The sequence below is a fragment of the Microbulbifer mixtoriginis (SeqCode) genome, assembly GCF_052468275.1.
In genome coordinates, this window is the sequence record NZ_CP174341.1 from 1,549,038 (window position 1) to 1,779,723 (window position 230,686).

The window sequence follows — 230,686 nt, forward strand, 5'->3', positions numbered from 1 at the left end:
CCAACTTGCGCATGTGCAGAGAAGTTACCAAAACCAGCCTGAAGCATCAGTGAGTCGTTACCTAAGCCTGCTTGAAGAACGAGAGCATTATTTAAGATTCCGGCTTGTGAAGAGTTTGAACTATTCAGTAAACCTGATTGTGCATGGGTAGCAATGTTAAGAGTGCCAAGTTGATTAGCAACCGCGGTATTTCCAGCAGCAAAAACCTGAGCAATATTAGCAATGTTAAGAGTGCCAGCCTGATTGGCAACTGCGGTATTTCCAGCGCTAAGAATTTGAGTTACTGTTGCAAAGTTTGCAGTGCCTAATTGGTTAATTGCTGCAAGATCCAGGGTTGATGCAGCTTGAGTTACCAAGCCAAAGTTAACATCTCCGGCTTGATTAATTAGTGCCGCTGATGCAAAGGAAGCGGACTGATCTGTAATGCCGACATTTCCGTCACCTACTTGGGTAATAGAGGCAGCATTCAAAGCTCCGCCACTTTGTATGGAGTCGGCACTGTTCAGGTTGCCGGTTTGAAAGTGGTTGATAACATTGGTGTCACTGCCGAAAGTTTGCAGTGCGTTAGAGTCATTGAAGTTACCAACTTGAGTTTGAATAACCAGGTTATTATCGTTACCCGGACCTACCTGGGTAGATGTAGCCACGTTACCAATACCAGCTTGGTTTTGTAAGGTGGTGTTACCTGCCGCAAAAACACTGCCACTTGTAGCGATAAGAATTGCAGCTGCGATTGGTGTTAACGCCTTCATGCGATACTCCTTTACTCTTGACGTTTTGATCCAGTACACACTGTACTGAAATTGCTGACATCATCCAGATGTCATGGATTCACAATGCAGGATTCCTAAATTCCTGGAATAGCTACATCGTTGAATTCTGGCTGAATTAAATAATCAGCGATTAATACTTCAAAATGCTAATTTACTTGATTGGCTTAACTACTCTTGTGCCTATGGGGAGGTATGGTGTCTCCCAGATACTACATTGGGGACCACTCTTGAGAGAGGGCCAGTTTGGCTTTGAGAGATTGATCTCTAAACAACCTAATGTCTGCATGACAAAATGTCCAAGAGGTGTAAAACAACATTTGATCAGATATGTAATGAGTTTTGTCTGTAAAGCGAAGATACGCTATAGGACATAAGTCACTAATAGATAGGAATATAGTTCTTTTGTTGCGGTTTGATTTTTAATGTGTGATTTAGTCTTCAAAAAAATCAGGTTTCATAGGGGGATGATCTGCTCAAATGGTTACTACTTTAGTTTTTACGCAGATAAATAGTTCTGGATCACAGGGTTGAAGAATATGGCAAAAATAGGCTTTTTTCTTCAGATTTATTTTTGTCGTTAAGATGTTTTAATAGGGGTCGGTCAAGCTGGTAACTCTGGCACTTATTTAAGGTGTTAGATTTAAGGGGGGAGACGTGCGTAATTTCAGTCAAATTGGCGGATGGAAGTAGTGGTCGCAGTGCCTATTACCGTTACAGAGGTGTGTAAGCCATTACCACTTTGATAGATATTAACTTTGTGTAGCATACCAATCTCTTCCACATGAGCACTGTTCTGTGTGCCAAACTGGGAGATGCCTGCAGAGTTACCTGCACCATATTGCTCAATATTAATCAGATTTTCATAGCCAACCTGAATCAATCCACTCAGGTTTTGTTCCCCTATTTGACGTGAAAGTACAATGTTATTTTCACCTGCCTGTGTTACAGAAAGAGTGTTTCTATTACCATCTTGATGAGCAGAAGTATAATTGGTTCGGCCCGATTGACGCACGTTAACATTGTTCACGCCACCTTCTTGGTTGATTACTGTGAGATTGGAGACTGATAGAAGATTAGCTGCGCTCAATTCGCTGCTTAAGGCGAGTTCATTGCTGACATCTAAATCAGAAGCTGTACAACTTTTTGTATACCCCCCGGTACACAAACCGGTGAGTATTGGAAGGAATAAGAGGTGATTTTTCTGACTGCCAAGCATAACTTACTCTACCTCGTTGTGCTGCCTGATCCCAGTTCACTGTCACATAATAACGGTGCTGTCATTTAAATAGTATTGCAGTATGGGATTGTTAATTTCATCGGGATTCGCCAAGGCCCAGGAATTGTGCACAATCCCTTCACTGATCAAGTGAATTACTGCAGATTCCATGGCTGAAAGCATAGCAAGTTGTGCCGGCTCGTTATACGTTACCCCGGCTTCCATTTCCAATAAGCGCCGAAATTTAACATAACGAAATACATCGGCACTGATTGCTTTTGAGTAAACAGTTTTTGATGTCAATACCGAATGTAATATTCTGCCTGAGCGTATATCAATAGCCCTTAGATTGACTGTCACCTGGTCGACACGATATTGCTCATTGGCACCGATGCCAAAGTATCTTGCTCCGGCACCACCGGTTTGAATATTTTGATCGTAGGCGACGATCCCCCCCTCTAAAAGCACATTGGCGGCAATTAGAGTTGGCAGAGGAATATTGTTGTTGACCGGGGCATCGGGCTTAGTAAGTCCGGCGCGTATGATTTTTCGCTCGGTCAAGAGGTTTTGTAAACCTTCCCGCTCCAATGCGATAAACCATCCGGATTCATTGAGTACATCGGTCAACATAGCGGCTCCACCCTGAGTGACTGCAGTAGAGAAGCTGCTATTTGGTGCTGGTTTGTATTGTCCGGTTTGGTCGCGGAAACTATACACAGCAGCCAATATCTTCCCTTTAGGTTCAGGAAGATTCACCAAGTCCCGATAGGTGTTCATTCGTGGAGTCAGCATGGCATCAGTCCGCCCTGGTCCAAATAGGGCATCACCAAGGCTTTTAAATGCTGAGCATCCACCTAGTGTGAGAGTAAACGCCAGTGCGGGCAAGGCTAGGGCTTTTTTTATTGCATTGCGCATTGCCAGTTTTCCTTCCGTGTTGATTCTTATCTAATTCGTGGGGTTGAGCCCACTGACAACGATCTCACTTTTATCCCCTGTACTTCTGTCGGTGATTAGTACGGTAAGAACTCCATCGTTATCGACAATCTGTACGATAAAATCGTCGGTGATCAATTCGCCACTATTACCGTCGCCGACATCTGTTAGTAGTTGATTGAGTAGTCTTGTTTCCAGTGAGTCAGTAAAGCGATCCAGAGCGCTTGGTTGTTCGTAGAGACTGTTATGCTTGTCGGGATCTTCATGGCTATCCTGAGATTGCGCGTTTTGCAGCAAGAAGGTCCCATTTAGAGGATTACCGCCAAAATTCGGGTTCACTGGCTCATAAATTAATTCGGTTGCGATTACAGAGCTACATGAGAATAGGGTAGCTACCAGGCTAGCTGGATAAATAAGGTATTTTTTGTTCATTAGAATTCGTCCTTTCCCAAATCAAAATTATCTATTAGGGCACTGCTCACACGATCTTTTAAGACCGCTTGATGAATATATTGGGCTGCTTCATCTGCAAGGCGATGAATATTGTTGGTACTTGGACTGATAAAGCGTCGAAATACAATTTTGTCGTTATAGGTAACCCATATTAAGTTTCCCCAGCGAGCTGAAGGGCGTTCGTAAACTGTTAAATTGTAAGTGGCATCCGGATAATTAAGATTTCTATATTCACTGAGGTATCTGGCAAAGTCGTGGCCTGTTCGAGTAATAGTTCTGTCGATATTAAACCCGCTGATTTCATCCTCTAACCTTCCTGAGTCCGTGTCTGCAGGAGGAACTCTGGTGTCATCTTGAGCAAATCCTGCAGTTGTGAAGAGAATGAAAATCAGCGGGGTTAATCTCATATTCTCTCTTCCAGGAGATTGAGTTTTGCCCAGTTACTGGCTTGTAAGCGATTCTTTACGCCGATTTTCCGAAAAATGTTATACATGTGATTTTTAACGGTGTGTTCGCTCAGGTGTAGCTTTGTAGCGATGACACTATTGGGTTCTCCCGTTGTTAGCTGCCCTAGGATTTCCTGTTCTCTTCGTGTGAGAGGAAGAGGGGACTGCGAACTATCAGCGTGACTGCTTTCACAGCTGTGAATAGCTGTGTTGAGTCTTTGAATGAGTTTTTCCTGGCTGATGTTATTGTCACACAACAAATAAAAACCACTTTGCCGCAGCTTTTCTGAGATGTGGGTTGGGAGGTCGGCAGGAAAGTTAATGAGAATTGCTTTTGGGTGTCTGATTTTTTTTAAATCAGAAAGAAAATCCTTAGAGTAGCTGTTGATGCCAATCTGCCAGCAATCAATGATTATCGCCTCGTAGTGTTGTAGACAGTGCCTTTGTTTTCCTATACAGGCTTTCTCCCATGGCATGGGAATAGACTGAGAAAACAGTGAAAATAAAAGATCGCCCTGAAGGCCGGAATTGCTAAAAAAAAGAACCGGCATATACCTCGTACCTCTCCTTGAAACAAATGGATGGCTCTCAATTCGAAGAGCGGAATCCGTTGTCGACTCCTGTCGTTTAAGTTTCCTGGTTGATCTTTGAAGACCTCAAAAAAATATTGCTGTTAACGCTAAGTACCTCTTTGTTTAGGGAAAATAACTCATTTGGTGAGAATTTAGTTTGGAGTGTAGTCGTGGGTGTGAGGTGTTCTGGAAAATATGATGCCTGTTTTTATTTCAAAGTAAGGCGGCTGTGAATGATGGCGTCATTAAATATTATTGGTTGAATTCTATGTGATTGACTGAGTTTTTCTTTTTGTTTTTTGAATTTTTGTTCTGTGTGGTTGGTCGGGGATAGTTGGTGTGTGTGGGCGTTCCTTTGTTAGGTCCCTTCTTTCTAAGGCTTGGTTGTGAGTATGTGGAAAATTTAACTCTGAAATTAAAATACGCGTATGAGTGTAGTTATTTAGTGATTGTTTTTCAGGTGGCCTGTGGATATGTCACTGATGTAGTCTTTATATGCGGTTGGAATCTTTTGGCAGGCAGGAAAGTGCTGATATGAACGCTGGATTATGTTATTCCCAGGATGAATATTGTGAGTAGGTGATACTGGGATGACTGTGGTCCAATTTTTGCCGTTAGAAAAAAATAGGTAGTGAATTCTGTCTACTAACGGCGGGCAAGTGACGCAAAATAACAACATAAAGTGTGACATTTTAGGCGATTGTCAAAGCTTCAGCTGTTAGGATGTGGTATCGCTCGGTTCCACAGGGAAAAGTAACGTCATGAGTCACCTATTTGAGACACTACCGCCCTGGTTATGGGTTAGTTTGGCGGTTATTACATTTTTCTTGGCCAGAGGGCCTATTCATAGAACTATTTGTTCCCTGGCAAGGCTATGTCATCGCTCATTATTGTTTTCTGCAAACGCTGTTGAACTTGCCGGGCAGGGCCTCCGTGAACGAAATCGAGAGGTACTGCTGGCTAGAGGTCGTGAGGTAACAGAGTGGCAAATTGAGAGGGAGTTTGAGCGAATAGAAAGTAGCTTAAAGCGGGATATGGCACAATATCCTACGTTGCATCGTCATTTGTGTGAGCAGATGACAACCATAGATGATGATTATGTGCGTAGTGCAGAGGTTCCTCCAGAACCATCAAGCTGGGCCCGGGCAATCCGCTCTGTGGCGGAAATTCCTACTCCAGATGATACGGTTGTAGCGGATGTGCTGGAGACTATTAATTACTCTATGCGCAAGGCTGAAAGCAAAGCTTTGGAATCTTATCGGGAGTCTATAAGAGAGCGCCATCAACTACTAAAGCGCATGATGCCTGGTTGGCGTTCCATATTGAAAACTCTGGGAAGAATAAATAAGAGTGTGGAATCTGTAATTTACCGTAGCAAGATATTGGATGAGCATATGACACGCTACGAGGAGATATTACAGGAGAGTGATCGTAGTTTACGCCTTCTATCCACCTCGTTTTTTAGTCGTTTTTTTATCTCTTCACTGGTATTGCTTTTGATAATGGCAGGGATTTGGTTGAATCACCAATTAATTGCCAGGCCAGTGGCAGAAATCATTGGAAGTAATAGCTTTCTGGGGGGGTATGGGACAGCGGACATTGCTGCTTTGGTTTTAATCTTCATACAAATTGTCACTGGTATTGTGGTTATGGAGTGTTTGCGGGTTACGCGATTATTTCCTTCGATCTCCGCATTAACTGATTCAGTACGGAAGCATTTGCTGTGGTTTGGGATGCTTCTACTCTTGTGTTTGGCCTCTATTGAGGCGGGTCTATCACTTTCGAGGGAGTTACTATTGCAACAGGATCAGTTGCTTACGGGGTTATCCGAAACGAGCGGTTCTACTGTTACTGAGGTAAATGCTTACTGGACTCTCGGGCTCGTACAAATGATGTTGGGTTTTACGCTCCCTTTGGTCCTGGCCTTTATCGCAATACCCTTGGAGCAATTTGTTTCTTCTGCCCGCACGGTGTTTGGTAGTGTCTTAGTATTTTTCCTGAATGTGTTATCGGTGGGCTTACGTCTTCTGGCGGTTATTACAATAAATTGTGGCACAGTACTTAATCGTATCTATGACCTATTAATATTTCTGCCTCTTTGGTTGCAGCATACTTATTGGCAGTTTCGTAAAGCTCCAGAATTAGATGTTGCGTCGGATAAGTCGAAATCACCAGTAAGCCACTCCAATTCACAAATAAATATTGAGAAAGAAGTGTCTACAGGAGGAGCCGCTAGTGTCTGACTGCTATTTAAGTAATGATTGCTGCCCGGATAAATCAATTTAGCGTCTTTTTATTGATCTTAGGTTTTTGAAATAGATGTCAATGTTACTTATTTTTTTCTTTCTTTTGCTTGTGTTGTTCTTATATGCCCGCTCGGGCATTGCGCCAAAATCAGCATTAAAGCTACCTTCATGCAAAGGGCCTATGGTTATCGCACATGGTAATGATTGTGGCAATGGGCTTTTTCCGGGGAATACTCAGGAATTTCTGCAAAATATGGTGATGCAGGGGGTGGATGCTATTGAAATAGATGTTTGGCTTAGTGCTGACGGGCATTTGGTTTTACGTCATGATCCTGATCTGGAAGATTCAACCAATGGGAGTGGTTTTATAGAGGACTTTACCCTGGCTCAACTGCGTAACTTAAATGCCGCTTACCACTGGAGTCGTGATCAAGAATCCTACCCCTATCGACATAAACCTTTGAAAATAATTACCTTGGAAGAGACTTTACAGATAGTGGGTAAGACGCCACTAATATTGGATATAAAAAGTAAACAGTTACGAGCCGCACGACAGTTGAGCGCTTTGCTCGAGCGTACTGGCAAGAACAGTCAGGTTATCGTCTCCTCATTTAATCACAAGGTTCTACTGGAATTTCGACGATTGAGCCCGGAGACGGCGACCGGTTCTACAAGCTGGGAGGCGACCCTTCTATTTTTTGCTCAGTTACTGCGTGCGGAAAGCCTGCTAGCCCCCCGTTATCAAACTATGCAATTGCCCATGCAATTTTGGGGGCTCAATGTGGTTTCCAGGGGCACTATGCGTGCGGCGCGTAAGCTTAACCTGCACGTCTCTGTATGGACTGTAAATGGGCGGGCTGATCTACAGCGCTATATCGATATGGGAGTGAATGGTATTGTTACCGACCGCCCGGATGTATTGATGAGTATGTTGCCCAGTCGGGAGCCGAAGGTAGAACCAAAGCTACTTGAACGGGCTTCCTAAATTGAGCAACATCGCAAAACAATATGACAGTAACAACAGAGAAATGTTTATGAAGCAGATTGCAGGTATTGGGGTGCTGTTAGCGTCTCTAATCAGCACCCCGGTATTGGCGGAAGACCGCTTTGCCAAAGTAGAAATTAGTAGTGAGCCGGTGGCAGGAAATGTTTATATGCTCCAGGGGGCTGGCGGCAATATTGCGGTACTGGTCGGAGAGGACGGCACCTTTATGGTGGATGACCAATATGCGCCACTCACTGCAAAAATACAGAAAGCGGTGGCGGGTTTGGCAGATCAGCCGCTGCGCTTTGTGATCAATACCCATTGGCATGGCGATCATACTGGCGGCAATGAAAACCTGGGTAAAAGCGGTGCCCTGATCGTTGCCCATGAGAATGTACGTAAACGTGTGAGTACCGAACAGTTTATAGAGGCTTTTAAGCGTAAGGTTGAACCCTCACCGCCGGCAGCACTGCCGGTAATCACTTTTACCGATGCCACTACTTTTCACTGGAATGGCGATGAGGTGAAGGTACAGCATGTCGGCCCAGCCCATACCGATGGTGACTCTATTGTGCATTTCGCCAATGCCGATGTGATTCATATGGGCGACATCTATTTTAATGGCACTTATCCATTTATCGATCTTTCATCTGGTGGTTCGGTGGATGGCATGATTGAAGCGATGGGCACCGCATTGGCGCTTTCTGGCGAAAGCACCAAAATCATTCCAGGACATGGCCCTCTGAGTAATCCTGCGGAGTTAAAAGTGCAACGGGATATGTTGCAGACCCTAAGGGATCGTATCCAGAAGCTGGTCGATAATGGCCAAAGCCGTGACCAAGTCATTGCTGCCAAACCCACCAAAGATTTTGACGAACAGTATGGACAGGGATTTATGACACCAGAGATATGGACTGGTATTGTGTATGACTCCCTGGTTTCAAAATCCAAGAAGTCTTGATCCTATATTGTTGATGATTATTAAAAGTTGCTGGAATAAAAAGGCCCGGATATTTCTATCTGGGCCTTTTTATTTAGGGGCTTTCTTGAGCCAGGCTATTAAAGCATCTGTTGTGATCAGGATGCTTGGGGTTCAGCACCATTTAACTCCGTTGGAGTTTCTACTGCTATCTCTGTTTTCTCCTCTCGCACTCGGAACCAAGCTGCATACAGGGCTGGCAGGAAGATCAGGGTCAAGCCAGTAGCAACGATCAGTCCCCCCATAATGGCGACAGCCATGGGGCCGAAGAAGTCACTGCGTGACAGTGGAATCATCGCCAATACCGCAGTCAGAGCGGTTAAAACGATCGGGCGGAAACGCCGCACAGTGGACTCAATAATTGCCTCCCAGGTACTCAAGCCCTGGCTGATATCCTGCTGTATTTGATCTACCAGAATGACGGAGTTGCGCATAATCATACCGGCCAGGGCAATGGTGCCGAGCATAGCGACAAAACCGAAGGGTTTGCCGAACAGCAGCAGGAACAAGGTAACCCCGATCAGTCCCAAAGGCGCGGTGAGGAAGACCATGGTGGACAGGGACATGCTGCGCAGCTGCAGCATCAGCAAGGTGAATACAACCAACACAAACAGCGGCATACCGGCATTCACTGATTTTTGTCCACGCTCGGATTCCTCCACACTGCCACCAACTTCCAGCAGGTAGCCCGGTGGCAGTTGCTCTCGAATGTTCTGCAGGCGCGGCCAGACTTCATTCACCACGGTTGCGGGCAGTTCTTCACCATAAATATCGGCACGTACTGTGACGGTGGGCAGGCGATCGCGGTGCCAGATAATCCCTTCCTCGAAGCCGTACTCCAGGGTGGCAATCTGGTTCAGGGGGACACTGCGACTGCTGTCGGTTTGCACCGCCAGGTTACCCAGTTGGCTGAGGGCGTAGCGTTCCTGCTCGTCGCCGCGCACACGCACGTCAATCAGCTCATTGTCTTCGCGGTATTGGCTAACGGTAATACCGGTGAGTGAGCTTTGCAGGGCGCGGGAGAGCGAGGCACTGTTCACGCCCATAGCGCGGGCGCGGTCCTGATCGATATTCAGGTTGACGGTTTTACTGGGTTCCTCCCAGTCCAGGTGGACGTTGGTGACCTTGGCATTTTCCCGCACGCGCTCGGCAACCTGACGGGCCAGGCTGCGCACTTCACCAATATGCTCACCAGAGACGCGGAACTGCACTGGATAGCCAACCGGTGGGCCATTTTCCAGGCGGGATACCCGGCTGCGCAGAGTGGGGAATTCCTCCTCCATGGTTTCGATCAGCCAGCTGCGTACCTGTTCGCGCTCCTCTACGTTACGTGTCATCACTACAAACTGGGCAAAGCTGGCCGCGGGTAACTGCTGGTCCAATGGCAGATAGAAACGCGGCGAACCGGTGCCCACATACACCACATAGTTTTCCACCAGGTCGTTTTTATCCAGCAGAGATTCCAGTCGCTTGGCCTGGTACTCGGTGGACTTCAGCGAAGCGCCTTCGGCCAGCTTGAGATCGACTAACAGCTCCAAACGCCCGGAAGAGGGGAAGAACTGCTGGGGCACCAGGCGGAAAAGTGCCAGGGAGCCAATAAAGATCGCCAGGGTTGCCACTATGACAGTTTTGCGGTGGCGCAGGCACCAGGTAATCAGGCGGCGAAAGCGCTGGTAAAAGGGCTTCTGGTAGGGGTCCTGAACCTCGCCACTGTGATTGTGGCGAGCCAGATTGGGCAAAAGGTAATGGCCCAGGTAGGGCACGAATATGACTGCGGCAATCCAGGAGACAACCAGGGAAAGCGTGACCACCTGGAAGATTGAGCGGGTGTATTCCCCGGTGCCGGATTCCGCCGTGGCAATGGGTAGGAAACCGGCGGCGGTGATTAAGGTACCGGTGAGCATGGGGAAGGCGGTACTGGTCCAGGCGAAGCCGGCGGCTTTCAGGCGACTGAGCCCCTGCTCCATTTTAATGGCCATCATTTCCACGGCGATAATGGCATCGTCCACCATCAGGCCAAGGGCAAGTACCAGGGCGCCCAGAGAAATCTTGTGTAAGCCGATATTGAAGTAATTCATCAGTGCGAAAGTCATGGCCAGCACCAATGGTATCGATAGCGCCACGATTAAGCCGGGGCGGCTGCCGAGAGAGAAAAAACTCACCAGCAGGACAATGCCCAGTGCCTCCGCCAATACTTGCAGGAATTCCCCCACACCGCGTTTCACCGCCGCGGGTTGGTCGGACACCTTGCGTAACTGCATGCCGATCGGCAGATCTTCCTGCAACTCGGCAAAGGTGGCGTCCAGCTGTTTGCCCAGCTTGAGGATATCACCGCCTTCTTTCATGGAAACGGCCAGGCCGATGGCGTCCTCGCCCATAAAGCGCATGCGCGGTTGTGCAGGATCGCTGAAACCGCGGTGTACTTCGGCAATATCACCCAGCCTCTGGGTGCGTCCGCCGGCAGTGATGGGGAAGCGGCGAATTTCATCGACCGAGTGAAATTGACCGCTAACGCGAATGCGTACGCGGTCGCTCACCGTATCTACAAAGCCCGCATCGGCGACCTGATTTTGCGACTGCAGTGCGCTTTGCACTGCACTGAGGGGAATACCCAGAGAGGCGAGCTTGGTGTTGGAAATTTCCACCCAGATTTTTTCATCTTGCAGCCCCAGTAATTCCACCTTGCCCACATTCTTGACCCGCTGCAGTGCCAACTGCAGGCGCTCGGCATAGTCTTTCATCAGGGCGTAATCGAAACCGCTGCCAGTTAGCGCATAAATATTGCCGAAAGTAGTGCCGAATTCGTCATTAAAAAACGGGCCCTGGATATCCGGTGGCAGGGTGTGGCGGATATCCCTGACCTTTTTGCGTACCTGATACCAGAGATCGGGGATGTAGCGCGAGTGCATATCGTCGCGGGCGACGAACAACACTTGGGATTGGCCGGGACGGGAGAAAGAGGAGATGCGCTGGTAGTCACCAGTCTCCAGCAGTTTTTTCTCCACCCGCTCGGTAATTTGACGGGATACCTCCTCGGCACTGGCGCCGGGCCAAAGGGTATTGATCACCATTACCTTGAAAGTGAAGGGAGGGTCTTCGCTTTGCCCAAGTTGTGTGTAGGAGGCAGCGCCCAGCAATCCCAGCACGATCATGGCGTAGAGTACCAGCGGGCGGTTTTTCAGCGCCCATTCGGAAAGGTTAAAGCCCATGGTTATTTCTCTGTATGGAAGCACGGATTGATCGAACCAGTAGTGCTTCGGCAATTTCATCGGAGCGCGTTTTAGCGTTCAGTCCAGTTGTTATTTTGGGGTGGTGCTTAGTTAGTCCTGCTGGGCAAGCGCGCGGTCCGGATCGACCGGGCGATTCATACGGTCCACGGGACGAATCTGTTGTCCCTCCAATAACAGGTGCGTACCAGCGGCAACGATCCAATCATCGGCGCGCAGGCCAGAGAAAATCGGTACAAATTCCTGGCCGAAGGCACCTACGGTGACTTCGGTTTTATGCAGGGTTTGCTGTTCGCGGTTCAGTACCCAGACAAAGGCTTTGCCGTTATCGGCGCTCACTGCCGACATGGGTACTTGTAAAACATCGGTGGCCACTGCTTTGGGAACGAATACTCGGGCGCTCTGACCTATTTCAATGCCGGTGGTCTTATTGGTAAAAGCCACGCGTGCTTCAAAGGTGCGGGATACCGGATCTGCGGCGGGGGAGAGTTCCCTCACCTGGGCGGGGAAGGATTTACCGGGCTGCGACCAGAGTTCTACGGTCAAAGGTTGGCCGACACGGAAATGGCTAATTGCCTGCTCCGGTAAATCGATGCGCACTTCGCGTTCGCCGTCGGCGGCAAGTTCGAAAATCCCCTGACCAGCGGCGACAACCTGGCCAGCCTCGGCCATGCGGCGGGCAATAACGCCGCTCTCTGGGGCTTTCAGTTCCGCATAGGCGGCCTGATTACGGGCTACGTCTAATTGCGCCTTGGCTTGTTGCAGGCGCGCATCGCTGGCTTCGAAACGGGTCTCAACCGCATCGAACTGTGACTGGCTGACCAGCTGGCGCTCCAATAGTTTGCGGTGGCGCCCCAGCTCGCTGCTGGCCAGGCGCTGGTCTGCCACGGCGGAGGTGAGGCGTGCGCGTGCGGAATCCAGTTGCAGGAGCAGGTCTTCGGTATCCAGTTCGGCCAGCGGTTGGCCCTGCTCAACACGGTCGCCTACATTAACCAGGCGCCGCTGTAATTTGCCACTGATGCGAAAGGCCAAAGCGGGTTCGAAGCGGGCTCGCACCTCGCCGGGATAAAAATCCTGTTGGGCACTGGCCACTTGTGGCTGGACCATCACCGCTGGGCGAGGTTTTTCTAATTGTTCGGTGGACTCTGATGGCGCGCAGGCGGACAACAGCAGGCTGAACGACAGGGCAGCGAAGAGTAGCGATCGGTACATAGGGGCTCCCTTCCTCGGCGGCGAGGCGACAAGGTAAGTCCGGAAGTGGACGAGTCATGGCCGGGCGGCCGGTAATGTTATACTAGCGAGTATAGTAAATTTATTAAACTGGCGAGTCCAGTATATGGAGTGCTATGTCTGAACAGACTCAGACGGCCGCCCAGCGCGGGCGTCCCAAGGATCTGGCCAAACGCCAGGCCATTCTCGATGCAGCCAAAGAGCTGTTTCTGACCAAAGGCTTTGCCGCTACCAGTGTGGATGCGGTGGCCTCTGCTGCGGGCGTATCGAAACTGACGGTGTACAGCCATTTCTCCGATAAAGAGACGCTGTTCAGTGCTGCGATTACCTCCCGCTGCGAGATGATGATGCCCCTGCCCATTTTCGATCTGAAAGAGGGGGATTCGGTGGCAGAAGTACTGGAGCGCATTGGTCAGGCTTTTCTAAGCATGGTGGATAGCGAGGATAGTATCCGCCTGTTACGGCTTTTATGTGCTCTGGCGGCGCAGGAATCAAAACTTGCTCAGTTGTTTTTTGATGCGGGCCCCCAGCGCATCCTCCGAGATATTGAGCAATTGCTGCGTCGCGCTACCGAGATGGGCAAGCTGCAGGTGGCAGATCCGGCCGAGGCCGCCGAGGACTTTATGGGCATACTGCTGGGTTGCCGGCACATGCGGGTATTGATCGGTTGTTGTGAGGTACAGGCCGAGGATGAGCGGCGCGAGCGGGTGCACAAGGCAGTAGCGCTTTTTATGCGGGGTTACCGCTGACAGGCTACTGCAGGCTACTGGTTGGGGTTTTCCGGCATCGCTGGGCAACGGTTGATATCGCCGCTTATTTCCAGCCAGCCCGGCTTGTTTTGGTAGTAGACGTAACGCTCTGGTCGGATAAATACCGGGTCGTCGAAGGCGCCCCCAGCTAGGCCGCGAAGCTCTGGGAGAAATTCCAGTGTCCAGCTGAGGGCGCTGCCGCATTGCCCACAAAATTGGCACTCTATCCAACGGCCTGCATCGGACATTAACCGGTGACTTTTCAGCCTGCCTCGAATGAACTCTACATTGTTTTTTTCGAAATACACTGATACGCCTATTAAGCTACCGGTGCGTTTCCGACACCAGCTACAGGAACAGAGGCTCACTCGGCGCGGCTGGCCAGTGGCGCGAAATCGTACGAGGCCACAGGCACAGCCACCTTCGTGAAATTCCTCCATCCCTAAACTCTCACCGATCAGGTTTTAATGCGGTAACCGGTGCGGAAAATCCACCAGACTGTTACCAGGCATAGGAAAAGGAAGAGTAATGTCATTCCCACGCTGAGGCCCAGGTTTACATCGGCCACACCGTAGAATGCCCAGCGGAAACCACTGATCAGATAAACCACCGGATTAAACAAAGTCACTTTTTGCCAGAACTCCGGCAGCATACTGATGGAATAAAAAGCCCCACCGAGAAAGGTTAAGGGGGTAATAATCATTAGCGGAATAATTTGCAGTTTTTGGAAGTCATCGGCCCAGATGCCGATAATAAAGCCGAATAAGCTAAAACTAACGGCGGTTAGCACCAGAAATGTGACCATCCAGAATGGATGAAGGATTTCATAGTCCACAAAAAATCGCGCGGTGAGAAGGATTAGTAGCCCGAGCAGAATTGACTTGCTGGCCGCAGCGCCGACATAGCCGGCGACAATTTCAAAGGGGGATACCGGTGCCGATAGCACTTCATAAATAGTGCCTGAAAATTTCGGGAAAAAGATGCCGAAGGCGGCGTTGGCAATACTTTCTCCCAAAAGCGCCAACATCAACAAGCCTGGGATAATAAAGGCCCCGTAGCTCACACCTTCGATGTCTCCCATACGCGAGCCGATAGCGGCACCAAAAACAATAAAGTACAGGGATGTGGAGAGTACCGGAGAAGCGACACTTTGTATCAATGTGCGCCAAGTCCGTGACATTTCAAATTTGTAAATTGCCGCAATACCATACCAGTTCATTATTGTGCCTCCCCACTGAGTTGCTCCTCGCCTTGGTGCTGTGCAGAGTGCACCAGATTGACAAATATTTCTTCGAGAGAACTCTCCCTGGTATATAAATCGCGAAATTCAATATTTGCAGAGGTGAGGCGGCGAAGGAATTCCGTAATACCGGTATTTTCACTCTTGATATCGAAGCGATAGATGAGTTCACTACCATCTCCATTGAGGCGCAGTGGCAGGTCGGAGAGGCTGTCAGGAATAGTTTCCAGAGGTGTGGGTAATTGTAGGCTGAGCTCTTTTTCCCCCATTTTTTGCATCAAAGTTTTTTTATCTTCAACCAATACTAATTCACCGCGATTAATAACACCGACCCGGTCGGCCATCTCCTCCGCCTCTTCAATATAGTGCGTGGTGAGAATAACGGTTACGCCGGAGTCGCGCAGGCCGCGCACCATCCCCCACATATCTTGGCGCAGTTCCACATCGACCCCGGCGGTGGGTTCGTCCAGGAAGAGCACGCTGGGCTCATGGGATAAGGCTTTTGCAATCATCAGGCGTCGTTTCATACCGCCGGACAAGGTGACAATTTTGTTGTCTCTTTTTTCCCATAGGGAAAGCTGTCGAAGGATTTTCTCCAGGTAAGCGGGGTTGGGCGGCTTGCCAAACAAGCCGCGGCTAAATTGAATTGCGCCAAGCACGCTCTCAAAGGAATCTGTGGCAATTTCCTGGGGGACCAAGCCAATTTCGCGCCGTGCGTGGCGGTAATCACGCTGGATATCGTAGCCATTGACTGTAACGTTGCCCTGACCAGGATTGACGATGCCACAGATTATACTGATCAGAGTCGTTTTGCCGGCACCATTGGGGCCGAGCAGTGCGAAGATCTCACCCCGTTGAATATCCAAGTCAATACTTTTTAGGGCGTTAAACCCACCACTATATGTCTTGTCGAGACCTCTAACAGAAATTATCGGTTTCACTTTCTCTCCTAAGCGTGGCCTTACAGGCGGCTCGGCCAAAATATTTTTAGTGTGTATAGATCCTACTGCAAAAACATTTTTGCGGAGGGCTTCGGTTTTAACCAATGCAGGAGCAGTGCCAGGGAGGCTAAAAGTAGCAGCGTAGTGCTGGCTGCGGAAAAACCACTGGCGAGGCCAAAACGTTCTATCCAGGGCTGGCTGATAAATGGTGAGATAAATTGTCCGATAAAAACACTGGCGGCGAGAGCTCCAGATATTCGCCCACGAATGTTGGGAGTGGCAGATTCCAGCCCGGTGGCGAAGATATGGGGGATCAATGTCCCCATACCGCAGCCGTAAATCGCGGTGGCCATTATTATTGCATTAAATGAATCTGCCTCGGCGATCAGCCCCATACCACAGGCCATAACAGTAAAACCTAACACAAAAACGCCACTTTTTCCCAAGTAGTTACGTGCCAGAGGGTAGAAAACCAGTGAAGCCAGGGCCCCCATTAAATTGCTGGCAGCAATGGCAATGCCCGCGAGGCTGGGGGTGTCTGCTCCAATTTCTTTTAGCAGGAATGGGAGCTGTGTGGGAATCAGGAAAAAGATAAGACTGTTTAGTAAGGCTGCACCCAACAACAAGGCGAATGCTGGCCAATCGGGATTTCCATTCGTGACATTGTTGGGGAGTGGTTCAATGCGATTGCGTTTAGGTTCTGGCAGAAAACGCAACACGGCAGGGATTAGTAGTAGTGCCACTGCGTAAATAGCAAAGGGCGCGCGCCAATGTAAATCTGCCAAGAGTCCACCGGCCAAAAGGAAGACAACTCCGCCGAGGCTGATAAAGGCGCCCTGCTGACTCATATAGGTTTGTCTTTGAATGGGGCTGAAATAGTCACCAACCAGGGCGGTGACTGAAGTCATTGTGCCCGCCACTGCAATTCCCAGAAGGATGCGACTGGCCAAAAGTCCCACCAAGCTTTCCTGTAACAGTGCAGAGATGCCGGCCAGGGCGTAAACAGTTACCGCCAGTAACAGCAATTTCCTGCGACCATAACGGTCGGATATAAACCCGGCGATAGGTGCAAATAGAGCGATCATTAATGCCGGTAGGCTCAAAATCAGGCGACTGAGCAGGGCAATATCTTCGTGCTGGGCAAAATGTGCCTCCAGTGCCGGTAAGGATGGCGCTATGGTGGCACCAGACATAATTGTGAGCGCCGCCAGGCACAGCAATGTGAATCGCATCGGCACCGGTATAGCTGATTCCGCCATTTCGCGGGTTGGTGCTGCGCTGTTAAGTATCACCGGCGCCCTCCGCTATCGGTTTCTCTATTCTCTACGCTCATGGAGGTGATTGGTTGGCATAGCCCCTCTTGCACCGACAGGCTGATACTTTGACTTTGTGCTGCCACTAAAAGGGAAGTGGCAGTTGTAGCCGGTATTTCTGTGACTGGGTAGGTTTGTTTGCTGTTACGGTTCATCATGATTCTCCCTGGGCTTGCAATGGAATGCTGCGCAGTGTAAAACCTCAAGCAATATTGAGGTCAATAGTTGTCGGAGACATCTGATGTCTGATACCAATGAAAAGAAAGAGTCGGTTTGTGGAAACAAGAAATGCCGTCGTGAGATGACCGTAGGTGAGGTTGCAGAGCGTAGTGATGTGGCGGTGAGTGCGCTGCATTTTTATGAAAGTAAAGGGCTGATCAGCAGCTGGCGCACCAGCGGCAATCAGCGGCGTTACTCGCGGGACGTATTGCGACGTGTGGCTATTATCAAGGTGGCACAGAGCACTGGTATTCCCCTCGCCGAAATTCGCGAGGCCCTGTCTAATCTTCCTGATGGGCGTACACCCACCGCGAAGGATTGGGCCAAGCTTTCCGCCGGCTGGCGTGAGGAACTGGACCAACGCATTCGCCAGCTGACCCAGCTGCGCGACCGTTTGGAAGGCTGTATCGGCTGCGGCTGTCTTTCCATGGAGAGCTGCCCGCTCCGCAATCCAGGGGACCAAGCTGCAGAGCAGGGGGCTGGGGCGCGCTATCTGGATATTGGCAAGTAGCGGAGTATTTTTACGGGGTGAACTATTCGGCCCCTGAGATATTTGATTGAAACTACTGGAAAATTTCCCGATAAAAATCCAGAGTGCCCAGCCATGCGTCCTGCGCGGCTTCCTGGTTATAGGCCAGCGGCAGGCCAAACTTTTGTCCGCGCTCAGTGGCGACGGGATTGGTGAAGCCATGCAGTACTCCAGGATAGCTCACCAGGGTAAATTTGGCCCCGGCTTCCTGCATCTCCTCTACAAAAGCACCGACCTGTTGCGGTGGGATCATGCTATCGGCACCACCGGTGTAAACCTGTAGCTCCGCATGGACTTTCCCTTTTTTCGCGCGAACTTCACTAGCCAGGGCTCCGTGGTAGCTAACTATCCCACGTAATTCCACACCGAGGCGTGCCATGGTCAAGGCTACGCCACCACCAAAGCAATAGCCCTGAGCTGCGACTTGAGTTTCCTCGACAACTTTATGCTGTTGAAGCAGGGTGAGGGCGGTGCGGAAACATGCCTCGAGGGATACAGGATTCTCAAGTGCCTCATCGCGATACTGCTGGGCTTCAGCGGGATCATCGGTTTGCTTGCCACTACCAAACATATCCACCGCAAATGCACAGTAACCCTGTCCGGCGAGCCTTTCCGCCTGCTCGCGTACAAAGGCATTGTGACCCCACCATTCGTGAACCAGCATAACGCCAGGACGTTTTTTTTGAGTTGTGTCGTCCCAGGCGAGATAGCCGCTATAGGACTTGCCATCTACCGCATATTCGATCACTTCGGTTTTCATCGTTGCATGTCTCTCTGGCGAATGATGGATGCTGTTATTTCAACAATTTGGGGGGGCCTTTGAGTTCCACTAAATTTTGCTCGGGATCATAAATATAAATTGATGGGCCCATGCCTTCGGCACCGTAGCGCTGTTGTGGCGCGGAGGGTTCAATATTCTTCCCCTTCAAATAAGCAATGATTTTATCGGCTTCGAAAGGGTCTATACGCAAACAGAAATGATGTAAATTACGCCCCTCTATGCCTGGGGCTGCACCACCCTCGCGACCGATGCCTTGATCAACTGGAACCAGATCGATCAATGAGTGCCCTGCGCGCAACTGATAGAGACCCAATTCCTTATTCTCTCGCTCCATGGTGCAGCCGAGGACTCCTTCATAAAAATCGCGCATTGCAGCCAGGGATTTAACCCTCAGCACTACATGGTCAATATGTTGAATTTTGAACACTGGAATTCCTTATAATTGTGGCGGGCGCTGATCTGGCGAATAAAAAATAATACAAATAACCGCCACCGCTGTTAAAAAGCCAATAATGGCTGTGGTTGAAACCTTTGATCCAAATATCTGCGCCAGTGTATTAACGGCTCTAAGTGTAGGGGGTGTGAGGCTTTATGGGCCAGGTGGGGCGTGTATTGCGACTAGTGCTATGCCTTTGCGCGGAGTGCTGGTTGAGAAAACCGCAATCCGCGCATTTGGATATGAATTTATCGAACAATATTGGTCTTAAGCGCTATAAACCTTATCAAATTTCTCACGCAGACTTTTTGCCGATCTGACAATTTCTGTTTCCAGCACCGCCGCAACTGCGTGGTTCTGTGTATTATGCTGCAGTCTCGTGCGCAACAGCTGGGAAATCTCTGGCTTGCAGGAACCACAGCGGGTCCCGCAACCCAGGGCGTCACCCAGCGCATCAATGGAATTGACCCCCTGGTTGATTGCTTTTTCAATCTGTGGACGTGAAACCTGCATACAGGTGCATACTATGCGCTCACCTGGTGGAATTGCCTGGAGAAACAGGGCAGGATTTTCAGGTAATTCCAGTTGTAGGTAGCGTTCCAGGGTGCGTCGATCAGGAAGTGTCTGCCAATCATTACTGGAAAAAATAAGCAGCTCTATTTGTTCGTTATAAGCGAGCCAACGTTGGCTATTTAAGGTCTCTATTTGCTGCCAGCGTATATCTGGATTTTTTTGTAGTAATTGGGCACCCAGTTGGCGACCATCCAAAGGGGCGCTGAGCGCCAACTCAAAGCGATATCCATTTTGGCAGGGCACTCGATACCAGTGCAGTAGATTTTCTTCCATATGGGTCTGTAGCCAGCGCCAAAGGTTTTGTGCCAGTGGTTCCGGGCAAATAAGGGTGATAAAGCTCTTACAGGCGAGGGCTTGCAGCTGAACCGGTACCTGTTTGAATTCGGGCTGACCGGAAATTGGGTCTACCTCTGCCCCGGCAAGAGCGCTGACCTTAGACTCTTGGGCCAAGGTCTGACTCCAATGAATAGGAGCGAATAGCTCACCGGGTTTTTGGCCACTGTTTAATACCGCACGTCCGCACATTCTACCCTGGGCACTGTGTAACTCTACCAACACGCCCTCGTCTATACCGTATTTACGCGCGTCTCTGGGGTTTATCTGAATTTCGGCAATCTCACTGTGATCCAATAATTTCCGCGCGCGGCCGGTACGGGTCATGGTGTGCCATTGGTCACGTATGCGGCCGCTGTTTAGCCATAGGGGATAACTAGGGCTTATTTGTTGCTGGGGCGTACGCGGCTTGACAGCAATAAAATTGGCTCGACCAGTTTCAGTGAAAAATTTTCCGTTGCCAAATAATCGTGCACTACCCTGGGGATTTTCCTGATTTACCGGCCACTGTACGGGTTCAAGCGCATCGTATTCATTTTGCTCAATATTACTAAAGAGTGAGATATCAAAGGCGCGACTGCCGTTATTTTCGAAACCTGACAATTGTGCATGTTCTCGAAAGATATCTGCGGGATGGGCAAAGTTAAACTGCTCGTGGAACCCTAGGCGGCTGGCCAAATCACAGATAGCCTGCCAGTCGTGACGCGCCTCTCCAGTGGGATCGATAAAAGTACGCTGCCGGGAAATACGCCGCTCTGCATTGGTAACTGTGCCATTTTTCTCTCCCCAGCCAGTGGCCGGCAGTAGTACATCGGCACAGCGGACGGTATCGGTATCGGCGATGCAATCGGAAACAATCACCAGCGGACATTTACGTAGTGCCTCAGTCACCCTCTCTGCTTCAGGCATACTCACCGCGGGATTAGTGGCCATAATCCAGATTGCTTTGATCTGGCCGGTCTCCACTGCATGGAACATATCCACCGCCTTTAGACCGGGGGCCAGTGCTATATTGGGAGCATCCCAGAAGCGCCGCACCCGATCGATATCACTCTCTTTAAACTCCATATGGGCGGCGAGCATATTGGCCAGGCCGCCTACTTCTCGCCCCCCCATCGCGTTGGGCTGGCCGGTAATAGAGAAAGGGCCAGCTCCAATCTGGCCAATGCGACCTGTTGCCAGGTGGCAGTTAATGATTGTGTTGTTTTTGTCTGTGCCGCTACTGGATTGATTTACCCCTTGGGAGTAAAAACTAAGTGTTTTTTCCGTTTCGGCAAACAAACGGAAGAAAGCTAATAACTTTTCTGCAGGTACACCACAACTCAGTGCAGTTTGCTGTAGGGACCAATGCTGGGCCGCTTCCAGAGCTAGCTCAAAGCCTTGGGTATGATGCTGAATATAATGGTGATTGAGGCGGTTGTGCTGGGCGAGGAAATTAAGCAGACCATTAAACAGTGCTGCGTCGCTGCCGGGATTTATCGCCAAGTGCAGATCGGCCATCTCGCTGGTAGCGCTAGCCCGCGGATCAACGACTACTATTTTGGCCTTGCCTGCCTGCATACGCTGGAACAGTATCGGGTGGGTCCAAGCGGCGTTAGAGCCTATTAAAACAATAAGGTCTGCCTCTTCCAGATCCTCATAACAACAGGGCACGGCATCTGCACCCAGGGCGCGCTTGTATCCTGCTACGGCTGAGGACATACAAAGGCGTGAATTGGTATCAATATTGGCGCTGCCAATAAACCCCTTCATTAATTTATTAGCAACATAATAGTCTTCAGTAAGGAGTTGCCCAGAAAGGTAAAAAGCTACTGAATTCGGGCCGTGCTCGTGAATATTGCGGGCGAATTCATTGGCCACATAAGACATAGCGGTATCCCAGTCACAGGCTTCGCCATGCAAATGTGGGCGTAAGAGTCTCCCATGCTCACCGAGTGTCTCCCCAAGGGATGAGCCCTTAACACACAAACGGCCAAAATTAGAGGGGTGCTGTTTATCACCTGTGGCGGAAATTACAGAAGTACTTTGCCGCTTTTCCTTGTTAATAGTTACTCCGCAGCCCACCCCACAATAGGGGCAGGTAGTGCAGGAACGCTGGGTGCTTAGGTATTCCTTTACTGCCATTATTATTCTTGCTTATTTATCACAACCGATATAAACGGTATTTCCATTAAATGCTAAAGGGTAAGTGGCAAGCTGGATATTACCGTCCTCCATACAAACGCCATCTTCAAGGCGAAAGTGATGTTTATATAGTGGTGAGGCAATAGTTAATTCACCATCCAGTTCTGCGATTATTCCCCGTGAAATAATGCCAGCTTGTGCGATCGGGTCCCAGTTGTCAACGGCGTAAAGTTGTCGCTCTTGCCCCGGTAAAAAAAATAGGGCGATACCTTTCCTCTCAGGTTTTGCTAGATAGTCCGTTTTTTCTGAGGAGGTATCGCCCCAAAGGGCACACACCCCGGAGTTGCTGACTAAATCTGATCTTTGGCAGATCGGCAGCCAATGGGGGTGGGTTATGGCATTGGATGTATGTGAGCTTTGTCTGGCGCTGGCTTGGTGCATAACAATTTCCTTGCGGGATTAAGAGAAAAATCAGCAATTGAAATTAAATTTTCATAAATTAAATGTATAGGATTGTCTCTATGCAGATTCAGCAGTTTCTATTATTTCTTCAATAGTTGCGGGACGGGGCTGGCCGCGTTCCTTGACGAAAATAATATTGTCATCGCTCTCATTGCTGTTAACAAACTGACGAAATCGTTTAAGTTTTTCCGGATCGTTGATTGCGGACTTCCATTCACACTGATAACTATCGACAACGCGTTCCATCTGGATTTCCAGTTCGGTACAGATTCCCAATTTGTCATCGATAATGACTTCACGTAGATAGTCGAGTCCGCCATCAAGGCTTTCCAGCCATACCGAGGTGCGCTGCAATTTATCGGCAGTACGCACATAGAACATCAGGAAACGATCGATATAGCGAATCAGGGTTTCATCATCCAGGTCGGTAGCGAATAGATCGGCGTGGCGCGGGCGCATGCCGCCATTGCCGGCAACAAATAAGTTCCAGCCTTTTTCTGTGGCGATAACGCCCACATCCTTGCTCTGCGCCTCGGCGCACTCGCGTGTACAGCCCGATACAGCCATCTTTATTTTGTGTGGGGAGCGAAGCCCCTTGTAACGGTTTTCTACACGCAGGGCCATGGAAACACTGTCCTGCACACCAAAGCGGCACCAAGTACTACCTACACAGGACTTTACCGTGCGCAGAGATTTGCCATAGGCATGGCCGGTTTCAAATCCCGCATCAATGAGTTCCCGCCAAATTTCCGGTAGTTGTTCCAGGCGTGCGCCAAACAAATCGATACGCTGGCCACCGGTAATTTTGGTGTAGAGGTTATAGCGTTTGGCAACATCGCCAATCACGATGAGTTTCTCTGGTGTGATTTCTCCACCGGGAATACGCGGTACTACAGAGTAGCTACCATTTTTCTGCATATTCGCCATAAACGTATCATTGGTATCCTGCAGGCCAACGTGGGCTTGCTCCAGGATATGTTCATTCCATAGGGAGGCGAAAATAGAGGCGGCGGTGGGTTTACATACTTCGCAGCCCTTGCCGCTACCATGCTTTTGAAGGAGATCATCGAAGGTTTTAATTTCCTCCACCTGAATAATGTGGAACAACTCTTGGCGACTATAGGGGAAGTGTGTACAGAGATGATTGTTGACCTCCATTCCCAGAGCGGCTAATTCACTATCGACGATATCCTTCAGCAATGCGGCACAACCACCACAACCCGTGGAGGCCTTAGTGGCATCCTTCACTTCAGCCAAGGTATGACAGCCGCCATGTACAACATCCAGAATTTGCCCTTTACTCACGTTATAACAGGAGCACACGGTAGCATTAGTGGGGAGAGCGGAAGCACCAAGGAGTGATTCCGCTCCGTCAGTTGAGGGAAGAATCAGTTGTTCCGGGTGCTCTGGCAGGTCGATATCATTGAGATGATATTGCAGAAGAGTATCGTAATCCCCAGTATCACCAACCAGTACAGCGCCGAGCAGTTTCTGGCCTGTAGCATCGGTTATCATACGCTTGTACACGCCGTTCTGTTCATCGACAAAAGTAATTGCTGCAGCGCCTTCGCTGCGGCCGTGAGCATCGCCAATAGAGCCAACCTGCACACCGAGAAGTTTTAATTTAGTGCTCATATCGGCACCATTAAAAAACGTCTCCATACCGGTGAGCTGTGCGACGGTGGTGCGAGCCATACTGTAGCCTGGAGCCACCAGGCCAAAAATTTGCCCCTCATAGAGAGCGCACTCACCGATGGCAAAAATGTTGGGGTCTGATGTACGACAGCGGTTGTCGATGACAATACCTCCTCGCTCACCGACTTGCAGCCCTGAGGATTTTGCCAGCTCATCTTGAGGTCGAATTCCTGCAGAGAACACGATCATATCGGTAATCAGTTCGTCCCCCCCTTTAAATTGCATACGCAAGCGGCCGTCAGCCTCCTTAATAAGTTCGGTAGCTCGGCTGGTATGTACAGTAACGCCAAGGGCCTCGATTTTTTTTCGCAGTAAATTGGAGCCGCCCTCATCAAGCTGAGTGGACATCAGTCCTGGAGCAAATTCCACCACATGGGCGTCAAGCCCCAGGGTTTTCAAGGCGTTTGCCGCTTCCAAACCGAGCAGGCCACCACCGACAACGACGCCACTTTGCGCGTTAGACGCAGCTGCGCGAATCGCATTCAAATCTTCGATGGTGCGGTAGACAAAGCAACGCTCGTGTTGATGCCCTGGGATGGGGGGCACAAAAGGATAGGAGCCAGTAGCGAGGACCAATTGATCATATCTATGTAAGCTTCCAGTCTGGGTGGTAACAGTTTGCTTTTCGCGGTCGATGGAAGCTACCGGATTGTTGAGCTCTAGCTCAAAACCCCATTGTCGATATTGCTCAATATCACCCATAGCCAAATCTTCCGCACTGCACCCAGCGAAGTATTCGGATAGATGTACTCGATCATAAGCAGGTCTGTTTTCCGCACAAAAGACTGTGACGGTAAAACCGATGCTTTCATTTTTTTCTGCCAGCTGCTCAAGAAAGTGGTGCCCGACCATGCCGTTACCAATCACAACCAGCTTTTGCTTTTTTGTCTTTTCAGTCATTGATATTCCTGCCATCTAGAAGCGATTCTCTTGGCAGGAGGGGCGGATGATATGACAAGGGCGCCTCCTCTTCTGCCGAAGAGTACAGGCGCCGTTGCCTCGAATTGGGGGATAATTTTGTTGGTCATTAAATACATTCAATCTTCATGCCAGTATTTATCCCAGGGATGGCGCCTATCCGCTCCTATTGTCCACAATTTTTGCGGTATGTTGGTGCAGAAAACCTTTTTTCTGCTCTGAATTGGTGCTTAGTTAAATTTTGTGGAATATTAAGTAGGAAATGTCATCTTAAGTTACTGAGAGGCAAGTGAGGGATTAACCAAGAGGGGCTTTAGAAAACATACAGAAGGTGGGAAAGCAGTAGAATCAGCGCTATGAGTTGCCAGAATAAAATTGGATTTTTTTCCAGTAGAGGATGGCTCTGGGCAGGTTTAAAGGTTGGATTGGGATGCTGCAGGTCCTGGATAAATTCGGATAGGCTATCGTATCTTTGTTGAGGGTTGGGGGCACAGGCTTTTTGCAAGGCACTATCTATCCAGTGGGGGATATCCTTGCGGTGCACATATGCATTTGTATAACGCAACTGTTGATAACTTTTGAGGTGATAGTGCAGATTGCCGAGGCGCTCAGGGTAGGGATATCTTCCTGTGAGTAATTCATAGGCAATTACTCCGAGAGAAAAAATATCCGAACGATGGCTGGCGCTATCGCCATAAAAGAATTCAGGAGCCGCATAATTCTTACTGCCTGGAGTATCAATTTCTGTGAAGTGTAATTGCTCTCTAAGGCCTGGCCCATCGACCCCTCCGAGGTCAATGATTACTAGGCGACCATTATTGCGGATCATAATATTCTCCGGCTTCAGATCGCCGTGCACAATCTCTAATCGCTGCAGGCTGCGCAGGGCACTTACCAGCTGAGAAAGTAATCCCCTTACCTGGGATACCTCTGGCTGAGGGTTAAGTTGCATCCACTGTCGCAGCGTCTGCCCCTCAATATATTCGAGAACATGATATAGGCAAGCGCGTTCGGCTCTTGGAGCGTATAGCTTGATAACCCCTGGATGATTTATTCGCCTGCCGGTCCATTCTTCGGCGATAAAACGCTCGATATAGTTTGGATCATCACAGTAATTTACCGATGGAGTTTTCAGCGCGCGAAGCTCTCCGGTCATATGATCTTGGGCCAAGTATAGGTGGCTACGTTTACTGGCATAAAGCTCCTGCAAAATAAGAAAACCATCGAGTTTTTGTCCTGGGTTCAGATCGGGAGCGAAGGGAAGCGTTCGGCTGTGCATTGCCAATTCGTCGCATTGAGGAAAGTCCAGATTATTAACCCTGGTGACGATTGCACTAAGGTTATCTTTGGAGCCTGATTTTAGGGCCGCATCAATGAGTTGTTGTGGTGTAGTTTTGTCAAACTCAGAAAGTCTTTTCTGGATAGAAGTCTCTGGCAAAAAATCGTGAATGCCATCGGTACTCAGTAAATAAATATCACCGGTTTGCAGTGCTTCACAGCGGTAGTCCACTTCAATATGGACATCCATCCCCAGGGCTCTACTGAGAAAAGTGCGCCCAGGAGACAGCTGGTGGCTGTGATCACGCGTGAGGCACTCAAGCGTGCCAGCGCGCAGGCGGTAGATACGTGTATCGCCGATATGCACCAAGTGGGCGCTGGCACCTTTAAAAATCAGGGCTGAGAAAGTGGTCAGCCAACCCCGCTGGATTTCCACGCTGCCTCCACTTTGCCGGTATAGCCAGCTGTTGAGGGAGTGGAGTACTCGTGCAATAGCATGGCGAGTAGACCAGGTTTCCGGGGTGCTGTAGTAGTCCGAGAAAAAACCGTTGATGGCTGCACGAGCAGCTTCGCCGCCGGCCTCGGCGCTGGCGACACCATCCGCTACTGCGGCGAGTGCGCCATAGCGCTTTAACTCTAGCCTCTCGGGTAGCCGTACGGCACAAGCATCATCATTGTGTTGGCGATGACCGGAACAGGTAGCACTGAAAATTTGCAGAGCATGAAACTCTTTACTCTGCAAATTTTTAGAAGCTCCATGGGCGTTTTGTATCCCTACCGGAGTTTTTGTGTGCTGTTCTTTATCAGGCGACATCGATCATCGACACGCTGCCATCTGGGTGTACCTCAGCCATTTGACCCTCGGGTTCCTCCAATAATAACAGTGCTGTAAAGCCGAGAAGTGCGGTGATGCCGATAACCATAAAAAATGTTTGGTAGGAAACCAGGCTTAACACGGTGAGATAAAAAACTGCTCCGACATTGCCGTAGGCCCCAGTCATACCTGCGATCTGCCCGGTAAGACGGCGCTTGATTAGAGGGACTACAGCAAATACAGCCCCTTCACCGGCTTGCACAAAGAAAGAGCAGGCCATGGCAGCGGCTACCGCCAAGTAGAGTGGCCATTCGGCATCAATCAGGCTCATGGTGAAGTAACCCAGTGCCAGGCCTGCAGTTAGTATCAGCAAGGTGGGTTTGCGTCCCCAGCGATCACTGATTAAGCCGCCTGCTGGACGAGACATCAAGTTCATGAAGGCATAAGCTGAGGCAAGTAATCCCGCTTTTACAGGGTCTAGGGTAAAAGTCTCAGAGAAAAACAGTGGCAACATGGATACTACTGCGAGTTCTGAACCAAATGTAGCAAAGTAAAGAAGGTTGAGTACGGCTACCTGCTTAAATTTATAACGATGTACGGGAGCCGGTGGATTAGTGAAAATCTCCCGGTTGATGCTATATGTCTTGCGTGCATCCAGTAGGTAAAGTAAGCCGAGCCCACAATAAATCGAGGTGGCAGCGAGACTGGAAATCAAGTTTACACCGCTTGAAAGTTTCCAGGTCAACAACGCCAGTGCGGCATACATTGGTACCTTCATAATCAGTAACAGTACAAAGTCTCCTGAACTAGTGACCTCCATAGCCCCTATTTTTTTGGGTTTGAAATAAGTGGAGCCCTTGGGGGTATCGGTAACTGAGAAGTAGTAAATCACACTATATACCAGTGCAATAACTCCGGTGATTCCAATCGCATAGCGCCAGCCATTGTCGCCACCAAAAAATAGAGCGATGGTCGGTAAGCTCATAGCGGCAGCGGCAGAGCCAAAATTACCCCAACCGCCGTAAATTCCCTCAGCAGTGCCCAGTTGACGGGCGGGGAACCACTCGGAAACCATGCGGATACCAACGACAAAACCAGCGCCAATAAAACCGAGCAGAAAGCGACCTATTGCCGCCTGCATAAAGTTATCTGCTAAGGCAAAAATAAAGCAGGGTACACTGCCGATAGCAAGTAACAGGGAGTAGGTAAGCCTGGGGCCGTATTTATCGGTGAGCATCCCGATTACTACTCGTGCTGGAATGGTTAGGGCTACATTTAAGATCAGTAGCGTTTTTACCTGATCAGGAGTCAATGACAGGCTTTTCGATATTGCCATCAATAATGGGGCATGGTTAAACCAGGCAAAAAACGTAATGAAGAAGGCCACCCAGGTTAGGTGAAGAATCTTTATCCTTCCTCGAAATGAAAAAAGATTGAGGGATTCACTAGACATGCGCATTTCCTTTATTTGCATACTTCACAGGCATAAAAAAAGCCCACCACCGCGCGCCTTTGGTCGCAGTCAATGGACTCCATTGCCCGATATTTTTGTTGAAAGAGCGATTGACTGTGCGAATGCGCTTAGCGGCAAGCCATTGCACCATCGATATATTCTCATTCAATTAATGTGCCATTATTTCTTGGAATTGAGGAAATCCACAGTTTGATGGTATAGCTCTGGCCTGAAGTTTTGACTGTTTATCGTTGCTATCTCACTAAACCCCCTGCACATCTCTATTAACTGCCGGGCTTTTGTCTCACAGGGACGACCGTTGTCATTATCGATATGGGCAAACAGGTGCCAGCCTGGGTTGGCTATGATATTGGTGTTGCGGCGGTAGAGAATCTGATCATTCAGGGAGTGCTGCAACAGTGACTCTGGTAAATTCAGATAGTGTTTCTGTGATAATAATCCGGCGGCTTCGCAGCGATTTTCTCTTGCTATTAACCAGGAGCAGGCTTTCAGTAATGCTGCACGCAAAGCTAGATGGCTGACCGGGTTGGCCTTATGCCAGCTCTGGGTCACAGCTAATACTTTTTCCGGCATTGCCGGCAATAGTGTATTGCAGGCCGTAACAACCACTCCAGTACCCTTTTGGGCTGCAAGGCTATTCCATGGTTCGCCAACACAGTAACCATCAATAATGCCGCTGAGAAGGCTTTCCAGCATTTGTTCGGGGGGTAATATAATAAGCTGTATATCCCGATCCGGATTCACACCTGTGGCCTGTAACCAATGGCGCAACTGTAGTGTGTGACTGGAGAATGGGTAAACCGTGGCCAGTCTTATCGGTGAGATGCCAGTGTTTTTCTGTAGGTACTGTTTTAGTGCTACACCAATATCAGTTTTCGTTTCTTCTGTTGTGTAGTGCTGCAGGCGTTGATAGAGATCCTCTGATAGGGTAATGGCGTTGCCATTACAACTGAGAATCAAACCACTGATAAGTCGCTCTTTGCAGTCAGGTAGAGTTTCTGGGAGCGTTAATGGCATAGGGGCCAGCATGGCTGCGGCATCGGCCCTACGCCCGATCAATTTATCGCGCAGAGTTGCCCAGGAAGTCTCCCGCTTTAACTCCACCTCAAGGCCAAATTGACTAAAGTAACCTTTCTCCTTGGCAATGATTAGGGGGGCGCTGTCGGTGAGTCTGAGATACAGCAGCTTGATAGATTTCTTTTCCGGGTACAGTAAGGAAGACATTAGGGATTCAGTGCTCGCTCTGAAAATATTGAATAAGCTGTTCGGCTACCGCGTGCATGGTGGCATTACTACTCATGGCAAGATTACGCAAAATCTTATGCGCATCCTCCTCGTTGAGTTTTTTCTTGGCCATTAGTAATCCTTTGGCTCTTTCAATGGTTTTTCTATCACTGAGTTGCTGTTGGGTTTTCTCAAGTGATTGTCGCAACAGCTGAAAGCTCTTGAATTGAGCCATGGCAATTTCTATTGCCGGGGCAACTCTCTCGGTAGTGATCCCCTCGGCCATATATGCGCTGACCCCAGACTCAACTGCGCGACTGATAAAGTCCGCACTGTTGTGGCTGGAGAACATAGCTACTGGTGTCGGTGCCTCACGATTAACGATGGCAAGGCTCTCTAGGATGTCTCTATCAGGGGATTCAATGTCGATCAACACCACATCGGGGCGATATTTCTCTACTTGGAATAGAAGCCCTTCGGCACTGCTGATTTGCGCAACAATAGTGTATCCGGCAGATTTTAAACACTCACAGACAAGGTGAGCGCGTTCTTGATTATCATCAACCAACATGATGGCAGGGCTAATATTCGTCACGACTTGAAGTGGCACTCGTTTGTGGCTAGATAGACGGCTTACCAAAGTACAATCAAAACTTGTGCCAAAATCGTGAGAGAGGGGCAAATAAAATAAATTCTTCTAATTCCATGAAGTACAGTATGAGATATCCGCTGTTTCTTATTACGCCATTTTGGAACTATTGATCTTTTAGTACAAGAGGAGTTTTTGAGAGGAAATCTGGCCAGGTCACTTTGAAATGAAGATGCTAAAGAAGTTTTTTGAAAGCATTTCCAGGTGGGTATATGAAAAGAATTTACATCATTATCAATTTCTGATGGGTGAAAGATCCTATTGCCAGGTTTTTTTTGTGATGATTAGCCTAATGAGAAAGAACTTTTAGGGAATTAACAAACCCAATTGTTTGGCCAGTGTGAAACCAAAGAGTATTTGTATTATTTAAGTTGGCCCGATTCCTTTGTTGCTTCTCACGGGTGATAGAAAGTTCCTTTTCACAGTTTATTCTTTTTTTGTCGCTGTGACCTTATGATGTGCTTGAATTAATGTTGCAGCTGTAACTTATTAATAGCCTTATAAATTTCACCAATTGTGGCTATTAGATAGCTTCTCTTTCAATCCCAGTTTGCTGAGTTTACACTCGGCCTGACTATAAAGTGGGCAAACTAGTCCTTTTTGAGGTGGATGTAGTTGTAAATTCATAATATTAAATGTGAGGGGCACGGCGGTGATAATAGCCATACCTAGAGAGACCGTAGAGGGGGAGGCGCGTGTTGCGGCAACTCCGGAGAGCGTAAAGCGATTAATTGACTTGGGTTTTTCTGTTGTTGTACAAGCCGGGGCTGGTGAAAAGGCTAGCTTTGCCGATGAATTATATCGACAAGCTGGTGCTGAGATCCGTGGGGATATAGTGGCTTGCCTAAAGGGGGCGGAAGTTGTTCTTAAAGTGCAACCGCCAACGGATGAAGAGTTGGCTTTAATCCCTAAGGGGGCAACATTGATTGCCTTCTTAAAGCCAGCACAAAATGCCGAGCTCCTACAAAAGCTTGCCGATAATGATATTAACGCACTTGCCGTAGAGTCCATCCCCAGGATTTCCCGGGCCCAGAAAATGGATGCGCTCAGCTCCATGGCTAATATTGCCGGCTATCGAGCCGTCATCGAAGCCGCACATAATTTTGGTCGTTTTTTTACCGGGCAAATCACCGCGGCGGGAAAAATCCCTCCAGCCAAAGTTCTCGTTATTGGTGCCGGTGTTGCCGGACTCTCGGCAATAGGTACAGCTAAAGGTATGGGAGCCATCGTTCGGGCATTTGATACCCGAGCCGAGGTGCGCGAACAAGTAGAATCCATGGGGGCCGAGTTTCTCACAGTAGAGGTGGAAGAGGAGGGCTCGGGTTCTGGCGGATATGCCAAGGAGATGTCGAAGGAATTTATTGAAGCGGAAATGGCGTTGTTTCGCGAACAGGCCAAGGATGTGGATATTGTTATTACGACGGCATTGATACCCGGTAAACCAGCACCAAAACTATGGCTTGCCGATATGGTTGACAGCATGGCGCCTGGCTCTGTGGTGGTGGATCTGGCGGCAGAAATGGGGGGTAACTGTGATTACACCGTCCCTCACCAGAAAACAGTACATAGTGATGTGACAATCATTGGCTACACCAATTTACCCAGCCGTGCAGCGGCACAGTCTTCCCGATTGTACTCCACCAATCTCGCCCATTTACTCAGTGAACTCACTCCGAAAAAGGATGGTGAAATAGATCTTAATTTTGAGGATGAGGTTATTCGTGGAGCGACTGTGGTTAAGTCAGGGGAGATCACCTGGCCGCCTCCCGCTCCCAAGATCTCTGCGCAGCCCCAGAAGCCAACAAAAGCCGCAGAGGAAACCAAGGTTTCCCTCGAAGAAAAAGTTGAAAAGCGCAAATCTCCCCTATCTATTTTTGTTTTCTGGGCAATCGCTGGAATATTACTTCTTTGGCTTGGCCGGGTAGCTCCATCAGACTTCGTTTCACACTTTACCGTTTTTGTGCTGGCCATTTTTGTCGGTTGGCAGGTAATTTGGAATGTCACCCATGCCCTGCATACCCCATTGATGAGTGTTACTAATGCGATTTCTGGGATTGTTGTGGTGGGGGCATTGTTGCAATTGGGAGCTACTGGTTCTGGGCTTGTAACCTTGCTGGCCTTTGTTGGTGTACTTGTAGCTAGTATCAATATATTCGGTGGTTTTTTTGTTACCTACCGGATGTTGAAGATGTTTCGTCGTTAAGAAGGGAGATAAGTGATGAACGGTATGATTGCAATGGCTTATCTTTTTTCCGCGGTAATGTTTATTTTAAGTCTGGGCGGTTTGTCCAGTCATGAAACTGCGCGCCGGGGGAATATCTACGGAATGGTTGGTATGGCGGTTGCCATAATAGCCACTATTTCCGGTATTGCCTCCGGCGCTTACTGGATGGTGATTATTGCCATGGTGGTGGGGGCTGTAATAGGCCTGTCACTCGCAAAACGCGTGGCTATGACACAGATGCCGCAGATGGTAGCCCTTCTGCACAGCTTCGTTGGCCTTGCGGCAGTTTTAATTGGTTGGGGAGGCTTTCTCGATCCTCGAGTCAATCTCCATGGTTCTGCACATGTTGTGCACAGCACAGAAATTTATCTTGGGGTGTTTATTGGGGCTATCACCTTAACGGGCTCACTTGTTGCTTTTTGTAAGCTACAGGGCATAGTTTCCGGTAAGCCCTTGATGTTGCCGGCTCGGCACTGGCTTAACCTAATTGCGATCCTGGCCTGTATCGTATTAGGTGTGCTCTTTGTGCCTGCAGAAGTGAGTGGGCCTACGGTTATCAATCTACTAGTGATGACCGCTATTGCTTTATTGTTAGGTATCCACTTAGTGGCTGCTATCGGTGGGGCTGATATGCCGGTGGTTATCTCCATGCTGAACAGTTACTCAGGATGGGCCGCAGCGGCTACTGGATTTATGCTAGGTAATGATCTGCTTATCGTAGTTGGTGCACTCGTTGGTTCTTCCGGTGCGATCCTCAGCTATATTATGTGCCGCGGTATGAATCGCTCTTTTATCAGTGTGATTCTCGGTGGTTTTGGCTCTGACGGTGGGGAAGTCTCCGATGAGGAAGTCGAGGGTGAGGTGATTGCCATTGACCAGCAGGAACTTGTCGATGACCTCAAGAGCGCCGATAGCATCATTATCGTGCCTGGGTTCGGAATGGCTGTTGCCCATGCGCAACAAGCCGTCAGCGACTTGACCGATCGCCTGCGCGGTATGGGTAAAACAGTGCGTTTTGGTATCCATCCTGTTGCAGGGCGACTGCCGGGCCATATGAATGTCTTACTGGCCGAAGCCAATGTGCCTTACGACATAGTGTTAGAGATGGATGAAATTAATCCCGACTTCCCCAGTACCGACTTGGTACTGGTGATCGGAGCCAACGACACTGTTAACCCCGATGCCGTAGAAAAACCCGGCTCTCCAATTGCTGGAATGCCTGTAGTGGAAGTTTGGAAAGCGCGCAAAGTGGTGGTGCTTAAACGTTCTATGGCCTCTGGTTATGCGGGCGTGGCAAATCCCCTGTTCTATAAAGAGAATACTCGTATGTTGTTTGGCGATGCCAAAGACAGCCTGCAGGGTGTAATTGGGAGGGTTTGCGACTAATAAAATAACGCCTGAATGTTTAATCATTAGGTGGCCATTACCCAATGGGGCTGAGACGCTGATGCCAGATTGGTATTGGATGTTTCAGCTCCATTTGTTTTTTCAGAGTGAAATTATTCTTAAATTACTTTGACTATCGCTGGCTTTCATTAATAGTGATAACCTCCCCTACTTTAATAGTATTAGACAAAAATATTAAAGGAGCTGGGGGATGGGGGCCTGTTTTCGTAAACTTGCCTTGCAAGGAATGATGGCGTTTGGAACGTTTGCTCTGATTGCTTGTGGTAGTGGCGGCGGCAGCGGAGATGATACACCTGAAAGAACGGGTACTGCTGGTAATGCAGAGGTTCCTACCCCGGCTGGAGCATCTTGGGTAGAGAATAACTTTTTGCCATCCTCGACTTTTGTAGCTAGATGCGTCTCACCAAGAACTGGTACCGACCCAGCAACTGGCTACGAATATATCGATCAGCTGGGAACACGCGTCGACGAAAACAACTGGCTTCGTTCCATGAGTAATGAAGTCTACCTTTGGTACGATGAAATTACAGATAAGGATCCGGCAAGCTTTGATGACTCTTTGGCTTACTTTGATCAGCTGAAAACGTTTAAGAAGACGCCCTCCGGCCGAGATAAGGATCGTTTTCACTACACGATTCCGACCAGCGAATGGTTATCGCAAACCGAGTCCGGAGTCTATGTTGGCTATGGACTTCAGTGGGCACTTCTATCGAGTGAGCCACCACGAAAGGCAGTAGTTGCTTACCTAGATGAAGAAAGCAATGAAAGTTTGCCAGATATTATTGCTCGGGGTGCTGAGGTGATCAGTGTGGATGGAGTCGACTTGGCCAATGGTGAAGATATAGATACGCTAAATAATGGCCTGTGGCCTGAGAGTGAAGGTGAATCCCACACTTTTGAATTTAGGCAAGTGGGCTCTTCCACGATTGAAAAGGTTACTCTAGTTGCCTCAGCAGTGAAGTCTGATCCAGTTCAGTTTGTAAAGACCGAGGTGACGGGCTCCGGTCGCAGAGTGGGCTATATACTTTTCAATGATCATATTGCAACAGCTGAGGCGGAATTAATTAATGCAGTTACCCAGTTAGATACTGCTTCTGTTGAAGATTTAGTGTTGGATTTACGCTATAACGGCGGTGGGTATTTAGATATTGCCTCAGAGCTAGCCTATATGATTGCTGGTACAGTAACAATTGGCCAGCCCTTTGAGCGGACCAAGTTTAATAATAAGCATCCAGAGACAAACCCAATCACAGGGAAACCAATTGACTCGACCCCGTTTCATACCTCTGCGCTTGGGCTTATAGATGAGGGTTTGAAAGGAGCCCCTTTGCCTACATTGAACCTTCCACGTGTATTTGTTTTGACCAGTGAGAATACTTGCTCGGCCAGTGAAGCTATTATTAATGGCTTGCGCGGAGTAGATATAGAGGTTATTCAGATTGGTGAAACTACTTGTGGCAAGCCCTATGGTTTTTATCCGTTGGATAATTGTGGTACTACTTATTTCACAATTCAGTTTTCTGGTGTGAATGCTAAAGGCTTTGGCGATTATTCAGATGGGTTTGTCCCTAATGGTACCGATAATACAGCTGCTGATTTGCCGGGTTGTCATATCGGCGATGACTTTTATCATCTTTTAGGTGATGCCAATGAGGCTCGTTTTGCGGCAGCCCTCAACTATATTGAAACAGGGGAGTGTGGTGATATAGCCGTTAGTGCATTTTCTGAGTCTGGTATCAATTCACGCATTCCAATATCAAATGTTCAAGTGCCAAAAGAAGCTTCTCGTAGCAATCGGATAATGGTGAGATAAAATGAAAATTGCAGCCCTGATAGGTTACTGCTGTCTTGCCGTTATATGCTTGGGATGCGCCTCTCAGTCAAATATTCAGAGTGTCCAACCGGCGCTTTTGAAAAAGGTTAGCCCAGAAGTTACTGCGGAGATACAAGTGCTGGTTTCAGAAGCCTTGGGTGGGGTTAAAGTTACTCTGGGCTCTGAAGTGTTTGTAGAAAAAAGTATTCTGGTCGTTGAACGTAATCGGCAGCATATGGCATTAATTGGTCGAGATATGGCGAAGCCCATCAAATTCCAGTTACTTACGGATGGGCGGAAGTGTTGGCTTGCTCGACTTTCTAGCGATGAGATGTGGGAACTGTCTGTACCCTGTGAGCTTGCTGTTGATGAAGATACTTGATGGAGATTATCAAGAAACGGCAAAGGCCGCTTCTTGATAAAACATCAGCGCAGCAAGTTAGACTTGCGTACATCCGGCTTCTTCGCAGCTCGATAGATTAAAGCGATTTTACCAATTTCCTGGATCAGTTCAGCAGAGGATTTCTGGCAGAGCTCCCCTACAACCTGGTGTCGGACTTCACGGTCAGCGATCATCAGCTTTACCTTGATCAGCTCGTGATCTTCCAGTGCACGTTCCAGTTCTTCCATCACGCCCTCGCTGAGCCCATTGCCCGCTACAGTCACGACAGGTTTGAGATTGTGACCGAGAGAGCGCAGTGCTTTTTTGCGGTCGGCGGTTAAAGGCATACAATACTCCATTACCACTTTGTGGATATCGATATGGGAGTGACCAAAAGCCTCGATCTTCGTCAGCAGTTGTTTGGCTGACCCGATCGCGGCTTATGACCGCTCTTACTAATAAGCTGTAGTGATTGTAGGCATTGTACCCGATGGGCCGATCTAAGAGCAGCCACCGCTGGCTGCGTGAACATTTTAATGACCATTACGTCAAACAGTCCCAGAAAGAGGGCTATCGCTCCCGTGCCAGCTACAAGCTGCAGGAGTTACAGGATAAGGACCGCCTGTTCAAGCCAGGCATGACGGTTGTCGATCTGGGCGCTGCACCGGGAGGGTGGTCTCAGGTGGCGATGGAGCTAGTGGGGCACAAAGGCCGGGTTTTGGCGTCTGATATATTGCCGATGGACCCCCTGGCCGGTGTGGACTTTGTGCAAGGTGACTTTACTGAGGAGTCAGTGCTCAATGAGCTGCTGCAACATCTTGGCGATGAGATGGCAGACCTTGTGATTTCCGATATGGCCCCCAATATGAGTGGGATACGCGATGTTGATCAGCCCGCCTCCATGTATTTGGTAGAGTTGGCAGTAGATATGGCCCGGCAGGTATTAAAGCCTGGCGGTGCTTTTGTTGCCAAAGTCTTCCAGGGGGAGGGGTTTGATGAGCTGATCCGCGACTTGCGCGCGAGCTACAACAGTGTTGTGACTCGTAAGCCTGGCGCCTCCAGGCCTCGCTCTCGCGAAGTCTATTTGGTGGCCAGGGGCTTTAAGGGCAATTAGGCGCGAAGGCGTATTTCTAGTCTGCCTGCTTGATATGGTATAAGCATTATTCCTATTGGGCGGCAGGGCTGTTGTCTCCTACACCTATACTGATTTGATGGGTATAGATAGGATCGGCACAGCAAAATGAACGGATTTTGAGTGCGAAAGCGAGAGGGCTATCCCTTTGAATGATATGGCAAAGAACCTTGTACTGTGGTTGATCATCGCGGCGGTGCTGCTGATGGTATTTCAGAATTTTAAGCCGCAGACACGGGATGAGGCTCTCAGTTATTCCGACTTTGTTCAGGATGTGCAGTCGGGACAGGTGAAAAGCGTCGTTGTGGATGGTCTGGTGATTACTGGCGAAAAAGCTGACGGCAGTCGCTTCAAGACTATCCAGCCGCAGATTATTGACGATGAACTCACCAATGAGTTGGTGCGCAGTAATACCCAGTTCGTTGGCCGTGAACCTGAATCTCCCAGTATCTGGCAGCAACTCTTGGTAGCGAGCTTCCCGATCCTCATTATTATTGCCGTCTTTATGTTCTTCATGCGCCAGATGCAGGGCGGTGCTGGTGGCCGTTCCGGGCCTATGGCTTTTGGTAAAAGTAAAGCGCGCCTATTAGGCGAAGATCAGATCAAGACCACCTTCGCCGATGTTGCGGGTGTGGATGAAGCAAAGGAAGAAGTACAGGAGCTGGTAGAGTTTCTACGAGACCCCACCAAGTTCCAGCGCCTGGGCGGTAATATCCCCCGTGGTGTACTGATGTGTGGTCCTCCCGGAACCGGTAAGACCCTGCTGGCTAAGGCCATTGCCGGTGAGGCAAAAGTGCCTTTCTTCTCTATTTCCGGTTCCGACTTCGTAGAAATGTTTGTTGGTGTGGGTGCTTCCCGCGTCCGTGACATGTTCGATCAGGCCAAGAAGCAAGCTCCCTGCATTATCTTTATTGATGAAATCGACGCTGTAGGCCGCCACCGTGGCGCCGGTGTTGGCGGTGGTCATGACGAGCGTGAACAAACACTCAACCAGCTACTGGTAGAGATGGATGGCTTTGAAGGCAATGAAGGGGTGATCGTGATCGCCGCCACTAACCGCCCGGACGTACTCGACCATGCTCTGTTGCGCCCTGGTCGATTCGACCGTCAGGTATTTGTCGGCCTACCGGATATCCGTGGCCGCGAGCAGATTTTGACTGTGCATATGCGCAAGGTACCACTGGATGACAAGGTCAATGCTCAGACTATTGCGCGGGGTACACCCGGTTTCTCCGGTGCCGATTTAGCCAACTTGGTGAATGAAGCTGCACTTTTTGCTGCTCGCGCCAATAAGCGTACGGTGACCATGGAGGAGTTTGAGCGCGCCCGTGACAAAATCATGATGGGTGCCGAGCGCAAGTCCATGGTGATGAATGAGAAAGAGAAAGTGAATACTGCTTATCATGAAGCGGGTCATGCGATTATTGGTCGCCTGGTTCCAGAACATGATCCGGTTCACAAAGTCACCATTATCCCTCGCGGCCGTGCACTGGGTGTTACCCAGTTCTTGCCTGAGGAGGATAAGTACAGCCTCTCCAAGCGTGCGATTGAATCCCAGTTGTGTTCACTGTTTGGTGGTCGTATTGCCGAAGAGATGACCCTGGGTATAGATGGTGTGACAACCGGCGCGTCCAACGATATCGAGCGCGCTACCGACTTGGCACGTAGTATGGTGACCAAATGGGGACTCTCTGAGAAACTTGGTCCCTTGCACTATGGAGAAGATGAAAGTGGCCAGCCGGGGCAGGGTAACCCGGTTTCCGGCAAGACCTCTAATGATATTGATGAAGAAGTTCGCCGTATCATTGATAGCTGCTATGAACGTGCCAGCCAGTTGCTAGAGGAAAATCGGGATATCCTTGAAGCGATGAAAGATGCCCTGATGGAATATGAAACCCTGGACGCAGAACAAGTGGACGACCTGATGGCTCGTCGCAAAGTGCGTCGACCTAAAGACTGGGAAGATAACAATTTTGGCTCCGGTGGCAACAGCTCAACCGATGAGGTGGATAAAACGGATACATCTGAGGCCTCTACTGAGGCAGACAAGAGTAACCCGGTTGGTGGCCCGTTAAACGAGCACTGATTCCCAGCGAAACATTCAAATGGCATAAACGGAATGTAGGTCGGGATGGCGTCAGTCCATCCCGGTTCGACATTCCGTTTTTTTATCTCTGTATATGAAAATCACCTGTGGAAAACACACACTAGACCTCTCCTCACCGGTAGTGATGGGGGTTCTCAATACCACCCCAGACTCTTTTTCCGATGGCGGCAGTTACTATCAGGCTGGCATGCTAGACCTGTCTCTTGTCTTGTGCCGGGCCGAGCAAATGCTAGACGAGGGGGCCGCAATTATTGATGTGGGTGGGGAGTCTACTCGACCTGGAGCTTCTCCTATTTCTGAGCAGGAGGAGCTCGACAGAGTACTTCCCGTGGTAGATGCGATTTGTACGAGGCTGGATGTCGTCGTCTCGGTAGATACCAGTACACCAACAGTGATGCGCGAAGCCGCTAAAGTGGGAGCAGGGCTTATCAATGATGTTCGTGCACTTGAGCGAGAGGGGGCACTTGAGGCTGCCGCGCAAACAGATTTACCGGTATGTCTTATGCATATGCAAGGGCAGCCGGATACCATGCAAACTTCCCCCAATTATAGAGATGTAGTAACGGAAGTCGCCCATTACCTGGCGAGCCGTATTGAGGCCTGTGGTGCTGTGGGAATTAACCGAGAGCGCCTCTTGCTGGACCCAGGCTTTGGCTTTGGCAAGACCGACGCTCATAACCTGGCTTTATTGGGTGCCTTGTCGCAACTGGGCCCAGTGGAAGTCCCTATACTGGCTGGCTTGTCGCGTAAGTCGATGATTGGGCGCCTGTTGCAGCGAGAGGTGGAAGATCGGCTTCCAGGTAGCCTTGCACTTGCTATGCTAGCAGCCCAGCGAGGAGCAAAGATTTTACGGGTGCACGATGTTGCAGAGACAGTTGATGTTCTGCGATTACAGCAAGCTGTCGAGGGGTTTAAAGCCTAATTCCTACAAACATTAGCCTTCTAAAATTGTAGAGGCATTTTTAAAATTTTTACAAATTAAATGCGGCGTAGTTAGCTGCAGTAGAGATCAGAAATGGAAAGAAAGTACTTTGGCACTGACGGAATTCGTGGACATGTGGGAAAGGGGCCAATAACCCCGGACTTTATGCTGAGGTTAGGGTACGCCACTGGTAAGGTACTGGGTAAGATGTCTGCGGGTAAGAGGTCCAGTCGCCCCTATATTTTGATTGGCAAGGATACGCGAGTGTCCGGCTATATGTTTGAAGCTGCCCTGGAGGCGGGTTTAATCTACTCAGGAGTTGATGTGGGCCTATTGGGCCCCATGCCTACCCCTGCTATTGCCTACCTCACTCGTACTTTCCACGCTCGGGCGGGAATCGTAATCAGCGCCTCGCATAACCCTTTTCACGATAACGGCATCAAGTTCTTCTGTGCCGAAGGCTACAAATTGCCCGACGAAGTAGAGCGCGAGATCGAAGCTGCGCTCGAGCTTCCCATGGAAGCGGCGGAAAATCTAGGCAAGGCATATCGAGTAGATGATGCGGCCTCGCGTTATATCGAATTCAGCAAAGCATCCACACCTTGGAACTTTTCCTTGGGTGGTCTCAAAATCGTTCTTGATTGCGCAAACGGGGCCACTTATCACATAGCACCAAAGGTCTTTCGAGAACTGGGGGCAGAAGTGACTGCCTTAAGTGCTAGCCCGGATGGGCTAAATATCAATCTGGAATGTGGCTCCACCAAACCCAAGCAGCTACAGAGCGCAGTAGTGGAGCAAGGTGCTGATCTCGGGATCGCTTTCGATGGTGATGGCGACAGGGTTTTGTTTGTTGATCGCAATGGTGATCTTGTCGACGGGGATCAGCTGCTCTTTATTATCGGCCTTTACCAGCAGGAGCATCTTGGGGGCTGTAAGGGCATTGTCGGTACCCTGATGAGTAATTACGGCTTTGAGTTGGCCTTGCGGGAGCGCAATATCCCGTTTGAGCGCGCTAAAGTTGGCGACCGCTATGTGCTCGAAAAAATGAAGGCCAATGGCTGGATGCTGGGTGGTGAATCTTCTGGCCATATCATCTGCGCCGATGCTTCAACAACCGGAGACGGCATTGTTGCTGCTCTTCAGGTGCTTCGAGCCCTTTCTGAATTTGGCCTACCTCTGCACCAGCTCAAGGCGCGCATGCAGATGCTTCCCCAGCACATGATTAATGTGCGACTTGGACATCGCGATGGTATACTCGACCATCCGGAAGTTATGGCAGCGGTCAGTGATGCGGAGCTTCAGCTCGCTGACAATGGTCGTGTTCTGCTGCGTCCCTCTGGTACTGAGCCCCTTATCCGGGTAATGGTGGAAGGCCGTGATAGCACACAGGTAGAGCAACTGGCACAGCAGATCTCCGCTGTAGTACAAAGGGTTGGGGGCGGCTGAGCCCTTCATTAGGGGTGCTCCTGAGGCGTTCTATAGGGCGCCATCAGTGAGATAGGCAAACTCGTATATTTTTGGTTGTATGTTGGCGGCAATGTCGCTAAGATTTGCGCCCCTTAAAGGAGCACACATGCGAATACCGCTGGTAGCAGCTAACTGGAAAATGAACGGCAATAAAGCCTTTGCCGAACGTTTTTTTTCTGACTTCGACTTGCAGGCTATTGCCGCTCACGTGGTTGTTTGCCCGCCATTTCCTTATATTCCCCTGGTGTCCCAGGTAGCAGAAGATAGGGAGCGCTTTAGTGTTGGTGCGCAAAACCTCAGTCAGGAATCCAGTGGCGCGTATACCGGTGAAATATCCGCTGAAATGCTACTCGACTGGAATGCTCGTTATGTCATTGTTGGGCACTCCGAGCGTCGCAGTCTCTATGGGGAGACAAGCGAGCTGGTAGCCAAGAAGTTTGTGGCTGCCCAGGAGGCTGGTTTGATCCCGATCCTTTGTGTCGGGGAAACCCTGCAAGAGCGTGAGCAGGAGCGTACTCTCGAGGTGATCGCAAACCAGCTTAAAGCTGTTAGCGACATCATCGAAAGTGATACCTGGAAGCATTCAGTTGTGGCTTATGAACCTGTTTGGGCAATAGGCACAGGTAAAACTGCAACGCCTGAAGAGGCGCAGGACGTTCACCAATTTATTCGGGGTGAGCTCGGTAATGTCGGTGAGCATGTACAGATTTTATATGGCGGTAGTGTAAAATCCGCTAATGCCAGCGCCCTGTTTGCGCAGGCTGATATTGACGGCGCCCTTGTGGGTGGCGCTTCGCTTGATGCGAAAGAGTTCGCCGCAATTTGTCGCGCTGCTGAATAATATTCAGCGAGCGGATTAGGGAATACTAAAAACGGGTTAGCACAACCCCGGTAGAGAGTTTCCAGAAAATGGAAGAAATTGTTTTAGGTATACACGTTCTGGTTGCATTGGGTATTATCGGCCTGATTTTATTGCAGCAAGGTAAGGGTGCCGAGGCCGGTGCCTCCTTTGGTGCAGGTGCATCTCAGACAGTTTTTGGTAGTCAGGGTGGCGGAAATTTCTTTTCCCGCTTGACAGCAATTCTTGCTACTGTATTCTTCGTCACCAGTTTGGGGCTGGCCTTTCTGGCTCGCCAAAACGCAGATGCCGATGTCGATGCAAATCTGCCGCAAATACCTGCTGCAGTTGAGCAAGTTGGACCGGCCAACGAGTTGCCAGAAATCGAAAGCGATATCCCGCAACTTGAATCAGGTCTGGAAGCCGGTGATGTTCCTCAGGCTCCGACTGAAAGCAGCGATTCGCAAGAGCCAGCTGTAAATCAGGAAACTGATTCAGAGGAACAGCAGTAAAGATTTTTGCCCAGGTGGTGGAATTGGTAGACACGCTATCTTGAGGGGGTAGTGAGCTATGCTCGTGCGGGTTCAAGTCCCGCCCTGGGCACCATACATGAAACTGAGAGAAAACCTCAGTCAAATCAAAGAGTTAAAAGGAGGCTTAGGCCTCCTTTTTTTATGTCTGATACTCCGCTGGCACACAATTGGTACACACTCATGCACCTGTTGAAGCGCCCGGATAGCCCCCACCTTTACTTCAATCTACGCCTCCCTAATTCATCGCGGTTCTTGCGCTTCTCCTTACATACAGTTGAAAGAGATAAGGCTTCTAAGAGAGCGTTATATCTAGCAAGGAAGGTCAAGCAATGGCACTGGTTGGGTATGGACTACGAACTGATAAAACGTAATGCCTACGAGCAGGCAATAAAATTTCGGGATGATTGGCTGGATGAGTTCTTTAGTGAAGGGGGGTACGCTCTACATAGCTATGATGCAAAGCAGCTTTTAGCGGAGCATTTAGGGGGGAGTGTTGAGAGTGGTCCTCAGGTTGAATTGGATTTAGTGGAGACCGAGGAAGAGTTTCTTAGTAGCGGTGTAAGACCTGAAAGAACGGCTACGGCACTTCAGGCGCGGATAGGGAGGTTGCAGAGACAGTTATTGAGGGCTCAACAACGCCTTGTTTCTGGCTTGTCTACACCCGATGAAGTTGAAGATGATTTAGCGGATTTACTCGGAGCCCAGTTAACAATAGAAGCCCTTGAGCAACATAGGAGGCCTGAAGGCCTTACCGAAATTCTCAGAGCTGTATCAAGGCTGTGTGGATAACAAAAAGGCCGAAACTATAGCTAATCCACTGGGACAGGGAGCCTATGATGCGCTTCGTTTGGCCGCAGAGGATTTCATGTGGGTGTTCGGGGATATTTCTTTAAATGCTTTCAAGGTAAAGGATGCAATGCATTTTAGGGATGTGCTGCTGAGAGGTCCGAGTAACAGGAAAAAATATCCCGACCTTACACCTGAAGCGGTTTTATCTGGTGATGCAGAGTTTGGTAAGAGGATGTCTGCTACCACGGTTGGGGAGCGCCTGCTCTATGTCTCTCAAATTTTTGAGTATGGGGTAAGGTTTGAGTGCATCAGTAAGAATCCCTTTAAAGGCATTACGGTACAAAGGGATACTCCAAAGATGCCAGCTTACTCGCAGGAGGACTTGGAGCGTATCTTCAAGTCACCGTTATTTGTTTCTGGTAGTTCATACTGGAAGCGGTCTGTACGGCAGTCGCATTTTTGGGCGTTGATGATAGCGCTATTTACTGGTGCAAGATGTGGTGAGATAGCACAGCTTAGAGCCGAGGATGTAAGGGAGCAGGATGGTATTACTTACTTCAGCATCAATGATGAGGAGGGAAAGGCGGTCAAGTCTAAGGCTGCTATAAGAAAAGTCCCGGTCCACCCTAGATTGGATGAACTGGGTTTCAAGGATTATCTGAAAGGTTTGCCTAATGTGTGGAATGAGACTCACCGCTCAGGGCTACTGTTACCCGGTATTCCAGCCCCATCAGTAAGGCAAAGACCACATGCACGCCTTAGTAAGTGGTTCAATGAGCAGTACAGGGATCGCCATCTAGAAGGCTTTAAGGCAGAGAATAAATCTTTCCATACATTCCGTCGTAACTTCATTCGTAACTCACTAGTTAGTGATGCTAGTGAAACTCATGTGCTGAATATGGTTGGTCACCAAGAAGGTGAGTTCAGTACAGCAACTATCCACTATGCTCCCGAACGCTACACTCCTAAGCAACTATATAATGAGCTTGTAAAGATGGACTATCCTTTTCTGGACTTTACAGCATTGGCTGCTTGTTGGAGAGAGATACCTAAGCCGTAACACCTATGAAGAGTGCTTGAAGTTATCGTTCTTGTTTTTGGGCGTATCGTCTTCATCAAAAATCTTAGATGGATCACCAGTATATTGTGGTTCATCAAAGTCAGGGCCATCTTTGAAAATTTCTTCAGAGCGTTTCTTAAGCTTGTCTTGGAGGTCTTTCGTTGAAGCCATGGTTAAGATTTTTGCATAGATGTATTCACGGAGTGCCATCAAAGGCTATGTCTCCTGATGATACATTAGAATTACCTTTTTAGTTCATAGGAAAGCCCTCCCTTCCAGGGATACCCTTTCAGAGCTTTAAATATTCTTTCTTTAGGTTGTTGGTAGTGGTGGTTACTTAAAGATCCTTATAAGCCCTTTAAAGTGCCCCCTATAACCTTAAAAAACAAAACCCCGACGAATCGGCGAAAAGAAAAAAATATTGCCTTAGGGCAACAAAACTCCAAGCCCAGTAACCATACGGGTTTCAGAGCATTTGGAGAGGGGGGTGGAAGGAGTGGAAATTTACGCAATGAGGCTTATACGATTTCCCGGGAGCTTGACGCTACTCTCGCTCAGGAACAGAATCCTTCTCCACACAAGTAAGGGCATTGTTAAGTAAGAAGGATCTCTATGAGCGAGTCTGACGTAGTTGAACAAGAAACGATCAGCTTCCCATTCCGTATAAAGGAATTAGATATAGCTAATGAAAACTGGCGCCCTGATAGTGACCGGCTTAAACGGTGTGAGGAAATAGAAAACCTTACTCCAATTCTGGAATCTGTTGAAGCACCACTTGTTTTAGCGATTGATAGCCCATGGGGAGGGGGTAAAACAACATTTATTGATTTGTGGCAGAAATATTTAAAGGAAAAAACGGACTCAAAAATCTGCCTACATCTAAATGCCTGGGAAAATGATTTTGCAGAAGATCCCCTACTGCCATTGTTGTCAAGCTTTGAGAGTTGGATAGCTAAGGAGAGTCAGTTACCGAAAGTGAAGGAAGCGTGGGAAAAATTAAAGAAGCTAACCCCCGCAATAATCAAGGGAGGGGTTTCTATTTTATCCAAGCTTGCAACATTTGGAGCCCTCGACTTGAGCAAAGAATATGAAAAAGCGATTGCTGACGCCGTAAGCGGTGGTACAGGAACATTAGTAGATCAGTTCCAAGCGCAGAAAAGTGCCTTGAAGCTTTTTAAAGAGGGCCTTCAAGAGATTATATCCACCTTACCAGATGGCCAGAAAAACCTTATTATTTTCATTGATGAGCTAGATCGCTGTAGGCCGACTTTTGCACTAGAGTTGCTGGAAAGAATAAAGCATCTATTTGACTTAAAAAATGTAGTGTTTATCGTTGCGGTAAATCGAGAGCAGCTTGGAAAAAGTATCAAAGGAGTTTATGGGGGTGATTTTGATGGACATACTTACCTAGACAGATTTTTTGATATTGAGTATCAACTCCACACACCCATGAAAAACGAGTATGTTAAGGTTGCCTGCCTTAAAAGCGATCTTACCAAGCTCCTCTCTAGCAAGGTTTGGAGTACTAATTTAGATTACGTATGTAGTATTTTGGGGTGGTTAAGTGTTCAGTACGACCTTACCCTCAGGGACATAAATAGATTAGTGAGTCGGTTAGCGTTAATAATTAGATCTTCTCCCAATACAAATTTAGCTCCTATTGAGGTGATAATAGTATTTCTAGTTTTGAGGAGCAAAGAGAAGGACCTTTACTGGGAGATTTTACAAGGAAGCTGCCCGGTTAATAAGCTAGTAATGCGCCTTATCAATGATGATATTGAGAATATCTCCAGATTTATAGAGCCTCATCATATAGCAACCTTTATTGGGACTTTATTTTCTTTGGAAACCAGCAAAAGTAGATATAACGAAAGCAAATCGTATTGGGCACAACAACATTCCGAGAGAGAGCACGACAGTTCTTTGTTTGGCCCTCTAGGTAGGCTTTTGGATATGGCCGAGAATTCGGTGGACGTAAGATTTGCATGGAAAGTTATTGAAACGGTAGCAAACAAAGTTGAACTACTTCAAAAAATAGAAATAAACAAATAGCTCAACACAGAAAAAAATGCCTGCAAAGCCCCCTCCACAAGCTCTACAGGCATTTTCAACGAGTTTTAAGCAGCAACCATGCGGATTTCAGAGTATTTTGAGTAGGGTGGAAGGAGTGAAATTGGTGTAGGAAGATACGCTTATGTTTGACCAACGCCTACAGGATAGAAGAGGTAAATCAACCCAGATTGAATTACTATTTACTCAGTGCCTCAATCGCCAATTCCTTACCAATTAGACATATTCTGGCAGCGCCATTAGGCTCAGCTTTCTCTAATACAAGAGCGTCTTGAAAGCCTGAGACAAACTCATACTTCCAGCCGAGCAATAAGGTAATTGAGGCATCAACATTTAGTTTTGAAGCATGAAGACCCTTCTCAGAAAGGTAGGCGGATATACGCTTCCTATTTGGAAAGCCCGATTTGGCTACCAGGGTTTCCACTAGCTTGTCCCTACCACAGTCTTTAAGAAGCGCCTCAGCTCTCCATAGAGTACCTATATTTCCGGCCATCTTTAGCCCCCAGTAATACTGCTGAGTATAACCAATAAGTTGAGGCGGAATCTCACCTTTAGAATATACTTTTACTGGAGCCAAAGTTAATAAGAAAGTTGAAATTATAAAAAGGATTTTCATTGTGGTCCGCCTCATACTACCTACGAGTTTTCTTCCATTTCCCTAGCTCTAACTCTGGTCTGCCTCCCAATCTCCCTTTTTATGACTCCCGTAGCTTTAGTCATAGTACCAGGTATTTCGGCGACCACTCTATCCCCACAATTTTCACACTTAAACTTAGATATATACTCATCCCTGAGCCCCCTAGAGTAGATGTGAGTGTAACAAACTAACTGGCCTTCGCAGGTGGGGCAGAAACTTACTAAGTTACGTATCCGATCCCCATCCCACAACCAACGCCATGTTGCACCATAAAAGGTGTCTTCACAGTAAGAATGAAACCAGGGGGCTCCGCTTACCTTAAGCCTGATAAATATTCCCCAACACCCCACAGCTGCTAAGAAGATCAAAAATAATAATACCACTCCAGGTATTGACTGACTGCCTACAAGGAAATCCCAAAACCATACAAACGGGAGGCTAACCACTTTGAAAGTAGTTGCAATAATACTCAAATCAAACTTTTTTATTAGGTAATTAAGTATCAACCCACCGAATACAGTCCCCAATGTTGCGATACACACCAATGCATAAAACTTCCTACTCATTGTTTCCCTTTAACCCAACCGCTAATAATTATTAATAATCTCATACCAATAGCTACAGGCTATCACTGAGCGTGAGATTTTGGAACAGATTTCACAGAAAAAAAATGCCTGCAAAGCCCCTCACAGGCTCTACAGGCATCTTCAACTTATCTTAAGCGGCTACTGGACATATCCAGTCGGACGGCTGACAGTGGCTCCTGAGGCGTCCACGGTGGATACAATGGTACTGCCAGCGCTCATAAACTTCTCTACGTTGTTCAGCAGGTCATCAATAGCCTGCTCTCTGTGTTCCCCACTCACCTTTGCAGTGTCAACTGCCATGCGGTCTACCCAGGCATTTCGGTAGGTAATTACAAATAGACTTGAAAAGGTATGGAAAACTGTAACGCAATTAAGCTGATAGAGGCTTACTAAGGGGCAGGTATAAGTAGGAAGTGATAGTTTGATTACGTATGGTTTTTAGTTACGCAATTAGTGTTGAAGGATAGGTGTTCTTAAGTGCTCCGTAACTGTAGCAATTGTCTCTGGGAGTTTCTTTCCACGGATCTTGGGCCTAAAAGTGTATAAGGAACACTGATTGAAAGTGCAGTTTTCTACTTGCTGGCGCCATGACCCTAAAGAAAGTTTGTCATAGATGCATTCTTTACAGTGGGCATTTATCTCTTGTTGTCGTGACATTATTTTTTACCTATAGGTTGAGCACCCAAAATCTCTGCTGTAAGTGCCACATAGAGTGAGGGCATTGTATTTAGGGGATTTTTAAACTGAAAAGCTTATTTATGAGTCCCTACGAGCGTGCTATAGGCCTTTAACAGGTTGGGCTGTAGTGGTCAACTATTTCCGGACAGTAAGTTAAGTTTTTCCTCCGCTTTTGCAGGCAGTAATCCGTCATTGTGTTGGTGGGGACGCTCCCAGTTGTAGTAAGTCATCAAAGTAATGGCTGATGTCTCAGCTTACTTGTAACCGAGAGAGGTTATCCATTCACTTTTCAGACTCCGGCACAGTCTTTCCATTGGTGCATTATCCAAGCAATTTCCACGTCGACTCATGTTCTGGGTCATTCAGTAGCGCCATAGCCGTTGGCAGAACTGATGGCTGGTATACTGACTGCCTTGATCTGAGTGGAACATAACCCCATTAGGCTTTCCTCGCTGCTCCCAGGTCATTTCCAGTGCCTTTATCGTTAGTGTGCATCTGGTTTCCCTGAGAGGGCCCATCCAACGATACGGCGAGCGTGTAAATCTATAATGGTAGCCAGGTAACACCAGCTTGAACCGGCCCAGATATAGGTAATGTCACACACCAAAATTGATTGGGTTTCTCAACATTAAACTGGCGATCAAGTTCATTCGGTATATCTGAGTGCTCGACTATTGCTCTCTTATGCTTATGAGGACCAAGTTGTGTACACACTAAGTCGGCCTCACACATTAGTCTTCGGACTTTAAAGCGTCCGGTTGATATCCCTTGCTCTTAAAGCAAACTTACGACTGTACGACTGTACGACTGTACGACTGTACGACTGTACGACTGTACGACTGTACGACTGTACGACTGTACGACTGTACGACTGTACGACTGTACGACTGTACGACTGTACGACTTCTTGCATAGCTACGGCTGCGTTCGAAGACTTCAATGACTTTGGAGCGGAGCTTTATTCTGGGAACATCAACGGAGTTCTTCTTTATCCTGTATTCGTAGTAGCATGATCGCGGTATTTCAATCGCTTTGCAGACCAGTTCCACGGGCTCCTGCTCACTCAATCGGTCTATCAGTGCGTACGATTCATCTCGTCGGACATTAAAAGAGCGGTAGCCTTCTACTCCGATCTGCCTCTAGTTGCCACATCCAACGGCGGATAGCCGTTGTACCAACATCCAGCGACCGGGCTGCTTCAGCAATTGAATAGCCTTGACCTACAACCAAGCGGGCAGAATCTAATTTAAATTCGGGAGAAAAGGATCGACGTTGTCTACTCATTGAAAACCATCTATTTTCGATGGCAACTTTACCACCTAAATTGGTGTCCGGGTTTAGGGGACCACTACACAGCGACTAGTTCTAAAGAACAATTCGAATGAGTGCAAAATCTCAAGCCTTGCCTATTTGTTAGCCTAAAATAAGTAAGACAGGGAATAGTTGATACAAAGTAGAGATTTAAGTGATCAGTAATAGCTAGCCATCATTGATATACCTGACTAGTATTACCTTGCCCTACTTGATGCAAAGAGGCCCGGCTACTAGAGTTACTTTGCACTATTTTTTGTCGGTTCCCATTTCCAATCTGGACACTTTCAATAGCGCTAAAATTACTTTTCTGAATAATTGAAAGGCTATTTCTATCGCCAAGTTGCTTGGTAATTATGTTTAAGTCACTTCCCGTTTGATGAAAGGTTGACTGATTTTCATTGCCAATCTGGCGAGTAAGGATGGTGAGGTTCTCTCCAGCTTGATCAATTCCTGTAACATTTTTATTGCCTTGTTGTTCATTAGAAGTGTTAATGTTTAGAGCGCTCTGGTTAATGGTTAGTTGGTTAGCTAAGCCAAACTGATTGGAGTTAATGCTGCTTAACTCAGTACCTTTCTGATTGACAATTACTTGATTGTTGGAATTGGTTAGTTGTATGTCTTTGCCGTTTTCAGTGGACTCCTGGCCTGGAATGTCAAGTACGCGGTCTCCACTCTGGCGTAAGACGATAGTGTTGTCAGAGCTACCGGTTTGGCTGATCAAAGCAATATCAGAAGTTCCCAATTGTCGAATTTGCACACTATTTCTAGTAGACAAGCGCTGCAATATTCCTATGTGATTTTTGCTTTCCTCTTGAAATATATCAATGCTGCTATTATTTGTTGCAATTAAATTAATAGTTGCTGAGTTTTTTAGATTCAGCTGAATAACTGAAACAGTGTTGAAAAAGCTAGATTTGCTTTCCTCTACAGCGGCATGCTGAACATTGCCTTCTTGATGTACTTTTATAGTACTGGATATGCTCCCTTCTTGTTTGGTAATGAAATAATTTGAACCTCCTATCTGAGTATTGATGACTCTATTTTTGTCTCCAGAAATTTGGTTTGTGTTTGAATAGTTTTGGTTGCCCTGTTGATTAATGAAGATGTTGCTGTTGATGCTGTTAGTCTGGGTGATAGATAAAATATTTTTACTGCCAAGTTGGCGATTAATAATGGATGAGGTTATGGTTCCTGACTGAAAAATATTTGCCTGATTTAAGTTGCCTATTTGAATGGGTTGTATGCTGCTTCCAAGTGTTTCTTCATTTTGCTGGGTATTCACAATATTCTTATTGCCATTTTGAATGCTCGCCCTGAAGTTATTGTTATTTTTTTCTGGTTGATCGCTGCTGGAGTTGAAATCTGTTTGTAAGTGATCCTGAGAGTTATGATTCCCTGCGGCAAAGGCTGCAATGCTAATAAATGTAATTATCCCTGTGAATAAGTTGCAATATGGCTTCATGTGTGACTCCTTTACTGCATGAGTCTGAAATAAATGGCAGGTCTATATTGAGATCTAATTATTTTTTGGATTCTTTAAGTGGAAAATAAGGTTGAAATGATCTCCTTCGTGAATTTAGAGGGAGCCCCGCTTGTAGGAGAGTGTTCCATCTAGCGTTGCGATTGGTCTGCCTTCTAAGTAAATCTTCTCATAAAAGTATCTATAGGTGTCAGATTATCCGCCATGGGAAATAAGTGTTGAAATTATGAGAAAAAAGTATGGGTTTGGCGTATGTTGCTTTTTTTGTGATTCTGCATATGCCTAGAGTGAAGGTCTGAAAAAAATTTGGCAATTTATTCTACGGATTGTTTTATAGTTTTAGGCGCTTTATTGATTATTTGAGTTAACTGTATAGGAATATTTTCTTAGATTTGTTGAGTGTCTATTTCTATATGTACACTGGCGGATTTATTATATTGAGGCGCTGTTGAGAGACCATGCTTTTGATTGTGTCAACCCAGCTTTTTTCGGTTAAATGATAAAGCCAGCGGTTTTAATATGCATTGGCTTCTAGATGTGGATATTGCTGTGCTGAGGAAAAATAAGAGTACAGCCTGTATCTCAAATGACAGTAATGCTGTTGGCATATAAATATAGATAAACGTAAGGCCACCTAACCCCAACTCTTGTAACCATTTATTGCTGATGCCACCGCAGTCTATGCTGCTTTGGGGCTTATTAGAGGTGTGTAGTTAGCGAGAGGTTTAAGCCGCCAGAATATTACCAGATTTTAACGTTAAGATTATGAGGAGGGATTCTTCTTGTCTCGTTTATCACGTCGAGATTTCTGTCTTGGTACCTTGGCGGCATCTCTATTGGCTAGTTCTAATATGAGGGCGCAAACCAATGGTACCAGGGATTCCTCTACAAGGCCTGTGCTGCCAATTCCTCCGGAGTTGAGGGCGGACTCAGCCGGAAAAATCAATCTAGTAGCCAAGCCAGCGGAGAAAGTATTTCTCAAGGGAGTAATAACGCCGACCTATGGCTTTAATGGCCCCTTTTTAGGCCCGGCTTTGCGCTTGCGCAAGGGTGAAACGGTAACGGCTAACGTACATAATCAATTGACCCAGAATGTAACTGCACACTGGCATGGCCTGATTGTGCCGGGTCATGCCGATGGTGGTCCCTATATGCCCATCAAGCCGGGTCATACATGGACTGCAAAGTTACCGATTATCCAGCAGGCGGCGACACTTTGGTTTCATCCGCATCTCTATCCCACCACTGCCGAGTTGGTACTTAAGGGGCTGGCAGGGCTGATTATCATTGATGATGAAAATAGTGATGCCTTGCCTCTGCCGAAGCGTTGGGGGGTGGATGATATCCCTGTGATTATCCAAGATAGGCGCTTTAACAAAGACGGCAGCTTCTTTCATCGCTTTAATGAAATTACGGTTGCAGCGGGCTATTGCGGGGATATCTTGCTTACCAATGGTGTGGTCAACCCGGTGGTTAATCCCCCAAGAGGATGGGTGCGCTTCAGGATTCTGGACGGATCAAACGCTCGTAACTACCGACTCTCCACTAGTGATCAGCGGCCCATCTATGTGATTGCAACAGACGGTGGATTTTTACCGGAACCCGTAGAGGTTAAAGAATTACCCATAGCTGCCGGGGAGCGTTACGAGGTAATGGTGGACGCTCGCAATGGCCAGCCCTTTGATTTTATAACTCTACCAGTGCCCCAACAGGTGATGCGGTTGCCCCCATTCGATGGGCCTGTAGTGTTTCTCAGTGTGGTCCCCACTAATGAGGAGGGGCGGGGTTTTTTGCCTGAGCGGCTGGTATCAATGCCTGAAATACCGGCTAAGCTGCCGCCGATCAGCCAGAAGTTGGTAATGCAGATGAATCGCTGGCAGATCGCGGACAAGCTTATTGATGCGAGCGGGCTGGAAAAAATGGTAGCCTCGGGAAAAACGGACCCTGCTGTGGTAGCTAGGGTGCTCAAACTCATCACTGAAGCGCCGGCGTTGCCTTTGAAAGCACAATTGACCGCTAATGCGGTTAATGGTGTTTCATTTTCATTCACTGAACCTGGGTTCAAGGCCCCCATTAATACAGACTTGCACTGGCGAATTTCTGAGGGCAAAGACACTATGCTACACCCGGTCCATATTCACGGTTGCCAGTTTCGGCTGGTTAAATTTAACGATGCTACGCCGCCGGCCTATATGCGTGGCTGGAAGGATACGGTGCCTATATCCAATGCCGGTAGTGCAGAAATCTATGTACGTTTTCCTCTGGAGGCGATGCCGGATATGCCCTACATGGTGCATTGCCATGTTCTGGAGCACGAGGACTCTGGCATGATGACAGAGTTTAGTGTGGCCTAGTAAAGAGGGCCGCGCGGGATTATTGCTCTCCTTAAAACTCAACCACAAACCTACTGAGCCTTCTTTGAACAAATGGTAGATGATTGGCCGCGGCTAATAAGGCAGAAAATTCGAGCCTGGTGAGAAATGATTGTGAAGTGACAATTTTTCTTCCTCGCTCTGTGATATCTATAACCTTCTTATCTTCCCGACGGCGTAGCGCCGAATAACCACCTAGCTGGCCTTCTGCAATACATTTGGCTAGCTCGGCTGCATCGGCGATACCCAAATTCATACCTCGTCCGCCAACTGGGGAGTGACAATGTGCAGCATCACCGGCTAGATGTATTCTGCCCTTGGAGTAGCTCTGTGCCTGACGGATAGATATCTTGAAGACCCCTTCCCGCCTCACCTTGTGAATTCTTAGCGGCAGCGGAAAAACTTCCAAAACCTTTTCGCAATTACTAACAAAGCGATAGCGATTTTTACCGATGGGGACTGAAACTGCCACTATTCCCGGCTTGGTCTGCGTGAGGGTGAACATTTGTGGATGAGGCCAATCATCCAGTTCCACATCGGCGATTGACCAGTCTTCGTTTAAATCAAATCCGGGATAGGGGATATTGGCACTTTGTCGAACTGCGCTGCGAACACCATCTGCGCCGATAATAAGATCGAAGCTACTCTCCTCTCCACTGGATAATTGAGCTGTAACGGATTGCGCTTCCTCATGAAGCTCATTGAGTGCGAGTTTATACTCGACTTCCACACCCATGGAGGCCAGAGACTCCGCTAAGATTGTTTCGGTGCGGTCTTGGGGTAACCCCAATATGGTAGGAAAATAAGAGGTACTTGAATGCAGCGGCAAGGTCAAAGCAAGGTGGTTATCTTGATAGATACAAGCATTTTGAATGGGCACCCCCTCTTCAATCAGCCTTTTAGATACACCTGAGTGTGATAGTAGCTCTAAACTTTTAGAGGTAATACCAACGGCCCTACTCAGAGTAGAGGCACTATCACGTTTATCTATAATCCTGGCAAATATATTCCGGCGTGCTAATTCCACGGCAAGAGTAAGACCAGTTGGTCCCGCACCGACAATCAGTACCTTCATAATAGCAAGCTGTTGTTTTCCTTATCACAACGATAGTACAGCTCTCAAGGGAAGTATCTGGTTGGTAAAGTACAAAATGGGTGGCTGTGAATCGATACCTTCATGACTTTTTTAAATGTACCGGTCATTAATCGTTTTATTTGTAGATTGCTTTTCTTGTTTTCAGAACTGGCGGCATCCTCAATAAGATCTTGGGCTGCCAGTATTGATTTCTTTGGAAGGTGCATTTATAGGTATCACAATATGTAGTGATTCATTTAGCTCTCTATCAAATCTTTAACTGTTTACAAGCTTCTCAACAGGTTAGTGGGGTGGCATCTTTAAGAGAACAACAGATTATTGGCTGTGACTTAGCTTGTTCTGAGTCGTTTCGGTAGAGTCATCAATAGGCTCTTGCTGTAATTTCATTGCTCTTTTCACAAGGTTTTGGAAGTTTGAACACTCCAGCTGATTGTCCTCTGGGCAATTTGCCACATGCCTCAAACCATCGCGCATAGCTTCCAGGCGGCGGATATTCTTATCCACTGCATCGGCCTTTTCGAGCAATTGCTCCCGATCAATATTGGGTTTTCCGTTGTATGTAAACATACTAGCGATCTCATCGAGAGAGAAGCCCGCATAGCGTGCCAGAGCTATTAGAGAGAGCTGCTCCAGCACACTGATATGGAAGACTCTGGCAATACCTCGTCTACTGATAGATTGGATCAGACCCTTCTCCTCATAATATCTAAGGGTAGAGGAGGGAAGCCCACTGCGCTTCGCGACTTCGCGAATATCTATATCCTGTTGACCACTCATCTGTATTTACCTCAAGCTAACTTGAAGTTGTATCCTAGTTTTGACTGCCCCCGCTGGCAACCCTTCATTACTTAGTGGGTAGAGACTGGAAGAGAAATAGAAGTTGTGATACGTCCGATGCCTTATTGGCTCGTGTCTTTATCTTTATATCGATTAGATTCCAAATAAGTTTCTTAATGTTGCTTTATTTTAATGATTGCTAATCTCAGAGTCATCAGAGGTTGCTCTAATTACGGGGGGTATCGATGCTAAGCCTGGCATTATGACTTATTGCCTTGAGTGCGATTAGCACCAATATCTTGCTCTTTGATCTATTAGTTTTTTTCTCTGTGTTTTTTTAATGTTTTTTTCTATTTTGTCATATGGTGGGGAAACAGTTGCTAGGTAATCCTGGTTGTCCTTTAAGGGTAATTCGGATGAGGCTCAAGCTGGGCTGCAGGTTGAAGGGATAAGTTCGATAGCCGATTCAATTGTAAAGCTGGAGTTGAGGCTGAATGGGAATTGATAGTTTTACCAGAGATTTTCTATTGAGGCTCTAGCCCACTCATAGGGAAAAGGAGGGCTGTTAAGCTGGATTGTTGGAAGTACGAGAGAAATTGCTCTGGAGAATGACATTGGCTCGTTTAGTTTTTTTACATTTGCCGACAGCCTGAAATATATAAATATGGAAGAAATATGCAAAAGATTATCTATGGAATGATATTTATGTGCTTTTTGTGTATTGATTTGTCTGTTTTATTAAAAATTAAATTTCTATTTAAGATAGGCTGAGTTGAATCTAGGCAGAGGTGTTTTCGATATGCTTTGGAATAGCCTTCCTATTTGCTTCCGCTTCCTAGTACTTTATGTGTGTTTTGAGGTGGCTGTTTTGTAAAGAATTGTTTTTTATGGTGGGAACCATTCTGAGAAGGTTCTATCGAATTTGCAGTGTATGTATGGGGTTTTGGCTATAAAGCGCAGAAAAATTTTAAGTATTTGTTGAAGGTATCATATGGCTCAGTTTATCTGTGCCGAAATAAGAGTCTAATTGGATGGGAATATTATTCCTCTAAATGCCTGGGGCTAAAGTCAGATGGTTTATAAATTCTGACCACATAATTAGAAATTGAAAACCCACTATAGAGTTTAACGATAAAATCTTAGCCCGCACTTCTTGTAATAACACTAGCGTGCTGCACTACCTCCTTGCATACATCCATTTTTGAAAAGAACCCTTAAAATGAATAGTGGAGACTCTATGAGCCACCTTTTTATTCGTACAGCGATTGCTTCGGCATTGATCATTGGTGCCCAGGCTGTGGCAGCCGATCAGCCCGCAGAAGACTATGTGGAAGGCCAGCATTACCGGGGAGGTAGCCAAGTTTGCTATGGCGGCGATCTTTTTAAAGCGCAGTGGTGGGCTACTGCAGAACAGCGTCCAGCTGAGGCCCTGACTGCGCAGAACACCTGGGATTCCCCCTGGATCGTGCAAGAAACGGGAGTCTGTGACGCCTCTGATGATAGTAGTGACAGTGATCATTCCGATAATCACAATGACAACGACAATTCTGATTCCGGAAATTCTGCTGGTTCAGATAATTCCGGTAGTGATAGCTCCAGTGACGTAGCCGCTTACCAATCCGGGCAAAGCTATCGCAAGGGTAGTGAAGTTTGCTATGCCGGCGATATTTTTGTTGCTCAATGGTGGGCAAATGGTAGTGACTTACCCTCTGATGCACTGACAGCGGAAAATACTTGGGATTCACCTTGGGTTCGCAAAGAGGCCGATGGATGTAGCGTTAACGATAACAACAATGGAAGCGAAAACGGCGGAGACTCTGGCGGTAATAACGGCGGTAATAGTGGAGGAGATACTGGTAACAGCGGTGATACTGGCAATACTCCGATCTCTCTCAACCTGTCTACTTCACAAACGCAAGTGACTGGTGGTGGTACGGTGCAGCTCAGCGCTAGTGCTTCCGGCGGTGATAGCGCGCTCAGTTATAGCTGGGCACAGCTCTCACCGAGCGCTCCTAAAGCGGATATCGCCTCAGCGACAAGCGCCATGACTTCTGTGACTCTGCCGGCCACAACCTATGATGTGAACTTTGTTTTTAGTCTGATTGTCAGCGATGGTGAAACCAGTGAGGAGGCGCAGGTTACAGTGCAAAACCTCGCCATTGACGCTGGTAACGGTGATGACGCCAATGATAATAGCAACTCAGGTGGTGCAGTGAATGCGGTGATCTCCGCTTCTGCCAATAGTGTGGGCTGTACTGGCAGCATTACTCTGGATGGTTCTGATACTACCGGTGGTAGTGGTATGAGCTATATCTGGAGCCAGACAGGTGGCCCTTCCATCAAGCTCTCAAACTACGTGGGTAGCTCCACTCAGGCGGTATTGTCTGAGGTTTACAGCAATGTGACCTACACCTTCCAGCTGACGGCTACCGATTCCTCTGCGGCCAGTGACGTTGCAGAGGTAAGCATCAATCAAACGGGTTGTGCCTCCGCAAGTGGTCATGTCATGGGCTTGAGTGAACTGAAGGCGGAGGAGAGTGCCCGTACCACTGATTCGCTTCTGCAAGAAGTGAAAAATACTGTTGAGACCCGAGACAACGCGATTGTGGAAGCGGTTCAACCCGGTCGCAGTGCCAACCCGACAAATGTTCAGCGTGTTGAGAGTATTATTTCTGAGGATACCTGGGACTATTTGTTCCCCCTGCGGGCCGATGCATACACTTACACCAATTTCCTGCGCGCAGTGGCCAAGTTCCCGGCTTTTTGCGGTGACTACACCGATGGTCGCAATTCCGATGCTATTTGCCGTAAAGCGCTGGCAGTAATGTTTGCCCATTTTGGCCAGGAAACCGGTGCCCATGCGGCGGCCTGGGATGAGCCGGAATGGCGTCAGGGGCTCTACTGGATTCGTGAGATTGGTTGGACCGAGGAAACCTCCGGTGGTTATGGCGCCTGTGAATCCAGCAGCAGCTGGGCGGCGGATGTATGGCCCTGTGCCATCAATGCCGATGGCGGTTACAAGAGTTATTTTGGCCGCGGTGCAAAGCAGTTGAGCTGGAACTATAACTACGGGCCTTTCTCCCAGGCTATGTACGGTGATATTTATACACTGCTGGAAAATCCGGAACTGGTTGCGGATACCTGGTTGAACCTGGCGAGCGCTATTTTCTTCTTCGTGTATCCACAGCCGCCCAAGCCGAGCATGTTGCATGTGGTTGATGGGACCTGGGAGCCCAATAGTGTTGACCGGGCCAATAACCTGAGTTCAGGTTTTGGTGTCACTACCAATATTGTGAACGGTGCTATCGAGTGTAGTAAGGGTTCAGAGGATGCTCGCTCTCAGAATCGCATGGACTACTACAAAAGTTTCACCGGCTATTTGGGCGTGAATATTCCTGCGGATGAAGAGTTGGGGTGTGCCAATATGGGTCAGTTTGAGACCGGTGGTGCTGCCTCCCTGAGTATCTATTGGGATAAGGATTGGGGTTGGTCTGCCGACAATCCCAATAATGAGAGTTTTGCCTGTCAGTTGGTGAACTATCAAACCGCCTACTCCGCACTGAATCAAGGCGATTACGCTAAATGTGTAGAGGGTAATTTTGATATGACTATCGATTACCAAAACTAACTAATAGTGGCGATAGTGGCGATAGTGGCGATAGTGGCGACTTAAAATCTGGGGCCGTAAATATGCGGCTCTTTACTGATCAGTGGGCCCGGTAGCAAGTATTGTTACCGGGCTTTGTACAGATAATTTTTATACAGTCTGAAGCCAATGCAAGTTTTTCGGCAATAAAAAATTGGGTTAAGAGTTTTCATCCAAGACCTGCTGTACCAGTGCAGAATCCACATAGGCAGTGCCTTCAGTAATTAAGCCATTCTCAAATTTAACAATCCAACAGTAGGTATTGTTGTATCTTCTACCATTCAATGCGATGCAGGTGCTTTCCATTTCAACCACCGCATAGTCCCCGTCGATTAGTATTCGCTTGACCTCCATCATTACCTTACCTCCTTGGAGTACCTTGCCAATTCCATGAAAGGCACGCTCGACCAATTCTCTCTTGGAGGTATATTCACCAGCCATAGCATGGGTACCCTTTATAACCCAGTGCACATTGTCCGCAACGCGCTCTAAAAATGGTTGTGGGTCGGTACGGAGAGCGTTGAATACCTCTTCGACAGTTTTCCGTTCGAGCATATCAGTAGCTCTCCACTAGATTAAAATTAATAGTGTTTTCGATAAAGTGCTGGCAGATATGAATATAGCGCACGGGGATCGTATATGGTGTGACAGTAAATGGTGAGTAAAAAAGACAGCTAGGGTGGTTGCTATAGAATAACAGTCCCATTACTTTTGCCTGGCTACGACTGTAAGTGTAGTCTGGCCTAAATCTTTAACTATGACGGTAAATCGCTTTAAGTAAGCGGGGTTATATCGTAAGTGTGAGTCATTGTAGTTACAGTGTGTACACTGGATGTTATTCACAGCTGGCACTGAGATCTATATATTATTTTTTGTTCGTTCGTAAAAGTCCGACTTCAAGCGCAGGCGACTACTTTCCGCCTCTGCCTGGCGCTGAAGTCGGTTTACTGCATTGGATCGGCTTTAGCGGCGGATCAGTCCCAGAACAGCTTAATAGAACTCTTCCCAAACCACTGTTAATGGCACTACTGCTTGTCTTTACCTAGGTGCCGGTCGATGGCGGAGTTTGAATCAGGATGGGTTTCACTATTCTCATCCTGATGAATTAAATTCATGGCGCATAGGATTAAAATCCGAATTCTACTGCCTCGTTCTCACTGTGCCGTGAGATACCCTAATTCATTTCTGAGAGTAACTTTCCGGACTCACCTTGTTACATGGGTAAGTGTTGGTGATAAAACGAGAAGGCGGTATGAGAGAGAAGTGTAGAAATCCTGGGAAGAAAGTAGGAGACTATTGGTTGGCTACAGTTTATAAGGGGGTTTTCTCAGTAATATAGGACTTTGTTATCAGTAATTAGATCCCAGCTCTTAAAATGTCAAATTAAACCCTCTCCTTTAAAGTTTGAGATCAACTTTTTACTTCTAAAATTGTGAATAGATTGAGCCGATAAATTCAGCTATTGGCAGCCTGGAGTACCTATGGCAGCGGCAAAAGAGGCACTTTCAAAAAAGCAGATCATTGCTCTAACCGCATTAACCTTTGCGATTTTTCTAATCGCCAATGACTTTACAGCTTTCTCTGTGGCAATACCGGCTATGCAGAGACATTTCCAGGCAGATATTTCTACGATGCAGTGGGTAATTAACGGTTATGCACTGGTATTCGGTGTGTTGATTGTCACCGGAGGTCGCCTGGCTGATATGTTTGGGCGTCGCCGTCTGTTTTTTATTGGCAGCAGTATTTTTATTCTGTTTTCTCTATTGGGTGGCTTTGCGGTGAATGTCTGGATGCTATTGGGCAGCCGGGCGCTGATGGGGGTGGGTGGGGCCTTGATGTGGCCGGCAATTCTTGGGATGACCTATCAAATTATGCCAGAGGATCAAGCTGGACAGGCTGGTGGTTTGATTATGACAGTTTGCGGGTTTGCCAATTCGGTTGGGCCGCTACTCGGAGGCTTGCTTACTGATTTCCTTAGTTGGCGTTGGATATTTCTTATTAATTTCCCTATTGCGCTTATCGCTATGTTGATTAGCTGGCGAGTAATTGATGATGACAGTCCAGAAAAATCTGGTGAGCAGGTGGATTATGCAGGAATTATTTTCCTGTCGATTTCTTTATTAACACTCTTGCTGGCTCTGGATTTTGTTGTGGATATGGGCTTGAGTAGCTCCTTGGTTTTGGGGTTGCTTATCGTTTCTGTTATTACATTTTGTTCTTTTTCCTGGGTGGAGGCTCATGCGAGGGTAAGCCCACTCATCCCTGCGGATGTGGCAACAAATGGGCGATTTTTTACTGTGGGCATTACAACGCTGTTACTTTCCGTGATTTTTGTCTCGATGTTGCTTTATGTACCACAATTTTTAATAAAAGAATTAAAATTCTCCGCTGTCTGGTCTGGTGCCGGCTTGCTGCCAGTTATGATTACTTATGGAGTTGTTTCCTATGTTGCTGGCAGGCTCTATGCCATGCTTGGGGCCAAAGTGATTTTGTCAGCGGCAGCTATCTTTCTTGGCGGAGGGATGTTTTTGTTATCGAACCTCTTGGAGCACACTCGTTACATTCATTTAGTGCCAGGCTTAATTTCTCTAGGAATTGGGCTGGGTCTATTTTTTCCCACCATTACCACTGCTGCTGTTACTGCAGTGGGCCCTGATCGAGCTAGCCTTGCTGCAGCCCTGATTTTTATGTTTCAGATTATTGGTGGGGCGATAGGTTTGGCAATGAATACCACCATAGTATCCTTGGCCCCGAGTTTAGCCACAGGTATTGATCGTGCGTTTGTGGTCAATGCTTACTTGGCTTTATTGGCGCTGCTGGTATGTGTTCTGTTTGTACGAGGAAAGCCTGCAGATAACAAAATGTAAAATATAAATCCTAGTTGTTTAATTGTTGATATTTCGATGTTTATAAATTTTATCGATAGCCAGTGAGGATTCTTTGAATAAAATTGTTGGCTTACTAACTTAAAGTTGAACTTTAAGTTAGTGGTTTTTTGCTGGGGTTGCTTTTTTGTCAATCATTATTTGATTTTTTTTATGGGGAAAATGCCCGCTTTTTGTATAGGGTTATAAATTTTATAAACTATGCCCCTTGCCTATTAACTAATAGGGTTGATTGGGGGAAAATAAGCGGAGTGCTCAATTCTTAGAATGGACTCTCAGGTGTTAATTCACACTGTGATGAATCATCAGGCTGGCATTGCATTGGGCATTGAGTAGAAACGGGACTTATTGGTGCTGACCCCTTTCTTGGCTCCTGCGTTTAAATTGCTGATTTCGAAACAGTGATAATGGCGTTGTGCAGTGCGTGTTAACTGTGAATGGAGCCTTGTGAAGGCAAATACCTGCCCCGGGAGAATTAACCTCCCTTTGTTTAAGGAGAAAAGATTGTGATACCCATTGTCGACCGCGCGAGCGCGGAATCCATCGCCCCTTTCTGGCGCATGCCTTTTCGACCTTTCTTTTGGGGGGGTGCCCTGTGGAGCATGATCGCATTACTGATCTGGCAGGCCTCTCTGTCCGGTTGGCAGCTGCCCGCCCTACGTGTGGGGGTTGCCTGGCATTCCCATGAAATGTTGTTTGGCTTTGCCGCGGCAGTAGTGGTGGGCTTTTTGGGTACCGCCATGCAAACCTGGACCGGAATTCCCTCACCAAAGGGGACTCAGCTAATAAGCCTGGTGGGTTTATGGTTGCTGGCACGCCTGGGATATCTCTTTGCGGCGGTGCCTCTGTGGATGCCGGTCGTGGCCGAGGTGTCTTTCTTCCTACTGGCTGCATTCTTGTTAGGGGCGCGTGTACTGCGCACCAAGCAATGGCGCAACTTATTTGTGCTGCCGGCTATGCTGGCCTTTGCTGGACTGGCGGCCAGCCACTGGTTGTTACCCGCTGCGCAGAGCCGGGTGGCGTTGATGGCTCTGCTCTTGGTGACGGCGATTATTTTGGTGATTGGCGGCAGGGTTATTCCTTTCTTTACTGCGCGGCGCTTCCATTTGAGCCCGCGTGAGAAGTTACCCATTGTGGAATGGGGCACGCATATTGCGGTCGTACTCCTACTGCTTAGTGTGGCCTTGGATCTGCCCAAGATAGTTTGGGCATTGCTGGCCATTACCCTGGGTGTTTTGCAGCTGGTAAGAGTGTTGCGCTGGCATCCCACCAAGATCTGGGCGGAGCCCATGGTTTGGTCCCTACACCTCAGTTATTGGTTGGTGATTTTGGGTTGTTTTCTCGCTGCTTTGGCCTGGAGTGGAATCGCACCCGCTTGGCAGAGCTCAGCGCTACATGCTTTTGCGGTGGGTGGCATTGGTGGTTTGATTCTGGCTATGACCAGTCGTGTGAGTTTGGGGCATACCGGCCGTATTTTACAGGCGCCGCGTCTTATGCCGTTGGCGTTTGCCGCACTGGCGCTATCCGCCCTGGCCCGTATTTTCTGGGCGCCGGCTCCCAGTGGCTTTCTCGCTGCTATTGTTGCCTGGGTGCTGGGTTACTCACTTTTCCTGATTTACTACACCCCAGTTCTATTTCAACCCAGAGTAGATGGTCACCCAGGCTAAAACTTACAAAAGGTTGTGAGGTGCTGCTTTGCTTATTTGCAAGCGGCACCGTTGTTCCTTTCAGGGGGTGTCGGCTTTATCAACCTGGGGGAAACCATCGAGTTCTGGTACTTTGCCAAGGTCCTTGTCCCAATCGGCTTTACTGGCCATAAAAATATGTGCATTGGGTCTGATGGTTATAGGGCTGTTAAGGCTGCCAGCGGGCACTGCCAGTAATTCTGCTTCTTTGTCGGCAAAGGGCAGGGCGGACCCGCACTGACCGCAGAAGCTTTTTACGTGCCGGGTTGAGGGGAGTTTAAAGACTTTGATGAGTTCTTCCCCGTGGTTCCAGTGGAGCTTGGCCGAGGTGGAAAAGAGGCTGGCGGCATGGGCGGAACCAGTGTCTTTACGGCAGTGGTCGCAGTGGCAAAGGAAGAAGCTTTCAAAAGCCCCCTCCACTGTGAACTGGACTTCATTACAGAGGCATGAGCCTTTGTGATTCATTTTTTTTTCCATTTATTTTTTTGTGGCAAAGGATTTTTTGTGCGTGAAATCTGACGATCGTGCAGTGACTAAGAACTACTTGTCCTTTTCGACTACATCAATCACGCCGCTAAGGTATTGCACTGCGTTACCGGAGACGATCACTCGCTCCCCATCAAGCTGGCAGTGTAGCAGGCCTCCGCGTTTTGAGGCTTGGAAGGCTATCAGGTTTGATCTTCCCAGTTTTACTCCCCAGTAGGGTGCCAGTCCAGTGTGAATGGAGCCAGTTACTGGATCTTCATCACCGCCATTGGTGGGCCAAAAATACCTGGATATAAAATCGTATTGCCTAGATTGTGCGGTGACTACCACATCATAGGGAGCGAGTTTTGCCAGCCTGGCGGGGTCCTGCTGCAGCTGTAGGATATCCTCTTCTTCAGCGTAAATGGCAAAGTAGGCTTGATTGTTGCGCAGAACTTCTCTCGGTGTGATCGATAGCCCTTCGAGCAGGTCACAGGGAATGTTAGCTAATGGCTGTGGGGTGCGGGAGGGAAAATTCATAGCGATCAGGCCGTCCCCTCTATGAGTGACATGCATCTCACCGACTGCCTCGGCAAATAAATCCAAAGCTTTTAAATGTGGGTGCTTTCGAAAGACTACAAAAGCAGAGGCCAGGGTGGCGTGGCCACAAAAGTCGATTTCGGTTAACGGAGAAAACCAGCGGATATGATATTCGCTGTCGCTGCGTTTTTTGAGTAGGAATGCTGTTTCTGAGAGATTGTTTTGTGCGGCGATGGATTGCATCAAGGGCTCGCTGAGCCACTTTTCAGTAATGATTACCGCTGCAGAGTTGCCTCCAAATTGGGCGCTGGTGAAAGCGTCGACGATATCGATTTCTACCTGCATATACGATCCTTTGTATGTGTCTATTCTCTTGTTGCGCCTGCCTTGAGGTTTTCTGATTTGTATCAGTTGCCCCGCTGTTACTCCAGCATACAGTGAGCTTCGATCGGTCGATAACAAAAGTTATTTATCACAAGCAGAAATTGAAGTGGGATGTTCTAGGGGGGGGGGAGGATGCTGCACACAGATGTCGCGATTGTAGGGGCGGGCCCTGCGGGTCTGGCTTTGGCGCTTATGCTGGCTGCTCGGGATTGCAGGGTAACGTTACTGGAGCGCCAGGATGATGAAATGCTGGCGTGTCCAGCGAACGATGGGCGGGAAATTGCGCTCACTCACAAATCCGTAAGATTGTTGCAGTCTCTAGGAGCCTGGCAGCGGCTGAAGCCCGAGGAGCAGAGTTCGCTGCAGTCTGCGCAGGTGGTGGATGGCGATTCCCCCTCTAGTCTGGACTTCGATACTCGGGGGCGAGGTCCACTGGGCTTTATTGTGCCCAATGCTGCAATTCGGCGGGTGCTTTATGAGGCGGTGCGTGAGGATAGCAATATACAGCTGCTGCCTAATAGTAAGGTGATTGGCACACGTTGCGAGACGAGTCGGCGACTGGTACAGCTTGAGGGGGGGCAGGTTGTTACTGCGGCCTTGTTGGTGGCGGCGGACAGCCGCTTTTCTGAGGTTCGTCGTATGGCTGGGATTGGCGCAGATATGCGCGACTTCGGCAGGGTTGCGGTGCTAGGTCCGGTGCGCACAGAGCGGGAGCATGGTGGCGTTGCCCGGGAGTGTTTTCGCTACGGTTCAACCCTTGCTCTACTGCCAATGTCCGATGCGCAAACCTGTTCGGCGGTAGTGACGGTATCCGCCAATTGTGCCGAGGAAATGATGGCCTACAGCGATAGGGAATTTGCGGCCCATGTGCAGAGAGAGAGCGCTGGGGCTCTTGGGGCTGTTGAGGCTTTCACTAGGCGCCATTGTTACCCGCTGGTGGCAGTTTATGCCCATCGATTTCTTGCTGAGCGCTTTGCCCTGGTGGGAGATGCTGCGGTGGGGATGCACCCCGTTACGGCGCACGGTTTTAACCTGGGCTTGGCCGGCGCGAATACTCTGGCTAGCCAATTGCATAATGTAACGCGGCTGTATCAGCCGGCGGGGCTCTCCCTTGCATTGTCTCGCTATCAGGATCAGCACCGTTTGGATTCGCACCCTATTTATACCGGTACTAACCGGGTTGTGGACCTTTTCACCGATGATCGACTGCCAGCGAAATTATTACGCAGAGCGATATTGCGTATCAGTGAACATTTTCCACCGGTACGGCGTGCCATAGTGCACCAGCTCACCCGCTAAACAGCAAGGCTTGATGTGATGAATACACACAGGGCCGTGGCATTGGAAGTAAGAATCGGCATATGCAGTGGGCTGTATTTGCGGGATTTTCTTCCTTTTCTATACTGATCAGCGAGGTATATTCGAGGCTGTTCCCGACTGAAGGGGAAAACAAATGCCAATTGTGGCTTGACTCATGGGGACGCTAACCATAGAATGCGCAGCCTCTTGAGTGGTTGGGCTGGTCCCGCCGCAGGGAAACAAAGGTCAACCAGGCTTTGTTTCTCGGAGTTGTTGCGGGGTGGAGCAGCCTGGTAGCTCGTCGGGCTCATAACCCGAAGGTCGTAGGTTCAAATCCTGCCCCCGCTACCAATTTTGCTTTTAGCAAAAACTTTGATGTGCATTTGTTGTTGCGGGGTGGAGCAGCCTGGTAGCTCGTCGGGCTCATAACCCGAAGGTCGTAGGTTCAAATCCTGCCCCCGCTACCAATTTTGCTTTTCTATAAAAGCTTTGATGCGCATGTGTTGTTGCGGGGTGGAGCAGCCTGGTAGCTCGTCGGGCTCATAACCCGAAGGTCGTAGGTTCAAATCCTGCCCCCGCTACCAAATTTTGCATTCATGCATACTGGCTGCATGAATGTGCGGTCAAAGCCCCGTCAGGGGCTTTTTCGTATCTGCAAGAAAAGTTGCAGATAATTTTCGAAGTGGGCCGCAGGCCCATTTTTTGTATGTGGTGACGTAAATGGCGAGCAAACGCGAATTGCTGGAAGAACTTCTGGCGCCGGTGGTGGCATCGCTGGGGTGTGAACTGTGGGGGATCGATTATCAGACCCATGGTCGCAACGCGCTGCTGCGCATCTATATCGATTCTGAAAATGGCATAGGTGTGGAGGACTGCGAGAAAGTCAGTCGCCAGGCCAGTGCCGTACTGGATGTGGAAGACCCCATTAGCGGTAGATATACCCTGGAGGTCTCCTCCCCAGGACTAGACCGTCCCCTGTATAAGCTGGAGCAGTACGAGCGTTTTGCCGGTGCCCAAATCGAGGTGCGCCTGCGTATGCCGCTCGACGGTCAGCGCAAGTGGCGCGGCCTGCTGGCCGGTGTGGAAGGGGATGAAGTCGTTCTGCGCGTGGACAGTGAAAATGAATACCTGCTGCCGATCGACAGCATCGAGAAAGCAAATATTATTCCCCAATTTACCAAGTAACCTGTAGGAGCCTGAGCTCAGGCGATTTTGAGGCACAGTTGCATGAACAAAGAGATCTTGCTGGTAGCCGAGGCGGTATCCAACGAGAAGGGCGTTGACCAGGAGATTATTTTCCAGGCCATCGAAGCGGCATTGGCAACGGCCACGAAGAAGCGCTACGACGAAGATTCAACCATTGAGGTTATCATTGATCGTCGTTCGGGCGATTACGAGACTTTCCGCAGCTGGGAAGTAGTCGGTGATGAAGTTCTGGCGGAGCTGGGTACCCAGTTCACCCTGGAAGAAGCTCACGAAAAAGATGCTGACCTGAAAGCAGGTGACGTTTTCCGCGAGCAGGTGGAAAATGTAGAATTTGGCCGCATCGCTGCACAGACCGCAAAGCAGGTTATCGTGCAAAAAGTACGTGAAGCCGAGCGCGCCAAAGTTGTAGACGAGTACCGCGATCGCGTAGGCGAGATGGTCAGCGGCACTGTGAAAAAAGTGACGCGCGACTTTATTGCTGTGGACCTGGGGAATAACGCCGAAGCGCGCCTGCCCCGCGACCAGTTGGTTGGCCGCGAAATTTTCCGACTCGGTGATCGTGTGCGCGCAATTCTGTTGGAAATCCAGCCGGAAGCCCGCGGCCCTCAGCTAATGCTGAGCCGCTCTTGCCCGGAAATGATTATCGAATTGTTCCGCATTGAAGTGCCGGAAATCTCCGAGCAGGTAATCGAAATTAAAGGCGCGGCCCGCGATCCCGGCCTGCGTGCAAAAATCGCAGTAAACACCAATGACGGCCGCATCGATCCTGTCGGTGCTTGTGTGGGCATGCGCGGTGCGCGTGTTCAGGCAGTCTCCAATGAGCTGTCTGGTGAGCGTGTAGATATCGTGCTGTGGGACGAAAATCCGGCCCAGTTTGTAATCAACGCCATGGCGCCGGCGGAAATTGAATCCATCGTTGTCGACGAAGACACCGGTTCTATGGATGTGGCGGTAGCTGAGGAAAATCTCGCTATGGCTATCGGCCGCAGTGGCCAGAATGTTCGCTTGGCTTCAGAGCTGACTCAGTGGCAAATCAATGTCATGAGTTCCGACGAGTGGCAGAATAAGCAGGAGGCTGAATCCAGCTCCATCATGCAGGTGTTTATCGATCGCCTGGATATTGATGAAGATGTCGCCGCTGTACTGGTGGAAGAGGGCTTTACCTCCCTAGAGGAAGTGGCTTACGTGCCCATCGAAGAGATGCTCGGAATCGAGGGCTTCGATGAGGATATCGCCGAAGAATTGCGCGCCCGAGCCAAGGATTCCCTGCTCACCCAGGCCCTGGCCTCTGAAGAAAAGCTGGATGCTTCTGAGCCCCAGGAAGATCTGTTGAATATGGATGGTATGGAGCGCCACCTGGCCTTCCAGCTGGCCAGCCGCGGTATTTCCACGATGGAAGACCTGGCGGAACAAGCGGTGGATGACCTGCTCGATATCGAGGGTCTCGATCAGGGGCGCGCCGCAGCGCTGATTATGAAGGCGCGTGAGCCCTGGTTTGCCGACGATGATGGCGAGCAGGCTTAAACACACCGCAATAAGTATTACGTATAAGTAACCCCCTCCGACCAAGTGACTTTTAGGAGAGAGAATGGCCGAAGTAACAGTTAGCGAACTCGCCAAATCGGTTGGTGCCACCGAAGACCGTCTGCTCAAGCAGATGAAAGAAGCGGGTTTGCCTCACACCTCTGCGAATGCAGTGGTGTCAGATGAGGAAAAGCAGGTCCTGCTCAGTTTCCTGAAAAGCAGTCACGGGGAGCAGGGCGCTAGCCCACGCAAGATCACCTTGAAGCGCAAGACCACAACCACGCTGAAAACCGGCTCTGGCACCGGCCGTAAAACTGTAAACGTGGAAGTGCGCAAGAAGCGCACTTATGTGAAGCGTCCACAGGCTGAGCTTGAAACAGGAGCTGGTACCGAGAGCGCTGCCGAGGTGGAAGAGGCTCTTCAGGGCGCGGATGCTACTGCTATCACAGAAGCGGAAGCCAAAGCAGCCGCTGAAGCTAAAGCAGCAGCGGAAGCCAAGGCTGCCGCTGAAGCTGAGGCCGCTCGTCGCGCTGCTGAGGAAGAGGAAGCACGTTTGAAGGCTGAGGCAGAGGCGAAGGCCGCTGCCGAGGCAGAAGAGAAGGCTCGCGCGGAAGCTGCCGCAGCGGAAGCCGCTAAAGAAGCACAGAAAGCCGATAATAAGGCAGAGGGTAAACCCGTAGATAATGTAGCGAAAAAGGCGGAACCCGCCGCACCCATCCGCTCAACGTATGTAGACGATATTGAGGCGATGCGTATCGCCGCGATGGAGCGTCGCAAGCAGCAGGCTGAGCAAGAGAAGCGCGAGCTAGAAGAGAAGAAGGCGAAAGTAGAAGCCGACCGACGCGCCGCCCAAGAGAAAAAAGAGAAGGCTGCTCAGGCCTCTCAGGCTGCTAAGGCGAAGCCCACCAAAGCTACGGAAAAAACCGAAGAGGTTAAACCCTCTTTGCGCCGCAAGCTAGAAGCCGCCCCAAGCGAAGCTGCTCGTGCTGAGGACGAGCCCCGCAAGCGTCGAGGTCGTCGCTCCAAGTCCGGCCCGAAGAAGTCCAGCAAAACCTCTCTGTACGAGCAGGCACTGGAAGTATTTGAGGAAGATGAAGCCAGCAAGCGCAGCACGCGCTCCCTGTCTCGTCCGAATCTGAAAATTAAACCGACTCATGGGTTTAAACGGCCCACGGAGAAGCAGGTGTACGAAGTACAGTTGGGCGATACCATCACTGTCGCAGAACTGGCCAAGCAGATGAATGTGAAGGCTGGGGAGCTGATCAAGCGCCTGATGAAAATGGGCGAGATGGCTACCATCAACCAGAGCCTGGACCGTGAGACTGCACAGTTGATCATCGAGGAAATGGGCCACAAAGTCGTAATGCGCTCCGAGACCGAGCTGGAAGACAGCTTGGTGGCGCATGCCAAGGCTCAAGAGGGCACCGAGGTTACCCGCGCGCCGGTAGTAACCGTAATGGGACACGTCGACCACGGTAAAACCTCTCTGCTCGACTATATCCGCAAGACCAAGGTGGCTTCTGGTGAGGCTGGTGGTATTACCCAGCATATCGGTGCCTACCGAGTGAAAACCAGCCAGGGCGAGATCGCCTTCCTGGATACTCCGGGACACGCCGCCTTTACTGCCATGCGCGCCCGCGGTGCTCAGGCCACCGACGTGGTAATCCTGGTAGTGGCCGCCGATGATGGCGTTATGCCGCAGACCGAGGAAGCCGTGAATCACGCTCGCGCCGCTGGTGTACCGCTGGTTGTTGCCGTGAACAAGTGCGACAAAGAAGCCGCGGATCCCGATCGCGTGAAAAATGAGTTGGCTGCAAAAGACGTAATCCCAGAAGACTGGGGTGGTGACACTCAATTCATTAATGTATCTGCGCACACAGGACAGGGTATTGATGACCTCCTGGAAGCGGTGTCCCTACAAGCGGAAATGCTGGAGCTGAAGGCCAAGGTAAATGTACCGGCCACTGGCGTTGTGATTGAGTCCCGCCTGGAAAAAGGCCGCGGTGTTGTTGCTACCCTGCTGGTGCAGAATGGCGAATTGAAGCGCGGCGACATTATCTTGGCTGGTCAGAGCTATGGTCGCGTACGTGCCATGACCAACGAGCACGGCAAGCAGGTGAAGGAGGCTGGTCCGTCCACCCCAGTAGAGCTGCTGGGTCTGGATTCCACCCCGAATGCCGGTGACGAGTTCATGGTGGTTGCCGATGAGCGCAAGGCCCGTGAGGTGGCTGAACAGCGCGCTGACAGCGAGCGACGCGATCGTATGCAGCGCCAGCAGGCAGCCAAGCTGGAAAACATGTTTGCGGATATGGAAGCTGGCGAGCGCAAGGTGCTGCCGGTTGTTATCAAGGCCGACGTGCGTGGTTCCCTGGAAGCTATTCTGGGTGCACTGGCGGATATCGGTAACGAAGAGGTTTCCGTAAATGTAGTCTCCAGTGGTGTGGGTGGTATCGCCGAGAACGATATCAACCTGGCACTGACCTCTGGTGCTATCGTACTGGGCTTTAACACCCGTGCCGATGTTGCAGCGCGTAAAACTGCAGAGACCGAAGGCGTAGAGATTCGCTACTACAGCGTGATCTACAACCTGCTCGACGAAGTGAAGCAGGCACTGTCTGGTATGCTGGAGCCGGAAGTTCGCGAAGAGATTGTGGGTATTGCCCAGGTTCGCGATGTATTCCGCTCACCGAAGTTTGGCGCGATTGCCGGTTGTATGGTTACCGAGGGTACCGTTTACCGCAACAAGCCGATCCGCGTGCTGCGCGACAACGTTGTAATCTACCAGGGCGAGCTGGAATCCCTGCGCCGCTTTAAAGACGATGTGCAGGATGTGCGCAACGGTATGGAGTGTGGTATCGGGGTGAAGGACTACAACGACGTTAAGTCCGGTGACCAGATCGAAGTTTACGATATCGTCAAGGTTGCCCGCGAACTGTAAAGCGTTCCGGCACCTGGTGAAGGAAAACCCGCGCGGCTTTGGCCGTGCGGGTTTTCCTGTCTTTAAACCGCCATTCTCAATAGGTAAACAATGGCAAGAGAATTCCAACGCGCCGACCGCGTCGCCGATGCTATGCGTCGCGAACTGGCCCAGCTGATTCAGCAGGAAGTGCGCGACCCGCGTCTGGGCATGGTCAATATCAACGATGTTGAAGTCAGCCGTGATCTGACCACCGCAAAAGTGTTTGTCACCTTTGTGGGTGAGGACGACCGCAGTAAGATCAATACCTCGATGGAAGTGCTTAACAAGGCCGCAGGTTTTCTGCGCAGCCAGTTGGCGCGCGCCATCCAGATACGCACCATCCCGCGTCTGTATTTCCGCTACGACGAGACCTCGGTGCGCGGCCAGGAGCTCTCCGCTCTGATCGACAAGGCGGTGCGCGCCGATCGCAAGCACCAAGACGACAGCGACTCTAACGAAGATTGATCCATGGGCCGTAGACCAAAATGGGGCCGGCCGGTTCACGGCGTGCTGTTATTAAACAAGCCCGCCGGTATTACCGCCAATGACGCCCTGCAGAAAGCCAAACGACTCTTTTTTGCCAATCGCGCCGGTCATACCGGGGCCTTAGATCCACTGGCAACCGGTGTGCTGCCGATCTGTCTTGGCGAAGCCACCAAGTTTTCCCAGTACCTGCTCGATGCTGACAAGCGTTACCGCAGCACCTTTGTCTTCGGTATGACCACTGCCAGTGGCGATGCCGATGGCGATGTACTGGAAACCAAAGATGCTTCCGGTTTGACCGAAAAAGCAGTGCTCAAGGCCATGGAAGCCTTTCGCGGCAGCATCAAACAGGTGCCCTCCATGTATTCCGCCCTTAAGCACAAGGGGCAGCCTCTATATAAGCTGGCGCGCCAGGGCTTGGAAGTGGAACGCGAAGCGCGTGAAGTGGAAATTTTTGAGTTTGAACTGCTGAGCTTTACGCCGGGCGCACAGCCTCGTGCGGAAGTTGAGGTGCACTGTTCCAAGGGAACCTATATTCGCAGTATTGCCGAGGACCTGGGTCAAGCTCTGGGTGTAGGCGCCTATGTGGAGGTACTGCACCGCAGTGCCGCCGGCCCCTTCGATGAAGCCGACGCAGTGACCCTGGATGAGCTTACAGAAGAACGCGGTGAAGATAAGGCAGAAGTGCTTGATCACCACTTGTTGCCGATGGATTCTCCAGCGTCCTCACTGCCCAAACTCGTCCTGCCGGACGACTCTGGTTACTATGTGCGTCAGGGGCAACCGGTAATGGATTTGCAGGTCTACCGTATCGGTACAGAAGGTGATATGGTGCGCCTCTTCCTGGAAAACGGTGATTTTCTGGGCGTAGGAGAAATTACCGACGAAGGGTGCGTGGCACCACGACGTCTGGTAAGTGGCACTTGAGTGGAAGCTGCTTTTTGGTGAAAGCCAACATTCGGTAACCCGCAAGGTGCCCTCGCGGCGCAGCCGCATTCACGATTAGCTGGTCTGTAAATATGCACGGGCCAGCCGAATCTTTTAAAGCATATTACGACGAGGTAATTCGTTATGGCACTGTCTGCAGTTGAAAAAGCAGCCATCCTGAAAGAGCACGGCCAATCTGAAGGCGATACCGGTTCTCCGGAAGTCCAGGTGGCCCTGCTGACCGCTAACATCAACAAACTGCAGGGTCACTTCTCTGCGCACAAGCAGGATCACCACTCTCGTCGTGGTCTGATCCGCATGGTAAACCAGCGCCGTAAGCTGCTGGACTACCTGAAGCGCAAGGATCTGAATCGTTACGCACAGCTGATCGCCAAGCTCGGCCTGCGTCGCTAAGACCCTGGAATGCCCGCCTCTGGCGGGCATTCTTTTTTAATGCTTGCTGAAAAGTGGCCTTACTGTCATTTTTCAGAAGTCGCACTGCACAGGCCAGCGGAAAACAACCCGAGCTGGATGTGTAGTGTTTGCACCGGCCACCCCAGGTCGGTGGTGGCACATCCCCGTGCCGCCTCGGGTGAGGCTTTCGGAACTCTCTCCCGGGCAACTATGTAGGGGTTACTGGAATGGGCCAGTAACCGTAAGGAAATAGGAAAAAACTAGTGAATCCAGTAAGCAAAACTTTCCAATACGGACAACACCAAGTCACCATCGAGACCGGCCGCATCGCGCGCCAGGCAACCGGTGCTGCCCTGGTTAGCATGGGTGAGACCGTCGTCCTGTGTACTGTTGTCGGCGCTAAAGAAGCCAAGCCAGATCAGGGCTTCTTCCCGTTGTCCGTGCATTATCAAGAAAAAGCCTACGCGGCTGGCAAAATTCCCGGTGGTTTCTTCAAGCGTGAAGGCCGTCCGTCTGAAAAAGAAACCCTGACTTCCCGTCTGATCGATCGCCCGATCCGCCCACTGTTCCCCAACGGCTTTATGAATGAAGTACAGGTAATGTGTACCGTACTTTCCGCCGAAAAGGATATGGATCCGGATATCGCTGCCATGATCGGCACTTCTGCAGCGCTGTCTGTTTCCGGTATTCCTTTCGCAGGCCCCATAGGCGCTGCACGCGTGGGTTACACCCAGCAAGACGGTTACCTGTTAAACCCGGGTTATGAAGCTCTGAAGACCTCCGAGCTGGACATGGTCGTTGCCGGTACCAAAGACGCTGTGTTGATGGTGGAATCTGAAGCGCAAGAGCTGCCGGAAGACATCATGCTCGGTGCCGTACTCTACGCACACCAAGAGATGCAGGCCATCATCAAGGTTTGTGAAGAACTGAAAGCGGAAGCGGGCAAGCCCCAATGGGACTGGCAGGCACCTGCAGAAAATACCGAGCTGAAAACTGCCCTGGAAGGTCAGTTCGGCGAGAAGGTTGCCGAAGCCTACCGCATCACCAACAAGCAAGAGCGCAGCACCCGCCTGGCGGAACTGCGCAGCGAAGCCGCTGAAGCCCTGGCTACTGAAGAAATTAGCGCCGATTTGGTAAAAAGCTACTTCGGCAAGCTGGAGAAGAAACTGGTGCGCGGCGCTGTAGTGCGCGGCGAGCCCCGTATCGACGGTCGCGACAGCAAAACTGTACGCTCGATCGCAGTGGAAGTTGGTGCTCTGCCCAAGTCCCACGGCTCTGCGTTGTTCACCCGTGGTGAGACCCAGGCTCTGGTAGTGGCTACCCTCGGTTCCACTGGCGATGCACAGATCATCGACGCCCTGGAAGGTGAGCGCAAAGACTACTTTATGCTGCACTACAACTTCCCTCCCTACTCTGTAGGTGAAGCGGGTCGTGTAGGTGCTACCGGTCGTCGCGAAATCGGTCACGGCCGCCTCGCTCGTCGCGGTATCGCTGCAGTTCTGCCGAGCCCGGACAGCTTCCCCTACACCGTACGTGTGGTTTCCGAGATCACTGAATCCAACGGTTCCAGCTCCATGGCTTCAGTATGTGGTTCCAGCCTGGCGCTGATGGATGCGGGTGTTCCGCTGAAGGCACCGGTAGCCGGCATCGCTATGGGTCTGGTGAAGGAAGACGAAGGCTATGCGGTTCTGACCGATATCCTCGGTGACGAAGACCACCTCGGCGATATGGACTTCAAAGTAGCGGGTACCGCCTCTGGTGTAACCGCGCTGCAGATGGACATCAAGATCGAAGGTATTACCGAAGAGATCATGGAAACCGCTCTGGAGCAGGCCCTGCACGCACGTCTGCACATCCTCGCGGAAATGAACAAGGTGATCGACTCTTCCCGTACCACCGTGAATGAGAACGCACCGCGCTACGCGACCCTGAAGATCCATCCGGACAAGATCCGCGACGTGATCGGTAAGGGTGGTGCGACTATCCGCTCCATCACTGAAGAGACCGGCGCCTCCATCGATATCGAAGATGACGGCACTATCAAAGTCTTCGGTGAAGACGGTGAGAGCCTGGAAGCGGCGGTAACCCGCATCGAGGAGATCACTGCGGAAGCTGAGATTGGCGCTATCTACGAAGGTACCGTGGTACGCATCGTAGACTTCGGTGCATTCGTTAACTTCCTGCCGGGCAAAGACGGTCTGGTGCATATCTCCCAGATCGCTGAAGAGCGTGTAAATGCCGTAACCGATTACCTGAGTGAAGGTGAGAAGATTAAGGTTAAGGTGCTCGACGTTGACCAGCGCGGACGTATCAAACTGTCCATCAAGGAAGCCAAGGCTGACCAAGCCGCTTCCGAAGAGGCGAAACAGGGTTCCGAAGAGGCGTAAACCTCTCGAGCTGATGAAGCCTGAAAAAACCCGGCCCAGTGCCGGGTTTTTTTGTAGCTTTTCAAAGTGGCTTCACACGGAATAAAGGCACTTGCCCCAGGGATTTTTCGGTTAGAATTTGTCGAAAAAGGGGAAAATTTTGCACAACTACTGGCTTCTCGATGCACTCCTTGGTCTCGCTAGCCTACTGGTTGCCAACCAGTATTGGTATCTCACCCGCGCGCGCTTTCAATCGGCAGCTCTGATAATCGTGGCCGCCCTGATGATTATGGCCCTGGCCGCCCTGGTGGGCGCTTATCGCTATGGCATCGATCCCGGAGTGACAGAGCTGCATCGGGCACTTGCGCAGATCTCCGGTTTTGCCTCTTTCCTGTTGATCGGCATAGGTCTTGCCTGGGCACGTCTGGAAATCTCTTGGGGCCGAGATACTCGCGCGCCGGCTTATCTGGTAATGGTTTTGATATTGGCTGGGGCAATTGGTCTCGCGCAAAGTAGCAGCATGTCAGCCCTTACAGTGATCGACCTCTTTTCTACTGTGGGGCTGGTACTGTGGTTATTGGTAGCATTATTGGAGCTGATAGCGCCGCGCCGGCTCAAGCGCAACCAAGCCCTGGTAATTGGCGCTGGTGCACTGTTAGTGGTGTTCAATGGGCTCTTTATTGGCACCGGAGCTTCACGACTGTTGGGCCTTGCCCGTACTAATTGGTTCCACCTACTTCTTGCCCTCTCAATTTTATCCCTATTGTGGGCACGTCCATTATTTAATCTGGATCAATCTAATAATGAGTGAAGTTACCTTGCCACTGCAGGGCGGTTGCCACTGTGATGCTGTGCGCTTTCGTGCGATACATCGTCGCCAAAATGGAGAGCCGCTGGTGGCGCACGCCTGTAATTGCTCTATGTGCGAAAAGGTGGGTTACTTACATCTGATCGTACCTGCGGCAAACTTCCAGCTGGAGCGGGGAGAGGAAGCCCTCACTTGTTACACTTTTAATACGGGTGTGGCAAAACACTATTTTTGTCGTCATTGCGGTGTAAAGCCCTTTTACATACCGCGCTCCAATCCCGATGGTTACAGCCTCAATGCGCGTTGTCTCGATATTGTGCCGCAGGAATTAGAGGTCGAGCCATTTGATGGGCAAAACTGGGAACAGAATGCTGCCGGATTAGCGCACTTGAGTCAGGCCGAGTAATCCGTATGCGTTATGTCTGGATGTTCTTGTAACTTAATTTTGTTTGTTGGGTGAGGTTTAAGAGCGCTCCTATGGGGTGCAATTTTTTAAATGAAAGTTCAGTAAATGGAAGTCTATGTCCATGGAATCTGAGCACGTTCGTGCAACCTTGCTCGATCGAAATGGATCGGGCCGAGAAGTGGCTTGGCCGGAGGTGGAGTCTTGGCATCCCCGCCAGGGGGTGTTGTGGCTCCATTTTGATAGTGCTTGCGAAGAGGTTTTAACTTGGATAAGCGATAGTAGTGAATTGCCTACTGTGGTTAAAGAAGCATTGCTGGCCAAAGAGGTGCGACCGCGTACCCTGGCTGTAGGTGATGGATTATTTCTAGCTTTGTGTGGAGTCGATCCAAAGCATAAAGCACGGAGAGAGAGCCGGGTCTCTATTCGAATATGGGTGGAAGAGAATCGTGTCATCAGTATTGGTAAGAGACGCCTGTTGGCCGAGGAGGATTTGATCTCCCGGTTGTGCAGTGGTTGTGGGCCACGGGGGACAGCGGCATTGGTAGTGTCCCTGGCAGATTTACTCGTGCTGCGTATGGGAGACCGGGTTGATGACTTTGAGGAAAAGGTCGATGAACTTGAGGATCAATTACTCGAATGGTCGGTGAAAGATCTGGGGGCGAACCTGGTTCAGTTTCGTAAGAGGACAATAGCATTGCGCCGATACCTCTGCCTACAGAGGGAGGTTTTAACTCGTATGCAGCAGGAGTCGGCTCCCTGGTTTGATGAAGGGAGCCATATCCTACTAGCGGATATTAATGAGCGCCTGCAGCGGCATATCGATGATATAGATACAATTCGTGAACGGGCGGCAATTGCTCAGGAGGAACTACTAAGCCGTAGCTCCGAACAGCTGAATAGTCGTATGTATGTATTGTCGATGGTTGCAGCAATTTTCCTGCCTCTGAGCTTTTTAACTGGATTGTTTGGAATTAATGTTGGTGGGATTCCATGGGCTCAAGCTCGAGAGGGATTCTTGGTATTTTGTATTTTGTTAGTAGCTGCACTTGCCGGACAAATCGCCTTTTTTTATTGGAAAAAATGGCTCTAAGGCTCCCTCCACGTTGCAGTGGAAGGAGCCCTTTTAGGGATTAGTTTTTAACCCAGGAAAAATCTACAAAAACTGGGTCGTGGTCGCTTAACCCAGAATAAGTTGCAGAACCGATAAAATAATCAGTGACTTCCAGTGTGTAGTTGGGATTATTGTTGATGATTACTACATGGTCTGTGTCATTTTGTAGCTCATCGGAGCAGGCTTCCAGGCTGGTGTCATTGCCAGAGAGCATATATTGGCAGGCGTGCTTACCGCCGGTTTTTTCGAAAAAGGCCTTCCAGGTTTGGTAGTTAACGCCGCGCCAGCCATCATCATTTTCATCGAATGCCATATTGAAGTCCCCTGCCAAAATAACAGTGGCATTATTTGAGTGGGAGACAATCATATCGGCGATTTGATCAAGTTGCTTTGCCTTGGCGTTTAGGTCGGCATCTTGATGGCCCGCATCCATGTGGGTGTTATAGATATGCACATGATAGTTCTCCGTCACTTCAACGTTGGCCACGGTGAAACCTTTCTCGGTATCACAATCGTTGCCTGAGCATTTATCAAAAGTTTCCTCTTCATAAGTGGCAAAGGAATAATCGTTATCGTCGCGATTGTCCCGGTCAAAGGGGAATTTGGAAAAAGTCAGCAAGCCGTTACCAAAAGAGGTGCCGCCACCTTTCCAGTGTTTTGAACGATAGGGAACCGTATCGTTGCTCAGCTTGTCATCGTCATCCAGGTAGTTGGCTTTGGTTTTACTCCACACCTCCTGCATTAACCAGAGATCCTTGGGGTCATCATTAAAAGTGCGAATAATTTGTTTGAAATCTGACTTACTGTTGCCACCAATACATTGTAAAAATCCATCCATGTTATACACCATCATGTCAAATTTGCCTGAGTTGGCATCTTCGAAGCTGGTGTCACCATACTCGTAGCCATCCAGATCTTTTGAGCCCGTGTCATCCACATCATCGATAAATTCGAACCAGTTGCATGAGGTGATCGCATCCCATACATCCTCAAAATCTGCCGCACTAGCGGGATAGCTGATCAGTAGAGCAAGGGATATACAGATTTTTCTTATCATTTTTTATTCTCCATGGTTCTTATCGCCGGTGGATTGAAATTAAAAAGGCGTGGCCTTTTTGTCTCGGTCTTTGATTTTTCGAGGGTGGGATAATGGATAGCGTAGATTACAAATTGGAGTAAGGAAGGTTTTTTTTATTTTATTTTTTACTTTAATTGACGTTAATTTGTACGCTTTGCCAGGAAAATACTCAGCGTCAGAAAAGTTAGACACTAACAGGTCGGTCAGTTGAGATTATCCTGACAATAAAGCGGCGCCTGCTACACGATTGTTCACAGGTTTTTCTGCGTCAGTATTTTCTGGTTGGTAATTAAGTAAAGAACCTAGTCGCAGAGCACTTTCTTTAACTTTATTAGAATATGGCCCTGCGTGGTATTGGGTGTGGTTTCTATATGGCGCGCCTAAAAGAAGGGAAGTCAGTAGTGAGTTTGCTTAAGCAAAAATAGTCACCATTTGCCGGGATAAAGCGACGAGTCTGCCCGCGTTATCCCAAAGGCGCGCCTGGATCACCGCATAGCCATCTTCAGCCTGCTCCACCTCTGCCAAATATTGCCACCAGTCCGACGCGCTGCGTTGTGGTAGCGGTTCCATCAGCTCCAGCGTCCAGGTGAGCGAGCTGGCCGGTGCTGGAACTTTTAGCATCGGTAGAGTAGCTGGTGGCCAGGCGTCGATGAGTGTGAGTAGATGGCTAATGCCTACAGTAGATTCGCTGCCATCTTTGAAACGCACCCAACCACCCAGTTGCCGCTCCGTGGTGCCGCTGAAGGGGAGTTGGCCACGAGCGATGCGATAGTCATATTTCTGAGTGAATTCTGGCACCACACCCTCGATATAAGGTAGGGCGATACATTTATCCGGGCTGGCAAACTCAGGAGCGGCAGGGGTGTCGACTTTAACGGAGGATTCCCTGCCGCTGCCAAAACTGGCAAGTCCAGCGAGTACAGTCGCGTTATTTTGCAGTAATTGGCCCTGCACCTGGGTGACAGAGCGGCCTGCGCGCAGTAGCTGCGCTTCGACTTTTACCGCATCCGCGCTAACCGGGCTGACGAAGGAGAAGGTGAGTGAGCGTAAACTGCTTTCTGCAATCACCTCCGCTGCCATTTTCTCATAGAGCATGGCAGCAACCAGGCCGCCAAAAGTAGCGCGGCCCTGGCTCCAGCCTGTCGGTACCACATTGGCGCCATGTTTATCGCGCCAATCAAGGAGAAGTTCATCAAAAGTCATAGTGTTACCGCTGGGAGAGCGGGCTTTGTGCAGTCCGCGGGAGGAGGTGTCTGGGCCACTGCACTGTCGTTAAGTGGCCCCGTAGAAACTTAATTGAAAGTGTGGCTGTCTTCTGGGAATACGCCGAGTTTAACGTCCCCTGCATACTTGCGCAGGGCACCGGGGATATCGCCGGCCTCCACTAAAAAGTTCTTGGAAAATTTCGGCGGCTGTTCGGTAAGGCCGAGGATATCGTTGATAACCAGGACTTGGGCATCGGTATCGCGCCCAGCGCCGATGCCGATTGTCGGCATGGAAACTGATTCTGTGATGCGTTTGGCCAGGGCGCTGGGCACGCATTCGAGCACGAGCAGATCGGCGCCAGCCTGATCCAGGAGGATCGCATCTTCCAACATTTGTTCGGCGTGCTTTTCGTCGCGCCCCTGAACCCTATAGCCGCCCAGCTTGTGAACGGACTGAGGAGTGAGCCCCAGGTGAGCACAAACCGGGATACCGCGGTCTGTCAGCATTTTGACTGTGTCGGCAAGCCAGGCGCCGCCCTCAATCTTCACCGTATGGGCGCCAGCCTGCATGATACGAGTGGCGTTTGTGAGCGCTTGCTCCGGTGTGGCATATGTCATAAATGGCATATCACCCATGATCAGGGATTTTTTATTGCCCCTTGCCACTGCTTCCACGTGGTAGATCATCTGTTCCATGGTGACCGGCACTGTGCTGTCGTAGCCCAATACGGTCATACCGAGGGAGTCGCCTACCAGCACGGTTTCCACGCCGGTTTTCTGCGCCATGGCCGCCATGGGCGCATCGTAGAGGGCGACGGTAATAAATTTCTCGCCGTTCGCTTTCATTTTGCGCAGGGTTTGCACGGTAACGAGCTTTTCTAATTCTGAAGGTGCATACATAGCGGTTAACTTCCCGGGTTGTAGTAATGACGGCCCTTGGTGACGGTGAGCATATACTCCACCAGTTGTTGGTAATCCTCGGGGCTATCGACGATATCGATTTCCTCACTGTTGACAATCAACAGCGGTGAGCTGTCGTAAAAGTGGAAAAATTGCGTGTAGGCGTCGTTGAGTGTGGCCAGATATTCGGTGCTGATAACGCGTTCAGCTGGGACGCCTCGATTGCGGATACGAGCCTGCAGGACTTCCAGTGGGGCCTGTAAATAAATAACCAAGTCGGGCTTGGGGGCCTCTAGTGTGAGGTGCTGAAATACCTGTTGGTAGAGCGCGAGTTCATCCGCGTCCAGCGTGACTTGGGCAAACAGTTGGTCTTTCTCGATAAGAAAGTCTGCCACCCGCACGGGTTCAAACAAATCATCCTGGCGCAGGGCCTGAATCTGTTGAGAGCGTTGCAGCAAAAAATGTAACTGGGTGGGTAGTGCGGCGTTTTTGGGGTCGCGATAGAAGCGCTCGAGAAAGGGGTTTTCCTCGGGTAGCTCCAACAGAGTGTCGTAATTGAAGGTACAGGCCAGTTTTTTGGCGAGGGTAGTTTTGCCCACTCCGATATTACCCTCAACGGCAATAAATTTCGGTGGCGTTCTCTCCGGCTGGCCAAACTCACACGAACTGGTTTCGCTGTTGTCGATAACCACGTGTTCGACTCCTCTGGTTGGGGCGTCTTCCCTGATGGGTTACAGGCGCCAAAATACTATCAAGCGGGGCGGCCAGTCGAGTATTTTTAACGCTGTATTTGAGGTTGTTTAGAATTTCTCCAGGCGGTTTTGTGGGCAATCCTGCAGCAACTGTTGCAATAGCTCCCCCGATGGCAGTTGCAGTTGTGGATCGAGCTCAGCGAGTGGCTGCAGTACAAAATTGCGCTCAGCCATACGCGGGTGCGGTACCTGCAGACGCGTCTCGTCTAATTGCTGTTCGCCAAACAATAAAACATCCAAATCGAGGGTTCGCGCTCCCCAGCGCACCGAGCGCTCGCGCCCGTGAGCCTGCTCAATCGTTTGCAGCTGGTCGAGTAACTCAATGGGCGTTAGTGCGCACTCCAGCTCAGCCACGGCGTTGACATAATCTGGCTGCTCGCCAGGGCCTATGGGCGCACTGTGATAAAAGCTGGAGCAGCGCAGCAGGCGGCAGTCGGGGATTTCCTCCATGGCCGCCAGGGCACTGCGCAGCTGCTTCTGTGGCTCAGACAGATTACTGCCGAGCCCGATAAAAACCCTTTCCATTATTCGGCAGCCTTTGGCTTGCGTCGGCGTCCGCCACGGGAATTGCGGCCACGTCGATTGTTGCCGCCGCTGCGCTGGAGTTTGCGTACCATTTGCTGGCGTTGTTCATCATCGGCTTGCTGAAAGTCGGTCCACCAGTTGCCCAGACCGGGTTCAATTTCTCCACACTCTTCGCGCAATAGCAGGAAGTCGTAAGCGGCGCGGAAGCGGGGGTGCTCCAGCTGGCGCTGGGCGCGACTGCCGCCGCGTTGTGGCAGACGATGCTGGAGATCCCATATCTCGCGCATGGGGATAGAGAAGCGCTTGGGAATAGCGGTGTGGGCCAGTTGGTTACTGGTAATTTTTTGAGCCGCCTGGGCCAGTGCCGGCGCCGGTGGAATCCCTTTCTCGATGAGCTTTTTCTGCTCCTCGTCCACAGCCGGCCACAACAGGGCCGCGTATAGGAAGGCGGGGGTCACGCGCATATCAGCCTGGATGCGCTGGTCGGTATTGCGCAGGGCGCGCTTTGTCAGCTCCAGTGCTGCGGGGTTCTTTTCAATTTGGGCTGCATTATCTGGGAACAGGTGCTGCCACAGATGATAGCGGCGCAATAGTTCGAAAGTGCGCTCGCCCTGGCCGCTCATCAGCAGTTTGAGGATCTCGTCAAACAAGCGCGCGGGGGCGATATTGCGCAATAGAGGAGCCAGCTCTTTTAGCGGGGCCTCGGTAGCGGGTTCGATGGCAAAATCCAGTTTGGCTGCGAAGCGCACCGCACGCAGCATCCGCACAGGGTCTTCTTTATAGCGGGTAGCGGGGGCCCCGATCATGCGGATCAGGCGATTATTTATGTCCTCAACCCCCCCGGTGTAGTCGTGAACAGCGAAGCCATCGGTGGTGTAATAGAGAGCATTGACTGTAAAGTCGCGGCGCATGGCATCGCTTTCCAGGTCGCCGTAGACGTTGTCGCGCAGCAACATACCGTGTTCGGATTGTTTTGCTTCGTGTGTCTCGCCATCGCTGTGGTGGCCCCGAAAAGTGGTGACCTCAATAACCTCGCGGCCAATACGCGCGTGCAGGATTCGAAAGCGCCGACCGACAATGCGTGCGCCGCGAAACAGTACTTTAGCCTGTTCTGGTGTAGCGTCAGTGGCAACATCGAAGTCTTTGGGGTGGCCGCCGAGCATTAGATCCCGCACGCCCCCCCCGACAATGTACGCTTGGTAACCTGCTTCCTGTAGGCGTTTCATGACCGTTAGGGCTGCGCGGCTGATATCCCGGCGGGAGATATTGTGGTCGTTGCGGGCGATAACCCTGGGGCCTTTCTTGGCCGGCTTGCGCCAGCGTTTGATACTACTAATCAAATTATTGAGCATACGGCTGTCTGTCTTGACTGCTGCCATCTGTTGGTGACCGAAAATGCCCTGTTGGTGCTGAGGCCACATCTCCGGTGGCGACAGGCATTACACCTGCACTTTCCTCCCCAACGGAGTTGGGGCATGTTGTTGCACTACTGGGGCCTCTGTACCTGGGCGGGCCCAGGGGGCGAAGTCCAAAACAGGGGGCGGCAATGGCATCTGCTGTCAGTGTGGAGGACTCGCTGGCGCGATTCTAACACACGCAAAGCAATGCGCCCGCAATCTGCGGGTGCCGGAAAGTTGGGGAAAAGTTTGGGAATTATTATTACAGGTATGAAGGCAGCGGCTTCCTTGCGCTCTTAATTTGCTATCAAGCAAACACCCTCTCCCAGGTATAAATCAGTCAGTTTGCAACGCGCTTGTTGTTATTTTTATTCTTCTTTCGAAATTATTGTTATTGTTTATTGTTGTTCTTGCGGTTTTGGCCACTCATTGCTTTTGTTATCGGCCGCCCCATTATTTTTATTGTGTTTCGCCCACTTATTTTGAGTAGTTATAGGGCTTTTAACGGTCATTTATTTTTATTGTTGGCCGTTTTTAATTTTTGTACTAAGAGTAAAGCATTTAGTGTGCCAACTTTTAAAAATCCTTATAAATCAATAAGTTACAATCTTTACGAAAATTGATGGAACTTTTCCGGGTGCCATTGCGTTACGTAAGGTGCGGCAACTGTTACTTGAGGTAGGTCTTGGGTAACACTTCCCTCTGTTAGCGGTGATGTAACAAAGTGGGACATCGGTCACGGACGTGGCTAAAGCCTGTTGAAGAGAAGTTTAAGGGGCTACTTGTTAAGGAAATGTGGTGTAGGTGAGGGAGGGGGCTCAGCCCCCAAGAAAGTTGATCAGGCTTCGGCAACCGCGCTGCGGCGGGTTTTCTTGCGGGGAATGCCCAGTTTTTGGCGGCGCTCCCACAGGCACTTGCGGCTGACCCCCAGCTTTTTCGCCAGCTCGGTCTCGCTCATGGTGTCCTGATGCTCGATTACGAAGCGAGCGAAGTAGTCCTCCAGCGAGAGATCCTCGCGGGGATCGGTATGCAGGCTGCGCGGGCGAGGCTCGCCGATGGCCTCCTCCACGGGGACCAGGTCCAAGTCTATATCTAGGGTTTTGTGGTCGATTTCCCGGCTGTCACGGTCGGTGAGGATGACCGCGCGTTGTATGGCGTTCTCCAGCTCGCGAACGTTACCAGGCCAAGTGTACGTGGTGACTGCCTGAACTGCCTCGGGAGAGAGGCGCAGCAATGGGCGCTCAATTTTGGTGCAGAACTTTTCGAGAAGGTGCTCTGCCAGTGCAAGGACATCGCGGCCGCGCTCGCGCAGCGGTGCCAGAGTCATCTGCACCACGTTGATGCGGTAGTAAAGGTCTTCGCGGAACTTGCGTTCAGCGGCGAGTTGACGCAGGTTACGGTGGGTGGCGGTAACCAGCCGCACATCCACTTTGTGCGACTCGATAGAGCCAATTGGGCGCACCTCACCCTCTTGTATCACTCGCAATAGCCGTGCTTGAGCCTCTAGCGGGAGTTCACCGATTTCATCGAGAAACAGGGTGCCGCCATCAGCGGCGGCAACCAGTCCCTCACGGGCACTCTGGGCGCCGGTAAAAGCGCCCTTTTCGTAACCAAACAGCTCCGATTCGATCAATGTCTCGGGAATGGCGGCACAGTTGACGGAGATCAACGGCTTGCCAGCGCGGCGGCTCTCTTCATGGATAGCTTTGGCCACCAGCTCTTTACCGGTGCCGGTTTCTCCATGCACCAGTACGGTGGCGTCTGTGGGTGCCACTTTGTGAATGCGCCTGTAGAGTTCGCGCATAGCCATGCTGTCGCCGATCATTCCGGCGATAGTGCCTGGGTTACTTTTATCCAAAGGCGCTTGGGCGCGACTTTGTTCGGCCTTGCCGATGACGCGGCGCACGGTGGCGAGCATCTCGTCGTGATCGAATGGCTTGGCGATATAGTCCGCGGCGCCCATGCGCATGGAGTCCACAGCGGAGCGCAGGCTGGCGTAACTGGTCATGATCAATACCGGTACTTCACCGGCATGTTTGAGCAAGTCGGTGCCCGGTGCACCGGGTAGGCGCAGGTCTGAGATAACCAGGTCAACTTCATTGACCCGGTGCTTACTAAGGGCCTCCCTAACTGAGCCCGCCTCACTGACCTTATATCGGTGCCGCTCTAACAGTTTGCGCAGCGCCGTTCGAATAATGGCTTCATCTTCGACGATCAGGATGTGGCTCATATGTTACGCCTGGTTACAAAATGCTCAATAAACGCCTAGTTTTACCCGGCCGCCGTTTCGATGCAACTCAAAAACGGAGAACCGGGTTATTTTTGCCCAGTTCCTGGCCGGTTTGCCGGCTGGAGTCTTAGCCTGCCAAGGGCAGCTGTACAGTAAATCTGGCGCCGCGGCCGGTCTCTGGATTGGCTGGGCTCTCCAGCTCTAGCTGCCCTCCGTGCTCCTCAACAATGCTGTACACCATGGCCAAGCCCAGGCCTGTACCTTCTCCGGGTTCCTTGGTCGTGAAGAAGGGTTCCAGAATACGCTCGCGGTGTTGGGCAGAGATACCGGGGCCGTCGTCGGTGACTGACACACAGGCACAACCCTTGGCTTCTCGACCGTCAATGCGGATGAGACCGCCATCCGGGCTGGCGTCGCGTGCGTTGCTGAGCAGGTTGATAAATACCTGGATCAGACGCTGGTTATCCCCGGGGGCGATCAGATCTGCTGGGACTGCATTTTCGAAGCGCACCTCGGTTTTATCCCGTTGCAGGGATAGCAGGTGCACCGCTTCCTGCACACAGGCGTAGAGGTCTACCGGAGCCCGCTCGCTCTCTTGGCTGCCACTGTGAGAGAAATTCACCAGCGAGTGTACGATGCGGCTGATGCGCTGGGTCTGGCTGAGGATTTGGTCGGCGGTTTCCAGCACTTCCGGGTTGTCGCAATCGAACTGGAGGTTCTGTGCCAGGCAGGCGATACCGGTCACTGGGTTGCCCACCTCGTGGGCGACACCGGCGGCGAGGCGTCCCACCGAGGCCAGACGTTCGCTGTGAATCAGCTCCTGCTCCAGAACCTGGGTCTCGGTGATGTCCTCGAGCAGTAACATCTGCCCATCGCCACGCTGGTTGCGGGCCCGCCCGCTGCGGCTGCGTTTTTGCCGGGTTTTGTGCAGGTTGAGCCAGTGGCTGTTGCCGCCGAGACTGACTTGCTGCTTGAAGCGGCTGGCATCGCTGGATTCGGCAAACTCCGCTAGCAGACTGCGCCAGGGCTCTGCCAGATATTCCAGCTTGGAGCCAATTACCTCAACGGCGGCAATCCCGGTGAGATCCTGCATGGCGTAATTCCACAACAGTATCTCGCCGTCGCGCCCCAGAGAGCAGGCGGCCATGGGCAACTCCTCCAGCATTTGCCGGTGGTAAAGCCGCAAATTGTTCAGCTCTGCCGCCAGCCCGGTCAGCTGGTGCTTGTAACGCCCCAGGCGTGTCTCGATCAGGTGGATATCCTTGTTGGCCGGCTGATCGCTGTTCTGAAAGGGAAAGTGGCGATCGATAATCTGGCCGGCCAGTACCCGTCCGAGCAGCCCGGACAGGTTGGATTCAATGCGATTGCGCAGCTGGCGCAGGGCATAGGGGCGGCGCTCGTTATCGGGCAGGTTGAGTTGATTGAGAGCGCGCTTCACCTCGGTGTTGGCGGTGGCCGCCCCTAGGCTCTCCGCCAGGCGCAGGCGAAAGTCCGCTGCGGACTGTACATCGAGCCCTAGGCGCAGAGCCTGGGCAATGGTGTCGTCACTGCATAGGTCGGCGGCGTATTGCTCCAGGCTGCTGGTCGAGGTAAACAGTGAGAGGCTGACGAATAGGAGTATGTTGACACCGAGGGACAGGGTAGTGACCTGGGTCCAGATGGACATGCCCAGGGGTATCTGCAGAGAAGTACCCGGTAGGGTGATGCCGGTTAGTTCGAACACCGATGGCAGCAAAAGGCCGCAACCCCAGATCAACATCCCCGCCAGAAGTCCACCAATCAGGCCGCGTCGATTGCCTCGCGGCCAGTGAATAACGGCGAAGATACCTGGTAGGAACTGCAGGGAACCGATAAAGGCCAGCAGGGCTAAATCCGACAGGGTTAGGCGATTGTCCAGCAGCAGGTAAAAGGCAAAGCCCGCGATAAACAATGCAGCGATTAAAGCGCGGCGCAGCCACACCAACTGGCGGTACATATTGTCTTCGGAGTCCCAGCGGGTGCCCGGTAGCAGCCAATGATTCATGACCATGGTAGATAATGCCAGGGTGATCATAATCAGTGCGCCGGTTGCGGCGGAGAGCCCGCCGATAAAGGCCAGTGTTGTGAGCAACGCTGAGCCACTGGCACGCGGTACCGCCAGCGAGAAGTACTGTACCGGTTCAGCCACATCCAGGGCGAAGCCCGCCCACATAATCGGAAAGATCGGCAGCGCCATTAGCAACAGGAAAAGCGGAAAACCCCAGCTGGCGGTGCGCAGGGCCTGGCCGGTGGGGCGCTCAGCGATGCTGAGGTAAAAGATATGTGGCATGGCCACGGCAGTAGCGATAAAGACTAACAGCAGCGTATGCGAGGAGCCCTGTTCAATGGGGGTGTAGAGCAGCTGCTGCATATCATTGTTTTCCAGCAGCCACTGGTCGAGCCCCGAGAAACCGCCGAACACACCGTAAACGGCATAACCACCGACCGCGGTCAGTGCCACCAGTTTAACCAGGGATTCCAGTGCCATGGCACTGGCGAGGCCCTCACCGCGCTCACGGGTGGCGCCGTACATACTGGTGAAGACTGCCAACAGCACACAGTAGAAAAAGGCGATTAGGTTTTTACTGGAAACACCACTGTCGGGCAGGCCGAGGGCGGCGACGCTGTCTCGTGACAACAGTGCCAAGGTTTCCGATACCGCCTGGATCTGTAGGGCGACCAGTGGTAGCAGCGCCAATAGCATAAACAGGGTGGCCAGGGTGCCCACCTGGCGGCTGTGGTAGCGGAAAACCAGCAGGTCTGCGGGGGAGTAGAGCTGGTAGCGTTGGGCCAGGCGCGCGAGGGGCTCCAGTGCCACAGGCGCAAATAAGAACATGGCACCGGTGCCCAGGTAGTAGGCAAGCACCCCATAGCCGTATTGCCAGGCGAGGTCGACAATGCCATAGAACGTCCAGGCAGATAGAGAGACCCCCAGCGAGAGTACGTACACCAGTGGATGGCGCACCCAGCGTGCGGGCAGCCAGCCCTTGGAAGTGGCGAAAGCGACAAAGAACAAGGTAGCGATATAGGCAACCCCGATCAGGGCAATATGGGCGATCTCAAAGCTCATTCGAGTTGCGCCTCCACTGGATAAAAATCGCCAGCAGGATCAAAACGAACCATAGGATAAAGGGCCGGTACCAGGCGCCAACGGGGTTGATCATCCAGGTAAATATGGTGGGGGAGAACACATAGCCCACCAGCACGAGCAGGATTAGCAGGGTGCGGTTGCTCATAGGTTGTTATGTAAATCCGCGTGGAGGGTGAAAAGTTAAATGGCGAGCCTGTCGGCTGGCGCAAAAATGTTAATTGCCTCCAACGATCAGTGCAATTGTCGGTCGCGTTTATCGATCTGGTGACGCTGCCAGCGTGCAGCAGCCCACTTGAGAATATGTTCTGGCGCCTCGCCCTCCAGCCCATCCGCGACATGAAAGCCGAGAAAATCCAGTGCGGTGCAGAGATTGCTGGCGGCTCGGTTGTCGTCGATAGCCGGTGCGTGGTTTTGTTTGCTGAGTTTTTGCGCCCCCCCCGGTCCCATGACCAGCGGTAGGTGGCCGAAGATCGGTGCTCTGTTATCGAGTAGGTGAAACAGACGAATTTGTGCAGCAGTGGTGTCGAGCAGGTCCGTTCCGCGCACGATATGAGTAATGCCCTGGGCAATATCATCGACCACTACCGCCAGCTGATAGGCGTAGAGGCCATCGCGGCGCTTGAGAATGGTGTCTTCACGCACTGGCTGGGATTGGGGCCCGCGCCAGATATCTTCGAAGTGCTCCTCGCCTCCGGCACAGGACAAGCGCAGGGCGCAGGCACCTGTGCCCTCGTCTTTTATCCGGCAGGCTTGATTGTCGTGCCCACCATTTTGACGGATCTGGCTGCGTGAGCAATGACATGGATATAGGAGTCCGCGTTGGCGTAACTGTGACAGAACTGCCTCGTACTGGGCGTGGCGCTTACTTTGCCACACCACGGGGCCGTGCCAGTGCAGCCCATGGGATTCCAGGGATTTCAGTATTCGAGTGGCTGCGCCGGGCTCCTCGCGCGGGGGGTCGAGATCTTCCATACGCACGAGCCAGTGCCCGCCATACGCAAGGGCGTCCAGATAGCTGCCGAGTGCGCACACTAGCGAGCCGAAATGCAGAGGACCGCTCGGAGAAGGCGCGAAGCGACCGAAATAGGGCGTTTTACTATTCAAAGTGATAGGGGCGGTCCCGTCGACCGCCCTGTCGAGCCGGGCGATCAAGGGTGATCGCCGCAATACGATGGGGAAAAATCAGCCGGAAAGCTGTTTTTCTTTGATTTCCGCCAGGGTTTTGCAGTCCACACACAGGGTTGCGGTGGGGCGCGCTTCAAGACGGCGGATACCAATATCGACCCCACAAGCTTCACAGAAACCGTAATCATCCTGGTCGATCAGTTCCAGGGTGGCGTCGATTTTCTTAATCAGCTTGCGCTCGCGATCGCGGGTGCGAAGTTCAAGGCTGAACTCCTCTTCCTGGCTCGCACGATCAGCGGGATCGGGAAAGTTTGCAGCCTCGTCTTTCATGTGGGAAACGGTGCGGTCCACTTCCGCCATCAGTTCGGCCTTCCAGGCCAACAGCAAGTTGCGGAAATGCTCCTGCTGCTTCTCATTCATGTACTCTTCGCCCTTAGTCTCCTTGTAGGGCTCAAAGCCGTGCAGAGAATCGGTGCTCGCAGCAGTTTTGGGCATAGTCGTTGCCTCTCTTTCTTTACGGGCCCCCGATAATGGGGGCGATACCACCAAATTCAATCTAGCCTAGACCGGAATCTTTTTGGGTGATGCTTTTTTCACCTATCAAATCAGTTGCGGTGGCAGGCTAATCCTTGCCCCGATTGCCGGTACCCCGGCGACCGAGAGCGAGGAAGCTATCAAATCTGCGCGATTCGCGCCACAAATAGTTGTCTGCTATTTTGTGGCGCTGAAATGTACAAGAGTGCCAGCCAGTGAAGTTTTCCCCAGAGTTACAAAAGGCCACCCTGTTGCGTCGCTACAAACGTTTCCTCGCTGATGTGGAGACGGCTGATGGCGAGAAATTTACCATCCACTGCCCAAATACCGGTTCTATGAAAAATTGCTGGATCGAAGGCGGCGCCTGCTGGTATTCGGACTCGGGCAACCCCAAGCGCAAGTACCGCCACACGCTGGAAATTTGTACAACACCGGATGGATCTCTGGCCGGCGTCAATACTGGGCGCGCGAATGCCCTGGTGGAAGAGGCAATAAATTCCGGAGTGGTTAGTGAGTTGCAAGGGTATGAATCCCTGCGTCGGGAAGTGCGTTATGGCGAAGAAAACAGCCGCATCGATTTTCTGTTGTCTGGCGATGCTGGCGACTGCTATGTGGAGGTTAAGAATGTCACCCTGGCGGATGGTGCGCGGGGTTATTTTCCCGATGCGGTGAGTGCTCGCGGTGCTAAGCACCTGCGTGAGTTACAGAAATTGGCTGAGAGTGGTGTGCGTGCAGTGCTTTTTTACTGTGTACAGCACAGTGGCATAGATAGCGTAGAGGCAGCGCGAGAAATCGACCCGGCTTATGCTAAAGCTCTCGACAGTGCTGTCTCAGCCGGTGTGCAGGTGCTCGCTTACCGTGCGCGGATGAGCGCCGATGAAATCGTTTTAGGCGAAGCTCTGCCGTTTCGCAGAGGGAATTTAGAGTAACTGGTCGGGTGGGGGCCACCCAGCCAGTAAAATCTTATTCAGGCAGCAGGGCGTAGAGGCCGTCTTGGGCGTATTCCACGGGGATGGGAGTAAGTGAATCGCCGGTGCAGGGCCCGGCAATACATTCGCCGGTTTCAATGGTGAACAGCGCCCCATGGGAGGCGCATTGGATCAGTGCGCCATCGGGATCGAGGAACTGGTCTTCCTGCCAGTCGAGATTGATACCGCGATGGGGGCAGGTGTTTTTATAGGCGAAAACCTCGCCCCCTTTCATTACCGCAAACACATTGTCGGTGCCGGCGGCGGTGTCACCGAGGGAGAAGCCCTTGGATTGCCCTTCCGCTAATTCCTCGTAACGGCACAGGAAGTATTTCTGCATAACTGGTCGGCCTTAGGCGCAATTATTTATTCGTTATTGCGGCGCCTTCTCTCCAGATAGGTTGATTTGGGGAAGCTGCGCCAGATTCTGCCCCGATTTATTGGGGCGCCGCGAGTGTAATCGAGGTGTAGCGGATTGTCCCGTTGCGCATTATCCCCAAAGTGATCTGGTCGCCGGCGCGGTACTTCTCAAGTGCATTGAGCAGGTCGTCGTAGCTGCGGACGGGTTGCTGTTCGACTTCCACGATAACGTCTCCGAGCTGCCAGCCCCCTTGGCGTGTGCGATAAATGCCTTGTAAACCGGCTTTTTCCGCCGGCATACCAGGGGCTGTGCGCAGCACCGCCACACCTTCAAAACCGTAGCGGCTGCTCCACTGGTCCGGTGCGGATTCAATGCCGAGAATCGGTCGCACCAGGCGGCCGTAGTTAATCAGTTGCGGCACTATTTTCTTTACAGTATCCACAGGAATAGCAAAACCGATGCCCACACTGGCACCGCTGGGGCTATAGATAGCGGTATTTACCCCGATCAGACGGCCGAGGGAATCGAGCAGGGGACCGCCAGAGTTGCCGGGATTAATGGCGGCATCGGTTTGGATCACATTGCGAATGGTGCGGTTGTTGGCGGCCTCGATTTCACGCCCCAACGCGCTGACCACTCCGGTGGTTAGGGTAGTATCAAGGCCAAAAGGGTTGCCGATGGCGAGTACTTTTCGGCCCACAGAGAGTTCACTGGAGGTACCGGCAACCAGTGGTTTAAGTAATTTTTTCGGAGCCTCGATTTTCAACACCGCCAGATCTTTTTCGGGAGCGGAACCCACTACAGTGGCGGGCCACTCACTGCGGTCCTGCAGGGTGATTGTGACTTTACGCGCGCCCTCGATGACATGGAAATTGGTCACAACGTGACCCTGTTCATCCCAGATAAATCCACTGCCGGCGCCTTTGGGTACTGCGTGCAGGCGCAGGGTTCTGCGATCGCGAACCAGGGTTTCATTGGTGACATACACCACAGAGGGGCTGGCAAAATTAAACACCTGCATGGTGTTGCGTTCGTCATCTGTGGCGAACTCCTGTACCTCTGCGTACAGGGGAGCACTGAGGATGAATAAAAGGATCGACAGAATAGTGGGCAGAGTTTTAAGCGGTGTCATGGTCGCTGTCTTCGCTTTAGCACTTTAATGAAAAGTTTACTTTGCTCGTTGTGAGGGAGTGAAGATGGGGGCGCGGCAATGAATTAAAACCCGCCCCTAAAACGTGCCAACAGCAATCTGGGTATTACTTACGGAAGTTTTGCAGGGCCAGGATACGATCATCCAAGGGTGGATGGGTGGCTAATAGTGCGCCCATATTGCCGAAAATACCGAAGGCTTTCATATTGCCCGGCAGCGGTTCTTCGTGACCCCGTTCAGATTCTACTTTGAGCCGTTGCAGTGCGGCGATCATTGAATTGGGACTGGCGAGGGTGGCGCCGGCGTGGTCTGCGCGATACTCCCGACGGCGGCTGAACCAAGCGATGATAAACATGGCGAGGAAGCCAAAAATTATATCCATCACGATAGAGGTAACGTAATAGCCGATGCCAAGGCCTTGCTCATTGCGCAGTATCACCCGGTCGACAAAGAAACCGACCAGCCGTGCGAAGAACATCACAAAGGTATTCACCACTCCCTGAATCAACGCCAGAGTTACCATATCGCCGTTGGCCACGTGACCGATCTCATGGCCGATCACCGCACGGGCCTCTTCGCGGCTGAAGCGCTGCAGTAATCCGGCGCTTACAGAGACCAGGGCATTGTTGCGATTCCAGCCGGTGGCAAAGGCGTTGGCCTGGGGCATGGGAAAAATACCCACATCCGGCATACCGATATTGGCCTTGCGCGAAAGCTCCCGCACAGTCTCCACCAGCCATTGCTCATCGGCGCTGCGCGGCTCGGTGATAATCTGGGTGCGGGTACTCATGCGGGCGATGGTCTTGGAGAGAAACAGGGATATAAACGAACCACCAAACCCAAAAAGAGCGCAGAGGAGTAACAGTGCCCCCAGATTCAGGTCGACCCCGTTGGCCTGAAGGATGCCCCCGATGCCAAAAATATTGAAGATGATGCCAACCAGAACTAATACCGCAAGGTTGGTCAGCAGGAATAGCCCAATGCGCAACATCGGCTCTCTCCGTCTCTTTGCCCTTAGACAAGTTTAGATAGGTTGTGGTGGTTTGTGTGACAAAAGCTCGAGTTATTGCGTAGCCGTAGCATGGGGTAAGGCATTAAGGGCCTGTGCGAACGTCTCGGTACATCTTGCGCAGGCACTCAGATGCGCAAGGGCCCCAGCGTAGCTTTTCCCTTTCTAAAATTGTTGGTGACAGGCTTTAGTTTGAATTCTGTGTAGCCAGCAGGCGGTCGGCTTCAGTCACCAATTGCTGTTTAAGATCTGGGTCCAGATCGTTCCAGTGCACATCAAGTAGAGCACCTTGCAGTGCATAAAGCATGACGCGCGAGGCGTTGATCCCGCGGTTGCGAATACTGATAAAGGCCTCAACCGGGCCAATACGATGGAGGTCTTCGTAGGTGCGAATACCAATGGAGTGAAGGATGTTAACGGAGGCGAGCCCCAAATTTTTCAGCTTAAGTAGTTCTGATTGACTTGGGTGCATTCAGTTTTCCCTGCAAGGTTTTCCGTCCAGTAGTCACGATCAATCCCCAATCGCGGGGCTGAACTTAACATAAATTAGCAAGCTGCCAACAAAGATAACCGCCGCATGGCCTAAGACAGCGCCTATTACTTTGCCTAGCATTTCCAGTGGCCACTTATTCCATGCCGCTCTTTGGTAGAGTAATAGCTGGGGGTTTACTCACTTTAGCCCGCCTTTTGAAAATCGCCTGTCTATAGGAGCCAAATGTTATCCACACCGCTTAAGAGTATGCTCTTCGGGCTAACCGATATGCACGTTATCCTCGATCCACCCTCAGGACAGCTGCTGCACCCTGAGGCACTGGTGGCATTTCAGCGCCTGCGGCGCGATGCGCGAGATGCCGGTTTTGACCCCAAGGTGGTCTCAGGTTTTCGCAGCTTTGAGCGCCAGCGCACCATCTGGAATAACAAGGCACAAGGACTGCGTCCAGTGCTGAACACCGATGGCGTAGAGCTTGAAGTCTCTGAGCTGCCGCCGCGGGAGTTAGTGCTGGCCATACTGCGTTGGTCGGCACTGCCCGGTGCCTCGCGCCACCATTGGGGTACTGATTTCGACATTATCGATGCCGCCGCTGTAGCCGAGGACTACCAGGTACAGCTCACCCCACAGGAAGTGGTCGATGATGGGGTTTTTGGCGCTTTTCACCAATGGCTGGATCAGCGTATAGCCGCGGGGCAAAGTTACGGCCTGTTTCGTCCCTATGCCGAAGATCTCGGTGGCGTTGCACCGGAGCGCTGGCATTTGAGTTATGCACCGCGAGCCCTGGAGCTACAGCACCTGTTGACACCCGAACGCCTGGAGGCGCAGTTGCGCTCCTGCGACTTGGCGCTGTGTGACACGGTTTGCGAGCAGCTGGAGCACATCTATACGCGCTTTGTATGGATTCCGGATCACTGTTATCCAACAGATATGCCGCTCTGAGCAAAATCTAGGTAAATCGGTACGCTTTATTTTCACCGCCGGATGGCGCTTGAAAGGCCCTGGTATTCCTGCGAAGCTGCGCGGGCCCAATGGCGCAAAGTAGTGTGAGACAAATCAAATACAGTAGGAAAGCGCCGGGAAAATGAGTACGACAGGTGAGGAACTGAATATCGACAGCCAAACTGAGCCCAGAGACGTATGGAGTGCTATGCGCGCAGAGGCTGCCGCAGCCGCCAGGGATGAACCGATTCTGGCGAGTTATTTTCACAATACGGTGCTGCGCCACAAGTCGGCGGAGCACGCAATCGCCGACCAGTTAGCCTCAGTCCTGGATCACAATGCACTCACCTCCACCGCTTTGCAGGAGGTGATCGCTTCGGCATTACAAGCAGATACAGGGATATCCCGCAGTATGCTGGCGGATATCTGTGCTTGGTACGATCGCGATCCAGCCTGTGATCAGTACCTCACCCCCTTTCTCTACTTCAAGGGCTTTCATGCACTGCAGTCGCACCGAATTGCCCACTGGCTGTGGAAGCAGGGCCGCACGACGCTCGCGCTGTACTTCCAGAGCCGTGTGTCGGAACAGTTTTCTGTGGATATCCATCCCGCAGCTCAATTTGGCAGCGGCATTATGATTGACCACGCTACGGGCCTGGTCGTGGGAGAGACCTCGGTGGTGGGCGACAATGTCTCTATTTTGCATTCGGTGACTCTGGGCGGCAGCGGTCGCGGTTCCGGGGATCGCCACCCGAAGATTGGTCACGGGGTTATGATCGGTGCCGGTGCCAAGATATTGGGGCCTGTGCGGGTGGGTGAGGATGTGAAGATTGCAGCGGGTAGCCTGGTTCTACAGGACGTCCCCGACCACACCACAGTGGCCGGTGTCCCCGCGCGTCAAGTCGGTGGCCGGATAGAAAAGGCCCCCGCGTTTACCATGGATCAAACCCTGGATTCCGAAGAATAAACTCACTGCAGCAAGCATTATCCAACCAGCATTACACATAGGGATTGAGTGATGACCCAAGCCACCTATAGCCTGATTTTCCGCGGCGACCTGATTGCCGGGTTTACCGCCGGTGATGTGAAGGCCAATTTGGCGCGCTTGTTTAAGAGCAGCCCGCAGGCAGTGGAAAAACTGTTTAGTGGTCGACCGCTGGTGTTACGCAAAGGATTGAGCCGCGCCCAGGCGGAGCAATTTCAAGCGACCTTGGCCAAGGTTGGGGCTCAGGTCAATCTGAAAAGCGAGGGTGGCCCTGAAGACGTCCCTCCGGTGCCCGAGCCGAGTCAAACACCTCAGCCAGAGGGTCCTCGCGTTCCAAACTGGACGCTCGCGCCAATGGAGGGCAATCTGATTAAGGACCACGAACGCGAGTCGATAGCGGAGGTGCAGGTGCCCACCGAACATATCAGCCTGCGCGCGGCGGAAGGGTTGTTACTGGATGAGAGCGAGCGGGCCGAAACAGTTGCTGCACCAGTCAATATTCCCCAATGGGATCTCAATTAGATCTTCTGCGATTCGCGTTGATTACAGCGCCCAGGCATAAAAAACCGGCTAGATGCCGGTTTTTTATGCCTGTCAGCCCGGCCAATACAAAATCGTGCCGGGCTTAAGAGAAGCTGTGATTAGCCTTCTTCTTTCAGGTAGCGCTCGCGAGAGGAAAGCACTTCTTTGCGCGCTTCTTCAGCGTCGGCCCAGCCTTCCACTTTCACCCACTTGCCGGCTTCCAGAGCCTTGTAGTTCTCGAAGTAGTGTTCGATCTGCTTGAGCAGCAGCTCGGGCAGGTCGCCAATTTCCTGAACGTGATCGTACAGCTTGGTCAGCTTGGTGTGAGGTACCGCCAGCAGCTTGGCGTCAACACCGGATTCGTCGGTCATTTTCAGAACGCCGATCACGCGAGAGCGGATTACGGAGCCAACCATTACCGGGTAGGGTGCCACTACCAGTACGTCCAGGGGGTCGCCGTCTTCGGACAGAGTCTGGGGTACATAACCGTAGTTGGCTGGGTAGAACATGGGAGTGGCAACGAAACGATCCACAAATACGGCGTCTGAGTCCTTGTCCACCTCATATTTGATGGGGTCGGAGTTGGCAGGGATCTCGATGATTACGTTGATATCGCTGGGCAGGTCCTTACCTGCGGGGATCTTGTCGAAGCTCATTGCTGGTCCTGAACTGGGTAAAACGAAAAATTTGGAGCGCGGATTATATATGCAGTTCGGCACGGCTGAAAGTCACGCCCTTAAAGGAAATATGGGGCGTCAAGGCTCGGCTGGCGGGTCTATCCTGTAGGACATTGATAACAACAATGGGCAGGGATGGCCATGATCAAAGCGCGGGAGGTAAAAACCGTTCAGGAGGCTCGTGCCATCGTTGAGGGGCGCGGTCTCAGTCATGTGAAAGTGGGCCTGTTTGATTTGGATGGGGTCATGCGCGGCAAATATATGAGCCGTGAAAAATTCTTCTCTGCCCTGGAGCAGGGGTTTTCCTTCTGTGATGTGGTGCTGGGCTGGGATGTCAAAGACCAGCTCTATGACAATACCCGTTATACCGGCTGGCACACGGGCTACCCAGACGCGCCGGTGCGCATCCTGCCCCACAGTTGTCGCGATATTCCCTTTGAAGACAATATGCTGTTATTCCTGGCGGAGTTTGATGAACGGGCTCAGGTCGTGTGTCCGCGTGCGGCTCTGCAGCGGGTGGTAGACCGTTGTCGGGCTATTGGATTTGAGCCCTTCGCGGCTTTGGAATACGAGTTCTTTTTATTTGATGAGACACCCGAGTCGGTACGGGAAAAGGGCTTTCGCAATCTGAAGCCTTTCACGCCGGACTGGTTTGGCTATTCAATGCTGCGCAATTCGGTTCATGCCGAACTCTACCGGGAAATCCTCGAAATGGGTGAGTGTATGGACTTCCCTTTGGAGGGGCTTCATACAGAAACCGGCCCGGGGGTTCTCGAAGCGGCAATCGCCGTGGATAGGGTCGAGGCTGCTGGGGATAAAGCCGCACTGTTTAAAACCTTTATGAAAGTGCTGGCCCAGCGTATGGGCCTGATGGCGACTTTTATGTCGCGCTGGTCCAGCGATCTTCCCGGGCAGAGTGGTCATATTCATTTATCGCTGCGCGATTTGAATAACGGCAATGCCGCGTTTTTCGATGGCTCTCAGCCCCAGGGAATCAGTGAGACCATGCGTTACTTTATCGCCGGCCAACAGCGCCTGATGCCAGAGTTCCTGGCTCTGTTCGCGCCAACTATCAACAGCTACCGTCGCCTGGTTCCGGGTTTCTGGGCGCCTACCGGTGCGAACTGGGGCGTGGAAAATCGCACCACGGCCTTGCGTGCGATCCCCGGCGGGGAAAAATCACAGAGGGTTGAATACCGCCTGGGCGCTGCAGATGCTAACCCTTATCTGGCGCTGGCCGCCGCCCTGGGCTCCGGCCTTTACGGAATCATGCAGCAGTGGCAGCCCAGTACCCCCATCGAGGGTAATGCCTATACCCTGACACAAGAGGCACAGCAGGCGTTGCCTACCACTTTATGGGATGCCACCCAGCGCCTAAAAAATTCTGAGACGGCTCATGAATTATTCGGCAGTGAATTTATTGAGCATTTCGCCGCCAGCCGGGAATGGGAGGAGCGCGAGTATCGCCGCCATGTTACTGACTGGGAGCTGGATAGGTATTTTGAAATTATTTAAATGGCCCTTTTAAAAGCCCGCTTTTGTGATTTTTTGGATGGTAAGGAAATCAAAATAAGCCGTGGATAAGGAATATTTAATATGCACCACCTTCGCTGTATTTCCCCTGTCGATAACAGTGTATATCTGGAGCGGGCCCTGGCCGGAGAGGCTGAAATTCGTGTAGCCCTGGATAGGGCGGCGGCTTCACAAAAAGCCTGGCGATTGACCCCTCTGGTGGAGCGTATTGCCATTGTCCACCGTGCAGTGGAGTTTTTCACAGAGCGCAAGCATCGTCTGGCTGAGGAACTCTGTTGGATGATGGGCAGGCCCATTCGTTTTGCACCGGGGGAAATAGATGGCTTTGCAGAGCGCGCTACGGCCATGGCAAATCTGGCAGAGGAGGCCCTTGTAGATATCCATTTGCCAATTAAACCGGGATTTTCCCGCTTTATACGCCGTGAACCGCTGGGGGTTTCCCTGGTGATCGCCCCCTGGAACTACCCCTATTTAACCGCGGTAAATGCACTGGTGCCATCCTTACTGGCCGGCAATGCGGTCATATTAAAACACTCGGCACAAACGCCCTTGTGCGCCGAGCGTATGGTGGAGGCTTTCAGGGAAGCAGGTCTGCCCTACGGAGTATTTCAATATTTGCACCTCAATCATTCCAATACGCAACGTTTAGCCTGTGCCGAAGAAATCCAGCATATTGCTTTTACCGGATCTGTGGACGCCGGGGCCAATATAGAGCGTATCGTTGCCGGCCGATTTATCCAGTTGGGACTGGAGCTGGGTGGTAAGGACCCCGCTTATGTGCGTGAAGATGCGGACCTTGAACTAGCGGTAGAGGCTGTAGTGGATGGTGCTTTTTTTAATTCCGGCCAGTCTTGCTGTGGTATTGAACGTGCCTATGTGCAGGAAAATCTATTTGAAGAATTTGTCGAACGCGCTGTGGCACTAGTGGATGATTACCAATTGGGGCGCCCCGATGACCCTCAAACAACCCTGGGTCCGTTAGTCAATGCAGAGGCTGCCGACAAAGTGCGCACTCAAATTGATGAAGCAGTGGCCCAGGGCGCCCAGCCCCACCTGCACAGCAGTAAATTTTCCATGGACAGGCGCGGTACTCAGTATATGGCACCACAATTACTCACTGGTGTGCGGCAAAAAATGCGGGTAATGCGCGATGAATCTTTTGGCCCGGTTTTGGGGGTGCAAAAAGTCCATGACGATGGTGAAGCTCTAGAATTAATGAATAACAGCCCTTTCGGTTTGACGGCAGCTATTTTTTCACAGGATGAAGAAACTGCCCTGGCAATTGGCGATCACTTGCGAGTGGGCACAGTGTTTCTCAATCGCTGCGACTATTTAGACCCGGAATTGGCCTGGAGCGGCGTTAAACAGTCTGGCAGGGGATGTACTTTGTCCAGAGTCGGGTTTGAGCAGCTAACCAGGCCCAAATCATTTCATTTTAAAGTTGGGGGCTAGTAAACCAGTAAAGAGGGAAATGTTGTGAGGTGGATTGCCTGTTGTATTTATGGTGTGTTCTTAACTTATCCCCTAGTGCTAAACGCGGAGTCCTATGTTTATAGAGATATTGCTCTAGAGGTCCCTGATGGTTGGTCGATACGCAGAGAATATAATGACTATGTGGGAATAGAATTTTGCCAGAATGATACAGGCAATGTGATGGGTTTTTTTCTGAGGAAAGGGTTGTTGGTTAATGGAGGAGACCCCAGTGCGTTCTTAAAAATGCACTCATTGGAGCATCCAGTTTCTTCGGTACAGATTGGCAAATATTCAGGTTACTTTGTCACTTTTACATCGGAAGGAAAGTGTTCGGCAAATTGGTTTTTGGGGGATGGGAGCGATCTACTGATTGCGTCCTATCAAGGAGACTGTCATTCAGTGGACTTTACTCCAGTGATTAAGTTGGTTGAATCTATCGAGCCTTAAATAGATGTAGTCGATTAATGATGATTCTGCTGGTTTTATAGGTCCAATTACTAAAATGAGAATCGCGCTTTTTTCAGCTGTAGTTTCGCCTATGGATAATAATCCCGAACTTTTACAGGTGGGATATCCAGATAGCGTTGAGGTCATGAACAGAAAATTTGTTTTTAACCTTATTCTATCGGTTAAACGCATAGAGACTGTGGATAACTAGAAATTTTAAATGGTTAGGCGGTAAAGGCAGAGAGGATAATGTGGATAAATACCGGGTAAACTGGAATTTTCCTACCAATATTTGGGTTGGTCCCGGCCGGATATCAGATCTTGCCAAAGCCTGCTCTGATCTCAATATGCAGCACCCCTTACTGGTAACGGATCCCGGTATTGCAGGCATACCACTGCTTCAACGCGCATTGGTGCCTTGTAAGGAATACGGCCTGGAGGTGGAGATTTTCTCCTCAATCAAGGGGAATCCCAATGGTGAGAATATTGACAGTGGTGTCGAGCTGTTACGAGATAAAAATTGCGACGGCGTAATCGCCTTCGGTGGTGGTTCAGCCATAGATGCCGGTAAGGCGATTGCCCTAATGGCCGGGCAGCGTCGTCCCATTTGGGATTTTGAAGATATTGGCGATAACTATAAGCGGGTTGACCTCGACGGCATGCTCCCGGTAATTGCCGTGCCTACAACTGCGGGCACTGGCTCGGAAGTTGGGCGGGTGGCGGTCATAACCGATGAGCAGGCGAAGGTAAAACGCCTGATATTTCACCCCAAACTATTGCCGGATATCGTCATACTGGATGCCGAGCTGACTCTGGATCTTCCCCCCCAGATTACTGCAGCCACTGGCATGGATGCACTCTCGCATAACCTGGAAGCTTATTATTCCCCCATTTACCACCCCATGGCAGAGGGGATCGCCCTGCAAGGCATGCGGCTGATCAAAACGTATCTTCCGCGGGCTTACATGATTGGTACCGAGTTGAAGGCGCGTCAGCAGATGCTGGTTGCTTCCTGTATGGGTGCGACTGCCTTCCAACGTGGCCTGGGAGCCATTCATGCTCTCGCGCACCCTCTTGGTGGCCTTTACGATAAACATCACGGCTTACTCAATGCCATACTGATGCCCTATGTCCTTGTAGCGAACAGGCCAGCCATAGAGGTTCCCATGGGACAATTGGCGCTCTCTTTGCAATTGACCGGGAAAGACATGTTTGAGAGTGGCTTTGATGCAGTGCTTAACTGGGTTATTGGCCTGCGTAAGCAGCTGGGCATTCCTCATACTTTGCAAGAAATTGGTATTGGTAGCGATGATGCCGATAAGATTGGTCGTATGGCTGCAGAAGATCCGTCTGCAGCCAGTAACCCAATGTCTTTTAACGCAGTGGAATATCGCGATATTTTCCTGCGTGCCTGCCAGGGCACTGTCACACTGTAAGAGTTTCACCCTATAAGCCGACAGAAGATTACCTATCAATAGAATTGTCCACAGGAATTAGCTATGCGCGGCGTCTTTACTCTGTTTATCCTCCTGGCTGCCACCCTCGGATATGCCCAGGATTCCCCGAATATTCGTACTGCTATTTTTGCCGGTGGTTGTTTCTGGTGTATGGAACCACCCTATGACAAAGTGAATGGCGTGCTGGAAACCACCTCAGGTTACAGCGGAGGTCATGTGAAAAATCCCACTTATGATCAGGTCTCTGCTGGTGGTACAGGTCATGCTGAGGTGGTACAAGTTAAATATGATGCAAACAAAGTGAGTTATTCCGAGTTACTCAATATTTTTTGGCACAACGTGGACCCCTTTGATGCCGGTGGCCAGTTTTGTGACCGGGGCGACCAGTACCGTGCTGAGATCTTTTACGGTAATGAAGAAGAGAAGAAGCTGGCCGAAGAGAGTAAGAAGAAAGTAGAGGCCGAGCTGGGTAAGAAAGTTGTCACCCAGATAAAGCCTGCCGCTACTTTCTATCCGGCAGAGGCTTACCACCAGGATTATTATCAGCGCAATCCCCTACGCTATAAATACTACCGCTTTCGCTGCGGGCGGGATCAGCGGCTTGAGGAAGTTTGGGGTAAAGGAAAAAGTAAGAGCAAGAGCTGATGGGCGAGGGGTGTTTTTTAATCTCTTAAATAGAGGTGCCCTTAAGCGAATAAGTCTGCTGACTAGGATAATTCAGATGTGGTAAACGGCATGGGCAACACCGAATCTGGCAGGTTGCAAGAAGGGGAGGTAATGAGCACTGCAGCAGGATTCCCCGTTCTTTATCGCTATATAGCTGCAGATAAATCCAAACCTCTAATGGTATTTGTGCCGGGTAACTCTCACTTGGCACGTATCTTTTATGGCTGCCCCGAGGCCAGGGAAGAAGACTTTATCAGTTATTGGGTACATTGTTCAGGCCACCCCTTCCTTGCTATATCCTTCCCCATCGCCAATAAGGCCTTTGAGGGATATTACCCCAATTTCACCATCGCAGACTGGGGTAAGCAGGTCGCGGAGGTAATTGACAAGATTGTCACTGAGAATAACTTACAACGTGAGGTAATCGTTTGTGGCTGGAGTATGGGATGCAAGATTGCCGGAGCTCTTGGGAGGGAAGCGATTGGTAAGAGCTTCTCAATAGTGATGTTTGTTGCCATGTCGGGAGATCCCGCTGTTCCAGGCTTCTTGCCAAAAGCAAATGCTGAAAATATCGCTATGACACCAGAAGGACTGGCAAACCGGGAGAGCTTATACCCCTGGTTTTTTCAGGCACTGGAAGATCAAAGTACCTATAACGGCCACACTATTCTCCCAAAAGATATTTATCGGCAGAGGATCCTGGGGGCCACCCCTGTGGGATTGATCGGCGCGGGCCTGATGTATAAGAATGGCCAATTTGTAGAAGACTTAGGGTGGAGTCTTAAGTCCGCGAACACTTTCAATTACGACGATTATCCTTTTCCTGTGGTTATTCATGGTAATTCGATATCTGATGCGGAAAACGTATTACTAAATACCTCTAACTGGGCGTTTATTAGAAATAGAGTGCTTATTAAGAGGGTGCTTGGAGATAATGCATTGAAGGACCTCTCTTCTGCTCAGTGGGAGCGTCTTCAAGGACTAGTTGAAAACTCTGGTAGCCACTTTTCAATATCCCTTCCCGGGGGGCACTTCTTTTTTTTAGGGGAGCTCGGTGTCAGGTCAGTGGTAAAAAGCATATTTAAATTATTGCTGCGAACTAATAGTACTCCCATATTGTATGGCCGTAAGTTATAGGGCTTGTATATTCTAAGGCGATGTAATAGCGGAATTTTGCGGATAGGTATTGCAGGATATATTATCAGGAGATAATCTTAGACTGTAGATGTTTAATATAAATACAGTCTAAGGGTGGGTGAAATCAATGAGTTGAAGCAGTATAATTTATATCAAATATAATTTATCTTGTCCTTTAGTAGATTTTTTAAATGCTCCACAAATTGCTCTCGTTGAGTCTGTGTTGTATTCACGCAACCAATAATTAATCCAGACTTGGCTGGTTGATTTGCGTAAGATAGGGAAAGCGCTGAACTCCCATATCCATTCTGGTTGAGTTTTTGTGCAAGTTTGATGTCATTAAAGCCTGGTGTACTAATAACAACATACATAGATGCACTGCTTCTAATTAGCTTAACATTTGGTTCGAGTTTACTTGTGATTAATTCGCAAAAATGCTTCCATTTATCCCGATAATGTTTTTGCATTTTTCGCACATGTCTCACAAAGTGTCCTTCGGCAATAAAGTCAGCTATTACTGCTTGATAAAGTAGTGTTGAAGGTCCTGAGAGCGTGGCTTTTGTATATGTGAAAGAAGATACTACGGGCTTAGGTACTACAAGATAGCCTAAGCGTAAATTTGGTTTTAATACACGATTAAAACTACCGATAAATATCACTGGGCTGTTTTCACGCATTCCTTGTAAAGCCGCTATCGGCTTTTCTCCAAATGAAAACACACTATTAGATTCATCTTCTAATACCCAGCAATTAGATTTTTCTGCCCAGTCTAAGAGCTTGTCTCTTTCATAAGTTGGAATAACGCCACCCATTGGGTGTTGGTGAGTTGGGCTTGTATAGATTAATTTTGCTTCTATTTTAGCTTGTAAAACTTTGCTTACATCCAATCGATTTGCATCTAGATCAATAAAATTTATTTTTGCATTTTTGGCTTCAAAAGCGATTCTTGCACCTCGGTAGCATGGGTTTTCAATAATTACAGGGTCAGCATGATTTAATATGGTTTGAGCACAAATGTTTAAGGCTTCCTGCCTCCCGTTTGTGATAATGATTTGATCTGGATTGCAGCGAACACCCCGAGATAAAAGTAAATATTCTGCAAGTCTCTCTCTTAAAGGGAGATATCCAATTGGATCACCATATCCGCTAATGGAAATCCTATCTTGATGTTGTCGATATATTTTATTCCAAATAGAAAAAGGAAAAGCTCTTAAATCGGGCATGCCTGGAGAAAAAGGGAGGGTTGGTGGCCAGCGTGCCATAAGAGAAGATTGAGATTTTAACATCTCACAATAGTTTGATAACACTGGAAGATCATTGTTGTTATTGCCACTCTCACTGATTAAATTTGACTTGTTTGAATCTATTACACAATGTGGTAGGTGATAAGAAACAAAAATCCCTTTTCCTGCTTCACTAAAAAGAAATCCTTCATTTTTTAGTTGTTCTATTACTTGCGTGACAGTATTTCGGCTGATTTGTAAACATTCAGACATTCTTCTGGATGAAGGGAGTTTAACTCCAGGTGATAGACGCCCATTAATTATTCGTGCCATTAAGGCATTATAGAGTTGCTTCTGAAGAGGTTTGTCTCGATTTAGGATTAAGTCAGAAAAATCTGGGGCACTCACCGTAGGTACCATTAAATAAAATTAAATTTATAGGAGAATGATAACTTTCAAGTTTAATTTCATCTGTTTGATCTAGGTTGTGTGAGTCTTTACATGCTGCATTATTGTACAATTTTTTTAAATTAGGATGGTATGTGTAAATTTAAGAGATCTATTATTGGTTCAATAATGTTTGATGGTTAAATCTTATTGCACTTCCTTTCAGATATGATTGGAGATATGGAGTGTTATCATTCAGTATGGATTGCAGAGTTTATTTTTTTTCATAAATTAGTTTGCCAAGTTTACCACCTTAGAAAACCTTTCAGCGGGTGGTACCATGATTTTTTCTAAACTGGACCTTACTTTTTTGGTTTGTAATTGATTTAATTGCCTTATTTGTTGTTGAATTTGATTCCGGTATTATTATGGCAAGGTGTTTTAATGTAAGTGGAGCGGTTTAACTTTTAGTTGTTTATTTAGGAGTGCAAGATATTTCCCTATGTTAAAGTTAGGTGACTTATTGGGGCGGGCATATAGCGTGAGAAAAACTTATATAGTCGAGATGCGCCCATTTGCGAATAGTGCAATATATAATTTTTATGCAGTGACTTGTTTTGGGGTGGGCAAAGTTTTATAAAGTGCAATCACATATAATTCTGTGCGATAAGTTAATGCGGTTGTAAATGTCTAGAAGTTTATAATTGCGGTATTATGCTCTTTAAATAATGCTTAAATATTTTAGCTTGATAAGGTTTGAAGTTTTCTTTATTGGGTGAGCAACAGTTTTGTATTGGGTGGGGGTGTTAATTTCACTGCTGTTAAGGTGGATGAAACCCATTGTTAAGAGGCATCAGTAATAATCACCTAGCTGGTGATTTTTAATAGTTTTATTATGTTTATTTTTATAGTAAGTGCCAGCTCAAGATTAATAGTTTTAGAATAGCTACTCTTGATTTTTTAAAAGCTTCGATAGGTGTTCAACGAACTGTTGACGTTGAAGGTGAGTGGTATTGGCACATCCTAATATTAGGCCGGATATTTTCGATTTGTTGGCGTCAGTTAGAGATAATGGGGTACTCCCGAAGCCTCTCTGGTTAAGCTTCTCATGCAAATAGATATCATCGTGCCCTGGAGTTTTTATAATTACAAGCATAGCCGCACTACTTTCAATAAGCTTTACATCTGGCTCTAAATGAAAATGAATTAGCTGACAGAAGTGTTTCCACTTTTCTTGATAGTTTATTTGCATTCTGCGAATGTGCCGCACATAGTGCCCATCATTAATAAAGTCGGCTAATACTGCTTGCTGGGGCTGGTTACATGGTCCTGAAAGTATGGACTTAGTATCTACAAAAGAGGATACAACAGACTTTGGTACTATAAGATAGCCCAAACGTAAGCTTGGCAAAAGTGTTCGGCTAAAACTGCCAATAAATATAACTGGAGTGTTTTTCTTCATGCCTTGTAGGGCGGCTATCGGCTTTTCTTCAAATGAAAATATACCGTTGGCTTCATCTTCTAATATCCAACACTTCGATTTTTCAGCCCAATTGAGTAGCTTACTTCTTTCTTGAAGTGGGATAACCCCACCCATAGGGTGTTGATAAGTCGCTGTTGTATAAATGAGTTTTGCTTGTTTATCTTCTCTGACTAATTGATCTATATCCAGTCGATTTTCTTTTAATTCAATCAACTTTACGGCTGCATTCTTTGTGTGAAAAGCAAATCTTGCTCCTCTATAGCCCGGATTTTCCATTAAAACAGTATCGCCACTATTAAGTATTGTTTGGGCACATATATTTAAAGCTTCTTGTCTTCCGTTAGTGATGATGATCTGTTCAGCTGTACAACGAACACCCCGTGAGGCCAGTAAATGTTGTGCTAGCCTCTCTCTTAGTGCTAAGTATCCTTGTGGATCTCCATACCCGCTAATTGGTATCCTATCCTGGTGTTGTCGATATATTTTATTCCAGATAGCAAAGGGGAATAACTTTAAATCTGGCACACCTGGTGAGAAAGGAAGAAGGATGGGCCAGCGCGACTTAAGTTTAGGTCGAGATTTTATTGTCTCACTATAATCTGAGAGTGGTGGTAAGGAGAGCTCTGGATTATTCTCGCTCAGAGTAGAATTTTCGGCTGTTTCAATGGTGCTGAAATCTAAGTTGCTGGAGACGTAAATAGCTTTACATGCCTCGCTAACAAGAAATCCTTCTTTTTTTAATTGCTCAATCACTTGGATAACGGTGTTTCTACTGATATTCAGGCTCTCAGACATTCTGCGCGAAGAGGGCAGCTTTGTACCCTTGGTAAGTCGCCCATTCACTATCCAATCTATCAATATTTGATAGAGCTGCTTTTGAAGGGGGCGATTTCGATCAAGAGATAGGTCAAAAAGGTCTGGAGCACTCACTACCTGCACCAAGAAGAATTCAAACTTAAATTCTATTATTTTTTTGTATTATATCTAGAGTGTGTCGCCAAATGATTATTTGCTTAAGTTTCTTTAAAAAATATAAAGCAAAAAATTGATAGGTTTCACAATTTTAAACTGTGAAGTATCAATGCGACAATTGGTTTCATTTGAAACCATATTGTTGAGTTAATTTATTGCACTTCAAGGTTTACTTTCAAAATTAAAAATCCTTGTTTCTGGCACCATGATTTTTTCCAAACTGGACCTTACTTTTATTGAGTTTATTTGGCTAAATTTAAATGGGAATTTGCTCTAATTTAAATGTAAAAAATCTCTTAAGAGGCCTAAGTAAATGAAAATTATGAAAAGGGTGGGCTTATGTGCAGGTGTTGCCCTAGCTGTTGCTTACCAGTCTGCCAGCGCAGCGGAGCTAACAGGCGCTTGTTATGACTATGCTTCAAGAGAACCCACCTCAGCTGTGAGGCTTGATGGTCAAGCGATAGGAATGGTTGTTGCCCACAATGTAATAAACACAACGCTTGGCGCTTCTAACTTTCCAATATTAAAAAGCTTGTATCCAGTTGTTTATGGTTCAATAACTGGGGGGTTTGTCACAGAAACCACAGACGGGGCAGATCCAGAACTTGTTGGTTGCTTGCAGCAATTCAATAATAGGATCTCTGATCTGGAATCGGCCTTTGTTGAAGCTGATCTTAACGAGCTAAATCGAATTTTATCACGGGCAAAATCAGAAATTATTGACTTAGGTAACTTGTATTACCACGACGAGATTGCAGATGATTATCAAGAGCTGGCAGTAAAGCTGGGAACAACTATAAAAAATACTCTAAATGAAGTGAACGTAGAAAATCCAGTAATATCGAAAGCTAAGTACGACTCTTTGATTAACAATGTTGCGCCAGCTTTTGTTTCCATTATTCAAATGGAATTGTTGCACAGAAGAGAGTTTAATCGTTTCTGTTTTAGCCAGGAAGTTTATCCAACCTGGAATGGTATAGATAGCGATGAACTCGTTGATCTTGAATTATTAAAAACAATTAAGTATGACACTTCAGAATTTATTGATTCTTATTTAACTACCCCAGAGGGTTCCGTAGCGAACTGTAATGCAGACTTTAATACTTTTTTAACTTTTGATCGGGTAATCGGTGACGAGTTTGACTCATACAAAGCGGTACTGGAAATGCTTGGTATTTTCATTACTGAAAGTACAAAAATACCGGGTATGATTTCTGCAGCTGTAGATGTATATAGTTCAGAATTGGGCGCCTACAGAGAGCTAATGCTAACCGAGTGTGATAGTCGTTATAAATATTCAGATAATTATTATAGCCACTCTTATACAGCTCCAGGGTCAAGTTCCTGTGAGGCTGCCCGAACAAGCTATTTGGAAAAGGATATTACCCCGACGGGAGTATATTCTGAAGACTCTAAATATCCTGCTGAAGCAGAAAGAAACCATATTCTTCATAATTTGGCAGCGGTTGTAGACTCTTGGGACTGGTATAGTCACGCGAGTCCAGAGGCCGTGGCCCAGCTAGATGAAGACACCATGCGACATGGTAAACTTGTTGCAGTGCCAACCTATAGTGGTGTGAGACTGAAATACCGAGATACTGATTTATGTGTCGGTTCAGATAAAAAAGCACAGTATACTTGCGATGTCAGTAAAAATATTTTTATGTTCCGACCATTTGAAGATGGATTTAAAATAACTCGGATATCTGATAACAGGAATTTTAAAGACAAAGGCGAAGACTCTGATGGCTTTGTTATTCGGTCTGGTGAAGGGCTGGACTCTAAATGGATAGCCGAAAGAGTAGGCCCTTTTGGTTTAGATCCTTATCCTAATTTTGTTAATGCAAGCACAGGAAGATGTTTAGCTCTTGATGATAATGCCAGCCTCACTGCAGTTAATTGTGATGAAATAGATAATGATATCTGGGAAATTGATGGAGTCGATATCCCTGATACGCATTCCTTTGTCAGTATGCGACATACCGGAGAAGGAAAGTGTATTAGCAACACCGGTACACCGGTAAGCTGTGATATTGAATCTGTTTTCTTTTATATTCTTCCGCAAAATGGTGGTTATGCTGTGTATGGTAGTGGAGGGTATATGGCAGATACGGAAGATGCTGGAATAGCATTTATCCTTGCTACAGGAGATTCTGTTACTTGGAATTTTTCAGACTTTAATAGTGATGGTGTTTTTAGACTGCAAAATCGAGATACCAAACAGTGCCTTGACTACCAGAGTGGAAGCCTAGTTGCAGTTGAGTGCAGCCTTGATCCGGCGGTAAGTGAATTGTTTGCATTTGATATTGTAGATTTACCCAATTCCTCAAATGCCGAGAGAATCTATCTAAAGGATAATACATCGACTGTTGGTCGTTGTATGGGTAAAAGATATACCGCAAACACAGGCACGGGTCAGACTGCCTATTTCAATGGGTCGTGTGATCTGACAGACATGGCACTCGTAAAATATAATGGTGGTTACATGATCTATGATATCACTAATGACAAGTATATCGAAGACAGTAACGATACCGACATTCGTAAATATGAACAGTTAGTGCCAAGCAGTGTGCCGAGTGATTCTACGACCTGGGATTTTCTTGGACCATATAACTATTCAGGGGTTAACCATTTCAGTATTAAGAATAGAGCTACTGGTGAATGCCTGAAAACAGTAGAGCTGAGTACTCTTAAAGGTGTCGGCGCTCTTTCAAAAGGAGACTGTAGTGATACTACTGCGTCAAGAATTTGGAGCCTCCATGGTATTGGAGAGTAAGAACTAAAAAGCTCTATAAAAACGCCCGCTTTAGCGGGCGTTTTTATAGATGGAATTCCAGGCAATCCCATCTGGTCTTGGTTTCGAATAATAAGTGCAATTGGTAAGGGTGGGCCCAGTTGATAGAATCGTCACTTCTCCCAACCAAGAGATCGGCGCTGATGAGCTGCTATCAACTGAGTGAGAATCAGCGATACCAGGTTTACAGCCTAAGAAAAGCTGGACACTCCCAGAAAGTAATAGCAAAGCTCTTGATGAGGTCCCTCTGACGATCGGTTGAGAGCTATGAGGCAATACTGGATTGCGAGGATATCGCCTAGGGCAAGCACACAAGTTTGAGGAGCTAAGAAGCCTGCAAGCGTATAAGGCACGGAAAGTGATTGGTGTTGTGTGGCAACAAATAGACAGCCTAACTCGGAAAGAGTTAAATCTTCAGCAGACAGCCATCTATTTAAAGAGATATAGCGGTGTATCGTTACATCAGGAGAGGATCTACCAGTTGATTTATTTAGATCATAAAATGGTGGATACTTATAAAATATCTTAGGATTGCATTAAACTCCTGTCGCAAACGCTATAGCAAGTATGATCGGCGTGGAAAGATCAAAAACAGAGTGAGCATAGTTAATCAGCTAACGAGAGTTGTCCGAATGAATCGGATAGTTGATAAGGAAGGGGGATATTATTTGATCTGCTTGCAGCATAAATAAATTGCAGTTATTACTTGAAAGTAATGGCTTTTACGGAGTACACCTAGATCGTATACTTTGGTTGACTGCAAATCCAGGCTGACCAGGCGAATTGCAATATCTACCTGTAATTCAATCAGGTCGATAGGGGTATTGTTAGCGAGTAATCGAACACTAAGCTGTGTATGCTGCTCTGTGAGCTGGCTGGAACAATAACCGGCTCGAAAAGTGCGTGAGGCGCAGTAATTGTCAGTGTCCCGAGAGTTTTTCACTGGTGCTTTTTAAGTCTGCCAGGGCAGTGCTATAAATATCTCTGATTTTATGGCAAGGAATGTAGAACTGCGTGCCTGCTTACGTTAACGAGAGCGCTCGGGTACTTCGGTATAGTAGCCTCATTCCCAGACCTCTTTCCAGTTGGGTTACCGTCTGGCTTTGCCGGTTTAGTACGTGCCAGGCTATTAGCCGCTGCTGTAAAACTGCACACTTTAACAACAGCTAGAAATACTCGTATACCTTCTAGATAGGGTTTCATTGTTTAATTCTTCTAAACACTAATTTAACTTTATGGCTGTTTATCAAAAGGCGGTGTCTGGGGCACTATGCTTGCAGAAAGTTAATACTTAATTATCGTGAAGAGGAATCTGGTTTGAATAAGGCATTAATTGAAAAAACTGTAATAGCCAGCGAGCGTTGGAAGTCATTTTTCAACCAAGGAAATGCAGAAGGCTGCGCTTCTATGTACGAAAAGGATGCGCAAATGATGGCCAAGCCATTTGGGCTATTCCAGGGGCGGGAGCAGATACAGGCTTTCTGGGAAAATCTTGTGGCTCAGGGGTTCTCAGATGTGACTTACCTGGATACAAAAATCGAGGCAATAGATGACTCTTCAACCGTACTTTCCAGCAACTGGAGAATGAATAACGCGCAAGGAGTAATTACACGAGAGCTCTGGGTTCTCCAGGAGGACGGCACAATGCGCCTGCGTGAGGACCATTTTGAAGCCTTGGACAAAAATGCGAAGTGAAAGGATATAACATGAACGAATATTGGAATAGTTTTACTCGGGAAAAAACTGACGAACAGTACAATCCGACTCTGTGGAATCATCGTTTGCCGCCAGAAAAATTGTTACCAGCTCATGTAGAATTCACAGAGAGTCACAGCTCCAATTACCGACAGGCGATCAAAGGTGGACTGCAAACAGTTAGTTTTGGGGAAGAGGAATTATCAGGCTCAATGGATATTTTTAGGCCTGAGAATGTTGCTGAAGATGCACCCATAGTCATTTATATCCATGGAGGTTGGTGGCAATGGTTCTCAAAAGAGCAGTTTTCTTTCCTGGCTGAGCCTTTTAATAGAAAAGGGATTGCTGTTTATATGCCTGGTTATCGTATGGCCCAGGATTGGAATAATGGCGTGCCTATGGAGTCCATAGTAAAACAGACACAGTATGCAATGGCTAAGGTACTTAAGGAGGCAGAGCAAAGAGGTACGCCTGCAGTTTACCTGATGGGGCACTCGGCAGGTGGTCAGTTAGTAGGGATGTTACATCAGACAGATTGGAGCCAGTTTGATATTTCAAAATCTACGCAGGATAAGTTCAAAGGCGCATTTTCTCTGGCTGGGCTTTTCGATATCCGTCCACTGGTGAATAGCTTTGTCAATGACACGATTAATATGTCAATGGAGTCGGCGGAGAAGGTAAGCCCACAGTTAATGCCGCTAAGAGAAGGTAGAAAGCTCTGTCCACTACATTTGATAGTACCTGAATTTGATACCCCTGAGTTTTTTCGTCAGACAAAGGAGTATCAAGAAAAGCTATTAAAGTCCGGAAATCCCTGTCATTTTATCATTGCAAATAATCGTGATCATCTTGATTTGCTTGAAAGATTAGTTGTCGAAGATGATGAGGTGCTAAGTTATCTCTTGAATCATATTTTGGTTTAGTTTTAAAGTTAGGGCATGGCAAGTTATGTCCATGTCTTCCTTTCTAAACTGTATTTAAAGTTTTGAAATAAATTGTAGAGAAATCCTAGGTGAGGTGTCTTTTAAATAAATAGCTTAATTTTTCTAACTTGGTTTCAAGTAATAAAGATAAGCCTCTATTGACAACCAAGTTGTATGGCTCAGAGTTTGTCTGTTTTTTTAATATAGAAATGCTGTGCTCAGCTTTAACAAGCTTTTAATTCTTTAGTAACCTGTTTTTGATGTTGGATTTTTATCCAAACCTTTGGTTTAGGTTTTTCTGATTCCTGTGCTAAATTTTTGTGTGAATAAATTATGTGGATAAAAGAGTAGAGAGCCGCGAATAGACGCTTATCATTTTAGCCAAGATTAAGTCTGATTGATGATTAGTGTTTTGTGTTGTCTTTTCTATAAATATCTACAAGTATCAATATATAAAATAAAGGAATCAGTGCAAGTGCTGCCAAGTGCAATGCTAATATATCATTTTCTTTACTGATAGGGCTCACTGAAAATACAATTATCTCCAGGATGAAAAACAAGATAAACAATAGATGTTTATCCAGCTTAGATATGGAATCAAACACCTTGGAACCAAGCAGACAGTAACGCCAGGATTTGTATTTTAAAGCATCGAAAAGATAATAAAGGCCACAGGTTAAGCTCACTAAAGTTGTGAGTAGTAGCTCAAACACCCAGGCCGGGGGCTTGCCAGGGGCTGGGGGCCAAACATTGGTTACTCCGAATTCGGTAAAGGAGAGAATGGCAAATAGTCCGGTAGTAAATAGAACAATAGGGAACCGAAAAACTAATATGACCATACAGATTGCTGCAGATACTTCGAAAACCCTTTGAATGGGCATAAAAATATTGGCATGCTCTGCAACCCAGGCTAATGCGTTGCGAAACCATAGCGGGGTGTTTCCGTATTCTACATAGGAGTTCACCAGCCCTCTATAGCCCTCTACGGTAAACCAGTTCAGTAAGCTGTCTTCATAAACCTGGAAAATCAACATAACACCTATGGTGATGGTGAACAGGTTAATCCAACGCCCTACCAGCAGATTGGATTGTTCTGTCTGTAAGACTATGCGATATCGGTCTAAAAATTTTGAAAGTATTGCTAGGGCGGCAATGGTGATACTGGATAAAAGGCTGGCTAGAAGTATGTGATTGCCGCCGTTGCGCGACATCAAAAATATCGCAAACAACACGCTAGATGCCACAATCACCCAGAGGCACCAGGACAAAAAGCTTATATCGGGTGCCAGAATACTGCCCAATAGACGCTGGTGATAGGGCGTTGGATGAGATGAGGCTTGATCGGATGGTTTCTGAATGTTTGAGGTGAAGCTACAGCTGCTTACCGCCAAGACTAATGCATATAAAGCTGGTGATAAAAACTCAAAGAACCAGCTATTTTCGCCCATATAAGTAAAGCCCCATAATACTATGAAGCTCACAAACATGAGTAGGGCGCCTAGGGTCATTAATACCCGCAATATTAAGAGTACCCCGGCAAGTAGAATGACAAAATGCAGTGAGTAAGTCAGGCTGGTGATGTGCGGGGTGAAAAATATGGCTAAAGATTGAATAGCTGCGGGGACTTCTTCCGTTCGAATAAGCTGCTCTAATACGGCTGCAAAGGCCTGCGGAGCCATCTCGCCATTCAGGTAGCGCATAATGACTAGTTGGATACAAGCGGCGCCTAAAAAAAGGCTTATCATAACTAGCCATGCAGTTGGCGTGGTTGCCGCTTTTGTTTGGCTAGTATCTAAAGTTTGGCTGGAATTGTGCATAAACCCAGCCTAGTTGAATTCGACCCCCATAGATCAATCCTTGTGCCAAAAAAAGTTCGCTATTTTAGCGTGTATCCATCCAAGTTGTTGTCTTTATCGGCAATAGGAAAGTGTGGATAACTTCAGGCTAGGGCTGGCCAGGCATATGCAGGGTGAGTGTATATAAGAAATACACTAACAATATTTTCTACTGACCATGGCATAGAAATGCTGTTGCCAATAATAATGATATTGAAAGTTTGCTAGCTGAATGAGTGTGTTAAAAAACTCTGCAGAAGATCTATACAGTCCTCTCTCTGCTGTTTACTGGTATTGGCAAACCCTAATACCAGGCCATGGTTCAATGATTTGTCGGGATAGAAAAAAGAAAGTGGCGTGCTACCGAAGCGGTGCTGGGCTAATTGCTTTGATAGTTCTAGGTCATTCCTGCCGGGCGTGGCGAGTACCAAGTGCATTCCGGCACTACTTGCGATGAGTTGCGCCTGGGGCTCCAGTTTATCTCGTGCCAAGTCGCAAAAATGCAGCCATTTTTCCCGATAGTTGATGCGCATTTTGCGCAGGTGTCGTACGAAGTGTCCCTCGTCAATAAAGTCGGCAACAACCGCCTGGGCAAGTAGGGGGGAGTGGCCGGAGAGTATTTCCTTTGCCCGAGCAAATGCCTGTACAAAGGGTTTGGGAACGATCATGTAACCTAAACGAAGGCCGGGCTGCAGGCTTTTACTGAAGCTGCCCATATAGATAACCGGGGTATGCTCTGCCATTCCCTGGAGAGCGGCGACAGGTTTGTGCTTAAAGGAAAATTCACTGTCGTAGTCATCCTCTAAAATCCAGCATTGCGTCTTGCTGGCCCAGTCCAACAGCTTTAGCCGTTCACTGGCAGGCATGACTCCGCCCATGGGGTACTGATGGGTTGGCGTGGTGTAGAGGACTTTGCCGTGCAGTTGGCTTTTGATCAGTGCATCCACGTCTAAATAGCCGCTTTGCAATTCGGCCAATGCCAACTTGGCGCCGCAGGCTTGAAACACCCAGCGGGCGCGGCGGTAGCCAGGGTTTTCCATGATGGCGGTATCTCCGGGGCCAAGTAGCACTTGTGCGCACAGGCTCAAGGCTTCCTGGGCGCCATTGGTTATGATGATCTGGCTTTCATCACAGAGCACTCCGCGGCAGCTGCGCAGGTATTCTGCCAGTGCCTGGCGTAAGGGTGGATGGCCCTGGCTGTGCCCATAGCCGAGCAGTGGAAACCTATCTTTGTGGCGCCTGTAGAGTCTGGACCAAATAGCTAAAGGAAAGGCATTGAGATCCGGTATACCCGGTGAAAAAGGTAGAGATACACCGCTGTCGGTTTTAAATGCCGTGGCAGTCTGCAGCTTTTGACCAAGGGCTGAGAGCCCTGGTAAGGGAGCTGTGCCATCGGAGTCTTGGGAATACCATGCCTGGTGCCGTGGTTTCTGTACGTAAGCGGGCAGGGCGTTAGATACAAAAACGCCCTGTCCGACACGGCTGGTAACAAAGCCCTCTGCTTTGAGCTGCTCTAACACCAGTGTGACCGTATTGCGGCTGATATTCAGGGTGGAGGATAGTCTACGAGAGGAGGGGAGCTTGCTCCCTGCTGCGAGACGGCCGCTGCAAATCCATTCCACCAGGCTGCGGTATAGCTGGCTTTGTAACGGTTGCCTGGGGTCCAGGGTTAAGTCGGCAAAATCGGGGCTGCTCAAACTGGCACCATTAACTGATTAAAACTGGATCTAATCAGAGTACCAGCAACTCCCTATATTGGCGATATCTGTTGTTGATAAATCGTTGTGGGAGTTTTTAAGAATGGTAGTTTTAGATTCCGCAAAGAGTGAACTGCCGGTAACTGCGAAAAGCCGGGTGCGCCGTGCTGCCAAGAGGGCCAGCTATCGCCGCGAGGATATTTATCGTTTGGTCGATGAGCTGAAGCTGGGGCATATTGGTTTTACCCAGGATGGTGAAGTGATTGTTATTCCCATGACGGTATGGCGCCATGGGGAATTTTTGTATTTTCATGTGCTCAATAAAAGCCGCCTGCAGAAGTTACTGGATTCGGGGCAGCAGGTGTGTATTTCCTTTGCCCACTATGACGAATGGGTCCTGGCTAAATCCGCCTTTCATCACAGTGCCAACTATCGCTCGGCAGTTTTGTTTTGCCGCGGTGCGCGGGTGCAGGACCCAAAGGAGTTTGATGCGGTTTTCAAATCTATTATCGAAGATATCGAGCCCTGCCGCTGGAGCCAGGTGCGCGCTCCAAACCCTCAGGAGCGCAAGGGTACGGCCCTGATGCGCCTGACCATAGAGGAAGGTTCTTTTAAGAGTCGCACAGGGGCGCCATCAGACAATAAAGAAGATCTCGATTTACCGGTCTGGAGTGGCACTAAGCCCGCCTGCCCGTTTAGATAGCATCAGCCTCTTCAGGAGTTTTGTTGGTGAGGTTGATAATGGCAAGCATATCTTCGTTGTCCTTATCCATACCCACTTCAGTAAAACCAAAACTGGAATAAAAGTCTTTAGCCACTGGGTTTTTGGGGTTGTAGCAGATTTCTATTTGCTCGATATTGGGTGTTTGCCGGATTTCTTGTAGGGCTAGCTGAAGCGCTGCCCTACCTATCCCCCTCCCCTGCTGCTTCTGGTCAACCATAAATCTCCAAATGGAAATTTTTTCACGGCTCTCTTTCACCCACATAAGAAAACCAACGGGCTTTTCTTCCGTATAAATCGCACGGGTTTCATATCCAGAATTGAACTGTGCCTCCACTAGTGACCACATATTACAGGCGACGTATTCTTGCTGCGCTTCGGCGACATCCAGATCGCAGATCGCCTCATAGTTATTCTGGGTTATAGGTTGTAAAGAGGTACGCATTGTTGAGTTCTACAATTCCATTGCTTTAAAGTTTGGGTGTGCTTTAAAACGCAGTTTATTTTTTAAGAACTTCTAACGCCACCTGTAAAATTTCTTGCTCGCTGCTTTCAATATTCGGCCTCACCCCCTGACCCTCCCAGTTAACCAGCTCCTTAGATAAAGTCGAAACCGGGCGACTAGAGGGAATTCCAATTTCAAAGCTAAATGGCAGGGTCTGAGGCGCATCCATCATATGGGCTCCGCCGGCGCTGGCACTACCGATAATAGTGGCTCTACCCAGTTGTTGCAGCGAGAAGGCGATGCTTTCTGATGCGGAGAAGGAGCGCCCATTGATCAGTACTACCATGGGTCTCTGGGTGCCATAGGCTGGCCAAGGAAGTTCTTTGATGCGTTCAGGGGAAAGTTGCTTCTCTCTGGTTTCAATGACATATGGCAGGGGGTTAGTGGGGTCCACAAAGGATTCGAGGATGGCAGTGGCTGTATCACTATCACCTCCGCCATTATTGCGCAGGTCCAATATCAGACCGTCACTGTGTTGCAACAGGGTAAATGCCGCGGCCAGGCTTTGCCGGGCATTTTCAAAAGTGTGGAATGAAGAGAGTTTGAAGTAGGCAATATTACCGGGCAATAACTCTAGTTTCTTTACACCATAGTTGTTCTTGGGCGCCTCGGCCCGCCACTGTGCTATCCAGTTGTTGGAATCTTCATTAGGGCTTACCGGCTCCAAATAGAAGTGCTTGTCTCCGGACAGTGTTCGGATTTTCTCGGTAATTAGCTTGGCAAAACTTTCGGAATCCCGACAAAGGCGCAAAGCTTCAGGGCTACTGGCCATCTCAGACAACGCCAAGGAAACGCTCTGGGCTTTGTCTGCGAGTACATAAGTTTCTGCAATAGCGCTGGCAGCGGATTGGATAACTACGGTGGGATTAAACTGGCAATCCTTATCGGTGGCGCTTGCCTGAGTCGCTGAAGAGATGGTGTGGCATAGGGCCAGGCTGAAGGCGGCAATCAGTTTCATGGTTTTTTATTCTCCTTGGCAATGCACTGCTGAATGCGATCAAGATAGGGGTGTTCCTGCAGAGCGGTAATCGCCTCTTCGACGAGTGCTGTTAGAGGTGTAGACAGTTGCCGATTTAATGAACGCTCCGCTTCAACGGTGGCTTGCCAGTGGACTTCAAGCTTTGGTAGTAAGCGCTGGCCTTTACGGCTGAGGCGGACCTTGCGCTGGCGTGCATCCTCCCCGGTGAGGATTTCTAACAATCCCTGCTGGACCATATCTCTGATCGTCTGGCTGACCGCCGGCTGGGTGATTGCGGCACTGGCCGCGATTTCATTGATGGTGACCGGGCTCTTGTGGATAAGGGCTCGCATCACCGGTGTATAACGCGGCTTGTAGTTTTTAATACCGCAGGTACGGTAACTATCTGCGACATCGCCATCCAGTAATTCGATTAAATGCCTGAGGCGAGTACCCAGCTGGCTGTATTTCATAGTGTTGAATTTATATAAGTGCTTATATAAATGATTGTAGAGTATCTCCCTACGCTGTGGCATTTCCTCAACCTCCTGTGAACCCGTTAACCCTTCGCTTGATCGCGGATACACGGTTTTAGGTTGCCCGCTAATGCCAAGCCTTTCCAATCAGCACACATTGAAACCGAAATTTAACATTTGTTTCATCGAAATTTAGGAATTCCCCGCCACTCTTTGCGCCGCTTAATCCGTATCAGGCAACTGGGAATAACGACGATGAAACAATTTGGCTTGGCTGCTCTGGCAGCCCTGGGTCTTCCACTGATGGCTGCAGAGGTCCAAGCCAGCGACCTCATTATCTCGGAGTACATTGAGGGCAGTGGTAACAATAAGGCGCTAGAAATTTTTAACGGCAGCGAAACTGCGATTGATTTGAGTAATTACTCAATCCAGCTCTTTTTCAACGGCTCCGATAGCGCCTCAGCGAATATCGCCTTGAGTGGCACCTTGCAGAGCGGTGCGGTATTTGTTCTGGCCCATGGCAGTGCCGATACGGTGTTGCTGGATCAGGCCGACCAGATTTACACCAGTGGCCTGTTTAATGGTGACGATGTAGTAGCACTTGTAGGTCCCAATGGTTTTGTTGATGTGATCGGCCAAATTGGTACTGACCCCGGTAGCCAGTGGGGCAATAGCAGCCTCGGCACACAAAACCAAACACTGGTACGCAATCTGGATGTGCAGACAGGCCGCACCGATGGCAACAGCACCTTCGATCCCGCTCTGGAGTGGGCCAGTGAGGGGTTGAATAATTTTGATCACCTGGGCTGGCACGGCGCCGATGGTGGCAATGGAGATGGTGACGGTAATGGCGGTAACGAGCTGGGGGCCTGTGGCGATGCGGCAACCTTAATCAGCCAGATACAGGGCAGCGGCACCGCGAGTGCACTTGAAGGCGAACGCCACGAAATTGAGGCGGTGGTCGTCGGCAATTTCCAAGATCCCAATACCGGCCTGGCCGGTTTCTTCCTGCAGGAAGAGGACAGCGATCAGGATGGCGTGGATGCGACTTCAGAAGGACTGTTTGTACACGACAATGCCTTCGGTGTGAGTGTGCAAGTTGGCGACCTGGTGCGCGTAGGGGGTATCGTCGATGAGTTTTTTGATTTCACTGAGTTGAATCAGATTGATGGTGTTAGCGTTTGCGGAAGCGGTTATCAGGTAACGGCGGCTAATGTACAGATGCCGTTTGGCTCAGTAGAAGAGCAGGAGCAGCTCGAAGGGATGTTGGTTGAATTCCCACAGAGCCTCACCGTTAACGGTCATTACAACCTGGGCCGCTATGGCGAAGTGATCCTGTCCAACGGCCGCCTGTATATCCCCACCCACAATAATATGCCGGGCGCCGCAGCGGCGGCTCAAGTGGAAGCCAACGCACTCAACCAGATTATTCTGGACGATGGTTCCACAGTGCAAAATCCCGAGACAATGCCTTATCCGGCCTCGGGTCTCAGCGCTTCTAACACCTTGCGCAGTGGCGATACTCTGGAGGGGCTTACCGGAGTGATGGGGTACGGCTTTGGTGCCTATCGTGTTCACCCTGTGGAAGTCCCCCAATTTACCCCGGTCAATCTACGCGATGAAGCGCCCATCTTACCGGGTGATGGCAGTCTGCGCGTTGCCAGCTTTAACGTGCTGAATTACTTCAATGGTGACGGCAACGGAGGTGGCTTTCCCACTTCGCGCGGTGCCGATACTTTGGAAGAATTTGAGCGCCAAAGAGAGAAAATTATTTCTGCAATCCTGCGTATGGAAGCCGATATTGTCGGTTTGATGGAACTGGAAAACGACGGCTACGGTGTCGATAGTGCCATCCAGGATCTGGTCAATGGGCTCAACGCAGCAGCATCAGGACATAGCTACCAGTTTGTGCAGCCGGACCTCACGCAGCTGGGCAGTGATGAAATCGCCGTGGGCATGATTTACCGCAGCGACCGCGTTATGCCGATTGGCAGCGCCGTTACTCTGCAGGATTATCCTTTTGATGACGGTAACCGCCAGCCGCTGTTGCAGGCATTTGCCGAACTCTCCTCTGGTGAGCGTCTCGCCGTGGTGGTGAACCACTTTAAATCCAAGGGAAGTTGTCCAAATGATGGCAGCCTGAACAGTGATCAGGGGGATGGTCAGGGCTGCTGGAATGCTCTGCGTACTCAGGCTGCCGATGCCCTGGTGAGTTGGGTTGAGAATGACCCCACCGGAACTGGAATTGACCGTGTTTTAGTGCTGGGCGACCTCAACAGCTACGCCATGGAAAATCCAATTACGGCTCTTGAAGGGGCGGGGTATACCGACCTGCTGGAATGGTACGGAGCGGGACAGGCTTATTCCTATGTCTATGACGGCCAGTCTGGCTACCTGGATCATGCGCTGGCCAGCCCTTCACTGGCTCCGTTGGTTACTGCCGCCGTGGACTGGCATATTAATGCCGATGAACCGCGAGTGTTGGATTACAACCTTGAACACAAGAGCCTAGAGCAGCAGGAAAACCTCTATTCTACAGGCCCCTTCCGTGCATCCGATCACGATCCCTTAATTGTTGAGCTGGATCTGAGTGCAGATAACCTAGCGCCCACGGCAGAATTCAGCTGGGAGTCTGAAGGGTTGTTGATTAATTTTATCGATAACAGCAGTGATGCAGATGGTGAGCTGTTGAGCTGGTCCTGGGATTTTGGCGACGGTGTAACCAGTAGCGAGCAAAATCCCAGCCACACTTTCGATGTGCCGGGTAATTACTTGGTACGTTTGCAGGTAAAAGACGATCGCGGTGCGGTATCCACACAAGAACAGATTATTGAAGTGATGGATGATGCGATTTCATTGCAGGCTAACTTTAAACTACATCGCTTTTTCCGTTGGGTATGGGTAGAAGATCGCAGCCAATACAGTGGTGATAATAAACTGCAATACCACTGGGATTTTGGGGATGGAGTGCAGCGCAACGGTCGTTGGGCGTTACATCGCTACGCACAAACGGGTAATTACGAAATTACCCTCACAGTGACTGATGGTGAGGACGCTGAAGATAGCGCCTCCCAAGTAGTAAAAATTTCCTGGCCACGATGATATATGTCAATTTTTGATTAATAATAAATATTCTGGTTGCCCTGGCGCCGGGGTTTTGAATTCCCTGTCGTCGCTTCACCAGGATTCTTTGAGTTGATAGCTTTTCCCTAGAAGCGAATGGCCGCACCCTGGTGGTGCGGTCTTTTTTATTTCGCTCTCCTTAAAAAATTAATTGCCCCCATTTGTTTTTAAGCTGATGACCCCCTTTGGGAGAAAGAAGGACCATACTAGGTTCTGTCTTGTTGGGTTACAGGGGCGCCGCTTTATGTCGTGTGCATTCAAAAATCTCGTAGGTTTAAGCCTGGAGTGGACTGGCACCCATTATTCCGAGGTGGGAGATTTCCCTGATCTCTCCACCTATGTTGTCAGTTATGAGTCAGAATCCAACTGCTATATCACTGCCGGTGGCAAGCTGGTATGTGAAGCCAGTTACTCGTATGCGCCTATGGGAGTACGTATGGCAGCACTGGTTTATCGGCCGAATATCTACCAGGGGCGGCGTGGAGTTGTTCTTTACGCCATGTTGGATTTTGACCTGATGATGGATCGCGCCGTTATTATGCATAACGATCAACCCCTCGCGCTGGCCAATGGCAGTTTTCGGGTGGTTGATACACCGGAAAAACCCGTCGTTGGTTAGGGGAGAATTAAATTAAAATATCGGGAGAGTTTGGTATGGATAATCATGAAAAAATTAATTATGTAGAGTTCCCATCTAAGAGTCTGGCAAAGACCAAGGCTTTTTTCACTGAGGCCTTTGGCTGGGAATTTACAGATTATGGCCCCGAGTACTCCGCTTTCTCCGGCGCAGGCTTGGACGGTGGCTTTTTTCAGGCGGATATGCACAGCTCAGCAGTGAATGGTGCCGCGTTGGTAGTGCTTTATAGTTCTGACCTGGAAGATACGTTACAAAAAGTCGAGCGGTGCGGTGCTAAGGTGGTCAAACCTATTTTTTCTTTCCCCGGAGGAAGGCGCTTTCATTTTGCCGAGCCCAGCGGCAATGAATTTGCGGTTTGGTCAGATATCGGAGAGAAACAGTAATTTTAAGTTGTACCAATAAAAAAGCCCCCGTGGGGGCTTATTGATTTTGTGCTAAGAAATTTTCGCTGAGCCCTCAAGCTGATAATTCAGTTTGTTTCTCATCGGCTAATTAAGCGCTAATAGATATATACTGCTCCGCTAGAGTATGCTGAATTATCTTGCTGATTTCCGCCGATGCCCGTGGCGCCACTATCTTCTTGAAAGGCCCCTACCGCTAAGGTCTGGCCATCTGCGCTGAGGCTGATATTACCAAAACCAAAATAGTCTCCCTTTTCGGTATTACTGGCTTTTAGGTAGGCCTTCTGTTGCCAGTTGTCCTCACTTCGGGCGAAGATATACACGGCACCAGACCAATCTGCACTATTATCGCCTTCATCGCCATTAATGCCAATGGCACTGCTACCCTCCCGAATGGCTCCTACCGCTAGGGACTGGCCATCGGCGCTAAGACTGAGAGATCCACCAAATCGGTCATAAGAATTTGTATTACTTGCCTTAATATAAGCTTGTTGCTGCCAAGTATCGTTGTTGCGAATAAAAATATAAGCTGCGCCAGCACCCGTTGCCTGGTTGTTATTTGCATCGCCATTAATACCGGAAGCATTGCTACTCTCAGCTGTAGCTCCTATGGCCAGGACCTTGCCGTCTGCGCTTAAACTGAGTGAAGAACCAAAATAATCACCTTCATCAGTGTTACTAGCTTTTATGTAAGCCTGTTGTTGCCAGTCGGTGTCACTGCGGGCAAAGATATACACCGCACCAGAATTATATGTACGATTGCTACTTTGATCGTTGTTAATACCGGTAGCACTGCTATTTTCATTTGGTGCGCCCACTCCGAGTATCTGGCCATCGGCACTGAGGCCGACAGTATAACCAAAAAGGTCATTTTCATCGCTATTGCTAGCCTTTATGTAGGCCTGCTGTTGCCAGGTGCCTTTATCTCGGGTGAAGATATAGACTGCTCCGCTATCCTCTCTTGAAGCCCCAACAGCTAAAGTTTGGCCATCGCTACTAAAGCTGAGTGAATCACCGAAGTTTTCAGAGGCATCTGTATCACTGGCCGTAAGGTAGGCTTGTTGCTGCCAGTCATCTTCATTGCGGGTGAAGATATAAACACCACTATCAGTACCTACTGCAAGAGTCTGGCCATCGGCATTCAGACTGAGTTCTGAACCAAAATACTCCCACTTTCTATTGTTGTTGGCTTTAAGGTAGGCCTGCTGTTGCCAGCCGCTTTCACTGAGAGTAAATATATACACCGCACCGGATTCATCTGCATCATTATTGCTTCCATCTCCATTAACACCTGTGGTGTTGCTATCCTCTCGAGGTGCCCCTATTGCTAGGGTCTGGCCATCAGCACTAAGGCTGATTGCTTTGCCGAAATCATCGTGGGCATCTGTATTACTCGCTTTGAAATAGCCAATGCTTCCTGTCAGTAAAAAATCGTCAACAGAAAGTATCGTTGAATCACTACATCTTTCTTGAGATCCCTCACCGTTGCAGGCCTGTAGAATATATTGCGCATTAGTTCGGGAATAGAGTGCTGTTTCTAGCTTGAGTGTTAGGGATTCATTACCTTGGGGAATATATTCAGCAACCCGTCTAAAACCGGAGACCCCATCGGGGTTTTCCAGTAAATGATAGTGGCTGGCATTTTCAGCATCAATCCACGCGAAGCGGAACTTCTTTATTGCCTCAAAACTTAAAGCAATTAGCTTTACTTGCTCTGGTGCAATAGAGGAGTCACCTCCATTTGAGGGATCTTCTGTTGCCGGTGGAGTACCGTTTCCTGTTGAAGGGGTACTTGCTACAGGTGAATTTTTTTCAGCAGTATCGCCGGTGCTACTGCTACCAGATCCGCCACCGCTACAACCGGATAGGAGTAAGGCAATTAGGGAGATCTTTATAATTTTTCTCTTCATAACTTTTAACCGGTTATCTTTGGCGCCTGATTATGCAGTTTGAATCTATAGGAATTCAAATATTACTTTCTATAATTTTTATATTTTCACAAAAAATTTTTTAATTGGCGGGCTTCTATAGATTATGTTTTCGAGAATTGAAAATTTTGTACTTTTGTGCCACTTGCTATTTGGATGTTTCTTTAAGAATTCTGTACCAAAAGGAAGGGTGTATTTTTGCAATTTTCAGGATTTTTGATTTTATTTTTGTTTGGTGGGTGAGCTGGAGCGGCGATTTCTGCGGTTGTGGCTGATTTTTTTGAGTGGGTTGTGTCTACATGCTAGGGGTTGGTTGAGATGTGAGAAAATATAAAGTTACCACAAAGAAAAGAGTATCTTGTTAGATATTTTTAGCGGTAATTTTAGGGGGTTTAGGGTGATGGTTTTTTCTGGCTTTAGTGGCAAGTTGGTGGTGTCAATAAGATATTTGAGATTTTAAAATGAGAATAAAGGGGGATCTGGTGGCATTTCAGCTCCAGGCAGTCAGAGTTGAAGATAGTAAGAGCTAAATCAGGAACAGACGTTTCATTTAGCTAAATTGTATAGTAATAATTTTTTATTTTGATTGGATGTAGAGTAGCAATAACAAGCGCTTAAACAATATTCAATAAAAAAGCCCCCGGTTTTATTCGGGGGCTTTTTAAAATCTGGATGAAAGAGTTTTAAGATTACACCTTAAACTCAGTATCCAGCTTCTTTTCCACCAGCTGCTTTTTTAATTTCGCATACTGGGGTACGCCGTTTTTGTAGGGTGGGTAGTCCTCGCCCTGAATTAACGGTAACAGGTACTCGCGTCCCGCATCGGTAATGCCGAAGCCGTCCTCGCTAATATATTCTTTCGGCATAAATTTTTCGACGTTGGCCACTTCAGACAATGGCGCTTCCGCGATAGACCAGCTGTACTCTTCACCTTCTGCACGAATAATTGCCGGCATAATGGCGTTTTTGCCGGCTGTCGCCATTTCCACGGCGGCGCGACCGACGGCGTAGGCCTGCTCCACATCGGTGGCGGAGGCGATATGGCGGGCGGCGCGTTGCAGGTAGTCGGCCAGTGCCCAGTGGTATTTCAGGCCCAGCTCGCTTTTGATCATATTGGCGAGGGTTGGTGCCACACCGCCCAGCTGCTTGTGACCGAAGGCATCGGTAGTGCCGGCATCGGCGAGAAAGGTGCCATCTTCGTACTGGGCGCCCTCGGAGGCGACGATTACGCAGTAGCCTTTCTCGTCCACGGTCTTTTGCACCTTGGCCAAGAACTTCTCTTTATCGAAGGCCACTTCCGGGAACAGGATAATATGTGGTGCATCGCCTTCCTCTTCCTGGGCCAGGGCGCCGGCAGCGGCAATCCAACCCGCGTGACGACCCATCACTTCGAGGATAAAGACCTTGGTGGAGGTGGCGCACATGGAGGCTACGTCCATGGCCGCTTCCTTGGTTGAGACTGCAACGTATTTTGCTACGGAGCCGAAGCCGGGGCAGTTGTCGGTTAGCGGCAGATCGTTGTCGACCGTTTTGGGAATATGGATGGCCTGAATTGGGTAACCCATGGTCTCAGACAGCTGCGAGACTTTCAGGCAGGTGTCAGCGGAGTCGCCGCCGCCGTTATAGAAGAAGTAGCCGATGTCGTGGGCCTTGAATACTTCGATCAGGCGCTCGTACTCTGCGCGATTCTCTTCCAGGCTCTTCAGCTTGTAGCGGCAGGAGCCAAAGGCGCCGGAGGGAGTGTGACGCAGTGCGGCGATGTCTTCCACACTTTCCTGGCTCACGTCGATCAGTTCCTCACGCAGTGCGCCGAGGATGCCGTTCAGCCCCGCATAGACTTTACCAATTTTGTCCTGGTTTTCACGGGCAGCTTCTATTACGCCGCAGGCGGAGGCATTGATTACGGCAGTCACACCACCGGACTGCGCGTAAAAGGCGTTCTTCTTCGACATGGTTATCCTGTTTTCATAGAGATCTTGGGAAGTGACCCGATCCGGTTGTCCGCCGGACGCTCTTCGGCGGCGCCAGTGGGGGAACTCCGGGAGCTCGTATCGGGTGTCGGCCGTAGCTGGAAAATTCCTACCACCCTACCGGGGGTGAGGCCGATCTGTGCGGGGGCGGAGTCTAATGGAATAGCGAGTAAATTGCATGGCAAACGGGGCATTTGGCAATTACTGGCCTGTTTTGCCGTGGTAAGCTTGCGCCGCAACCCCCAGGAGTACAGATTTTCGCCATGCATATCCATATTCTCGGTATTTGCGGCACCTTTATGGGCAGCCTAGCCCAATTAGCGGTGGCCGAAGGACACCGGGTCACCGGTAGCGATGCCAATGTTTACCCCCCCATGAGCACTCAACTACAGCAGGCGGGTATTCAGATCACCGAGGGCTATGACCCGGCTCAGTTGGAGCCGGCCCCAGACCTGGTCATTATCGGCAATGCCATGTCCCGCGGTAATCCCGCCGTGGAAGCGGTACTTGAACAGGGGCTGGCCTATACCTCCGGTGCCCAGTGGCTCTGTGACCATTTCCTCGGTGGGCGCTGGGTACTGGCAGTAGCGGGCACTCACGGCAAGACCACAACTGCCAGCATGTTGGCCTGGATTCTGGAAGCGGCGGATATGCAGCCAGGCTTCCTGATCGGCGGTGTGCCAGGCAACTTTGGAGTGTCGGCGCGTTTAGGGGAGTCCCCTTTCTTTGTGGTGGAGGCAGATGAATACGATACCGCCTTCTTCGATAAGCGCTCTAAGTTTGTGCATTACCGCCCTCGCACAGTGATTATCAACAACCTGGAGTTCGATCACGCCGATATCTTCGACGATTTGGCGGCGATCCAGCGGCAGTTTCATCATCTAGTTCGCACGGTGCCCGGCAACGGCCTGATTGTCAGCGCCGCAGAAGATAATGTGGAGCAGGTATTGCAGCAGGGTTGCTGGAGTGAAGTTCAGCGCTTTGCCAGTGAGGATCAGCCGGGGATCAGTGCCGGCGACTGGCGAGCGGTGGATATCGCCGCGGATGGCAGCAGTTTTACCGTGCTGTTCGAGAGTGCCGAAGTGGCGCGTGTGGAGTGGGATCTCACCGGTATGCACAATGTGCGCAACGGTCTTGCAGCCATGGCTGCAGCCCGTCATGTGGGTGTGGTACCTGAGCTAAGCGCCTCTGCCCTTGGGCGTTTTCAAGGCGTAAAGCGCCGTATGGAATGCCTGGGCGAAGTGGCTGGTATCCGCGTTTACGATGATTTTGCCCACCACCCGACTGCGATTGAATCCACACTCAGTGGCCTCAGGGCCAAGGTGGGTAAGGACAAGATCATCGCCTTGATTGAACCCCGTTCCAACACCATGCGTATGGGCGTGCATCAGGGCCAGTTAGCCAGTGCCTGTAGCGGTGCGGATATGGTGTTGTGGTATCAGCCCCAAGGGATGAATTGGTCTCTGAATGAAGTTACTCACCACTCTCCGGTGCCGGCCAAGATTTTTGACACTATCGAGAATGGTGTGGAATCGGCACTGCAGCTCGCCGGCGAGGGCAGTCATATCGTGGTGATGAGTAACGGCGGCTTCGGTGGTATCCATCAGCGTTTGATTGGAGCCCTGGAGCAAAAATATAACTATTCGACCTGAAAAGAGTCAGCACTTTAGTGATCGGGGAAGTGATCTTGCAGCAAGCCACATTTAATAAAACCGTTACCCTGGCCATGACTGGGGCTTCCGGGGCCCAATACGGCCTGCGTTTGTTGCAGTGCCTGCTCGCTTCTGGCGTGCGCGTCTGGCTGTTGATGTCTGAGGCGGCCCAGGTAGTGATCAATACAGAGACCGACCTGCAACTGCCGGAGGGCGACGATGACACACTGCAGGCTTTTCTCGCCGATCGCTTCGGCGCGCAGGAGGGCCAGTTGAAATTGTTTGGCAAGCGCGACTGGTTTTCGCCGGTGGCATCCGGCACTGGAGCGTCGGCCAGCATGGTGATCTGCCCGGCCAGCGGTGGCACTTTGTCGGCCGTTGCCTGTGGAGCTTCCAATAATCTGATTGAGCGCGCTGCGGATGTGGCGTTGAAGGAGCGCCGCCAGTTGATTTTGGTTCCGCGCGAGGCGCCTTACTCGGAGATTCACCTGGAAAATATGCTCAAACTCACCCGCATGGGCGCGATGATTCTGCCGGCCAGCCCCGGTTTTTATCAGAAGCCGCGCACGGTCGAAGACATAGTCGATTTTGTGGTGGCGAGACTGCTCGATCAGTTGGGCGTGGAACAAAAGTTGTTGCCGGCTTGGGGTGAGTAGGTCACAGGGAGATAAAAAATAGTGAAAGCGAGCATAACCATCCACTACTGTGTGCAGTGCAATTGGATGTTGCGGGCTACCTGGATGGCCCAGGAGTTGCTTCACACTTTTGCGGATGACCTACAACAGGTTGCATTACAACCCGGAACTGGAGGAGTATTCGAAATCCGCATTGGTGAAAATTTGATCTGGGAGCGCAAGCGCGATGGCGGTTTTCCCGGAGCAAAGGAACTCAAGCGGCGCGTGCGGGACCTATTGTTTCCCGAGCGCGATCTGGGACATATCGATACTCCCTGAAAATATTTCCAATAGCGCCGTGTAAACGCAAATTTTGTATTTGCACCAGCACTGCCGGGGCGATCAAAATATGCGCCGTACTGCGGCCCACTGATTTATTGGATAGAAGCAAAAACCTATGCTGTCAGCTTTCAAGAACTCGTATGAATACCTGGTAACCAAGCGGCCACTGGCTGTGTTGGTAGTTATCGGCCTGCTCACCCTGCTGGCAGCGATGGGCTTGCCCCGCTTCAAGATCGATGCCTCGGCGGACTCCCTCACCCTGGAGGCCGATGAGTCCCTGGATTATTTTCGTGAGATCGCCGAGCGCTACGCTAGCGGGGACTTCCTGGTGGTCACCTATCGCTATAAGGATGGCGACCTGTTTAGCGATAAATCTCTACAAGCTCTGGCCAAGTTACGCGATGAGCTGGCCGGAGTAGATGGCGTTTCCAGTGTACAGACCATCCTCGATGTCCCTTTGCTGTACAGCCCCAAACTGTCTTTAACCGATATCACCGATGAGATTCGCACTCTGTCCCAGGCAGATACTGATCGAGACCTGGCCCGACAGGAGTTTCTCTCCAGCCCTATTTACCGCGAATTGATTCTGAGCCCGGATGGCCAGACCACCGCACTGCTCGCCAATCTGACGCTGGATAGCCACGGTATAGAATTGGTACGCGAGCGCGATGCCCTGCGCCGCAAGCGCAATAGTGAGGGCCTGAGCCCGGAAGAGGCTGCGCGCTTGGAAGAGGTGAGTGCCGTCTATTTGGAGCACCGCACTGCTCAGGAGTTGGAAGCGCGGGCGCGAGTTGATGAGGTGCGGGGGATTCTCGCCGGTTACAAAGGCGAGGCAGAGTTGTTCCTCGGCGGTGTGACCATGATCACTTCGGACATGATCACTTTTATCAAAAGTGATCTGGTAGTGTTTGGTGTGGGCATCCTCGTCTTCATTATTCTGACTCTGTTGCTGATCTTCCGTCAGCCCCGTTGGGTGCTGTTACCGCTGCTCACCTGTGTCACCACCGCAGTGACGATCCTGGGCCTGCTCAGCTGGCTCGACTGGCGCATGACTGTGATTTCCGCAAACTTTGTCGCGCTGCTGCTGATTATTACCCTGGCGATCACCATCCACCTGGCGGTGCGTTACCGCGAATATATTGCGCAAAACCCCGACTGGAGCCGTGAAACACTGGTGCTGCAGACTGTGCGGTTTATGGCCAAGCCCTGTCTGTACACGGCCCTGACCACTATCGTTGCGTTTGTATCGCTGGTGGTGAGTGGTATTCGCCCGGTTATCGACTTTGGTTGGATGATGACGATGGGGGTAACTCTAGCCCTGATGTTGTCCTTCCTGATTATCCCCAGTTTTCTGATGATCCTGCCCAAGCGCCAGGGCAAAGTGAGTGCGGATAATTCCCATGCATTTACCCTGCGTTTCTCTAGCTTTGCCGAGCGCCATAAGTTTGTGGTGTTGGGGGTGTCCCTGGCCGCTGCGGTGATCAGTGTGGCGGGAATGCTGCAGCTTAAAGTGGAAAACCGCTTTATCGATTACTTCGATGATTCCACCGAAATTTACCAGGGTATGCTGGTGATTGACCGCCGCCTGGGCGGCACTGTGACCCTGGATATTATCCTCGACAAGCCTGTGGAAGAGGAGCCTGCCTTCGAAGGTGAGGAAGATCCTTTTGCCATGGAAGTGGAGGAAGATCCGTTTGCGGTAGAGGAAGATCCCTTTGCCTCAGATGACCCTTTCGGCGGAGAAGAGGAGTCTCAGGAACAGAGTTATTGGTTCACCGTAGCTGGTCTCAATACCTTGGAACAGTTGCACGATTACCTGGAGGAACAGCCAGAGATCGGCAAGGTGCAGTCCCTCGCCACTCTGTACAAAGTGGCTCGTGACTTGAAAGGTGGCCAGCTCAATGACTTTGAGTTGGCGGTGGCCAATACCAGCCTGCCGCCGGAAATTCGCGGCGTATTGGTAGATCCCTATCTCTCGGTTGAGAACAATCAGGCCCGCATTACCCTGCGGGTGATGGAGACTGATCCGAATCTGCGCCGTGGCGAATTGATCGAGCGCATTTACGATTACGCGCATAATGAAATGGGTATAGCGCCGGAAAACATCCACCAGACAGGACTGCTGGTGCTCTACAACAATATGCTGCAGAGCTTGTTTAAGTCCCAAATCCTGACCCTGGGGGCGGTATTTGTGGGCATCCTGTTAATGTTCCTGGTGTTGTTCCGTTCTCTGTCGATTGCCATTATCGCGCTGGTACCGAATATGCTGGCGGCCTGTGTGGTACTCGGTGGTATGGGGCTCGCCGGTATTCCATTGGATATGATGACCATCACCATTGCGGCGATTACCGTGGGTATTGGGGTGGATCACGCGATTCACTATCTGTACCGCTTCCGCGCCGAGTTTGCCAAAGACGGCAATTACCTGGCTACCATGCATCGCAGCCATGCAACTATCGGTCGCGCCATGTTCTACACGGCGATCACCATTATTGCCGGCTTCTCGATCCTGGCGCTGTCCAAATTTGTGCCTTCTATTTACTTTGGCCTCTTGACCGCCTCGGCCATGTCCGCGGCACTGCTGGGCTCACTGACTTTGTTGCCATTGTTATTGGTGATATTCAAACCTCTGGGTGCCGGTTCTGTAGATAGAAGTGAGGTGGAAATTCCAGAGGGGGCAGCCAAGGCCTGAGGGAATATTTTTTAGAGTTAGCAATAAAAAGCCGGGCAATTGCCCGGCTTTTTATTAGCAGATTAATTCGCGGAGAATTAATCCTGGCGGCTGGTGATTTCCAGAAGGTGGTAACCAAACTGAGTTTTTACCGGGCCGTGTACCTTGTTCAGTTCCTCAGAGAAAACGACCTTGTCGAACTCCGGCACCATCATACCCTTGCTGAACTCACCCAGGTCACCGCCGGAACGGCCGGAAGGGCATTGGGAGAACTGCTCCGCGATTTTGCCGAAATCGGCGCCATTTTCGATCTGATCTTTCAGTTCCAGGCACTTGTCTTCGGTCTGTACCAGGATATGGCGGGCTGTTGCTTTAGGCATGAATAGTCTCCATTCGTTAATAAACCGCAGCAGCTTAATGGCTGTGGGTCGTGCTTGCCACCGACAATTACCGGGATTCCGTGGAATATTGCACTCAAACAATTGGATTGGCGCTTAAAGGCCTCGCCAGAAATCTCGGTGATCCTGTTGGCAGTGGTATCTTTAGTACTTCAACCCACCCAACGAGAGAGCATTTTGCAACAGATCCCCCTTTTTCCCCTGAGCGTGCCCCTCTATCCAGGTGTTGCGCTACCTCTGCGTATCTTTGAACAGCGTTATCTGCATTTGGTTAGCGAATCTCTGAAAAATGAGAGCGGCTTTGGTGTTGTTTTGATTCGCTCTGGCGGCGAGGTGGGCAACGCCTCGGTTTGGCCCCTTGGGGTCTATGTGCATATTGTCGATTGGAGTCAGGGAGAGGAGGGCTTGCTGCATGTGCAGGTAGTCGGGCGGCGGCGCTTCCGCATCAGTCACACCGAGCGGGCTGAAGACGGCCTGTTGCTGGGGGATGTTGAGTGGTTGCCGGATAATGCCCCCCGGCCGATACCTGCAGATTGCGATGGCCTAATGGCAGTGCTGGAAGAGTTAAAGGAGCGTGCCAAGGATCTTTCACTCAAGTTCGATAATGTCGACTCCGCCGATGCCCTGTCCTGGCAACTGGCCCAGTTGTTACCCCTTGAGGATAAAGCGAGAGTGGATTTGCTGGCCCTGGAAGACCCCTTGGCCCGTCTCGCCAATATTGCTGAGAACCTGGATCGTTGGAGCAGGGAGTAACCCAGCAGTAGGAATCCATTTATGCCGTTTAAACCCCCGGCTGCTGGGTTATACTGCGCGGCCGACCGGATTTCGCACGGAGAGCCAAGTGACCACGACAGCCAGCACTGATCAGCAATCTACCCGCGACAAACTCGAACAGATGGGGCGAGCCGCTAGAGAAGCTTCTCGCACAATGGCGCGCGCAGATACTGAGGTCAAGAACCGTGCCCTTGCAGCAATTGCTGCCGAGTTGGAAGCCAATCGGATCGAACTGGCCAAGGCCAATGCGGCTGATATGCAGGCCGGACGCGAGCGCGGTCTGGATGCGGCACTGCTCGACCGATTGGAACTCAATGATGAGCGCATCGACGGTATGATCGAAGGGCTGATACAGGTGGCCGACCTACCGGACCCGGTGGGGGAAATTGAGGATTTGTGCTATCGCCCCAGTGGAATTCAGGTGGGTAAGATGCGTGTGCCCCTGGGAGTAGTGGGCATTATTTACGAGTCCCGTCCTAATGTGACTATCGATGCGGCCAGTCTCTGCCTGAAATCCGGTAATGCGACTATTTTACGTGGCGGTAGTGAGGCGTTGCAGTCCAACCGGGCTATCGCCGCCTGCATCAGTGCAGGGCTGCGCGAGGCCGGCTTGCCACAAACGGCTGTACAGGTAGTGGATACTAGCGACCGCGCTGCAGTGGGCGCCCTGATCACCATGCCCGATTATGTGGATGTCATAGTGCCACGTGGTGGCACCGGCTTGATCGAAAGGGTCAGCCGCGAAGCCAGTGTGCCGGTGATCAAACACCTGCACGGCGTTTGTCACGTCTATATCGATGACCTGGCTGACGAGCAGAAGGCCTTTGAGATCGCCTTGAATGCCAAGACCCACCGCTACGGCGTTTGTAACGCTATGGAAACGCTGTTGGTGGCCGAGGCAATTGCCGGGAAAATTCTGCCGCGCTTGGCTGAGGCCTATACGCTGAAAGGCGTAGAATTGCGCGGGTGTGAACGCAGCAGAGAGATATTGCCACAGATTAACGTAGCCAGTGACAGCGACTGGAGTGAGGAGTACCTTGCGCCCATTCTCGCTATCCGTGTCGTGGCGGATATGGATGGCGCAATGGATCATATTGCCCGCTATGGCTCTGGCCACACCGAGGCTATTGTGACTCAGGATTACAGTCGCAGTCGTCGCTTTCTTGCCGAGGTGGATGCCAGCTCGGTGATTATTAATGCCTCCACGCGCTTTGCCGACGGGTTTGAATACGGCCTGGGGGCGGAAATCGGTATCAGTACTGATAAAATCCACGCCCGTGGACCGGTGGGGCTCGAAGGGCTCACCTCGCAAAAGTGGATTGTGCTCGGTGACGGGCATATCCGCCGATAGTTTTTCGGGCCCGGCAGCCAGCAAAGAGGTAATTTTGGCAACTAAGCGGCAGACCATCGCCTTATTCGGCGGCACTTTCGACCCGGTGCACTTCGGCCATCTGCGCATGGCGCTAGAGCTGCGCCAGGCCCTGGGTTTCGATGAAATGCGTCTGTTACCCAGCCATCAGCCTCGCCATCGTCAGAGTCCAGGAGTTTCCTCACGCCAGCGTAGTGAAATGTTGGCGCTGGCATTGGCTGGTTGTGATGAATTGCAGCTGGATGAGCGGGAACTACAGCGCGGTGGCGACACTTATACGGTAGATACCCTCGAAGCGCTGCGTGAGGAATTGGGGCCACAAGTGTCCATCAGTTTCTGTATGGGTACTGACTCCTTGTTGACCTTGCATCGCTGGCATCGTTGGCAACGCCTGTTGGAGCTGGCTCACCTGGTCGTTGTGACCAGGCCCGGCTGGCACTTGCCGGAAGCGAGCGCAGCCACTGGCAATGCCGAGCTAGCGAAATTGCTGCAGCAGCATCGCGGCAACGTGGCCGATTTACATAAATATGCCTCAGGTCGCCTGGTTTTGCGCGCGCAAACCCTGCTGCCAATTTCCGCTACACAGATTCGCCAGTTGCTGGGCAGCGGCCAGTCTCCGCGTTTCTTACTGCCAGCAACGGTGTTGCAATATATTGAAGACCATCAACTCTACACAGAATCGGTTGCCACTGGTGACCAGTAATGAATCAAGGTGTTATGACAAATATTAAAGATATCGCGCTAAATGCTCTGGAAGATCTGAAAGGCAAAGACATTGTCGCTCTGGATGTTTCCGAATTCTCTGATGTGATGGACAACCTGGTGATCTGCACCGGTACCTCCAGCCGCCAGGTAAAATCGCTGGCGGAAAATGTGGTGGACGAACTCAAGAAAGAGGGGGTGCGCCCGATTGGTGTTGAGGGCAAAGAGCAGGGCGAGTGGGTACTGGTGGATTATGGGGATCTGGTAGTGCATGTAATGCTCGCGGATGTGCGCAATTTCTACGACTTGGAAAAACTCTGGTCTATGACTCCAAATACCCGCGATGAGGCGGATGGTAGCGATCCCCATCAGGGTTGATTAAGTGAAGATTCGCATCCTCGCCGCCGGAGGCAAAATGCCGGCATGGGTCCAGGAGGGTTATGCCGAATACGCCAAGCGTCTGCCCCGTGAAATTGCTCTGGAAATGGTGGAGATCCCCCTGGGGCAGCGGGGCCAGAAAAGCTCTGCGGCACTGATTGATAAAGCGCGCAAGAAAGAGGGCGAGGCCATGCTCGCTGCTCTCGGCCCGCGCGATCATGTGGTGGCGCTGGATGTTAAGGGCAAGCCTTGGAGTACAGAGCAATTGTCCGACCAGCTGCGCGACTGGCAGCTGCTGGGGGAAAATGTCAGCCTGTTGATTGGCGGCCCAGACGGGCTTTCGCAGGACTGCCTGAGCCGGGCGCGTCAGCGCTGGTCTCTGTCACCTTTGACCCTGCCGCACCCTCTGGTACGTGTGGTTTTGGCCGAGCAAATTTATCGCGCCTGGACCCTGCTTGCCGGCCACCCTTATCACAAATAAGACATTTGCGACCAAGTGCGGAGAGATTTGCCAACTGGAATTCTCTCTCCGTGCGTTCGCTGTGGTAATGTAGTCCGAATTAGTTTTTTCCCGCGCCAGTCATAATCGTTTAAAAAACGCCAATGCCCCACGATCATCACCTCAAGGACCCCCACACGGAGCAGCGACTGTTTCGCAACCGCATGTTGGTGGCCATTGTTGGTGTCATCGCGTTGCTAGGGGTTTTGATTGCGCGTTTTTATAATTTGCAGGTGGTAGATTACGATGACTACCGCACCCAATCCGATGATAACCGTATTCAGGTACGCCCCGTCGCTCCAACTCGCGGGCTGATTTACGATCGCAACGGTATATTGCTCGCGGATAACCGCGCCAGTTATAACCTTTCTATTGTGCGTGAACGGGTGAAAGACCTGGACGCAACCCTCGAACTGGTCGGCCATCTGGTCCGTCTGGGTGACGGCGATGTGGCCAAATTTCGCAAACGCTTGCGTCGCCGCCGTCCATTTGAACCGGTGCCTCTGAGGTTTCGTCTGAGTGAGGAGGAAATCGCACGGATTAGCGTGAACCAGTTTCGCATGCCCGGAGTTTCCGTGGAGGCTGAGTTGGTGCGCTACTACGCCCTGGGAGACCTGTTTGCCCACAGTGTTGGTTACGTGGGGCGTATCAGTGATCGCGACCTGAGTAATTTCACTAAAGAGGACGTGCGCCTCTATCGCGGTACCCGCAGTATCGGCAAGGTGGGACTGGAGCGCTCCTATGAGAAAACCCTGCTCGGCGAAGTAGGTTATGAAAATGTGGAGATCAATGCACGCGGGCGAGTATTGAGGGTGTTGGAGCGCCAGGACCCCAAGCCCGGTGCTGACCTTACCCTGCATCTGGATGCGCACCTGCAACAGGTGGCCTCGGATGCCCTGGGCGATCGCCGCGGTGCAGTTGTCGCCATCGATGTGAACACCGGCGGGGTGCTGGCCTTCGTCAGCAAGCCCTCCTTCGACCCCAACCTGTTTGTAACCGGAATCAGCTTTGCTGATTATCGCGCCCTGAGTGATTCCCTCGATGTGCCGCTGTTTAACCGTGCGGTACAGGGCCAATACCCGCCTGGTTCGACCCTGAAGCCGCTGATGGGGTTAGGCGGGCTCGAGGCCGGACTGATCACCCGTGAAACCAAAATTAAGGATCCGGGATTCTATAAGCTGCCAAATGATCCACGTCTATACCGCGACCATGTGCGCTGGGGCCATGGAGAAAAGGTGGATCTGATTCAGGCTATGGCGCAGAGCTGCGACGTCTATTTCTGGGATATGGCTCACCGCTGGGATATTGATGGCATGCACGATATGGCCGCTCACTTCGGCCTGGGTTCCAAGACCGGCATCGATCTGCCGATGGAACGCTCCGGCCTCTTCCCCTCGCGGGATTGGAAGCGCGGTGCGCGGGGTATGCCCTGGTTCCCTGGCGATAGTCTGAACGCCGTGCTGGGGCAAGGGTTCGTCCTGGCGACGCCCCTACAGCTGGCGGTGATGACCGCTACCATTGCCAATCGCGGTACCCACTATCGCCCGCAAATGGTGAAAACCATCAACGGGGTCGAACAGCCGGCGGAAATTCTGCATAACCTGGAGGCGCACCCTGATAATTGGGACCTGGTGTTCGAGGGCATGGAGGCGGTGGTCAATCGCAGCTATGGCACGGGCAAACGCGCGGGTAAAGACCTGAACTTCCGTGTCGCTGGAAAATCCGGCACCGCCCAGGTGGTAGGTATAGCCCAGGGCGCCCGTTACGACTCAGAGGCTCTGCAGGAGCGCCACCGCGATCACGCCCTGTTTGTCGCCTTTGCTCCTGTGGATAAACCGCGTATTGCTGTAGCGGTCTTGGTCGAGAATGGTGAAGCCGGTGGCGGCGTGGCGGCGCCGGTGGCGCGGGAATTATTTGCCGAGTGGGTGCCACGACCAGACACCCAAGAGAATACGGCGCAGAAAACCAGATTGAGCAAAGGGGTGGATAATGGCTAGCCGCGATTTTTCTCACCGGCTGTCCGATGCTCACGGCAGTCTCCGAAAGCCGGTGAGTCTGGCGAGACGCCTACACATTGATGTGCCACTGCTGGTGCTTTTATTGGTGCTTGCCTCTGTGGGGCTGGGGGTGCTCTACAGTGCTTCTGGCGGCGATATGAACTACGTGCGGCGCCAGTCTATATTTATGTGCCTGGCGTTCACCGGCATGTTTATTGTCGCGCAGATTCCGTTGGATTTTTATCGGCGCTGGTCTCCCTGGGCCTATCTGGGCGGCTGCGCTCTGCTGGTGGGGGTGTTGCTCTTTGGCACCGGTGCCAAGGGCGCCCAACGTTGGCTGGAGATTGCCGGCTTCCGCTTTCAGCCTTCGGAGGTGATGAAGTTGGGAGTGCCGATGATGGTGGCGGCTTTCCTGCACCAGCGCGCCCAGCCCCCGTCCCTTGTGACTGTCATTGGGGCTCTGGCCATCGTGGCGGTTCCAGCTGCTTTAATTGTGCGCCAGCCAGATTTAGGGACCTCTATCCTGATCGCCGCTTCCGGCCTGTTCGCGCTGTATTTGGCCGGGTTGAGCTGGAAGATGATCGGAGCGGCGGCCATGGGCTTGGTGGTTTCCGCTTGGCCAATCTGGCAGTGGGGGCTCAGGGACTACCAGCGCCAGCGTATCCTGACACTTCTGAATCCTCACGATGATCGCTTTGGTGCTGGCTGGAACATTTTCAATTCCAAAGCCGCCATAGGTTCCGGGGGGGTGTATGGCAAAGGCTATTTGCAGGGCACCCAGTCGCAGCTGGACTTTCTGCCGGAGAGCCATACCGACTTTATTATCGCGGTGTTGGCTGAGGAGTGGGGGATGCGCGGTGTCCTGTTACTGCTTTTACTCTATGTGCTGGTGATTGCTCGCGGCATCTATATTAGCTTTATGGCGCAACATCTATTTGGGCGCCTGCTGGCGGGGAGTATTACCCTCACTTTTTTTGTCTATGTGTTTGTAAACATTGGTATGGTTACGGGATTGTTGCCAGTGGTAGGGGTACCCTTGCCAATAATCAGTTACGGTGGAACCTCACTGATTACCTTAATGGCGGGATTCGGTATTCTCATGGCCGTAGGGACCGAGCGGCGCAGGGTACATTTTTGATGAACCAGCGGCGCAAATCAAAAACTGGATGTAGAGACGCGAGATGAAGACAGGAGCGGTGGTTTTGAAGTGGACCTCGGGACTATTGGTTGGTATGGGGCTAGCGCTGGCAGCTTGTGCGCAGGAGCCCGGCCACGGCGATAATGCCGACGCGCAAAAGTTCGTGGAATATATGGTGCAAGAGCATCAATTTGACCGCAACGAAATGCAGGAACTGATGCGCAATGCTAAGCGCAAGGACTCTATCCTCAAGGCGATCAAGCGCCCCGCAGAAAAAGCCAAGCCCTGGTATCAATACAAAAAGCTATTTTTAACTCCGCAAAGCATTGCCGGCGGTGTGGATTTTTGGGATAAGAATGCTGAGGCCCTGGCAGAAGCTGAGAAAAAGTATGGTGTCCCAGCTGAGGTTATTGTCGCGATCATCGGTGTTGAAACCCGCTACGGTGGCAATATGGGAGGCTACCGGGTACTGGATGCACTCTCCACCCTAGCCTTCAATTACCCGCGCCGCTCTGAGTTCTTTACCAAGGAGTTGGAAAACTACCTGCTTTTAACCCGTGATCAAGGTATGGACCCTCTCGCGCTGAAGGGCTCCTATGCCGGTGCCATGGGTTACGGCCAGTTTATGCCTTCAAGCTACCGCGCCTATGCGGTGGATTTCAGTGAAGATGGCAAGGTGGACATCTGGACCAATACAACCGATGCGATCGGCAGTGTGGCTAACTATCTGGCCAGGCACGGCTGGAAGCCCGGTGAGCCAACGACTGTATTAGCCAACCCGCGCCCCAATGCAGATATGACCATCGTCAACGATACCCTACAGCCCGAGTGGACAGTGGGTGAGCTGGCGGAAAAAGGTTTTAATGCTACCAGCCAAGTGGCACCTGAAATGCCCGCGATTGTTTTCTCTCTGCAGACTGAGCAGGGCAAGCAGTACTGGTTAGGCCTGAATAACTTCTCCACTATTACGGCTTACAACCGCAGCCGCCTCTACGCCATGGCAGTGAATGAACTTGCCCAGGAGATTGTTAAAGCGCGCGGCGGAAAGAGCTGAGTTGGAGATAAATAATTCCTGAGAATAATTGCCAAAGCCGGGAACTAATGGTGATGGTGGTAATCAATAATTTTCTGTTTTACTGAGCAGTTATAGATAACAGCGGCTTGGAGATGGCAGCCTGGGGTTGCCGCGCGCCGGGGGGATTATGTTTCAGCGCAATATACGGCGAGTGTTCCTACTCGCCGCTTTGTTTTTGGTCGCTTGTGGCGGCCCGCAAATTAAGCCGAATAAGCAGGGCGAGCAGGACTTCGATAGCCTTAAGGATAGCGGCCCAGCCAAACCGGTAAATATGCTCGCTACGCCGGAGCCCACACCCGTGCGGGAACCAATCGGACCGGCGGGCAATAAAAGCCCTTATAAAGTCAAAGGTGTAACCTATCACGTACGCCCTGCGGTTAAGGGCTACAAAGAGCAGGGTAAGGCCTCCTGGTATGGCACCAAATTTCATGGGCGACGCACTGCCAATGGCGAAATTTATAATATGTATGCCATGTCCGCCGCGCACAAAACCCTACCGCTACCCAGTTATGCCAAGGTAACCAACCTGGATAATGGGCGCAGTATTATTGTGCGCATTAACGACCGCGGCCCCTTTGTTCACGGCAGAATTATCGACCTGAGTTATACAGCAGCGCAAAAGTTGGACTATGTGAATCAGGGTGTTGCCCGTGTTGAGGTAGAAGCGCTGGACCCAAATACCCTGCCACCGGTGACGGAAACCCTATTGGCTGGCGATGTAACTGGCGGCCTGCCCCAGGATGCCAGTATCCGCCTGCCGGAAAATACCTTCCTGCAAGTGGGAGCCTATAGCAGCCCAGCCCAGGCCGAGAAAATTCGGGCTCGCTTGGCTGCAGCAATTGACTATCCTGTTTCTGTCAGTCCGGTTGAGCGCAGTGGCAAGCAATTTTATCGGGTGCGCATAGGCCCAATCTCCCAACAGCGGGCCCTGGCCAATGCACGGGAAACTGTGCAGAAGAATCAGCTGGGAGAGCCCCAGGTTGTGTATGAGTAAAACCCATCGGTAAAAGTGCGGCCCAAACGGTGAATACTCCAGTTTGTGGAGAAAGGTCACGGTTACCGGAGAACCGTAAAATCCTGACGATATTCTTTTCTCGAAATTGCTGAAAAACCCGTCATCAGCTGTGCCGGCAGCATAGGGGGGATAGCTAGTCGTCAGTGATCACCAATGGAATTGACGGTCATAGGAACGACCGTTCACAAAATACTGCGCAATGGCGTGAATTTTCTTGTATTTTGTCTTTATTACTGGCTCACGGCATAAGGTGATAAGCCTTCGCTGTGAAATAATTGCTTAAAATAAGTAATAGGTTAACAGCCAGCCAACGAACACGAGGATTAACGAGACTCTCACCTATGATCACACGGATTATCGCCTGCTCTTTTCTGTTGCTTTGTGCGGGCCTAGCCCAGGCGCAATCACTTATTCCAGCGCCGCCCCAGCTGGCGGCTACCTCCTACTTGCTTGTGGATGCCAATACCGGTCAGGTATTGGTGGAACACGAGGCTGATAAGGAGGTTCCTCCTGCCAGCCTTACAAAAATGATGACGGCCTACATTGTCTCGGAAGAGATGATCAAAGGCAGCATTAAAGAAGATGACAAGGTACGTATCTCTGAGAAAGCCTGGCGCAAGGGCGGCTCTAAGATGTTCGTTAAGGTTGGCGACCAGGTACCGATTATGGACCTGATGCGCGGCGTTATTATCCAGTCTGGTAATGATGCCAGTATCGCCCTGGCTGAGCATGTTTCAGGTAGTGAGGAGGTATTTGCTGAAGTGATGAACCAGCAAGCCGAACTGCTGGGGATGGAGAACACCAATTTTGTCAATGCTACTGGCTGGCCGGCTGAGGGGCATGTGACCACTGCCCGGGATTTGGGGGTTCTCGCACGTGCTCTGATTGCCAACCACCCGGAGCACTACGACATCTACTCCGAGAAGTATTTCAGTTATTCCGGTATCAACCAGCCCAACCGCAATCGCCTATTGTGGCGTGATTCCGCAGTAGACGGCATTAAAACAGGCCATACCGAAGAGGCTGGCTACTGTTTGGTGGCTTCTGCCATGAAGCGCGGTATGCGCCTGATAGCCATCGTGGTAGGCACCGATAGCGATGAAAAACGCGCTTCAGAGACCCAGAAGCTACTGGCTTATGGTTTCCGCTACTACCAGACCCACAAAGTATATGGGCAGGGCGAAGTACTGCAGACCGAGCGTGTCTGGGGTGGTAAAGAACCCAGTGTTGGCATAGCGGTTGAGAAGGATATTTTTGTAACTATCCCACGCGGTGGCGAAGAGGGTATCAAGGCCGACCTGATTGTGGATGGAGAGTTGGAAGCTCCCGTCGAGAAGGGTCAGTCTGTTGGTAAAGTTGTTGTGACTCTCGATGGCGAAACTGTCGCGGATGTTAAAGCGGTCGCCGCAGAAGAGGTAGACCGAGCCGGTTTCTTCAAGCGCATGTGGGATTCTATCAAGCGCTTTGTTATGGGCTTCTTCAATTAAATTTGCTCAGTTTTGACCAGCCAGGGGTGGCAATTTTGCTTCCCTGGCCGGCTCGCCCGGTTCCCTGACCAGTTCCTCTGTCATTCCCTGTCCACTGCCCTGCGCTCACTGTATAATCGCCGCCCGGCTGCACCTAAGCTTTTCTTAATGTCCTAAGGCCGGTCCCGGAGAGTGGTATGAGTCAAGATCCCAATCAGAAACCCCCGAAGATTGAATTCCCTTGCGAAGACTATATGGTCAAAGTGGTACGCGATGCCAATAAGGACGCGCATCAGTTCGTTCTGGAAGTTATGCGTCGCCATGCCCCCGGTTTGGATGAGGAGCGTATTACTCTGCGGGATAGTAGCAGTGGGAAGTTTACTTCCATGACCTTCTTTATCCTCGCTACAGGTGAGGACCAGCTCAAGGCCCTCTTTGAGGAGTTGAAAGTACATCCTGCGGTTCATATGGTGCTTTGATGACCATTGTCCGCAACCTAGCCCGGCGGGACTACGAGATCGTCTGGCGTGCCATGTCCCGATATACCGATCTTCGTGATGAAAGTAGCGCAGATGAAATTTGGTGTGTGGAGCATCAACCGGTATTTACCCAGGGGCAGGCCGGCAAGGCAGAGCATCTGTTGAATACCGGTGATATCCCAGTGGTGCAGGTGGACCGTGGTGGCCAGGTGACCTATCACGGCCCCGGCCAGCTTGTGGTTTATCCATTACTGGATTTACGTCGTGCCCAAATCGGCGTACGCGATCTGGTGACGGCCTTGGAAAAGGCTACGGTAGCAATGCTGGCAACCTTGGGTATTGCAGCTGCGCCCCGTGCTGATGCACCTGGGGTCTATCTGACGGAAGGGCCTCGCAGTGGCAATAAAATTGCTTCCATAGGCCTGCGTGTGCGCCGCGGCTGCAGCTTCCACGGTATTGCCATCAATATCGATATGGATTTGGCCCCTTTCCTCCGAATTAACCCCTGTGGATATGCCGGCATGCAAATGGTGCAGATGGCCGAGTTATTGCCACAGGTACCCTCCTGGGAACAGGTGGCGGAAATTTTTGTGTGCGAATTACTGCGTACCTTGGAGCTGCCCCCGGCAAAGTGGCAGCCACTTGAAGAACATGTATTGGCGCAACTGAGCGCGGAACAGCAGGAATTGAGTAATGGCTGATAAACCCGATCTGGTGCCGGTAAAGCGCACCCGCCGCCTTCAACAGGGGGAGAAACTGCGTGATGGTGACAAAGTAGAGCGTATCCCAGTCAAGGTTATTGCCAGTGATACTGTGCTGCGCAAACCCGACTGGATCCGGGTGAAAGTGCCAGCCTCAAAAGAAGTGGATCGCATCAAGAGTATCTTGCGCTCGCAAAAACTCTCCACCGTATGTGAAGAAGCCAGCTGTCCGAACCTGGGTGAGTGCTTTAGTGGCGGTACTGCCACTTTCATGATCATGGGGGAAATCTGTACCCGCCGCTGCCCCTTCTGCGATGTTGGCCACGGTAAGCCCAACCCTCTTGACCCGGAAGAGCCCAAGAATCTGGCGGAGGCCATTGCCGCTATGAGTCTGCGTTATGTGGTTATTACCTCGGTGGATAGGGATGACCTGCGCGATGGGGGTGCTCAGCATTTTGCCGAGTGTATCCGCGAAGCTCGTGAGCTCTCTCCGAACCTGCAAGTGGAAATCCTCACCCCCGACTTCCGCGGGCGCATGGATATTGCACTGGATATCCTTGAAAAGCAGGCACCGGATGTATTCAACCATAACCTGGAAACCGTACCGCGCCTTTATCGAGAGTCCCGCCCAGGTGCCAATTACCAGTGGTCTCTAAAGCTGCTGCAAGAGTACAAAAAGCGTCGCCCGGATGTACTCACCAAGTCTGGTTTGATGGTGGGCCTGGGTGAGGAAAAGGAAGAAATTTTCCAGGTAATGGACGATATGCGCGAGCATGATATCGATATGCTCACAATCGGTCAGTACCTGCAGCCGAGTAAAGAGCACCTGCCCGTGCAGCGCTATGTACACCCGGATGAGTTTGAGGAATATCGTCGTTATGCAGAGCAAATCGGTTTTAAGCATGCCGCTTGTGGTCCGCTGGTGCGTTCTTCATACCATGCAGATAAGCAGGCTCATGGTGAGACAGTAAGCTAAAAATAAGGAAATAAAAGAGGGGAGAGTTGGATGAGCTTTCCTCTTTTTTAAGATACTTTAATTGTAACTTTTATCTTCCTCATCCTTTATCCTCTCAACTCTGTTGCGCATAAAGTTCTTCGCAGCAGTGAGTTATTCAAAATAACTTTTAATTTAGTAAATGTTTTTCACTGGTTGAGTGTTTCTAGCGAAGCTTTAGTCAGAGTGAGCGATGGTTTGCTGATTCGATTAAAATTCCTGTTTTTATCTTTTAAAAAACGATACTGTTTAGCTCTTTTCATTTCTGGGAACACACATTTGCTTTGACAGTTTAGGCTGGAGAGTAATTAGATTTTTTAAAGTGTGAAAGTATAAGAATATAAGTATTCACAATTATTACTACCGTGATTATAGTTGGTACTGGCTAGTCATCTCTTGCGCCGTAAGCTTTTCTAAGTTTTTTCATTAACTCAAGCTTTTGCCTTTCCACAAAAAGTGCACCAGATACTGTCTTATTGCAATCTCATTGCAACGGACTGGGTAGTCTACACTCTTACTGAAATGGTACATCTATTCCTAGTGCTTAGTAATTGCACTAAGCGAGCATATTCAGTAACTTTAAGTTAAATAATAACGATAAGCTGACGTTGACCTATATATTTGTGACTGCACCTCTTAGAAAGCTGCTAGTCCGAGTGCACTAAAATGGTGATTTAGGTGCGCGGTCAATTGAATTGGCGATCTGGAATTTAAGTCGCTGCTAGTACCCAAGTGCAGGGTCTTACAGTGCTATCCAATATCAAACCATAATAAACACAATAATGAGAGAGAAAGCGATGACTCCAGAAGAGCGATACGAGAAGGTGAAGGGCCTGCAGCCATTGGAGCTTCTCTACAAGAGAGAGGCGGAAGAACCGGAAACGGTATTTCTTCGTCAGATGCAGCGCCGCGAGTGGCAGGATTACACCTGGCGTGAGGTAATGGATCGGGCCAGACGTATCGCGGGCTACCTGCGCAGCCGATTCGAACCAGGCGATCGAATTGCAATTCATGGTAAAAACTGTGCTGACTGGATCATTGTTGATGTAGGTATCATGCTTGCTGGTATGGTTAGTGTGCCTCTGTATCCTGGGCAATCTGCATCCTCTATGTCTTATGTTTTGCAGCACTCCGAGTCGAAATTGCTTTTTTGTGGAGCTACAGATAACAATGCCGCTCTTCAGGAAGTGGCGGACACTCTACCTTCGGTAGCGATTCAGCGCTGTGAAATACACTGCGATGAAGAGTTGGGAGCTGTTATCGCCTCTAATGAACGCTATGAGGAAAGTCCCGTTTTTAATGAGGATGACCTCTTCACCATTATGTACACCTCTGGCACTACCGGTAATCCCAAAGGCGTGATGCATACATGGTCGTCGGTAGTCTTTGTAGTACCCAATATGATTCGTGGTTATGGCTTTAATGAGAGCGACCGCGTGCTTTCCTATCTGCCTTTGGCCCATGCCGCAGAGCGAATCTTGGTGGAATTCCACTGTCTCTATTCAGGTACGCCGGTACATTTTCCGGAGTCCCTGGATACTTTCCTCGAAGACTTACAGCGCACCAAGCCAACTATGTTCTTCTCGGTTCCCAGATTGTGGACCAAGTTTAAGGAGGGAATTGACGAGAAGATTCCGCCTGCGTTGCAAAATGTACTGCTCAGAATTCCGGGCCTGAATAGTTGGTTAAAAAATAAGGTGCGTGCCGGGCTTGGACTGGATCAGGCACGAATGCTGGTAAGCGGTGCCTCACCAATTTCCATCGAGCTATTGCGCTGGTATGAGCGTATGGGGATGCAGATAGCTGATGGCTATGGGATGACGGAAAACTTTATCTATGGCTGTTTTGTGATGCCTGGTGAGGACCCAGTGCCTGGTACGGTGGGTAAACCTTACCACGGTTGCGAGGTGAAAATTTCTGATGAGGGTGAAATCCTTTTCAAGAGCGGCTCTCTGATGAAGGGGTATTACTTGGAGCCAGAGAAAACTGCAGAAGCCATTCGAGATGGTTATTACCATACCGGGGATTCTGGTTTTATCGATGAGAGGGGCTTGCTGCATATTACAGGTAGGATCTCTGAAACTTTTAAAACGAGTAAAGGAAAATTTATTCAGCCCAGCTTACTGGAGGGACACTTCGGTAATGAGACCCTTTTGGCACAACTTTGTGTGTTGGGGCATGGTATGGATCAACCTGTGATGTTGGCGACCCTATCGGAATCTGCGGAAAAGCTTCCTCGTGCTGAGGTCAATGAACAGTTGCGGCGTATACTGGAATCAGTTAATGAGCGTTTACCGCACCATGAACGTATCCGGGCAATTTTTATCTGTAAGGAGGAGTGGACTCCGTTAAATGAATTTCTGACTCCCACTCTAAAAATTAAACGCAAAGTGCTGGAATCCCATTATCAACCTCTCTTTAAGCAGCATGCGACTACTCAAGGGGTAGTTTGGGAGCCCCGGGATATCAAAGAGAAGTCTCAACCGGATTTACAAGCTGTAGATTAAGATCGTGTAGTGCCTTAAAAGAAAAAGCCCGATAGCGGATAGCTTTCGGGCTTTTTTATTGGGGAGGAACTTGCCAGCTGATCCAGGCTCAGTGGGTATAGCTTAGGCAATTTGTTGAGTTGCCATTGCGCCCAACCTCTATACGGTCCGCTGAACATTCGAAGTCATCGTTAAATTTACAGTCTTCCATTTTACAAGCGCCAACACCCGCGGTGCGGGAGCTGCGGGTGTGCCTGGAATTAGTGAAGAAAGTGTCGCAATCTGGGTCCGCGCCTTCACCTATAGTTATCGCCCTGGCGTGGCAGGCATCATTAGCATTATAGGCACACTGAGTTGCGGCACATTTGCTCACTTCAGGCATATCTGTCGCGATTATCATGGCTTTCTTCTCCTAGATTAATAAGTTGGAGACTAGCTTAGCGCCGTGGCATGTCAATAAAGAAACCATGATTTTTGTAAGGCATTAAAGCTTTATCATATTTGTCTTGAATTGATAGTGTAATTACTCAATGGAAATGATTTAAATAGATGATTATGATTCAAAAGTAGTTTTTTATATTCATTTTCGGAATTTCACGATTCTTGACCGTGTCGGCTATATCTTCAGATGCAATGTTTCTACAAAAAATACTATTTAATATTTTGGCCTGAATGCCAGCCCTAGATATTGACTAATCGAAAAGCTCAAAAGTAAAAATTTATTTTTTTAATTGTATTTTGATTGGATTTGTAGGAGCGATATCTGGTAAAGATTGGACTTGTCTCTGGTGATAAGCTACCAATCAACGCAGTTCATAACTTGGTTTGGAGTTCTGATATAAAGAGAAGGGACTTCTGGGTTCAAATGAAGAATAGCAATCTTGAAGTTTTACTGCTGTAGTCAATCAGTGTCATTACGTGTGATTACTGTCAGCATAAAATCTCTTGATTGGTATTGTTCTCATGCCTACTATCCGCCCCCTGTTCATGGTCTTTAGATTGAGGGGATAAATGAAAAAAATAGCTGTGCTGGTATTATCTGTCATATTTCTAGCCTCCTGTGGAGAAAACTCAACACCAGAGGATTTGGCAGAGGATCTTGTAGATGCGCTAACCTCCCAGGATCAGGAAGGCTACAACGATTTATTTATGACAGCGGAAGATCATGAAGGTTTGATTGAGTTGGCTCTAAATGCTGATATTCGTGAATCCAGTAAAAAAGGTTTTATGAAGCGAACCAATGAGTTGGTAGAGAAGATGCAGGGTGCAGATTATATACGTACCCAGAAAAGTAGAATTCAAACCGCTTACAAGAAAATCCTGTTGAAAAGTAAAAATCATTCCTTTGATTGGGATAAGGCTGATCTGGAGTCTATTGACTACTCTATCGAAACTAAGTTTGGCGTTGAGCGGGCAAAACTTGTTATTACGATGGAGTACATGGATATGAAATATAAAATCAATGCCCCCAGAATAATAAAAAGCCAAGATGGTTGGAAGCTGGACCTGATGCCAAGCTGGAGAGGCTAAGTTTAGGTCGCTGAGTCGGTGGTTGAAACTGTCGGCTCAGAAGAGGCACTCTATCCAGTCACTTTTTTACGAGTTGGTCATTATTGGTTGCAGTATTTTTGGATACCAAATGACTTCTGTTATTCTATTAAGCTTCCCATGCCATCAGGAGAAGCTCTTCTGTTTCCCCTGGTAAAACAATCTTTTTCTCTATTTGAAGCCCAATTTTATTCAGCAGCTTTATTGAGGGTGTGTTTTCGGGTAGTGTGATCGCGACAATTCGCTCTAAGTTTAATTGGTGTTGAGCATATTCCAGCACGGCTTGTGCTGCCTCTAACGCGTAGCCTCTGCCTCTATATTTTGCTAAGAAAGCGAAGCCAATATCTACATCATCAAGACAGTCCCGCTTGATTAAGCCGCATATACCAATGCCGATACCATTGCCAAGTTCAACTTTATAGAGACCAAAGTTGTACTTGCGGTACATGGCTATTGGCCCTTTTTTAATGTAATCACTAGCCTGCTCAAGAGTGCGCACTCCGCGATCGCCAATATATCTCACGAAGTCCTTATCATTGAGTAGGTTGAGCATCAGTTTCGCGTCACTTTCACAGAGCTCACTGATCACTAAATTAGGTGTTGTGATTTGAAACATACTGGTTTTTTTCACAATGAGGGTTGGCTTTGTATTGTGCCGGTAAGCTGTTTATATAGCGAGAAGGAGGCTCGGGAGGAACTTAATTGTTAGGAGAGGGAAGAGAGTCGCGCCCCTGAGGGGCGCGAGTGTTAGCCCTATAGCTGGATTAGAAGCGGTAGGTAACATTGACCGATGCTTGCTCAGCCGCTGGGCGTGAGGTCACATTGGCACTTAAAGCGAGGGAGTCAGCCGCTTGCCAGCGAATACCAGCAATCAGGCCCATACCATCGTCGAAGAGGCCTTGGTCCACGCTGGAATAGCTGGGCATAGCGTTCATGTTACCAGCCATAGACTTAACACCTACCTCAAGGGTATCTGTGTCAGTACCGTTGGTATCTTCATACCAAACCTGCGCGTAGGCATTGATGGTGTTCCAGCTCTTATTGGCAAAAGCACCGAAGCGCAAGGTGTTGTAGTCACGCTCTTGGTCACCGTAATTCATGCCCAGGGGATCGTACTCATTACCCATGGAGTCGGTGTAAGTAAAGCCCTCGATGGCCTTTTCGGTATAGCCGTCAACTTCCATGGTCGCTCGGGTTACGCCGATGAAGGGCCCTAGCTGGAAGCTTGATTCGCTAAACAGGTTGGCACCAACCGTCAGGCTCAGGGTGGTATTTTCACCGGAGGTATCGCCTTCCAGCTCGGAAGCAAAATTATTGCCGAGGGTCAGGGCGCGGTTTGCCTGGTCGAAGTCTACATCGGTCAGGGTCATGCTACCTTCAACGAAGAATACATCGTGATGGAAGCGGCCAAACAAGCTGTAGTTGGTAGAGGTGGACTCGATATCGGAGCGGGCGTTATCCACATCGATATCGGAGCGGCTCACCGCGAAGCCCAGTTCCAGGTTGTCGCGCAGGGCGTAGGTCATACCGATCAGGTTGGCATTACTATCGCCACTCATATCGGCGGCAAAGCCGTTGTCGTAATCGATATCACCGAAAATGCCACCAGCAAATACTGCGGTTTGGGCCTGGCTATAGCGAACACCAGCCAGGTTTTCATCCAGGCTGTTAATGTGTGTGCGAGCAGCCTGAGCGCCGATGTCAGGCAGCTGACCGGCGACCTGGGCGGCATTCACAATAGCGGTGTAGTAGTCGGCAAGAACCTGCTGACCAACTTGGGTGGGATGAACGGTATCGTTGAAGATCAGCTTGGAAGCGTCTGGAGCTGATCCGTCAATGCTGTATATATCGTGCCCAACGCAGTCCCCGCTTCTGTCATCGTAGCAATATCGGCTCTGGTCAAGACCTGTAGCCAAGTTAAGTTTTCCAGCATTTTCCAGAGCGACCTTGAGTAGGCCGGCCTGATCTATCATCAGCACACCATCGATATCTTTGGCTTGAGCTAGCAAGTTGGCGTTGAAGGCCTCAGAGGCTTTGCTGGCTTCAATTAGTAACTCATCAATGGCGCCAGGTAATGTCGCACTGGCCTCTTCTGGCGTGATCTGACCTGCATCTACGGCTTTAGCTAGATCTGCGCTAACTTTTTGATAAGCGGCAGCGTATACAGCTGGAGTCTTGCTGATATCCGGCACATTGGATACCAGAATATAGTTTGCCCCTGCGTTAGATAAGGCGCCGGCAGCGCTCGCGAGCATCACGGATGCCAGACCTGCATTCGCAGTGGCTTCCTCAATGCTCATTTCACCTTTGGCAACACTTTCAAAGCCGCTCAGCAAGTCATTACCGCCACCATTCACCCAATAAAGGGCGTTGGCGTCGGCAGTTCCAAGAGTGGTTTCCAGGTAACCCCTACCCAAAGGGTGTGGGTTGCCAGAAGTACCTAATTGTTCTAGAGCTTGATCAGCCTCGCCTTTAGCAGCCAATGCTTGCTGTTGATACCCAGCTGCTGCGGCTAAATCACCTTGTGCCTTAGCAGCCTCCGCCATAGCGGCGTAGGTTCCAGCTTCGGTTAACTTCTGTTTTAGCAAGCCGGCCAATTGTTGGTCTGGGTAGGCTGGTTTTCCATCGGCACCCACTTTTGGCATAAAAGCGCTAAGAAGGTTGTGTCGATTGACGTCAGCGTCTAAGCCATTAGCTTGAAGGAAAGCCATGTAGTTTTCTGTGCCGATAATATTCATCAGCACGTCAGCAGCTTTGTGGCCACCAACAGCCCATACAGACCCTGCTTCGTTGACTCCGTTAAAAACCTGCCGCGAAACATCTGCTTCAAGCTTGGCGGGGTCAGTCATCAATGCAGGGTCAATACTGGGTAGGCAGAGAGAAGATTGCATACCAGCACAAGATGCTGTTAAAGAGCCCAGGCCAAGATTCTGGGACATGACATTGATAGCGATATCATTTGCATCGCCACCATTAGTGAATACATCGTAGTTGCCTACGTCGGTGAGGCTGTCACCAAAAGCAATAACCTGGCTGAAGGCCGATTCTTCTGCAATTGCAGAAACGCTGGTAAGGGATGCAAGTGCAATAGCCGCCGCAAGGCTGCGCTTGGCGTTAGGCATGGTTTTCTCCTAGTCGCGGTAATGGCACACCCGCGGAGACATCGGGAGGAGTCCAGAGGAAACAACTGGGCGTGCATCTTTATTGTTTTTTGTTCCTGTACCTCAAGGAAGCTTGGCAATACTAGCGGATTTGACCCAGACAATAAAATAAGTCACGGGTTAAGTGGCTGGCTGCTTGGTCATCCCAAAATTGGGGGCCTTGAGGCACGCACAAAGTGGCGCAATAGTACTGAATGATTCTTTTTAGGTAAATGCGCTATGGCTTTTTAATCGTTCGATTCATGGTGCGTCTGATTAATGGGAAGGGCAAGTGTTTTTCTAAGAATGAGGGGTACCAGGGTACCGAAAGGAGAGTGTCCTAAAGAGTGATGAATTTCAGTAAAATATAAGTTCTCACCCTGATGGTCATCGAGTTGGTTTTGGATTTGAAATTATGTTAAGTGCCCGTTTAAAGATTAACCTGGCTGATGTACAGTTCAGCGCTGTCCGCGCCCAGGGGGCGGGTGGTCAGAATGTAAATAAAGTCTCTAGTGCAATTCACCTAAGGTTTGATATTAGAAGCTCCTCTCTGCCTGAGGCGGTTAAGTCCCGGCTACTACAATTACGTGATCAGAGAGTTTCAGCTGATGGTATTGTGGTTATTAAGGCGCAGCGCTTTCGGACCCAGGAGAAAAATCGGGCAGATGCTTTGGAACGTTTACAGCAATTGGTCGAGCAGGTATCCAGGGTGGATAAGCCGCGTATAGCGACGAAACCCAGTCGAGGCTCAAAGGAGCGGCGCCTGAAAAATAAAAATCGCCGCTCTCAAGTAAAGGCGATGCGGGGAAAAATTAGGGACTAAGTAAGCAATTTCTTTAGTCTTTTTTTATAATGACTGTTTTTATAGAAGCTAAATAGACAGGACCCAGAGAATTTAGTGTTAGCTGGATACGGTTAGAGTTTTGTTTCAGCTGTTTATTTTAGAACAAAAATAAAATAAAACTATACTGCCAGTAAATTATATTGGACTCTGCATTAGAAACTTATTTAAAGGCGGAAGATAATAACTCCTTACAGATAAGGCTATTTGAAGAGTGGCGTTAATAACTAATTTTTCCATGCTCCAGGTCGTTTAATGAACAGTTTCTCTTCTCCTCCGCCTGGGTTTACCCTGTTACTTATTGTGGGTAGGGAGATATAGCCAATAAATCCTGATATTCCAATTGTCTTTGTGTCAGCTCGAATAGTAGGTCGTCAATCTCTAGTCCCAGCTCTGTATGGCGCACCTTAAGACGTGCGATGTCGGCCAACAGGGTAACCCGCTCTTCGCGTGTCGCTTCATCTTCAACCAGTTGGGCACCTATTTCAGTCATGTCATCTAGGAGGTGCTCACGTTCCAGCTCCCGATCATGAATAGCCGCTTCAATTTCTTCAACTGCAGTTTTGGCAATGAAAAGATTCCGGCCGGTTTCATAGCCTTTCAGAAAGAGCCCTTCAAGGCCCGCGGGACAAACGCCGGCGTAGTTTTCCCCTGAACGCCCTTCAGAAAAGCCGCGTAGCTCTGTACAAAAAAGTTCTAACCCCTCATCCCGCCCGTTGCGGTAGGAACTGGTATTGAGCTGAACGCCATACTTTGCACAGGACTCCCGTCGTTTGCCCATGTAACTCAATCCTCTTCCTTCGGCGCCGTCTTCATAACCCAGTGCCTGCCAGTCGGCTACTTGGCATTCATCTTTGCTCATGGTGGCGCAACCGGTGCTTAAGAGCGTGATGGCGACCAAAGAAAGGGTTCCAAATCTTAGCTTCACTGCTGTTTCCTATGATCGGGATAAAAGGGCAACTTACCTGAGCCAACCTGACTGTAAGCTGAAGAGAATGGGTCAAAGGCTCATAAACCTTGTGCGATACCAAAGTGTCTCTGCACTCTCTACATAAGGTGAAAAAGAAGAGGGCTAAGAGTTGAGGTATAGAGTTAAGAAGGCAGTGTAATTCATTGCGCGATAGGCCCTGTCTAATCCAACAGAGTTTATTATGTTGAGTGATTTCGATCGTTTTCTAATAGCCCTTTATTGGATTTAATTCGCCTGGTGATTGTCGTTCTCTATTCACGATAGTGAAACTTTTTATATTCAGAATTTTTTAAGTTCTCTTCAGTCTTAAAAATTATTATTTGTTTTTTGGTGAGTGGTGCTAAATTGTTCAAGTACCATTTTTCTGTTGGTGCTTGTTTCTTTGATTTTTATTGAGTTTTTCTATCTGTTAATCCCGGCGTTTATCAAAGTTTAAATAATAAAAATAAATCCATATGTCGTACAGTATTTCTTCTTGAGTCAGGTTGCGTATTTAAGAACGTTTTTTTATGGGTTTTTTTAATGTCGTCAGCATCGGTACATGCTGTTTGTGCAAGGATTTTGCATGAGTCTCCAGTGCCTCCCTGCGTTTTTTGGGAAATTGCCGACTTACGCTGGGGGAATCAATCAATGTGGAGAAGATAATGAAAAAAATGATTTGTACATCGCTACTAGGGTTACTGGTGGTACCCGGTGTAACTTTAGCTGAGGACTTGTGGATAACGATCGGCAGTGACGGTTATCAATCCCTGAAAAAAAGCAGTGCGTTAATGGCTAAGGAGCCCCTGAATGCACTAGGAGAGCGCAATGGTATAACCATATTGAAGGTGAATGAGGATAATTTATCCGAAATTTCTACGATAATGCATAATAGCCACAATCGTTGTGGTGGCTTTATGGTGCATGATTCCCTGCAGGAGGCGCAAACTGCGCAGCTCTCTCCACTGGCTAACACTGTGTCGAGTATTGCCAGCTATACCATTGATAATGCCAATGTGGTGAATGCCCTACAGGCGGAAATCTCTGAGGCAAATATTCGCTCGACAATCACCAGCCTTTCCAATTTTACCAATCGCTTTTACACCACCTCTACAGGCGTAGCTGGTGCTGAATGGATTCGGGATAAATGGCAAGCATTGACTAGCTCTCGCAGCGATGCATCTGTGCAGCTCTATAGCCATAGTTGGGCTCAGCCTTCGGTCATTCTCACTATTCAGGGGCAAACAAACCCTGATGAAATCGTGGTATTGGGGGCGCATTTGGATTCCACCGTTGGCTGGGGTACCGGGGAAGGCACAAGGGCACCGGGTGCCGATGATGATGCCTCGGGTATCGCCACTCTGACCGATGTGGTGAATGCCATAGTGGCAACAGGTTACAAGCCTGCAAAAACTCTGGCTTTTATGGGGTATGCGGCAGAGGAGGTTGGCTTGCGTGGTTCCGATGATATTGCTACGGATTACAAGAACCAAAATAAAAATGTGGTTGGTGTTCTACAACTGGATATGACCAATTATTATGGTTCAAACAGTGATATTTATATTATTGGTGATTACACCAACAGCTCACAGAATGCCTTCCTGAAAGATCTTGCTCAGACCTATCTGGGGAACCTTAGTGTCGGCACAACTACCTGTGGTTATGCTTGTTCCGATCATGCCTCCTGGCACAACCAGGGCTTCGCGGCCTCTTTCCCTTTCGAGGCCACATTTAATGGCTCTAATCCTTATATCCACACTGTCAATGACACTTTAGCCAACAGTGGTGGCGATGCAAATCACGCTGTGAAGTTCGGCAAACTGGCTGCCGCTTATGTGGCAGAGCTGGCCAAGGGATCCATTGGTGATGATCCAGGTCCTGATCCCGACCCGGATCCCGATCCCGATCCAGGTCAGGAGAAAACGGAAAGTTTCTCTGGCAGTGTGACTCGTGGTGGAGAGGAGCATTACGGGCCATTTAGCGTGACACCGGCAACCAATTTTGTTGCGGATATGACCGGCACCAATGACGCTGATCTATACGTGCGGTTTGGAGCAGCCCCGACCTGGCGCTACTACGATTGCCGGCCCTACGAGAATGGTTCAGCTGAAAATTGTTCGCTACAAGTGCCGAGCGGTGATAGTCAAGCTTTCATCATGGTTCGCGGATACAGCCGTCAAACTTCCAACTTTGAGCTGGATGTCACCTATACCCCGCAATAAAAAAAGAGGGCCCAGGGAATTTTCTTCCCTGGGCCTATTATCTTCATCCTCGATTTTAAAATATCAGCAAAAAAATGACATGATTGGCAGTTAAGGCTGGCAGTCGGCTCTGACAGTCATTGCTATAAATTAATTTAAACGCCATGGATTTTGGTTTCCAGAGTAACTGTTGTCTAATCGAACGAGGGAAAATGCCAAAAAGTGAAAATCTTTTAGCACTGACGCCAAAATTTGCAGCTATCTTGGCGAACTGACATATTCCCACAGAAATAAGTCGCGCACAGTTATTGAAATTGTGCGCATGAAAATTACTGTGCATCACTTATCAGGGGTAACCTGTGGTGTGCTGTCCGAATTAATAATGAGAAGAGAGGACGGGCAATATGCAAACCCATTTGCTAAAACCTTTATCGTTGGCAATCGCCATCGCGCTGACTGCTCCAGGTGCTTTTGCGCAGGATCGGAATGAAAAATCTTCGACAGCCGATGATCGTACTATGGAAGAGGTGATTACTACTGGTACCCGTAAGGAAGGTGTTTCCCCAACAGAAACTCTTTCACCGGTTGACGTAGTTGGCGGAGAGGAGTTGGCAGATCAAGCAGGCTTTGACCTCACCGAGTCTCTGGCAAAAATTGCTCCCTCGTTTAATACCCAGCGCTTTCCCATCGCCGATGGTACGGCATTTATTCGTCCAGTAACCCTGCGTAATTTGTCCCCGGACCAAACATTGGTACTGGTCAATGGCACTCGTCGGCATCGTTCTGCCTTGGTGAATTTACAGCTCGCTCCTCTGGGTACGGTAAATCAGGGGGCTCAGGCGGTGGACTTTTCCACGTTGCCTTCACTGGCTATCGAAAGAGTCGAGGTGCTGCGTGATGGTGCTTCGGCCCAGTATGGCTCCGATGCTATTGCCGGCGTGGTTAATATCATCTTAAAGGATGCTGCTGAAGGTTTTGCTCTTTCTGCTCAGACCGGTGAATATTTTGAGGGGGATGGAACTCGTAATTCTTTTGCCGCTAATGCTGGTTTCAACCTTTTTGATCAGGGGTTTGTTAATGCCACTGTAGAATATTCCAAAGCTGATAAAACTTGGCGGGGGGTTGCTCGCCCAGATGCGGAATTTGTGGGTTCTGTAGTTGGTGAAAACCTAGTTCCCCTTGATGGGCTAGGCCAACGTTGGGGTGACCCGGATGTGGAGGCACTGAAATTTTTCGTCAACAGCGGCCTTGAAATTAATGACAATTTCGAATTGTACGGAAATTTTGGTTACTCGAATAATGAAACAATTTCAGACTTCTTTTATCGTGGTCCAGTATTAGATCCTGAACATGAGTTTACCGCTCGTGGCACTTTACAAGTTGATATGCCCAATGACCCTGCAGATCCGGGTAGTATCGACTATTTGCCAGATCCAGCCCCTCAGTCACTGATTGATTATATTGTTGCTCAAGGCTTAAATCCGTCTGATTACCTGGTAGCGGATGACTCCAGCCCCAGTGGCTATGTATTGCGCAATCCGATTTATACCCAATTCCCGGGTGGTTACAATCCACAATTTGGTGCGGAAATTCAGGATATCTCCGCTGTAATAGGTGCTCGTGGAGAATTTCAAAATGGTTTGACCTGGGATCTGCGTGCTCGTGTTGCAGAGAATGAGGTGGAATATGTATTGAAAAACTCTATTAATCCCAGCCTCGGGGTTTTGTCACCCACTAGTTTCAAACCGGGCACCCTCACCCAGGAAGAGTCCAGTCTAAATGCAGATTTTGTGAAACCTATTGATGTTGCTGCCTTTGCCTCCCCACTGAATGTTGCTTTTGGCGCTGAATGGCGTGAGGAAACCTATTCAATTGGAGCTGGTGATACTGCATCTACTGAGGTTGGCCCAACAGCGGTGTATTTTGGAGTGGGATCAGATGGTTTTCAGGGGTTCTCCAAAGACTCAGACGGTAGTTTCAGTATTGAGAGTATTGCCGCTTATATCGACCTCGAAGCGGATGTTACTGATGCACTAACCCTTGGCGTGGCGTTGCGCTTAGAAGAATATGATGAGTTTGGTTCCACCTCCGACTGGAAGCTTTCAGCTCGTTACGATGTCAATGAGAACCTTGCTCTGCGCGGGACAGTGAATACGGGCTTCCGTGCGCCAACACCTGGGCAAGTGAATACCCTTAATGTCACTACCACTGCAGATTCCAGTGGTAACCTGATTCCGAGTGGTACCTATCCGGTGGACCATCCGGTAGCAATGGCCTTGGGGGCAAAAGAGTTGACGCCAGAGGAGTCGACCAGCTTTACCTTAGGGGCAGTGTTTACGCCGTTTAGCAATACCAGCGTCACTCTTGATTACTACAACATTGACATCGAAGACCGCCTTGCATTGCGCAACAATAAAATCGGCGCAGAAGAAATCGAGCTGCTACAGAATGCAGGGGTAGAGGATGCTGCCTTATTGAAAGACAGCAATGCCAACTATTTTGTCAATGCATACGATTCAGAAGTTTCAGGTATCGACTTGGCCATTACCAGTGATTTTGAAGTGGCAGGTAATTTACTGGTTGTGGATTTACGTCACAACCACAATAAGCAAGAAGTGAGTAAAGTAGAAACTAATACGATTAATGCCTCCAGAGTCTTCGACCTGGAAAATCAGGTGCCCAGTGATCGCACAACTCTGACTTTTGATTTTGATACAGGTGATTTGTTTAGAGGCTACTTAAGATTCAATCGCTACAGTGATTGGGAGTCTACTGGTGGTTTGTTTGGTCCTGGTGATGCTACGGATACCTACAGTTATGGTAGTGAAATTTTGGTGGACTTGGAGGCGACCTTTACCCTCTATGAAAATTATAAATTATCCATAGGTGGTGAAAATATTTTTGATGTGCAGCCCGATGATGAACAAGACGGTACTCTGCAATATTTAGGCGTTCGCCATGCTCTGACATCACCGTTTGGTTTTAACGGCGGCTTTTGGTATCTCCGTGCGAGTGCAGAGTTTTAGTGGATTGGGTTTTTTGATTGGGGACTGGTATCAAGCCTTCATTAATTGATAGCCGATGCCAATCAAAATTTACTCTGAAGTACTTATTGTAAGCAATAAAAAACCCGGTATTTGCCGGGTTTTTTTGTTCATGGACCAATCTCTATGAAGACTCAGATCGATTTTCCGCTCGTATTAACCTGCATATTGAAGTCCAGTACTATCTTTGGTTGATCAGTAAAAACACCGTCCACACCTTGAGAGGCTAGGAGTATCAGGTCATCAGGGCTGTTAACCGTGAAGACATAGTTTTTTAAGCCTCTCTGTTTTGCATCGGCAATCAAATCAGCACTGATAAAATCCAAGCTGGTATGCAGGGAATAAGCCTTCAAAGGCACTGTGCTCGCGGCTAAGTCGAGGGGAATACCACTGAATAAAACTCCGCGGCGCACACTGGGTATCAGTTGTAAGCACTCGTGGAGCTGTCGGTGATCAAAAGAGGAAACAATATATTGATCAAAGCTTACGCCCTTGTCGCTGACAAATGTTTGTATTTCTTTGGCTACTAGCGCAGCTGAATTTGGACCCTTGATCTCTATATTGAGTTGGGCGTTACTACCGATTAGCTCCAGTACTTCACGCAGGGTTGGAATCTTATTACCGCAGGGTAGGGGGCGTTGGCGCAGGGCGTCTGGATGTAGATCAGTTATTAGCTCGTTGCCGGAAAGTAGTCTACCCAGGCGCCTATCGTGTGTTACCAAGAGCTGCCCACCAATATTCCAGACATCGATTTCAATACCATCAACATCCAACGCCAATGCTTGGCTGATGGCCTGTAAAGTGTTTTCACTGGCCTGGCGTTGGTATCCCCGGTGGGCAAAACAGAAAAGTGTGCTTGGGCCCATTGTTGCTTAACTCCCCCCGATAATTTTTAAAAGCTTATTATTAAATGATGAGGCAAGGGTGATTTAAGTCTATCGGTTGTTAACCCAGCCAGACAGGCAAATACCTTTATAGGTTTGGAAAATTTAAAAGGGGGCAGAGTGCCCCCTTAAAAGTCTTGATGGTGGAACCTCTGGGTTTTTTATTCTCCAGACAAGGCGCGGTAGCGTCCGCGGTGGAATATTAGGGGTTCGCCGCCGAAAGCACTGAACTCCAAAACTTCTCCCAGCAGGATGGTGTGATCCCCACCTTCAATACACTGAACACGGCGACAGTGGAAATAGGCGGCGCACTCTTCCAGGCGAGGTATTCCATCTGGGCCCTCGCTCCACTGAATCTGCCCAAACTTATCGGCCCCGCGACCGGCAAACAGGTTGGAAACGTGTTGCTGATCTGCGCGCAGTACGTGTACTGCAAAGTGTTCGCGGGTGGTGAAGGCCTCGTAGCCCAGTGATTGTTTGTCGATACTCCATAGAACCAGTGCGGGGTCCAAAGATACTGAATTAAAGCTGTTGGCGGTCATCCCCGCAGGCTGTCCCTCAGAGTCCTGCGTGGTAATAACGGTGACCCCAGTAGCGAACTGGCCCAGAGTATCGCGCAGCAGGCGACTTTGTTGAGGGGAGGGAGTGATAATGGAGCTTCTTTCTGTCGACATACGATGGTTGCTTGTACAAAAACTGTGCTAGCCAGCCATTTTACGGCAAAAGCGTACTGATTGCGCGTCTTGCCTCGCAAGCTAGTAAAAGAAGCTCGAATATCGTTATTCGAATGACTTATTGTCCATAAGCGGCATGCACTCACTCATCAGCCGCTCCCTTTCTGTAATTGCGGCGCCAGTCAGTGCGAAACCGAGCAGTTCTCCCCTACTGTTGCGAAACTCGGCACAGACGCCTTTTGTGTCTTGAGATACTTGCCAGCTGCCCTCGGCGCCTGGATGGGGAGGGCAGAGGGTTGTGGGGCGCAGGGTTGTTTTAACCGCAACCGGTATAACGCCGTAGTGTACGGGACTGGGATTACCGCTAAGGGTTTGAGCCAGGGCGCGGGCACAAGTCATTAGGGGAGCGACGTAAAACAGTTGGTGCCCCTCTACCTCCGCACAGTCGCCAATGGCAAATATATGCGGATTGTTACTCTGTAATTTCCGGTCTACGGCAATTCCCTGCTGAATTTTCAGTCCCGCAGTTTTAGCCAGGGCAGTATTAGCTTCAAGACCCAGTGCCGCCAGGGCGATATCTGCCACTAGCGTCTCACCGTTATCCAGCAGGGCTTCAATGCCTTTAGGATTCTGATTCAGGGAACGAATGGATTTTCCCAGATAAAAACGAACGCCACTGTTACTTAGGACTTCCTGGAGATCGCGACCGGCAGCTTCTGGCAAGAGAGAGGCGAGCGGCCACTCCTGAGGATCTACCACAGCCACTTCATATCCGGCTTGCACCAAATCATTGGCAAACTCACAACCAATCAGACCTGCACCGATCAGGAGGACCCGCTGGCAGCCAACGAGCGCGGTGCGAAAGCGGTGGTAGTCTGTCAGGTTGTTAATTCTAAATAGCCTTGCGTGGGCATTGCCCGCGATAGCCGGCAATTTGCGGCAGTGGGCACCAGTCGCCAATATCAACCTGTCGTAAGGAATATCCGCTATGTGGTTATCAACATCCTGCTGCAACTGTAATGTTTTGCTGTGGGGGGAAATTGAAGTAACACGGGTATGTACGAGAATCTGTGCGTCCAATTTACGCGCCATTTCTTCAGCGCTGGTTTGGCATAACTGCTGGGCTGTTTTTCCATGGGAAAGGGAGGCTGATAGCAGGGGTTTAGAGTAAAAGGCCCCGTCATCACTGGAGATCAGAATCAGGGGGGTTACAGAATCGAGCTTGCGAAACTCCAGGGCTAGGTGATAGCCGGCCAGGCCTGTGCCGACAATCACTAGTGGGGCTTGATTCTCGCTGGAAGCTTCACCGCCACTTAGCTCAGTGTCATTTTCTATAGGCTTTGATGCCGGAGTCACCAGCACCATGTCGAAGTCTTCCTTACCTACTCCGCATTGCGGGCAGCTCCAGTCCTCGGGGATATCCTCCCAGCGGGTGCCGGGAGCAATGCCTTCCTCTGGACACCCCCTGGCTTCGTCGTAGACCCATCCGCACACCATGCACTCCCAGAGGCGAAAAGTAGCTGTGTCCTGATGAGTTGGTAACTGGGAGTCAAGCGGGGTATCAAGTGGAGAAGGGGGGCTTTTCTTTTTATCCAGCTCACACATTGCAAAATCTTGCTTGTGTGCTCCGCACTGGGGACAGCACCAGTCTTCGGGGATATCTTCCCAACGGGTACCAGGGGCTATCCCATCCTCAGGCCAGCCCTTGGCTTCATCGTAGATCCAGCCGCAGATTTGACATTCCCACTGGCGATAGTCTGGCATGGTGCCCCCGTGCTAGCTAGACAGTAGCCGGCTGTAGGGCAACCGGCTTTAGGGCAAATATAAGGGAGATCGTCGGAGGGTGCTGCTAATCGTGTTTGCCTTGGGAAATATTTGTCAGTGCATTTTGATAGACGTCTGCAATCTCTCCTGGGTGGCGAATGGAAATCCCCAAATCGTGTACGAGCCCGTCTTTTAGCCCGTAGACCCAACCGTTAATGGAGAGTGACTGACCTGAGCGCCATGCGTCGCGTACTATTGTCGTTTGGCAAATATGGATTACTTGCTCCAAGACATTGAGCTCGCACAGTAGGTCTGTACGCTGTTGTTCCTGGAATAAGTCAACCAGAGTGTGGTGCTTGTCGCGAACATCTTGGATATGGCGCAGCCAGTTATCAATTAGACCAAGCTGTTCGTTGTGTAGTGCCGCCTGTACGCCACCACAGCCGTAATGCCCACACACGATAATATGCTTGACCTTCAAAATCTCTACCGCGTACTGCAAAACGGATAAGCAGTTGAGGTCAGAATGCACCACCACATTGGCGACATTGCGGTGTACGAACAGCTCACCGGGCAAAAGCCCGACAATTTCATTCGCGGGCACACGGCTGTCTGCGCAGCCAATCCAAAGGTATTCCGGTGATTGCTGCTTTGAAAGCTTTAAGAAAAAGTCCGGGTTGTCCTTGTGGGTGGCCTCGGACCAGTTCTGATTATTTTTTAATAGATGATCTAGCGGGTGCAATGGGTTTGTATCCTGATATGACTAATTGGACATAATGTTGGGAGGATAGCGGCTTTATTCCTGCGGGCCAAGAGGGTATGGGCTAACCTGAAAGATGACTATTTTTTAGCATTGGGTCTCAATTTAAGGAGAAATGATGGCGAGAAGGAATCACTCCGGTCCCGGTAGGCGACAGCGAACATCCTTGCGCTCTGGATTTGCTGATCGGCACCGTTTGCGTATGCGCCAGCTACAGGCGCGGCGGACTCGGCTACGTGGATACACCTCTAATTCTGATGAAGAGGAAGGAGCTATTGAACCAATGAATGGTGGAGAGGACCCCTTTAGTCGAGAACTGGAAAGGGAGCCCTTGGCTTGAGTTTTGCTGTTTCCGATAAATTAACCAGGAAATGAAAAGAGCGCTTAAAAGCGGTATGGATTTTATTTGGCAGTAATAATCGTCAAATTAACAAAAATTTGTTTACATACTCGCTTTTCAATACTTTTGCATTTCCCAGGTGGAAAAAGTCGGAGGAATAATAATGGCCTTGGTTACCCCGGAGACTTCCAGCGCATTGCGTGTGGTTTTGGCGAATTATACGGACTGCCATCAGGCTGAGGATATTATCCATTTAATGGATGAGTACTCCCGCCATCCTTTTGGTGGAGGGGGGCCATTGCCAGAGCCTTGTCGCAATGAGCTGGTGCCTAAATTGGCAAATTTTCCCGGTGCTTTCAGCGTGCTCGCCTATGGCGATAATGAGGCCTTGGGTTTGGTTAATTGTTTCACCGGTTTTTCCACATTTTCCTGTATGCCGCTGATTAATATTCACGATGTTATCGTCAGTGAGCGCGCCCGGGGGCAGGGCGTTTGCGCTGCCATGATGGACTTTGTGGCGTTAGAGGCAAAAAAGAGAGGGGGCTGTAAGCTGACTATGGAAGTACTGGAAAAAAACTTTGCCGCGAAGAATGCCTATCGCAAGTCGGGGTTCAAGCCTTATACGCTGGATGAAGAGTTTGGGCAGGCCGAATTCTGGCAGCGGTATCTCTGAATCTTCAGGGGTGGCACAGGCCACCCTTTTTCAAATTAAGCAATAACTTTGTTACCTGGCAGTGTATTGGGTCTGTCCCACTTTCTTTTTCTTGCTGATTATGCTGCTGAGTAGTGCAAAAAGCGCGATAAGTGAGACGCTGACCAGTAATCCCAATAAGGGTTGCTGCGGATCCCTTTCATAAAGCCAGCCACCGATGGCAAAACCGATAGTGTAACCGCCGGTGTGCATCAGTGATAGAAATCCAAATAGCCGGCCACCGCGTCGATTCGCTTGGCTCAAAAGTGCGCTGTAGCCCGGTACCAAAAAGGCAATCCCCACCACAAAGATCAGCAGGCCGGCAGCTGCGAGCAGGCTGCCTAGGGTACTGGAGAGTAAGATGGTGCCTGTGCATAGGGAGCTTACGCCCAACATAAAACTCATCTGCGGCGCCTTGAGTTTGCGCACCAGACCAATCTGAACCAGGAACCCACAAATCGCCACTGCAGCCAACAATACGGCAGTAGCTGATGAGGCGCCCATGGCGCTGAGACCGTAGAGATCTTTAAGAGCAGGTCCCATGACAACCTGCAGCTGACCAACACTAACGGTACCGAGCAGAGCGGTGGCAAAAAGGGCCAGAGCACCAGGAGGGAGGGAGGAATTTCCAGAGGATTCTGTTTCTGCAATATGGCTCTTTCCCTTCGGCAGACCGGCGGTTAAAACGAGGGTGATGAATGGTAGCAATATCAGCCACGCCAGAGGCCAAAGAGCGCCAGCGAGGAGAGCCGGCAAGGCAAGTAGTGGCCCGAGTCCTCGTCCCAGATTAGCCGCCGCACTCAAGCCTGAAAGAATTGATAAACGCTTTTCCGGCTCCCCCAGGTCAATAGCCCAAGCCTGGCAACAGGGGTAGATGGCTGCAGCGTTCAACCCATAAATGACACGACTGATTGCCAGAGCTATTAGGGCATTACTTTCCTCCAGGTACCCCTGGGACATGGCCACCAACAGGGCCACAAAGAGGCACTGGGCCAGCAGTGCTCCAGTCAGCCCTGCGAGTAGTACTGGCTTGCGGCCAACCCTGTCCCCCATTTCACCCCAGAGTGGTCCGGCAATCATCAGGCAAAAAGTACCCAGGGCCACTAACCCCCCGATGCTGGCCAGACTCAGTCCACAGCGCTCAACGATGAGTGGAATTTGAGTCAGTAGAACAACCTGGGCAGCTCCCTGGCTGGCCACCACCATATTGATTTTACGCAGGTGATGTTTGGGGTGATTCAGGGATCTCCGCATCCGGGACTCCACAACAAATTCATAAAAAATCACAGGAAAACGCGACCCTTTCCTGTGCAAGAGTTCACAGCCAGATAATTTCTCTGGCAATGGGCTTGAAGTGCGAGAAATTTACCTGCATCATAAGGCTAATGCAAACCATTCTCACTTAGATTTAGCCGATAAAGAATCACCACCATGAATAATCCTCAATCCGATGCAGCCAGCACTGGCGGCGTCGACGGCGATGCTTTTGCTCAAAATCCAGTTATGACCGCCGGGGATACGGAGGTCAATATGGCTGCGGAAAGAATGTCAGCCAACTGCTTCTTCAATGCGCTACTGCGGGAGACAGATAGCGGTATTTGGCACGAACGAGCTGGCGAGCAACTTCCACAAGGGATCAGTGTACCGGCGGTGCATATTCCTCTACCGGCCAGTGGTGCCGAACTCTGGCTGAGTGTCTCCTATCGCAGTGAGTGTGGCAGGCACCAGTTTACCCTGCCGATGATATTGCGTAACGCAGAGGGTGCCAGCAAAACTATTGGGTTTGCCGATGCGGCGCAGCAGGTTGCACAGGAGCCTGCTTTTTTCCCTGGCGCCACAGCAGAATCCAGAGCGCAATTTACTTGCAGGGTCTCGGCCAGCGTGAAAAATATGGCTCAGGCACTGAATGCTCGTCACGCAGATACAGAGAAACTATTTACTCAGCCCCTCACTTTTGTCGAGTCGGAACAGGCACTTTTATGCGGACACTCTATCCATCCGACTCCTAAAAGCCGCGATCCATTTACCGATAAGGATGCCGAATGTTACGCCCCGGAATTTGGCAATAGTTTTGCCCTGATGTGGCTGGGGGTGGACCCACAATATTTGCTTGGAGCCAGTGGGGCGGAAATTAGCGAGGCGCAGTTTGCCGATCTGGTGCGTGCAACGGATGGTGCTCCGGTGGCACCGAAAGGATTTATTGCTATCCCGGCACATCCCTGGCAGTGGCGTCAGCTAGGGCAAGACCCACGTGTGGCCGAATTACTTGAGAGTGGAAAAATTATTGAGTTGGGTGAGGGCAGGGAACCGTGGCGGGCAACCTCTTCACTGCGCGCAATTTACAGCGCTCAAAGCCCTTATATGCTCAAGTTTTCTCTCAGCCTGAGGCTGACTAATTCGGTGCGTACTCTGCAACCAAAAGAAATGGTGCGTGGTCTCGAAGTCTTAAAAGTAAGAGATACGCCTCTGGGGCAGGAGTTTGCCAGCCGCTACCCGCGCTTCCAGGTGTTGGCGGAACCGGCCTACCTGATGCTTGCCGATGGTAGAGGTGAGCAGATTATAGAAAGCCTGGTTATGTTTCGGGAAAATCCTTTCTTGGAAACAGCCGCAAAAAATACCTGCCTGTTGGCAACATTGACTCAGGATCATCCTAATGGTGCTCCCTGCCGGGCTGCGCAATTGGTACAGCGCCTCGCTGGAGAGGAAAATATTTCCATTGAGGCTGCTAGCAAACGCTGGTTTAAGGCTTTTCTCGATGCAGTTATTGAGCCCTTGCTAATTGCCCAAGCCGATTTTGGAATTTTATTTGGCGCCCATCAACAAAATCTGATTTTGAGCTTCGAGGGTGCTCTGCCTGTGGCTGGTTTTTTCAGAGATTGTCAAGGCAGTGGTTATAGTCGCCTGGGCGAGGAATTACTCAAACCTTATCTGCCTAATCTGGCCCAGGACAGTGAGAATGTCATTGACGAAGAAATGGCCAACCGCCTTTTTGTGTATTACCTGATCGTTAATAGCTGTTTTGGTTTGATCTGTGCGCTTTCCGCTGCAGGTTTAATTTCCGAGCAGGAGTTGTTGCGCCAGCTGCGCGAGCGCCTGCAATTGCTGTACGAAGGCCAGCGACGTGACTTTAGCTGTTTGGCGTATTTGCTCAATGCCGATGAAATTTGGGCTAAGGGCAATTTTCAATGTGCGGTGATTGGTATGAATGAAACCACCACCGAAGACCCGCTTTCCATCTATCACACTATGGCGAACCCCCTGCGAAAGGTAGTAGACGCTGAAGTTGCTGAAGCTTGATCACCGTGACGATAAAAATTGAAAGGAAAGAATTATGACCAGCTCAACAGCTGCGCTTGAAATATCTTTTGGGGAACAGGGTCAGCTTCCCGATGGGCGCTCTTGGCAAGTTGCTGTGGGAGGATATCGTTGCCAGTTAAATGGCGATAACTATTTTCAAATTGAATATGTTCCCGGACAGGAAATAGCAATTTTCATCCTGTCGTCTGGTGAAATTTCGTTAGAAGCGTTAGATCTCTGGTTCGACTGGCTTTTTGCGCTGAATCCAGCATTGCAAAATATGGATATTGTCGATGCGGATACTGTGGTAAGCCGAGTTTCCCGCAGCAATTTTTATCAACGTACAGAGCTCTGGTATCGAGGTAACAATGCCGGTGAGTTTCCCTTGCAATGGGTAGAAAATACGCAGGGAGTTCGCCACCCTCTCCGTGCGGAACCACCTAAAGGGGAAGTTTATCACCGTCATTTCCACACACTGGGAATAGATTTCAGTTTACGTCACCTGGATCCAGAGAAAGATTTGGAGCGCTTTACCAACTGGATGAACCAGGAGCGTGTCGCAAAATTTTGGGAAGAAGAAGGTGATAAAGAAAAGCAGAGACAGTTTATTGACTCTGTTATTCAAGATCCCCATAAGCATCCATTGATCGCCTGTATTGATGGTGAGCCCTTTGCCTATTTTGAAATTTATTGGGCGCTTGAAGATCGTATCGCACCTTACTATGACAGCCAGCCCTTTGATCGCGGTGCACATATGTTGGTTGGCGACCAACGCTTCCTGGGAGGCCGTTTTGCTCAGGCTTGGTTTAATGGTGTTACCCATTTTATGTTTCTGGATGACGCTCGCACAGAAACTTTGGTTGGAGAGCCGCGCGCAGATAATCGCGCATTGCTTAAATACATCAACGGCACTTTTGGCTGGAAAAAAGTTAAAGAATTTGATTTCCCCCACAAAAGAGCTGCTTTGATTATGTGCAAGCGAGACGAATTCTTTCAGAGTATGGGGGGAATATGAGCGGCGATAAATATTGGAAGCAGGCGAATAGAAACCTGCTGGTGAAATCGCTGGCTGAGCTTTGTTATGAACAGGCTCTGACGGCAAAGTTAGAAACGGGTGCCCGTTACTTTGTGGAACTTGCTTCTGGTGTTATCTATCGTTTCCAAGCTCAGTTAACTGTGTGGGATTGGTTATTAATTGATGCAGAAAGTATTGAGCGGGAAGGTGATGGGCAAGTAATACCTGCGGATGACGCAGCACAGTTTTTTATTGATGCTGCTCTGGATCTTGAAGCCTCCCCCAGTACTTTGGGCAATTTATTACACGAACTGGCCAATACCCTGGTTGCGGATGTTACTTTGCTGCAAAAGCGTGAATCGCTCACAGCGCATACCCTAGCCACACTAACTGATGAAAAATTGCAGTGCCTACTGGATGGTCATCCTAAGGCTATGGTGAATAAAGGCCGTATCGGTTGGGGCGCACAAGAGTTTAACGCCTTTGGTACAGAGGCCGCTCAGGGGGTCAGGCTGTTATGGCTTGCTGTGCGCCGGGATCTCGCTGTGAGTGGCAATAGCGACCTGTGGGATTGGCCTCAGCTATTGGCAGAAAGCCTGAGTGAATCACAGCTACAACAGCTGGACGATAAATGCCGTGAGAAAGGGGTTAACTGGCAAGAGTTTTTGCCGTTGCCGGTGCATCCATGGCAATGGCAGCATCATATTAGTCAGCATTATGCACAACAGATTTTTAGTGGTGACTTGGTTTTACTCGGTGAGTTTGGCGATGAATATTTGCCGCAGGTTTCACTACGTACCTTGTCCAACTTGAAGCGCCCGCAGGCTCTCCATGTGAAGTTGCCATTAACGATATTGAATACTTCCTGCTACCGTGGAATTCCAGGCAAGTTTATGCGCTGCGGACCGGCGTTATCTGAATGGATGCAGTTACTCTGTGAGCGTGATGAGCAATTACAATCGCGGGGCACCGGTGTTCTTCAAGAAGTAGCTGGCCTGCATGTACCGCACTTACACCAAGAGTCGATAAAGGGCGCGCCCTATCGTTACCGTGAATTACTGGGAGCTACCTGGAGGCAGAGCCCGGCAAGCTTGTGTGCTGAGGGCGAGCGCCATCTTTTAATGGCCGCGTTATTACAGAAAGATAGCAGCGGCAAGTCTGTAATTTCTGCTCTGATTGAAGCCTCCGGCCTTTCAGTAGAAGCCTGGCTTGAGCAGCTATTCGACGCTACGGTGGTACCTCTTTATCACCTGCTTAGCCGTTATGGCATAGGTTTGGTAGCTCACTCGCAAAACCTAACGCTGGTATTGCGCGACAACAAAGTTGTTCGTGTTCTTCTTAAGGATTTCCAGGGAGATCTGCGTCTCGCCCAGGGTGATTTTCCCGATCGTGCGGACCTGCCGGAATCGGCGGCACAAGTTCTCGATCAATTGCCTGCTAATTACATTATTCACGACCTGTTTACCGGTCACTTTGTCACAGTGCTGCGCTATCTGTCCGCCCAATTAATGACAGAGATTGGTCTAGAGGAAAGGAAATTCTACGGAGTTTTAGCCAAGGTCCTACGCCGATATCAAGAATCCGCACAGCGAGATAATGGCGGTATGGCGGAGCGTTTCCAGCAGTTTAATTTGTTCCGTCCCCATATCGAGCGCGTTTGTATTAATCGCGTGCGCCTGCGTCAAGGTTACGATGACAGCGCTGAACGTCCGGTCCCCATTGTCGGTGGAGACCTGACTAATCCCCTTTGGCTCGCAGAGCAAGAGTCACAACAACACCAACCAGCAACCGCTTCCGCTTTAGAGGCATAATCATGAGCAATTTCCTAGATCTCGCCGGTATCGGAGCCGGTCCTTTTAATTTGGCTGTGGCCGCTCTAATGCGGGACACATCTTTGAGCCATCGCTTTTTTGATGCTAAAGCGGAATTCTCTTGGCATCCTGGTTTAATGTTGCCGGGGGCTATGATGCAGACTTCTTACCTGAAAGACCTGGTAACGCCGGTTGATCCAACCAATCCCTGTAGCTTTATGGCGTACCTGGTAGAAAATAAACGTTTCTATGACTTTCTACACGCAGAACAGCGTACCGTAACCCGTCGCGAGTTTGCCGATTACCTGGCGTGGGCTGCCCGTCGCTTGGATTCTATCCAAATGAGCAGCCGTGTACAGAGCGTGGTGGATAATGGGGATTTTTTTGAGTTGGACGTGCACGGCCCCAATGGTCGCGAACAGGTACTCACCAAAAACTTGTGTGTTGCAGCGGGTAAAAAACCAAATATTCCAGAGTGCAGCCGCCCATTCCTGTCTGATAATTGCTTCCACGCGCTGGAAATTGCCCTGCGTAATCCGGATGTAAGTGGTAAGCGCGTCGCCGTGGTCGGTGGCGGCCAGACTGGTGCGGAAGTGGTTATTAATCTTTTGAGTAAACACTGGGGCCGCCCACAGCAGGTAACCTGGGTATCCCGCCGCAGCAATTATTTGCCATTGGATGAGACCCCCTTCACCAATGATTGGTTTACCCCAGAGTATGTCGATGTGTTCCGTCAGTTGAGCCCTCAGCGTCGTGAGGAAGTGGTTGCAGAGCAGAAGCTGGCTTCTGATGGTATATCTCCTGATACCCTCAAGGAACTTTACCAGTTGTTCTACCGTCTTGTGCACCTGGAAAAGGATGCTGAACGAGTAGCATTATTGCCCAATCGCGAACTGGTGGAGATGTCTCACCGCGGTGACTATCAACTGCAGCTGGAAAATCACTTGCTGGGTGAGGCAGATGGTACTGAGTGGGTTAATGCGGATATCGTTATTCTATGCACTGGCCTGTGTGAGGCTCTACCTCCTTGTCTGGCGCCTTTACAAGAGCGCATTGCACGCGATGCAGAGGGTCGCTTGCTGTTGGATGATGCTTTTGCGGCAAGACTCAGCGGCGATGAGAGTGGTCGACGTTTGTATTTCCTTGGTACTGGCCGGACCAGTCATGGTATTGCGGAGCCACAGCTGAGCTTATCGGCCTGGCGTGCGGCACAGGTAGTGAATGATTTACACGGTAATGCGGTCTATGACAATCAGCAAACCGGCAACTTTATGAAATGGATTACCCCGCAAGCCCAGCAGGCAGCTGTTGCTTAAATAGAGGGAGAAATCATGATCGACCTCCAGGTGTCCACCAATAAGGTCGATCATGGATATACAAGTTTTTGCAATCCTATCTATAGCCGAAATGGCTGCCAGCCTTACTTGGTTACGTCAACAAAAATACCCATGTGGTCAGTGACAGCTGCAGCCATATTGACACCGTCAATATTCACTGCAGTACTCTGTGATAGGTAGTCCACATTTACGATATTGATAGTCGCAGTATTGTAAACCGCTACATCATATTTTTTACTGGCAGTACTATTGGTGCCAGAAAAACTGCGTTGATGGGAATCTGAGGGTGTTACCTCGCTTGCAGGGTGTGCGTCGTGAAAGATCGTATTTGTTGCCCGGCTTATTACTGAAGGAGTAAAACTGTTGCTGCCTTGGTTGGTATCTCCCATCACGAGGTCAATTGCACCGTGGCCCTGTTGCAACAGGTATTTTTTAATATTCTGATAAAACAATGTTGCCTGCCCTTCACTCTTGGCAATGCTATTGGGGACATGCACAAATACAGCATTGACATTGCCTGTTTTCACCGCGATCCAGCCCATACCTGACCCCAGGACTTGGTGTTGGGTAGTTTTTGCGGCATGGACACTAAAACTGTTGCAGGCCTTGCCTGTGGAGCTTGATCCCACCAGCGCTCCGGCATGTTGCTGCATGGAGCTCCATTCGCTATTAGCCCCATCCATTTCACCATATACCAATAGATCGCAAGTTTTTCTTAGCGAGCGATAGAGATGTTGGTGAGTCTGTCGCGCCTTGCCCTCAACCATAGTGAGAAATTGGCTGCTGCTGTGTTGGCCCTTGGCCATATAACCCACAGGTGCCTGGGAGACCAGCTGGGCGGGGCCGTAAAGCGGAGTGTGGGGGTCCAGTCCTTTGGCGGTTGGCATTACCAAAAGCCAGGGACTTTGATTGGCGGCTTGGTGGTTATGGGTAACACGAGTGAAATGCTGGCTGTTGGAAGCACCAATATCATGATTGGTACTAGCGTTTGAATTTATGGATTGATAGGCAAAGGTTGGCATGTCGGTTACTCATTTTTATTGAATCTTCCAATGAATCACGAGGTTTAATACCTTTTGTTAATAATAAAAGCCAGATCTTTTTTGCGATTGTGGTCTTTTAGAGCAGGTGCTTGTTACTGCATTTTGGCGTCAATTTTATTTTCCTGACTGTGTTTTTGTAGGGTGATTAAAAGTTTTTATTTGCCCGAATGAATTTTCAGTTGATGCCAGGTGAATTGGTTTTAAATTCCGTGCTGGAGCAATGAATAATTTGCCTTAAAAATAAATGACTTGCGAATTTTTCGATCTGGATTTCACTTTTATTAAGCATTGTGTCTAACCGATAGGTATTATCAAAGATTAACGAGTCGGATTTGTCAGTCGCTGTTTCTTTATTTTTCTCAATAACTAGTCTATGCCGGCATGAAATAGTGCTAGTAAATACTTGCGTTACTTGTTTTGATAGCGATGAGATATATTCATTTTTCTCCTCTTATTTCAGCTCAGAAATCCCCGTACAAGCGCATAAATATATAGTTAATTTTCGCGCCAAAGCCCGGGTGCTCAACCCACCTTGTGCAATACTTTTTGGGTACTGAACCATCGGTCTGGTGCATGCAGTGAGCAGGGAGGAAATCTGTAATGCGTTTGAACTCAACCCTTGCACAAGGGCGTTATCATTACAGCTGTGACGGGCGTGAGATGCCTGTTCAAGATAGCTGGCAGTTGGGCTTTGATGCCCTTGGACGCCGTTCTCTGGTCAGCCAGAGACTGGTGGGTGATCGAGGCTTCGGCATAGAGGTCTTTGCGCTGCTAAATAATGGCTTGGTGAGTGAATGCCAAGTGAATTGGCGCGATGAGGTTGATGAGGTCAGCGCGCATTATCATTTGTGTTTCCCTGAAGGTCAGCCTCCCCGATTAGGAGATGAAATAGAGGCTAACTGGAGTGGCCCTAACGGCCCTCAAGAGTTGCGTTTGGGGGGAGAAAACCGTCTGCTATTCCCTCTAATGCGCGTTTTTATGGGGCCGCTATTGAAAACACTGGTAAAACACCAAGCGGGTTTGGAAGTGGTTTCTCCAGATATTGTCGACCCCTCTCAACGAGGAAAACTATTGGCCCCGAGAGTGAGCCATCGCACGGCGCGAATTATGGCGGGTGATCAGGCTAGTCAGCGCTCTCAGGATCTGGGCCCAGATATCAGCGGTTATATTTATCAGGGGGATGAGGCCGAGCGGGATGCGCACTGTTATGTGGATAACCGCAGCCTGCTAGTCGGTTATGATTGGCCTTCTAGTACCGGGCGTTTGTGGCAGGTTCGCCTCAGAGACCTGGAGTGGTCTCCCAGTCTTACCAGTCTCCTTTTTTAATTAATATCTTGATATTGTGTTCACCGGACTTATGCCCTGTGTGAACACAACTGGTTTTATCAGTCTAGTGAATAATGATGATTATTTGACGCATCATTCACTCTGCCAGAGGCTTATAGCCTTTCCAGCCTGGTAAGAATTCCCTCAAAATATCTTTTCTCCCACATTTTGAACTTTTTGTGTCTGATGCACATCCTAGTCAACCGCCGGTAACAGGACTTTGAGAGAGTGCCGGAGGAATTTATACCGCGGGATTTTTTCAGTACCGCAGTGTAAGATTTCGTCACTTATGTGCTAATGGGGGAGCCATTTTGCCTTTATCCAAAACCAATTCGCGCTGGGGTATGCCGCTGGTGGTCATCTTATTTGTGACTTCACAGTTACCGCTTAATGTCGCCTTGGCAAGTATTGATGGTGAGACCGAAATAGAGCTTAAGGAGTTAGACACAACCCCGGAGCAACAACAAGAGCAGTGCTTGCACGAGCAGCTGCTGATTTCCTCCGCCGATACCACACTGAGGGATATTCGCCTGCTCTGTGCCGATCGGGTGAGAGCCCAGCTTGGTCTGGAGGAGGATTTCTTCGAAGTCGACCCTGTGGTGGAGGAGTACTCTGAGGAATTGCCTACGGATGAGGTCTTACTTGGTGGCCGGGCCCAGGCCATTCGCGATGCCGCCAGCAACCCCTTTACACTTGCCTCCCACAAGACCAACTACATATTGCCATTTACCTATAACCCAACTCCTGAGAAGGGTGGGCTATCGGATTACGAAGGCGAAGGGAAAGACCTTGATAATATCGAGGTGCAATTCCAGTTATCAGTACAAGTACCGGTATGGCGGGGTTTTCTTGGCAGCGCTTCTTTTATGAGCGTGGCTTACACCAACCGGAGTTTTTGGCAAGCCTATAACTCTGATAACTCGGCACCATTTCGTGAGACCAACCACGAGCCAGAGCTGATTCTCACCTGGCTCAATAACTGGAGCCTGTTTGGCTGGCAGAATGTCGCTAACCAGATCGCTTTCAACCACCAGTCCAATGGACGCAGCGAACCCTTCTCCCGCAGTTGGAATCGGGTATACGCCAACTTTATTTTTGAGCGGGATAATTTTTCGATTGGTATAAAGCCCTGGTATCGCCTCAAGGAGGATCGTGAGGATGATGACAATCCGGATATAGAGCATTATTTAGGCCACTTTGAGTTGGGTGGCCGCTACCGCGATGGCGATCACACCATAGCCGTTATGGTGCGCAATAACCTGCGCTCGGAAAATCACGGTGCGTTTGAACTGACCTGGGGTTTTCCCCTGGGTGACCGGGTGGATGGCTACATTCGCTACTTTAATGGTTACGGAGAAAGCCTGATCGACTACGATGAGTCAGTGCAGACTCTTGGCTTCGGCTTCACCCTGGCACAGGGGTTCTAACTCCTATTGGGCAAAGATTCAGGGATGGAATCGATGGGATTTGAAGATAGCTATCGGCTCAGTGCGCATGCGGTGATTACCAATGATTCTGGTGAGGTCCTGCAGCTGATGGCGACCTATGCCAACCGCAGTTGGGGGTTACCCGGTGGTGCACTCGATCCCGGAGAGACCATTCACGAGGCCCTGCGGCGGGAGTGTCATGAAGAGTTAGGGCGTGAAGTGCGTATCGAATACTTGAGCGGCGTCTATTACCATAAGATCTACAACTCTCATGCATTCATATTCCGCGCCCACTTTACCGACAGAAGACATATCACCCTCTCTAGTGAGCACTCAGAGGTAGCTTATTTTCCCCTTGAGCGCCTCTCCGAAGTGCAACGGCAGAGGGTCAGGGACTGCCTCGAATTCGACGGCGTTGTTCGCAGCGCAAAGTTCTAACTTTACCCCCTTCTTTGGCAATAGATCTGGTCGGTCAGCACGCTTTTGGCGATTTTCGCCAAAAGCACTGACATCGCGGAATTCCCCGGTCCGCTCCATTAGTATTTGCGTCCTGGTTTTTTACCCAAGAACTCCAGATTCTCCGCTTTTGCCGGGGGACTAAATAAAAGTTAATAAAATCAAACAGTTGAATAATTAAGGCAGCGGCCCTCAGCAAGTTGCGGGCTATGCTGGTGGATAAGAATATGGGTTTGGAAATGAAGATGCCTGAACTGGGCAACCTGAAGCACAGCGTACAGAAGCTGGAATGCCATGTCGCGCTAGTGAGCGCAGACAGCAAATTAGCGGGAGACTGGGTTAGCGCCCTCAATAACACCGCGACTCTGCATGAAAACCCCTTTGGCCTGGTGTTTGAGGCTGTGTTACCGGCAGATGTGGAACAACTGGCACTGGAGGAGTCTCGTCTTCAGGCGATTATCGTAGATGGTGGCACCGATACACAGGGGTTGGAAGCTGCCGATCTGCTTGCTGACCAGATACATGCACTTCGTTCTCAACTCAATATTTTTTTGGTGGCACAAAGTGATGTCGCCGGTGGTACTCCTCTTGCCGGTAAGAGTGGGGTTAAGTCACTGACCAACCTGCGCCGCCGCTTTGACGAGTTGTTTGATCGCCGAGAGGGCAATTTCAACCATATGTTCCGCCTGGTACAGGCGTTTATTGCCCGCCGCGCCTCCACGCCTTTTGCCGATACCCTGAAGGAATATGTATTCTCCGCACGTGACGCTTGGCATACTCCTGGTCACTCCGGTGGCGACAGCCTGCGCAACAGCCCCTGGGTAGGGGACTTTTACCGCTTTATGGGCGAGCATGTATTCAATACGGATTTGTCTGTTTCCGTACAGATACTCGACAGCCTGCTGGAACCGCACTCGGTAATTCAGGAAGCACAGGATCTTGCCGCCCAGGCGTTTGGTTCGCGCCATACCTTTTTCCTGACCAATGGCACCTCCACTGCCAACAAGGTCGTGATTCAGCAGATACTCGGTGGCGGCGGCAAGATTATTGTCGACCAGGCCTGCCACAAATCGGTTCACCATGCGATAGTGATGAATCGCTGTGAGCCGGTTTATCTGAAGTCGGTACTGCACCCTGAATTCGGCATTTATGGCCCGGTGAAGCGCTCGGATATCGAGACGGCGCTTGATGAACATAGCGATGCGCGCTTATTGGTTATCACTTCCTGCACCTACGATGGTCTGCGCTACGATTTGAAACCTATTATCGATTACGCCCATGAGCGCGGTGTCAAGGTGCTGGTCGATGAGGCTTGGTTTGCCCACGGTTTCTTCCATCCAGAGCTGCGCCCGACCGCGCTCGAGTGTGGCGCCGACTATGTGACCCAGAGTACCCATAAGATGTTGTCGGCTTTCTCCCAGGCCAGCATGATTCATGTGCAGGACCCGGACTTCGACGAATTCCGTTTCCGCGAAAACCTGAACATGCATGCGTCTACCAGCCCGCAATACGCCATGATCGCCAGTCTCGATGTGGCGCGTAAGCAAATGGCGATGGAGGGTTATGGACGTCTTAAGCAGTGTCTGCAGATGGTGGAAACCCTTCGCCGTGCAGTCAATGAAACCGGTGTATTTAGAGCCCTGACCCGCGACGACCTGATTGCTGAGCCTCTAGCGGGTGACAATATCGGCCTGGACCCCACCAAGGTAACCATCGATATTTCCCGTAGCGGCTATTCGGGCAACGAGATGCAGATCAAGCTGTTTGATCAATACGGTATTCAAGTGGAAAAGACCACCTACAATACCATCACAGTACTGGTAACCTTGGGCAGTACTGAGAGTAAATTGTTGCGCTTGATTCATGCACTTAAGCAGCTGGCGGGGAATACTCACAAGCGTATTCATGTCGGTACTCCGCGCCGCCTGCCTGAGTTTACCCGCTTCACCTGTCTGCCGGCGGATGCCTACTTTGCCGATACGGAAGAGTTGCCGTTGATGGACAATGGGGTGGACGCTACACAGAATCTAATTGGTCGCACCAGCGCTGATGAGATAGTACCTTATCCACCGGGTATTCCTGTTCTGGTACCTGGCCAGGAGATTTCTGAGCAGATAGTGCAGTACTTGCAGCAGTTGTTGCAGGGGCAGAATACTACGGAGATTCACGGCCTGATTTTCCGCTCAGATGAGCCTATGCTGCGTGTAGTCAAGGAAGTCGCTGAGAAATCAGAAAACAAAGACAAAAAGTCCGGCGGCAAAAAGGCAAAATAAAGCCACACGAGCTATCCGGCATGGAGGCCGGTATGTTTGATCAACCAAGGATGGTATTACTGGCTGGTGCCTCGGGCGGTTTGGCTCGCGCGATCGGCGCCGAAATCGTTCGGCGCTATCCCGATATTACTTTGGTGACTTTGAGCCGTGGTACAGTAGATCGGGTACCTGGACACGCCGGCGAGCGTCGTCACCTGACAGTCTCTCTCGCGGACGAGCACTCTATCAGGGCTGTCGAGACTTTCCTTTCTGAATTTTCCTCTCCGCCTGACTGGGTAATTAACTGTTGTGGATTGTTGCACGATGAATTCCATGGCCCGGAAAAATCTCTAGCGCAATGTGAGGATGATTGGTTGATGCAGTCTATGCGTATCAACCTCCTTACTCATATGCATCTGGCCCAGGCGCTGGATAGAAAATTACAACGCAAGCAGCCGCTGCTATGGGTATCCCTGTCTGCTAAGGTGGGTAGTATTGGCGATAATGAGTTGGGGGGCTGGTATAGCTATCGTATCAGCAAGGCGTCACTCAATATGTTGGTAAAAAACCTGTCTATTGAATGGGGGCGCCGATTGGAAAACAGTTGTGTGGTAGCAATTCATCCGGGCACTACGGATACAGCACTTTCCAAACCCTTCCAGGGTAATCTGGCGCCGGGAAAATTATACAGCCCGGCACTGAGTGCCGGGCGTATTGTGGATGTACTACAACAACTGGCGCCCGCCGATAGTGGTAATCTGTTTTTTTGGGATGGTAGCCGTTTGCCCTGGTAGTGAATCAGGGGGTCATCAAGCCTGGCCAGGTTTCATTATCTGTTGTTCTCGGATACCCACTGTATGCTTGATCAGATGTGATGGAGTAGCGTATATAGCGCTGGTTTTTGAGGAAAAAATATGCACGAAATGCGTTCCATTGGTGGGCTGCGGTAATCTCCGTAGCATAAGGACCGAGTCCTGGCCAATTGCTGTCATTGATAGGTTGGGGGTAGCCGCTGTCAAGTTGGTCTTCTTCCAGGTCATAGCGTAAATAATTCCCGTCTTTGAGAAAGAAATAAACTTTGCTATTAGGCCATTTCAGGACAGCGCGAATTTTTGTCGCGTAGGTAGCCAAACCAGGCCAAGTATTGTTGTCCACCAATTTGGGATAGCCGGAATCGACCCGATCTTCATTGAGGTCATAGCGCAGGTAACGCCCGTCATTTAAGAAGAAATAGCCTTTGTCACTGTTGGCTTTAAATGCAGCAACAATCAGGTGGGCATAGTCGCCCAAGCCAGGCCATGTACTGTTATTGGTTATGCGTGGATAACCGCTAGAGGCTTTGTCCAGGGTTTTATTGTAGCGTACATATTGATCGTCACCGCGAAAATAGTAAGCATGTGTACTGCCCCAGTCCAGGCCAGCAGTAATTTCCAGGGCCGATTTACGCAAAGCAACAGGGGTATCGTTATGTACGAATACATAGTCCAGGACTCCCTGTGCTTCTGTATAGTCGGTCCAGCTTTGTGAGCTAGCGTCGACGACATCAATGAACTGGTCGTTCTGGTGAATCTCCACGGGTCCGCTATCTGTGGAATACCATTTAATTGTCTTATTGTCAGCAGCCATCATTTTACGTATTCCAGGGCTGCCAATCAGTGGGTTACCATCCAGCTTCCAATTCGTTTGCAGCTCAATATCCATAAAACGCAACACCGTTGGTGCAATGGAGGTTTGGGCAGCATGGCCATAAATTCCATTGAAATCTCCATTGTGGATATCTCCAATAAACTCGCTGTGCTCAGCATTTAACGGCAAATTACTGCCAATAAAAATTGTTTTCTCGCTGGCAGTTTGTGCCCCATGCCCGCAGCCGCGAGAATCACGGCCGTGGTCTGTAGTTACAAGCACTAACCATTCTTCACCTTTTGCAATACGTGTATCTACGGCATCTAACAGAGCGCCCAGCTGAGTGTCGCTTGTGCGAATGCTTTCGTTATAGTGATTGCCAAAACAGGAGCTGTGACCGACACCATCGGGATCATCCAGGTGTAGGAAAAGGAAATCCACATGACCTGAGGCTATTTCCTGCACGCCGCGTGTGGTGACATCCGCATCGGAAAGGCCACTTAAAACTAGGTTAGCCTGTGCCAGGTCGGTAGTAAAAAAGTTGGTATTTATAGGGCTCCAATGGGATATGCTGCCCACCCAAAGGCTATTATCAGCCTCCTTTATCCGTTTGAACAAACTGGGGAATTCTGCATTTGCCAGGCCTGAGTCATTGGACGTGACTTGGTGCTTGTCAACCCAAACTCCTGTAAGGATAGTGGACCAGCCGGGGCCACTTTTAGTGTCCTGTTGACTTTGAGAGCCACTGATACCACCGGTATAAGCCTTGTGTAGAATTAATCGATCATAATTGGGGGTGTCTATATCCTTGAGCTTTTCGTACTGCAGCCCATCAACGCCAATTAGAAGTACCTTTTTATTATTCTGGGCAAAAACGAATTGGTTACTGGAAACAAACGAAATTAACAACAGGCAGGAGATAAGTGTCTTCATATCGAATATCCCGTATTTTCAATGATTTTCTGGTCTAGACCAGTAATGATAGAATAGACGATAGCTATTAAATCCCAATGAAGGGATTTTTACAGCGATACTGCAAAGAAAAGACAGCTATTTAAAAGCTAACAACTAACCAATCTCCCTCATTAAAATTAAAGAGCAAGGAATTTTTTAGGTGCGTTAAAAAATAAGTACTATCTAGTGGCTACTTCCATTTCTATGGCGTGGGGTAGCCAGTATTCAATATTGTAATCAATCAGATATTCAGCAGAATCATAGCGAAGTCTTAAGATTCTCAGGCCTGGAGCACCAGCGTGTATACCCAATGGCTCTGCATATTGCAACTCCAGGTTCGCAACCTGAATATTACAGCGCTCGTGAGTGATATTTACCCTATAATTATCTTGTAATATTTCGGTAATAGATCCGGATAAATCGAAGTCAGATAATTCAGGAAAACACTCTGATGAGAGATAACTCTCTTCTACCATAACTGGCCTTTGGTCCAGGTAGCGGACTCTTCGGATTTCAAAGTACCTGGTACTTTTAGTGGCGTTAAAGGCGGAATAAATATTGTGTCTTACGGTCAGCTTACGGACCCCAAGTACTTTGGTGGTTGCTCTAAAACCCTGTTGTCGGGCCATGGAGTTGAAATTTACCTTTTGTGTCGGGTTCATCACAAATCGATTTGGTGCAACAAACCAGCCTCTGCGATTTTGTCGGTACACCAGTCCCTCACCTTCAAGACGGTTTAAACCATCTCGTAAAGTAATACGTGTGACTTGCAGCTGCTCCGCCAGCTCGCGCTCAGCGGGCAGCTTGTGATTGGCGGCCAGGCGACCATTACCGATCAACAATTGGATATGTGATTTAATTTCTACGTAACTGGAGGACACAGTATTTCTCTTGGGTTTGACTGAAACTCGGTCTTAAGCCTGGGCTACCAAACTGGTATTCCTGAAGTTTGATAGCCTATCAGGGGCGTTGTCCAAGAGCCAGTCGGCGATTGATATCGACCAGTACGGGTTCAAGCTTATTGATATCGTCTATCAAATAATGAGCGCCGCAATTCTCAAGTTTTTGATAAGCGCCAATACTGTGATTTCTTTTTTCTTCCTCCGAGAGTGCTTGCCAACTTCCCAGGGATAATCCCGAAGCATTTCCTGAAAGTACGACTGCAACTGTCCACATGCCGGCATTGCGCCCCTCATAAATGCCTGCGGCGGTATCATCAATCTTGACACATTGGTTGACAGACGGGATTTCCATTTCAATGACGTTCTTTAATGCAGCTGCGGGTCCTGGTCTTGCGCCCACAGCTTCATCTGCTGCAATAACACAGTCGGGCTCTAGGCCTTGTTGTTGAGCTTTTACCAGCATGCCTTCAATCATTATGCGACTGTAACCTGTGGTGCTACCAATACGTATATTACGCTCACGCAAGCGGACAAATAGTTTGTCGGCTCCGGGTATTATTTGGCTGTGACTATCGATTTCCTGAATCTGTATCGGGGCCAGACGGCGATATAGTCCGTCTATATCAGATTCCTGGGATGGGCGCCCATGAACCACTTGCCAGGCAGTTTGAATGGAATTTTGTTGTAGCATCTGGCGAATATGTTCTTTCTTCTCAGTACCCATTGGAATACGGGTTTGCTCTTCACTGACCGTAACTCCAGCCTCAGCAAAAATTTGCATAAACGCTTGTAAAGGGGCGCGGGAGCCAAAATCTACTAAGGTTCCGGCCCAGTCGAGGATAGCAGCTTTAAGTTGCAGTGGTTCCATGGATTATCTCCTTTTTGGTAATTGATAAGGGAGTTGAGCGGTAAAATATCTATCGACTAAGTACCTTTGAGCAGATCTTTAGCCAGTGATCCAAAGGAGCTACGGCTAAACCAGGCACTTTTCCTGAATCATCCCACTCGCGCAGACGTAGAGCATCCTCGGCGAATGGGGTATTAAGAAAATTATCTTTTTCTTTATCTGTCATTCTTTTTCCTTGTTTTTTTAGGGTTTTGTGGCTTGCTGCGGATAGCCGTGTCTCATAAATGTTATCTTTACTCATTAAAAATCTTTTAGCTTGAACATGGAGGGCGATAGGCTTTGTGACTGTATTGGGAAAACCCCACCTTTCGAGTAAATCTGCACCTATTAGGTCATGTGCACTGTAGCCTTCAGTATCCGTCCCGGGTATTTTTTCCTTTATAGCGTGGAGATGGCCGATATCATGAAGAAACGCTGCAACAGTCATTTCACCGGAGATACCAGAGTGTTCCGCCAGGGTGGCACACTGGGTAGCATGCTGTAGCTGCGTGCATTTTTCTCCAAGTGTTAAATTCCCGTACTGCAAAAATAACTGTTTAATTTTATCGACAACATTAGCTCTCATCGATTAAGCACTCATCTAGAGGGATCTTGTCCAAAATACCTTTCACCACCCGTTCCATTAATGCTGGTCCGGTTGTCATACCTTTTCCTCCAATACCGGTTATTAAATGAATATTTTCTGTTGCGGATTTTAGGAGTACGCCTTGGCTACTTTCCTGGCTGTAATAGCCATTCCAAATCCTGGCAACATTTAAATAGGGTAGATTAAGGATACGCTTGGCTTCGGCTAACATCAGTGAGTTGATTTCCTGACATATTTCATAGTCCAAACTGCCTGAGTCCTGGGCAGTGAAGTACTCATGAGAATCGCCAATGATGATGCTGCCATCGGCAGATTGTCGAAACAGAAGGTGGATACCAAATTTTCCATAGCTTGGATCAATATGAGGCTTCGGTAGATTTTTATAATTAGGGCAACTTTTAAATGCTTCATAGCGGCGTATTGTCAGACCTGTAAGCAGGTTCCCTGGTATTTTGACTCCCTTGATTTTTTGGGTGCGCAACATCTGCAATTTACTAAGCTGTAGTTGTTCTGTTTGTAATAAGTGCGGAAATAAATGACTAAGTTGGTGGCCACAACAAATCATTACCTGTTCTGAAATAAAAGACTCACCTGTTGAGCAGCGAAGCTGGACCCCATTTTTGACTTCCTCTACGGCTATTACCGGAGTTGCCTTCTTAAAATGTAAATTTTTCGTGTCTTCAAGTAGTTTCCAAAAATACTTCATTAGCAGGGAGCTTTCGGCACTCATTTCCTGTGGATAGTAGAGGCCACCATGGCAGTAACTCTGCTTTAGTAAATTAATTTTCTTGTGACACTGCGTCGAGGTAAGAAGCTTGGAAACGTAGTTAGTCTCACGATTAATCTCATGCATTTCCTCTAGTAGATTGGCCTCTTCTAAAGAAGAAGCCACGTAGAGAGAGCCATTCTGCCAGAGTGCGTCCGGCATTATTGTCGCCAACTCGCCATAAAGTTCCAGCGATCGTCGCCCCAGATTTCGCCATAGTTTTAGATTCATACCAGATGGTACTACTTGGCCAAAATTGCGTACCGTGGCTCCGTGAGGCTTAGTGCTGGCTTCAATTAACAGTACTTTTTTTCCGGATTTGAGTGCATGGTAAGCAGCAAAACTGCCTAATATCCCGGCACCGACAATGGCAATATCAAATTTCATAACTGCTCTATAGCCTTTTTTACACTGGAGAAGTAATAAGCCTCAACCGTGAAGAAGAATTACGGTGCAAGCGGCGAAAGAAAAGAAGTGAGAGCAGCATTAACAAAATACATGCAAAACCAGTAGCATAGGAAAGTTGCTGAGTAAACTGTAACCAGTTTAGGTTTGGTTGCGCGAAAGTCTTATAGAGCATGACACTAATGCTGCCGATATAACCCGCACTATCTGCCAGATAAATCACAAATCCTGCGTTACCTAGGCTCTTGGTGCAGGCGACCAGACGTTCAAATAATAAACAGTTAAATGGAACATAGCCTATATAGAGCCCGATATTGATCCCAATCATCCAGGCAGCCCCGGATACAATATCTAACTCAAATGCGAGAGTTGAAGTTATGCAGATTGCTCCCCCAGCCGTGACTAATAGCTGGTTTAGCTGCAATGCGCGATAGTTGTTACGTACAAAAATAAGTAGCGCCAGGGATGCTAAAACTATCAATGCCACGGGTAGAGTGCTGGTAAGGAAGATCTGGGGTGCTTGACCATGACCCAAAGCTTGCCAAAGCTCTGCAGCGAAATTATCAGAGAAGTCACGAAATGCCGTTAGGAATACATAAGCGATGATTAAAGCCAACAATCCCAGATTCGTTTCGTTGACGAAAGTCCAACGCATTTCATTCGTCATTGGTACTCTTTGTTTTCGTGCACGGATGTCTGCTTGGTTGGGTTGGGGAATTCTACTGAGTGTAAATGTCGATAGAATCAGTGCAGGTAGAAATAATAAGCCCACGGTTGCAGGCATCCAGATTTCCGGCACTTTCCATTCCAGCATTAGATATGCGGCTACTGCTTTTACGGCTCCTGAAGAGACGATTAAGCTAACACATAAAATGGTGCCTAGTGCTTCAGTAAGACGACGCCCCTCTAAATAGCTGAATACTAGTCCCCACACCATTCCAAGTGGGAGACCATTAAAAAAAAGCATGACAACATTATAAGGAGTGGGGATCAATGCGAATGCTATCAAGGCCAGATGACTGAAAAGAATTAGAATTACCAGCATTCTTCCCCGCTGCAATGGCCGTAACTCTGAGACAACCTTAATCCCGATAATTTTTGAAAACGCATAACCCAGTACTTGGGAAATTATAAGTGCGGTTTTAAAGTCTAGAGTGAATTCCCAGCCGGAAATGTTGGCGTAAGATGCTGCTGCAAAGGGCTTGCGGAAAGCATACATACAAAAATAAGTGAAGAATGCAGCAACTCCGGAAAAGAGTAGCAAGAAAAGCTCACTGTTGAAATCTTCACTGGAATCAGATTCCTGTTTTTTACCGGTTTTTTCCATTTTATCGATAGCTGCCATTTGGTCTAGACCAGATTTTAGGTGCTTATGATTGCGTTTTTGTGACAGTCTTTTTTTAAGTTCAATAACCATTCCAGATGGTAAAAATTTTTCATTTATATATTCGCAGGGAATATTCACACACCTGTTATACAAACGTCATAGCGGCAATTTAGGATTCTGGTCTAGTCCAGATTTATGTTGATGATCGAGCAAGTTAATTTGTGTCGATAAAAATTTGCCAATCATTTTTTGATTGATACAGGGGAAGTAAAATGATTTATGTCAAATTATTGCCTGCAACGATTGCTCTGCTGGTGGGACAAGTAAATTACGCTCATGCACAAGAAAGTAGTAAGCAGAGTGTCCAGGATGATAGCGAAATAGAAGAGATTGTTGTGCTTGGACGAATGTTTGAGACAGAGTTACGTTCCCTGGAGTTACAGAGGGAATCCAACCGGATTGTTAATGTGGTATCGGCAGATGGTATAGGAAAGTTACCGGATCGTAACGCCGCAGAGGCAGTTCAAAGAGTCGCAGGCGTATCTATCGAGCGTGACCAGGGGGAAGGACGGTTTGTGGCTGTGCGTGGCCTCCCGTCCCAATGGAGTTCTTCTAGCCTTAATGGTCATCGTTTGCCATCTGCAGAAGAGGAAACTACCAGCAGGGCTACGGCGTTTGATTTCTTTCCATCGGAGCTGATTGAACGTATTGAGGTCTCTAAGTCTGTTACCGCGGATCAGGAAGGTGACTCTATTGGCGGCAATGTTAATTTTGTGACTCGTACAGCCCCTGAAGAACGCACTTTGGATATATCCCTATCTGGTGGCTATGCGGATAAAGCCGACGGTGATATTAAATCCATGAGCATTCTTTATGGGGATAGAAGTGAAGGTGGTAAATGGGGATTTTTGGCCAATGTAACTGGTTGGAGCAGGGATTGGGCAACAGATAACTACGAGCCCCGCCGTAAAGGGGAGGGAATATATCGATTGGAACTGCGGGATTATACCGGAACCAGAGATACCCTGGGGTTAAACCTTGCTACTGAATACCGATTGGAAGAAGGAGGTAAGATTTTTGCTCGTGGTTTGTATGGGACATTAGAAGATGAGGAGACACATTACAAGTACAGGTTGCGGTTCGATAAAGATAGAATGGAACTTCAGCATATCCACAATACTTTGATAACACGTATGCAAGGTGTTGAAGTTGGTGGAGAGCACTTTTTTGGTGATGATAAGCAGCTGAATTGGAATTTAGCCAGCTATGATAATGAATTCCGCTATGGGAATACACCCAATAAAGATGATCGCTCTTATTTTGTAATGCGTTTTGATCAAACGGAAGTAGGTTATGTTGGTCTGGATGATGATGGGCTGGCTTACAACCAAATCGATGGTGGTACTGACCCAGCAGAAAATATACCCACTCACCTCCCGGATGGTTTTGTAATGGACCCAAGCCAGTCCAGCCTATCTTGGGTTGAACTATATAAAGTGTATGTCAACGAAAAGGATAAAGTGGTAGCCACTTTTGACTTTTCTTCCCAGTTTTCCAGTGAGCTGGAGTTAAAGTTCGGTATGAAATATCGGGACAAGGAACGGGTGTCTGAATTCTCCGATGCATTTTACAGTTGGGATGAGGAAAACTATGGGCCTGCCCCAGCTCTCTCTGACTTTACCTTGTCTGATCAGCCTGGCAGAAATGATTTCCTATCAGAGTTGGATATCAACTATGACTCCCAATTCTCTCAGGTTGCTTCAATGTCTCAATTGGAGAATTTTTGGAACCAAAACCGGGATAAATTCATTTTGATTCCCGAAGAATCAGCTCTAGTTGAAAATGGAGGGGCTCTTGGGCGAAATTTTGAGCTAACAGAGAGGCACCTATCGGCTTATGGTATGGGTAATTATGAGCTTTCAGATAGAGCCATTCTTGTAATGGGTTTACGACTCACTCAGACCCAAACGAAGGTGGAAAGCCAGGTATTTGTTAACGATGAAGCTAATAACGGCTATTTGGTGCCGTTTAATGGTGATAAAGAGTATTTATCCATTCTACCATCGGCACATCTAAAATATGCGCTCACAGAGGATAGCAATATCAGGCTCGCGCTGACCAGAACCTTTGCCAGGCCGGACTTTGGTGACCTGAATCCGGGAGGGTACTATGCCGAGCACGATAATGAGTTTATAGGAGGTAATCCAGATCTTGATCCTACTTACTCTTGGAATCTGGATTTGATGTATGAGGACTACTTTGATGACTCGGGGATTTTATCTGCTGGTTTATTTTATAAAGATATTACAGATCCAATTTTTAAAGATGTAAAAGAAGGTGAATACAATGGGGTGTCAGGAGTCGATATTTATAGTCCGGAAAATGGTGAAGATGCGTGGCTGAGGGGATTGGAATTTAATCTGGTGCGAAAAATGGATTTCCTTCCCGGATTTCTTTCAAATATTGGGTTATCGACAAATTTAACTATGATGGATTCAGAAATGCGTATTCCGGGCCGTGATGGTGTAGTGCCGATTTCCCGTCAAGCTGATTTATTACATAATCTCTCTATCTATTATGATGATGGTACCTTCTCCATTCGCCTAGCTCAAAACCATAAGGGGGAGTATATTGAAGAGCATGGTAGCAATAAAAATGAAGACCAGTACTACGGTGCTTACACAAGCCTGGATATGAGTGCAAATTATACGATTGGGGACAATTTAGTTATTTTTGCTGAGGCCTTAAACCTTACGAATGAACCTTTAACTTATTATATTGGTAATAAAGATAGGCCAAAGCAAGTTGAGTATTATGGGGTTCGTGGTCAACTGGGCTTTCGTTATAGTTTTTTTTAGCTGATCTTTTATCTTGCACAGGAGAAACATCTCGGTTGTCGTCGAGTTGCTTCTCCCAAAAGCAGTTAAACACCAATTGTAAGCGGGTCGCCGCGTCTGAGTAATGTTTCAATGTCAACACCCTTTGGTAGACTGCCAGTGCTATGAGCTCCTCTAGTTTCCAGTCTTGATTGAATAAATGCATCACTAATCGATTCGTTGCCTGACTGTAAAAGTAGATGAACCTGCATTGCAATCGCCATTTGATCAATAATACTGCGTGCTCTGTATTCAAATTGATCCAAATCAGCAAGCTCTTTTTTTAGTGAATCTATAGCTTTATCGAAGCGGATATCCATACCAATGCTTGTTGCCATCTCATCCAGCCAGTGATTTACGACATTGGGTGTTTTTGTGATGGCACGCAGCACATCAAGAGCCTGGATATTACCGGAACCCTCCCATATGGCATTAATTGGAGCATCGCGGTAGAGTCGTGCAGTGATAAAACTTTCAATAACACCATTTCCACCGAGGCATTCCATCGCCTCATAGGCATGATGCGGGCTGCGCTTACAAATCCAATACTTACCCACAGCTGCTCCCAGTCTTAGAAGCATTTGTTCGTGTTCTTGATCTTCATGATCCATAGCTCGGGCCATGCGCATGGTCAAGGCCACTGACCCTTCAACTTCTAATTGCAGGTCTGCCAGGACATTTTGCATTAGGGCTTGATCAATTAGCTTTTTTCCAAAGGCTTCTCTATGGGATGCATGGTATATCGCTTGCAATACGGCTTGGCGTTGGCCCCCAGAGGAACCGACCATACAATCAAAACGAGTTATCGCGACCATCTTGATAATTGCATTGACTCCCCGACCTTCTTCACCCAAGAGCCATCCTAAGGCACCTCGCATCTCCACTTCGGAAGAGGCATTGGATACATTACCAGATTTCACTTTGAGCCTTTGGATTTCTAATGGGTTTTTACTTCCATCCGGACGCCATCGGGGAACCAAAAAACAAGAAAGACCGCCCGGTGCCTGAGCCAGAATTAGAAAACCGTCACACATAGGAGCAGACATAAACCATTTATGCCCAAGTAGCTCATAAGTTCCATCATCCATGGGGATTGCACCGGTTGTGTTGGCACGTACATCTGACCCACCTTGTTTCTCTGTCATACCCATACCGATAGTTAGAGAGTGTTTTTCATAGTAGGGGCGATTACTGCCATCGTAGCCCCGGCTAAGAATTTTAGGGATCCACTCCTTGGCGATTGATGGGTTTAATTTTATCGAAGGAAGAGAGGCAAAAGTCATCGTGATTGGGCACCCATGACCCGCCTCAAGTTGACAATGCAGATAGTTCTTTGCCGCTCGAGCAACATTGGCACCGCTACAAGGATGACTCCAGGGGGAGCTGTGTAGTCCTTCTGATAAGGCAAGCTGCATAAGTTGATGGTAAGAAGGATGATAACGAACTAAGTCTATACGGTTTCCGATTCGGTCATGACTTTCAAATATGGGTTTAAACTCATTGGCAGCATAACCCCGTTCAATCATTTCTGGTCTTCCACAAACCTCGCCATAGCGTTGTAGATCATTTTCGGCCCAATGTCCGCCATTAAGGTGTACCGAATCGAGTAGAGCCTGATCGCCGGCATACAGATTGTGCCCTGAGAGAGGGGAAGTCTGATTCTTTACCGTATGAGTGGTTGCATGGGCAGAGGGGTGAAGGTGATCGCTCATGATCAGGGCCTCAATGGTTAACATAGTTATATGTTCTTTGATTCATCTACTTGTACCAAAACACCAAACAGGTACCAAGAGACATGGTGATAGCGTACCAATACAAAATCATAAAGTAGTCCCACCCTGATTACTATTTGCGCACTCATTAAATCTATTACGCACTATAAAAATATTTAATAAGTATAATTTATAGGGTTTCTTTGGATAGGTTATCCAAAATAATATTACTTTCATGAAACAGAGTGTATTTATTATTTTAGTATGATTGATTAGCTAAATTTTAATTTTTGTTGCTACTTGGCTTTTTGTGCCGTTTATAGGTTTTTAACTTTTATAGGTATGCTTTTTTTCATGCTAATATTTAAAATAAATCCATTAATTTTGTGGGTTAGTGCAAATTTATTACTATTTTTTAAACGCTTTATTTTTTTTAAGTTTAGACAAAAGGATGTTTCTAGTTGGTTACTTAATAATCATCTTTAATACCTTTGTATGAAAAAATGACATTTGTAATAATCGCTGGCACACTTAAGATTGAATTTTTGTTATCTGTATCACTTACTGTTGCAGTGTGTTGGTTGATCGAATAGATTTAGCTCTCAATATCGAGAATGTGGATAGAAAATAATAAAAAAGTAAGAAGTCATTAGATAAAATCTTAAAGAGATTGCATATTGGGGGAACCCAGATGAATTTGCATAAGGAATATGCACGCCTCAAAGTTGTTTCGCAGGATCATGTTTGTAAGGGTCCCGCTGTTACCTTCTTAACCTCATCAGTCAACTTGCAGAGTTCAATTTTTGCAGGGCATATTGAAGAGGAGTTTAAAACCAGATGCTCCATTGTTCAGCGAGTCCCATCTTTTTCACTTGATGGAGTTAAGGCTGATTATCTCTTGCTCGACTGTGTTGGGCTCTTTAAAGCGGATCTTGATCAGTTATTACGTGATATTCATGCTTCTACTAACTCGCCTGGCATTATTCTCTTAAATGTTGACGACCCTAATGAGTTTGACTTTGTCTTACACTGGGAGAAGGTCCTAGGATTGATGCCGGCAAAATGTGAGCCCGGGGTTATTATGGAGCGATTAGGTAAGATATTCCTGGGGGAATATTGGTTCCCTAGAGATGTTCTGCATAACTTTTTAAGGCAGCATAGACGTCCTAAAAGATGGATGGATTCTAGCGCAAACCTTACACAAAGAGAAAGACAGATATTGGAGCTTATTTGTGAGTGTAGAACCAATGCAGATATTGCGGAGGTACTATGTGTCAGTGAGCATACCGTTAAAAGTCACCTATACAAGGTTTATAAAAAGATTGGTTGCAAAAACAGATTGGAGGCAAGTAGTTGGGCGAGTCAAAATCTGTGAAATTAAAAATTCTATTTTTTTCTATTTGGTTTATTTCTAGTACAGTTATTTCCCAGGAGTCAGAGTTTGCTCAGAGCGAAGAGTCAATCCTTACCGGTTTGGTGATTGATAACACAGTAAGCGGCATAGGGCATGAGTTCGCACGCTCTTTATCGTTGTATATTACATCCAACTTGACTGACTTTGATTATAACCTGACTGTGTATGAAAGGCCTTCTGCGCGGTGGGGTAGTGTTGTGTGGGTAAATTATGAGAATAAGCAGGTGTTCAGGACTGTTATTTACCCAGGCAGAAGACGTTTTGGGCAGATAGTTGAGCAAGCTGTTGCTCAAATCAATAATAATGTACGACAGCAAAGGCTGCAGCAGTTATTTTCACAAAACTTGGACTTGGCCGGGGAGGAATTATAGTGAAGTTCTATGTTTTATTGGTTTTATCTTTCTTTTCTGTCTCTGCCTATTCGACAGAGCTAATTTACACTCCAGTAAATCCATCCTTCGGAGGTAATCCATTAAATGGTAATTATTTGTTAAATAATGCCAGCGCTCAAAATAGTAAAAAAGATCCTAAAGCTGGTAAGTCACCATACTCTGATTCATCTTCACTTGACAGGTTTACGGATACACTAGAATCCAGATTGTTGTCTCAGTTGCTCACAGATGTTGGAGATGGAAATGATGGTACTCTCGTAACCGATGACTTTATCGTTAACATACTTGATGTAGATGGTACCCTAACTATAACTATTACAGATGCTGTCACAGGAGAGCTTTCTGAGATCGTAGTCGTTGGCCTAAATCCTGGTAACTGATTTAATTGGTCAATAGATTGTTTGTTCTTTAGGGTGGTGGTGATGGTGGTTAGAATAATAGTTATATTTTTGGTTTTTATTTTAAGTGGTTGTAGTTTCTTTCAAAATGCAGGAGAGGCGTTGTTTGGCCCAGGGCATCAAAAAGCCACTTTGACGGATCGAATGAGTACTTATGCAGATCTTTTGAATTTGCCCTTACCGAGGGGGAAGATCGTAGTAGCGGTTTATGGATTTAGTGATCAAACTGGCCAGTACAGGCCAGCACCGTCTAGCTCTTTTTCTACTGCAGTAACACAAGGCGCTGCCTCTATGCTCGTACAAGTACTCAACGAGTCAGGTTGGTTTGTTACTCTTGAGCGTGAAGGGCTACAAAACCTGCTTACTGAAAGAAAAATCATACGAGCAGCAATCAAAGAGCATGAAACTCCCCAACCCTTTGAGCTCCCCTCCCTGATGTCAGCAAATATAATGTTGGAGGGCGGTATAGTCGCTTATGATACCAATATCAAAACCGGCGGAGCCGGTGCGCGTTATTTTGGTATTGGACTTTCTGAGCAATATCGAGTAGACGAAGTGACCGTGAATTTGCGTGCGGTCGATGTTAGAACTGGAAGAGTTTTAAATAGCGTTTTAACCAGTAAGAAAATTCTATCAAGGCAGGTTCAGGGAGACGTTTATACATTTGTTGAGTATAAACGTTTATTAGAGATTGAGGCTGGAATGACGACCAATGATCCGGCTCAACTTTGTGTGCTTTCTGCGATTGAATCTGCAGTTATTCATCTTATTGCCAATGGTGTGACGAATAATATTTGGGCAATGCAGGATGTCAATGAATTCCCTGCATCTGTACTTAGTGAATATGCGGATGCAACTGTGAAAATTCTTTAGAATAATTTTTTTATTAAATATTCTGACTAATTTCTTTGTCTTGCAATGGTTGCTGGCTGCTCACATTCCTGTGTGGGCGGTTTTTCTTGTTGAATTTTTGTGTAAGTTTGTGTAATTTAGTAAATCTACTTGTCGATATCTTACATCTTCGTATTAAATCAACTTTCTGGAAAGGCTTTCATACAAAAGTCTTAAATATTTATTGTTTTCCCGCCCCAAAAAATATTCTTTTTTCTGATTTATTGTTTTCGCTTAAATTCCTATAGTGGTCCTCTAGTGGTCCTCGATGAGCGGAATTGCTCTCGCTTTAATTAACCTTTAGGAGAATTTTGGTGGGCGTTATCAAAGTGAGCCTATGTGGTTTATTTTTACTCCTTACCTGTATTAACTCTGTCTGGGCTGGTGACTTAGATGATCATGATGAGCTGCTTTCTGGTCAGGGAAAGCTGGATCTCATGTTGCAACGGGATGAGTCTATTACTGGTCAGTTAGCTGAGGTCATTCAGACAGGGGAATACAATTTTGCAGAAGTTTCTCAGTTTGGGCAGTTCAACCAAGTTTTTTTGGTTCAGGATGGCTATTCGAATGAAGCAGCAATTCAGCAGGCTGGGGAATATAACTATGCTGCAATTTCCCAGTCTGGAGCTTATAACCAAGCTACCGCTATACAAAATGGTTTAGATAATATTGCTCTAATAAATCAAGTGGGCAATGGAAACTCAGCCAACATCATCCAAAACGGAGATGGGCTCTTTGGATTTGTCGCGCAGTTCGGTGACAACCATGCGGTGCAGGTCGTTCAGCACGATTAAAGCACTGCTTTCTTTTTGTTTGTATTTGTTTACTTAGTCTGATGGAGAAACATAAATGAAAAAGCTTTCACTTGCTGCTGCGATTGCAATGCTTGTTGGTGCTGGTCACGCAATGGCCGATGCTAATTATGGTGATCAACTGCAGGTTGGAAATGACAACGCTGCTGATATCTATCAAATGGGCGAGTCCACCAATAATGCGGCTTATCAGTGGCAGGAAGGTAATGACAACCGTGCTTACGCAAGTCAATCCACCGCCGATGCGAACTATATTGACCAGACTCAGGTAGGTAACCGTAACTACTCTGAAACCACGCAATTCGATCAAAACAGCTCCCAAGCCTATTCCTATCAGCAGGGAGAGGGTAACTGGGGAGTTGTTCATCAGTGGGGCGGTAATGGCAATGCAGCTTATGCTACTCAAATGGGTAGTGAAAATACTATGCATCTAGATCAGTACCGCTCAGATGGTGGTGAGGCTAATTACAATACCCTTGATGCGGTTCAGGAGGGTAATGACAATATGGCTGCCCTGCAGCAGGACGGAGATAGTAACCTGTTTGTCAGCACTCAGTCTGGTGATGGAAACAGCGTTTGGAGCAGCACCTGGATGAGCTCTGATGAAGGCTTCGTAGGAGGCCAAGTTGGTGAAGGTAACGTCGGTTTTGTTTATCAAGGCGGTGTTGAAAATACTTCTAACTTGGTGCAGTCAGGTGACTTCAACTATCTGAATATGTCCCAGGATGGGGCCAATAACTTCAATACTATTGCTCAGAATGGCACTGGTAACTCTAGTGTTACTGGTCAGTATGGTGATGCCAACACCATGACCGTTACGCAGAATGACCTCAACAATATTGGCGATATGTACCAATACGGCAATGATAATGCTGCAATTCTGCAACAAACGGGTGATCATAACGAAGCTGAATTCTCTCAGTTTGGGGATCTCAATACAGCTAATATTGATCAGCTGGGAAGTGCCAACTTCACTTATGGCCATAGCGAAGGTATGGCCAACACAGTTGATGTTGACCAGAGCGGTGAGCTGAACTTGGCTGAGATCCATCAGGACATGGGTGAGTTTAACCTGATGGTTGTATCTCAGGATGGCTTTGAGCACGGTGCTCACCTGGGACAGTCTGGTAGCGAGAACACTACCTATGTAACTCAGGCTGGCAATTTCAATATGGCCAGTGTGCACCAGGTCGGCAACAGCAATATGGCTACAGTTTCTCAAAACTAATACGCCTATAATGACTATTGTCTAAACCCTCCTCGTTTCGGGGAGGGTTTTTTATTAGCGGCGTTTAAAAGAATCCGATTGCTTGGGCTAACTTTCTAAACGCTTTTCTGTCCACTCAAATTTAGCGTGAGTTCCATAAGGCCATTCCATGGGGACTGGTGAGTGTTGCCACCTTTGATCGCCGAATCAACGGCTCTGGCTTTTAAAAGAAGAGCCTCCAGTATATTTGGAGTTAGACGGTTTAAGGCATTTTGTACAAGTGGTTGGCGTTTTTGGATGCGAACTAAACGTGCTAGTTGCTGGCCCTGATTGAGTTTCTCCATTAGTTCCAGTAATGAGCGCATCTCTCTTGTTAGGGCCCAGAGCACCACAGGTGGCTCAATACCTTCCGAGCGTAAGCCTTGTAGCGTTTTGATCGCTTTCTCGGCTTCTCCTGCCAAAGCTCTGTCAATTAAATCGAAAACACTGTATCGCGCAGAGCTGGTTACACTTTGCTCTAACAGTTCGACCGTTATTGTCCCGTCACTATTTAAAAGTTTGAGCTTTTCGATTTCTTGGCTTGCTGCGAGCAGATTACCCTCTACTCTTTCGGCGAGAATACGTATAGCTTCTTTCTCAGCAGATAACCCTGCGGCATTGATCCTTTGGTTGATCCAGTGTGGCATTTCCTGGGAGCTAACAGGCCAAATTTGTACGAGAGCACCATGCTGCTCAAGTGTTTTAACCCATTTGCTATTGAGTTGTGATTTGTCCAGCTTGGGCAAAACCAGCAGTAGTATCAAATCCTGACTGGCGAGAGCGGCAAATTCCTGTAAGGCTTTACTGCCTTTATCCCCTGGTTTTCCACTGGGAGCGCGTACCTCGATAAGCTTCCTCTCTGCAAAAAGAGACATATTTCCGGCTGAGGCAAGTAATAAACCCCAGTCGAAATTATGCTCTGCATGTAGAAGTTCCCGCTCAGCGAAACCATTCTGCCTCGCTGCCGCACGTATTTGGTCGCAAGATTCCTGAACCAGGAGTGGTTCATCGCCTGAGATAATATAAACCGGCGCAAGCCCTTTCCGTAGTTGCTGGGGAAGCTGTTGGGGATTAATACGCATGACAGAACTACCTAGTAGCTCTTATCTTGCAAGGGGGCATTGACATCGATACGGCGCAAACGGTTGATCATTCGGCTAATCAACTCGCGGCGCATTTCCGCGCGTAAGAGGCGTTCCTCTTCTCCCTTGCTGACTATTTCTGAGACGTTCCACTCCAATGATCTATAGACATCGGCCTGAGCTTTATTTAGCAGTACTTCGCCACTGTGTGTACGCACGCTATAAATCGCGCTGGTAATCAACTCGTACTCAGAAGCCCGTCCTTCAGAATCCACGGCGACAGTTAATTTTCGTTCTATTTCTTTATGAATGGTGAGTAGGTAGTCCGCTTCAATAGGGGATGGAGCAACAGGGACCCCGCCGTTTTCCAGAAGACGGCTAATTTCATCAGCAATATCACTGCGAGGGTTCTCACTCGATATGTAAATAGTACTGCCTGGAGGAAAATTTTTTGGCGCTCCCCGCAGGTGCCAACCGCAACTGGCGGTGGCCACAAGGGTAACTAGCAGGATGATACGACGTGCAAATATTTTCATAAACTACCTGGCTTTAGTGCCAGCAAATATAGGGTTTGCAGATATGCGCCGGGAGCACAATGCTCCCGGCTATTGGTTGGATATAACTGCGCAGTATTTTTTACTTCGCGACAATATTTACCAATTTGCCTGGCACAACGATGACTTTGCGTACGGTGGCATCGCCAATAAATTTCTGGACGTTTTCATCGCCTAGGGCGAGCTTTTCCAAGCCCTCTTTGTCCGCATCAGCAGGCGCATCCAGCTTTGCACGCACTTTGCCATTGACTTGAACGACCAAAGTAATTGAGGTGCGCACCAGAGCCTTTTCATCTACTACTGGCCAGGGAGCATCAATTAAGGTGTTGTTATTGCCCAGGATTTGCCACAGTTGGTGGCAAATATGCGGAGTTACCGGAGCCAGTAGCAAGACAGCTGCCTGTAGAGCCTCTCTCTCCACTGCCAGCCCCTGCTCATTACTGCGATCCGCCAGTTTACCAACCTCATTGAGAAGCTCCATCACTGCCGCAATAGCCGTGTTGAAGGTTTGACGGCGTCCGTAGTCGTCGCCAACCTTCTGAATCGTCTCGTGGGTTTTACGGCGTAATTGTTGTTGCTGGTCGCTCAAAGATTGTTGGTCAATCTGAGCGCTGCTAGTGCTTACAGCAGCATGTGCATGTACAGTTTTCCAGAGTTTTCGCAGGAAGCGGCTGGCTCCCTCCACGCCGGCATCGTGCCACTCCAAAGTTTGCTCGGGCGGAGCTGCAAACATTGTGAACAGGCGTACAGTATCGGCACCGTATTCTTTAACAGCAGCATGGGGATCGATGCCATTGTTTTTTGACTTGGACATCTTCACAACGCCACCGGCAATTACTTCTTCACCTGTTGCGCGCTCAACTGCCTTGATGGGTTTTCCTTTCTCATCCCGCTCGACATCAACATCGGCGGGGTTGATCCAGGTTTTATGGCCGTTTTCTTCCTTGTAGAAGGATTCAGCCAACACCATGCCCTGGCACAAAAGCTGCTTGAAGGGTTCATCGCTGTTGACCAAGCCCTCATCCCGCATCAATTTGTGGAAAAAGCGCGCGTAGAGAAGGTGCAGGATGGCGTGCTCAATACCACCTACATATTGGTCGACAGGTAGCCAGTAGTTGGCGCGATCGGGGTCGAGCATGCCCTCTTCGAAGTCTGGGCAGGTATAGCGAGCGTAGTACCAGCTGGACTCCATAAAAGTGTCAAAAGTGTCGGTCTCACGCTCGACCGGCGTACCATTGAGTTCGTCTTTGCGCCACTCGGGATCGGCTTTAATGGGGGACTGAACACCGTCCAGCTCCACATCTTCCGGCAGTAAAATAGGGAGTTTCTCGGCGGGCACCGGGATTTCTCCACCATCTGCGAGGTTGAACATGGGGATAGGGGCACCCCAGTAGCGCTGGCGGGATACACCCCAATCGCGCAGGCGATAATTGGTGGTCACACGGCCTTTGTCTGCTGCTATTAAAACTTCGGAAATCGCGGTAAAGGCACCATCAAAATCCAGACCATCAAAATTGCCGGAGTTCACCAGTTTGCCTTTTTCGGTGAAGGCTTCTTTGTTGAGATCGATTTCCTGGCCATCGGCGGGCGCTATGACTTGAGTCAAAGGCAACTGATACTTGTGTGCGAACTCCCAGTCGCGTTGATCGTGGGCGGGTACTGCCATCACCGCGCCAGAGCCATAATCCATCAGTACATAGTTAGCTACCCAGACGGAGACTTCCTCCCCGCTGATGGGGTGAATAGCCTTGAGACCGGTGTCCATGCCTCTCTTGTCCATTGTGGCCATATCGGCTTCAGACAGAGACTGCTTTTTGCACTCAGAGATAAATGTTTTTAGCTCGGGGTTAGTCTCTGCTAACTCCAGAGCGATTGGGTGTTCAGCGGCGAGGGATACATAGGTGACGCCCATCAGGGTGTCTGGGCGGGTGGTGTAAACATCGAAGTGATCTATACCAGCCACAGTGGTGGGCAGGCTAAAGCTCAGCTCCACACCTCGGCTCTTGCCGATCCAGTTGCGCTGCATGGTGCGCACCTGCTCAGGCCACTCCGGCAGCTTATCCAGGTCCTTGAGCAGCTCTTCTGCGTAGTCAGTGATCTTGATAAACCACTGGGCCAGCTCACGCCTCTCCACGGTAGTGCCGCAGCGCCAACATGCACCATCTTCAACCTGCTCGTTGGCGAGCACGGTCTGGTCATTGGGGCACCAGTTCACCGCGGAATTTTTCTTGTAGACCAGGCCCTTTTCATAGAGGCGGGTGAAGAACCACTGCTCCCAGCGATAATAGGATGGCTGGCAGGTGGCTAGCTCGCGGGACCAGTCGAAGCCAAATCCGAGAGCTTTCAATTGCCCCTTCATATAATCAATATTGGCGTAGGTCCATTTTGCTGGCGCGGTTTTATTCTGGATCGCAGCATTTTCAGCCGGTAAGCCGAAGGCATCCCAGCCCATGGGGTGCAGGACATTCTTACCCTGCATACGCTGATAGCGGGAAATAACATCGGTAATGGTGTAATTGCGCACATGGCCCATGTGCAGCTTGCCGCTGGGGTAGGGGAACATGGATAGGCAGTAGAACTTTTCCCTGCCGGTATCTTCCTTTACCTCAAAGCTTTTCTCTGCCTCCCAGAATTCCTGGGCGGAAGCTTCGACTGCGGAGGGGTTGTACTGCTCTTCCATTGATTGGGGACCTATACTCTGTGATCAAATTTTGCGGGGAAACTTTTCAGTGTTTTAGTGGAAGCAGCTCTGGATCGACAAGCAAAAGGATTGATTGCGATCAAGGACGGCCCCCAGAGCATCTTTTAGGATGCGTAAACGCGAGATTATAGGAGGGATACCGTGACGAAGGAACCGAAGTTACCGCCGAAGGACGATCTGGCCGATGAGTTTCGTGAAGACCTGGAGGATTTGATTGAGGGAGAGCTGGCAGTTGAGGACCTGACCGCAAATAAGGTCGCTTTTCTTCGCGCCTGGTTAAAAGATGATCTGCATCGAGCCGGGGATTATATGCGCGGTCTGGGAGGGGAGCTGATTACTCTGGAAGAGCGCGGGGGTGACTGGTTGCTGAACGCGGCGGACCCTACGGAAACGGCTTGGCCCAATCTTATGCGCTGTATCCGTGAGGGCAAACCCTGGGCCCTTGCGGGTGAGATAGTGGGGGCCGACGAGGAACTTCAATGTCTGGGGTGTGGTTATCTCGCTCAGCCGCCGGAGAATAGTCAAATTACACCCTGTCACCGCTGTGGCTATGGTTGCTTCAGGCAAATAGAAGGCGGCCTTGAGTATTGATTGAGCTGTATAAAATAGCGGTCAATTTGTTGATGCCACCACTGGCGCCAATGCTGGGGCTGCTGGCGGCATTCTTGATACGCTTTTTTCCTGAAGGCTCTTTGCTGGAGAAATTGTCCCTGCCATTGGCGATTCTCTCATTTTGTCTGCTCTGGCTTAGTGCTACTCCGGCGTTTTCAAGCTGGATCGGTAAGCGCTTGGGCGTTGTAGCAGATTTACCTGGTACAGAGTCTGCTCCCAGGGCTGTGGTGATCCTCGGAGGCGGTGTTTATAGGGATAATCAGCAAGGCTATGAGTACCTATCTGCGTCCAGTTTGGAGAGGGTGATCTGGGTAGCAAAGCATGTCCCAAGGAATATGCCAATCCTGGTGTCCGGCGGCCGTATTTCACCGGATGAGCATGTCTCTGAGGCAGAGTTGATGGCGAAAATGTTGGATGAGATGTCCCGCCCGGTGAGTTGGCGCGAAGCTTGCAGTCGAACTACCGCAGAGAACGCGGTAAATAGCGCGGAGATATTGCGCAATTCAGGTGTGGGAACTATTGTGCTCGCCACTCACTGGTGGCACATGCCCAGGGCTGCGGCAGTTTTTACCCGCGCAGGCCTAAAGGTACAGCCTTTATCAGTGGGCAGTGCTTCTGAGTTAGAGTCAAGGGAAAAGGGTGGGGTCTTAAATTGGGTTCCCAGTGCTGAGGCGCTGCTGCGGACTCAGGCCTATTGGCGGGAACTATTGGCACAAGCCTGGTATCAATATCGACCACTGCCGCAGGCCAAAAAGTGCTGAGGAACTTTTGTGATGCGGTGCTCTCAGATACTTATCAGGCATGAGGGAATAGGCGTCGGCGAGGGATTGCATCTGTTTTTTGAAAGCTGGTTGTACTAGGTAAATGGACGACTGGCGCCACAGATCTCACCCGCTAATTACTACTTACATTGGAGTAGCGACTGTGGATAACAACCATAACAATAAACGAGATAACCTTATGATGAAGGGCATCCCGGTTTCCTTCACTCCCATCCAATTGCACAACCGACTCAACCGAGCTGTTTGGATCGGCTTCAAGCGTGTGGACCAGGATGGCCGAATTCTATTTTTCCTGTGTGGCGGTGCTGAGAGCGGGGCCCATTTGAATAAAAATTTCGAGACATTTGCGGGGCAAATTGTCCGTGAGTTCGGTTTAGATCCTGCAGAAGTGGAATTCATCGAGCTGCGGGTAAATGCAGAGGAGTCCCAATGGTATCGCTGGCACGCGCACTGGGTTGGCTCAGCCCCTATGGGTAGTCACGGGGATTTAGTCACCAGTGAATCCAGTCGGCGTTATTTAATGCAGGCCCTGGAGAGTAGCGTGGTCGCTGCTTAAGCAGCATAGCCTGATCCAGCCAATAAAAGTGCCCAGGAATCAGACACTTACCTTATTACTAGCATTGTCTTTAGCTAGCAGGTCGGCTAGTGCTTGTTCCAGGGTAGGAAACTGAAAACTGTAGCCGCTGTTTAAGGCGGCTCGGGGCTCCACTCTTTCGCTGGCAAGGAGTAGCTCTTCTGCCATCTCCCCGAACAGGGTTTTCAGCAGCCAGGCTGGAGAGCGGAAAAAGCAGGGGCGGTGTAGCTGTTTTGCCAATAAGCGGCTGAAGCTGTTATTGGTAACTGCTTCTGGAGCACTGGCGTTAAAAGGGGTGCATAGGCGTTGGTCTATAGCGTGAAGTATCAATCCGACTTCGTCGTCTTCGTGAATCCAGCTCATCCAGTGTTCGCCAGAACCCATTGGTCCACCAAGTCCCAGACGAAATGCCGGTAGCATTTTGGGAAGTGCTCCCCCTCGGTTGGAGAGCACAATAGCGGTGCGTATGACTCCGACGCACATTCCGGCCCTTTGTAGTGGCAGTGTGGCCGCTTCCCAGTCACGGCACAGTTGTGCGGAAAACCCTCCGCCAGCAGGGCTGTCCTCCTTGAGCAGTTCGCCGCCACGGTCTCCGTAGTATCCAATAGCAGATCCTGAGAGAAAGTAATTGGGGCGTTCTCTTTGGGCGAGTGTCCAGCGTACTAGCCGTTCGGTGGTATTCAGGCGTGAGTGGCGAATTTCGGCACGGCGTTTCTCGGTCCAGCGAGAGGAAATGGGTTCCCCTGCCAGATTGACAACAACATCTACCCGCTCTTGCACCTCTTCAGGAGCGCTGGCGGCATTGACAGACTCTCCGCAGAGTTGGTGTATCTTATCCGGATGGCGACTAAGTACTGTAAGTGTGTCGCCACGAGCGAGCCAGCGTTGGCAAAAGAGTCTACCGATCAAACCGGTGCCACCACTGATTAAGCAATGCATAGACTGCCCATCCCCGCCATAATTTCACAGGTAAATTGCATGCAGCATAGCAGTCATCTGCACATGCGGGGTGTCTCGGCGGCGCACTTTAGAGTGATCAGTGGCAGGTCATTACTATTCGGTCACTCCCCCGGTCATTGGCTTGGCAGCGCTGTTCTTTCGCTTGCGATTGAGAATTACAGCTAGCGCCAACATTGGTAGTGCCAGGGCAAATACTGAGAAAATTCCGGCAAGCATAAATGGTGTTGAGCCGCGCATCGCACGTATGTCACCGCTCATATTGGCTTGCTCAAATTGTGGCAGCTGCTCAATGATAAGTCCGCGGGGGTCGACAATCGCGGTTACACCGGTATTGGTGCCGCGGACTAAATAGCGACCGGTTTCCAGTGCGCGCATTTGCGCCATTTGCATATGCTGCAACGGCCCTATGGATTCACCGAACCAGGCATCATTACTGATGGTCAGGAGTACCTGGGAGGTGAGAGCGCTATCCGCCACTAGGCGAGGGTAGACAATTTCATAGCAGATTAGTGGAGCCCAACGTGCTCCTGCAGCATTCAGTGGCCCCTGTTGGTCGGGTCCGGAGCGAATAAAGGAGGTGGGTAAATTGAAGAATTCAATAGTGCCTCGAATCAGCTCCTCCAGTGGGACATACTCACCAAAAGGTACCAGGTGACGCTTATGGTAAACACTGGGGCTGCGGCCAAAGACCGCTGCGGAGTTGTGGACTTTGCGAGAGTTATCCACAGGGCTGTGGGTGTCGTAGAGAATTCCGCTGATAAGATCAATGCCGGTTTTCTCTGCATTGCGTTGCAGAGCCTGCATTAGGTTTGGGGCCTGGCCGTAAAGCATGGGTAGCGCTGCTTCAGGCCAGATTATAACGTCGACATCACGCTCGCTCAGGGTGCGGGTACCCTCCTGATAGCGGCTAATAGTCTCGCCGCGAAACTCCGGCAGCCACTTTTTTTCCTGGGGAATATTAGCCTGTACCAGTCCAACGGTTATGATGCCTCCCTCTGCCTGAGTCCACTGAATATTGGCGAGGGCAGCACCGAGGGGCCAGGGTACGATTGCTGCGCCAATTAGTACAATATGGGCCGGTCGCTTGAGGGGGGACAAGCGGCCACTGGCAGCCAGTGCGATGACCGCACCGGAGAGGGCCAGAAAAAGTCCAATTCCGTAGACACTCACCACCGGAGCCCAGCCAGATAACCAGGTCTCCAAGTGGGCATAGCCGGCGAACAGCCAGGGAAAGCCAGTGAACATCCAGCTGCGGAACCACTCACTGATAAACCAGAGTGCGGCAAAGGCGAGGGCGAAGCTAAATTTGTTGGCGGTAAAGCGACCGAGGAAATAGAACGGTGCTGCAAGCAGCGCCGCCATCAGCGCGACGAAGCTGGCGGTGAGTGCGAATCCCAGCGGCGGCGAAGAATTGCCAAAATTGGTAATTGAGACATAGACCCAAGAGCCACCAGTGGCGTAAAGGCCTAGCCCATAACAGAAGGCTAGCCAGAGGCTGGTGCGCCCACGCAGCGGCTTGCCGCGAGAGGCAAACAGGAATAGCCCGGCAAAAAGCGCCAGAGAAAGTAGGCCGCACAACCAATAGTTGAAAGGGGCCAGGGAGAGCGTCATTAGCCCGCCGGCAGCTGCACCAGCGGCAGGTAAAAGTAATCTTCGCATAGACTCGCTTAATCGGTAGCCGCCGTTGCGGCTGCATCCTACCCGAGAAAATCTTGGCTAGAGCCCCAGAGGGGGCTTAACTCAATCTTCATCGGGTGGTTTACGCATATGGGCCACGCGCAGCAGGTGAATTTGCCGGCTGTCCGCGTAGAGCACCCGGAAGAGGAAGTCTCCCAAGCGGGTGACCTCATCGCGACCGGGCAAGTGGCCGAAAGACTGCATAATCAGACCACCAACTGTGTCGAATTCTTCATCGCTGAATTCGGATTTAAAAAATTCATTGAACTCTTCGATCGGCGTGAGGGCCTTGACTATGTAGTCATTTTCTCCCACCCGGCGGATAAAGCTATCTGCCTCTTCCTCATCGGTTTCGTCTTCGATCTCACCGACAATTTCTTCGAGGATGTCCTCAATGGTCACTACGCCGGAAACGCCGCCATATTCGTCGATAACGATGGCCATGTGGTAGCGGTTTTCACGGAACTCTCGCAGGAGAATGTTGAGGCGCTTACTTTCAGGGATGATATTGGCTGGGCGAATAATATCTTCGAGTTGAAATTCGCCGACGCCCTTGAGGAGCAGGGGGAGCAGGTCTTTGGCTAGCAGTATTCCGCGGATATCGTCGATACTCTCGCCGACGACAGGAAAGCGTGAATGGCCTGACTCGATAATCTTGGGGAGAAACGTTTCCGGCTTGTCCTGTAGCCCTACAACCACCATCTGCGAGCGAGGGATCATTATCTCCCGAACCTGCTGGTTGGATACGTCCAGGGCGCCCTCGATGATGGACAGGGCCTCGGCGTCAACCAGCTGATTTTCAGCGGCGTCTTTGATGATGTCTAATAGTTCATCGCGGGACTTGGGTTCGGCAGAAAATGCACCAAACAATCTTTCCAGCCAGTTCTTTTCACTCGACCTGGCTTTGCTGGAAGAGTGACTACTTGGGGGCTCGTCAGTGGTCATGGAAGTGGCCATGCTCCGAATATCTCTCGTCTATTTCAATCAGTAATCGTTAGTGGGTAGATTCATTTCAACCCTCGTTATCCCGCCTCATCGAGAGGGGTGTAGGGGTCCGCAAAGCCGAGATGGGTCATTAGGCCAGTCTCTAGCCTTTCCATGATTTCCGCATCGCTATCTTTGATATGGTCATAACCCAGAAGGTGCAGTGTGCCATGGACTAGCATATGTGCCCAGTGCGCCTCAGTCGTTTTGTTCTGTTGCTCCGCTTCCTTCTCCACAACGGGAGCACAAATTACCAAGTCTCCTAATAGTGGGAGGTTCAGCTCTGCGGGAAAGTCTGCTTGGAAGGACAGGACATTGGTCGGCTTATCTTTGCCGCGATATTGCGCGTTGAGCGCCTGGCTCTCCTCTTCGTCGACGATACGAACTGCCAGTTCGGCCTCATCTCGTCGGCCGGACAGAGCGTTAATGACCCAGGTGCGGATCTTTTCATCGGAGGGTAGATTTGTGCAGCGGCTAGCCCGCTGCACATCAAGGGTTAAATCAATCATAACTCTGTGGAGGAACCTCAGGCGGCATTCTCGTCGGCTTTGTTGCTGACACTGGCATCCCGCTCAGCCTCGTGGATATCGTAGGCTTCGACAATGCGCTGTACGAGAGGGTGGCGGACAACATCCTTAGCGCCGAAATGGGTAAAGCTGATGCCGTTGACCTTGCCCAGGACTTCCACCGCGTGACGCAGCCCTGAGGCCTGTCCTCGTGGCAGGTCCACCTGGCTCGGGTCTCCGGTAATCACTGCAGTGGAGCCGAAACCGATCCGGGTCAGGAACATTTTCATCTGCTCGCGGGTGGTGTTTTGGCTTTCATCGAGAATGACAAAGGCGTTGTTGAGGGTGCGCCCACGCATATAGGCCAGGGGGGCTACCTCGATCACATTGCGCTCAATGAGTTTGCCCACTGTTTCAAAACCGAGCATTTCATAGAGTGCGTCGTACAGCGGTCGTAGGTAGGGGTCAACCTTCTGACTCAGGTCACCGGGGAGAAAGCCGAGCTTTTCGCCTGCTTCTACCGCTGGGCGCACTAGTAAGATGCGCTCCACTTGGTCTTTGAGCAGGGCCTCGACCGCACAGGCTACTGCGAGGTAGGTCTTGCCGGTACCCGCTGGGCCAATACCGAAATTGATATCGTTACTCTGAACCGCATGTACATACTTGCGCTGATTCAAACCTCGGGGACGCACAGAGCATTTCTTAGTACGAATCAATACCACCTGGTCTGCTTCAGTGGATTCGCTCTTCTCTCCCTTGTGGAGAAGCTCCTCTACACCGGCTTGTTGCAGGGCTAAGTGGATCTCATCGGGGGTCAGTTGATCCCGAGAGTCAGTCTCCTTGTACAGGAAGCTAAGTAATTCACAGGCAGCCTTGGCTTTTTTAGCTTCACCGTAAACGGCGAACTGATTGCCGCGGTTGCGGATCTCAATATCCAGTCGCTGTTCTATTTGGCGCAGATGTTGGTCGAACTGACCGCAGAGGTTGGCGAGACGGCGAGCATCGTTGGGCTCGAGGGTAATACTTTGAGCGAGGGTTTGCGTTTCCAAACTGGTTTCCGGCACCTTAATCTAGAGGGTTCATAGCTAGGGTATACCCATTTTCCCCAGATAGGAAAGCTTTGGGTGCTACCAATAGGTTCTAACTTTACCCGATTTTAATTACAGCTTGTAATTTCAGAGGTGTTATTAGGAAATTTGGGTGGCAAGGGGTGGTTTTAAAGCACGCCTTGCCAGGAGGGAAGGGCGGTTACAATGCCTCAGATCAGAATAAGTCCTCTTCCAGTTCCGAGGTGAGTAAAGTGCCGCGTAGGGAGTTTGGCAGGGCTTCCTCAATCAGCACATCTGCAAATTTGCCGATCAGGGCCAGGTCATCGGCGCGGAAATTAACCACCCGGTTGTTCTCAGTGCGTCCTTGCAGCTGGCCTGGATCCTTCTTGGAAACTCCGGTCACCAAAACCCGCTCAGTATTACCTACCATGTGCCGGGCAATTGCCTGGGCCTGCTGGTTGATACGGTTTTGCAAAAGCTGCAGGCGCTCTTTTTTGACGTCTTCCGGGGTGTCGTCGGGGAGATCCGCTGCCGGAGTACCTGGGCGCGGGGAATAAATAAAGCTGAAAGATATATCAAAGCCCACTTCCTGAATCAGGTTCATGGTAGCTTCGAAATCTCTGTCGGTTTCACCGGGGAAGCCCACGATAAAGTCCGAAGACAGGCAGATGTCCGGGCGTATTTTCTTCAGGCGGCGAATCTTGGACTTGTATTCCAGCGCGGTGTGTCCACGTTTCATGGCCATTAAAATGCGGTCGGAGCCACTTTGCACTGGCAGATGCAGGTGGCTGACCAGTTCAGGCACCTGTGCATAGACATCGATCAAAGCATCGGAGAACTCTACCGGATGCGATGTGGTGTAGCGGATGCGGTCGATGCCATCAATTGCCGCTACATAGGTGATCAGCTCGGCGAAGTCCACTTCCTGTCCGTCGACCCCGGCGGCGCGGTAAGCATTGACGTTCTGGCCAAGTAGGTTCACTTCCCTGACACCCTGCTCTGCTAAGTGTGCAACTTCTTCCAGTACATCGGCGACTGGGCGGCTTACTTCCTCGCCGCGAGTGTAGGGCACTACACAGAATGTGCAGTACTTGGAGCAACCTTCCATAATGGAGACAAAAGCCGTGGCTCCGTCGGCTTCAGGTTGTGGCAATCGGTCGAACTTCTCGATCTCCGGGAAGCTGATATCTACAACGACCACGCCATTCTTCTGCTCTTTGGTTTCCATCATTTCTGGAAGGCGGTGTAGAGTTTGCGGGCCGAAGATCAGATCTACATAGGGCGCGCGCTTGGCGATAGCCTCGCCCTCCTGGCTGGCTACACAGCCTCCGACGCCGATAACCAACTCGGGATTCTTTTCCTTGAGGCGCCTCCAGCGACCCAGCTGGTGGAACAGTTTTTCCTGAGCCTTCTCGCGAATGGAACAGGTATTGACCAGGAGAACGTCCGCCTCTTCGGGATCGTCAGTGGGTACCATAGCGTGAGACTCGCCGAGTAGATCGCGCATCCTGGCGGAATCGTACTCATTCATTTGGCAGCCGTGGGTTTTGATGTATAGCTTTTTCGCCGGTGTATCGGACATATCGTGCCTGATTAAAAACTGGTCAATTAAACGGGTGGGGCATTATAGCGACAGGACCCGGCACTGCATAGATGGCTATATTAGCGGTTGAGAACCTGTGCTATTCTTGCGCGCTTTTTCGGGCTTTGCCCGCTTTCTGAACAACTTCGAGCTTCGGGGTATTCCCCATCCTGAGAGACTTATGGCCAACCCGATATATAAAGTGATTTTCCACAACCAGAGCCAGGTGTATGAACTCTATGCCCGGGCGATTTATCAGAGCGATATGTACGGCTTTATTGAAGTCGAGGAATTTGTTTTCGGGGAGAAGGCCCAGCTGGTAGTGGACCCCAGTGAAGAAAAGCTAAAAACCGAGTTTGCCTCGGTAACCCGTTCCTATATCCCGATGCACAGTATTGTGCGTATCGATGAGGTGGAAAAAGAGGGGACAGGCAAAATTGTCGAAGTTAAAGGCGATAAAGTTGCAAAGTTTCCCTTTGCGCCGCCCATTCGTCATCCCCAAGACACCGAATAACCCTCTCCTCTTTACCGAATCAGCTGGCCTTGGGCCAGGCTGATTCGGGCGCCTAAAGCCCTCGCAGTCTAGCGGGTTTCACTGCAATATAAGCTTCAATAAAGGTCCTCTGGACTGTCATCAAATCGCTGCAAAGTGACTGCGCAGGCGATCATTGGCCTTAATGGTATTTGATCGATATCCAATAAGCGTTCGCCTGTTCGCGGCTTGCAAACTATTGACCGATAAATTCCACTGCATGGCATAGGTTGGCGCTCGGCAGGCAGGTTATCAGTCTTTACGCGAGTTGATTACTGGTCAAAGGTTGGAGCCTTGCTATGGGCAATCGCTACCATGCGCTGTGGATATCTGATGTCCATTTGGGCAGTAGAGACAGTGAGCCTCATCGGTTGGCGGATTTCTTGGCACAGAATCGTGCCGATAAGGTGTACCTGGTAGGGGATATTTTCGATATGTATGCCCTCTCTAAAGGGAAGGGCACCTGGTGTCAGGCATCCTCCATGTTGTTAGGGATGCTTTCGGAGTTAAGCAGTCTTACTCCGGAGGTTATTTATATTCCCGGAAATCACGACGCCCCCATGCGCAGCTGGGCGGGTAAACGTTTGGGCAATATTCGTATCGAGCGCGATTGGATTCACACAGCTGCCAGCGGTAAACGCTACTGGGTAACCCACGGCGATCAATTTGAACATAATATCAAAATTAATCCGTTCAGTTACCACATTGGGGATCGCAGTTACTATCTTATGCTGCGATTTAACCGCTGGATTAATTATTGGCGCAGCCGTTTCAACAAGCCCTGGTGGTCTCTGGCCAGCCAAGTAAAGAACCGTGTGAGTGCAGCCAGGCAAATGATGACCGATTTCGAAAATGTTGCTGTGGGTGAGGCTCAGGCCAAGGGGATGGATGGGATTATCTGTGGGCATATTCATCGCCCGGCGCTGCGCAATAAGAACAGAGGTGGGCGTACGGTTACTTACGCAAACTGCGGTGATTGGGTTGACTCGATGAGTGCCGTGGTAGAACAACAAGATGGCAGCCTGGAACTGCTTCATTGGTACCGGGCCCCAAAAATAGCCAGCATAATGACAGAGGTGGTGGCCGCATGATTCAGCTTGAAACACTGTTACAAAAAAATGCCTGGTACAGCGCAGCGCCGCAAAAGCCCACACGAAAATTGGTCTCCGCTACCCTTAAAAAAATTTGTTGTGAGGAACAGATTGTAGAATTTGGGCGGCGTTACCCTCACTTGGGAGGGTTGGATTTTATTCGCCAATTATTTAGTGACCTCAACTTCCGCTATGAGTTAAATCCTTCGGAATTGGAGCGGGTGCCAGTGACTGGGCCCTTGATTATTGTGGCTAATCATCCCCTGGGCAGCCTGGATGGCCTGGCATTAATCGATATGGTTGCCAGAGTGCGCAAGGATGTGCGTGCAATTGCCAGTCATCTTTTATGGAATATTCACCCATTGCGTCCATATTTTTTGCCGGTAGATAACTTTAACGGACGTACCCGCCGTGCCGATGTGCAAGGGATTTATGATTATCTCGGCCTGGGTGGGGCGGTAATTATTTTTCCCGCCGGTGAGGTTTCACGCCTAAGCCCCCAGGGGGTGCGCGATGGGCGCTGGAACCCTGGGTTTGTCCGCTTTGCTGAGAAGGCCAATGCACCGATCTTACCTGTGCAAGTGCTCGGCAGAAATTCCTGGTGGTTCTACGGCCTGTCGATGCTGAATAAACCACTTTCAACCCTTTGGCTTATTCGAGAAATGTTTAAGCAGGCCAGCCGTGGTATTGATATCCGTATTGGCCGCCCCTTGGAAGCGGAGCACTTCCGCAGTTGGCCGCTAACTCCCCGTGCCCAGGCGGCTCTCTGGCGCAAACATGTTTATAAATTGCATCGTTCTCCCGCGCCTCTGGGGCCGGAACTTATTGCCGCTGCTGAGTCTCGGGGGGAGGTGAAAAAAATAATCGAGAGCTGTGAAGCTCTGACCTCCCAGGGGAACTTCTCCGTGCGACTCTATCGACAGCGGCCGGATTGCCCAGTTATGCGTGAGCTGGCGCGTACGCGTGAAGTGGCTTTCCGGGCAGTGGGTGAGGGAACAGGGCAGAGTCGGGATTGGGATGCATTTGATGCGCACTATGACCACTTGCTACTGTGGGACCATCATTGCCAGCAGATAGTGGGCGCCTACCGTATAGCGGGCACCGAGAGCTTGGCAGAGAATGAAATCTACAGCAGCACCCTGTTCAATTATCCCTCCCCACCGCGATATTGCCTGCCGGGTTCGGCAGAACTTGGTCGCAGTTTCTTACTGCCTGAATACTGGAGGGGCAAAGGGCTGGATTTGCTATGGAGTGCTATCGGCCAGTGGGTCTTGCGCAATAAAGTACGCTATTTATTTGGCCCTGTTTCTATGCCGGGAACATTTTCGGTGCGGGCAAAGTCGGCAATTGTAAGATATTTTTCCCATTATTTTGCTCCGCAAAACCCACTGGGCGATGCGCGTCTGCCTTTCCTGCAAGCCGGTGCACCTCTGCCAGATCTCTCTGGGGATTCAATTGCGGATATGCGCCAGTTAAAACTGGTGTTGCGTGAAGAGGGGGTGGTTTTACCGCCACTTTTCAAAAAGTATGCTGCATTAACCAAGCCGGGTGGCACTAGTTTTCACGCCTTCAATGTTGATCCAGACTTTTGTGATTCCGTTGATGGGCTTGTGGTGGTCGATTTAGATTTAGCCGATGAGAAGTTCGCACGACGCTATCTCTCAAGCGAAAACGCTGCTTGAATCAAAAGGGCAGTTTTTAATGCCGCCCTTTTGATTCTCTGCCAAACCATTTCAGAAGGTTATCCTGCCTTTCGCTGTTGCTCCAGCTTCTGGCGCACACTGGCTAGTTTCACGCACAGTACAAACACCGACATGGCGGTGTCGAGTTCTTCCAGGGGGGGGAAACTCGGTGCTATGCGGATATTGCTGTCCTCAGGATCTTTGCCATAGGGGAAGGTGGCACCTGCAGGGGTGAGTTTTACACCGGCCTCTGCTGCCAACTTGACTACGGCCTTGGCACAGCCTTTGCGGGTATTGAAGGAGACAAAATACCCTCCTTGAGGTTTTTCCCATTGGCCCAGATCCATTTCAGCCAGACCGTTGTGCAGGTGTTCCAGCACACAGTCAAATTTGGGCTTAAGGATATTGGCATGCTTGCGCATGTGTTCCTTCAGGGTGGTGAATTCGGTAAAGAAGCGTGAGTGGCGCAGCTGATTCACTTTATCTGGGCCAATAGTCATGGTCTGCATCTGTTGCTGCAAGGATTGCAGGTTGGCACTACTGGCACTGACAAATGCGACACCGGCTCCGGCATGGGAGACTTTAGAGGTGGAGGCAAATTGAAGCACTGAGTCCACAGTGTCATTTTCCAGAGTGGCAGCACGAATGCTGGCGAGACTGACATAGTGTCCAAGGTCGTGTACAGCATAGGCGTTATCCCAGAATATTCGAAAGCCTGGATTGGCGATTTGGCCGAGCTGAGCCAGGCGCTCTACGGTTTCATCACTGTAAGTGATACCACTGGGATTGGAGTACTTGGGCACGCACCAGATACCGATAATTTCATTGTCCTCACGAATATACTTTTCTACAAGGTCCATATTAGGTCCTTGATCATTCATGGGGATGCTGACCATACCGATCCCCAGTTGTGCACAAATACTGAAGTGCCGATCATATCCGGGCACAGGGCAGAGGAATTTGGGGGCTTTCAATTCTCGCCAGGGGGTATTGCCGGCAAAGCCGAACAGGTAGCCGGTTAGCACTGCGTGATACATCAGGGTTAGGGAGCTGTTGCCTGCGGCGATAACCTCTTCTGTGGGTACTTGAAGCATATCCGCACCAAGTTCACGGGCACTAGTGAGCCCGATTAAACCGCCGTAATTGCGGGTGTCAGTGCCTCCTGCGGCGCGGTAATCGTTACACAGGATTCCGTCCAGCTTGTCGGATAAATTCAACTGTTCTGTGGAGGGTTTGCCACGGGTGATATCCAGATTTAGCTCGTGTTGACGGATGCGCTCATAGTGGGAGCTCAGCTCTTTTTCCCACTCGGCTAACTGGTCAAAACTGGCGGATTCGATTTGCACGTGAAGTCCCCTGGCTGGTCATTAGAGTTGGCGAGCTTAGCAGTATGAGCTGGGCTTAGTCAGCCCCATGTTACGATTTTTGAAGGTTACTTTTTAGGGTGCATTGGCTTATAAGTGCGCTTTATCTTTTTTCTTCGGTATTTTTATTGGTTGGCGAGGGAGTGAAAATCCTGCGCGTATTCTCTTAGTGTTTTACTGAGATGTCGGCGTTGTTCAAGGCTGGTACTCGTTAATATTTTTTTGGCCAGTTCTTGCGCCTGCTGTTGGCGCTGTTCCTGATTCTGGCGATATTCTGGCGACCAGAGTTGTTCTGGGTTGAGCAGTAGGCTGCGGATTTTTTCCAGGTATCCCTCCGGTTTGTTACGCAATAATTCGAAGGTTTTGGATTGCCAGAGTCTTCGTTGCTCGATGCGCTGTAGAGGGTTGTACTCCATTTTGGATACCCAGGCGGTAATCATTTTTTTTTGCTCTTCGGTAAGGGCGCCGAGCCAGCGAATGCTTTCTCTCCGGATAATTTTGTCGCGCTTATGTTGTACTTTTTCCGGAGAACGTTGCCATTTTTCCAATCTCTTTTGCTCTTTTCTCCACATATTGCCTTGTAGTTCATTAATCTGTTGTTCACTCAACTGCGCTGCCAAAGGCAGCATCAGGTTGTAAGCATTTTCACTGGCGGCTGCTAAAAACTGATAGACCTGCTTATCGATAGGTTGCAAGTTGGGCTTTTCCAGTGCTCCCTCATCGACCCTTTTTGCTAGGTTATTCAAAAAGTCGGCGTAGCGAGGGAGTTGGGTCTGTCGGTGCCAGCGAAAAAAGCTGTTGAGTGCGCCCTGCAGCTCACCTTTTTGGGTGCGGTCCAGTTCTACATATTTTTGGGCTTTCCAGCGAATCCAGTAATCCACATTGTTGTAGGCAAATTGGATGCTGGAGCAACTGTTAATAAATAGTAATAGGATTAGGAGCGTTATAACTCGCCAGAAATGGTGTATTGGCGTGCCACCCGCTTTTGTCATCGATTTTTCCTGTAGGCATTGCCCGATTGATGTCGGGGAATTATTAGAAAGCATAGATGATTAGGGTATAAGCGTCTTGTGGCGTGAAATCTCCTGTTTCTCTCGTGTAGGCCTGCTTTGGGAAGCTTTATACGCTTATCGGGAATGAGTTGAAAATGGTTTGATAAAAGAAGTGACAATGACCTCCCCAGCTATTAAAACAGCCGCTCTTTATGTGCTACCTGCACATAAACTGATAGTTGGATTCCTCCAAAAAGTTTGCTGGGAGTCCGGTTTCGGGGGGAGGGGTAGCCTGAGTGAATGATGGAATGACTACGACGATTATGGAGGCCGAAGCCCGAGAGGCTCCGGCAAGAATTGCTGAACAGCTACAAACGAATGCGAAAGTGATGGAGCGCCTGGGGGAGCGTTTGCAAGCTCATGCTCCGCGCTTTGTCATGATTGTTGGGCGGGGTTCTTCTGACCATGCTGGTGTTTTTGCCAAGTATCTGATCGAAATAGAAACAGGGACGCCCACCTTTGCTGCGGCGCCTTCAGTTTCCAGTGTGTATGGACGCCGATTGAAATTGGAAGGGGCATTGGTGCTGGTGATCTCTCAGTCGGGGCGCAGTCCGGATATTCTGGCTCAGGCGAAGATGGCCAGGGAGTGCGGCGCCTATACGGTAGCTTTGGTGAATGATGAGCAGGCGCCAATCAAGGATATTGTCGATTTACTGATTCCCTTGAAGGCGGGGCCGGAAAAAGCGGTGGCAGCAACCAAAAGTTACCTGGCCACGCTTTCGGCAATTTTGCAGTTGGTGGCTTGCTGGAGTGGTGACAAGGCGTTGCGCCTGGCCTTGGAAAAACTACCTGAAACTTTAGAAGCTGCTGTTCGCGCAGAGATACAATTGAGACCTGAGGATCTGGCTTCGGTGCAGAATCTGGTGGTGCTCGGACGCGGTCCCGGTTATGCCATAACCCGCGAGCTGGCGCTGAAATTAAAAGAAGTGTGCAATATCCATGCGGAGTCTTTTTCCAGTGCAGAATTTTTGCATGGGCCGGTAACTCTTGTTGAGGACAAGCTGACCGTGGTAAATGTCCCTATTGAGGATGAGTCATTCAAGGCGCATAGTGAGCAAATTGATGACATAGTGCAAAGAGGGGCAAGCCTGATCAATCTGCATGTGCCGAGTAAAGGAGTACATCCCCGCATCGCCCCCCTTGCTTTGCTGCAGCGCTTTTATATCGATGTTGCCCATGTTGCAGTAAACCGCGGTATTAATCCTGATGAGCCGGCAGGCCTAAAAAAGGTCACTCAGACCGTATAATAATCTGCCAGAAATTTCGGTGTAAATAATATTCAGTGTTAAGGAGAGGTTGTGGCTTTCGCCCTGGTCGCAGAGAAGCTTTTTGATGGTGAACGGATCTTGGAGGACGTGTCACTGATTATCGACGATGATGGTCGCATTGCCTCCGTTGGAAAATCCCCGCAGTCCTCAGCGACATATTTACAGGGCCTATTGGCGCCGGGGTTGGTGGATGTGCAGGTGAATGGTGGTGGTGGTGTACTGTTTAACCAAGAGCCCAATGTTGCAGGACTACGTACAATGGGCGAGGCTCATGCCCGGTTCGGCACTACAGCTTTTCTCCCCACGCTGATTACCGACCGTCTCGATATTATGCAGGAAGCTGCGAATGCGGTTAGTGCTGCGCTGCATCAGCAAGTACCCGGTGTGATCGGTATCCACTTTGAAGGACCACATCTTAGCGTGCCGAAAAAGGGGACTCATGAGCAGTCATTTATTCGTCCTCTTAGCGATGAGGAGTGGGAAATTTATGCGCGAGAGGATCTGGGTATCAAGGTTGTTACCCTGGCGCCGGAAACAGTGCCCATGGAGGATATCAGTCGATTGTCTTCTATGGGGGTGCGGGTGTGTTTGGGGCATTCTAATGCCGATGGGAAAACCGTGCGTTCGGCATTGCAGGCTGGCGCAGTGGGTTTTACACATTTGTACAATGCCATGTCGCCGTTGCATTCTCGCGAGCCGGGTATGGTGGGATCCGCTCTTGTTAGCGACGAAGCCTGGTGCGGAATTATTGCTGATGGTCATCATGTCAGTGCCGAGGCTATTACTCTGGCGCTCAAGGTTAAGCCGCGTGGAAAGCTGCTTCTTGTGACTGATGCCATGTCCCTGGTGGGGAGTGATGCGCTGAGCTTTCCGTTATTTGATCGGGTGGTAACTAGAGAGGGGGATAAGCTCACTTCAAGTACCGGAGAGTTGGCCGGTTCGCATCTGGATATGATGGGGGCAGTGCGTAATATCAGCGACTGGTGTGGCTTGGATATCTGTGAATCCTTGCGAATGGCAAGCCTCTATCCTTGCCAGTTTCTGGGTTCGCAGGGCGGAAGTATTGCTCCTGGAACCAAAGCGAATTTTATTTTGCTCGACCGTAGTTTTAATGTGCAAAAAACCTGGATCGGTGGGCGTCAGGTTTATGGTGAGTAGTGTGCCTGCCTCTCAATCAAGTTTGAGGGTTGTAGGCTTTCTCAACTACCGGACCGCTGGATTCTCGCACGATTAGACTCGGCGTAAAACTGCGGTAATTGCTATCTGACTTTACGCCGTTTAGTTGTTCTTTTTCCTGTCCTCCACGGCGATGAATATGCTCCAATAACAGTTCTGCAGCGCGACGGGCAATATCTTCGTTCGGTTGGTGAGCGGTGGTGAGCTTCGGCCAGGTCTGGCGTGAAAAGGGGCTGTCTTCGAAGCCAGCGATAGAAAGTTGTTGGGGCACCTCAATGTTTAACATGCGCGCGGCAAAAAGTGCTCCTGCAGCCATTTCATCATTACCGGCAAAGATGGCCGTGGGAGGGGTGACTGAGTGTAATAAGGCGGTCGCCCCGGCTACGCCGGAGTCAAAGGAATATTCGCCCTCTATGACCTGCTCTTCAGTAAAAGGTAAGCCAGCTTTTTGCAGGGCCTTTTTGTAACCCGCTAGTCGGCTGAGGGTGGATAAGTGTTCGGCGCCACCGCCAAGGTAGGCAATTTGTCTGTGCCCCAGCTGCAATAAATGTTGGGTAATTGTGAAAGCGGCGGTTTCGTCATCAATTGCAATGCAGTTTTCCTCTCCCTGGCCGCAACCTTCAGAGGAAATTATCCGTACAAACTCCACATCCAGTGACTTCAAAGTATCGATAACTTCCCGGGTCTCGGAGAAAGGGGGAGTGAGTACCAGTCCGGCAACCCGGCTTTGCTCTATTAGTTTGCGCAACTCTTCATGGATGGTTTCTCTTCGGCCACTGCCAGGATGGATAAGCAGTTCGTAGCCCCGTTCGCGGCAGGCTTCGAGGATGCCGTTTTGCATGTCGATCACATAGTAGGCATTGGGGTTGTCGTAAATAAGGGCAATGGAATAGGAATGGGTACCTGCCAGATTGCGTGCGGCCAGGTTGGGACGGTAGTTTAGGGCTTGTACCGCCTGCATGACCCGCTCGCGGGTGCTGGGGCGCACAGAGGGTTCATTGTTGATGACCCGGGAAACTGTCTTTATTGATACGCCTGCGCGTGCGGCAACGTCGTTAATGGTGACTTTCATCGGCACCGATTCCTCTAGCAAAACCTGCCCTGGGGAGGCCTTAGCCTCAAGCTCATCTCATCTTCTTTGTTCGGACCATCCGAAGTAAAAAGGATCACTCGGTACTGACAGTTTGGCAGCAGCTAGTAATCCCGGTTAATGGCGGTAGTGGGCATGAGCAAAATATACTGATCTGACATCTTTTTGTAATTTTCTTACATTATTACCTTTTGGTACCAAAAATATATTTCCCGTATATCTTGCTATTGTGGCGTTTAATTCTCTTTATTGGAGGATTTCGCATCGTTTCACTTGGCCTTCCCAGGCTAATGGCTTGGTTCTTGTGTCGGCTAGAGACTGGCTCTTGATCTTTTTTGTAGTTTTACTACATAATGCGCTTCATCAAGCTTGCAGGGCCTTATTTTGCTAGTGCCATTTGAGGTTTGTGAGCTTTCTACTCCATCTGGAGGGGGGAGGTTTTGATCTCACTGGCCCATTAGTATCCGATAGAGTTAGTGGGCTCCGGTAAAAATTAGGCCTGGTAAGAAATTGCATTTCTTGAGGTTTGGTAGGGGTATTGATCAAGCCTATTAGTTTTTCCTGAAAAAAAAGTGCACTTTTTTTGCTGGGTGGGCGATGGAATTCTCCAGCTTGTTCATCGCCTGCCGGGTGATAGGGCTTCGTCCGCACTACAACCCAGTCAGGCGGCGGGATTTTACTTGCCGAAAGGCCTTTTCAGGGATGAAAACTCAATGGTGGCTGTGCCGCCACCGCAATAAGGCATCGATGTCAGCTCAAGCGTGCATCGAGCAGAATTAATACGGAAGAGTCATGGTTCACAGCAAGGTTCAGGCAGTTACCGGGCGAATTATCCAGCGCAGTGAGGAAACCCGCGCTCAGTATTTAGCTCAGGTGGAGAAGGCGCACATTGAAGGGCGTGCCACTGCGCACCTGTCCTGTGGCAATCTGGCCCATGCTATTGCAGCCTCTCCAGAAAAGGACAAACAGCTTATTGTTTCCGGGCGTGGCCCCAATCTGGGGATTGTTACCGCTTATAACGATATGCTCTCAGCGCACCAGCCCTATGGGCTTTATCCGCCACGCTTGAAAGAGGCGGCGGCGCGTCACGGTGCCACTGCGCAAGTAGCCGGTGGGGTACCGGCGATGTGCGATGGGGTGACGCAGGGGCGGCCAGGTATGGAGCTGAGTCTCTTTTCCCGCGATGTCATTGCCATGTCCACAGCCATCGCCCTTTCCCACGATGTCTTTGAAGGCGCTATGTTCCTCGGTATCTGCGACAAGATAGTGCCGGGACTGGTAATCGGTGCCCTCGCTTTTGGACATCTACCCTCAATTTTTGTACCGGCGGGCCCAATGCCCACTGGGCTTTCTAATGCGGAAAAAGTACGAGTTCGCCAGCTCTATGCTGAGGGCAAGGTTGGTCGTGCCGAATTGTTGGAGGCGGAGAGCGCTTCTTACCACAGTGCTGGCACCTGTACTTTTTACGGCACCGCTAACAGCAACCAGATGTTGGTGGAAATTATGGGCCTGCAGTTGCCAGGCAGTTCATTTGTCAATCCTGGCACTGGCCTGCGCGATGCACTTAATGAAGCGGCGGTGGCACAGTTAGCAAAAATTACTGAGCCCAGCCAGCACACACCCATCGCGAAAATCCTCACAGAAAAAACATTTGTTAACGGTATTGTGGGACTGCTCGCCACAGGTGGTTCCACCAACCATACGCTGCATTTAATAGCGATGGCGCGAGCTGCCGGTATCCAGATCACGTGGCAGGATATGGCCGACCTCTCTGAAGTGGTGCCTCTGTTGTGCCATGTCTACCCGAACGGTACAGCCGATATCAATCACTTTGCGGCAGCTGGCGGTATGCAACTCCTGATGAGTGAGTTGCTTGAGGCTGGCCTGTTACATGGTGATGTATGCACGGTGCTGGGTGATAGTGGTCTTGAGTCCTATTGCCAAGACCCCTTCCTCAACGAGTCTGGTGATGGTGTAGTTTGGCGGCCAACGGCGAAAGAGAGCGGCGACACTACAGTGATTCGCCCTGTTAGCGATCCTTTCTCCCATCACGGCGGCTTACAGCTACTGGAGGGCAACCTCGGTCGTAGTGTGATCAAAGTTTCCGCGATTAAACCAGAGCATCTCAAGGTGAAAGCGCCGGCGATTGTGCTGCATAACCAGGATGAATTGCTGGAGCGTTTCAAAGCTGGCGAGCTGGAACGGGATTTTGTTGCGGTAGTGCGTTTTCAGGGACCACAAGCAAACGGTATGCCTGAACTGCATAAGCTGACTCCAACCCTGGGTGTACTGCAAGATCGAGGCTTCAAAGTGGCCCTGGTCACCGATGGGCGGATGTCCGGTGCTTCCGGCAAGGTGCCGGCGGCTATTCATATGTCTCCTGAGGCCGTCGAAGGCGGCCCCATTGCCAAGGTGCGCGATGGTGACATAGTGGAGCTAGATGCCGAAGCTGGCGTGTTGCGGGTCTTGGTGGATGAAACGGAATTACATGCGCGCGAACTCGCTCAGTGCGATTTATCTAATAGCGCCCGCGGTATGGGCCGGGAACTCTTTGCCAATATGCGCGCTATCGCCAGTGGTGCCGAGAGTGGTGCCAGTATCCTTTATTAATATGTGTCGCTCAAAAGAAACGGCGCAGTAGAAAACGATTTCAGAGCAAAATTTATGTCTAACCCATTTGATATGGTGTTATTTGGTGGTGGTGGTGATCTTGCCCTGCGCAAGTTGATTCCAGCACTGTATCGCGCTTACCGAGAGGGCAGCTTAGCAGAGGGCTGCCGAATTCTTCCTGTTTGTCGCCACCAGCAAGACGCCGATCAATATCTAAATGTGGCACTTCAGGCCCTACAGCAGCATTTGCGCGATGGTGAATATTGCAATTCCATCTGGACTGGTTTTAGCCAGTTATTACGCCCTGTGGCCCTGGATATTTCTGTACCGGATCAACAGTGGACGCACTTATCGGACATCCTCGAATCAGATCCCGAGCGAGTACGAATTTTTTATTTGGCGATTCCCCCTGGTGTTTTTGGCCCCTGCTGTGAAAACCTTTCATCCAAAGGCTTAATTAGTAAAAATTCCCGGGTGGTGGTAGAAAAACCTCTCGGTTATAACGCGCAGACTTCCGACGAAATCAATAGCAAAATTGCGAGTTACTTTCCGGAAAATAGTATTTTCCGCATCGATCATTACCTGGGTAAGGAAACCGTTCAAAACTTGCTGGCCTTGCGTTTTAGTAATGTATTGTTCGAGCACCTTTGGGATGCAAAAACTATTGACCATATACAGATTAGTATTTCTGAAACTGTCGGCCTTGAAGGCCGCGCGGGTTTTTATGATGAAACCGGTGCGCTGCGGGATATGGTGCAAAATCATCTTTTACAACTTTTGTGCCTGATCGCTATGGATTCTCCGAATTCCATGACCGCGAAAAATGTTCGAGCGGAAAAAATCAAGGTATTGGAGGCGTTGCGCCCACTAAAGGGCGGTTTGGTAGATAAAAACGTTGTGCGTGGCCAGTATGTTGCTGGAGAAATTAATGGTCAAAAGGTGCCGGGGTATCTGGATGATCTGGAAGGTGGCGCTAGTGCCACGGAAACCTTTGTCGCTTTGCGTGCATATATCGATAGCTGGCGTTGGGCGGGAGTACCTTTTTACCTGCGTACAGGCAAGCGTATGGAAAAACGCTGTGCGGAAATTGTGGTGCAGTACAAAAAAGTTTCCCACCTAGTCTATGACGAGAGTGCCGGCAATGTTGTCCCCAATCGTTTGGTTATCCGCTTGCAGCCGGAAGAGAGCATCCGGCTGATTTTGATGGCCAAGAAAATGGATAGCCTGACCACTGAGCTACAGCCGGCGGAATTGAATTTAACGCTTTCAGACACTTATGACAGCTTCCGCAGTGATGCCTATAAGCGGTTGATGCTCGATGCCGCTGCCAATAACTCGGCCCTGTTTATTCACCGCGATGAAGTGGCGGCAGCCTGGGCCTGGGTGGACCCTATTATTGAACACTGGCGTGAAACCGAAAATCAGCCCAAGCCCTATCCTGCGGGTAGCTGGGGACCAGAAGAAGCTAACGAACTGCTAGCGCGTGATGGTCGCCAATGGTTTAACGCCTACTAATGATTTTGTGGATTACCTATTTTTAAGGTAATCCATGACGATGGATGGAAGTATTCATGGCAGAAGAGAAATTCTTTACCGATCGTGAACGCCTGGTACAGGCACTGGCCTACGACTGTGCCTGCGAACTGCAGCAAGGCATTAAAGAGTCTGGTCAAGCCACTTTTCTTGTCTCGGGAGGCAGTACTCCGGAACCGGTTTATCGCGAACTTTCCAAGCGTCCACTGCCCTGGGCGCAGATTACGGCGGCGCTGGTGGATGAACGCTGGGTAGCAAAATCCCACACTGGCAGCAACCAGGCATTTATTGAAAACAGCCTACTGCAAAATAATGCCGCCGAGGCCACTTTGCTGGGCATGAAAAACACTCATAGTAGTGCTGTAGAGGGTGAAGCTGATTGTGAGCGCGCCTATGACGAGCTGCCGCGCCCCTTTGATGTGTGCATTCTGGGAATGGGTAACGACGGCCACACCGCTTCTTTATTTCCCCATGCGCAAGGGCTTGCAGAAGCACTAAATCCAGATTCGGAGAAATTGTGTAGCGCCATTACCGCGCAACAGAGTGCCGTAACCGGTACCAATACCGAACGTATGACGCTGACCCTAAATGCCATTTTACAGGCAAAAAATATCAAGCTACTGATTACCGGTGAGGAAAAACTCAAGGTTTATCGTGAAGCCCTGCTCGGTAGTGATGAAATGGAAATGCCGGTGCGCAGTATTCTCAAGCAGGGACTGAAGCCGGTCACTGTGTATTGGGCGCCTTAACGAACGATTTGGAATTGATTGATGCAGAAAAATATCGCCGACATTTTGCAGTCTGCTGGCGTTGTCCCAGTGTTGGTTATCGAGCGGGCTGAAGATGCGTTGCCCCTGGCTGAGGCCTTGCTCAAAGGTGGCTTGAATGTTCTTGAGGTGACCCTGCGTACAGAAGCGGCCTTGGCTGCAGTAGAGCAAATTGCCAAACACCTACCCGAGGCTCATGTGGGTACCGGCACAGTGCTAAATGGCGATGACCTGCGCCGTTCTGTCGATGCAGGAGCGCGCTTTATGGTAAGCCCTGGTGCTACAGAAAAACTATTGGCATCAGCGGAAAAAAGTGATGTGCCTCTATTACCCGGTGCCGCCAGTGCCTCTGAAGTAATGAGCCTGTATGAGCGGGGTTACCGTTATCAGAAATTTTTCCCTGCCGAGGCCGCCGGTGGTGTGGCCATGCTGAAGTCCCTTGCCGGTCCATTAGCGGAAGTAAAATTTTGCCCAACGGGTGGTGTGAGCCCCAACAACGCGGCGGATTACCTGGCACTTAACAACGTGGTTTGTGTGGGAGGTTCCTGGATGGCCTCAAGTGCCTTGGTACAGGAGAAAAATTGGGCCGAGATTACCCGTCTTTCGCAACAGGCTGCAGCACTGGAATCTTAATCTGTTAATTGCCTGTGTCGTTCCCGAATTGTTCGGGTAGTACTTTAGTGACTGATGCAAGTGCGCTACACCATCAGGCAAATCGTCATAAAAGTTCGCTAGAGTGCATTCATAAATGGATGCAATAGGGGATAACCAGAAGCTAAAAAAAAGGTAAAGCCAGATGAAAATTAAAGTCGCCATCAATGGTTACGGCCGTATCGGTCGCAACGTCACCCGTGCCATCTACGAGTCCGGTTACCGCGATCGTATCCAGTTGGTTGCGATTAATGACTTGGCTCCGGTTGCCTCCAATGCGCATTTGACGCGTTTTGATACTATTCACGGCCGCTTTGCCACCGAAGTAAAAGTGGACGGCAATGCGTTGATTATCGGCTCTGATAGAGTTCAGGTCTATCAGGAGCGCGATCCGGCTAAACTGCCTTGGGGAAAGCTGGGGGTGGATCTGGTATTGGAATGTACCGGCCGCTTTACTGACAAGGCTTCTGCTTCTGCCCATATCGAAGCCGGTGCTGCAGCGGTGCTGATTTCCGCTCCTTCAAAAGATGCAGATCTCACCGTAGTTTACGGCGTGAATAATAGTAACCTGACCTCGGAGCATCGCGTAGTTTCCAATGCTTCCTGCACCACCAATTGCCTGGCACCGGTGGCACAGGCGCTGCACCGTACGCTGGGAATTGAGCGGGGCTTTATGACCACGGTGCATGCCTATACCAACGACCAAAACACTCAGGATGCGGTACATGCGGATATTTATCGGGCACGTGCTGCGGCCGACAATATGATTCCCACCAAGACTGGGGCGGCGGCGGCCGTGGGTCTGGTATTACCGGAATTAAAGGGGCGCTTGGATGGAATGGCGGTTCGGGTGCCGGTAAGTAACGTCTCTCTGGTGGACTGTCAGTTTATTGCGAGCCGCGATACTACGGTTGAAGAGGTAAACCGTATTATGCAGAGCGCCGCAGAAGCCAGTGGTGGTGTTTTGAGCTATTGCGACCAGCCTTTGGTTTCTGTGGATTTTAATCACACCACCGCTTCCAGCCACTTCGATGCCAATCACACGCGGGTGAATGGAAATCTGGTGAAGGTGATGGCCTGGTATGACAATGAATGGGGCTTCTCCCACCGTATGTTGGATACCAGCTTGGCCATGGCAGCAGCTTTACAGTTGGATCTGCCGGTGGCGGAATCTGCCTGAGTATATTCTTATGATAGGTTGCCCCTAAATTAGAAAACCCTTGTGGGAAAGCCTGTGAATTCGTCTTGTACTCTAGTGGGCCGGCTAAATTTACTTTTGCAGTGCTAGCCGGTCGTAGAGATTTTCTTTCAAACAAATATCTAACGGGACCATATGATTCGCCATACAAAAATCGTCGCCACTCTGGGACCCGGTACCGATAAGCCGCGTGTGATCGATGAAATGATTCGTGCCGGCGTGAATGTTGTGCGTTTAAATTTCTCCCATGGTAGTGTCGATGACCATCGCCGTCGGGTGCGGGAAGTGCGAGATGCTGCTGAGGCCCAGGGGAAAACTGTCGCAGTACTGGGCGACTTACAGGGCCCCAAAATTCGAATTGCCCGTTTTACAGCCGGCAGCGTGGCGCTTGAGAACAATGATGAGTTCACACTGGATCTCGACTGCCCTCCGGAAGGGGGCGATGAGCATCGTGTGGGGGTCGACTACCCCAGTCTGATCAGCGATTGCCATTCCGGTAATATTCTCTTACTCGACGATGGCAAGATTCGCCTGGAGGTGACGGGCACAACTGCCAGCAAACTGTATTGCCGTGTGCTACAGGGCGGTAAACTCTCCAATAACAAGGGCATTAACCTGCTTGGCGGTGGCTTGTCCGCGCCAGCTTTAACTGAAAAAGATTACCGCGATATTGAACTGGCTGCCGAGTTGGAAGTGGATTTCCTCGCAGTGAGTTTCCCCCGCTGTGCCGAGGACCTGGAGACCGCGCGCAAGGCCATGCAGGCTGCTGGTAGCCAGGCCGCTATTGTGGCCAAGATTGAGCGCGCCGAAGCCGTTGCCGACGATACACAGATGGATGCCCTGATACTTGCTTCTGATGCGATTATGGTGGCACGTGGCGACCTAGGAGTAGAGATTGGCGATCCCGCTCTGGTGGGTGTGCAAAAGAAACTGATCAACCGTGCCAATGCGCTTAATCGTGGCGTAATCACCGCGACGCAAATGATGGAGTCCATGATTACCAGCCCAACGCCTACCCGCGCGGAAGTGATGGACGTGGCTAATGCTGTGCTGGATGGTACCGATGCGGTGATGCTTTCTGCAGAGACCGCTGCAGGAGATTACCCGGTCTCTGCAGTGGAATCCATGAGTGAGGTGATTGTGGGGGCAGAGCAGTATCTCGGCAGTGTGCCTTACTCGCCAGAGGAACATGGTGCTTCGGATCGTATTGATACCGTGATCGCCCAGGCCGCTATTGATGTGGCTGCCCGAGTGGAGAATCTCTGCGCAGTGGCTGCGTTGACAGAGTCTGGCCGAACCCCGCGTATGATGTCCCGCGCCAATACCCGCCTGCCGATTTACGCTATGACAAGGCACCCCAATGTTGCACGTCAGCTGGTACTCTTGCGCGGAGTAGAGCCCATCAGTTACGACCCAACCACGGTGCCTCTGGGGCACCTTACCGAGTCAATTATCGAAGTGCTGGGCGCGCGCATAGACCTGCAAAAAGGCCAGCGGGTATTGATCACCCAAGGTGAGCGCCTCAATGTCGGTGGTCATACCAACTCGATGCGTATTAAAGAAATCGAATAAATCTTTATGGTGTAAGTCATTACTAACGATTTGGGAGTTGAAATTAGTAATGGCTTTCACCTGAAAAGAAAAATTGTCGATAAACTTTTCATTTCTCCATTCTCAGCTGCTCACTTTTTCACCCAGCTCTAAATTCTTTCCAATCTTTTCTTCTCTCCTGGTTTGTGATGTTGTTCACGTTGCGCCTGATCCTGGAGTGGTTCTATAGATCCAACTAGTAGCTACTAGTTAAAGCAGTGAAGAGGGATGGCAGCACAAATAACTTTTTTAATGAGTTATTGCCGGTTAAATTCGAATTTGATTTTTCTTTTAGATCTTTGCAGTAAATTATCTGTTGTTAGGATGATTGCCTTTATATTTATTACGCTTAATTCAAAATATTTTCAGTAATTTATTTGTCTGCAGCGCTACACTCGTTGTCGTACTCGTGTAATACCGTTTATCTATCCCCCTCGACCTATTTGCGGTAATCTGCCCAGATAGGTCGCAATTTCAGGTATCCCTTACCGGTAGCTTTGGCCTCATCCCATCCAGGTGCCGGTAAATTGGAGCTATTGGCAAGTAGTTTTCCATAAGCTTTCGGGATCATGAGGTTTACTATTTAAGATTTCACAAATTGCGAACATCCTAATCCAAAAGATTTTGGGCTGTGACAAGTACTAGTCGTGTTATTACTTGCAGAGTGAACAATTTTTATTGGAATAGAGGCCGGCCATGTGCGCCGGGTTGTAAATAGATGTGAAGATAAATCGGGATGATTTATTGGATCTGGCAAAGATAAAAGAAGCTGGCGTAGAGCGGGCTTACGGCGTTTGAAGGATTATCCATGCAGCTAAGTGTCGAGAATAGGCAAGGCATTCGTTATATGGTGAGAGTTGGCTGGGCGTACCAGATGGGTATTCCCCTGCAGGTGGATGCCACCCAGCTCTTATCTATGTTCGATAACGCCGCCATTCAGGAGATCTATGAATACTTTTTCGGCTTGAATGGGATTTCCTGCAATACGCTGAGTGTCAGTATCCAGTCCAGTCAGTCGGGTACGATATTTCTTGGCCCCTTAAGTGAAACTCCGGGACATTTAACCAGCCGGGAAAAAGAAATCTACCTGGCCCTGGTACAAAACCGCCTGATTATTGAGGAAGCCCCATTTGCCGCTACCGAGCTGGTCGACAAGCAGGCGCAACTGCTCAGCAAAATCCGTATAGGGTTTCAGCAGATTATTGCTCAAGAGCGGGCTGAGGCTGCGTTGATTCAGCAGCGCCATG

Annotated in this window: 194 protein-coding genes, 4 tRNA genes and 1 pseudogene (2 of these 199 only partly in view); 109 read left to right on the forward strand and 90 right to left on the reverse strand. The window is 49.6% G+C overall.

Features of this window, described 5'->3' with window-relative positions; genetic code table 11:
* From ACJJIC_RS06740 to ACJJIC_RS06765, 6 genes are all read right to left on the reverse strand, one after another.
* Positions 1 to 752 carry the 5' portion of a hypothetical protein gene (locus ACJJIC_RS06740; RefSeq protein ID WP_445356646.1) on the reverse strand. Its footprint begins 196 nt before the window's first position, so the window shows 752 of its 948 coding nt (coding positions 1-752); its start codon is at positions 750 to 752; its stop codon lies beyond the left edge, outside the window.
* A gap of 685 nt (positions 753 to 1,437) precedes the next feature.
* The gene (locus ACJJIC_RS06745) at positions 1,438 to 1,989 is read right to left on the reverse strand and encodes a hypothetical protein (RefSeq protein WP_445356647.1); all 552 of its coding nucleotides are present in this window, start codon (positions 1,987 to 1,989) and stop codon (positions 1,438 to 1,440) included.
* Between the two features lie 42 nt (positions 1,990 to 2,031).
* Complete coding sequence (locus tag ACJJIC_RS06750; protein WP_444882677.1) at positions 2,032 to 2,904, reverse strand: CsgG/HfaB family protein; 873 nt, start codon at positions 2,902 to 2,904, stop codon at positions 2,032 to 2,034.
* Between the two features lie 30 nt (positions 2,905 to 2,934).
* Positions 2,935 to 3,354, reverse strand: a complete 420-nt coding sequence (locus ACJJIC_RS06755; protein WP_444910438.1) for a curli assembly protein CsgF — start codon at positions 3,352 to 3,354, stop codon at positions 2,935 to 2,937.
* A complete protein-coding gene (locus tag ACJJIC_RS06760) occupies positions 3,354 to 3,782 on the reverse strand; it encodes a CsgE family curli-type amyloid fiber assembly protein (RefSeq protein ID WP_445356648.1) in 429 nt (142 codons plus the stop codon). Before ACJJIC_RS06760 ends, ACJJIC_RS06755 begins: the two co-directional genes overlap by 1 nt.
* The gene (locus ACJJIC_RS06765) at positions 3,779 to 4,372 is read right to left on the reverse strand and encodes a helix-turn-helix transcriptional regulator (RefSeq protein ID WP_445356649.1); all 594 of its coding nucleotides are present in this window, start codon (positions 4,370 to 4,372) and stop codon (positions 3,779 to 3,781) included. The genes ACJJIC_RS06760 and ACJJIC_RS06765 overlap by 4 nt, the downstream gene beginning before the upstream one ends.
* An 827-nt stretch (positions 4,373 to 5,199) precedes the next feature.
* On the opposite strand from ACJJIC_RS06765, the gene ACJJIC_RS06770 reads away from it, so the two are divergent.
* The 3 genes from ACJJIC_RS06770 (at position 5,200) to ACJJIC_RS06780 (ending at position 8,585) form a co-directional block, all read left to right on the forward strand.
* The gene (locus tag ACJJIC_RS06770) at positions 5,200 to 6,636 is read left to right on the forward strand and encodes a hypothetical protein (RefSeq protein WP_445356650.1); all 1,437 of its coding nucleotides are present in this window, start codon (positions 5,200 to 5,202) and stop codon (positions 6,634 to 6,636) included.
* 184 nt (positions 6,637 to 6,820) lie between these two features.
* Entirely contained in the window at positions 6,821 to 7,624 is an 804-nt protein-coding gene (locus tag ACJJIC_RS06775; protein WP_444910434.1) for a glycerophosphodiester phosphodiesterase family protein, read from the forward strand.
* Positions 7,625 to 7,673: 49 nt separating this feature from the next.
* Positions 7,674 to 8,585, forward strand: a complete 912-nt coding sequence (locus ACJJIC_RS06780; protein WP_445356651.1) for an MBL fold metallo-hydrolase — start codon at positions 7,674 to 7,676, stop codon at positions 8,583 to 8,585.
* Between the two features lie 116 nt (positions 8,586 to 8,701).
* Here the strand turns inward: ACJJIC_RS06780 and ACJJIC_RS06785 are convergent, their stop codons facing one another.
* Together ACJJIC_RS06785 and ACJJIC_RS06790 are read right to left on the reverse strand one after the other, a co-directional pair.
* Positions 8,702 to 11,812, reverse strand: a complete 3,111-nt coding sequence (locus tag ACJJIC_RS06785) for an efflux RND transporter permease subunit (RefSeq protein WP_444924227.1) — start codon at positions 11,810 to 11,812, stop codon at positions 8,702 to 8,704.
* 111 nt (positions 11,813 to 11,923) lie between these two features.
* Complete coding sequence (locus ACJJIC_RS06790) at positions 11,924 to 13,042, reverse strand: efflux RND transporter periplasmic adaptor subunit (protein ID WP_445356652.1); 1,119 nt, start codon at positions 13,040 to 13,042, stop codon at positions 11,924 to 11,926.
* 134 nt (positions 13,043 to 13,176) lie between these two features.
* Here ACJJIC_RS06790 and ACJJIC_RS06795 point away from each other — a divergent pair, with 134 nt between their 5' ends.
* Positions 13,177 to 13,809: a TetR/AcrR family transcriptional regulator gene (locus ACJJIC_RS06795; protein WP_445356653.1), complete on the forward strand. Its 633-nt coding sequence runs from the start codon at positions 13,177 to 13,179 to the stop codon at positions 13,807 to 13,809.
* A 14-nt stretch (positions 13,810 to 13,823) separates the two neighbouring features.
* Here the strand turns inward: ACJJIC_RS06795 and ACJJIC_RS06800 are convergent, their stop codons facing one another.
* The 5 genes from ACJJIC_RS06800 to ACJJIC_RS06820 all read right to left on the reverse strand — a co-directional run bounded on the left by ACJJIC_RS06800 (position 13,824) and on the right by ACJJIC_RS06820 (position 17,458).
* Positions 13,824 to 14,249, reverse strand: a complete 426-nt coding sequence (locus ACJJIC_RS06800; RefSeq protein WP_444882668.1) for a GFA family protein — start codon at positions 14,247 to 14,249, stop codon at positions 13,824 to 13,826.
* 17 nt (positions 14,250 to 14,266) lie between these two features.
* Positions 14,267 to 15,028, reverse strand: a complete 762-nt coding sequence (locus ACJJIC_RS06805; RefSeq protein WP_252083213.1) for an ABC transporter permease — start codon at positions 15,026 to 15,028, stop codon at positions 14,267 to 14,269.
* Entirely contained in the window at positions 15,028 to 15,990 is a 963-nt protein-coding gene (locus tag ACJJIC_RS06810) for an ABC transporter ATP-binding protein (protein ID WP_444887123.1), read from the reverse strand. The genes ACJJIC_RS06805 and ACJJIC_RS06810 overlap by 1 nt, the downstream gene beginning before the upstream one ends.
* Before the next feature lie 62 nt (positions 15,991 to 16,052).
* Positions 16,053 to 17,282 (reverse strand): MFS transporter, encoded by a 1,230-nt coding sequence (locus tag ACJJIC_RS06815; RefSeq protein WP_445356654.1) that lies wholly within the window; start codon positions 17,280 to 17,282, stop codon positions 16,053 to 16,055.
* The gene (locus tag ACJJIC_RS06820; RefSeq protein ID WP_444882665.1) at positions 17,279 to 17,458 is read right to left on the reverse strand and encodes a hypothetical protein; all 180 of its coding nucleotides are present in this window, start codon (positions 17,456 to 17,458) and stop codon (positions 17,279 to 17,281) included. Before ACJJIC_RS06820 ends, ACJJIC_RS06815 begins: the two co-directional genes overlap by 4 nt.
* Positions 17,459 to 17,544: 86 nt before the next feature.
* Here ACJJIC_RS06820 and soxR point away from each other — a divergent pair, with 86 nt between their 5' ends.
* On the forward strand, positions 17,545 to 18,033 hold the full coding sequence (gene soxR / locus ACJJIC_RS06825; RefSeq protein ID WP_445356655.1) for a redox-sensitive transcriptional activator SoxR: 489 nt from the start codon (positions 17,545 to 17,547) through the stop codon (positions 18,031 to 18,033).
* A 52-nt stretch (positions 18,034 to 18,085) separates the two neighbouring features.
* Here the strand turns inward: soxR and ACJJIC_RS06830 are convergent, their stop codons facing one another.
* The 9 genes from ACJJIC_RS06830 to ACJJIC_RS06870 form a co-directional block, all read right to left on the reverse strand.
* Entirely contained in the window at positions 18,086 to 18,811 is a 726-nt protein-coding gene (locus ACJJIC_RS06830) for a dienelactone hydrolase family protein (RefSeq protein ID WP_445356656.1), read from the reverse strand.
* Positions 18,812 to 18,845: 34 nt separating this feature from the next.
* Positions 18,846 to 19,259, reverse strand: coding sequence for a VOC family protein (locus ACJJIC_RS06835; protein ID WP_445356657.1), 414 nt, complete (start codon positions 19,257 to 19,259; stop codon positions 18,846 to 18,848).
* Positions 19,260 to 19,535: 276 nt separating this feature from the next.
* On the reverse strand, positions 19,536 to 22,298 hold the full coding sequence (locus ACJJIC_RS06840; protein ID WP_445356658.1) for a nitrate reductase: 2,763 nt from the start codon (positions 22,296 to 22,298) through the stop codon (positions 19,536 to 19,538).
* Positions 22,299 to 22,310: 12 nt separating this feature from the next.
* Complete coding sequence (gene nirD, locus ACJJIC_RS06845) at positions 22,311 to 22,739, reverse strand: nitrite reductase small subunit NirD (protein ID WP_252083207.1); 429 nt, start codon at positions 22,737 to 22,739, stop codon at positions 22,311 to 22,313.
* 78 nt (positions 22,740 to 22,817) lie between these two features.
* A complete protein-coding gene (gene nirB / locus ACJJIC_RS06850) occupies positions 22,818 to 25,355 on the reverse strand; it encodes a nitrite reductase large subunit NirB (protein ID WP_444910425.1) in 2,538 nt (845 codons plus the stop codon).
* Between the two features lie 331 nt (positions 25,356 to 25,686).
* Positions 25,687 to 27,465 carry a bifunctional protein-serine/threonine kinase/phosphatase gene (locus ACJJIC_RS06855; protein WP_444910424.1) on the reverse strand — a complete coding sequence of 593 codons (1,779 nt, stop codon included), beginning with the start codon at positions 27,463 to 27,465 and terminating at the stop codon, positions 25,687 to 25,689.
* Positions 27,455 to 28,918: a NarK family nitrate/nitrite MFS transporter gene (locus ACJJIC_RS06860; RefSeq protein WP_444910423.1), complete on the reverse strand. Its 1,464-nt coding sequence runs from the start codon at positions 28,916 to 28,918 to the stop codon at positions 27,455 to 27,457. The genes ACJJIC_RS06855 and ACJJIC_RS06860 overlap by 11 nt, the downstream gene beginning before the upstream one ends.
* Before the next feature lie 180 nt (positions 28,919 to 29,098).
* On the reverse strand, positions 29,099 to 30,163 hold the full coding sequence (locus tag ACJJIC_RS06865; RefSeq protein ID WP_444910422.1) for a CmpA/NrtA family ABC transporter substrate-binding protein: 1,065 nt from the start codon (positions 30,161 to 30,163) through the stop codon (positions 29,099 to 29,101).
* A gap of 7 nt (positions 30,164 to 30,170) precedes the next feature.
* Positions 30,171 to 30,758: an ANTAR domain-containing response regulator gene (locus tag ACJJIC_RS06870; RefSeq protein WP_444887113.1), complete on the reverse strand. Its 588-nt coding sequence runs from the start codon at positions 30,756 to 30,758 to the stop codon at positions 30,171 to 30,173.
* Positions 30,759 to 31,464: 706 nt separating this feature from the next.
* Between ACJJIC_RS06870 and ACJJIC_RS06875 the strand changes: the two genes are divergently transcribed.
* From ACJJIC_RS06875 to ACJJIC_RS06890, 4 genes are all read left to right on the forward strand, one after another.
* Positions 31,465 to 33,015, forward strand: coding sequence for a Re/Si-specific NAD(P)(+) transhydrogenase subunit alpha (locus ACJJIC_RS06875; protein ID WP_444910421.1), 1,551 nt, complete (start codon positions 31,465 to 31,467; stop codon positions 33,013 to 33,015).
* Between the two features lie 15 nt (positions 33,016 to 33,030).
* Positions 33,031 to 34,422: a Re/Si-specific NAD(P)(+) transhydrogenase subunit beta gene (pntB, locus tag ACJJIC_RS06880; protein WP_444882653.1), complete on the forward strand. Its 1,392-nt coding sequence runs from the start codon at positions 33,031 to 33,033 to the stop codon at positions 34,420 to 34,422.
* Between the two features lie 211 nt (positions 34,423 to 34,633).
* The gene (locus tag ACJJIC_RS06885) at positions 34,634 to 36,256 is read left to right on the forward strand and encodes a S41 family peptidase (protein WP_445356659.1); all 1,623 of its coding nucleotides are present in this window, start codon (positions 34,634 to 34,636) and stop codon (positions 36,254 to 36,256) included.
* A gap of 1 nt (position 36,257) precedes the next feature.
* On the forward strand, positions 36,258 to 36,638 hold the full coding sequence (locus ACJJIC_RS06890) for a hypothetical protein (RefSeq protein ID WP_444882651.1): 381 nt from the start codon (positions 36,258 to 36,260) through the stop codon (positions 36,636 to 36,638).
* A gap of 44 nt (positions 36,639 to 36,682) precedes the next feature.
* Here ACJJIC_RS06890 and yhbY read toward each other — a convergent pair whose 3' ends face one another.
* Positions 36,683 to 36,985, reverse strand: coding sequence for a ribosome assembly RNA-binding protein YhbY (gene yhbY / locus ACJJIC_RS06895; protein WP_444910419.1), 303 nt, complete (start codon positions 36,983 to 36,985; stop codon positions 36,683 to 36,685).
* A 143-nt stretch (positions 36,986 to 37,128) separates the two neighbouring features.
* Between yhbY and rlmE the strand changes: the two genes are divergently transcribed.
* The 9 genes from rlmE to ACJJIC_RS06940 all read left to right on the forward strand — a co-directional run bounded on the left by rlmE (position 37,129) and on the right by ACJJIC_RS06940 (position 45,486).
* Positions 37,129 to 37,752 carry a 23S rRNA (uridine(2552)-2'-O)-methyltransferase RlmE gene (gene rlmE, locus ACJJIC_RS06900; RefSeq protein ID WP_252083196.1) on the forward strand — a complete coding sequence of 208 codons (624 nt, stop codon included), beginning with the start codon at positions 37,129 to 37,131 and terminating at the stop codon, positions 37,750 to 37,752.
* A gap of 175 nt (positions 37,753 to 37,927) precedes the next feature.
* The gene (gene ftsH, locus ACJJIC_RS06905) at positions 37,928 to 39,856 is read left to right on the forward strand and encodes an ATP-dependent zinc metalloprotease FtsH (protein ID WP_444887108.1); all 1,929 of its coding nucleotides are present in this window, start codon (positions 37,928 to 37,930) and stop codon (positions 39,854 to 39,856) included.
* A 94-nt stretch (positions 39,857 to 39,950) separates the two neighbouring features.
* Entirely contained in the window at positions 39,951 to 40,799 is an 849-nt protein-coding gene (folP, locus tag ACJJIC_RS06910; protein ID WP_444910418.1) for a dihydropteroate synthase, read from the forward strand.
* A 93-nt stretch (positions 40,800 to 40,892) separates the two neighbouring features.
* Entirely contained in the window at positions 40,893 to 42,245 is a 1,353-nt protein-coding gene (glmM, locus tag ACJJIC_RS06915; protein ID WP_444882648.1) for a phosphoglucosamine mutase, read from the forward strand.
* Positions 42,246 to 42,372: 127 nt separating this feature from the next.
* A complete protein-coding gene (gene tpiA, locus ACJJIC_RS06920; RefSeq protein ID WP_444910417.1) occupies positions 42,373 to 43,107 on the forward strand; it encodes a triose-phosphate isomerase in 735 nt (244 codons plus the stop codon).
* A gap of 68 nt (positions 43,108 to 43,175) precedes the next feature.
* Complete coding sequence (secG, locus tag ACJJIC_RS06925) at positions 43,176 to 43,616, forward strand: preprotein translocase subunit SecG (RefSeq protein WP_444910416.1); 441 nt, start codon at positions 43,176 to 43,178, stop codon at positions 43,614 to 43,616.
* An 8-nt stretch (positions 43,617 to 43,624) separates the two neighbouring features.
* Positions 43,625 to 43,710 (forward strand) — tRNA-Leu (locus ACJJIC_RS06930).
* A 68-nt stretch (positions 43,711 to 43,778) separates the two neighbouring features.
* Entirely contained in the window at positions 43,779 to 44,426 is a 648-nt protein-coding gene (locus tag ACJJIC_RS06935) for a hypothetical protein (protein ID WP_444910415.1), read from the forward strand.
* The gene (locus ACJJIC_RS06940; protein ID WP_445356660.1) at positions 44,419 to 45,486 is read left to right on the forward strand and encodes a tyrosine-type recombinase/integrase; all 1,068 of its coding nucleotides are present in this window, start codon (positions 44,419 to 44,421) and stop codon (positions 45,484 to 45,486) included. Before ACJJIC_RS06935 ends, ACJJIC_RS06940 begins: the two co-directional genes overlap by 8 nt.
* Before the next feature lie 3 nt (positions 45,487 to 45,489).
* Here the strand turns inward: ACJJIC_RS06940 and ACJJIC_RS06945 are convergent, their stop codons facing one another.
* Positions 45,490 to 45,696: a hypothetical protein gene (locus ACJJIC_RS06945; protein ID WP_445356661.1), complete on the reverse strand. Its 207-nt coding sequence runs from the start codon at positions 45,694 to 45,696 to the stop codon at positions 45,490 to 45,492.
* A 402-nt stretch (positions 45,697 to 46,098) separates the two neighbouring features.
* Here ACJJIC_RS06945 and ACJJIC_RS06950 point away from each other — a divergent pair, with 402 nt between their 5' ends.
* Positions 46,099 to 47,538: a KAP family P-loop NTPase fold protein gene (locus tag ACJJIC_RS06950; protein ID WP_445356662.1), complete on the forward strand. Its 1,440-nt coding sequence runs from the start codon at positions 46,099 to 46,101 to the stop codon at positions 47,536 to 47,538.
* Between the two features lie 196 nt (positions 47,539 to 47,734).
* Here ACJJIC_RS06950 and ACJJIC_RS06955 read toward each other — a convergent pair whose 3' ends face one another.
* The 6 genes and pseudogenes from ACJJIC_RS06955 to ACJJIC_RS06980 all read right to left on the reverse strand — a co-directional run bounded on the left by ACJJIC_RS06955 (position 47,735) and on the right by ACJJIC_RS06980 (position 52,234).
* Positions 47,735 to 48,172, reverse strand: a complete 438-nt coding sequence (locus tag ACJJIC_RS06955; protein ID WP_445356663.1) for a hypothetical protein — start codon at positions 48,170 to 48,172, stop codon at positions 47,735 to 47,737.
* 20 nt (positions 48,173 to 48,192) lie between these two features.
* Complete coding sequence (locus ACJJIC_RS06960; RefSeq protein ID WP_445356664.1) at positions 48,193 to 48,759, reverse strand: hypothetical protein; 567 nt, start codon at positions 48,757 to 48,759, stop codon at positions 48,193 to 48,195.
* 159 nt (positions 48,760 to 48,918) lie between these two features.
* Positions 48,919 to 49,080 carry a hypothetical protein gene (locus ACJJIC_RS06965; RefSeq protein ID WP_445356665.1) on the reverse strand — a complete coding sequence of 54 codons (162 nt, stop codon included), beginning with the start codon at positions 49,078 to 49,080 and terminating at the stop codon, positions 48,919 to 48,921.
* A 509-nt stretch (positions 49,081 to 49,589) separates the two neighbouring features.
* Positions 49,590 to 50,267, reverse strand: a pseudogene (locus tag ACJJIC_RS06970) (IS3 family transposase); the annotation flags it as partial.
* 295 nt (positions 50,268 to 50,562) lie between these two features.
* A complete protein-coding gene (locus tag ACJJIC_RS06975) occupies positions 50,563 to 50,742 on the reverse strand; it encodes a transposase (protein ID WP_445356666.1) in 180 nt (59 codons plus the stop codon).
* 202 nt (positions 50,743 to 50,944) lie between these two features.
* The gene (locus ACJJIC_RS06980) at positions 50,945 to 52,234 is read right to left on the reverse strand and encodes a hypothetical protein (protein WP_445356667.1); all 1,290 of its coding nucleotides are present in this window, start codon (positions 52,232 to 52,234) and stop codon (positions 50,945 to 50,947) included.
* An 800-nt stretch (positions 52,235 to 53,034) separates the two neighbouring features.
* Between ACJJIC_RS06980 and cueO the strand changes: the two genes are divergently transcribed.
* Positions 53,035 to 54,606 carry a multicopper oxidase CueO gene (gene cueO / locus ACJJIC_RS06985; protein ID WP_445356668.1) on the forward strand — a complete coding sequence of 524 codons (1,572 nt, stop codon included), beginning with the start codon at positions 53,035 to 53,037 and terminating at the stop codon, positions 54,604 to 54,606.
* 31 nt (positions 54,607 to 54,637) lie between these two features.
* On the opposite strand, the gene ACJJIC_RS06990 is transcribed toward cueO, so the two are convergent.
* Both ACJJIC_RS06990 and ACJJIC_RS06995 read right to left on the reverse strand, forming a co-directional pair.
* Positions 54,638 to 55,699, reverse strand: a complete 1,062-nt coding sequence (locus tag ACJJIC_RS06990) for an FAD-dependent oxidoreductase (protein WP_445356669.1) — start codon at positions 55,697 to 55,699, stop codon at positions 54,638 to 54,640.
* A 336-nt stretch (positions 55,700 to 56,035) separates the two neighbouring features.
* The gene (locus tag ACJJIC_RS06995) at positions 56,036 to 56,497 is read right to left on the reverse strand and encodes a helix-turn-helix domain-containing protein (protein WP_444910403.1); all 462 of its coding nucleotides are present in this window, start codon (positions 56,495 to 56,497) and stop codon (positions 56,036 to 56,038) included.
* 1,237 nt (positions 56,498 to 57,734) lie between these two features.
* On the opposite strand from ACJJIC_RS06995, the gene ACJJIC_RS07000 reads away from it, so the two are divergent.
* Positions 57,735 to 60,125 (forward strand): chitinase, encoded by a 2,391-nt coding sequence (locus tag ACJJIC_RS07000; RefSeq protein WP_444910402.1) that lies wholly within the window; start codon positions 57,735 to 57,737, stop codon positions 60,123 to 60,125.
* A 177-nt stretch (positions 60,126 to 60,302) separates the two neighbouring features.
* Here ACJJIC_RS07000 and ACJJIC_RS07005 read toward each other — a convergent pair whose 3' ends face one another.
* Positions 60,303 to 60,698, reverse strand: coding sequence for a nuclear transport factor 2 family protein (locus ACJJIC_RS07005; RefSeq protein ID WP_444910401.1), 396 nt, complete (start codon positions 60,696 to 60,698; stop codon positions 60,303 to 60,305).
* Positions 60,699 to 61,624: 926 nt separating this feature from the next.
* On the opposite strand from ACJJIC_RS07005, the gene ACJJIC_RS07010 reads away from it, so the two are divergent.
* Together ACJJIC_RS07010 and ACJJIC_RS07015 are read left to right on the forward strand one after the other, a co-directional pair.
* A complete protein-coding gene (locus ACJJIC_RS07010; RefSeq protein ID WP_445356670.1) occupies positions 61,625 to 63,010 on the forward strand; it encodes an MFS transporter in 1,386 nt (461 codons plus the stop codon).
* 524 nt (positions 63,011 to 63,534) lie between these two features.
* The gene (locus ACJJIC_RS07015) at positions 63,535 to 64,695 is read left to right on the forward strand and encodes an NnrS family protein (RefSeq protein WP_444910399.1); all 1,161 of its coding nucleotides are present in this window, start codon (positions 63,535 to 63,537) and stop codon (positions 64,693 to 64,695) included.
* A 60-nt stretch (positions 64,696 to 64,755) separates the two neighbouring features.
* Here the strand turns inward: ACJJIC_RS07015 and ACJJIC_RS07020 are convergent, their stop codons facing one another.
* Both ACJJIC_RS07020 and ACJJIC_RS07025 read right to left on the reverse strand, forming a co-directional pair.
* Positions 64,756 to 65,178, reverse strand: coding sequence for a GFA family protein (locus ACJJIC_RS07020; RefSeq protein ID WP_444910398.1), 423 nt, complete (start codon positions 65,176 to 65,178; stop codon positions 64,756 to 64,758).
* 75 nt (positions 65,179 to 65,253) lie between these two features.
* Positions 65,254 to 66,063, reverse strand: coding sequence for a PhzF family protein (locus ACJJIC_RS07025; protein ID WP_444910397.1), 810 nt, complete (start codon positions 66,061 to 66,063; stop codon positions 65,254 to 65,256).
* Positions 66,064 to 66,234: 171 nt separating this feature from the next.
* Between ACJJIC_RS07025 and ubiM the strand changes: the two genes are divergently transcribed.
* The 14 genes from ubiM (at position 66,235) to ACJJIC_RS07095 (ending at position 79,584) form a co-directional block, all read left to right on the forward strand.
* Positions 66,235 to 67,401, forward strand: coding sequence for a 5-demethoxyubiquinol-8 5-hydroxylase UbiM (gene ubiM / locus ACJJIC_RS07030; RefSeq protein ID WP_444910396.1), 1,167 nt, complete (start codon positions 66,235 to 66,237; stop codon positions 67,399 to 67,401).
* Positions 67,402 to 67,675: 274 nt separating this feature from the next.
* Positions 67,676 to 67,752: transfer RNA gene (locus ACJJIC_RS07035), tRNA-Met, on the forward strand.
* A gap of 39 nt (positions 67,753 to 67,791) precedes the next feature.
* Positions 67,792 to 67,868, forward strand: a tRNA-Met gene (locus tag ACJJIC_RS07040).
* Positions 67,869 to 67,908: 40 nt separating this feature from the next.
* A tRNA-Met gene (locus ACJJIC_RS07045) sits at positions 67,909 to 67,985 on the forward strand.
* A 136-nt stretch (positions 67,986 to 68,121) separates the two neighbouring features.
* The gene (gene rimP / locus ACJJIC_RS07050) at positions 68,122 to 68,586 is read left to right on the forward strand and encodes a ribosome maturation factor RimP (protein ID WP_252083179.1); all 465 of its coding nucleotides are present in this window, start codon (positions 68,122 to 68,124) and stop codon (positions 68,584 to 68,586) included.
* A gap of 42 nt (positions 68,587 to 68,628) precedes the next feature.
* Positions 68,629 to 70,131 carry a transcription termination factor NusA gene (gene nusA / locus ACJJIC_RS07055; protein ID WP_445356671.1) on the forward strand — a complete coding sequence of 501 codons (1,503 nt, stop codon included), beginning with the start codon at positions 68,629 to 68,631 and terminating at the stop codon, positions 70,129 to 70,131.
* A gap of 64 nt (positions 70,132 to 70,195) precedes the next feature.
* A complete protein-coding gene (infB, locus tag ACJJIC_RS07060) occupies positions 70,196 to 73,069 on the forward strand; it encodes a translation initiation factor IF-2 (protein WP_444883900.1) in 2,874 nt (957 codons plus the stop codon).
* A gap of 90 nt (positions 73,070 to 73,159) precedes the next feature.
* A complete protein-coding gene (gene rbfA / locus ACJJIC_RS07065; RefSeq protein WP_252083176.1) occupies positions 73,160 to 73,555 on the forward strand; it encodes a 30S ribosome-binding factor RbfA in 396 nt (131 codons plus the stop codon).
* Positions 73,556 to 73,558: 3 nt separating this feature from the next.
* Positions 73,559 to 74,500 carry a tRNA pseudouridine(55) synthase TruB gene (gene truB / locus ACJJIC_RS07070; protein ID WP_252083175.1) on the forward strand — a complete coding sequence of 314 codons (942 nt, stop codon included), beginning with the start codon at positions 73,559 to 73,561 and terminating at the stop codon, positions 74,498 to 74,500.
* Between the two features lie 144 nt (positions 74,501 to 74,644).
* On the forward strand, positions 74,645 to 74,914 hold the full coding sequence (gene rpsO, locus ACJJIC_RS07075; RefSeq protein WP_252083174.1) for a 30S ribosomal protein S15: 270 nt from the start codon (positions 74,645 to 74,647) through the stop codon (positions 74,912 to 74,914).
* Between the two features lie 263 nt (positions 74,915 to 75,177).
* Positions 75,178 to 77,301: a polyribonucleotide nucleotidyltransferase gene (gene pnp / locus ACJJIC_RS07080; RefSeq protein ID WP_444899944.1), complete on the forward strand. Its 2,124-nt coding sequence runs from the start codon at positions 75,178 to 75,180 to the stop codon at positions 77,299 to 77,301.
* Positions 77,302 to 77,440: 139 nt separating this feature from the next.
* Positions 77,441 to 78,091, forward strand: a complete 651-nt coding sequence (locus tag ACJJIC_RS07085) for a hypothetical protein (RefSeq protein ID WP_444910395.1) — start codon at positions 77,441 to 77,443, stop codon at positions 78,089 to 78,091.
* Positions 78,084 to 78,494: a GFA family protein gene (locus ACJJIC_RS07090; RefSeq protein ID WP_444910394.1), complete on the forward strand. Its 411-nt coding sequence runs from the start codon at positions 78,084 to 78,086 to the stop codon at positions 78,492 to 78,494. Before ACJJIC_RS07085 ends, ACJJIC_RS07090 begins: the two co-directional genes overlap by 8 nt.
* 121 nt (positions 78,495 to 78,615) lie before the next feature.
* Positions 78,616 to 79,584: a zinc transporter ZntB gene (locus tag ACJJIC_RS07095; protein WP_444910393.1), complete on the forward strand. Its 969-nt coding sequence runs from the start codon at positions 78,616 to 78,618 to the stop codon at positions 79,582 to 79,584.
* A 40-nt stretch (positions 79,585 to 79,624) separates the two neighbouring features.
* Here the strand turns inward: ACJJIC_RS07095 and ACJJIC_RS07100 are convergent, their stop codons facing one another.
* The 11 genes from ACJJIC_RS07100 to dksA all read right to left on the reverse strand — a co-directional run bounded on the left by ACJJIC_RS07100 (position 79,625) and on the right by dksA (position 92,421).
* A complete protein-coding gene (locus tag ACJJIC_RS07100) occupies positions 79,625 to 80,662 on the reverse strand; it encodes an endonuclease/exonuclease/phosphatase family protein (protein WP_445356672.1) in 1,038 nt (345 codons plus the stop codon).
* A gap of 432 nt (positions 80,663 to 81,094) precedes the next feature.
* Positions 81,095 to 81,886, reverse strand: coding sequence for an acyl-CoA thioesterase (locus ACJJIC_RS07105; protein ID WP_444883905.1), 792 nt, complete (start codon positions 81,884 to 81,886; stop codon positions 81,095 to 81,097).
* An 89-nt stretch (positions 81,887 to 81,975) separates the two neighbouring features.
* Positions 81,976 to 82,788, reverse strand: a complete 813-nt coding sequence (panB, locus tag ACJJIC_RS07110; protein ID WP_445356673.1) for a 3-methyl-2-oxobutanoate hydroxymethyltransferase — start codon at positions 82,786 to 82,788, stop codon at positions 81,976 to 81,978.
* A gap of 5 nt (positions 82,789 to 82,793) precedes the next feature.
* On the reverse strand, positions 82,794 to 83,480 hold the full coding sequence (locus tag ACJJIC_RS07115) for a deoxynucleoside kinase (RefSeq protein WP_252083166.1): 687 nt from the start codon (positions 83,478 to 83,480) through the stop codon (positions 82,794 to 82,796).
* Between the two features lie 108 nt (positions 83,481 to 83,588).
* A complete protein-coding gene (gene folK, locus ACJJIC_RS07120; protein ID WP_444903053.1) occupies positions 83,589 to 84,065 on the reverse strand; it encodes a 2-amino-4-hydroxy-6-hydroxymethyldihydropteridine diphosphokinase in 477 nt (158 codons plus the stop codon).
* Entirely contained in the window at positions 84,065 to 85,444 is a 1,380-nt protein-coding gene (gene pcnB, locus ACJJIC_RS07125) for a polynucleotide adenylyltransferase PcnB (RefSeq protein WP_252083164.1), read from the reverse strand. Before pcnB ends, folK begins: the two co-directional genes overlap by 1 nt.
* 856 nt (positions 85,445 to 86,300) lie before the next feature.
* Complete coding sequence (locus ACJJIC_RS07130; RefSeq protein WP_252083163.1) at positions 86,301 to 87,692, reverse strand: sigma-54-dependent transcriptional regulator; 1,392 nt, start codon at positions 87,690 to 87,692, stop codon at positions 86,301 to 86,303.
* Positions 87,693 to 87,819: 127 nt separating this feature from the next.
* Positions 87,820 to 90,780 (reverse strand): ATP-binding protein, encoded by a 2,961-nt coding sequence (locus ACJJIC_RS07135; RefSeq protein ID WP_445356674.1) that lies wholly within the window; start codon positions 90,778 to 90,780, stop codon positions 87,820 to 87,822.
* Positions 90,770 to 90,946 carry a hypothetical protein gene (locus tag ACJJIC_RS07140; protein WP_252083161.1) on the reverse strand — a complete coding sequence of 59 codons (177 nt, stop codon included), beginning with the start codon at positions 90,944 to 90,946 and terminating at the stop codon, positions 90,770 to 90,772. Before ACJJIC_RS07140 ends, ACJJIC_RS07135 begins: the two co-directional genes overlap by 11 nt.
* Positions 90,947 to 91,032: 86 nt before the next feature.
* Entirely contained in the window at positions 91,033 to 91,953 is a 921-nt protein-coding gene (gene gluQRS, locus ACJJIC_RS07145) for a tRNA glutamyl-Q(34) synthetase GluQRS (protein WP_445356675.1), read from the reverse strand.
* Positions 91,954 to 91,983: 30 nt separating this feature from the next.
* Positions 91,984 to 92,421, reverse strand: a complete 438-nt coding sequence (gene dksA / locus ACJJIC_RS07150) for an RNA polymerase-binding protein DksA (protein ID WP_152454721.1) — start codon at positions 92,419 to 92,421, stop codon at positions 91,984 to 91,986.
* Between the two features lie 254 nt (positions 92,422 to 92,675).
* On the opposite strand from dksA, the gene sfsA reads away from it, so the two are divergent.
* Entirely contained in the window at positions 92,676 to 93,389 is a 714-nt protein-coding gene (gene sfsA / locus ACJJIC_RS07155; protein ID WP_445356676.1) for a DNA/RNA nuclease SfsA, read from the forward strand.
* A gap of 34 nt (positions 93,390 to 93,423) precedes the next feature.
* Here sfsA and ACJJIC_RS07160 read toward each other — a convergent pair whose 3' ends face one another.
* The 4 genes from ACJJIC_RS07160 to ACJJIC_RS07175 all read right to left on the reverse strand — a co-directional run bounded on the left by ACJJIC_RS07160 (position 93,424) and on the right by ACJJIC_RS07175 (position 96,420).
* Entirely contained in the window at positions 93,424 to 93,768 is a 345-nt protein-coding gene (locus tag ACJJIC_RS07160) for a Rieske (2Fe-2S) protein (RefSeq protein WP_252083158.1), read from the reverse strand.
* 97 nt (positions 93,769 to 93,865) lie between these two features.
* Entirely contained in the window at positions 93,866 to 94,921 is a 1,056-nt protein-coding gene (locus ACJJIC_RS07165) for a S1C family serine protease (RefSeq protein WP_252083157.1), read from the reverse strand.
* Positions 94,922 to 95,045: 124 nt separating this feature from the next.
* A complete protein-coding gene (htpX, locus tag ACJJIC_RS07170; RefSeq protein WP_252083156.1) occupies positions 95,046 to 95,930 on the reverse strand; it encodes a protease HtpX in 885 nt (294 codons plus the stop codon).
* Between the two features lie 205 nt (positions 95,931 to 96,135).
* The gene (locus ACJJIC_RS07175) at positions 96,136 to 96,420 is read right to left on the reverse strand and encodes a TfoX/Sxy family protein (protein ID WP_252083155.1); all 285 of its coding nucleotides are present in this window, start codon (positions 96,418 to 96,420) and stop codon (positions 96,136 to 96,138) included.
* 243 nt (positions 96,421 to 96,663) lie between these two features.
* Between ACJJIC_RS07175 and ACJJIC_RS07180 the strand changes: the two genes are divergently transcribed.
* The 3 genes from ACJJIC_RS07180 (at position 96,664) to ACJJIC_RS07190 (ending at position 98,887) form a co-directional block, all read left to right on the forward strand.
* Positions 96,664 to 97,380: a M15 family metallopeptidase gene (locus ACJJIC_RS07180; RefSeq protein ID WP_445356677.1), complete on the forward strand. Its 717-nt coding sequence runs from the start codon at positions 96,664 to 96,666 to the stop codon at positions 97,378 to 97,380.
* A gap of 142 nt (positions 97,381 to 97,522) precedes the next feature.
* The gene (gene cysE, locus ACJJIC_RS07185; protein ID WP_252083153.1) at positions 97,523 to 98,347 is read left to right on the forward strand and encodes a serine O-acetyltransferase; all 825 of its coding nucleotides are present in this window, start codon (positions 97,523 to 97,525) and stop codon (positions 98,345 to 98,347) included.
* 51 nt (positions 98,348 to 98,398) lie between these two features.
* A complete protein-coding gene (locus ACJJIC_RS07190) occupies positions 98,399 to 98,887 on the forward strand; it encodes a hypothetical protein (RefSeq protein WP_252083152.1) in 489 nt (162 codons plus the stop codon).
* Positions 98,888 to 99,006: 119 nt separating this feature from the next.
* Here ACJJIC_RS07190 and ppa read toward each other — a convergent pair whose 3' ends face one another.
* The gene (gene ppa, locus ACJJIC_RS07195) at positions 99,007 to 99,543 is read right to left on the reverse strand and encodes an inorganic diphosphatase (protein WP_020412430.1); all 537 of its coding nucleotides are present in this window, start codon (positions 99,541 to 99,543) and stop codon (positions 99,007 to 99,009) included.
* A gap of 162 nt (positions 99,544 to 99,705) precedes the next feature.
* Between ppa and ACJJIC_RS07200 the strand changes: the two genes are divergently transcribed.
* The 6 genes from ACJJIC_RS07200 to ACJJIC_RS07225 all read left to right on the forward strand — a co-directional run bounded on the left by ACJJIC_RS07200 (position 99,706) and on the right by ACJJIC_RS07225 (position 106,277).
* Positions 99,706 to 101,079, forward strand: a complete 1,374-nt coding sequence (locus ACJJIC_RS07200) for a glutamine synthetase family protein (protein WP_444889525.1) — start codon at positions 99,706 to 99,708, stop codon at positions 101,077 to 101,079.
* 81 nt (positions 101,080 to 101,160) lie between these two features.
* Positions 101,161 to 102,549 (forward strand): aldehyde dehydrogenase family protein, encoded by a 1,389-nt coding sequence (locus tag ACJJIC_RS07205; protein ID WP_445356678.1) that lies wholly within the window; start codon positions 101,161 to 101,163, stop codon positions 102,547 to 102,549.
* 24 nt (positions 102,550 to 102,573) lie between these two features.
* Positions 102,574 to 103,017, forward strand: a complete 444-nt coding sequence (locus tag ACJJIC_RS07210; protein ID WP_445356679.1) for a hypothetical protein — start codon at positions 102,574 to 102,576, stop codon at positions 103,015 to 103,017.
* A gap of 251 nt (positions 103,018 to 103,268) precedes the next feature.
* Positions 103,269 to 104,453 (forward strand): iron-containing alcohol dehydrogenase, encoded by a 1,185-nt coding sequence (locus ACJJIC_RS07215; RefSeq protein WP_445356680.1) that lies wholly within the window; start codon positions 103,269 to 103,271, stop codon positions 104,451 to 104,453.
* Between the two features lie 63 nt (positions 104,454 to 104,516).
* Complete coding sequence (gene msrA, locus ACJJIC_RS07220; protein WP_445356681.1) at positions 104,517 to 105,119, forward strand: peptide-methionine (S)-S-oxide reductase MsrA; 603 nt, start codon at positions 104,517 to 104,519, stop codon at positions 105,117 to 105,119.
* A gap of 132 nt (positions 105,120 to 105,251) precedes the next feature.
* On the forward strand, positions 105,252 to 106,277 hold the full coding sequence (locus tag ACJJIC_RS07225; RefSeq protein ID WP_445356682.1) for a hypothetical protein: 1,026 nt from the start codon (positions 105,252 to 105,254) through the stop codon (positions 106,275 to 106,277).
* Positions 106,278 to 106,429: 152 nt separating this feature from the next.
* Here the strand turns inward: ACJJIC_RS07225 and pdxR (ACJJIC_RS07230) are convergent, their stop codons facing one another.
* Positions 106,430 to 107,908: a MocR-like pyridoxine biosynthesis transcription factor PdxR gene (pdxR, locus tag ACJJIC_RS07230; protein WP_445356683.1), complete on the reverse strand. Its 1,479-nt coding sequence runs from the start codon at positions 107,906 to 107,908 to the stop codon at positions 106,430 to 106,432.
* Between the two features lie 925 nt (positions 107,909 to 108,833).
* Positions 108,834 to 110,300: a MocR-like pyridoxine biosynthesis transcription factor PdxR gene (gene pdxR / locus ACJJIC_RS07235; RefSeq protein WP_445356684.1), complete on the reverse strand. Its 1,467-nt coding sequence runs from the start codon at positions 110,298 to 110,300 to the stop codon at positions 108,834 to 108,836.
* Positions 110,301 to 110,655: 355 nt separating this feature from the next.
* On the opposite strand from pdxR (ACJJIC_RS07235), the gene ACJJIC_RS07240 reads away from it, so the two are divergent.
* From ACJJIC_RS07240 to ACJJIC_RS07250, 3 genes are all read left to right on the forward strand, one after another.
* Complete coding sequence (locus ACJJIC_RS07240; protein ID WP_444887068.1) at positions 110,656 to 113,121, forward strand: hypothetical protein; 2,466 nt, start codon at positions 110,656 to 110,658, stop codon at positions 113,119 to 113,121.
* 1,335 nt (positions 113,122 to 114,456) lie between these two features.
* Positions 114,457 to 114,834 (forward strand): YybH family protein, encoded by a 378-nt coding sequence (locus tag ACJJIC_RS07245; protein ID WP_445356685.1) that lies wholly within the window; start codon positions 114,457 to 114,459, stop codon positions 114,832 to 114,834.
* A gap of 11 nt (positions 114,835 to 114,845) precedes the next feature.
* Positions 114,846 to 115,757: an alpha/beta hydrolase gene (locus ACJJIC_RS07250; RefSeq protein WP_445356686.1), complete on the forward strand. Its 912-nt coding sequence runs from the start codon at positions 114,846 to 114,848 to the stop codon at positions 115,755 to 115,757.
* A 404-nt stretch (positions 115,758 to 116,161) separates the two neighbouring features.
* Here ACJJIC_RS07250 and ACJJIC_RS07255 read toward each other — a convergent pair whose 3' ends face one another.
* On the reverse strand, positions 116,162 to 117,502 hold the full coding sequence (locus ACJJIC_RS07255) for a hypothetical protein (protein WP_445356687.1): 1,341 nt from the start codon (positions 117,500 to 117,502) through the stop codon (positions 116,162 to 116,164).
* Positions 117,503 to 117,816: 314 nt separating this feature from the next.
* Positions 117,817 to 119,289: a MocR-like pyridoxine biosynthesis transcription factor PdxR gene (gene pdxR / locus ACJJIC_RS07260; protein ID WP_445356688.1), complete on the reverse strand. Its 1,473-nt coding sequence runs from the start codon at positions 119,287 to 119,289 to the stop codon at positions 117,817 to 117,819.
* A 103-nt stretch (positions 119,290 to 119,392) separates the two neighbouring features.
* On the opposite strand from pdxR (ACJJIC_RS07260), the gene ACJJIC_RS07265 reads away from it, so the two are divergent.
* A complete protein-coding gene (locus tag ACJJIC_RS07265) occupies positions 119,393 to 119,992 on the forward strand; it encodes a pyridoxamine 5'-phosphate oxidase family protein (RefSeq protein WP_445356689.1) in 600 nt (199 codons plus the stop codon).
* Here ACJJIC_RS07265 and ACJJIC_RS07270 read toward each other — a convergent pair.
* From ACJJIC_RS07270 to ACJJIC_RS07280, 3 genes are read right to left on the reverse strand one after another with little or no spacing between them, the layout of a single operon-like run.
* Positions 119,985 to 120,455: a GNAT family N-acetyltransferase gene (locus tag ACJJIC_RS07270; RefSeq protein WP_445356690.1), complete on the reverse strand. Its 471-nt coding sequence runs from the start codon at positions 120,453 to 120,455 to the stop codon at positions 119,985 to 119,987. The genes ACJJIC_RS07265 and ACJJIC_RS07270 overlap by 8 nt on opposite strands.
* Before the next feature lie 55 nt (positions 120,456 to 120,510).
* The gene (locus ACJJIC_RS07275; RefSeq protein WP_445356691.1) at positions 120,511 to 121,473 is read right to left on the reverse strand and encodes a S41 family peptidase; all 963 of its coding nucleotides are present in this window, start codon (positions 121,471 to 121,473) and stop codon (positions 120,511 to 120,513) included.
* Positions 121,470 to 122,009 (reverse strand): MarR family winged helix-turn-helix transcriptional regulator, encoded by a 540-nt coding sequence (locus tag ACJJIC_RS07280; protein WP_445356692.1) that lies wholly within the window; start codon positions 122,007 to 122,009, stop codon positions 121,470 to 121,472. Before ACJJIC_RS07280 ends, ACJJIC_RS07275 begins: the two co-directional genes overlap by 4 nt.
* A gap of 195 nt (positions 122,010 to 122,204) precedes the next feature.
* On the opposite strand from ACJJIC_RS07280, the gene ACJJIC_RS07285 reads away from it, so the two are divergent.
* From ACJJIC_RS07285 to ACJJIC_RS07295, 3 genes are all read left to right on the forward strand, one after another.
* Positions 122,205 to 125,051, forward strand: coding sequence for an ExeM/NucH family extracellular endonuclease (locus tag ACJJIC_RS07285; RefSeq protein ID WP_445356693.1), 2,847 nt, complete (start codon positions 122,205 to 122,207; stop codon positions 125,049 to 125,051).
* Between the two features lie 265 nt (positions 125,052 to 125,316).
* On the forward strand, positions 125,317 to 125,691 hold the full coding sequence (locus ACJJIC_RS07290; protein ID WP_444883934.1) for a hypothetical protein: 375 nt from the start codon (positions 125,317 to 125,319) through the stop codon (positions 125,689 to 125,691).
* Positions 125,692 to 125,726: 35 nt separating this feature from the next.
* Positions 125,727 to 126,092, forward strand: coding sequence for a VOC family protein (locus ACJJIC_RS07295; RefSeq protein WP_445356694.1), 366 nt, complete (start codon positions 125,727 to 125,729; stop codon positions 126,090 to 126,092).
* Positions 126,093 to 126,208: 116 nt separating this feature from the next.
* Here ACJJIC_RS07295 and ACJJIC_RS07300 read toward each other — a convergent pair whose 3' ends face one another.
* A complete protein-coding gene (locus tag ACJJIC_RS07300) occupies positions 126,209 to 128,020 on the reverse strand; it encodes a hypothetical protein (protein WP_445356695.1) in 1,812 nt (603 codons plus the stop codon).
* 707 nt (positions 128,021 to 128,727) lie between these two features.
* The gene (locus ACJJIC_RS07305) at positions 128,728 to 129,990 is read right to left on the reverse strand and encodes a 6-phosphofructokinase (RefSeq protein ID WP_445356696.1); all 1,263 of its coding nucleotides are present in this window, start codon (positions 129,988 to 129,990) and stop codon (positions 128,728 to 128,730) included.
* 281 nt (positions 129,991 to 130,271) lie between these two features.
* Here ACJJIC_RS07305 and mpl point away from each other — a divergent pair, with 281 nt between their 5' ends.
* The 4 genes from mpl (at position 130,272) to ACJJIC_RS07325 (ending at position 135,308) form a co-directional block, all read left to right on the forward strand.
* Positions 130,272 to 131,660 (forward strand): UDP-N-acetylmuramate:L-alanyl-gamma-D-glutamyl-meso-diaminopimelate ligase, encoded by a 1,389-nt coding sequence (mpl, locus tag ACJJIC_RS07310; RefSeq protein ID WP_445356697.1) that lies wholly within the window; start codon positions 130,272 to 130,274, stop codon positions 131,658 to 131,660.
* 29 nt (positions 131,661 to 131,689) lie between these two features.
* On the forward strand, positions 131,690 to 132,316 hold the full coding sequence (locus ACJJIC_RS07315) for a flavin prenyltransferase UbiX (protein ID WP_435583650.1): 627 nt from the start codon (positions 131,690 to 131,692) through the stop codon (positions 132,314 to 132,316).
* A gap of 21 nt (positions 132,317 to 132,337) precedes the next feature.
* Positions 132,338 to 132,613 (forward strand): Rdx family protein, encoded by a 276-nt coding sequence (locus tag ACJJIC_RS07320; RefSeq protein WP_286036977.1) that lies wholly within the window; start codon positions 132,338 to 132,340, stop codon positions 132,611 to 132,613.
* A 118-nt stretch (positions 132,614 to 132,731) separates the two neighbouring features.
* Complete coding sequence (locus ACJJIC_RS07325; RefSeq protein WP_252083128.1) at positions 132,732 to 135,308, forward strand: efflux RND transporter permease subunit; 2,577 nt, start codon at positions 132,732 to 132,734, stop codon at positions 135,306 to 135,308.
* Between the two features lie 77 nt (positions 135,309 to 135,385).
* On the opposite strand, the gene ACJJIC_RS07330 is transcribed toward ACJJIC_RS07325, so the two are convergent.
* Positions 135,386 to 135,688 (reverse strand): peptidylprolyl isomerase, encoded by a 303-nt coding sequence (locus ACJJIC_RS07330; RefSeq protein ID WP_286037026.1) that lies wholly within the window; start codon positions 135,686 to 135,688, stop codon positions 135,386 to 135,388.
* Between the two features lie 33 nt (positions 135,689 to 135,721).
* On the opposite strand from ACJJIC_RS07330, the gene ACJJIC_RS07335 reads away from it, so the two are divergent.
* From ACJJIC_RS07335 to ACJJIC_RS07400, 14 genes are all read left to right on the forward strand, one after another.
* On the forward strand, positions 135,722 to 136,438 hold the full coding sequence (locus tag ACJJIC_RS07335) for an LON peptidase substrate-binding domain-containing protein (protein ID WP_252083126.1): 717 nt from the start codon (positions 135,722 to 135,724) through the stop codon (positions 136,436 to 136,438).
* A gap of 88 nt (positions 136,439 to 136,526) precedes the next feature.
* On the forward strand, positions 136,527 to 137,810 hold the full coding sequence (locus ACJJIC_RS07340; protein WP_444883937.1) for a glutamate-5-semialdehyde dehydrogenase: 1,284 nt from the start codon (positions 136,527 to 136,529) through the stop codon (positions 137,808 to 137,810).
* Positions 137,788 to 138,531 carry a nicotinate-nucleotide adenylyltransferase gene (nadD, locus tag ACJJIC_RS07345; RefSeq protein ID WP_444910366.1) on the forward strand — a complete coding sequence of 248 codons (744 nt, stop codon included), beginning with the start codon at positions 137,788 to 137,790 and terminating at the stop codon, positions 138,529 to 138,531. Before ACJJIC_RS07340 ends, nadD begins: the two co-directional genes overlap by 23 nt.
* Positions 138,531 to 138,908 carry a ribosome silencing factor gene (gene rsfS / locus ACJJIC_RS07350; RefSeq protein WP_252083125.1) on the forward strand — a complete coding sequence of 126 codons (378 nt, stop codon included), beginning with the start codon at positions 138,531 to 138,533 and terminating at the stop codon, positions 138,906 to 138,908. The genes nadD and rsfS overlap by 1 nt, the downstream gene beginning before the upstream one ends.
* A gap of 4 nt (positions 138,909 to 138,912) precedes the next feature.
* The gene (gene rlmH, locus ACJJIC_RS07355; RefSeq protein ID WP_444883939.1) at positions 138,913 to 139,389 is read left to right on the forward strand and encodes a 23S rRNA (pseudouridine(1915)-N(3))-methyltransferase RlmH; all 477 of its coding nucleotides are present in this window, start codon (positions 138,913 to 138,915) and stop codon (positions 139,387 to 139,389) included.
* Positions 139,390 to 139,511: 122 nt separating this feature from the next.
* The gene (gene mrdA, locus ACJJIC_RS07360; RefSeq protein WP_252083123.1) at positions 139,512 to 141,404 is read left to right on the forward strand and encodes a penicillin-binding protein 2; all 1,893 of its coding nucleotides are present in this window, start codon (positions 139,512 to 139,514) and stop codon (positions 141,402 to 141,404) included.
* Positions 141,397 to 142,542: a rod shape-determining protein RodA gene (gene rodA / locus ACJJIC_RS07365; protein WP_252083122.1), complete on the forward strand. Its 1,146-nt coding sequence runs from the start codon at positions 141,397 to 141,399 to the stop codon at positions 142,540 to 142,542. The genes mrdA and rodA overlap by 8 nt, the downstream gene beginning before the upstream one ends.
* 43 nt (positions 142,543 to 142,585) lie before the next feature.
* A complete protein-coding gene (gene mltB, locus ACJJIC_RS07370; protein WP_444910365.1) occupies positions 142,586 to 143,596 on the forward strand; it encodes a lytic murein transglycosylase B in 1,011 nt (336 codons plus the stop codon).
* A gap of 148 nt (positions 143,597 to 143,744) precedes the next feature.
* Positions 143,745 to 144,611, forward strand: coding sequence for a septal ring lytic transglycosylase RlpA family protein (locus tag ACJJIC_RS07375; protein WP_444889549.1), 867 nt, complete (start codon positions 143,745 to 143,747; stop codon positions 144,609 to 144,611).
* 362 nt (positions 144,612 to 144,973) lie between these two features.
* The gene (locus ACJJIC_RS07380) at positions 144,974 to 146,119 is read left to right on the forward strand and encodes a D-alanyl-D-alanine carboxypeptidase family protein (protein WP_252083120.1); all 1,146 of its coding nucleotides are present in this window, start codon (positions 144,974 to 144,976) and stop codon (positions 146,117 to 146,119) included.
* A gap of 176 nt (positions 146,120 to 146,295) precedes the next feature.
* Positions 146,296 to 146,577, forward strand: a complete 282-nt coding sequence (locus ACJJIC_RS07385) for an HP0495 family protein (protein WP_444910364.1) — start codon at positions 146,296 to 146,298, stop codon at positions 146,575 to 146,577.
* Positions 146,577 to 147,278: a lipoyl(octanoyl) transferase LipB gene (gene lipB / locus ACJJIC_RS07390; protein ID WP_444910363.1), complete on the forward strand. Its 702-nt coding sequence runs from the start codon at positions 146,577 to 146,579 to the stop codon at positions 147,276 to 147,278. Before ACJJIC_RS07385 ends, lipB begins: the two co-directional genes overlap by 1 nt.
* Positions 147,271 to 148,254 carry a lipoyl synthase gene (lipA, locus tag ACJJIC_RS07395; RefSeq protein ID WP_444910362.1) on the forward strand — a complete coding sequence of 328 codons (984 nt, stop codon included), beginning with the start codon at positions 147,271 to 147,273 and terminating at the stop codon, positions 148,252 to 148,254. Before lipB ends, lipA begins: the two co-directional genes overlap by 8 nt.
* Before the next feature lie 815 nt (positions 148,255 to 149,069).
* Entirely contained in the window at positions 149,070 to 150,779 is a 1,710-nt protein-coding gene (locus ACJJIC_RS07400; RefSeq protein ID WP_444910361.1) for an AMP-binding protein, read from the forward strand.
* A gap of 88 nt (positions 150,780 to 150,867) precedes the next feature.
* Here ACJJIC_RS07400 and ACJJIC_RS07405 read toward each other — a convergent pair whose 3' ends face one another.
* Positions 150,868 to 151,158, reverse strand: coding sequence for a DUF1540 domain-containing protein (locus tag ACJJIC_RS07405; RefSeq protein ID WP_252083115.1), 291 nt, complete (start codon positions 151,156 to 151,158; stop codon positions 150,868 to 150,870).
* 611 nt (positions 151,159 to 151,769) lie between these two features.
* Between ACJJIC_RS07405 and ACJJIC_RS07410 the strand changes: the two genes are divergently transcribed.
* Positions 151,770 to 152,288: a hypothetical protein gene (locus tag ACJJIC_RS07410; RefSeq protein WP_444910360.1), complete on the forward strand. Its 519-nt coding sequence runs from the start codon at positions 151,770 to 151,772 to the stop codon at positions 152,286 to 152,288.
* A gap of 127 nt (positions 152,289 to 152,415) precedes the next feature.
* On the opposite strand, the gene ACJJIC_RS07415 is transcribed toward ACJJIC_RS07410, so the two are convergent.
* Complete coding sequence (locus ACJJIC_RS07415; RefSeq protein ID WP_445359704.1) at positions 152,416 to 152,922, reverse strand: GNAT family N-acetyltransferase; 507 nt, start codon at positions 152,920 to 152,922, stop codon at positions 152,416 to 152,418.
* Positions 152,923 to 153,070: 148 nt separating this feature from the next.
* Positions 153,071 to 155,428, reverse strand: a complete 2,358-nt coding sequence (locus ACJJIC_RS07420) for an autotransporter outer membrane beta-barrel domain-containing protein (protein WP_444910358.1) — start codon at positions 155,426 to 155,428, stop codon at positions 153,071 to 153,073.
* A 433-nt stretch (positions 155,429 to 155,861) separates the two neighbouring features.
* On the opposite strand from ACJJIC_RS07420, the gene arfB reads away from it, so the two are divergent.
* Entirely contained in the window at positions 155,862 to 156,269 is a 408-nt protein-coding gene (arfB, locus tag ACJJIC_RS07425; RefSeq protein WP_444883946.1) for an alternative ribosome rescue aminoacyl-tRNA hydrolase ArfB, read from the forward strand.
* 316 nt (positions 156,270 to 156,585) lie between these two features.
* Here arfB and ACJJIC_RS07430 read toward each other — a convergent pair whose 3' ends face one another.
* Positions 156,586 to 157,215 carry a DUF2799 domain-containing protein gene (locus tag ACJJIC_RS07430; RefSeq protein WP_444910357.1) on the reverse strand — a complete coding sequence of 210 codons (630 nt, stop codon included), beginning with the start codon at positions 157,213 to 157,215 and terminating at the stop codon, positions 156,586 to 156,588.
* Positions 157,216 to 157,901: 686 nt separating this feature from the next.
* Here ACJJIC_RS07430 and ACJJIC_RS07435 point away from each other — a divergent pair.
* Entirely contained in the window at positions 157,902 to 159,458 is a 1,557-nt protein-coding gene (locus tag ACJJIC_RS07435) for a M20/M25/M40 family metallo-hydrolase (RefSeq protein WP_444910356.1), read from the forward strand.
* A gap of 383 nt (positions 159,459 to 159,841) precedes the next feature.
* Entirely contained in the window at positions 159,842 to 162,463 is a 2,622-nt protein-coding gene (locus ACJJIC_RS07440) for a TonB-dependent receptor plug domain-containing protein (RefSeq protein WP_445356698.1), read from the forward strand.
* 152 nt (positions 162,464 to 162,615) lie between these two features.
* Here the strand turns inward: ACJJIC_RS07440 and ACJJIC_RS07445 are convergent, their stop codons facing one another.
* The 4 genes from ACJJIC_RS07445 to can form a co-directional block, all read right to left on the reverse strand.
* Positions 162,616 to 163,347 (reverse strand): glycerophosphodiester phosphodiesterase, encoded by a 732-nt coding sequence (locus tag ACJJIC_RS07445; RefSeq protein ID WP_445356699.1) that lies wholly within the window; start codon positions 163,345 to 163,347, stop codon positions 162,616 to 162,618.
* 179 nt (positions 163,348 to 163,526) lie between these two features.
* Entirely contained in the window at positions 163,527 to 164,039 is a 513-nt protein-coding gene (locus ACJJIC_RS07450; RefSeq protein ID WP_444883950.1) for a flavin reductase family protein, read from the reverse strand.
* 105 nt (positions 164,040 to 164,144) lie between these two features.
* Entirely contained in the window at positions 164,145 to 165,803 is a 1,659-nt protein-coding gene (locus ACJJIC_RS07455; RefSeq protein WP_445356700.1) for an FAD-dependent oxidoreductase, read from the reverse strand.
* An 85-nt stretch (positions 165,804 to 165,888) separates the two neighbouring features.
* Complete coding sequence (gene can, locus ACJJIC_RS07460) at positions 165,889 to 166,545, reverse strand: carbonate dehydratase (protein WP_252083105.1); 657 nt, start codon at positions 166,543 to 166,545, stop codon at positions 165,889 to 165,891.
* A 136-nt stretch (positions 166,546 to 166,681) separates the two neighbouring features.
* Between can and ACJJIC_RS07465 the strand changes: the two genes are divergently transcribed.
* Both ACJJIC_RS07465 and ACJJIC_RS07470 read left to right on the forward strand, forming a co-directional pair.
* Positions 166,682 to 166,903, forward strand: coding sequence for a hypothetical protein (locus tag ACJJIC_RS07465; protein ID WP_444883952.1), 222 nt, complete (start codon positions 166,682 to 166,684; stop codon positions 166,901 to 166,903).
* A 163-nt stretch (positions 166,904 to 167,066) separates the two neighbouring features.
* A complete protein-coding gene (locus ACJJIC_RS07470; RefSeq protein WP_252083103.1) occupies positions 167,067 to 167,576 on the forward strand; it encodes a GNAT family N-acetyltransferase in 510 nt (169 codons plus the stop codon).
* A gap of 51 nt (positions 167,577 to 167,627) precedes the next feature.
* Here the strand turns inward: ACJJIC_RS07470 and ACJJIC_RS07475 are convergent, their stop codons facing one another.
* Positions 167,628 to 168,848: an MFS transporter gene (locus tag ACJJIC_RS07475; protein ID WP_444910352.1), complete on the reverse strand. Its 1,221-nt coding sequence runs from the start codon at positions 168,846 to 168,848 to the stop codon at positions 167,628 to 167,630.
* Between the two features lie 177 nt (positions 168,849 to 169,025).
* Here ACJJIC_RS07475 and ACJJIC_RS07480 point away from each other — a divergent pair, with 177 nt between their 5' ends.
* From ACJJIC_RS07480 to ACJJIC_RS07495, 4 genes are read left to right on the forward strand one after another with little or no spacing between them, the layout of a single operon-like run.
* A complete protein-coding gene (locus ACJJIC_RS07480; protein WP_444910351.1) occupies positions 169,026 to 170,891 on the forward strand; it encodes an IucA/IucC family protein in 1,866 nt (621 codons plus the stop codon).
* Positions 170,892 to 170,925: 34 nt separating this feature from the next.
* Positions 170,926 to 171,906, forward strand: coding sequence for a GNAT family N-acetyltransferase (locus tag ACJJIC_RS07485; RefSeq protein WP_444910350.1), 981 nt, complete (start codon positions 170,926 to 170,928; stop codon positions 171,904 to 171,906).
* Positions 171,903 to 173,717: an IucA/IucC family protein gene (locus tag ACJJIC_RS07490; RefSeq protein ID WP_444910349.1), complete on the forward strand. Its 1,815-nt coding sequence runs from the start codon at positions 171,903 to 171,905 to the stop codon at positions 173,715 to 173,717. The genes ACJJIC_RS07485 and ACJJIC_RS07490 overlap by 4 nt, the downstream gene beginning before the upstream one ends.
* Positions 173,718 to 173,719: 2 nt before the next feature.
* Positions 173,720 to 175,033 carry a lysine N(6)-hydroxylase/L-ornithine N(5)-oxygenase family protein gene (locus tag ACJJIC_RS07495; protein ID WP_444910348.1) on the forward strand — a complete coding sequence of 438 codons (1,314 nt, stop codon included), beginning with the start codon at positions 173,720 to 173,722 and terminating at the stop codon, positions 175,031 to 175,033.
* 104 nt (positions 175,034 to 175,137) lie between these two features.
* On the opposite strand, the gene ACJJIC_RS07500 is transcribed toward ACJJIC_RS07495, so the two are convergent.
* A complete protein-coding gene (locus ACJJIC_RS07500; RefSeq protein ID WP_444910347.1) occupies positions 175,138 to 176,076 on the reverse strand; it encodes a hypothetical protein in 939 nt (312 codons plus the stop codon).
* 621 nt (positions 176,077 to 176,697) lie between these two features.
* On the opposite strand from ACJJIC_RS07500, the gene ACJJIC_RS07505 reads away from it, so the two are divergent.
* The 5 genes from ACJJIC_RS07505 (at position 176,698) to ACJJIC_RS07525 (ending at position 182,352) form a co-directional block, all read left to right on the forward strand.
* Entirely contained in the window at positions 176,698 to 177,423 is a 726-nt protein-coding gene (locus ACJJIC_RS07505; RefSeq protein ID WP_252083096.1) for a hypothetical protein, read from the forward strand.
* 311 nt (positions 177,424 to 177,734) lie between these two features.
* Positions 177,735 to 178,850, forward strand: a complete 1,116-nt coding sequence (locus ACJJIC_RS07510) for a phospholipase A (protein ID WP_445356701.1) — start codon at positions 177,735 to 177,737, stop codon at positions 178,848 to 178,850.
* Between the two features lie 33 nt (positions 178,851 to 178,883).
* On the forward strand, positions 178,884 to 179,288 hold the full coding sequence (locus ACJJIC_RS07515) for an NUDIX hydrolase (protein ID WP_445359705.1): 405 nt from the start codon (positions 178,884 to 178,886) through the stop codon (positions 179,286 to 179,288).
* Positions 179,289 to 179,551: 263 nt separating this feature from the next.
* Positions 179,552 to 181,579 carry an aminotransferase class I/II-fold pyridoxal phosphate-dependent enzyme gene (locus ACJJIC_RS07520; protein WP_445359706.1) on the forward strand — a complete coding sequence of 676 codons (2,028 nt, stop codon included), beginning with the start codon at positions 179,552 to 179,554 and terminating at the stop codon, positions 181,577 to 181,579.
* Positions 181,580 to 181,611: 32 nt separating this feature from the next.
* On the forward strand, positions 181,612 to 182,352 hold the full coding sequence (locus tag ACJJIC_RS07525; RefSeq protein ID WP_445356704.1) for an SDR family NAD(P)-dependent oxidoreductase: 741 nt from the start codon (positions 181,612 to 181,614) through the stop codon (positions 182,350 to 182,352).
* Positions 182,353 to 182,356: 4 nt separating this feature from the next.
* On the opposite strand, the gene ACJJIC_RS07530 is transcribed toward ACJJIC_RS07525, so the two are convergent.
* From ACJJIC_RS07530 to ACJJIC_RS07555, 6 genes are all read right to left on the reverse strand, one after another.
* Positions 182,357 to 184,117: a hemopexin repeat-containing protein gene (locus ACJJIC_RS07530; RefSeq protein ID WP_445356705.1), complete on the reverse strand. Its 1,761-nt coding sequence runs from the start codon at positions 184,115 to 184,117 to the stop codon at positions 182,357 to 182,359.
* Positions 184,118 to 184,317: 200 nt separating this feature from the next.
* Complete coding sequence (locus tag ACJJIC_RS07535) at positions 184,318 to 185,019, reverse strand: UTRA domain-containing protein (RefSeq protein WP_252083090.1); 702 nt, start codon at positions 185,017 to 185,019, stop codon at positions 184,318 to 184,320.
* Positions 185,020 to 185,098: 79 nt separating this feature from the next.
* Entirely contained in the window at positions 185,099 to 185,908 is an 810-nt protein-coding gene (gene phnX / locus ACJJIC_RS07540; RefSeq protein WP_445356706.1) for a phosphonoacetaldehyde hydrolase, read from the reverse strand.
* Between the two features lie 49 nt (positions 185,909 to 185,957).
* Complete coding sequence (locus tag ACJJIC_RS07545) at positions 185,958 to 186,512, reverse strand: HD domain-containing protein (RefSeq protein WP_445356707.1); 555 nt, start codon at positions 186,510 to 186,512, stop codon at positions 185,958 to 185,960.
* Complete coding sequence (locus tag ACJJIC_RS07550) at positions 186,502 to 187,686, reverse strand: TIGR03364 family FAD-dependent oxidoreductase (protein ID WP_444910340.1); 1,185 nt, start codon at positions 187,684 to 187,686, stop codon at positions 186,502 to 186,504. Before ACJJIC_RS07550 ends, ACJJIC_RS07545 begins: the two co-directional genes overlap by 11 nt.
* A 19-nt stretch (positions 187,687 to 187,705) precedes the next feature.
* Positions 187,706 to 189,169, reverse strand: a complete 1,464-nt coding sequence (locus ACJJIC_RS07555; protein ID WP_444910339.1) for a DUF5690 family protein — start codon at positions 189,167 to 189,169, stop codon at positions 187,706 to 187,708.
* Positions 189,170 to 189,303: 134 nt separating this feature from the next.
* On the opposite strand from ACJJIC_RS07555, the gene ACJJIC_RS07560 reads away from it, so the two are divergent.
* Positions 189,304 to 191,889 carry a TonB-dependent receptor gene (locus ACJJIC_RS07560; protein WP_445356708.1) on the forward strand — a complete coding sequence of 862 codons (2,586 nt, stop codon included), beginning with the start codon at positions 189,304 to 189,306 and terminating at the stop codon, positions 191,887 to 191,889.
* A 65-nt stretch (positions 191,890 to 191,954) separates the two neighbouring features.
* On the opposite strand, the gene ACJJIC_RS07565 is transcribed toward ACJJIC_RS07560, so the two are convergent.
* On the reverse strand, positions 191,955 to 193,643 hold the full coding sequence (locus ACJJIC_RS07565) for an acyl-CoA dehydrogenase family protein (RefSeq protein WP_444910337.1): 1,689 nt from the start codon (positions 193,641 to 193,643) through the stop codon (positions 191,955 to 191,957).
* Positions 193,644 to 194,310: 667 nt separating this feature from the next.
* Between ACJJIC_RS07565 and ACJJIC_RS07570 the strand changes: the two genes are divergently transcribed.
* The 6 genes from ACJJIC_RS07570 to ACJJIC_RS07595 all read left to right on the forward strand — a co-directional run bounded on the left by ACJJIC_RS07570 (position 194,311) and on the right by ACJJIC_RS07595 (position 198,754).
* Positions 194,311 to 194,994: a response regulator transcription factor gene (locus tag ACJJIC_RS07570; RefSeq protein ID WP_252083083.1), complete on the forward strand. Its 684-nt coding sequence runs from the start codon at positions 194,311 to 194,313 to the stop codon at positions 194,992 to 194,994.
* On the forward strand, positions 194,991 to 195,404 hold the full coding sequence (locus tag ACJJIC_RS07575; RefSeq protein ID WP_252083082.1) for a CsgE family curli-type amyloid fiber assembly protein: 414 nt from the start codon (positions 194,991 to 194,993) through the stop codon (positions 195,402 to 195,404). Before ACJJIC_RS07570 ends, ACJJIC_RS07575 begins: the two co-directional genes overlap by 4 nt.
* Positions 195,404 to 195,805: a curli assembly protein CsgF gene (locus tag ACJJIC_RS07580; RefSeq protein ID WP_444889577.1), complete on the forward strand. Its 402-nt coding sequence runs from the start codon at positions 195,404 to 195,406 to the stop codon at positions 195,803 to 195,805. Before ACJJIC_RS07575 ends, ACJJIC_RS07580 begins: the two co-directional genes overlap by 1 nt.
* A gap of 42 nt (positions 195,806 to 195,847) precedes the next feature.
* Positions 195,848 to 196,696 carry a CsgG/HfaB family protein gene (locus ACJJIC_RS07585; RefSeq protein WP_445356709.1) on the forward strand — a complete coding sequence of 283 codons (849 nt, stop codon included), beginning with the start codon at positions 195,848 to 195,850 and terminating at the stop codon, positions 196,694 to 196,696.
* A gap of 332 nt (positions 196,697 to 197,028) precedes the next feature.
* Positions 197,029 to 197,508: a hypothetical protein gene (locus ACJJIC_RS07590; RefSeq protein ID WP_445356710.1), complete on the forward strand. Its 480-nt coding sequence runs from the start codon at positions 197,029 to 197,031 to the stop codon at positions 197,506 to 197,508.
* A gap of 55 nt (positions 197,509 to 197,563) precedes the next feature.
* Positions 197,564 to 198,754, forward strand: a complete 1,191-nt coding sequence (locus ACJJIC_RS07595) for a hypothetical protein (protein WP_444883973.1) — start codon at positions 197,564 to 197,566, stop codon at positions 198,752 to 198,754.
* 95 nt (positions 198,755 to 198,849) lie between these two features.
* Here the strand turns inward: ACJJIC_RS07595 and holA are convergent, their stop codons facing one another.
* The 3 genes from holA to leuS all read right to left on the reverse strand — a co-directional run bounded on the left by holA (position 198,850) and on the right by leuS (position 203,088).
* Positions 198,850 to 199,854: a DNA polymerase III subunit delta gene (gene holA / locus ACJJIC_RS07600; RefSeq protein ID WP_445356711.1), complete on the reverse strand. Its 1,005-nt coding sequence runs from the start codon at positions 199,852 to 199,854 to the stop codon at positions 198,850 to 198,852.
* A gap of 11 nt (positions 199,855 to 199,865) precedes the next feature.
* Complete coding sequence (locus tag ACJJIC_RS07605) at positions 199,866 to 200,390, reverse strand: LPS-assembly lipoprotein LptE (RefSeq protein WP_445356712.1); 525 nt, start codon at positions 200,388 to 200,390, stop codon at positions 199,866 to 199,868.
* A gap of 100 nt (positions 200,391 to 200,490) precedes the next feature.
* Positions 200,491 to 203,088, reverse strand: a complete 2,598-nt coding sequence (gene leuS / locus ACJJIC_RS07610; RefSeq protein ID WP_445356713.1) for a leucine--tRNA ligase — start codon at positions 203,086 to 203,088, stop codon at positions 200,491 to 200,493.
* A gap of 162 nt (positions 203,089 to 203,250) precedes the next feature.
* Between leuS and ACJJIC_RS07615 the strand changes: the two genes are divergently transcribed.
* The 3 genes from ACJJIC_RS07615 to ACJJIC_RS07625 all read left to right on the forward strand — a co-directional run bounded on the left by ACJJIC_RS07615 (position 203,251) and on the right by ACJJIC_RS07625 (position 205,059).
* Positions 203,251 to 203,700, forward strand: coding sequence for a zinc ribbon-containing protein (locus ACJJIC_RS07615; RefSeq protein WP_252083074.1), 450 nt, complete (start codon positions 203,251 to 203,253; stop codon positions 203,698 to 203,700).
* Entirely contained in the window at positions 203,697 to 204,482 is a 786-nt protein-coding gene (locus ACJJIC_RS07620) for a YdcF family protein (protein WP_444910331.1), read from the forward strand. Before ACJJIC_RS07615 ends, ACJJIC_RS07620 begins: the two co-directional genes overlap by 4 nt.
* Positions 204,483 to 204,645: 163 nt before the next feature.
* Positions 204,646 to 205,059 carry a hypothetical protein gene (locus ACJJIC_RS07625; protein WP_252083072.1) on the forward strand — a complete coding sequence of 138 codons (414 nt, stop codon included), beginning with the start codon at positions 204,646 to 204,648 and terminating at the stop codon, positions 205,057 to 205,059.
* Positions 205,060 to 205,098: 39 nt separating this feature from the next.
* On the opposite strand, the gene ACJJIC_RS07630 is transcribed toward ACJJIC_RS07625, so the two are convergent.
* The 6 genes from ACJJIC_RS07630 to miaB all read right to left on the reverse strand — a co-directional run bounded on the left by ACJJIC_RS07630 (position 205,099) and on the right by miaB (position 211,835).
* A complete protein-coding gene (locus ACJJIC_RS07630; protein WP_444910330.1) occupies positions 205,099 to 206,016 on the reverse strand; it encodes a TIGR01777 family oxidoreductase in 918 nt (305 codons plus the stop codon).
* Positions 206,017 to 206,130: 114 nt separating this feature from the next.
* Positions 206,131 to 207,696 carry an apolipoprotein N-acyltransferase gene (gene lnt, locus ACJJIC_RS07635; protein WP_445356714.1) on the reverse strand — a complete coding sequence of 522 codons (1,566 nt, stop codon included), beginning with the start codon at positions 207,694 to 207,696 and terminating at the stop codon, positions 206,131 to 206,133.
* Between the two features lie 81 nt (positions 207,697 to 207,777).
* Positions 207,778 to 208,671 (reverse strand): CorC family transporter, encoded by an 894-nt coding sequence (locus ACJJIC_RS07640; RefSeq protein WP_435583622.1) that lies wholly within the window; start codon positions 208,669 to 208,671, stop codon positions 207,778 to 207,780.
* Between the two features lie 65 nt (positions 208,672 to 208,736).
* A complete protein-coding gene (gene ybeY, locus ACJJIC_RS07645; RefSeq protein ID WP_444887015.1) occupies positions 208,737 to 209,207 on the reverse strand; it encodes an rRNA maturation RNase YbeY in 471 nt (156 codons plus the stop codon).
* Between the two features lie 17 nt (positions 209,208 to 209,224).
* Entirely contained in the window at positions 209,225 to 210,253 is a 1,029-nt protein-coding gene (locus tag ACJJIC_RS07650; protein WP_444910327.1) for a PhoH family protein, read from the reverse strand.
* A 214-nt stretch (positions 210,254 to 210,467) separates the two neighbouring features.
* Complete coding sequence (gene miaB / locus ACJJIC_RS07655) at positions 210,468 to 211,835, reverse strand: tRNA (N6-isopentenyl adenosine(37)-C2)-methylthiotransferase MiaB (protein WP_444883981.1); 1,368 nt, start codon at positions 211,833 to 211,835, stop codon at positions 210,468 to 210,470.
* Between the two features lie 181 nt (positions 211,836 to 212,016).
* Between miaB and ACJJIC_RS07660 the strand changes: the two genes are divergently transcribed.
* The 3 genes from ACJJIC_RS07660 to olsF all read left to right on the forward strand — a co-directional run bounded on the left by ACJJIC_RS07660 (position 212,017) and on the right by olsF (position 215,140).
* Complete coding sequence (locus ACJJIC_RS07660; protein ID WP_211214910.1) at positions 212,017 to 212,349, forward strand: DUF1820 family protein; 333 nt, start codon at positions 212,017 to 212,019, stop codon at positions 212,347 to 212,349.
* A gap of 317 nt (positions 212,350 to 212,666) precedes the next feature.
* Positions 212,667 to 213,458 (forward strand): UDP-2,3-diacylglucosamine diphosphatase, encoded by a 792-nt coding sequence (locus tag ACJJIC_RS07665; protein ID WP_444900017.1) that lies wholly within the window; start codon positions 212,667 to 212,669, stop codon positions 213,456 to 213,458.
* Positions 213,455 to 215,140, forward strand: coding sequence for a bifunctional ornithine lipid synthase OlsF (gene olsF, locus ACJJIC_RS07670; protein WP_444910326.1), 1,686 nt, complete (start codon positions 213,455 to 213,457; stop codon positions 215,138 to 215,140). Before ACJJIC_RS07665 ends, olsF begins: the two co-directional genes overlap by 4 nt.
* Before the next feature lie 59 nt (positions 215,141 to 215,199).
* Here olsF and ACJJIC_RS07675 read toward each other — a convergent pair whose 3' ends face one another.
* Complete coding sequence (locus ACJJIC_RS07675) at positions 215,200 to 216,486, reverse strand: aspartate aminotransferase type Ic (protein WP_252083064.1); 1,287 nt, start codon at positions 216,484 to 216,486, stop codon at positions 215,200 to 215,202.
* A gap of 143 nt (positions 216,487 to 216,629) precedes the next feature.
* Complete coding sequence (locus ACJJIC_RS07680; RefSeq protein WP_444910325.1) at positions 216,630 to 217,496, reverse strand: DUF6279 family lipoprotein; 867 nt, start codon at positions 217,494 to 217,496, stop codon at positions 216,630 to 216,632.
* 296 nt (positions 217,497 to 217,792) lie between these two features.
* Between ACJJIC_RS07680 and nagB-II the strand changes: the two genes are divergently transcribed.
* The gene (gene nagB-II / locus ACJJIC_RS07685) at positions 217,793 to 218,803 is read left to right on the forward strand and encodes a glucosamine-6-phosphate deaminase NagB-II (protein WP_444910324.1); all 1,011 of its coding nucleotides are present in this window, start codon (positions 217,793 to 217,795) and stop codon (positions 218,801 to 218,803) included.
* A 51-nt stretch (positions 218,804 to 218,854) separates the two neighbouring features.
* Positions 218,855 to 219,982, forward strand: coding sequence for an N-acetylglucosamine-6-phosphate deacetylase (gene nagA / locus ACJJIC_RS07690; protein WP_444910323.1), 1,128 nt, complete (start codon positions 218,855 to 218,857; stop codon positions 219,980 to 219,982).
* A gap of 16 nt (positions 219,983 to 219,998) precedes the next feature.
* On the opposite strand, the gene ACJJIC_RS07695 is transcribed toward nagA, so the two are convergent.
* Positions 219,999 to 221,072: a LacI family DNA-binding transcriptional regulator gene (locus ACJJIC_RS07695; RefSeq protein ID WP_444910322.1), complete on the reverse strand. Its 1,074-nt coding sequence runs from the start codon at positions 221,070 to 221,072 to the stop codon at positions 219,999 to 220,001.
* Between the two features lie 810 nt (positions 221,073 to 221,882).
* Here ACJJIC_RS07695 and edd point away from each other — a divergent pair.
* The 7 genes from edd to ACJJIC_RS07730 all read left to right on the forward strand — a co-directional run.
* Positions 221,883 to 223,700, forward strand: a complete 1,818-nt coding sequence (gene edd, locus ACJJIC_RS07700) for a phosphogluconate dehydratase (RefSeq protein ID WP_445356715.1) — start codon at positions 221,883 to 221,885, stop codon at positions 223,698 to 223,700.
* 54 nt (positions 223,701 to 223,754) lie between these two features.
* The gene (gene zwf / locus ACJJIC_RS07705; RefSeq protein ID WP_444887006.1) at positions 223,755 to 225,215 is read left to right on the forward strand and encodes a glucose-6-phosphate dehydrogenase; all 1,461 of its coding nucleotides are present in this window, start codon (positions 223,755 to 223,757) and stop codon (positions 225,213 to 225,215) included.
* Positions 225,216 to 225,271: 56 nt separating this feature from the next.
* Positions 225,272 to 225,982, forward strand: coding sequence for a 6-phosphogluconolactonase (gene pgl, locus ACJJIC_RS07710; protein ID WP_444910320.1), 711 nt, complete (start codon positions 225,272 to 225,274; stop codon positions 225,980 to 225,982).
* Between the two features lie 21 nt (positions 225,983 to 226,003).
* Positions 226,004 to 226,633: a bifunctional 4-hydroxy-2-oxoglutarate aldolase/2-dehydro-3-deoxy-phosphogluconate aldolase gene (locus ACJJIC_RS07715; protein ID WP_444910319.1), complete on the forward strand. Its 630-nt coding sequence runs from the start codon at positions 226,004 to 226,006 to the stop codon at positions 226,631 to 226,633.
* A 163-nt stretch (positions 226,634 to 226,796) separates the two neighbouring features.
* Positions 226,797 to 227,831 carry a type I glyceraldehyde-3-phosphate dehydrogenase gene (gene gap, locus ACJJIC_RS07720; protein WP_444910318.1) on the forward strand — a complete coding sequence of 345 codons (1,035 nt, stop codon included), beginning with the start codon at positions 226,797 to 226,799 and terminating at the stop codon, positions 227,829 to 227,831.
* Between the two features lie 153 nt (positions 227,832 to 227,984).
* A complete protein-coding gene (gene pyk / locus ACJJIC_RS07725) occupies positions 227,985 to 229,421 on the forward strand; it encodes a pyruvate kinase (RefSeq protein ID WP_444910317.1) in 1,437 nt (478 codons plus the stop codon).
* A gap of 826 nt (positions 229,422 to 230,247) precedes the next feature.
* On the forward strand, positions 230,248 to 230,686 hold the start of the coding sequence (locus ACJJIC_RS07730) for an RHS repeat-associated core domain-containing protein (protein WP_444910316.1). Its footprint extends 4,556 nt past the window's final position; 439 of the gene's 4,995 nt are visible here — the first part of the coding sequence; the start codon lies at positions 230,248 to 230,250; its stop codon lies off the right edge, out of view.

Coding starts and splice junctions, on each gene's coding strand:
- ACJJIC_RS06745 (WP_445356647.1), bottom strand. CDS start 1,989: ATGCTTGGCAGTCAGAAAAATCACCTCTTATTCCTTCCAATACTCACC.
- ACJJIC_RS06750 (WP_444882677.1), bottom strand. CDS start 2,904: ATGCGCAATGCAATAAAAAAAGCCCTAGCCTTGCCCGCACTGGCGTTT.
- ACJJIC_RS06755 (WP_444910438.1), bottom strand. CDS start 3,354: ATGAACAAAAAATACCTTATTTATCCAGCTAGCCTGGTAGCTACCCTA.
- ACJJIC_RS06760 (WP_445356648.1), bottom strand. CDS start 3,782: ATGAGATTAACCCCGCTGATTTTCATTCTCTTCACAACTGCAGGATTT.
- ACJJIC_RS06765 (WP_445356649.1), bottom strand. CDS start 4,372: ATGCCGGTTCTTTTTTTTAGCAATTCCGGCCTTCAGGGCGATCTTTTA.
- ACJJIC_RS06775 (WP_444910434.1), top strand. CDS start 6,821: ATGGTTATCGCACATGGTAATGATTGTGGCAATGGGCTTTTTCCGGGG.
- ACJJIC_RS06780 (WP_445356651.1), top strand. CDS start 7,674: ATGAAGCAGATTGCAGGTATTGGGGTGCTGTTAGCGTCTCTAATCAGC.
- ACJJIC_RS06785 (WP_444924227.1), bottom strand. CDS start 11,812: ATGGGCTTTAACCTTTCCGAATGGGCGCTGAAAAACCGCCCGCTGGTA.
- ACJJIC_RS06790 (WP_445356652.1), bottom strand. CDS start 13,042: ATGTACCGATCGCTACTCTTCGCTGCCCTGTCGTTCAGCCTGCTGTTG.
- ACJJIC_RS06795 (WP_445356653.1), top strand. CDS start 13,177: ATGTCTGAACAGACTCAGACGGCCGCCCAGCGCGGGCGTCCCAAGGAT.
- ACJJIC_RS06800 (WP_444882668.1), bottom strand. CDS start 14,249: ATGGAGGAATTTCACGAAGGTGGCTGTGCCTGTGGCCTCGTACGATTT.
- ACJJIC_RS06805 (WP_252083213.1), bottom strand. CDS start 15,028: ATGAACTGGTATGGTATTGCGGCAATTTACAAATTTGAAATGTCACGG.
- ACJJIC_RS06820 (WP_444882665.1), bottom strand. CDS start 17,458: ATGAACCGTAACAGCAAACAAACCTACCCAGTCACAGAAATACCGGCT.
- soxR (WP_445356655.1), top strand. CDS start 17,545: ATGTCTGATACCAATGAAAAGAAAGAGTCGGTTTGTGGAAACAAGAAA.
- ACJJIC_RS06830 (WP_445356656.1), bottom strand. CDS start 18,811: ATGAAAACCGAAGTGATCGAATATGCGGTAGATGGCAAGTCCTATAGC.
- ACJJIC_RS06840 (WP_445356658.1), bottom strand. CDS start 22,298: ATGGCAGTAAAGGAATACCTAAGCACCCAGCGTTCCTGCACTACCTGC.
- nirD (WP_252083207.1), bottom strand. CDS start 22,739: ATGCACCAAGCCAGCGCCAGACAAAGCTCACATACATCCAATGCCATA.
- nirB (WP_444910425.1), bottom strand. CDS start 25,355: ATGACTGAAAAGACAAAAAAGCAAAAGCTGGTTGTGATTGGTAACGGC.
- ACJJIC_RS06855 (WP_444910424.1), bottom strand. CDS start 27,465: ATGTCGCCTGATAAAGAACAGCACACAAAAACTCCGGTAGGGATACAA.
- ACJJIC_RS06860 (WP_444910423.1), bottom strand. CDS start 28,918: ATGTCTAGTGAATCCCTCAATCTTTTTTCATTTCGAGGAAGGATAAAG.
- ACJJIC_RS06865 (WP_444910422.1), bottom strand. CDS start 30,163: ATGTCTTCCTTACTGTACCCGGAAAAGAAATCTATCAAGCTGCTGTAT.
- pntB (WP_444882653.1), top strand. CDS start 33,031: ATGAACGGTATGATTGCAATGGCTTATCTTTTTTCCGCGGTAATGTTT.
- ACJJIC_RS06885 (WP_445356659.1), top strand. CDS start 34,634: ATGGGGGCCTGTTTTCGTAAACTTGCCTTGCAAGGAATGATGGCGTTT.
- ACJJIC_RS06890 (WP_444882651.1), top strand. CDS start 36,258: ATGAAAATTGCAGCCCTGATAGGTTACTGCTGTCTTGCCGTTATATGC.
- yhbY (WP_444910419.1), bottom strand. CDS start 36,985: ATGCCTTTAACCGCCGACCGCAAAAAAGCACTGCGCTCTCTCGGTCAC.
- rlmE (WP_252083196.1), top strand. CDS start 37,129: ATGGGCCGATCTAAGAGCAGCCACCGCTGGCTGCGTGAACATTTTAAT.
- ftsH (WP_444887108.1), top strand. CDS start 37,928: ATGGCAAAGAACCTTGTACTGTGGTTGATCATCGCGGCGGTGCTGCTG.
- folP (WP_444910418.1), top strand. CDS start 39,951: ATGAAAATCACCTGTGGAAAACACACACTAGACCTCTCCTCACCGGTA.
- glmM (WP_444882648.1), top strand. CDS start 40,893: ATGGAAAGAAAGTACTTTGGCACTGACGGAATTCGTGGACATGTGGGA.
- tpiA (WP_444910417.1), top strand. CDS start 42,373: ATGCGAATACCGCTGGTAGCAGCTAACTGGAAAATGAACGGCAATAAA.
- secG (WP_444910416.1), top strand. CDS start 43,176: ATGGAAGAAATTGTTTTAGGTATACACGTTCTGGTTGCATTGGGTATT.
- ACJJIC_RS06935 (WP_444910415.1), top strand. CDS start 43,779: ATGTCTGATACTCCGCTGGCACACAATTGGTACACACTCATGCACCTG.
- ACJJIC_RS06945 (WP_445356661.1), bottom strand. CDS start 45,696: ATGGCACTCCGTGAATACATCTATGCAAAAATCTTAACCATGGCTTCA.
- ACJJIC_RS06950 (WP_445356662.1), top strand. CDS start 46,099: ATGAGCGAGTCTGACGTAGTTGAACAAGAAACGATCAGCTTCCCATTC.
- ACJJIC_RS06955 (WP_445356663.1), bottom strand. CDS start 48,172: ATGAAAATCCTTTTTATAATTTCAACTTTCTTATTAACTTTGGCTCCA.
- ACJJIC_RS06960 (WP_445356664.1), bottom strand. CDS start 48,759: ATGAGTAGGAAGTTTTATGCATTGGTGTGTATCGCAACATTGGGGACT.
- ACJJIC_RS06965 (WP_445356665.1), bottom strand. CDS start 49,080: ATGGCAGTTGACACTGCAAAGGTGAGTGGGGAACACAGAGAGCAGGCT.
- ACJJIC_RS06975 (WP_445356666.1), bottom strand. CDS start 50,742: ATGAGTAGACAACGTCGATCCTTTTCTCCCGAATTTAAATTAGATTCT.
- ACJJIC_RS06980 (WP_445356667.1), bottom strand. CDS start 52,234: ATGAAGCCATATTGCAACTTATTCACAGGGATAATTACATTTATTAGC.
- ACJJIC_RS06990 (WP_445356669.1), bottom strand. CDS start 55,699: ATGAAGGTACTGATTGTCGGTGCGGGACCAACTGGTCTTACTCTTGCC.
- ACJJIC_RS06995 (WP_444910403.1), bottom strand. CDS start 56,497: ATGAGTGGTCAACAGGATATAGATATTCGCGAAGTCGCGAAGCGCAGT.
- ACJJIC_RS07000 (WP_444910402.1), top strand. CDS start 57,735: ATGAGCCACCTTTTTATTCGTACAGCGATTGCTTCGGCATTGATCATT.
- ACJJIC_RS07005 (WP_444910401.1), bottom strand. CDS start 60,698: ATGCTCGAACGGAAAACTGTCGAAGAGGTATTCAACGCTCTCCGTACC.
- ACJJIC_RS07010 (WP_445356670.1), top strand. CDS start 61,625: ATGGCAGCGGCAAAAGAGGCACTTTCAAAAAAGCAGATCATTGCTCTA.
- ACJJIC_RS07020 (WP_444910398.1), bottom strand. CDS start 65,178: ATGAATCACAAAGGCTCATGCCTCTGTAATGAAGTCCAGTTCACAGTG.
- ACJJIC_RS07025 (WP_444910397.1), bottom strand. CDS start 66,063: ATGCAGGTAGAAATCGATATCGTCGACGCTTTCACCAGCGCCCAATTT.
- ubiM (WP_444910396.1), top strand. CDS start 66,235: ATGCTGCACACAGATGTCGCGATTGTAGGGGCGGGCCCTGCGGGTCTG.
- rimP (WP_252083179.1), top strand. CDS start 68,122: ATGGCGAGCAAACGCGAATTGCTGGAAGAACTTCTGGCGCCGGTGGTG.
- nusA (WP_445356671.1), top strand. CDS start 68,629: ATGAACAAAGAGATCTTGCTGGTAGCCGAGGCGGTATCCAACGAGAAG.
- infB (WP_444883900.1), top strand. CDS start 70,196: ATGGCCGAAGTAACAGTTAGCGAACTCGCCAAATCGGTTGGTGCCACC.
- rbfA (WP_252083176.1), top strand. CDS start 73,160: ATGGCAAGAGAATTCCAACGCGCCGACCGCGTCGCCGATGCTATGCGT.
- truB (WP_252083175.1), top strand. CDS start 73,559: ATGGGCCGTAGACCAAAATGGGGCCGGCCGGTTCACGGCGTGCTGTTA.
- rpsO (WP_252083174.1), top strand. CDS start 74,645: ATGGCACTGTCTGCAGTTGAAAAAGCAGCCATCCTGAAAGAGCACGGC.
- ACJJIC_RS07090 (WP_444910394.1), top strand. CDS start 78,084: ATGAGTGAAGTTACCTTGCCACTGCAGGGCGGTTGCCACTGTGATGCT.
- ACJJIC_RS07095 (WP_444910393.1), top strand. CDS start 78,616: ATGGAATCTGAGCACGTTCGTGCAACCTTGCTCGATCGAAATGGATCG.
- ACJJIC_RS07100 (WP_445356672.1), bottom strand. CDS start 80,662: ATGATAAGAAAAATCTGTATATCCCTTGCTCTACTGATCAGCTATCCC.
- ACJJIC_RS07105 (WP_444883905.1), bottom strand. CDS start 81,886: ATGACTTTTGATGAACTTCTCCTTGATTGGCGCGATAAACATGGCGCC.
- panB (WP_445356673.1), bottom strand. CDS start 82,788: ATGTATGCACCTTCAGAATTAGAAAAGCTCGTTACCGTGCAAACCCTG.
- folK (WP_444903053.1), bottom strand. CDS start 84,065: ATGGAAAGGGTTTTTATCGGGCTCGGCAGTAATCTGTCTGAGCCACAG.
- pcnB (WP_252083164.1), bottom strand. CDS start 85,444: ATGGCAGCAGTCAAGACAGACAGCCGTATGCTCAATAATTTGATTAGT.
- ACJJIC_RS07130 (WP_252083163.1), bottom strand. CDS start 87,692: ATGAGCCACATCCTGATCGTCGAAGATGAAGCCATTATTCGAACGGCG.
- ACJJIC_RS07135 (WP_445356674.1), bottom strand. CDS start 90,780: ATGAGCTTTGAGATCGCCCATATTGCCCTGATCGGGGTTGCCTATATC.
- ACJJIC_RS07140 (WP_252083161.1), bottom strand. CDS start 90,946: ATGAGCAACCGCACCCTGCTAATCCTGCTCGTGCTGGTGGGCTATGTG.
- dksA (WP_152454721.1), bottom strand. CDS start 92,421: ATGCCCAAAACTGCTGCGAGCACCGATTCTCTGCACGGCTTTGAGCCC.
- ACJJIC_RS07160 (WP_252083158.1), bottom strand. CDS start 93,768: ATGCAGAAATACTTCCTGTGCCGTTACGAGGAATTAGCGGAAGGGCAA.
- ACJJIC_RS07165 (WP_252083157.1), bottom strand. CDS start 94,921: ATGACACCGCTTAAAACTCTGCCCACTATTCTGTCGATCCTTTTATTC.
- htpX (WP_252083156.1), bottom strand. CDS start 95,930: ATGTTGCGCATTGGGCTATTCCTGCTGACCAACCTTGCGGTATTAGTT.
- ACJJIC_RS07175 (WP_252083155.1), bottom strand. CDS start 96,420: ATGCACCCAAGTCAATCAGAACTACTTAAGCTGAAAAATTTGGGGCTC.
- ACJJIC_RS07180 (WP_445356677.1), top strand. CDS start 96,664: ATGTTATCCACACCGCTTAAGAGTATGCTCTTCGGGCTAACCGATATG.
- cysE (WP_252083153.1), top strand. CDS start 97,523: ATGAGTACGACAGGTGAGGAACTGAATATCGACAGCCAAACTGAGCCC.
- ACJJIC_RS07190 (WP_252083152.1), top strand. CDS start 98,399: ATGACCCAAGCCACCTATAGCCTGATTTTCCGCGGCGACCTGATTGCC.
- ppa (WP_020412430.1), bottom strand. CDS start 99,543: ATGAGCTTCGACAAGATCCCCGCAGGTAAGGACCTGCCCAGCGATATC.
- ACJJIC_RS07200 (WP_444889525.1), top strand. CDS start 99,706: ATGATCAAAGCGCGGGAGGTAAAAACCGTTCAGGAGGCTCGTGCCATC.
- ACJJIC_RS07205 (WP_445356678.1), top strand. CDS start 101,161: ATGCACCACCTTCGCTGTATTTCCCCTGTCGATAACAGTGTATATCTG.
- msrA (WP_445356681.1), top strand. CDS start 104,517: ATGCGCGGCGTCTTTACTCTGTTTATCCTCCTGGCTGCCACCCTCGGA.
- ACJJIC_RS07225 (WP_445356682.1), top strand. CDS start 105,252: ATGAGCACTGCAGCAGGATTCCCCGTTCTTTATCGCTATATAGCTGCA.
- ACJJIC_RS07240 (WP_444887068.1), top strand. CDS start 110,656: ATGAAAATTATGAAAAGGGTGGGCTTATGTGCAGGTGTTGCCCTAGCT.
- ACJJIC_RS07250 (WP_445356686.1), top strand. CDS start 114,846: ATGAACGAATATTGGAATAGTTTTACTCGGGAAAAAACTGACGAACAG.
- ACJJIC_RS07255 (WP_445356687.1), bottom strand. CDS start 117,502: ATGATAAGCCTTTTTTTAGGCGCCGCTTGTATCCAACTAGTCATTATG.
- ACJJIC_RS07265 (WP_445356689.1), top strand. CDS start 119,393: ATGGTAGTTTTAGATTCCGCAAAGAGTGAACTGCCGGTAACTGCGAAA.
- ACJJIC_RS07270 (WP_445356690.1), bottom strand. CDS start 120,455: ATGCGTACCTCTTTACAACCTATAACCCAGAATAACTATGAGGCGATC.
- ACJJIC_RS07275 (WP_445356691.1), bottom strand. CDS start 121,473: ATGAAACTGATTGCCGCCTTCAGCCTGGCCCTATGCCACACCATCTCT.
- ACJJIC_RS07280 (WP_445356692.1), bottom strand. CDS start 122,009: ATGCCACAGCGTAGGGAGATACTCTACAATCATTTATATAAGCACTTA.
- ACJJIC_RS07285 (WP_445356693.1), top strand. CDS start 122,205: ATGAAACAATTTGGCTTGGCTGCTCTGGCAGCCCTGGGTCTTCCACTG.
- ACJJIC_RS07290 (WP_444883934.1), top strand. CDS start 125,317: ATGTCGTGTGCATTCAAAAATCTCGTAGGTTTAAGCCTGGAGTGGACT.
- ACJJIC_RS07295 (WP_445356694.1), top strand. CDS start 125,727: ATGGATAATCATGAAAAAATTAATTATGTAGAGTTCCCATCTAAGAGT.
- ACJJIC_RS07300 (WP_445356695.1), bottom strand. CDS start 128,020: ATGAAGAGAAAAATTATAAAGATCTCCCTAATTGCCTTACTCCTATCC.
- ACJJIC_RS07305 (WP_445356696.1), bottom strand. CDS start 129,990: ATGTCGAAGAAGAACGCCTTTTACGCGCAGTCCGGTGGTGTGACTGCC.
- mpl (WP_445356697.1), top strand. CDS start 130,272: ATGCATATCCATATTCTCGGTATTTGCGGCACCTTTATGGGCAGCCTA.
- ACJJIC_RS07325 (WP_252083128.1), top strand. CDS start 132,732: ATGCTGTCAGCTTTCAAGAACTCGTATGAATACCTGGTAACCAAGCGG.
- rsfS (WP_252083125.1), top strand. CDS start 138,531: ATGAATCAAGGTGTTATGACAAATATTAAAGATATCGCGCTAAATGCT.
- mrdA (WP_252083123.1), top strand. CDS start 139,512: ATGCCCCACGATCATCACCTCAAGGACCCCCACACGGAGCAGCGACTG.
- rodA (WP_252083122.1), top strand. CDS start 141,397: ATGGCTAGCCGCGATTTTTCTCACCGGCTGTCCGATGCTCACGGCAGT.
- mltB (WP_444910365.1), top strand. CDS start 142,586: ATGAAGACAGGAGCGGTGGTTTTGAAGTGGACCTCGGGACTATTGGTT.
- ACJJIC_RS07375 (WP_444889549.1), top strand. CDS start 143,745: ATGTTTCAGCGCAATATACGGCGAGTGTTCCTACTCGCCGCTTTGTTT.
- ACJJIC_RS07380 (WP_252083120.1), top strand. CDS start 144,974: ATGATCACACGGATTATCGCCTGCTCTTTTCTGTTGCTTTGTGCGGGC.
- ACJJIC_RS07385 (WP_444910364.1), top strand. CDS start 146,296: ATGAGTCAAGATCCCAATCAGAAACCCCCGAAGATTGAATTCCCTTGC.
- lipB (WP_444910363.1), top strand. CDS start 146,577: ATGACCATTGTCCGCAACCTAGCCCGGCGGGACTACGAGATCGTCTGG.
- lipA (WP_444910362.1), top strand. CDS start 147,271: ATGGCTGATAAACCCGATCTGGTGCCGGTAAAGCGCACCCGCCGCCTT.
- ACJJIC_RS07400 (WP_444910361.1), top strand. CDS start 149,070: ATGACTCCAGAAGAGCGATACGAGAAGGTGAAGGGCCTGCAGCCATTG.
- ACJJIC_RS07405 (WP_252083115.1), bottom strand. CDS start 151,158: ATGATAATCGCGACAGATATGCCTGAAGTGAGCAAATGTGCCGCAACT.
- ACJJIC_RS07410 (WP_444910360.1), top strand. CDS start 151,770: ATGAAAAAAATAGCTGTGCTGGTATTATCTGTCATATTTCTAGCCTCC.
- ACJJIC_RS07415 (WP_445359704.1), bottom strand. CDS start 152,922: ATGTTTCAAATCACAACACCTAATTTAGTGATCAGTGAGCTCTGTGAA.
- ACJJIC_RS07420 (WP_444910358.1), bottom strand. CDS start 155,428: ATGCCTAACGCCAAGCGCAGCCTTGCGGCGGCTATTGCACTTGCATCC.
- arfB (WP_444883946.1), top strand. CDS start 155,862: ATGTTAAGTGCCCGTTTAAAGATTAACCTGGCTGATGTACAGTTCAGC.
- ACJJIC_RS07435 (WP_444910356.1), top strand. CDS start 157,902: ATGAAAAAAATGATTTGTACATCGCTACTAGGGTTACTGGTGGTACCC.
- ACJJIC_RS07440 (WP_445356698.1), top strand. CDS start 159,842: ATGCAAACCCATTTGCTAAAACCTTTATCGTTGGCAATCGCCATCGCG.
- ACJJIC_RS07445 (WP_445356699.1), bottom strand. CDS start 163,347: ATGGGCCCAAGCACACTTTTCTGTTTTGCCCACCGGGGATACCAACGC.
- ACJJIC_RS07450 (WP_444883950.1), bottom strand. CDS start 164,039: ATGTCGACAGAAAGAAGCTCCATTATCACTCCCTCCCCTCAACAAAGT.
- ACJJIC_RS07455 (WP_445356700.1), bottom strand. CDS start 165,803: ATGCCAGACTATCGCCAGTGGGAATGTCAAATCTGCGGCTGGATCTAC.
- ACJJIC_RS07465 (WP_444883952.1), top strand. CDS start 166,682: ATGGCGAGAAGGAATCACTCCGGTCCCGGTAGGCGACAGCGAACATCC.
- ACJJIC_RS07470 (WP_252083103.1), top strand. CDS start 167,067: ATGGCCTTGGTTACCCCGGAGACTTCCAGCGCATTGCGTGTGGTTTTG.
- ACJJIC_RS07475 (WP_444910352.1), bottom strand. CDS start 168,848: ATGCGGAGATCCCTGAATCACCCCAAACATCACCTGCGTAAAATCAAT.
- ACJJIC_RS07480 (WP_444910351.1), top strand. CDS start 169,026: ATGAATAATCCTCAATCCGATGCAGCCAGCACTGGCGGCGTCGACGGC.
- ACJJIC_RS07485 (WP_444910350.1), top strand. CDS start 170,926: ATGACCAGCTCAACAGCTGCGCTTGAAATATCTTTTGGGGAACAGGGT.
- ACJJIC_RS07490 (WP_444910349.1), top strand. CDS start 171,903: ATGAGCGGCGATAAATATTGGAAGCAGGCGAATAGAAACCTGCTGGTG.
- ACJJIC_RS07495 (WP_444910348.1), top strand. CDS start 173,720: ATGAGCAATTTCCTAGATCTCGCCGGTATCGGAGCCGGTCCTTTTAAT.
- ACJJIC_RS07500 (WP_444910347.1), bottom strand. CDS start 176,076: ATGCCAACCTTTGCCTATCAATCCATAAATTCAAACGCTAGTACCAAT.
- ACJJIC_RS07505 (WP_252083096.1), top strand. CDS start 176,698: ATGCGTTTGAACTCAACCCTTGCACAAGGGCGTTATCATTACAGCTGT.
- ACJJIC_RS07515 (WP_445359705.1), top strand. CDS start 178,884: ATGGGATTTGAAGATAGCTATCGGCTCAGTGCGCATGCGGTGATTACC.
- ACJJIC_RS07520 (WP_445359706.1), top strand. CDS start 179,552: ATGCCTGAACTGGGCAACCTGAAGCACAGCGTACAGAAGCTGGAATGC.
- ACJJIC_RS07525 (WP_445356704.1), top strand. CDS start 181,612: ATGTTTGATCAACCAAGGATGGTATTACTGGCTGGTGCCTCGGGCGGT.
- ACJJIC_RS07530 (WP_445356705.1), bottom strand. CDS start 184,117: ATGAAGACACTTATCTCCTGCCTGTTGTTAATTTCGTTTGTTTCCAGT.
- phnX (WP_445356706.1), bottom strand. CDS start 185,908: ATGGAACCACTGCAACTTAAAGCTGCTATCCTCGACTGGGCCGGAACC.
- ACJJIC_RS07545 (WP_445356707.1), bottom strand. CDS start 186,512: ATGAGAGCTAATGTTGTCGATAAAATTAAACAGTTATTTTTGCAGTAC.
- ACJJIC_RS07550 (WP_444910340.1), bottom strand. CDS start 187,686: ATGAAATTTGATATTGCCATTGTCGGTGCCGGGATATTAGGCAGTTTT.
- ACJJIC_RS07560 (WP_445356708.1), top strand. CDS start 189,304: ATGATTTATGTCAAATTATTGCCTGCAACGATTGCTCTGCTGGTGGGA.
- ACJJIC_RS07565 (WP_444910337.1), bottom strand. CDS start 193,643: ATGTTAACCATTGAGGCCCTGATCATGAGCGATCACCTTCACCCCTCT.
- ACJJIC_RS07570 (WP_252083083.1), top strand. CDS start 194,311: ATGAATTTGCATAAGGAATATGCACGCCTCAAAGTTGTTTCGCAGGAT.
- ACJJIC_RS07585 (WP_445356709.1), top strand. CDS start 195,848: ATGGTGGTTAGAATAATAGTTATATTTTTGGTTTTTATTTTAAGTGGT.
- ACJJIC_RS07595 (WP_444883973.1), top strand. CDS start 197,564: ATGAAAAAGCTTTCACTTGCTGCTGCGATTGCAATGCTTGTTGGTGCT.
- holA (WP_445356711.1), bottom strand. CDS start 199,854: ATGCGTATTAATCCCCAACAGCTTCCCCAGCAACTACGGAAAGGGCTT.
- ACJJIC_RS07605 (WP_445356712.1), bottom strand. CDS start 200,390: ATGAAAATATTTGCACGTCGTATCATCCTGCTAGTTACCCTTGTGGCC.
- leuS (WP_445356713.1), bottom strand. CDS start 203,088: ATGGAAGAGCAGTACAACCCCTCCGCAGTCGAAGCTTCCGCCCAGGAA.
- ACJJIC_RS07630 (WP_444910330.1), bottom strand. CDS start 206,016: ATGCATTGCTTAATCAGTGGTGGCACCGGTTTGATCGGTAGACTCTTT.
- lnt (WP_445356714.1), bottom strand. CDS start 207,696: ATGCGAAGATTACTTTTACCTGCCGCTGGTGCAGCTGCCGGCGGGCTA.
- ACJJIC_RS07640 (WP_435583622.1), bottom strand. CDS start 208,671: ATGGCCACTTCCATGACCACTGACGAGCCCCCAAGTAGTCACTCTTCC.
- ybeY (WP_444887015.1), bottom strand. CDS start 209,207: ATGATTGATTTAACCCTTGATGTGCAGCGGGCTAGCCGCTGCACAAAT.
- miaB (WP_444883981.1), bottom strand. CDS start 211,835: ATGTCCGATACACCGGCGAAAAAGCTATACATCAAAACCCACGGCTGC.
- ACJJIC_RS07660 (WP_211214910.1), top strand. CDS start 212,017: ATGGCCAACCCGATATATAAAGTGATTTTCCACAACCAGAGCCAGGTG.
- ACJJIC_RS07665 (WP_444900017.1), top strand. CDS start 212,667: ATGGGCAATCGCTACCATGCGCTGTGGATATCTGATGTCCATTTGGGC.
- olsF (WP_444910326.1), top strand. CDS start 213,455: ATGATTCAGCTTGAAACACTGTTACAAAAAAATGCCTGGTACAGCGCA.
- ACJJIC_RS07680 (WP_444910325.1), bottom strand. CDS start 217,496: ATGACAAAAGCGGGTGGCACGCCAATACACCATTTCTGGCGAGTTATA.
- ACJJIC_RS07695 (WP_444910322.1), bottom strand. CDS start 221,072: ATGAAAGTCACCATTAACGACGTTGCCGCACGCGCAGGCGTATCAATA.
- edd (WP_445356715.1), top strand. CDS start 221,883: ATGGTTCACAGCAAGGTTCAGGCAGTTACCGGGCGAATTATCCAGCGC.
- zwf (WP_444887006.1), top strand. CDS start 223,755: ATGTCTAACCCATTTGATATGGTGTTATTTGGTGGTGGTGGTGATCTT.
- pgl (WP_444910320.1), top strand. CDS start 225,272: ATGGCAGAAGAGAAATTCTTTACCGATCGTGAACGCCTGGTACAGGCA.
- ACJJIC_RS07715 (WP_444910319.1), top strand. CDS start 226,004: ATGCAGAAAAATATCGCCGACATTTTGCAGTCTGCTGGCGTTGTCCCA.
- gap (WP_444910318.1), top strand. CDS start 226,797: ATGAAAATTAAAGTCGCCATCAATGGTTACGGCCGTATCGGTCGCAAC.
- pyk (WP_444910317.1), top strand. CDS start 227,985: ATGATTCGCCATACAAAAATCGTCGCCACTCTGGGACCCGGTACCGAT.